Source organism: Sphingobacterium sp. MAE (assembly GCF_056711605.1).
In genome coordinates this window covers 4,207,594-4,438,279 of the sequence record NZ_CM160044.1, presented here as the reverse complement: position 1 = coordinate 4,438,279, position 230,686 = coordinate 4,207,594, and the positions used below count along the sequence as shown (strand labels likewise).

At 36.5% G+C, this 230,686-nt stretch carries 180 protein-coding genes, 8 tRNA genes and 3 rRNA genes (2 of these 191 running past the window's edge); 105 read left to right on the top strand and 86 right to left on the bottom strand.

Going from position 1 to position 230,686, the window contains the following annotated elements:
* The 14 genes from AC06G9_RS19070 to AC06G9_RS19005 all read left to right on the top strand — a co-directional run.
* A protein-coding gene (locus AC06G9_RS19070; protein WP_293923837.1) for a rhamnogalacturonan acetylesterase crosses the window boundary here: on the top strand, positions 1-746 show its 3' portion. It extends 571 nt beyond the left edge of the window; only the last 746 of its 1,317 coding nucleotides appear in the window; its start codon lies off the left edge, out of view; its stop codon occupies positions 744-746.
* A 116-nt stretch (positions 747-862) separates the two neighbouring features.
* On the top strand, positions 863-2,224 hold the full coding sequence (locus AC06G9_RS19065) for a glycoside hydrolase family 88/105 protein (RefSeq protein WP_293923834.1): 1,362 nt from the start codon (positions 863-865) through the stop codon (positions 2,222-2,224).
* A gap of 49 nt (positions 2,225-2,273) precedes the next feature.
* Positions 2,274-3,221, top strand: a complete 948-nt coding sequence (locus AC06G9_RS19060; protein WP_480956936.1) for a glycoside hydrolase family 43 protein — start codon at positions 2,274-2,276, stop codon at positions 3,219-3,221.
* Between the two features lie 501 nt (positions 3,222-3,722).
* On the top strand, positions 3,723-6,584 hold the full coding sequence (locus AC06G9_RS19055) for a glycoside hydrolase family 2 protein (protein WP_293923825.1): 2,862 nt from the start codon (positions 3,723-3,725) through the stop codon (positions 6,582-6,584).
* Between the two features lie 242 nt (positions 6,585-6,826).
* The gene (locus AC06G9_RS19050; RefSeq protein ID WP_293923822.1) at positions 6,827-8,149 is read left to right on the top strand and encodes a rhamnogalacturonidase; all 1,323 of its coding nucleotides are present in this window, start codon (positions 6,827-6,829) and stop codon (positions 8,147-8,149) included.
* 29 nt (positions 8,150-8,178) lie between these two features.
* Positions 8,179-10,029 carry a rhamnogalacturonan lyase gene (locus AC06G9_RS19045; protein ID WP_480956935.1) on the top strand — a complete coding sequence of 617 codons (1,851 nt, stop codon included), beginning with the start codon at positions 8,179-8,181 and terminating at the stop codon, positions 10,027-10,029.
* Positions 10,030-10,082: 53 nt separating this feature from the next.
* Complete coding sequence (locus tag AC06G9_RS19040; protein WP_248755591.1) at positions 10,083-10,850, top strand: rhamnogalacturonan acetylesterase; 768 nt, start codon at positions 10,083-10,085, stop codon at positions 10,848-10,850.
* 225 nt (positions 10,851-11,075) lie between these two features.
* Positions 11,076-11,870, top strand: coding sequence for a rhamnogalacturonan acetylesterase (locus tag AC06G9_RS19035; RefSeq protein ID WP_045755046.1), 795 nt, complete (start codon positions 11,076-11,078; stop codon positions 11,868-11,870).
* A 261-nt stretch (positions 11,871-12,131) separates the two neighbouring features.
* Entirely contained in the window at positions 12,132-13,292 is a 1,161-nt protein-coding gene (locus AC06G9_RS19030; RefSeq protein ID WP_346568222.1) for a glycoside hydrolase family 88/105 protein, read from the top strand.
* 146 nt (positions 13,293-13,438) lie between these two features.
* Positions 13,439-13,750 carry an L-rhamnose mutarotase gene (gene rhaM / locus AC06G9_RS19025; protein ID WP_248755594.1) on the top strand — a complete coding sequence of 104 codons (312 nt, stop codon included), beginning with the start codon at positions 13,439-13,441 and terminating at the stop codon, positions 13,748-13,750.
* 24 nt (positions 13,751-13,774) lie between these two features.
* Positions 13,775-16,558 carry a glycosyl hydrolase gene (locus AC06G9_RS19020; RefSeq protein WP_480956934.1) on the top strand — a complete coding sequence of 928 codons (2,784 nt, stop codon included), beginning with the start codon at positions 13,775-13,777 and terminating at the stop codon, positions 16,556-16,558.
* Between the two features lie 396 nt (positions 16,559-16,954).
* Positions 16,955-20,083, top strand: a complete 3,129-nt coding sequence (locus tag AC06G9_RS19015; protein ID WP_480956933.1) for a SusC/RagA family TonB-linked outer membrane protein — start codon at positions 16,955-16,957, stop codon at positions 20,081-20,083.
* Between the two features lie 37 nt (positions 20,084-20,120).
* Positions 20,121-22,193, top strand: a complete 2,073-nt coding sequence (locus AC06G9_RS19010) for a RagB/SusD family nutrient uptake outer membrane protein (protein ID WP_480956932.1) — start codon at positions 20,121-20,123, stop codon at positions 22,191-22,193.
* A gap of 165 nt (positions 22,194-22,358) precedes the next feature.
* Positions 22,359-23,396 (top strand): GntR family transcriptional regulator, encoded by a 1,038-nt coding sequence (locus tag AC06G9_RS19005; RefSeq protein ID WP_108158283.1) that lies wholly within the window; start codon positions 22,359-22,361, stop codon positions 23,394-23,396.
* A gap of 67 nt (positions 23,397-23,463) precedes the next feature.
* Here the strand turns inward: AC06G9_RS19005 and AC06G9_RS19000 are convergent, their stop codons facing one another.
* From AC06G9_RS19000 to panC, 8 genes are all read right to left on the bottom strand, one after another.
* Complete coding sequence (locus tag AC06G9_RS19000; RefSeq protein ID WP_248755599.1) at positions 23,464-24,024, bottom strand: DUF4136 domain-containing protein; 561 nt, start codon at positions 24,022-24,024, stop codon at positions 23,464-23,466.
* Positions 24,025-24,097: 73 nt separating this feature from the next.
* On the bottom strand, positions 24,098-25,738 hold the full coding sequence (locus AC06G9_RS18995; RefSeq protein WP_480956931.1) for an NAD+ synthase: 1,641 nt from the start codon (positions 25,736-25,738) through the stop codon (positions 24,098-24,100).
* Between the two features lie 232 nt (positions 25,739-25,970).
* Positions 25,971-26,597 (bottom strand): FKBP-type peptidyl-prolyl cis-trans isomerase, encoded by a 627-nt coding sequence (locus tag AC06G9_RS18990; protein WP_480956930.1) that lies wholly within the window; start codon positions 26,595-26,597, stop codon positions 25,971-25,973.
* Positions 26,598-26,859: 262 nt separating this feature from the next.
* Entirely contained in the window at positions 26,860-27,321 is a 462-nt protein-coding gene (locus AC06G9_RS18985) for a thioredoxin family protein (protein ID WP_480956929.1), read from the bottom strand.
* Positions 27,321-29,648 carry a TonB-dependent receptor gene (locus AC06G9_RS18980; RefSeq protein WP_480956928.1) on the bottom strand — a complete coding sequence of 776 codons (2,328 nt, stop codon included), beginning with the start codon at positions 29,646-29,648 and terminating at the stop codon, positions 27,321-27,323. The genes AC06G9_RS18985 and AC06G9_RS18980 overlap by 1 nt, the downstream gene beginning before the upstream one ends.
* A 236-nt stretch (positions 29,649-29,884) precedes the next feature.
* Positions 29,885-30,244 (bottom strand): hypothetical protein, encoded by a 360-nt coding sequence (locus AC06G9_RS18975; protein WP_248755609.1) that lies wholly within the window; start codon positions 30,242-30,244, stop codon positions 29,885-29,887.
* A 90-nt stretch (positions 30,245-30,334) separates the two neighbouring features.
* Complete coding sequence (gene panD / locus AC06G9_RS18970; RefSeq protein WP_094773256.1) at positions 30,335-30,685, bottom strand: aspartate 1-decarboxylase; 351 nt, start codon at positions 30,683-30,685, stop codon at positions 30,335-30,337.
* A gap of 57 nt (positions 30,686-30,742) precedes the next feature.
* A complete protein-coding gene (panC, locus tag AC06G9_RS18965; RefSeq protein WP_293923781.1) occupies positions 30,743-31,588 on the bottom strand; it encodes a pantoate--beta-alanine ligase in 846 nt (281 codons plus the stop codon).
* 151 nt (positions 31,589-31,739) lie between these two features.
* Between panC and AC06G9_RS18960 the strand changes: the two genes are divergently transcribed.
* Positions 31,740-32,564: a glycogen/starch synthase gene (locus tag AC06G9_RS18960; RefSeq protein ID WP_045755033.1), complete on the top strand. Its 825-nt coding sequence runs from the start codon at positions 31,740-31,742 to the stop codon at positions 32,562-32,564.
* A gap of 199 nt (positions 32,565-32,763) precedes the next feature.
* Positions 32,764-33,243 (top strand): 2-C-methyl-D-erythritol 2,4-cyclodiphosphate synthase, encoded by a 480-nt coding sequence (gene ispF, locus AC06G9_RS18955; RefSeq protein ID WP_045755032.1) that lies wholly within the window; start codon positions 32,764-32,766, stop codon positions 33,241-33,243.
* Here the strand turns inward: ispF and AC06G9_RS18950 are convergent.
* Positions 33,240-34,457 (bottom strand): TCR/Tet family MFS transporter, encoded by a 1,218-nt coding sequence (locus AC06G9_RS18950; RefSeq protein WP_480956927.1) that lies wholly within the window; start codon positions 34,455-34,457, stop codon positions 33,240-33,242. The two genes, ispF and AC06G9_RS18950, sit on opposite strands and share 4 nt — an antisense overlap.
* Positions 34,458-34,900: 443 nt before the next feature.
* On the opposite strand from AC06G9_RS18950, the gene AC06G9_RS18945 reads away from it, so the two are divergent.
* Both AC06G9_RS18945 and uvrC read left to right on the top strand, forming a co-directional pair.
* Positions 34,901-37,156, top strand: coding sequence for a transglycosylase domain-containing protein (locus AC06G9_RS18945; protein ID WP_480956926.1), 2,256 nt, complete (start codon positions 34,901-34,903; stop codon positions 37,154-37,156).
* 74 nt (positions 37,157-37,230) lie between these two features.
* Positions 37,231-39,042 (top strand): excinuclease ABC subunit UvrC, encoded by a 1,812-nt coding sequence (uvrC, locus tag AC06G9_RS18940; protein WP_293923768.1) that lies wholly within the window; start codon positions 37,231-37,233, stop codon positions 39,040-39,042.
* Between the two features lie 79 nt (positions 39,043-39,121).
* Here uvrC and era read toward each other — a convergent pair whose 3' ends face one another.
* Positions 39,122-40,000, bottom strand: a complete 879-nt coding sequence (era, locus tag AC06G9_RS18935) for a GTPase Era (protein ID WP_045756147.1) — start codon at positions 39,998-40,000, stop codon at positions 39,122-39,124.
* Positions 40,001-40,115: 115 nt separating this feature from the next.
* Between era and AC06G9_RS18930 the strand changes: the two genes are divergently transcribed.
* From AC06G9_RS18930 to AC06G9_RS18880, 11 genes are all read left to right on the top strand, one after another.
* Positions 40,116-40,188: transfer RNA gene (locus tag AC06G9_RS18930), tRNA-Met, on the top strand.
* 48 nt (positions 40,189-40,236) lie between these two features.
* Positions 40,237-40,309, top strand: a tRNA-Met gene (locus AC06G9_RS18925).
* Positions 40,310-40,357: 48 nt separating this feature from the next.
* A tRNA-Met gene (locus tag AC06G9_RS18920) sits at positions 40,358-40,430 on the top strand.
* 48 nt (positions 40,431-40,478) lie between these two features.
* Positions 40,479-40,551, top strand: a tRNA-Met gene (locus AC06G9_RS18915).
* A gap of 48 nt (positions 40,552-40,599) precedes the next feature.
* A tRNA-Met gene (locus AC06G9_RS18910) sits at positions 40,600-40,672 on the top strand.
* A gap of 556 nt (positions 40,673-41,228) precedes the next feature.
* Positions 41,229-44,306, top strand: a complete 3,078-nt coding sequence (locus AC06G9_RS18905; RefSeq protein ID WP_480956925.1) for a SusC/RagA family TonB-linked outer membrane protein — start codon at positions 41,229-41,231, stop codon at positions 44,304-44,306.
* Positions 44,307-44,326: 20 nt separating this feature from the next.
* Positions 44,327-46,060 (top strand): RagB/SusD family nutrient uptake outer membrane protein, encoded by a 1,734-nt coding sequence (locus AC06G9_RS18900; RefSeq protein WP_480956924.1) that lies wholly within the window; start codon positions 44,327-44,329, stop codon positions 46,058-46,060.
* Between the two features lie 173 nt (positions 46,061-46,233).
* Positions 46,234-48,381 carry a beta-N-acetylglucosaminidase domain-containing protein gene (locus tag AC06G9_RS18895; protein ID WP_480956923.1) on the top strand — a complete coding sequence of 716 codons (2,148 nt, stop codon included), beginning with the start codon at positions 46,234-46,236 and terminating at the stop codon, positions 48,379-48,381.
* A 318-nt stretch (positions 48,382-48,699) separates the two neighbouring features.
* Positions 48,700-50,001, top strand: coding sequence for a ribosome biogenesis GTPase Der (gene der / locus AC06G9_RS18890; RefSeq protein WP_045752609.1), 1,302 nt, complete (start codon positions 48,700-48,702; stop codon positions 49,999-50,001).
* Positions 50,002-50,021: 20 nt separating this feature from the next.
* Entirely contained in the window at positions 50,022-51,488 is a 1,467-nt protein-coding gene (cysS, locus tag AC06G9_RS18885; RefSeq protein WP_281046793.1) for a cysteine--tRNA ligase, read from the top strand.
* 32 nt (positions 51,489-51,520) lie between these two features.
* Positions 51,521-52,405, top strand: coding sequence for a DUF4440 domain-containing protein (locus AC06G9_RS18880; RefSeq protein WP_434442500.1), 885 nt, complete (start codon positions 51,521-51,523; stop codon positions 52,403-52,405).
* Between the two features lie 83 nt (positions 52,406-52,488).
* Here the strand turns inward: AC06G9_RS18880 and AC06G9_RS18875 are convergent, their stop codons facing one another.
* A complete protein-coding gene (locus tag AC06G9_RS18875) occupies positions 52,489-53,838 on the bottom strand; it encodes a peptidylprolyl isomerase (RefSeq protein ID WP_045755246.1) in 1,350 nt (449 codons plus the stop codon).
* 356 nt (positions 53,839-54,194) lie between these two features.
* Here AC06G9_RS18875 and AC06G9_RS18870 point away from each other — a divergent pair, with 356 nt between their 5' ends.
* Positions 54,195-55,289 (top strand): lactonase family protein, encoded by a 1,095-nt coding sequence (locus tag AC06G9_RS18870; protein WP_480956922.1) that lies wholly within the window; start codon positions 54,195-54,197, stop codon positions 55,287-55,289.
* On the opposite strand, the gene mnhG is transcribed toward AC06G9_RS18870, so the two are convergent.
* From mnhG to mbhE, 7 genes are read right to left on the bottom strand one after another with little or no spacing between them, the layout of a single operon-like run.
* Positions 55,279-55,677, bottom strand: a complete 399-nt coding sequence (mnhG, locus tag AC06G9_RS18865; protein ID WP_045752605.1) for a monovalent cation/H(+) antiporter subunit G — start codon at positions 55,675-55,677, stop codon at positions 55,279-55,281. The two genes, AC06G9_RS18870 and mnhG, sit on opposite strands and share 11 nt — an antisense overlap.
* The gene (locus tag AC06G9_RS18860) at positions 55,670-55,945 is read right to left on the bottom strand and encodes a monovalent cation/H+ antiporter complex subunit F (RefSeq protein WP_045752604.1); all 276 of its coding nucleotides are present in this window, start codon (positions 55,943-55,945) and stop codon (positions 55,670-55,672) included. The genes mnhG and AC06G9_RS18860 overlap by 8 nt, the downstream gene beginning before the upstream one ends.
* On the bottom strand, positions 55,942-56,418 hold the full coding sequence (locus tag AC06G9_RS18855; protein ID WP_045752603.1) for a Na+/H+ antiporter subunit E: 477 nt from the start codon (positions 56,416-56,418) through the stop codon (positions 55,942-55,944). The genes AC06G9_RS18860 and AC06G9_RS18855 overlap by 4 nt, the downstream gene beginning before the upstream one ends.
* Before the next feature lie 9 nt (positions 56,419-56,427).
* Entirely contained in the window at positions 56,428-57,930 is a 1,503-nt protein-coding gene (locus AC06G9_RS18850) for a proton-conducting transporter transmembrane domain-containing protein (RefSeq protein ID WP_480956921.1), read from the bottom strand.
* Positions 57,927-58,283 (bottom strand): Na+/H+ antiporter subunit C, encoded by a 357-nt coding sequence (locus tag AC06G9_RS18845; RefSeq protein WP_094773267.1) that lies wholly within the window; start codon positions 58,281-58,283, stop codon positions 57,927-57,929. The genes AC06G9_RS18850 and AC06G9_RS18845 overlap by 4 nt, the downstream gene beginning before the upstream one ends.
* A 7-nt stretch (positions 58,284-58,290) precedes the next feature.
* The gene (locus AC06G9_RS18840; RefSeq protein WP_045752600.1) at positions 58,291-58,704 is read right to left on the bottom strand and encodes a Na+/H+ antiporter subunit B; all 414 of its coding nucleotides are present in this window, start codon (positions 58,702-58,704) and stop codon (positions 58,291-58,293) included.
* A gap of 1 nt (position 58,705) precedes the next feature.
* A complete protein-coding gene (gene mbhE / locus AC06G9_RS18835; protein ID WP_480956920.1) occupies positions 58,706-61,015 on the bottom strand; it encodes a hydrogen gas-evolving membrane-bound hydrogenase subunit E in 2,310 nt (769 codons plus the stop codon).
* Positions 61,016-61,534: 519 nt separating this feature from the next.
* On the opposite strand from mbhE, the gene AC06G9_RS18830 reads away from it, so the two are divergent.
* The 7 genes from AC06G9_RS18830 (at position 61,535) to AC06G9_RS18800 (ending at position 71,502) form a co-directional block, all read left to right on the top strand.
* Positions 61,535-62,071 (top strand): RNA polymerase sigma factor, encoded by a 537-nt coding sequence (locus AC06G9_RS18830; protein ID WP_045752598.1) that lies wholly within the window; start codon positions 61,535-61,537, stop codon positions 62,069-62,071.
* 229 nt (positions 62,072-62,300) lie between these two features.
* Positions 62,301-63,461, top strand: a complete 1,161-nt coding sequence (locus AC06G9_RS18825; RefSeq protein WP_293923720.1) for a FecR family protein — start codon at positions 62,301-62,303, stop codon at positions 63,459-63,461.
* 134 nt (positions 63,462-63,595) lie between these two features.
* The gene (locus AC06G9_RS18820; RefSeq protein ID WP_293923718.1) at positions 63,596-67,258 is read left to right on the top strand and encodes a SusC/RagA family TonB-linked outer membrane protein; all 3,663 of its coding nucleotides are present in this window, start codon (positions 63,596-63,598) and stop codon (positions 67,256-67,258) included.
* A gap of 4 nt (positions 67,259-67,262) precedes the next feature.
* Positions 67,263-68,864, top strand: a complete 1,602-nt coding sequence (locus AC06G9_RS18815) for a RagB/SusD family nutrient uptake outer membrane protein (RefSeq protein WP_293923716.1) — start codon at positions 67,263-67,265, stop codon at positions 68,862-68,864.
* 2 nt (positions 68,865-68,866) lie between these two features.
* Positions 68,867-69,781, top strand: coding sequence for a zinc-binding metallopeptidase (locus tag AC06G9_RS18810; RefSeq protein ID WP_293923713.1), 915 nt, complete (start codon positions 68,867-68,869; stop codon positions 69,779-69,781).
* A gap of 5 nt (positions 69,782-69,786) precedes the next feature.
* A complete protein-coding gene (locus AC06G9_RS18805) occupies positions 69,787-70,650 on the top strand; it encodes a DUF4302 domain-containing protein (RefSeq protein WP_480956919.1) in 864 nt (287 codons plus the stop codon).
* 189 nt (positions 70,651-70,839) lie between these two features.
* The gene (locus AC06G9_RS18800; protein ID WP_480956918.1) at positions 70,840-71,502 is read left to right on the top strand and encodes a hypothetical protein; all 663 of its coding nucleotides are present in this window, start codon (positions 70,840-70,842) and stop codon (positions 71,500-71,502) included.
* A gap of 1,641 nt (positions 71,503-73,143) precedes the next feature.
* On the opposite strand, the gene acs is transcribed toward AC06G9_RS18800, so the two are convergent.
* Positions 73,144-75,060 (bottom strand): acetate--CoA ligase, encoded by a 1,917-nt coding sequence (gene acs, locus AC06G9_RS18795; RefSeq protein WP_248755628.1) that lies wholly within the window; start codon positions 75,058-75,060, stop codon positions 73,144-73,146.
* A gap of 181 nt (positions 75,061-75,241) precedes the next feature.
* Here acs and AC06G9_RS18790 point away from each other — a divergent pair, with 181 nt between their 5' ends.
* Complete coding sequence (locus AC06G9_RS18790) at positions 75,242-76,111, top strand: UbiA prenyltransferase family protein (RefSeq protein ID WP_480956917.1); 870 nt, start codon at positions 75,242-75,244, stop codon at positions 76,109-76,111.
* Between the two features lie 15 nt (positions 76,112-76,126).
* Here the strand turns inward: AC06G9_RS18790 and AC06G9_RS18785 are convergent, their stop codons facing one another.
* Genes AC06G9_RS18785 through rsmA form a run of 4 tightly spaced genes read right to left on the bottom strand, consistent with a single transcriptional unit; the run spans position 76,127 to position 79,918 of the window.
* Positions 76,127-77,059: an NAD(P)-dependent oxidoreductase gene (locus AC06G9_RS18785; RefSeq protein WP_480956916.1), complete on the bottom strand. Its 933-nt coding sequence runs from the start codon at positions 77,057-77,059 to the stop codon at positions 76,127-76,129.
* Between the two features lie 8 nt (positions 77,060-77,067).
* The gene (locus AC06G9_RS18780) at positions 77,068-78,213 is read right to left on the bottom strand and encodes an FAD-dependent monooxygenase (RefSeq protein WP_480956915.1); all 1,146 of its coding nucleotides are present in this window, start codon (positions 78,211-78,213) and stop codon (positions 77,068-77,070) included.
* Between the two features lie 14 nt (positions 78,214-78,227).
* On the bottom strand, positions 78,228-79,103 hold the full coding sequence (locus AC06G9_RS18775; RefSeq protein WP_346568165.1) for a hypothetical protein: 876 nt from the start codon (positions 79,101-79,103) through the stop codon (positions 78,228-78,230).
* A gap of 35 nt (positions 79,104-79,138) precedes the next feature.
* Positions 79,139-79,918, bottom strand: a complete 780-nt coding sequence (gene rsmA / locus AC06G9_RS18770) for a 16S rRNA (adenine(1518)-N(6)/adenine(1519)-N(6))-dimethyltransferase RsmA (RefSeq protein WP_248755633.1) — start codon at positions 79,916-79,918, stop codon at positions 79,139-79,141.
* 192 nt (positions 79,919-80,110) lie between these two features.
* On the opposite strand from rsmA, the gene AC06G9_RS18765 reads away from it, so the two are divergent.
* The 5 genes from AC06G9_RS18765 to miaA all read left to right on the top strand — a co-directional run bounded on the left by AC06G9_RS18765 (position 80,111) and on the right by miaA (position 84,851).
* Entirely contained in the window at positions 80,111-80,602 is a 492-nt protein-coding gene (locus tag AC06G9_RS18765; RefSeq protein ID WP_248755634.1) for a GNAT family N-acetyltransferase, read from the top strand.
* 70 nt (positions 80,603-80,672) lie between these two features.
* A complete protein-coding gene (gene pdxA, locus AC06G9_RS18760) occupies positions 80,673-81,728 on the top strand; it encodes a 4-hydroxythreonine-4-phosphate dehydrogenase PdxA (RefSeq protein WP_346568162.1) in 1,056 nt (351 codons plus the stop codon).
* A 117-nt stretch (positions 81,729-81,845) separates the two neighbouring features.
* Positions 81,846-83,279, top strand: a complete 1,434-nt coding sequence (locus tag AC06G9_RS18755) for a CCA tRNA nucleotidyltransferase (protein WP_346568160.1) — start codon at positions 81,846-81,848, stop codon at positions 83,277-83,279.
* Positions 83,280-83,349: 70 nt separating this feature from the next.
* Positions 83,350-83,937: an IS1096 element passenger TnpR family protein gene (locus AC06G9_RS18750; protein WP_045752488.1), complete on the top strand. Its 588-nt coding sequence runs from the start codon at positions 83,350-83,352 to the stop codon at positions 83,935-83,937.
* Positions 83,937-84,851, top strand: coding sequence for a tRNA (adenosine(37)-N6)-dimethylallyltransferase MiaA (gene miaA, locus AC06G9_RS18745; protein WP_480956914.1), 915 nt, complete (start codon positions 83,937-83,939; stop codon positions 84,849-84,851). The genes AC06G9_RS18750 and miaA overlap by 1 nt, the downstream gene beginning before the upstream one ends.
* Positions 84,852-84,978: 127 nt before the next feature.
* On the opposite strand, the gene AC06G9_RS18740 is transcribed toward miaA, so the two are convergent.
* Positions 84,979-86,049 (bottom strand): branched-chain amino acid aminotransferase, encoded by a 1,071-nt coding sequence (locus AC06G9_RS18740; RefSeq protein WP_248755638.1) that lies wholly within the window; start codon positions 86,047-86,049, stop codon positions 84,979-84,981.
* A gap of 388 nt (positions 86,050-86,437) precedes the next feature.
* Between AC06G9_RS18740 and AC06G9_RS18735 the strand changes: the two genes are divergently transcribed.
* Positions 86,438-86,584: a hypothetical protein gene (locus tag AC06G9_RS18735; RefSeq protein WP_248755639.1), complete on the top strand. Its 147-nt coding sequence runs from the start codon at positions 86,438-86,440 to the stop codon at positions 86,582-86,584.
* A gap of 66 nt (positions 86,585-86,650) precedes the next feature.
* On the opposite strand, the gene AC06G9_RS18730 is transcribed toward AC06G9_RS18735, so the two are convergent.
* The 3 genes from AC06G9_RS18730 to recJ are packed head-to-tail and all read right to left on the bottom strand — an operon-like array spanning position 86,651 to position 90,674.
* Entirely contained in the window at positions 86,651-88,165 is a 1,515-nt protein-coding gene (locus AC06G9_RS18730; protein ID WP_094773284.1) for a GH3 auxin-responsive promoter family protein, read from the bottom strand.
* A gap of 16 nt (positions 88,166-88,181) precedes the next feature.
* Positions 88,182-88,922: an LPS export ABC transporter ATP-binding protein gene (gene lptB / locus AC06G9_RS18725; RefSeq protein WP_045753297.1), complete on the bottom strand. Its 741-nt coding sequence runs from the start codon at positions 88,920-88,922 to the stop codon at positions 88,182-88,184.
* 51 nt (positions 88,923-88,973) lie between these two features.
* Positions 88,974-90,674, bottom strand: coding sequence for a single-stranded-DNA-specific exonuclease RecJ (gene recJ, locus AC06G9_RS18720; protein ID WP_045753298.1), 1,701 nt, complete (start codon positions 90,672-90,674; stop codon positions 88,974-88,976).
* 113 nt (positions 90,675-90,787) lie between these two features.
* Between recJ and AC06G9_RS18715 the strand changes: the two genes are divergently transcribed.
* The 3 genes from AC06G9_RS18715 to AC06G9_RS18705 all read left to right on the top strand — a co-directional run bounded on the left by AC06G9_RS18715 (position 90,788) and on the right by AC06G9_RS18705 (position 93,520).
* The gene (locus AC06G9_RS18715) at positions 90,788-91,567 is read left to right on the top strand and encodes an MBL fold metallo-hydrolase (RefSeq protein ID WP_480956913.1); all 780 of its coding nucleotides are present in this window, start codon (positions 90,788-90,790) and stop codon (positions 91,565-91,567) included.
* A gap of 206 nt (positions 91,568-91,773) precedes the next feature.
* Entirely contained in the window at positions 91,774-92,253 is a 480-nt protein-coding gene (locus AC06G9_RS18710) for a cation:proton antiporter regulatory subunit (RefSeq protein WP_045753300.1), read from the top strand.
* Positions 92,254-92,278: 25 nt separating this feature from the next.
* Positions 92,279-93,520: a cation:proton antiporter gene (locus AC06G9_RS18705; protein ID WP_045753301.1), complete on the top strand. Its 1,242-nt coding sequence runs from the start codon at positions 92,279-92,281 to the stop codon at positions 93,518-93,520.
* A 31-nt stretch (positions 93,521-93,551) separates the two neighbouring features.
* On the opposite strand, the gene AC06G9_RS18700 is transcribed toward AC06G9_RS18705, so the two are convergent.
* Entirely contained in the window at positions 93,552-93,881 is a 330-nt protein-coding gene (locus AC06G9_RS18700; protein WP_045753302.1) for a metal-sulfur cluster assembly factor, read from the bottom strand.
* Positions 93,878-95,053: a glycosyltransferase gene (locus AC06G9_RS18695; protein ID WP_480956912.1), complete on the bottom strand. Its 1,176-nt coding sequence runs from the start codon at positions 95,051-95,053 to the stop codon at positions 93,878-93,880. Before AC06G9_RS18695 ends, AC06G9_RS18700 begins: the two co-directional genes overlap by 4 nt.
* A gap of 117 nt (positions 95,054-95,170) precedes the next feature.
* Here AC06G9_RS18695 and AC06G9_RS18690 point away from each other — a divergent pair, with 117 nt between their 5' ends.
* Both AC06G9_RS18690 and AC06G9_RS18685 read left to right on the top strand, forming a co-directional pair.
* Entirely contained in the window at positions 95,171-96,139 is a 969-nt protein-coding gene (locus tag AC06G9_RS18690) for a polyprenyl synthetase family protein (RefSeq protein WP_480956911.1), read from the top strand.
* 92 nt (positions 96,140-96,231) lie between these two features.
* Complete coding sequence (locus AC06G9_RS18685) at positions 96,232-97,008, top strand: amidohydrolase (RefSeq protein ID WP_293923667.1); 777 nt, start codon at positions 96,232-96,234, stop codon at positions 97,006-97,008.
* 6 nt (positions 97,009-97,014) lie between these two features.
* On the opposite strand, the gene AC06G9_RS18680 is transcribed toward AC06G9_RS18685, so the two are convergent.
* Positions 97,015-97,398 carry a hypothetical protein gene (locus AC06G9_RS18680; RefSeq protein ID WP_480956910.1) on the bottom strand — a complete coding sequence of 128 codons (384 nt, stop codon included), beginning with the start codon at positions 97,396-97,398 and terminating at the stop codon, positions 97,015-97,017.
* Positions 97,399-97,571: 173 nt separating this feature from the next.
* Between AC06G9_RS18680 and AC06G9_RS18675 the strand changes: the two genes are divergently transcribed.
* Positions 97,572-98,018 carry a MarR family winged helix-turn-helix transcriptional regulator gene (locus tag AC06G9_RS18675; RefSeq protein WP_045753307.1) on the top strand — a complete coding sequence of 149 codons (447 nt, stop codon included), beginning with the start codon at positions 97,572-97,574 and terminating at the stop codon, positions 98,016-98,018.
* Positions 98,019-98,077: 59 nt separating this feature from the next.
* Here AC06G9_RS18675 and AC06G9_RS18670 read toward each other — a convergent pair whose 3' ends face one another.
* The 4 genes from AC06G9_RS18670 to AC06G9_RS18655 all read right to left on the bottom strand — a co-directional run bounded on the left by AC06G9_RS18670 (position 98,078) and on the right by AC06G9_RS18655 (position 103,511).
* Positions 98,078-99,628 carry an FMN-binding glutamate synthase family protein gene (locus AC06G9_RS18670; protein ID WP_045753308.1) on the bottom strand — a complete coding sequence of 517 codons (1,551 nt, stop codon included), beginning with the start codon at positions 99,626-99,628 and terminating at the stop codon, positions 98,078-98,080.
* Between the two features lie 215 nt (positions 99,629-99,843).
* Positions 99,844-100,608 carry a Rossmann-like and DUF2520 domain-containing protein gene (locus AC06G9_RS18665; RefSeq protein ID WP_480956909.1) on the bottom strand — a complete coding sequence of 255 codons (765 nt, stop codon included), beginning with the start codon at positions 100,606-100,608 and terminating at the stop codon, positions 99,844-99,846.
* Positions 100,608-103,079 (bottom strand): heme lyase CcmF/NrfE family subunit, encoded by a 2,472-nt coding sequence (locus tag AC06G9_RS18660; RefSeq protein WP_248755646.1) that lies wholly within the window; start codon positions 103,077-103,079, stop codon positions 100,608-100,610. The genes AC06G9_RS18665 and AC06G9_RS18660 overlap by 1 nt, the downstream gene beginning before the upstream one ends.
* 21 nt (positions 103,080-103,100) lie before the next feature.
* Complete coding sequence (locus AC06G9_RS18655; protein WP_045753311.1) at positions 103,101-103,511, bottom strand: cytochrome c maturation protein CcmE domain-containing protein; 411 nt, start codon at positions 103,509-103,511, stop codon at positions 103,101-103,103.
* A 322-nt stretch (positions 103,512-103,833) separates the two neighbouring features.
* Here AC06G9_RS18655 and AC06G9_RS18650 point away from each other — a divergent pair, with 322 nt between their 5' ends.
* Positions 103,834-104,757 (top strand): lipid A deacylase LpxR family protein, encoded by a 924-nt coding sequence (locus AC06G9_RS18650; protein WP_248755647.1) that lies wholly within the window; start codon positions 103,834-103,836, stop codon positions 104,755-104,757.
* Here AC06G9_RS18650 and AC06G9_RS18645 read toward each other — a convergent pair.
* Positions 104,746-105,996 carry a dicarboxylate/amino acid:cation symporter gene (locus AC06G9_RS18645; protein ID WP_248755648.1) on the bottom strand — a complete coding sequence of 417 codons (1,251 nt, stop codon included), beginning with the start codon at positions 105,994-105,996 and terminating at the stop codon, positions 104,746-104,748. The two genes, AC06G9_RS18650 and AC06G9_RS18645, sit on opposite strands and share 12 nt — an antisense overlap.
* 344 nt (positions 105,997-106,340) lie before the next feature.
* Here AC06G9_RS18645 and mnmC2 point away from each other — a divergent pair, with 344 nt between their 5' ends.
* From mnmC2 to AC06G9_RS18610, 7 genes are all read left to right on the top strand, one after another.
* Positions 106,341-107,006, top strand: a complete 666-nt coding sequence (gene mnmC2 / locus AC06G9_RS18640) for a tRNA (5-methylaminomethyl-2-thiouridine)(34)-methyltransferase MnmC2 (protein ID WP_094773332.1) — start codon at positions 106,341-106,343, stop codon at positions 107,004-107,006.
* A 942-nt stretch (positions 107,007-107,948) separates the two neighbouring features.
* On the top strand, positions 107,949-109,274 hold the full coding sequence (locus AC06G9_RS18635) for a hypothetical protein (protein WP_094773292.1): 1,326 nt from the start codon (positions 107,949-107,951) through the stop codon (positions 109,272-109,274).
* Positions 109,275-109,281: 7 nt separating this feature from the next.
* Positions 109,282-109,692, top strand: coding sequence for a Dabb family protein (locus AC06G9_RS18630; RefSeq protein WP_094773293.1), 411 nt, complete (start codon positions 109,282-109,284; stop codon positions 109,690-109,692).
* A 31-nt stretch (positions 109,693-109,723) separates the two neighbouring features.
* Positions 109,724-110,212: a cupin domain-containing protein gene (locus AC06G9_RS18625; RefSeq protein WP_045753768.1), complete on the top strand. Its 489-nt coding sequence runs from the start codon at positions 109,724-109,726 to the stop codon at positions 110,210-110,212.
* Between the two features lie 145 nt (positions 110,213-110,357).
* A complete protein-coding gene (locus AC06G9_RS18620) occupies positions 110,358-111,044 on the top strand; it encodes a response regulator transcription factor (protein ID WP_346574756.1) in 687 nt (228 codons plus the stop codon).
* Positions 111,041-112,414, top strand: coding sequence for a sensor histidine kinase (locus tag AC06G9_RS18615; RefSeq protein WP_480956908.1), 1,374 nt, complete (start codon positions 111,041-111,043; stop codon positions 112,412-112,414). Before AC06G9_RS18620 ends, AC06G9_RS18615 begins: the two co-directional genes overlap by 4 nt.
* 252 nt (positions 112,415-112,666) lie before the next feature.
* Positions 112,667-113,722 (top strand): sugar phosphate isomerase/epimerase family protein, encoded by a 1,056-nt coding sequence (locus AC06G9_RS18610; protein ID WP_045753771.1) that lies wholly within the window; start codon positions 112,667-112,669, stop codon positions 113,720-113,722.
* 120 nt (positions 113,723-113,842) lie between these two features.
* Here AC06G9_RS18610 and AC06G9_RS18605 read toward each other — a convergent pair whose 3' ends face one another.
* The 3 genes from AC06G9_RS18605 to AC06G9_RS18595 are packed head-to-tail and all read right to left on the bottom strand — an operon-like array spanning position 113,843 to position 116,882.
* Entirely contained in the window at positions 113,843-114,340 is a 498-nt protein-coding gene (locus tag AC06G9_RS18605) for an FKBP-type peptidyl-prolyl cis-trans isomerase (RefSeq protein ID WP_021190473.1), read from the bottom strand.
* 30 nt (positions 114,341-114,370) lie between these two features.
* Positions 114,371-116,374: a thioredoxin domain-containing protein gene (locus AC06G9_RS18600; protein WP_480956907.1), complete on the bottom strand. Its 2,004-nt coding sequence runs from the start codon at positions 116,372-116,374 to the stop codon at positions 114,371-114,373.
* A 22-nt stretch (positions 116,375-116,396) separates the two neighbouring features.
* A complete protein-coding gene (locus AC06G9_RS18595) occupies positions 116,397-116,882 on the bottom strand; it encodes a SixA phosphatase family protein (protein ID WP_248755655.1) in 486 nt (161 codons plus the stop codon).
* A gap of 172 nt (positions 116,883-117,054) precedes the next feature.
* Here AC06G9_RS18595 and AC06G9_RS18590 point away from each other — a divergent pair, with 172 nt between their 5' ends.
* The 5 genes from AC06G9_RS18590 (at position 117,055) to AC06G9_RS18570 (ending at position 121,812) form a co-directional block, all read left to right on the top strand.
* Positions 117,055-118,287: a hypothetical protein gene (locus tag AC06G9_RS18590; RefSeq protein ID WP_480956906.1), complete on the top strand. Its 1,233-nt coding sequence runs from the start codon at positions 117,055-117,057 to the stop codon at positions 118,285-118,287.
* A 74-nt stretch (positions 118,288-118,361) separates the two neighbouring features.
* On the top strand, positions 118,362-119,024 hold the full coding sequence (locus tag AC06G9_RS18585) for a glycosyltransferase family 2 protein (RefSeq protein ID WP_480956905.1): 663 nt from the start codon (positions 118,362-118,364) through the stop codon (positions 119,022-119,024).
* On the top strand, positions 118,994-119,395 hold the full coding sequence (locus AC06G9_RS18580) for a hypothetical protein (RefSeq protein WP_480958207.1): 402 nt from the start codon (positions 118,994-118,996) through the stop codon (positions 119,393-119,395). Before AC06G9_RS18585 ends, AC06G9_RS18580 begins: the two co-directional genes overlap by 31 nt.
* Positions 119,392-120,642, top strand: coding sequence for a glycosyltransferase (locus AC06G9_RS18575; protein ID WP_293923621.1), 1,251 nt, complete (start codon positions 119,392-119,394; stop codon positions 120,640-120,642). The genes AC06G9_RS18580 and AC06G9_RS18575 overlap by 4 nt, the downstream gene beginning before the upstream one ends.
* Before the next feature lie 12 nt (positions 120,643-120,654).
* On the top strand, positions 120,655-121,812 hold the full coding sequence (locus AC06G9_RS18570) for a glycosyltransferase family 4 protein (protein WP_480956904.1): 1,158 nt from the start codon (positions 120,655-120,657) through the stop codon (positions 121,810-121,812).
* Between the two features lie 35 nt (positions 121,813-121,847).
* Here the strand turns inward: AC06G9_RS18570 and AC06G9_RS18565 are convergent, their stop codons facing one another.
* A complete protein-coding gene (locus AC06G9_RS18565; protein ID WP_480956903.1) occupies positions 121,848-122,639 on the bottom strand; it encodes a glycosyltransferase family 2 protein in 792 nt (263 codons plus the stop codon).
* 76 nt (positions 122,640-122,715) lie between these two features.
* Between AC06G9_RS18565 and AC06G9_RS18560 the strand changes: the two genes are divergently transcribed.
* A complete protein-coding gene (locus tag AC06G9_RS18560; protein WP_480956902.1) occupies positions 122,716-123,549 on the top strand; it encodes a glycosyltransferase family 2 protein in 834 nt (277 codons plus the stop codon).
* Between the two features lie 2 nt (positions 123,550-123,551).
* Here the strand turns inward: AC06G9_RS18560 and AC06G9_RS18555 are convergent, their stop codons facing one another.
* From AC06G9_RS18555 to AC06G9_RS18475, 17 genes are all read right to left on the bottom strand, one after another.
* Positions 123,552-124,643, bottom strand: coding sequence for a glycosyltransferase (locus AC06G9_RS18555; protein WP_293923613.1), 1,092 nt, complete (start codon positions 124,641-124,643; stop codon positions 123,552-123,554).
* Positions 124,624-125,757 (bottom strand): glycosyltransferase family 4 protein, encoded by a 1,134-nt coding sequence (locus AC06G9_RS18550; protein ID WP_480956901.1) that lies wholly within the window; start codon positions 125,755-125,757, stop codon positions 124,624-124,626. The genes AC06G9_RS18555 and AC06G9_RS18550 overlap by 20 nt, the downstream gene beginning before the upstream one ends.
* A 2-nt stretch (positions 125,758-125,759) precedes the next feature.
* On the bottom strand, positions 125,760-127,004 hold the full coding sequence (locus AC06G9_RS18545) for a glycosyltransferase family 4 protein (RefSeq protein ID WP_480956900.1): 1,245 nt from the start codon (positions 127,002-127,004) through the stop codon (positions 125,760-125,762).
* Complete coding sequence (locus tag AC06G9_RS18540; protein WP_480956899.1) at positions 127,005-128,030, bottom strand: glycosyltransferase family 9 protein; 1,026 nt, start codon at positions 128,028-128,030, stop codon at positions 127,005-127,007.
* Positions 128,030-128,635 (bottom strand): DUF4254 domain-containing protein, encoded by a 606-nt coding sequence (locus tag AC06G9_RS18535; RefSeq protein WP_293923606.1) that lies wholly within the window; start codon positions 128,633-128,635, stop codon positions 128,030-128,032. Before AC06G9_RS18535 ends, AC06G9_RS18540 begins: the two co-directional genes overlap by 1 nt.
* A 180-nt stretch (positions 128,636-128,815) precedes the next feature.
* A complete protein-coding gene (locus tag AC06G9_RS18530) occupies positions 128,816-130,306 on the bottom strand; it encodes an NADH-quinone oxidoreductase subunit N (RefSeq protein WP_480956898.1) in 1,491 nt (496 codons plus the stop codon).
* A 4-nt stretch (positions 130,307-130,310) separates the two neighbouring features.
* Positions 130,311-131,912, bottom strand: coding sequence for a complex I subunit 4 family protein (locus AC06G9_RS18525; RefSeq protein WP_045753784.1), 1,602 nt, complete (start codon positions 131,910-131,912; stop codon positions 130,311-130,313).
* 3 nt (positions 131,913-131,915) lie between these two features.
* Entirely contained in the window at positions 131,916-133,958 is a 2,043-nt protein-coding gene (locus AC06G9_RS18520; protein WP_480956897.1) for an NADH-quinone oxidoreductase subunit 5 family protein, read from the bottom strand.
* A 2-nt stretch (positions 133,959-133,960) separates the two neighbouring features.
* Entirely contained in the window at positions 133,961-134,266 is a 306-nt protein-coding gene (gene nuoK / locus AC06G9_RS18515; RefSeq protein WP_045753786.1) for an NADH-quinone oxidoreductase subunit NuoK, read from the bottom strand.
* The gene (locus tag AC06G9_RS18510) at positions 134,263-134,811 is read right to left on the bottom strand and encodes an NADH-quinone oxidoreductase subunit J family protein (protein WP_094773299.1); all 549 of its coding nucleotides are present in this window, start codon (positions 134,809-134,811) and stop codon (positions 134,263-134,265) included. The genes nuoK and AC06G9_RS18510 overlap by 4 nt, the downstream gene beginning before the upstream one ends.
* Positions 134,811-135,374, bottom strand: coding sequence for a NuoI/complex I 23 kDa subunit family protein (locus tag AC06G9_RS18505; RefSeq protein ID WP_045753788.1), 564 nt, complete (start codon positions 135,372-135,374; stop codon positions 134,811-134,813). Before AC06G9_RS18505 ends, AC06G9_RS18510 begins: the two co-directional genes overlap by 1 nt.
* A gap of 15 nt (positions 135,375-135,389) precedes the next feature.
* A complete protein-coding gene (locus AC06G9_RS18500) occupies positions 135,390-136,463 on the bottom strand; it encodes a complex I subunit 1/NuoH family protein (protein WP_084405323.1) in 1,074 nt (357 codons plus the stop codon).
* Between the two features lie 169 nt (positions 136,464-136,632).
* A complete protein-coding gene (locus tag AC06G9_RS18495) occupies positions 136,633-137,919 on the bottom strand; it encodes a citrate synthase (RefSeq protein ID WP_045753790.1) in 1,287 nt (428 codons plus the stop codon).
* Between the two features lie 308 nt (positions 137,920-138,227).
* Positions 138,228-139,139, bottom strand: a complete 912-nt coding sequence (locus AC06G9_RS18490) for a molybdate ABC transporter substrate-binding protein (protein WP_480956896.1) — start codon at positions 139,137-139,139, stop codon at positions 138,228-138,230.
* A gap of 13 nt (positions 139,140-139,152) precedes the next feature.
* Entirely contained in the window at positions 139,153-139,620 is a 468-nt protein-coding gene (locus tag AC06G9_RS18485; protein WP_480956895.1) for a DsrE family protein, read from the bottom strand.
* Between the two features lie 3 nt (positions 139,621-139,623).
* A complete protein-coding gene (locus AC06G9_RS18480; RefSeq protein WP_480956894.1) occupies positions 139,624-140,604 on the bottom strand; it encodes a c-type cytochrome in 981 nt (326 codons plus the stop codon).
* An 80-nt stretch (positions 140,605-140,684) separates the two neighbouring features.
* Positions 140,685-141,590 carry a LysR family transcriptional regulator gene (locus AC06G9_RS18475; protein ID WP_045753794.1) on the bottom strand — a complete coding sequence of 302 codons (906 nt, stop codon included), beginning with the start codon at positions 141,588-141,590 and terminating at the stop codon, positions 140,685-140,687.
* A gap of 391 nt (positions 141,591-141,981) precedes the next feature.
* Between AC06G9_RS18475 and AC06G9_RS18470 the strand changes: the two genes are divergently transcribed.
* Together AC06G9_RS18470 and AC06G9_RS18465 are read left to right on the top strand one after the other, a co-directional pair.
* Complete coding sequence (locus AC06G9_RS18470; RefSeq protein WP_045753795.1) at positions 141,982-142,347, top strand: BlaI/MecI/CopY family transcriptional regulator; 366 nt, start codon at positions 141,982-141,984, stop codon at positions 142,345-142,347.
* 2 nt (positions 142,348-142,349) lie between these two features.
* Entirely contained in the window at positions 142,350-144,095 is a 1,746-nt protein-coding gene (locus AC06G9_RS18465) for a TonB-dependent receptor plug domain-containing protein (protein ID WP_480956893.1), read from the top strand.
* 83 nt (positions 144,096-144,178) lie between these two features.
* On the opposite strand, the gene AC06G9_RS18460 is transcribed toward AC06G9_RS18465, so the two are convergent.
* The 9 genes from AC06G9_RS18460 to AC06G9_RS18420 all read right to left on the bottom strand — a co-directional run bounded on the left by AC06G9_RS18460 (position 144,179) and on the right by AC06G9_RS18420 (position 153,166).
* A complete protein-coding gene (locus tag AC06G9_RS18460; protein WP_480956892.1) occupies positions 144,179-146,215 on the bottom strand; it encodes a beta-N-acetylhexosaminidase in 2,037 nt (678 codons plus the stop codon).
* Between the two features lie 153 nt (positions 146,216-146,368).
* Entirely contained in the window at positions 146,369-146,932 is a 564-nt protein-coding gene (gene pth / locus AC06G9_RS18455) for an aminoacyl-tRNA hydrolase (protein ID WP_045753797.1), read from the bottom strand.
* Between the two features lie 96 nt (positions 146,933-147,028).
* Entirely contained in the window at positions 147,029-147,775 is a 747-nt protein-coding gene (pstB, locus tag AC06G9_RS18450) for a phosphate ABC transporter ATP-binding protein PstB (protein WP_045753798.1), read from the bottom strand.
* Positions 147,765-148,622: a phosphate ABC transporter permease PstA gene (gene pstA / locus AC06G9_RS18445; protein ID WP_293923581.1), complete on the bottom strand. Its 858-nt coding sequence runs from the start codon at positions 148,620-148,622 to the stop codon at positions 147,765-147,767. Before pstA ends, pstB begins: the two co-directional genes overlap by 11 nt.
* The gene (pstC, locus tag AC06G9_RS18440; protein ID WP_480956891.1) at positions 148,612-149,502 is read right to left on the bottom strand and encodes a phosphate ABC transporter permease subunit PstC; all 891 of its coding nucleotides are present in this window, start codon (positions 149,500-149,502) and stop codon (positions 148,612-148,614) included. Before pstC ends, pstA begins: the two co-directional genes overlap by 11 nt.
* Before the next feature lie 8 nt (positions 149,503-149,510).
* The gene (locus AC06G9_RS18435) at positions 149,511-150,365 is read right to left on the bottom strand and encodes a substrate-binding domain-containing protein (RefSeq protein WP_045753800.1); all 855 of its coding nucleotides are present in this window, start codon (positions 150,363-150,365) and stop codon (positions 149,511-149,513) included.
* A 177-nt stretch (positions 150,366-150,542) separates the two neighbouring features.
* Positions 150,543-151,139, bottom strand: a complete 597-nt coding sequence (locus tag AC06G9_RS18430; protein ID WP_045753801.1) for a 50S ribosomal protein L25/general stress protein Ctc — start codon at positions 151,137-151,139, stop codon at positions 150,543-150,545.
* 141 nt (positions 151,140-151,280) lie between these two features.
* Positions 151,281-152,237: a ribose-phosphate pyrophosphokinase gene (locus AC06G9_RS18425; protein WP_045753802.1), complete on the bottom strand. Its 957-nt coding sequence runs from the start codon at positions 152,235-152,237 to the stop codon at positions 151,281-151,283.
* An 858-nt stretch (positions 152,238-153,095) separates the two neighbouring features.
* Positions 153,096-153,166: transfer RNA gene (locus AC06G9_RS18420), tRNA-Gln, on the bottom strand.
* Between the two features lie 290 nt (positions 153,167-153,456).
* Here AC06G9_RS18420 and AC06G9_RS18415 point away from each other — a divergent pair.
* The 13 genes from AC06G9_RS18415 to AC06G9_RS18355 all read left to right on the top strand — a co-directional run bounded on the left by AC06G9_RS18415 (position 153,457) and on the right by AC06G9_RS18355 (position 172,049).
* Positions 153,457-156,468, top strand: coding sequence for a glycosyltransferase family 117 protein (locus AC06G9_RS18415; protein ID WP_045754567.1), 3,012 nt, complete (start codon positions 153,457-153,459; stop codon positions 156,466-156,468).
* A 288-nt stretch (positions 156,469-156,756) separates the two neighbouring features.
* A complete protein-coding gene (locus AC06G9_RS18410; protein WP_045754568.1) occupies positions 156,757-158,493 on the top strand; it encodes a GMC oxidoreductase in 1,737 nt (578 codons plus the stop codon).
* Between the two features lie 5 nt (positions 158,494-158,498).
* A complete protein-coding gene (locus AC06G9_RS18405) occupies positions 158,499-159,131 on the top strand; it encodes a gluconate 2-dehydrogenase subunit 3 family protein (RefSeq protein ID WP_480956890.1) in 633 nt (210 codons plus the stop codon).
* A 159-nt stretch (positions 159,132-159,290) separates the two neighbouring features.
* Positions 159,291-160,688 (top strand): APC family permease, encoded by a 1,398-nt coding sequence (locus tag AC06G9_RS18400; protein ID WP_293923572.1) that lies wholly within the window; start codon positions 159,291-159,293, stop codon positions 160,686-160,688.
* 220 nt (positions 160,689-160,908) lie between these two features.
* Complete coding sequence (gene pyrR / locus AC06G9_RS18395; protein ID WP_045754571.1) at positions 160,909-161,457, top strand: bifunctional pyr operon transcriptional regulator/uracil phosphoribosyltransferase PyrR; 549 nt, start codon at positions 160,909-160,911, stop codon at positions 161,455-161,457.
* A gap of 28 nt (positions 161,458-161,485) precedes the next feature.
* On the top strand, positions 161,486-162,424 hold the full coding sequence (locus AC06G9_RS18390; protein ID WP_045754572.1) for an aspartate carbamoyltransferase catalytic subunit: 939 nt from the start codon (positions 161,486-161,488) through the stop codon (positions 162,422-162,424).
* A 235-nt stretch (positions 162,425-162,659) separates the two neighbouring features.
* Complete coding sequence (locus tag AC06G9_RS18385) at positions 162,660-165,695, top strand: tetratricopeptide repeat protein (RefSeq protein WP_480956889.1); 3,036 nt, start codon at positions 162,660-162,662, stop codon at positions 165,693-165,695.
* Positions 165,696-165,700: 5 nt separating this feature from the next.
* Positions 165,701-167,437 carry a porin family protein gene (locus AC06G9_RS18380; RefSeq protein WP_248755681.1) on the top strand — a complete coding sequence of 579 codons (1,737 nt, stop codon included), beginning with the start codon at positions 165,701-165,703 and terminating at the stop codon, positions 167,435-167,437.
* Positions 167,438-167,480: 43 nt separating this feature from the next.
* On the top strand, positions 167,481-168,662 hold the full coding sequence (locus tag AC06G9_RS18375; RefSeq protein ID WP_293923567.1) for an HU domain-containing protein: 1,182 nt from the start codon (positions 167,481-167,483) through the stop codon (positions 168,660-168,662).
* Between the two features lie 34 nt (positions 168,663-168,696).
* Entirely contained in the window at positions 168,697-169,398 is a 702-nt protein-coding gene (locus AC06G9_RS18370) for a MotA/TolQ/ExbB proton channel family protein (RefSeq protein ID WP_045754576.1), read from the top strand.
* 43 nt (positions 169,399-169,441) lie between these two features.
* The gene (locus tag AC06G9_RS18365; protein WP_045755600.1) at positions 169,442-169,849 is read left to right on the top strand and encodes an ExbD/TolR family protein; all 408 of its coding nucleotides are present in this window, start codon (positions 169,442-169,444) and stop codon (positions 169,847-169,849) included.
* A gap of 61 nt (positions 169,850-169,910) precedes the next feature.
* The gene (locus tag AC06G9_RS18360; protein WP_045754577.1) at positions 169,911-170,738 is read left to right on the top strand and encodes an energy transducer TonB; all 828 of its coding nucleotides are present in this window, start codon (positions 169,911-169,913) and stop codon (positions 170,736-170,738) included.
* 12 nt (positions 170,739-170,750) lie between these two features.
* Positions 170,751-172,049, top strand: coding sequence for a bifunctional folylpolyglutamate synthase/dihydrofolate synthase (locus AC06G9_RS18355; RefSeq protein ID WP_480956888.1), 1,299 nt, complete (start codon positions 170,751-170,753; stop codon positions 172,047-172,049).
* 192 nt (positions 172,050-172,241) lie between these two features.
* Here the strand turns inward: AC06G9_RS18355 and AC06G9_RS18350 are convergent, their stop codons facing one another.
* From AC06G9_RS18350 to AC06G9_RS18330, 5 genes are all read right to left on the bottom strand, one after another.
* Positions 172,242-173,261: an asparaginase gene (locus tag AC06G9_RS18350; protein ID WP_045754579.1), complete on the bottom strand. Its 1,020-nt coding sequence runs from the start codon at positions 173,259-173,261 to the stop codon at positions 172,242-172,244.
* Positions 173,262-173,269: 8 nt separating this feature from the next.
* Positions 173,270-174,037, bottom strand: coding sequence for a TatD family hydrolase (locus AC06G9_RS18345; RefSeq protein ID WP_346574695.1), 768 nt, complete (start codon positions 174,035-174,037; stop codon positions 173,270-173,272).
* A 415-nt stretch (positions 174,038-174,452) separates the two neighbouring features.
* Positions 174,453-175,448 carry an FKBP-type peptidyl-prolyl cis-trans isomerase gene (locus AC06G9_RS18340; RefSeq protein ID WP_045754581.1) on the bottom strand — a complete coding sequence of 332 codons (996 nt, stop codon included), beginning with the start codon at positions 175,446-175,448 and terminating at the stop codon, positions 174,453-174,455.
* A gap of 19 nt (positions 175,449-175,467) precedes the next feature.
* Positions 175,468-176,478, bottom strand: coding sequence for a DHH family phosphoesterase (locus tag AC06G9_RS18335; protein WP_094773302.1), 1,011 nt, complete (start codon positions 176,476-176,478; stop codon positions 175,468-175,470).
* A 118-nt stretch (positions 176,479-176,596) separates the two neighbouring features.
* Positions 176,597-179,236, bottom strand: coding sequence for an outer membrane protein assembly factor BamB family protein (locus AC06G9_RS18330; protein ID WP_480956887.1), 2,640 nt, complete (start codon positions 179,234-179,236; stop codon positions 176,597-176,599).
* A gap of 156 nt (positions 179,237-179,392) precedes the next feature.
* Between AC06G9_RS18330 and AC06G9_RS18325 the strand changes: the two genes are divergently transcribed.
* From AC06G9_RS18325 to AC06G9_RS18305, 5 genes are all read left to right on the top strand, one after another.
* The gene (locus AC06G9_RS18325) at positions 179,393-179,782 is read left to right on the top strand and encodes a DUF423 domain-containing protein (RefSeq protein ID WP_248755685.1); all 390 of its coding nucleotides are present in this window, start codon (positions 179,393-179,395) and stop codon (positions 179,780-179,782) included.
* Positions 179,783-179,861: 79 nt separating this feature from the next.
* Positions 179,862-182,363, top strand: a complete 2,502-nt coding sequence (priA, locus tag AC06G9_RS18320; RefSeq protein WP_480956886.1) for a replication restart helicase PriA — start codon at positions 179,862-179,864, stop codon at positions 182,361-182,363.
* A gap of 133 nt (positions 182,364-182,496) precedes the next feature.
* Positions 182,497-183,153, top strand: a complete 657-nt coding sequence (locus AC06G9_RS18315) for a protein-L-isoaspartate(D-aspartate) O-methyltransferase (RefSeq protein ID WP_045752957.1) — start codon at positions 182,497-182,499, stop codon at positions 183,151-183,153.
* A gap of 312 nt (positions 183,154-183,465) precedes the next feature.
* Positions 183,466-185,289, top strand: a complete 1,824-nt coding sequence (locus AC06G9_RS18310) for a MutS-related protein (protein ID WP_346568074.1) — start codon at positions 183,466-183,468, stop codon at positions 185,287-185,289.
* Between the two features lie 7 nt (positions 185,290-185,296).
* Positions 185,297-185,701: an acyl-CoA thioesterase gene (locus AC06G9_RS18305; protein WP_045752955.1), complete on the top strand. Its 405-nt coding sequence runs from the start codon at positions 185,297-185,299 to the stop codon at positions 185,699-185,701.
* Between the two features lie 47 nt (positions 185,702-185,748).
* Here AC06G9_RS18305 and AC06G9_RS18300 read toward each other — a convergent pair whose 3' ends face one another.
* The gene (locus AC06G9_RS18300) at positions 185,749-186,123 is read right to left on the bottom strand and encodes a DUF779 domain-containing protein (RefSeq protein WP_045752954.1); all 375 of its coding nucleotides are present in this window, start codon (positions 186,121-186,123) and stop codon (positions 185,749-185,751) included.
* A gap of 340 nt (positions 186,124-186,463) precedes the next feature.
* Positions 186,464-187,966: an aldehyde dehydrogenase family protein gene (locus AC06G9_RS18295; RefSeq protein WP_045752953.1), complete on the bottom strand. Its 1,503-nt coding sequence runs from the start codon at positions 187,964-187,966 to the stop codon at positions 186,464-186,466.
* 412 nt (positions 187,967-188,378) lie between these two features.
* Between AC06G9_RS18295 and AC06G9_RS18290 the strand changes: the two genes are divergently transcribed.
* Positions 188,379-189,128 carry a helix-turn-helix domain-containing protein gene (locus AC06G9_RS18290; RefSeq protein WP_480958194.1) on the top strand — a complete coding sequence of 250 codons (750 nt, stop codon included), beginning with the start codon at positions 188,379-188,381 and terminating at the stop codon, positions 189,126-189,128.
* Between the two features lie 3 nt (positions 189,129-189,131).
* On the opposite strand, the gene smpB is transcribed toward AC06G9_RS18290, so the two are convergent.
* A complete protein-coding gene (gene smpB / locus AC06G9_RS18285; RefSeq protein WP_045752951.1) occupies positions 189,132-189,587 on the bottom strand; it encodes an SsrA-binding protein SmpB in 456 nt (151 codons plus the stop codon).
* Between the two features lie 393 nt (positions 189,588-189,980).
* On the opposite strand from smpB, the gene spt reads away from it, so the two are divergent.
* From spt to rrf, 10 genes are all read left to right on the top strand, one after another.
* Entirely contained in the window at positions 189,981-191,180 is a 1,200-nt protein-coding gene (gene spt / locus AC06G9_RS18280; protein WP_045752950.1) for a serine palmitoyltransferase, read from the top strand.
* A gap of 9 nt (positions 191,181-191,189) precedes the next feature.
* Positions 191,190-192,314: a hypothetical protein gene (locus AC06G9_RS18275; RefSeq protein ID WP_045752949.1), complete on the top strand. Its 1,125-nt coding sequence runs from the start codon at positions 191,190-191,192 to the stop codon at positions 192,312-192,314.
* On the top strand, positions 192,311-193,306 hold the full coding sequence (locus AC06G9_RS18270; RefSeq protein WP_248755688.1) for an NAD-dependent epimerase/dehydratase family protein: 996 nt from the start codon (positions 192,311-192,313) through the stop codon (positions 193,304-193,306). Before AC06G9_RS18275 ends, AC06G9_RS18270 begins: the two co-directional genes overlap by 4 nt.
* A gap of 9 nt (positions 193,307-193,315) precedes the next feature.
* Positions 193,316-194,005 (top strand): CDP-alcohol phosphatidyltransferase family protein, encoded by a 690-nt coding sequence (locus AC06G9_RS18265; RefSeq protein ID WP_045752947.1) that lies wholly within the window; start codon positions 193,316-193,318, stop codon positions 194,003-194,005.
* A gap of 3 nt (positions 194,006-194,008) precedes the next feature.
* On the top strand, positions 194,009-194,395 hold the full coding sequence (locus tag AC06G9_RS18260) for a GtrA family protein (protein WP_045752946.1): 387 nt from the start codon (positions 194,009-194,011) through the stop codon (positions 194,393-194,395).
* A 1,322-nt stretch (positions 194,396-195,717) separates the two neighbouring features.
* Positions 195,718-197,247 (top strand): 16S ribosomal RNA (locus tag AC06G9_RS18255).
* A gap of 129 nt (positions 197,248-197,376) precedes the next feature.
* Positions 197,377-197,453, top strand: a tRNA-Ile gene (locus tag AC06G9_RS18250).
* A 10-nt stretch (positions 197,454-197,463) separates the two neighbouring features.
* A tRNA-Ala gene (locus AC06G9_RS18245) sits at positions 197,464-197,537 on the top strand.
* Between the two features lie 225 nt (positions 197,538-197,762).
* Positions 197,763-200,651: ribosomal RNA gene (locus AC06G9_RS18240) — 23S ribosomal RNA — on the top strand.
* Positions 200,652-200,761: 110 nt separating this feature from the next.
* Positions 200,762-200,873, top strand: a 5S ribosomal RNA gene (rrf, locus tag AC06G9_RS18235).
* The 16S, 23S and 5S rRNA genes sit together here with 2 tRNA genes alongside, the layout of an rRNA operon.
* Before the next feature lie 992 nt (positions 200,874-201,865).
* Here the strand turns inward: rrf and AC06G9_RS18230 are convergent.
* The gene (locus AC06G9_RS18230) at positions 201,866-202,891 is read right to left on the bottom strand and encodes a LacI family DNA-binding transcriptional regulator (protein WP_045752132.1); all 1,026 of its coding nucleotides are present in this window, start codon (positions 202,889-202,891) and stop codon (positions 201,866-201,868) included.
* A 114-nt stretch (positions 202,892-203,005) separates the two neighbouring features.
* Here AC06G9_RS18230 and mnmL point away from each other — a divergent pair, with 114 nt between their 5' ends.
* The gene (gene mnmL, locus AC06G9_RS18225) at positions 203,006-203,953 is read left to right on the top strand and encodes a tRNA modification radical SAM protein MnmL/YtqA (RefSeq protein WP_045752131.1); all 948 of its coding nucleotides are present in this window, start codon (positions 203,006-203,008) and stop codon (positions 203,951-203,953) included.
* A 29-nt stretch (positions 203,954-203,982) separates the two neighbouring features.
* Here mnmL and AC06G9_RS18220 read toward each other — a convergent pair whose 3' ends face one another.
* Positions 203,983-204,453 (bottom strand): nucleoside triphosphate pyrophosphohydrolase family protein, encoded by a 471-nt coding sequence (locus tag AC06G9_RS18220; protein WP_248755689.1) that lies wholly within the window; start codon positions 204,451-204,453, stop codon positions 203,983-203,985.
* Positions 204,454-204,557: 104 nt separating this feature from the next.
* A complete protein-coding gene (locus AC06G9_RS18215) occupies positions 204,558-206,279 on the bottom strand; it encodes a pseudouridine synthase (protein WP_260948325.1) in 1,722 nt (573 codons plus the stop codon).
* 358 nt (positions 206,280-206,637) lie between these two features.
* Here AC06G9_RS18215 and AC06G9_RS18210 point away from each other — a divergent pair, with 358 nt between their 5' ends.
* Positions 206,638-207,333, top strand: coding sequence for a lytic transglycosylase domain-containing protein (locus AC06G9_RS18210; RefSeq protein WP_248755691.1), 696 nt, complete (start codon positions 206,638-206,640; stop codon positions 207,331-207,333).
* Between the two features lie 43 nt (positions 207,334-207,376).
* Here the strand turns inward: AC06G9_RS18210 and lolA1 are convergent, their stop codons facing one another.
* Entirely contained in the window at positions 207,377-208,030 is a 654-nt protein-coding gene (lolA1, locus tag AC06G9_RS18205; protein WP_045753248.1) for an outer membrane lipoprotein periplasmic chaperone LolA1, read from the bottom strand.
* Positions 208,031-208,034: 4 nt separating this feature from the next.
* The gene (locus tag AC06G9_RS18200) at positions 208,035-210,722 is read right to left on the bottom strand and encodes an FtsK/SpoIIIE family DNA translocase (protein ID WP_293924124.1); all 2,688 of its coding nucleotides are present in this window, start codon (positions 210,720-210,722) and stop codon (positions 208,035-208,037) included.
* Between the two features lie 155 nt (positions 210,723-210,877).
* Between AC06G9_RS18200 and AC06G9_RS18195 the strand changes: the two genes are divergently transcribed.
* Complete coding sequence (locus AC06G9_RS18195; RefSeq protein ID WP_045753250.1) at positions 210,878-211,576, top strand: DUF4397 domain-containing protein; 699 nt, start codon at positions 210,878-210,880, stop codon at positions 211,574-211,576.
* 66 nt (positions 211,577-211,642) lie between these two features.
* On the opposite strand, the gene AC06G9_RS18190 is transcribed toward AC06G9_RS18195, so the two are convergent.
* Together AC06G9_RS18190 and tyrS are read right to left on the bottom strand one after the other, a co-directional pair.
* Positions 211,643-212,647: an energy transducer TonB gene (locus AC06G9_RS18190; RefSeq protein ID WP_293923958.1), complete on the bottom strand. Its 1,005-nt coding sequence runs from the start codon at positions 212,645-212,647 to the stop codon at positions 211,643-211,645.
* Positions 212,648-212,762: 115 nt separating this feature from the next.
* On the bottom strand, positions 212,763-214,046 hold the full coding sequence (tyrS, locus tag AC06G9_RS18185; RefSeq protein ID WP_045753251.1) for a tyrosine--tRNA ligase: 1,284 nt from the start codon (positions 214,044-214,046) through the stop codon (positions 212,763-212,765).
* 111 nt (positions 214,047-214,157) lie between these two features.
* Between tyrS and AC06G9_RS18180 the strand changes: the two genes are divergently transcribed.
* Together AC06G9_RS18180 and AC06G9_RS18175 are read left to right on the top strand one after the other, a co-directional pair.
* Positions 214,158-214,841: an ACP phosphodiesterase gene (locus AC06G9_RS18180; RefSeq protein ID WP_248755695.1), complete on the top strand. Its 684-nt coding sequence runs from the start codon at positions 214,158-214,160 to the stop codon at positions 214,839-214,841.
* Between the two features lie 78 nt (positions 214,842-214,919).
* Positions 214,920-216,623: an amino acid permease gene (locus tag AC06G9_RS18175; protein ID WP_045753253.1), complete on the top strand. Its 1,704-nt coding sequence runs from the start codon at positions 214,920-214,922 to the stop codon at positions 216,621-216,623.
* A 48-nt stretch (positions 216,624-216,671) separates the two neighbouring features.
* Here AC06G9_RS18175 and rlmF read toward each other — a convergent pair whose 3' ends face one another.
* Together rlmF and AC06G9_RS18165 are read right to left on the bottom strand one after the other, a co-directional pair.
* On the bottom strand, positions 216,672-217,583 hold the full coding sequence (rlmF, locus tag AC06G9_RS18170) for a 23S rRNA (adenine(1618)-N(6))-methyltransferase RlmF (protein WP_480956885.1): 912 nt from the start codon (positions 217,581-217,583) through the stop codon (positions 216,672-216,674).
* Between the two features lie 239 nt (positions 217,584-217,822).
* Positions 217,823-219,769 carry a KUP/HAK/KT family potassium transporter gene (locus AC06G9_RS18165; protein WP_094771425.1) on the bottom strand — a complete coding sequence of 649 codons (1,947 nt, stop codon included), beginning with the start codon at positions 219,767-219,769 and terminating at the stop codon, positions 217,823-217,825.
* Positions 219,770-220,025: 256 nt separating this feature from the next.
* Here AC06G9_RS18165 and AC06G9_RS18160 point away from each other — a divergent pair, with 256 nt between their 5' ends.
* Positions 220,026-220,487 (top strand): T9SS type A sorting domain-containing protein, encoded by a 462-nt coding sequence (locus tag AC06G9_RS18160; protein WP_084405297.1) that lies wholly within the window; start codon positions 220,026-220,028, stop codon positions 220,485-220,487.
* A 56-nt stretch (positions 220,488-220,543) separates the two neighbouring features.
* Here AC06G9_RS18160 and ispG read toward each other — a convergent pair whose 3' ends face one another.
* Both ispG and AC06G9_RS18150 read right to left on the bottom strand, forming a co-directional pair.
* Positions 220,544-222,556 (bottom strand): (E)-4-hydroxy-3-methylbut-2-enyl-diphosphate synthase, encoded by a 2,013-nt coding sequence (ispG, locus tag AC06G9_RS18155; protein ID WP_293923966.1) that lies wholly within the window; start codon positions 222,554-222,556, stop codon positions 220,544-220,546.
* Positions 222,557-222,602: 46 nt separating this feature from the next.
* Positions 222,603-223,541, bottom strand: a complete 939-nt coding sequence (locus AC06G9_RS18150) for a LiaI-LiaF-like domain-containing protein (RefSeq protein WP_045753256.1) — start codon at positions 223,539-223,541, stop codon at positions 222,603-222,605.
* Between the two features lie 293 nt (positions 223,542-223,834).
* Here AC06G9_RS18150 and AC06G9_RS18145 point away from each other — a divergent pair, with 293 nt between their 5' ends.
* From AC06G9_RS18145 to AC06G9_RS18135, 3 genes are read left to right on the top strand one after another with little or no spacing between them, the layout of a single operon-like run.
* Positions 223,835-224,569, top strand: a complete 735-nt coding sequence (locus AC06G9_RS18145; RefSeq protein ID WP_045753257.1) for an MlaE family ABC transporter permease — start codon at positions 223,835-223,837, stop codon at positions 224,567-224,569.
* A gap of 15 nt (positions 224,570-224,584) precedes the next feature.
* Positions 224,585-225,337: an ABC transporter ATP-binding protein gene (locus AC06G9_RS18140; protein ID WP_045753258.1), complete on the top strand. Its 753-nt coding sequence runs from the start codon at positions 224,585-224,587 to the stop codon at positions 225,335-225,337.
* A 54-nt stretch (positions 225,338-225,391) separates the two neighbouring features.
* Positions 225,392-226,297, top strand: coding sequence for a class I SAM-dependent methyltransferase (locus tag AC06G9_RS18135; protein WP_045753259.1), 906 nt, complete (start codon positions 225,392-225,394; stop codon positions 226,295-226,297).
* Between the two features lie 89 nt (positions 226,298-226,386).
* Here AC06G9_RS18135 and AC06G9_RS18130 read toward each other — a convergent pair whose 3' ends face one another.
* Together AC06G9_RS18130 and AC06G9_RS18125 are read right to left on the bottom strand one after the other, a co-directional pair.
* Positions 226,387-228,168 carry a hypothetical protein gene (locus tag AC06G9_RS18130; RefSeq protein ID WP_293923969.1) on the bottom strand — a complete coding sequence of 594 codons (1,782 nt, stop codon included), beginning with the start codon at positions 228,166-228,168 and terminating at the stop codon, positions 226,387-226,389.
* 226 nt (positions 228,169-228,394) lie between these two features.
* The gene (locus AC06G9_RS18125; protein WP_293923972.1) at positions 228,395-230,275 is read right to left on the bottom strand and encodes a DNA topoisomerase IV subunit B; all 1,881 of its coding nucleotides are present in this window, start codon (positions 230,273-230,275) and stop codon (positions 228,395-228,397) included.
* A 203-nt stretch (positions 230,276-230,478) separates the two neighbouring features.
* On the opposite strand from AC06G9_RS18125, the gene AC06G9_RS18120 reads away from it, so the two are divergent.
* On the top strand, positions 230,479-230,686 hold the beginning of the coding sequence (locus AC06G9_RS18120; RefSeq protein WP_293923974.1) for an SPFH domain-containing protein. 923 nt of this gene lie beyond the right edge of the window; 208 of the gene's 1,131 nt are visible here — the first part of the coding sequence; its start codon is at positions 230,479-230,481; its stop codon lies beyond the right edge, outside the window.

The following is a 230,686-nucleotide window of genomic DNA, read 5'->3' as shown; positions in this document are numbered from 1 at the left end:
TTTTAGCTGGAAATTCTACTGTTGTGAATCAAGAAGAAGAGCCATGGGCGTCTTGGGGCCAAATGATACCGGCATATTTTGACGATCAAGTCGTTGTGGTCAACCAGGCGGAGTCTGGTCTCTCGCTAGGATCATTTCTTTCTGCTTATCGATTCAATAAAATATTGACAGATGCTCAACCTGGTGATTATCTATTTGTAGAATTTGGGCATAATGATCAAAAAGAAAAAGGCGAATATGCAGGTGCATTTTTATCGTATTCGGATAGGTTGAGACTATTTGTAAGGGAGTTTAGGAAAAAAGGAGGAACTCCTATTATTGTCACTTCTACAGCACGAAGAGCTTTTGATGATGATGGAAATGTTGTCAATACTTTAGGTGATTTTCCAGAAGCGGCTCGAATGGTTGCCGATGAATTGAATGTTCCTGTCATTGATCTCAACTTGATGACAACTCAATTCTATCAGGCATTGGGAGTTGAAGGTTCAAAAAAAGCTCTTGTTCATTATGCTGCAGGAACTTTTCCTAATCAACCTGAGCCACTAGCTGACAATACTCATTTTAACACTTACGGTGCTCATGAAATAGCATTGATGGTTTTACAAGGTATTGAGAAAAGCAAATTGCCACTTGCCAAACATATTCAAAATTTTGATGGGTATGACCCCATTCATCCAAATGATTGGAGGAAATGGAATTGGCCCCCCAGTATGATCACTGGTGCCACAAAACCTGATGGTAATTAAGTGAAGTCAATGTGACGCCATAAAATTCTGAATTAAGGAAGAAAGTTGAAACGGAATCTTGTTTCTAAATATCAATTTTAGGGACAATCAATTATAAAAATATTAAACCTAGAACGATGATTTTAAAAAAAAGGATTTACAGTCTATCTTTTTTGTTGTTACTATTAGGAAGTCATTCCTTTGGACAGCAGGTGGGGAGTACCATCGAATCCAATGATTCAAATACGCCTTTACATTTACTGCAGCCTGATTATCCTGTTCGTTATGGTGAAGTGACAACATCGGGTATTAAAAAAACATTAGATCGCGTATATGCTTATTTGAATAACGTCACTCCTGTGATGTTGGAGCATGCGCAAAGCCATAAGCCAATAAAAGATATACATCTGATCGATACGAACAGTATTTTTAAAAAAGGTGATTTTCGATTGATCAGTTATGAATGGGGAGTGACCTATGGTGCTATGCTTCGTGTCACGGAAACCACTCATGATCAAAAATATGCTGATTATACACATCGTCGATTAGAATTGATTGCAGATGTGCTTCCTCAATTTCGTGCTTTGGAAGAACAATATCCGGGCTACCGTTCGCCTGTACATTCGGTATTGCAACCACATGCTTTGGACGATGCTGGGGCGATGTGCGCAGCTATGATCAAGGCACAGCGATCCAATGCCTTAAAAAAGGATATTAAAGGCATTACTCATCATTACATTGATTATATTTTAAATAAAGAATTTCGCTTGAGCGATGGCACTCTGGCGCGAAATAGGCCTCTACCGAATACACTTTGGTTAGATGATCTGTATATGAGTTTGCCTGCTTTGGCACAGATGTCTATGTATAGTGAAGATCCTCAATATATGGATGAAGCGATCCGGCAATTTTGGTTATTTACTGATAAAATGTTTTTACCAGAGAAGGGTTTATATCGGCATGGCTGGGTGCAGGATATGGATCCGCATCCTGCATTTCATTGGGCCAGAGCCAACGGGTGGGCATTATTGACTATGGTCGAACTTTTGAATGTATTACCAGATAAACATGCCGCTAAGGGTGCATTATTAGCACAGTATAAAAAACATGTGCAGGGTTTGGCATCCCTTCAAGATGGTACAGGTTTTTGGCATCAGTTGCTGGATCGAAATAACTCTTATTTAGAAACATCGGCAACAGCAATTTATGCGTATTGTATAGCTAGGGGCATCAATGCGGGCTGGTTGGATAAAAAAGCTTATGGACCTATGGTTCTTCAAGCCTGGAATGCCGTTGATTCTCAAGTCAATCATGAGGGGCAAGTTATGGGTACTTGTGTAGGTACAGGTATGGGGTTTGATCCTGCTTTTTATTATTTTAGGCCTGTCAATAAATTTGCGGCTCATGGTTATGGTCCTGTTTTACTTGCTGGTGCTGAAATATATGAATTGATTAATAATAATAAGTACGTGATCAACGATAGTTCGGTACAGTTTTAATTTTTGGATAGAGCGATCAGTTTAAAGTAATTATGCATAATTTGAAAGGATGATGATGAAAAAACTATTTCTTTTCCCACTATTGTTGTTATTGGGATTTTGTGTCAAGGGACAATCTTCTGTTTATCTCTTTTCCTATTTTGTAGATAATGGCGCTGATGGATTGCATCTTGCTTACAGTTTGGATGGTCTAAAATGGGAACCCCTACACCATGGTAAATCATTTCTCAAGCCTATGATCGGGAAAGATAAACTGATGCGTGATCCTAGTATTTGTTTAGGTCCAGATGGAAATTTTCATTTGGTATGGACAACTGGATGGTGGGATAAGAGTATTGGTTATTCGTCTTCTAAAGATCTTATGCAGTGGACAGCACAAAAGTCTATTCCTGTCATGGAGGAGGAGTCTGAAGCAAAAAATGCTTGGGCTCCTGAGGTCTTTTATGACAAAGCTGAGCAACAGTACCATGTCATGTGGGCAAGTACAATACCTGGACGTCATCTGGAAGTGAATACAAGTGCGAGTGAGAAAGGATTAAATCATCGTATGTATAGTGTTTCCACACGAGATTTTACTGTTTTTTCTAAAACCAGTTTATTTTTCAATCCAGATTTTAGCGTGATCGATGCGGCTATTTTTCAGAAACATAACAACGAGTATATGATGTTTCTGAAAAATGAAAACTCTAATCCACCAGAAAAAAATATCCGATTTACGGTCAGTAAAAGTTTAAAAAATGGGTTTCCTACAGAAGTTTCTAAACCGATCACCGGTAGCTATTGGGCTGAAGGACCTGCTCCTCTACTAGTAGGCGAATATATCTATGTCTATTTCGATAAATATCGTGACCATCAGTATGGTGCAGTCCGTAGTAAAGATGGTGTAGATTGGGAGGATGTTTCGGATCAGGTTAGTTTTCCAAAAGGGACAAGGCATGGTACTGCTTTTAAGGTAGATCGAACGATATTGGAAAATATATGGAGAGCCAGTGAGTAATTGTACTCATAAATTTTAGCATTATAGTTTCGATATTAACTTCTTGTAAAAGGAATAGGTGGCATAAAAAAAAGGTTTTCAGACAGGGAGAATGAAAACCTTTGTAAAAAACCAATTCACTTATTATGATAAAAATTTATGGACTTCTTTGATCATTTTAGTTATGTTGCTATCAAGTATACTAACTTTTATGAGGAAGAAGACTGTAATCGTACACATTAACATGTGCCTGAAATCTTACTTTACAATACTAAAGAAACAAAATGAATGGATTGTCCTGTGCTGTCATGATGTGAAAGTGATATCCCTATTTTTTAATCCTATCATTCATTATGCTATGTAGGCATGATTTGATCTTGATGGGGCATCTTTGCTATCTGATGATTCTTTGGACAGTAGATCAACTGATTTCAATGATTTGATGGACATAGCAGGTAAGTTCAGGATACTTTTCCATATAAAATTCTATACTTTAGATACTTTCATACAAAGAATCGACCTATGTTAAATATCCGCATTACAATTTCTATCCTATTTTATTTATTGTTAGCGACCCTGGTTGAGGGACAGTCTAAAAAACAAATTCAATATCTTTCTGGAACAGATAATGCGCATACGGTAGCGTGGGATTTTTGGGTCACTGGTGGCCGAAATGCAGGTAAATGGACTCAGATTGCTGTGCCAAGCCATTGGGAACAGCAGGGGTTTGGAGCGTACAATTATGGTCGCGACTATGTTACCTATGGTAAAAATTTTCAATTTAATGATGAGAAAGGTTTATACCGTCATCATTTTGAAATACCAGCACAATGGAAAGGAAAAAAAGTGGCTATTGTATTTGAGGGATCTATGACCGATACGGAAGTAAAAATTAATGGTCAGTTGGCAGGAGAGGTCCACCAAGGTGCTTTTTATAGATTTAAATATGATATTACGGATAAAATTCGGTTTGGAAAACCCAATTCATTAGAAGTAATGGTATCAAAAATGTCAGATGAAAAAACGGTAAACAACGCGGAGCGTTTAGCTGATTATTGGATTTTGGGCGGTATCTACAGGCCCGTTTATCTGGAAGCAACGCCACAAAAGCATATCAGTTGGACTGCTATAGATGCTCAGGCTGATGGGAGTTTTCGTAGTCATGTTTACTTGGAAGGATTGACCCAGAAAGAAGAGCTATTACTTGAGATCAAAGATCGTTTGGATAAGACTGTTGCTGTTAAAAAGTTTACTGTACAGCCATCAGATTCTGTTAAATTAATTGAACTGTCTGTAGATAAACCATTGTTATGGACAGCAGAAACACCTCACTTATATCATGCTGTTTTTACATTGGGAAAAAAGAATGAAGAGGTTTACGAACATCAAGAACGTTTTGGGTTTAGAACAGTAGAGGTTCGGGAAGGCGATGGCATTTTTGTAAATGGTGTGAAAGTCAAAATGAAAGGTGTGAATAGGCATGTTTGGTGGCCTGAAACAGGACGATCAGTGAATCGCGATATCGATTTGAATGATGTCAAGCTGATTAAGGAAATGAATATGAATGCTGTGCGTTGTTCCCATTATCCACCAGACAAATCTTTTTTAGAAATCTGTGATTCTTTGGGTCTTTATGTATTGGACGAGTTAGCTGGTTGGCAGAAAGCGTACCAAACGCCTGTAGGAAAAAAATTGGTTAAAGAAATGGTTATTCGTGATGTGAATCATCCATCGATCATTCTTTGGAGTAATGGGAATGAAGGGGGACATAACAAAGAACTGATCGATGAGTATAAAAAATATGATCTTTCTGGACGTACGGTGATCCATGCGCATCACCGACCTGGAAACGAGATCAATGGTATTGATTGTAATCATTACGAAGATTTCTATTCCACCAAAAAGATTTTAGAGGGACCGCATATTTATATGCCTACCGAATTTTTGCATGCTCAGGACGATGGAGGCGCAGCGGCTGGTCTTGCCGATATTTGGGAGTTGCATTGGAATGCAAAACTTGGTGCAGGAGGTTTTATTTGGGATTTTGCCGATGAAGGTTTAGTGCGAACAGATTTTAATGGACAGATCGATGTCAATAAAGTGAATGCGCCGGATGGTATTCTCGGTCCATATCGTGAAAAAGAAGGTAGTTTCTATGCGATAAAAGAAATTTTTTCACCCGTTCATATTACCTTAAAACAATTACCAGCAAATTTTGATGGTGCGATTGAAGTTGAGAATCGCTATCATCATACGAATTTAAAAGAATGTTCTTTTGCGTATAAACTGGTGACTTATCAACGACCTGATGCAGATCGGGCTGGCATGGATGCTATTGGTGGACAGGTGATCAATAGCCCAGCAATAGCCCCTACAGAGAAAGGTGTGCTCCAACTACAGCTTCCTAACGATTGGAACCAGTATGATGCACTCTTATTAACCGCTGTAGATTCGCATGGAGAAGAAATTTATACATGGACATGGCGAATAAAGGATAATAAACGGATCACTGCCGAAATTTTGCCCATAAAATCTGCTAGTGCTGTAACATTAACGGATGATAGTACCAATTATATCTTGAAAGCAAATGGAATAACGGCTTTCATTGCAAAGAAAACAGGACTTCTTGTAGATCTGGCGAATGATTACAGTATGAAATTGGCATTCAATAATGGACCTATATTAACGGATGGACAATCGCATGTCAAAACAGCTAAAACCTGGAAAGACGGTCAAAATCAGATTGTCGAATTTATATTGGAAGGTGGTTTGAGTCTCATTCGTTGGACTATGCATCCTGATGGTTGGCTGAAGCTGGATTATGCCTATCACATAAATAAACCAACTTTATACGCCGGTGTTAGTTTCAGTTTTCCTGAGAATTATATCATTAGTGCTAAATGGTTGGGGAATGGTCCTTATCGCGTCTGGAAAAATAGGATGCAGGGGGTAACGTTGAATACTTGGGAAAAAATGTATAACGATGGGCATGCGGGTATCGGACCATGGATATTTCCTGAATTTAAGGGATATTTTTCAGATGTAAGTTGGGTGCAATTTAATACAGTGCAAGGTAAATTCTTGGTCGCAACAGAACAGGATAATATGTTTTTACGGTTGTTCGAATTTTATGGGATCTCTGGCCCCAAAGGTTATCCTCAATTGCCTTCAGGAGATATATCTTTTTTAGACGCTATTCCGCCAATAGGAACTAAATTAGCATTGGGAATCAACAATAATGCTGCAGTTAACGGTCCTGCGGGTGAGTTGAATCAACTACATGGAGAAACCACCAGAACCTTATATTTTTACTTTGGAATACCTAAAGGAGAAAAGGAAAATACACAGTTCGTGATGCCTAAAATAAATGTGTTAACTGATTAATTGATTATTACCGTTCATACCAACTTATTTTTTATGGGTATAGAAAAAGGGCTTTGAAAAAATTGGTATTCAGGATACTACAGGACAGCTCTTGGTGAAAATGTTCATACCTTTAAGATCTTTACTGTTGAGATGATAAGCTTATATGACCTGATTCATAGAGGTAGTACAGGAAACAGAGAAATATACATATGCTGACCAGAATCAGTACAACTATAAACCATCAATAAAAATCTAATATAATGAGAAAAACTTGTTGCTCTTTACTTGTACTCCTAGCTTTTGTTGTGTTCTCCCATGTAAATGGACAACATAAATTTCCAAATGGAGCGCCCATATCAGATTGGTTTGAAACGGTAGTACCTACTGCTATTGAAAGTTTAGGACAAAAATATAGCATAACAGATTTTGATGTTATACAAGATAGCACGATCATACAAACAGCCAAGATCCAACGCGCAATAGATAAGGCGTACGAAAGTGGGGGTGGTGTAGTGGTTATACCTCGAGGTGTTTACCTCAGTGGATCCTTATTCTTTAAACCAAAAACACATTTACATCTGGAGGAAGGTGCTGTATTGAAAGGGAGTGATGACATTGCAGACTTTGCATTGGCAGAGACACGTATGGAGGGACAGACCTTAACCTATTTTTTGGCTTTAGTGAATGCCGATCAAGTTGATGGTTTTACGATTTCGGGTAAAGGGACTTTAGATGGAAATGGTCTTCGTTATTGGAAATCTTTTTGGCTGAGACGTCAATTTAATCCCAACTGTACCAATATGGACGAAATGAGACCTAGATTATTGTATGTTTCCAATAGTAAAGATGTACAGATTTCGGGCATTCGATTGGTAAACTCTCCTTTTTGGACTTCTCATTACTATAAATGTGAAAATCTGAAATTAATCGGATTACATATTACGGCACCAAAAGCGCCAGTAAAAGCCCCCAGTTCAGATGCTATTGATCTGGATGTATGTCATCAAGTATTGATAAAAGATTGTTATATGTCGGTCAACGATGATGCTATTGCTTTGAAAGGTGGTAAAGGGCCTAAGTCTAATCTGGATCCAAATAATGGACCAAATTATAATGTGATCATTGAAAATTGTTTTTTTGGTTTCTGTCATAGTGCTTTGACCTTTGGTAGCGAATCCGTGCATAGCTATAATATTATATTTAGAAATAATACTTTAGATCAAGCACAGAAGCTTCTTCAATTAAAGATGAGGCCAGATACTCCGCAGGAATATGAAAATATCCTGATTGAAAATATTAAAGGAAATGTACAAAGCATGTTGTATATCAAACCCTGGACTCAATTTTTCGATTTAAAGGGTGAAAATCAAATTAAAATGTCCTATGCAAAAAATATGTTATTGCGTAATATCGATCTTGACTGTGCTATCGTATTTGATGTATTGAATTCACAACAATATGTGTTATCCAATTTTACATTTGAAAATATGAATATTCGTGCTTCAAAAGATCCAGTTATTCATCAAGAATATATTCAGAATTTTACGCTTAAAAATGTCACTGTCAATCATAAAAAACTATAATTTGCTAACCTCAAAAGTTTCATACCTAAATGATGAAAATTAAACTTTTATGGATCATGGTTGTGCTGATCAGTTATTTTGATTTATCAGCACAGAGAAACATGGAGTTTCTCAACAGAGGTATGGTAGGTCTGAAAACAACGGATAAATCGGTTTTTTTGAGCTGGAGATTGTTAGGTACGGATGATTATGAAACCGCTTTTACGCTTTATAGGCAACAAGGGGATGGTCCTAAACAAAAATTAAATAGAAATCCTTTGATTAAAGGAACTAATTTTTTGGATCAAACTGTTGACCTGAAACAAGAGGTGATCTATACATTGGCTCTTGTCCAAGCTGGGAAAGAAGTAGAAGTGGATAAAATCACGTTGACTAAAGATCAGCAAATCCAACAATACCTAAATATTCCTTTGCGAACTCCAGCTGGATATACACCCGGAGATGTTTCTGTTGGAGATCTGGATGGTGATGGCAGTTACGAATTGATTGTCCATCAAACTGGAATTGCTCATGATAATGCGCATAATGGCATTACATCTGAACCTATTTTTCAAGCTTATCAATTGGATGGTACTTTTTTATGGGAAATCAATCTAGGTAAAAATATTCGGGAAGGGGCACATTATACACAATTTATGGTCTATGATCTGGATAATGATGGACGTGCAGAATTGGTTTGTAAAACTGCAGATGGAACAAGAGATGGGCTGGGTAAGATCATTGGGAATCCTTTAGCAGACTGGCGCGATACGGTAAGGACTTCTATAAATTTTGGAAGGATTTTGACTGGTCCCGAATTTTTAACAGTTTTTGATGGTCTGACTGGAGAAGCGGTGAGTACGGTTGATTATCTTCCAGGTCGGGAAGATCTTCGTTCTTGGGGTGATACCAACGGAAATCGTGGCGATCGCTACTTAGCTGCTGTTGCCTACTTGGATGGGGAGAACCCGAGTGTGATCATGACTAGAGGTTATTATGAAAGAACCGCCTTAGCTGCTTGGGATTTTAAAGATAAAAAATTAGTGAGTCGTTGGGTTTTTGATACCAAAGGGCGTAAACATCCTTATTCGGGACAGGGTTATCATAGTTTGTCGGTAGCAGATGTCGATCAAGATGGTCGGGATGAAATTGTTTTTGGGTCTATGGTAATCGATGATCAGGGTAAGGGTTTGTATAGTACAGGTTTGGGACATGGTGATGCTTTGCATGTTGGTGATCTTGATCCAGATAGACCAGGCCTAGAAATCTTTGGTATCCATGAACTAAAAGGAGGTAGAAAAGGGATTGGTGTTAGTTTATTAGATGCAAAGAATGGTGAGCTTTTATTTAAAAATGCGATCGATCAAGATGTTCCGCGTGGAGTAGCTGAAAATATTGATCCAAACCACCGTGGGGCTTACTTGTGGTGGTTGGGTTCTAAGGATATGTATGACACGAAAGGAAACATGGTGGGTGTTGCGCCTGGTTCAACTAATTTTCTGATTTGGTGGGATGAGGATCTAAGTCGGGAATTGCTAAATAGCAATTATATTGAAAAATATAATACAGGCATTATTTTTACTGCCGAAGGCGCTTCTTCTATTAATGGTACCAAAAAAACGCCTAATTTATCTGCAGATATTCTTGGGGATTGGCGCGAAGAACTTATTTTAAGGACAAATGACAATCAAAATCTGCGGATCTATACGACAATTATTCCTACCGATCATCGTATCTATACTTTAATGCACGACCCGCAGTATCGTTTGAGTATTGCTTGGCAAAATGTAGCTTATAATCAACCCCCACATACAGGTTATTATCTTGGCACTGGTATGCAAACTCCAGTGAAACCTATTCTAAAAATTGTAAAACCAAATAGAGAAGTAATCCGAAGATGAGGAAATTCATAAAAGTAGTTAGCAGACATCGTGATTATTTAAATATAAGAAATATGTTAAACGCCAGATGGATAATTTTAGTTTTACTAGCTTTCGTATTTATTTCTTTTGTTGCGGATCAATATCGACCTACCGTGTATTTAATAGGAGATTCTACGGTACGCAATAGTAATCAAGAATATTGGGGATGGGGAACTTTGCTGCCTGAATTTCTGGATAGTAATCAAGTAAGTGTCAATAATCAGGCTATGGCGGGACGGAGTACACGTACTTTTGTTAAAGAGGGCCGGTGGGCTAAAGTTGATTCGATGTTGCGACCTGGGGACTACCTGTTAATCCAGTTTGGACATAATGAAGGGAGCAAGCCTGACACGAGTAAACAAGGATACCGTGGTGTATTGCCTGGGATAGGAACAGATTCAGTAGTTTTGGATTGGGGAAGTAAGGGCAAAGAAGTAGTATACTCTTATGGTCAAAATTTACGTCGTTTTGTTATTGCGGCAAAGAATAAGGGCGTGACCCCAATATTGATATCTATGATCCCACGCAATCAATGGGATGGTACAGGTAAAGTAAAACGTGCTGATCGGGATTATGGTCTATGGGCGAGGCAAATTGCAGAAGAACAAGAAATCGCATTTCTTGATCTGAATCGTATTACTGCTGATAAATATGATCAACTTGGAGCTGAGTTGGTGAAGAAAAGATTTTTCCCTGGCGATCATACACATACCAATAGAGAAGGTGCTATGGAAAACGCGGCCTCTGTTGTTCAAGGTCTTAAAGAAATCCAGAGCTCATTGATCAATTATTTAAAATAGGCTTAATGATGACGAGCAATTTGCTGTCAGTATAAACTCTTGGGATGGATAAGGGTATTGACCAAGGATCAGTTGCGGATTGGAAGACGAGTTGTGAATGTTTGATGAATTGCCGGAAGTTGTTGAAGTGCATATACTTTTTGTACAAGTAGTAGGATAAGAAAACAGATGTAGATTCTTGAAGCAAAATAAAGTCTTCATCTATGATTTTTAAAACATATTGAAATGAATATTGGGAATAAATTAAAATTATTAAATCTTGTTGGACTGCTATTTGCATTTTTTAGTATGTCATTTTTACTAAAGGAAAATAAACCAACTTTTTTTATAATCGGAGACTCTACGGTAAAAAATGGACAAGGTAATGGATCTAATGGTCAGTGGGGATGGGGAAGTTTTATGGATCCCTATTTTGATCTTTCTCAGATTCATGTGAAAAATGAAGCGTTAGGAGGTACAAGTACAAGAACTTTTTATAATAATCCAAAATTATGGCAACAGGTGTTAGATCGTATTCGACCAGGAGATTTTGTGATCATGCAATTTGGACATAATGACTCAAGTCCCATTGTCGATACCTTACGTGCAAGAGGAACAATTAAAGGTAATGGTAATGAGTATCAAGAGGTATATAATCCCTTATTGAAGCAACATGAGGTTGTTTATAGTTATGGTTTTTATCTGCGACGTTTTGTGAAAAATATAAAGGATAAGGGGGCTACGGCTATTATTTGTTCTCCTGTTCCTCGTAATAGCTGGAATGGTCAGTACGTTAAATCATCTGAGTACGCGATTTGGGCTGCTGAAGCAGCTCAAAATTCGGGTAGCTTTTTTATCCCATTACAGGATTTGGTCATTGCTGAATATGAGAAACTAGGAAAAGAAAAAGTTGAAACCACCTATTTTGATACTAAAGATGCAACTCATACCCTACAAGCTGGTGCTCTATTGAATGCAAAGCTCGTTGCGCAACAGCTAAAACTTCAATCCCGCATCGGTATTAAAAAATTTATGAAATAAATGATGTTAGAAATGGGCTATCTAGCCCATTTTTTTGTGCTTTTAGTTGATCCATCAGGATACCTCAGGATGCGCAAATCCTAAAATAAGTGTATACTAGCTATTTGAAAACCGGTACTAAATCTGAATATCGTTGATCCATATTCTTATTCCTTACTATTTTATGATCTTAAATGACAAAATAACGTAACGAAGAATAAATGCTGTACTTCTATTTTAGTATTTCGGAGGATATTATTATAAAACTATTCCATTATAAATATGAAAAAAACAAAACACTGGTGTTATATGCTTGTGCTACTTACTATCGTCACCATAGCAGGTTGTGCTAGCGCTAAGCAGGTGAAAGCTCCATCTCAGCACATATCTTCCAATCAGGTGTTGCAGTCGCTGAGATTGACAAATCGTTATTTTATGGATAAATGGCCCGATACGGGAAAGCCTATTTATACGAACAGGTGGCGCCCCAGTAATATCTGGACAAGAGCTGTTTATTATGAAGGGTTGATGGCATTATATCAAATCGATCCTGATCAGAGCTATTATAATTATGCTGTAGATTGGGGAAATAAACATAAATGGGGCATGCGCAATGGTGTCGAAACACGAAATGCAGATGATCAGGCTTGTGGTCAAACGTATTTGGACCTTTATGAAATCGACCCACAACCGCAGCGGATTAAGGATATTAAAGCCAATATTGATTTTATCATACAATCGGGTAAAGTCGATGATTGGACATGGATAGATGCGATTCAGATGGGTATGCCTGTTTTTGCAAAATTAGGTGTCATGAATAACGATAAGACCTATTTTGAGTATATGTATAAAATGTACCACCATTCAAAAGTTATTGAGGGTGGAGGACTGTATAATAAGGCCGATAAATTATGGTGGCGAGACAAAGATTTTGTTCCACCCTATCAGGAGCCTAATGGACAAGATTGTTATTGGTCAAGAGGGAATGGTTGGGTAGTAGCCGCCTTGGTTCGTGTGTTGGATTTGATTCCTCAAGACGAGGCTCATCGGGCCGAGTATCTTCAAGATTATAAGGATTTAATGGAAGCTCTATTGCCTATACAGCGAGCAGATGGCTTTTGGAATGTGAGTTTACATGATGCTAATCATTTTGGAGGAAGAGAAACCTCAGGCACCGCTTTATTTGTATATGGTATGGCTTGGGGAATTAATAAAGGTCTTTTAGATGAAAAAACATATCGACCAGTTGTTGAAAAAGCTTGGATAGCCATGTCTAATGAAGCCATTCATCCTTCTGGTTTTCTAGGCTTTATGCAAGGGACCGGTAAGGAACCAAAGGATGGACAACCCGTAAGTTTTTCAAGTATGCCCGATTTTGAAGATTATGGTTTGGGGTGTTTCTTGTTGGGGGGAACAGAGGTTTATAAGATGCTGAATAAATAACATATCTTAAGATACCCAATTTGAGGTGGAATCTGATGATAAGAGGAGAATAATGAAAATATAAAGTGAGATGCAAGTCTACTATTGGATCATGCTCATGGTAGAAGATGCATGAGCAAAATTAGTATTGAAAAAAATAAAGTATAATGGAAAAAGTAGCTTTTAAAATGAAACTAAAGCCAGGAATGCTGGAAGAATATAAAAAAAGACATCATGAGATCTGGCCAGAATTGGTTGATTTACTTCATTATAATGGGATTTCTGATTATACTATTTTTCTAGATGAAGAAACGGATACACTTTTTGCTGTGCAACGTCTTTCTGGTCATTCTTCTCAAGATTTAGGTAATGAAGTCATTGTTCAAAAGTGGTGGCTATATATGCGCGATCTGATGGAAGTGAATCCGGATAATTCACCCATATCAAAAAATCTACAACATGTATTTCATATGGATTAATGAACTGGAGATAAAGAAAACAATATGAAAAAAATATATGTGTTTTTGTTGATTGCATGTGCTATGAATATGGGTGGTCAATGTTATGGTCAAAATCTTTGGCCCCAAGTTACTAAGGAGATGAAACCTTGGACAAGATGGTGGTGGCTGGGATCTGCTGTAGATAAGGAAAACATAGCACGTGAATTGACATTGCTGGAAAAAAGTGGATTTGGTGGAGTAGAAATTACGCCTATTTATGGGGCGAAGGGCTTCGAAAATAAATACATCAATTTCCTTTCTCCTAAATGGATGGATGTTCTGAACGCAACAACAGATAAAGCGACTAAACTCGGTATGGGGGTCGACATGAATTTGGGTACAGGCTGGCCATTTGGTGGTCCGCAAATCCAAGAAAAGGATGCTGCTACGAAATTGATATTGGAAGAAATCGTTTTCAAAAAGGGAGAGCAACTCACATTTCCTTTAAAACCACAAGATTCCAAACATAAATATGCTGCATTGCAAGCGCTGCGAGCTTATGCAGCAGGCAATAAGGAGATCAATCTTGACGTGAATATAGATCGTATTTCTGGCTATTGGACAGCTCCTGAAGATGTTAGAATATGGGCATTATTTACTGCAAGAACCTATCAAAAAGTAAAGAGGGCAGCTCCTGGTGGTGAAGGCTATACGCTTGACCATCTAGGGAGTCAATCCGTAAAAAACTATTTAAATAGATTTGACCATGCATTTGATCATAAAAATATAAAAGTCAGAGCTTTCTTTAATGATAGTTATGAAGTTTATGGTGCAAACTGGACGGATACTTTCTTATTGGAATTTGATCGGATGAAGGGATATAAATTACAAGACCACCTGTTGGATTTTGCGGGGAAGGGTGGAGATGTCAATAAGACGGCAAGAATTAAATCTGATTACAGAGAGGTGGTCGATATGTTGTTAACTAAAAATTTTTTAACCCCTTTTACAGCATTTGCACAGCAAAATGGAGCACTATCTAAAAATCAAGCACACGGTTCACCGGGTAATTTGATTGATCTATATGCAGCTACCGATATTGCTGAATGCGAAACATTTGGTTCTAGTTATTTTCAAATTCCTGGTTTAAGAAGGGATTCGGCGGATGTCAGAAATGTAGATCCCGATCCAATGATGGCAAAATTTGCTACTTCGGCAACAAATGTATATGGAAAAAAATATACCTCTTCGGAAACATTTACTTGGTTAACCGAGCATTTTAAGACCTCTTTATCTCAAACCAAACCTGAGGTCGAACAATTATTTCTTGCCGGTGTCAATCATATATTCTATCACGGTACGACCTATTCACCTCAAGAAGTACCTTATCCAGGCTGGTTGTTTTATGCTTCTGTTAATTTTGTTCCTCACAACTCTTTTTGGGATCATCTTTCCGGCTTAAACCAATACATTACACGTGTGCAGTCTGTGTTACAGTCGACGAAGGCAAATCATGAATTATTGGTTTACTGGCCTGTATATGATCTGTGGAATGATGCAGAGAAATTGCAGCATGCATCGCATAGTGATGATGGGAAAGAAGTATGGGATAAAGCTTTGAAAGTCCATGATGTTGATGACTGGTTACACCCAACAGCTTTTTATAAGGAAAGCATAAAATTGCAACGCCGCGGTTATAGTTTCGATTTTGCAAGTGATCATATTTTGAATCAATCCATAATCAAGGGAAATCATATTTTAACTTCTAAGGAGGCTCATCCTTATCAAGCGATCTATATTCCAGCTTGTCATTATTTTTCGGAAAACACAATGAAGAAAATATTGCAGTTAGCCGAAGATGGTGCTACGATAATTTTTCAAGCCATACCTAAGGAAGTTCCAGGTTTTAGTCAATTGGAGAAACGTACTGCTATGCTTCAGCAATATATCGGTTCGTTAGGATTTGATCAGGAAAATAAAAATCAATATACTGCTTATGGAAAAGGAAAAATTTATTTGACTGCGGATATCCATACTGCTTTAGAAACAGAAGATATTTTTCCTGAAAGAGTTAGTCAAACTGGATTAAAGTTTACGCGTCGTATTTCAGAGGATCAGATTTATTATTATTTAGTAAATCATGGTTCAGAAACTGTCGATAAAACTATTGAGCTTAATGCAAAAAGTAATTATTATTCTCTACTGGATCCACAAACGGGTATGATCTATGCATTGACACCTACAGCGGGAAAAATTCGTGTGCAGATCCAACCCGGATATTCTTGGATCATTTTAGTTTCTCCAAATCAAAAGACCGATAAGGTATATGTTTATATGGATTATTTACATTCGGAAGTACAGCTGACTGCGCCATGGAAAGTTAACTTTATTGCGGGGGGGCCAACTTTACCTCATTCAAGAAACGTAAAAACCTTATCCTCTTGGACCAAGTGGGATGATCAAGAAGCTGTTAATTTTTCGGGTACAGCTGCTTATGAAACCAGCTTTTCTCTGAAAAAAAATGATGGAAAACGCTATCTATTGAAATTGGGAAGAGTGGCTGAAAGTGCTCGGGTATTTATTAACGGTCAAGATGCTGGGATTTTGTGGTCAATTCCCTTTCAGACCAATATCGAACAATTTTTGGTTGATGGTGAAAATAATATACGTATTGAGGTTGCTAATTTAATGGCTAACCGGATGCGTTATTTAGACAAAAATAAAGTGTCATGGCGAAACTATCATGAAATCAATTTTGTCAATATCAATTATAAGGAATTTGATGCTAGTGATTGGGAACCCATGGATAGTGGGTTGATGGGGCCTGTTGAGCTTTTTAGTTATTGAAAATAAAGTTTTATATCTGACTAAGAGTTTTGTATTGGCGAGGTTCTAATTTTTAGTATAGGTCAGGTATTATCATCATTTTGTTTAGTGTTAATTACTTGGTTTATTGATTATTACCCCTCTTGTTGATGTGGGAGCCACCTTTTAAGCAAAAGGTGGCTCTTTTTTTTATAATCCTGAACAGAATTGGCAGGATTGAGCAGGATGGATAATTTATCTTATCCTTCTACATTTATACATCATTATAAATCTAGAAAGGTCTTGGTTGAAACTGTAACCAGTAATTGACAAGGGAATAATCACTTTAGCTTTTCTATGTAACCATTGCTTAATACTGATTTTTTATATAAAAAAATCGATAGAAATAATATCTAATTACATCTAAATTATAACCAAATGAGAAGCAGTTTCAAAATTGAGTTTGAACATGTTTTAAAAAAGTACTTGTTGCTGGTCGTGATATCCATCTACAGTACTGTTCAATTGTATGCTCAAACAACATTAAGCGGAAGAGTCCATGATGAGAAAGGATCACCCGTTGAAGGAGTTACCATTCAGGTAAAAGGAAAACCCGCTGTAACAAAAACAAATGTTGAAGGAAATTTTACGATCACAGGCGCACCTGTAGATCTATTGGTGGTTTCAAGCGTGGGTTATGAGTCGCAAGAAATAGCTGTGAGAAGTCAAACACGATTTAACATTATTTTAGTACCTAAAATTGATGTCATGGATGAGGTCGTTGTCGTCGGCTATGGAACCATGAAAAAAAAGGATCTAACTGGAGCTATTGCGAGTATTGGGGAAAAAGAATTAAAGGCAATGCCTGTAAAAGATGCTTTACAAGCCATGCAGGGTAAAGTGGCAGGTGTTGATATTACTTCTAATCAAAGACCTGGCACAACTGGTAGTATTCAAATCCGAGGTGTTCGTTCATTAAGTGCAAATCAAAGTCCATTATATGTGGTGGATGGTATGGTGCTGCAGGCAAGTGGTATTGACAATATCAACCCAAGCGATATTGAATCCATTGATGTCTTAAAAGATGCCTCTTCAACAGCAGTATATGGAGCTCGCGGTGCGAATGGTGTGGTGCTAGTGACGACAAAACAAGGAAAAAAAGGCAGACTGACATTAAACTATGCAGGAACGGCTACTTTGGAAAAAATGTATGATGTCACGGAGTATATGAATGCGGCAGAATGGTTGGATTATGCACGTTTGGCAAAAAACAAAACGACAACTCCTGATTATAGCAAGGATTTTTCTTTATGGGGTTCTGTAGCGGCTTCATGGGAAAATATTGCCAAAGGTTGGACCAATAATAATACGTTATGGAATCCCGACCTCGTTGGAAACTACGATTGGGCTGATGCGGGTAGAAAAAATGCCTTGTCCACAGAACATACGTTAAGTATTGCTGGTGGTGGAGAAAATTCTAGGGGTTATGGGTCTTTTGGTTATTTGAAACAGGATGCCACTCAGCCGGGACAAAAATTTGATCGGTATACTTCTAAGGTAAGTTTTGAAGCGACTCCGACCAAGTGGTTTACGATGGGTGCATCCATCAATACATTTTTCTCTGATCAAGATTATGGATATAACTTTTCAAAGTCTGTGACAGGAGCGGGGGACTACTACGGTGCTTTACGTGGTATGTTACCTTGGACAGTACCCTATGATGAGAATGGTAAATATCTGCGTAATCCTGCTGCAGGTGATATTAATATCATTAATCCAATTAACGAATTAGAATATAATACCAATCAGCGACAAACTTTTGGAGCTAATGGAAGTTTCTTCGGTCAACTTGATCTCGGTCAGATCTATGCTCCATTAAAAGGCTTACGTTACAGGATGCAATTTGGTCCTGAGTTTCGCTATTATCGTTTAGGTTTAGCCAATGCTGCAGATGGAATAAACGGTGATGGCAATAATGCGGTTACTTATTCTACTAATCGGAATCTGGCTTGGACATTAGATAATTTAATTTATTATGACCGTGATTTTGGCACGGATCATCATTTGGGCGTTACTTTATTGCAATCCTCCACGGCTCGCAATACTGAAAATTCAAATATGAAAGCTACAGATGTATATAGTGCAGAAGAATTGTGGTACAATATATCTTCTGGAGGTTTTATTGGGTCATATGGTACTGGCTTATCGGAAGAGCAGATGAATTCTTATATGGCTCGTCTGAATTATTCTTATAAAGACCGCTATATGCTAAGCGCATTTGTTCGTTGGGATGGCGCTTCTGTATTAGCTCCAGGCCATCAGTGGCAATCCTTTCCTTCAGTTGCAGCTTCATGGCGTATCGATCAAGAGCAGTTTATGAAGGATGTCTCTTTTGTCAATACGTTAAAAGTACGTTTGGGAATTGGTGTTGTGGGAAACTCTGCAATAGGTCCTTACCAGACAAAGGGTTTATTAACTCAGAATTTTTATAATTGGAGTTCGACAAACTCTACCCCAGGATATATTGCTTCGGATCCATCAGCAGCTAACCCTCAGAAAATGGCGAATCCAGAGTTGGGATGGGAGCGTACCACACAATATAATCTAGGCTTAGATTATGGTTTCTTCCAAAATCGGATTAGTGGAGCATTTGACATCTATAAGACAAAAACAAACGATTTATTGCAAACAATGGATCTCCCTCCAATTTTGGGCTACCCGAAAATTTATGCAAATGTAGGTAAAACTCAGGGTTGGGGTATCGATCTACAGATTAATACGGTAAATATTAAAAAAGAAAATTTTCAATGGATGACATCGATTACCTGGTCAAAGGATAAAAACAAAGTGGTGGAATTGGCCAATGGAAGAACCGAAGATCTAACAAATAATTGGATCGTAGGACAAGAGATTTCAGTACCCTATGATCTGGTATATGATGGGATTTGGAAGACGGATCAAGAGGAAGAGGCTAAAAAGTATGGTGCAAAACCTGGACAAATTCGAGTGAAGGATCTAAGTGGCCCAGATGGTGTGCCTGATGGTAAAATCGATCGTAATTATGATCGTCAGGTTTTAGGATCTTATCGTCCCAAATGGTCTGGTGGAATCTCCAATACCTTCAATTACAAAAACTTTGAATTGTCATTTTTTATTTATTCACGTTGGGGGCAGACCATCAACGCAGGAGCAGAAACATTGGGAGGACGTTTCATGATGCGAAAACTCGATTATTTTATTCCTCAAATCAATGAAGATGCTGAATATTATCAACCCGGTATCAATGGTGAGGCTGCAGATCCGAACAATTCGTCCATGAACTACCGCGATGGCTCATTTGTCAAATTGAGAAATATAAGTTTTGGTTATAATTTCCCAGCTGAAAAATTGAAAAAATTGGGGATCAGTAATTTTAAGGTGTATGGTCAAGTGATGAATCCAGCCATGTTATATTCAAAAATTGACTTTTTAGATCCTGATTTATCGACGTACAATAACAATACGGTGCAGGCTGGATCTGCTATTACGACAAGAGGGGCAGTAATAGGTGTTAATATTGGCTTCTAATGATATGAACGTATTACATTTTATAGAAAAAAAGAAAATGAAAAATTATAAGATATTACTTGCTTCCCTGTTGGGAGCTGCTGGATTATTCGTTTTGAATAGCTGCAGTAAGAAATTTCTGAATGAAGAACAGATTACTATTCCAGATACGGATTATTTTAAGACCGAAAAAGGTCTTGATGATTTGTCCATTGGTGTTTATTCTAAACTGAAGTTTAAGTTTAATTATACATGGGCTATGGCACTTTTTAATTTGGGTGTTGACGAATTTACGGATGCCAACAATCCCTCGCCAAGTTTCAATAGTTATAGTATGGATCTGAATCCTGCAGAATCAACTTATGGAGGAAGTAATATTGCTCCAGTCTTTGACAATATGTACAGTGGCATTGAATCTGCCAATACGTTGATTCAAAATGTTCCACTTTATTACGATAAGTCCAATTCTAACTATAATACGCGTTTGGGAGAAGGTTATTTTATGCGTGGTTATTTTTATTTACAATTGCTTGTACAGTTTGGTGCTGTTCCGTTAAAATTGACACCATCTCAGGGAGTTCAAACTTTTTTTAAACGTGCTACAGAAGAAGAGTGTTTTTTACAAATTGTTTCAGATTTGAAACAAGCGTATGATTTACTACCGCCATCTGCGACTGAATTTGGTCGTGTGACCAAATGGGCTGCGGCGCATTACTTATCAAAAGCACAATTAACACGTGCTAGCGAATTATATGCGGGTTGGAATGCTTCATTTGTTGCTGCTGATTTGGATGCGGTTATCAAGTACAGTTCAGAGGTGGTTAATGCACATCCTTTAGTAGATGATTATGTCAAACTTTGGGATTATCAGAGGGCAAATGGTGCCAATGAGAAAGTTTCAGAGGTGGTGTTGTCTGCACAGTTTTCGGACGATCAGGCGACTTGGGGTCGATATGGTAATCAAATGCATCTGTACTATCCTGCTGTTTATCAGGATTTAGCTGGGACATCTCGTGATATATCTGGTGGACGTGAGTTTTCTTATGCCCGAGCTACAAACTACACGATGGATGTATTTGACCGTGTAAACGATTCGCGTTTTTGGAAATCGTTTATCACCATGTATGGTAGTAACAACAGTAATGGAGCTCCATCGTGGAACGCTAATAATGCAGCTTTAGGTCCAGTAGGAACTGTGGCAGGAACTAAAAGATTTAAAGGTGGAGAATTGGCGATTAAATATATTGTCAATAACGCAGGGGATGCGCGTTATAAGGCTGTTGCTAGTGATGCAACAGGAGTATTAAAAAATGGTGTGATGCAAAATACGCATACTTTTGTTCGCTATTTTGAGGGGCAGCCTCAGGCATGGGTAGGTGTTCATGGTAATAATGGGTATTTTGGGGTGCAGTCCAGATCGGTCGCCTTATCTAAATTTAGAGATGGCTATCGGATAAATATTGCATCACAATTTGGAACCCGTGATGCGATCATGGCGCGCTCGGCAGAAGATGTATTGATGGTGGCTGAAGCTTATATCCGTAAAGAGGATTATGCTAATGCAATCCAATGGATAAATAAACTTCGAGCTCGAGCTGGCTATAAAGCTGGTGAAGATCGTGCGAAAAATGTAGATGGTGGACAAGCATACAAAAATAATTCATATGCAGTTGGAAAAGGAGGTGGTTTTTCTGCTGATGGAGCAATTTATTGGGAGAGAAACTCCTATTATGAATCGAATAATGATATGGCTGTATCAACAAGTGAAACAGCTTCTAACCTATTGATTAATTCGGTGAATGATATTTATAATTCTGTTGTTGATAAGCCTATATATGAAAAGATTGGAGCGACCTCCAATGCACAAAAAATGATGAGTTTTTTACTCAATGAACGCACGCGTGAGCTTTGTGGTGAACTTTATCGTTGGGAGGATCTGGCTCGTACCAAAACATTGGAATCTCGATGGAAAGCATTTAACGACGGTTTTGTGAGAGGCAATACGGCTTTCAATCCTAGTACCCATTACTATAGACCTATTCCGCAATCATTTTTGGATGCAATTACCAATGAGTCAGGAGCTGCACTTTCACCTGCTGAAAAACAAGCTATGCAAAACCCTGGATATTAATAGTGACTATAATCAAGAGACCTATCGATATTAAGATAGGTCTCTTTGTTTTCACCTTTTAAGGTCTAGAGGTATCGTATAGTATCTACTTTTTAAGATTTAAGATATATTCTTTTAAATCTGTGCTCATTAATCGTTATTTTAGGCATTAATCTTAATTATAAAATGACCAATTCAACCTCTCAATTTTTAAAGACACTTGAAATTAGTGATTTTTCAGCTACTCCCAAATATCTACAACTTGCGAATACCATCATTGATGCGGTAAAGAATGAGGTACTCAAGAAGCATGAAATGCTACCATCCATTAATGAATGTAGTGCTTATCTTGAAATATCTAGAGATACGGTTGAAAAAGCATATCGCTATTTAAAAAAGAATGAAATTATTGCATCTAATCCTGGGAAAGGATATTATGTCAATAAAATTGATGTTCAGTCCAAATGTAAAATTGCATTATTCTTAAACAAACTCAGTGTTCATAAAAAAATAGTTTATGATTCATTTGCCAAAGAGCTTGGCGACTTCGCCAATTTGGATTTGTTTGTGTACAATTCAGACCTTTCTTATTTGAAAAATTTGTTAGCAAATCTGACTAAGACCTATGACTATTATGTGCTTTTTCCACATTTTAAAGAAGGACGAGATAAAGCTCCAGAAATTATCCGTCGGATTCCAACGGATAAATTGATGTTATTAGGGAAATTTATCGATGATGTCCCTGGAGACTTTCCCGCTGTTTACGAAAATTATGAGCAAGATATTTACCTAGCATTGGAAGAGGCGAATGAAGCCTTGAGTAAATATAAGATGCTGAAATTGGTATTCCCGGATTATAGTGATTTTCCAAAAGCTATTATAAAAGGTTTCTATAAATTTTGCCAGCAATATGCTTTTGAACATGAACTGGTATCCGAACTCAATAAAGAAAAAATAACAGTGGGTACCTGTTACATCAATATCATTGAAGATGACTTGGTCAAATTACTGAATAAGGTATTACAAAAAAAGCTCATCATTGGCCAGGATGTTGGTATCATTTCCTATAATGAAACTCCGCTAAAGAAATTTATATTAAATGGTATCACGACAATATCTACGGATTTTGAAATGATGGGAAGAATGGCGGCAGATCTGATTAAGAATAAATCAAAGGAAAGGGTGGAAGTACCTTTTCATATTAAAATAAGGGCATCTATCTAAGTTAACCCTTTTTTTTAAAAAAAGCCATGATGGATATCATGGCTTTTTTAATATGATGATCATCCTCTTATTTTTTTGAAGAGGTCGGGTATTGTTTGAATATTCCTTTCACGACTTTAGCAATATTGGTCGTTGCCTTTTCAGGACTATTCACTTCACCTGAACCACGTGCTTGCCATACGACTTTATTTGTTTTACGATCTACGGCTTCTACGATTAAGTGAGCATAGCGGTAGCGCTCTTTAGCAACAGGGTAGCTCGCATATCCGTAGTAAGGTGAAAACCAAGGTCTGTACCAGTTCCAAGGACCACCCCACGCGTAAGAAGTACCGTATACCAAGCGGCTTTTGTTATTGACAATTGTTATATAGCGAAATAACAAATCTGGATTGTCCTTACTATAGGTAAGTCCTTTTGCATTTAATTCGCTATTACTTGCATCTAAAATATTTGTGCGGGCAATATCATTATCAAAATAAGATTTTGATAGTGAGTCTACAGGTGGTAGCCACCCATAAGTACGATATTGTGAGAAGTCAATTTTCTCATCGCGCATCGTATTGTATTGATAAGAGGCGCAAGAAGCAAGAATTAGACTTGCAAATAAGAAATAAATTATTTTTTTCATGACCAATAGGGTTAATTTTCTTTTAATTAGACAAATAGATCTATTAAAGGTTTAATAAAATGTTTAAAAAAAATTATTGATAAACAGCAACCAGTGGCATAGAACGACCAGGACCAAAAGCTTTAGGACTTATACGCAAAATTGGAGGGGCTTGAAACCGTTTAAATTCTGCATTATTGACCAATTTGGTGATTCTTTCTACGGTACTTTCGTCAAATCCCAATGCGATTATTTCTTCCTTTGATTTCTGTTTCTCCATGTATTGAAATAGTATTTGATCGAGTAAGTCATAGGGCGGCAATGAGTCTGAATCTTTTTGGTCAGGTCTCAATTCTGCAGATGGTGCTTTATCGATTGTATTGACAGGAATTATTTCTTGATTGCGATTGATATAACGCGCAAGGTCATAGGCTTTAGATTTATATACATCCCCGATGACAGAAATGGATCCCGCCATATCTCCGTACAAAGTGCCATACCCAACAGCAGCCTCACTTTTATTGGATGTATTCAAAACAATGTGTCCAAATTTATTTGAAATCGCCATCAGCAATGTACCTCTTGTTCGGGCCTGAATATTTTCTTCTGCTACACCGGGTTGCTGTCCTTCAAAAAACGGAGCTAAAGTCGTTTCGAAAGCTTGCGTAATATCTTTTATAGGAATAATATGATGTGCACAATTCGTGTTTTTAACGAGATCTAATGCATCTTGAATGGAGTGGTCAGAAGAATAGATTGATGGAAGTAATATTGCTAATACATTTTCAGCTCCCAATGCTTCGCAAGCAAGTGCCGCTACTAAAGCAGAATCTAAACCACCAGAAAGACCTAATACCGCTTTCTTAAAACCTGATTTACGAAAATAATCGCGAAGTCCTGATAATAGCGCTTCATGGATCAGTGCTATTTCTTGATCTTGAGGTTCGGTATATGTTATCGTCGATTGTATGGTTTGATTGCTGTAATCTACGATCTGCAAATCTTCTTCAAACTTTTTTAATTCACAACAAATTGCTCCGTTTTCATCCATAGCCAATGATCTTCCATCAAAAATGATATCCATATGAGCGCCAACTTGGTTGACATAAATCAGTGGACGTTTAGCTTTGGCTACCTGCGATCTTAAAACGGCAAGTCGATCTTGATAATGGCTATATGAAAATGGTGAGGCAGCAATGTTGATCAATAGATCGGGGTTTTCTTGGAGTAGCTCCTGCATAGGATCACCTACATATGAATTATTCCCTTGGTCATCATCCCACAAGTCTTCACAGATGGTCAATGCTATTTTTGTATTTTTATACGTCAAACAAGTGAATTGACGATTGGGTTCAAAATAACGATATTCATCAAAAACATCGTAGTCTGGTAAAAGCCCTTTTTTACTGACATGGATAATTTTACCATTTTCCAAACAAACGGCAGCATTATAGAGTGCTTTCCCTTCAGAATCGGTATTGGGTATAGGAGCTCCAATAATGCATAAAATATCTTGACAATGCGAGGCAATGATAGTTAAAGAATCACGGCAGTTATTTAAAAATGCTGCGTTTTGCAACAAATCTTTTGCAGGATATCCTCCAATTGCTAATTCCGAAAAAACAATAATCTCAGCTTGTTGTGCTTTTGCCTTTTCAATAGCAGCAATAATTTTTGAAGTATTGGAACTGAAATTACCGATATGATAGTTTAACTGTGCTAAAGCTATTTTCATTTTACGATGTTATGTAATGTACTAAAAGAATATGAGAGCAAGATAAGAAGTTTTTAGGGTACCTTTTGATCGAAATGTAATTTTTCTGTTTTGATTTTGAATAGAAAAGGGATCTTTATCATGATAAAGATCCCTTTTCTATATGCTATCGTTTTGTGTTTATTTAATTCTGATTCTTTTATCATTTATGTATGAAAAAATGAGGATTAAATATTCACTATTTGATAGGTAATTAGTTGCTGATTGAAACAACTTCAATTTCAGAGTATAAAGGAGAATTTGCAGGCACTTTATCCTTTACCGTTTGATCATATCCAAAATAAGAAGGTGCTACAATTTTGATTTTACTTCCCTTTTTTAAGCCTTTAATTGTTAATCCTCCTACATTGACATCTTTGCCTTGGAATGACATCTTTTTAGGAAAGAAGGCAATTTGCCAAGCCGCAATAACTCGATCTATTGTAAAAGTTGCTGGAGTTCCTTCTTTAGATTCATCGACTAGTGTTCCTTGATTCTCTCCATTCAACAAAGTAACTTTGTATTTTGTTACTGCAGTTGGAAATACTAGAGCACCATTAGATTGAAACTGATAGGTGTAAGAAGCGTCTTCTCCTTCTGTAATCAAATCGTACCAAATACCTTTAGCTGTATCTAATTTTGGATTAGTGAAGTTTTTCATTGCGAATGATTTTAATTGAGGCGCTTGTGTTTTAAGGATGTTTTGGATTCTTGCATTTTCGATAGAATCCTTAATTCTTTGTTCCTCTGCTAATTTTGAAAAGTCATCTGATTTACTACATGATGCTAAAGCAATAATCATTGCCAACATTCCAAAAAGGATTTTTGTAAAATTTTTCATAAAATTCTTAACTTACTTGATTATAGTGGTTAAAACGAGTTGTTTTCAAGATGTGCTACAAAGAAAGAAATAAAATATAAACATTTATATATTTTATATAATTAAAATGTATTTCAATTAGGAATTTTATCAATCACACATACTATGTGAGAGTATTAAATGGTCCGTCGAAATGACTATAATAGTTAACAATATCTAAGAAATACTAATTGCAAGTTATGTGCTAAAATATGAATATTACTTAGATCTCCCAATAATAAGTTTACAATTTTTGTAATAACTCCAACAATTTTTTACTGGACAAATAGGTGAATTTACGGTCCATCACACGAAAGTCTTTATCGAGAATTAAAGTTGCAGGAAATGCATATCCTTCTTTTCTGTATGCAAGTAAAGTTACAATTTCATGTATTGATTTTTTTGAGTTAGGATTATTATTTTTAAGTAACTTCCCTTCGAATAAGAATGAATCTTTACTTTCAGCATTGAATTTTACAGCATAGAATTTGTTATTCAGGGCAGCTATGACTTCTGGATTTGTAAAAACATCTTTTTCCATTTTTCTGCAATAGCTACACCAATTCGTGTGAAAAAATATGAAAACTGGCTTTGGTCTAATATTAAGAGAATCTGATAACTGTGGAAAGGTCATCCATTTAATTTCTTGCGCCTGAAGTGATAGGCGCAAGAATAGATATAAGATTGTTATTATTGTAATGCGCATTAGTGAAAATGACCAATTTTAATACCAAAAGTTATTGTACGTGGCTTTGTCGGACCGTAGATATAATTTGAATCACGATTAGCTCCTCGGTCAAAATCTTTCTGGAAGGCATTGAACATATTTTGTACGCCTCCAAATAATTCGAGATTAAAATCTTTGTGAATAGCAAAAGTATAACCCAATCTTAAATTTAATTCCATAAAATCATGTGTATTTTTCAGTGTCATGATTTCTTGTTGTATATGCGAAATTTTCATATCTCCGGTATATACACCAGTAACATCGACGGCGAATCTCTCTGTTGCTTTCCAATTGGCATTTAAGTAGCCATAAACATTTGGAGTTCGTAAAAAATCTTTAGACATGATGGCTTCTTGGCCTGGTTTGGCCTCTGCGATCAATTGTTCAGATTGGAATCTGGATCGTTGGATTGTTCCTCCTGCTTGTAAACTGAATATACTTGAGGGGGCAATGTTTAGTTCCACGTTTGTTCCAAATACATAAGCATCTGTACCGTTTCGCATTTCTTCAATCATGATATCGTTAGATTCGGATTTCAAAACAGTTGTAAAAGGATTATTCAATTGCGTGTAGAAACCTTCCACTAAAAGACTGGTCTGTGTATTTCCAAAGTTTCTGCTTAAATTAAATGAGCCTGTATAGGCATTGGAATATTCCGTTTTTAAATCTTCTCCTATTAATACAAATACCTGTTTTCCACCAATTGAAGTGACGTGCATATCTTCATTAAAGGCTTGTGGAGCACGAAATCCACGTGCATAACCTCCGCGAAACTGAATATTGTTATTGATATCGTACAAAATAGTTAGACGGGGATTCCATGATCCGAAATTTTTCTGACTACTCCGTTCCACCTGCTGCAATTGATAGTTGCCATCCACAAAAATATAGTCATATCGCATGCCGATCAATGCTTTAAAAGAGGATATTGGCTTCCATTCATATTGTGCATAGGTACCTACTCCTTTTGTTTTTTGGTCAATAATGCGTTGATAACCTGGGATCTGATCATTTGTTTTATTATAATTGAACTCAATACCACCTGTGAACACATCTTCATCAAAATTATTGGTGTATTGTGTACCTGTTACGAAAGATACATCGTCAGTATCACCATATGAATTTGCCGCTCTTAAACTATCCGTTGCTGTTGGAGCTTCGCCCAGTCCACCATAAAAGCTTTTACGTGTTGTTTTCTGTCCCGAGGCGTAAACAGATATTTTCTGTTTGTAATCTGACAGATAGTGATCATAGGTGATCCCGCCGATAAGGGAGCTTGTTTCCAACTGTTCGGTGATAGCTGTAAAATGAGGCGCCTTGTTAAATTGATCTCCTCCTCTTCTGAATTCCTGAATGGTACTAAAATCTACGGTTATTTTATTGACATCGGAAGGTTTGAAAAAAGCTTTAGTACCAAAAGTCGTATTATTTAGTTTTGTGATTTCCGAAAATCCATCTTTATTTTTGTCAAAAGGTTGTCGATTACGATACATACCATAAAAGGTAACACCGGTTTTCAGGTCTTCATCTACATATGAGGTATTGAAATCTACTGTATTATCCCAGCTGCTGCCACCGATTAAAGAATTGGTGGATTTGATTTGCCAGTCGTTTTCAACAGGATCTTTGGTAATGATATTAATGGTTCCGGCAATTGCGTTTGCTCCAAATAGGGCAGAACCACCACTACGAACGACTTCAATACGGTCGATCATACTTGTGGGAAGTTGGTCTAGTCCATATACACTATTTAAAGCGCTGAATACGGAACGACTGTTGATCAAAATTTGTGAATAAGCACCTTCGAGACCATTGAGGCGAACCTGTGAAAAGCCACAGTTTTGACAGTTGTTCTCTACGCGCACTCCCGGTTGATAGTTTAAAGTCTCAGACATAGCGACAGACTGTGTTGCCTGAAAAAGTTTAGGACCTAAGACTTGTACGATAACCGGAGCTTCTTTTTTACTTACTCCATAGCGGGTGGCGCTGACAACAACTTCATTGAGATGTAGATTGTCCCTATTTAATTTAAATGGTATGATTGTATCAGAAGGAAGTACCGTTTGTTTTAAGGTTTGGTATCCTATAGCACTTATTTGTATACTTTGTTTTTGGCCCGTTATTTTCTGTAATTCAAAATTTCCGCTTGTATCAGATACAGTTGTATGAGTTCCGTTTTCCAGACTGATGGTTGCTCCAGAAATAGCTTTCCCTTCATGATTGCTGATTTTTCCTTTTAATGAGTGTTGTGCATAGGTATGTATACTGATTAGCATAAAGCAAATCAACAGTTGTATATTTTTCATGAGGATATTTGTCTTTTATAGTTACAGATTGATCATGAGCTAGGCTATTCATGATGAGCGTGTTGCCATATGGAACACGGCTATCATAAATGTCAATTTGAGCAAAAGGCTCATGATACGTTCACTTTTTTTGTTTAAAATAATTAATATAGCACAGTTGATCGCGATGTGACTTGCGACTGCACGACGAATAGCATTCTTCTCTGACTTAGACGAATGCGAAAGATGATGATATTTTAAACTAACGGGGGAGGACCTCTAAGGAAAGCATGGTCGACGACACAATTTGTGAAAAGAGGTGTGTAGACCTGATAACTGTAAACGTGAAAGATAGTCCGAATGGGATCTTCAAAAACTATAAATTCACTTTGAACAAAATTTTGATAATAGACAACATTTAGAAAATCAATTTGATCATCGGATTCTTGCTGTCGGGGTTGATCGTCTGTAAAATCATACGGGTGATTGTGCATGACAATCTCGCCGTTTGACTTGACTTCTTTGTGCATAAAAATAACACCAGAAATAATGATCAAGCTGATCAATGCAAGTTGCATGGATGCTAAGACCTTTCTGATATTTATTTTATATGACATGTCGCTAATAAAAAAAAGCACTCGATTTATACGAGTGCTAAATTATTGAAAATAAACGTAGCTTTCTATGGAAAGTTTATTTTTATCAGATTATTTTATAAGTTGATTGTTATCATCTGGAAAAACTAAGCTTGGAATATGTTTCTTCGCCTCTTCCATCTCCATTTGTGCGTAGGATATGATGATCACAATATCACCTACCTGAACCAGTCTTGCTGCTGCTCCATTTAGACAAATAGTACCAGAGGCTCTTTTGCCAGGAATAACATATGTTTCTAAACGTGCACCATTGTTATTGTTAACGATTTGAACTTTTTCGTTTGCAATAATATTTGCTGCATCCATTAAATCCTCATCAATTGTAATACTACCAACGTAATTCAATTCGGCCTGTGTAACCCGAACACGGTGGATTTTAGATTTCATTACCTCTATAAACATGTGGCAAAGTTAGATTTTTCTTGTAAAAATGTAAAGCTATTAAGTATAATGTGACAATTAATTCAAAATCATATTATCAATTAGGCGCACATCTTCCACTCTGGCGGTAACCAGAGCGACATATTGTTTACCATTTTCAATAACGATAGCTTCCTGTAATGTGGTTGTTTCGCAGATAGCTAGATATTCTAAAGCGATGCCATCACTCGTTTCTAACTGATTGGTGGCCATTTTTTTCAATTCAGGCAAATCGATGTTCTGAACATTATTCTTAATAAATTGAAGTGTCCTGAACAAGGCCAGCGCTTGTTGCTTTCCCTGTTCAGAAAGGCGCATATTTCTAGAACTTAAGGCAAGACCATTGTCATCTCTGATGATTGGACAGAGTGCAATGGTGATCGGTAAAGCTTTTTCTTTGATCATCTGTTCAATAACCATCACTTGCTGAAAATCTTTTTGACCGAAACAAGCGATATCAGGTTGAACTAAATTGAATAATTTATATACGACTTGTGTAACTCCTTGAAAATGTCCAGGTCTCATTTTACCTTCCCATATTTCATCCAATCCATGAAGGTTGATATGCCATTTTTCATCTTGATCAGGATACATTTCTTCCACTGTAGGTAAAAATAGAATCGTACAATTAGCGGCTTCCAATAAGGCAATATCCTGCTCAATTGGTCTGGGATATTTTTCTAAATCTTTAGGATCATTGAATTGTGTGGGGTTGACAAAAATACTGCAAACGGTTATATCTGACAACGGTTTAGCGTAATTCAATAACGAGATATGTCCTGCATGTAATGCACCCATTGTTGGGATAAGAGCTATTTTTTGCTGGTTGACTCGCGCTGTTTCCAGGTAATCTTGAAGCTCTTTTTTAGTCTTGAAAATTCTCACTTTTAGAAATTTTAATGCAGGGCAAATGTGAGGAATATATTTGTGAATATAAAACGATGATTTGTAAGGAATTGTATTGTCGGGATATTTTACGTATCTTTGTAGACCGATTTTACTGTTCTAATAAAAATAAAATAAATAAAAACTGGAGATGGCAAAAACGAAGATATTGTTTATAACCCACGAGATGTCGCCTTTCCTCGAATTAACTAAAATTTCTGAAATTACGCGTCAATTGCCACAGGCTATGCAAGAAAAAGGATTTGAAATCCGAATTCTTATGCCTCGTTTTGGTAATATCAATGAGCGTAGAAATAGATTGCATGAGGTGATTCGTTTGTCAGGCTTAAACATTGTGGTGGATAACAATGACAATCCGCTAATCATTAAGGTAGCTTCATTGCCTGCGGCACGTATGCAGGTTTACTTCTTGGATAATGAAGACTATTTTCAGCGGAAAAAAGTTTTTCGTGACGAGAATGGAGAATTTTTTAATGACAACAATGAGCGTTCGGTGTTCTTCTGTAAAGGAGCATTGGAGACGGTTAAAAAATTAGGTTGGTCGCCTGATGTGGTACATTGCCATGGATGGTTTTCAGCATTGGTGCCGGCTTATTTGAAGACGACATATAAAGATGATCCTACTTTTAAGGGAGCCAAAGTGATGTATTCGTTATATAACGAAGAATTCTCAGGTACTTTAGGAGATAAATACAGAGAGATTGCTCCTGAAGGTGCATTGACGCAAGAAGATGTTGCTACTTATGGTGACGGAAGTTATGTCAACATCTATAAAGGTGCATTGGATTTTACAGATGTAGCTGTTGTAGCTGAGGAAGGTGTGAATCCTGAAATTCTAGCATACGCAAAAGAAAAAGGCGTTCAGGTATTTGAGCCGAATGGTGATGAAGACTATGAAGCTTTTAGTGATCTGTTTGATCAATTCGCTCCGGTAGAAGAAGAGTCAACGGTCTAAGGAAAAGATAGGTAAGAACAAAAGCGTCTAAGTAATTAGGCGCTTTTTTTTGTTCCATCTACCAGCGCTAAAAAAGGATGGTCTGATTAGGGATAGAATGGGTTATATGAAATGATCAAATCTATCCTGTGGTTGCTAATTGTTTTATGATGGAATTAATGGTAGGGATGATCATTTAAAATGTTACCTTAGCTATATTATGAAAATTAAAGTTGGCTTTGGCTTTGATGTCCATCAATTAAAGGAAGGACATCCATTTATAGTAGGTGGAGTTGAATTGGATCATCATGCAGGTGCATTTGGACACTCTGATGCAGATGTTTTGGTACATGCAATTTGTGACGCATTGTTAGGTGCGGCTAATTTAGAGGATATTGGCTACCATTTTCCCAATACTGATGATCAGTGGAAAGGTATTAATAGTCTCGTTTTATTACAACATTGTATTAAATTGATTGCAGATAAGGGATATACTTTAGGAAATATTGATGCCATGTTATGCTTAGAAGCTCCTAAGATCAAACCCTATATTAGTCAGATGAAAGAAAAAATCGCAGCAGCATCAGGTCTTGATGTGGAGGATATCTCTATTAAAGCAACGACCAATGAAACGATGGGTTTTATTGGGAGACAAGAGGGCGTAGTCGCTTATGCAGTTTGTTTGATTGAAAAAGCTTAACGTTTCTTTTTGCTTCTAAAAAAGAAACAAGCGATGATAAAACTGACGGCAGTCAGTACAAATCCGATATAGAAAGGAGCTCCTGGTAAATAGAGAGCTTCTTTTTTGTCTGTAAAATGGGCAAATAGCCAGCTCATCACCGGTGGGCCAATGATGGCTGTTAGACTGATGATACTCGTCAACCCACCCTGTATCTGACCTTGTTCATTGGATGGTGTTTCGTTGGATATCAAACTCTGGATCGCAGGACCGGCTATTCCAGCAAATACATAGGGTACAATAGCTAAAAAAATCAACCACGGAGCAAAGGCCATCCCCATTAAAGGCATAGAGATCATATAAAGACCGCAACCGATTAAAATACTTTTTTCTAAACCTAGTTTGGGAATAATAATACGAATAAGACCCGCTTGAACGACAGCTACTAATGCCCCAACAAAGCCTAAAGATATACCGACCATCCTTTCATCCCACTGATATCTTTCCATGGTGTAGTAAGACCAAGTACTCTGCACAGCATGCGAAGCAATATTGATTAAAAAAATACAGAAAAAGAGTTGTTTTAAGTGAGGATATTTGGCCAGTTGCTTGAAAGCGCCTACTGGATTGGCATTTCTCCATTTGAATGGTCTACGATTATCTTTTTGAAGGGATTCAGGAATTAGAAAATACCCGTATAAAAAGTTGAGAAAACTCAATATCGCTGCAGCATAAAATGGAATCCGCGCACCATAATGCCCCAACAGTCCGCCTAATAATGGCCCTACAATAAATCCTAAACCAAAGGCAGCTCCTAATAAACCGAAATTCTGAGCTTTCTTTTCCTGTGAGCTGATGTCTGCTATAAATGCAGCAGCAACGGTATAACTTGCGCCAGTAATACCGGCAATAAATCGACCTATAAATAACCAAAGAATAGTCGGTGCTAAGCCCATTAAAAGGTAATTGATGGAGAAACCTAGTAGTGAAATCAATAAAATAGGTCTTCTTCCAAAGCGATCACTTAAGTTGCCTAATACAGAGGCAAAAAAGAACTGCGTAAGGGCATAGCAAAACATAAGCAGTCCGCCATAACGAGATGCATCACTCAATGTTCCACCAATTAATTCTTCTATTAATTTGGGCATGACCGGAATGATAATACCCAATCCGATGACATCAATTAAGACAGTCAAAAAAATGAAGAATAAACTTTTTGAGGTACTAACGGACATATATACTGCGTTTTGTTTTAATCACGTAAAATATCAATGAAGCGATAATAAAATTAATCATCAGGTGGACGCATCCAAGTATAGATGGCCAAGATATTTGAGTTTAAATCTAAACTAAATTTCTGAAATACCAAGCTTCAGTGATATTCAAAATTGTAATTCGATCGTTTGCATGGTTTGGGTTTAACCCAATAGATTTGATTAATTGTGCGATATGGACCTGAATAGGTAATAATTTTTATTGATTTTAACTTGTTTTTTAAGTTGTGAATGATTCTTTTTTAGGTTTTTTTTTTACGGATGTTGTATGGAATGGAGATTCCTCAAAATATTTGTAATATCTTTGTTGTCATGCATATAATCTTTGGCACATTATCTGATGTTGTAGCGAAGAATTATGTTAACATATTTATAACGATCAAATCGAGAAAGAATAAGGTTCAATGAAGAGAGAATCAAAAAAAAACCAACTGCAACCAGAGGATGTCAAGCGGTATACACGTAATTTCTGGAAATTTATTATTGGAATAATAGCTTTTGGATTTCTATTTATATTTAGTGTACGCATGGGGTTATTTGGCAAATTGCCATCTTTTAGCGATTTAGAAAATCCTAAAAGTAATTTAGCTTCTGAAGTTATTACCGAAGATAATAAGGTTTTAGGTACTTATTATATTCAGAATAGATCTAATGTAAAATATAGTGAACTATCACCGTTTTTGGTCCAAGCACTGATTTCAACAGAAGATAAACGTTTCTATGATCACTCAGGGATTGATTATACGCGCACGATTACGGTTATTTTCCACACACTGACAGGGAATAAACAAGGTGGCAGTACCATTACCCAACAATTGGCACTCAATTTATTTTCGGATGGCCGAGCTAAAAGTGCTCCCAAACGTATCATTCAAAAATTTCAAGAATGGATTACTGCTGTTCGATTAGAACGTAATTATACAAAAGAAGAGATTATAACGATGTATTTTAATACGGTAGATTTTGGAGCCTATAATACTTTTGGTATTAAGTCTGCTGCACGTACCTATTTTAATACGACTCCAGATAAACTTACCGCTGATCAAGCAGCATTATTAGTCGGGATGCTTAAAGGTCCCGGTGTTTATTCTCCAGTAAGATATCCTAAAAATGCATTATCACGTAGAAATACAGTTTTAGATAATATGAATAAGGCTAACTTTATTTCTTTGGAGGAAGAAGCTGCCGCTCAGGCAAAACCGCTTGGATTACAGTTGAAAATTGCAAACTATGGTGAAGGTCTAGCACCATATTTTCGTGCAGTATTGAAAGAAGAGATCAAAAAGGAGTTTTCAAGACTTTCGATCACCAAATCTGACGGTACTCCTTATGACTTGGATCGTGATGGATTGAAGATTTATACAACGATCAATATGACGATGCAACAATATGCGGAGGATGCTCAAAAAGAATGGATGAAATCATTGCAAGTAAAATTCAATGCGCAGTGGAAAAGTAGAGATGCATTTAAAGGAGCTAATGCCAAATTATTGACTACAGGTATGCGACGTTCTGAACGTTATCGTATACTTAAAGAGAATGGACTTTCTGAAGATGAAATTAAAAAAGCATTTAAGGTAAAAGTACCGATGTCAATTTTTACTTGGAAGGGCTCAGTTGATACAGTTATGACTCCATTAGACTCTATTCGATATAATAAATTGATGTTGCGTAATGCGATGATGTCTATGGAACCGAAAACGGGACATATTAAAGCATGGGTTGGTGGCATTAATTTCGAACACTATAAATATGATCAAGTAAAAATGGGTACTCGTCAAGTAGGATCGACAGCAAAACCTTTTACTTATGCCGTTGCAATTGATAATGGCTATTCTCCATGTTACAGTATTCCCAATTATCAGCAAACTTATGGTAATTGGACACCTCGCGGGACAGCTGAAGGTGGAAACCCAATCACGTTAGCAAATGGGCTAGCTTTATCTCAAAACTATGCGACCGCATATCTTGTAAATCAGGTAACACCAGAGGCGGTTGCAGCTTTGACCAAGCGCATGGGTATCACAAGTGATGTTCCTAATTATCCTTCCATTTCACTTGGAGCTTATGAAGCTTCTGTATTTGATATGGTAGGCGCTTATTCTGCTTTTGTCAATCACGGTACTTGGATAGAGCCAAATGCAATTTTAAGAATTGAGGATAAAAATGGAACACCTATTTATGAAAAAGCTCCTAAAGTGGTCAAAGCATTGAATAGTGAATCTGCCTACATTATCGTGGATATGTTAAAATCTGTTGTTTCCAAAGGTACAGCAAGAAGAATTCAATGGAAATATCATTTAACGAATCCGATTGGAGGTAAGACAGGTACTACAAATGATAACTCAGATGCTTGGTTTATCGGAATAACACCTGAATTGGTTTCGGGTGTATGGACTGGTGCTGAAGATCGAGGTATAAGCTTTGCGAATATGCAAGATGGACAAGGTGCGGCAGCTGCGATGCCGGTATTTGCACTATATATGCAGAAGATATACGCTGATAAGAACCTAAATTATACGAAAGGTGATTTTGAACTTCCTGAAGGAGGATTGACCCGAGTGGTAGATTGTTCCAAATACTGGAGTGGGGGCGGAAGTGCCGGTAGTGATAGTACGGGTTCTGAATCAAGCTTAAATGATGATCGGTTAGGTTTTTAAATAATATTAAATATAGGTATAAAGCCAGGTAATATAGTTTTTCGAAATTTGTTATCTGGCTTGTTTTATTGAAGATGAACGTGTTTGATTATAAAGAAGAGCTCAAAAGAATTCCACATAAACCGGGTGTTTATCAGTATTTTGATAAGCAGGATATACTGATTTATATCGGTAAGGCCAAAGATCTCAGAAATCGGGTAGGTTCTTATTTTGTAAATGAAACGCAACACAACGGTAAGACAAGGGTATTAGTGCGTCAGATCAACCGTATTGCTTTTACAATTGTAGATACAGAGATTGATGCTTGGTTGTTGGAGAATTCATTGATTAAGAAGCATAAGCCTAAGTATAATGTATTATTAAAAGATGATAAGACCTATCCGTGGATCGTTATTAAAAATGAACGTTTTCCTCGAGTTTTTTGGACACGCAAGCATATTAAAGATGGTTCCCGCTATTATGGCCCTTATGCGTCTATAGGGATGATGCACATTGTGCTGGATGTCATCCGGGATTTATTCCCGTTACGTACTTGTAATCTGGCATTGACTCAAGAGAATATTGCTCGAGGTAAGTTTAAGATCTGTCTCGAATATCAGATCGGAAATTGTAAAGGACCGTGTGAAGGTTATCAGTCTGAAGAGGATTATGACCAAAATCTGAGCGATATAAAAGATATTTTGAATGGTAAAATTTCGGTTGTCACCAATCGGATTAAAGAGCAAATGCAAACAGCTGTTTCAGAAATGAATTTTGAAAAAGCACATGCTTACAAGATGAAATTAGACAAATTGGATTTTTATCAAAGTAAATCCACCGTTGTCAATTCATCCATCACGAATGTAGATGTCTTCAGCATTGCATCGGACGAGAGCTATGCTTTTGTCAATTACTTAAAAGTAATGAATGGTGTTATCATCCAGACACAGACCGTTGAGATGAAACGGCGGCTGGATGAGACCGAACAAGAACTTCTAGCTTTGGCTATTCCTGAAATTCGAGATCGATTCAAAAGTTTATCACGAGAGATCATCGTTCCTTTTGAATTGGACATTCAAGAAAATGATCAAATCAAATTTACAGTTCCAAAATTAGGCGAGAAGAGAAAATTATTGGATCTATCGCTGAAGAATGTGGCTTTTTTTAAGAAAGAACGCTTGTTGCATTATGAGAAACTAAATCCTGATGTAAGAGTTGATCGTATCTTGACGCAGATGAAGAAAGATCTGCGGTTGAATGTGTTGCCCCAACATATCGAATGTTTTGATAATTCCAATATACAGGGAAGTTATCCTGTATCGGCCATAGTGGTATTTAAAGATGCAAAACCATCAAAAAAAGATTATCGACACTTCAATGTGAAGACAGTGGTTGGGCCTAATGATTTCGCTACGATGGAAGAGGCGGTATATAGGCGATATAAGCGTGTTTTAGATGAAGGGACCGGATTGCCTCAGTTGATTATTATTGATGGTGGTAAGGGGCAGTTAAGCGCTGCGTTGAAAAGCTTAAAGTTATTGGGGATAGAAAAACAGGTGACGGTGATCGGTATTGCCAAAAGATTAGAGGAGTTGTATTATCCAGGTGATCAATATCCCCTATATTTGGATAAAAAATCGGAAACACTAAAAATTATACAACACCTTCGCGATGAAGCCCATCGATTCGGAATCACTTTCCATAGGAACCAACGTAGTCGAAAGACTTTTGTTTCTGAATTGGAGGATATCCCTGGAATAGGAAAAACCACAGTGGAGAAACTGTTGACGACCTTTAAGTCTGTCAAGAAGATTAAAGAGGCGCCTGAAGAAGAGCTGAAAAAATTATTAAACCTCAAACAGTTGCATGCTCTTTTAACTTATTTTAATCGCATTGATCAGAACTAAAATTTATACTATAGAAAAGCCTCTAAATTTTAGAGGCTTTTCTTCTTAATTGTAATTGATCAAAAAATATAATCTAGAATTAGTCGTCGTAACCGAATCTTTTTAAGTAATTCTTTTTACTTCTCCAATCTGGGATTACCTTAACAAAAACTTCTAAGAATACTTTCTTGCCAATAAATTCTTCAATATCTTGACGAGCATAGGTACCTACTTTTTTAATCATGGAACCTCCTGTACCGATGATAATATTTTTTTGCGAATCTCGTTCTACGATGATCTCTGCAGCAATCCGTGTGATCTTAGGTTCTTCTTTATAAGAAGTGACAATGACCTCAGAACTGTATGGAATTTCCTTGTCGTACAGTTTGAATATTTTTTCACGAATCATTTCCGAGACAAAGAAACGCATTGACTTGTCTGTCAGTTCATCCTTTTCATAGTAAGGGGCATGTACCGGAAGTTTTTCCTTGATATAGTCCATGACACCAGTTACATTGTGGTTAAGAAGTGCTGATACAGCAAAAATAACTTCCGGATTGATGGTTTCTTTCCAGAATTCTACTTTAGCCATCACTTCTGCTTCGTTAGATTTATCAATTTTATTAATCAGAACGGCTACCGGAGAACTTGTTTTTTTCAATTTCTCGATAACATCATTTTCATCATATTTTTCATTGATATCTGTAACAAATAAAATAATGTCCGCATCGATTAGCGATCCTTGGACAAAATTCATCATTGATTCTTGTAGCGAATAGTTTGGTTTGATGATACCTGGTGTGTCTGAAAAGACAATTTGGTGCTCCTCATCATTCACTATTCCAATAATGCGGTGTCTTGTTGTTTGAGCTTTAGGAGTGATGATAGACATCTTTTCACCCACTAAAGCGTTCATTAGCGTAGACTTACCTGCATTAGGTTTACCGATGATGCTTACGAATCCTGCTTTATGCGACATTTTTTTTAATTTAATTAGGATTACAAAGAAACAAAATATATCTTTGTGCTCCAATTCGGAGGTAAAGATATCTTGCTTTTTTGTATTTAAAAGTAAGATTGACCAAAAAATATATTGCGGGATGGAGCAGTTGGTAGCTCGTCGGGCTCATAACCCGAAGGTCATCAGTTCGAGTCTGATTCCCGCTACTAAAGAGTCCGTTGCAAGACACGGATTCGAAGACATTAAAAATACATTGCGGGATGGAGCAGTTGGTAGCTCGTCGGGCTCATAACCCGAAGGTCATCAGTTCGAGTCTGATTCCCGCTACTAAAGAGTCCGTTGGAAGACACGGATTCGAAGACATTAAAAATACATTGCGGGATGGAGCAGTTGGTAGCTCGTCGGGCTCATAACCCGAAGGTCATCAGTTCGAGTCTGATTCCCGCTACTAAAGAGTCCGTTGCAAGACACGGATTCGAAGACATTGAAAATACATTGCGGGATGGAGCAGTTGGTAGCTCGTCGGGCTCATAACCCGAAGGTCATCAGTTCGAGTCTGATTCCCGCTACTAAAGAGTCCGTTGGAAGACACGGATTCGAAGACATTGAAAATACATTGCGGGATGGAGCAGTTGGTAGCTCGTCGGGCTCATAACCCGAAGGTCATCAGTTCGAGTCTGATTCCCGCTACTATAAAGAACCCCTTAGTCAAAAGCTAAGGGGTTTCTTTTTGCCTGTTTTTTAGAGAACATGTTACTAAAGCTATGATCGTAACAGGTTAAAAGTAGGTTGTGAAACTGAAGGTCGTTTAATTCGTACTGTCTCTATATCCTGAAGTTAGAGAAATTGGTGATATTCCTGAGTCACTGAGGTATTGACTGAACAAGAGTGTATAATTGCTCGTATAATAAAAAAGAAATTAATTGATTTTCTTATTCAAAGAATTGCAAAAAGGCATACAAAAGCAGCTATCTCCTATGGATACCTGCTTTTTTTATAGTGTCTGTATTTTTGAGTTTTTATTGTGTCTACGGATACGCTAGATCGATATATCAAGAGATAAAAGAACAGTATGATTTGTAATTTCAAATTGAACTATGTATTAGTTAGCTAAACAAACGATTGCGTTATTTTATGCAATCGATTTCGTTTCATATTAAATTTATATTAAGTAATCTTTACACTATTTTGCAGAAGATAAATTATGATAATTAACTAATTTACTGATTATCTTGAAATTAAGTTTATGAATAAGAGATTTACAAAACCTTTTTTTGTGACTAAATTTTATCCCATTACGTCAGCTTTGATGTTGGCGCTAATTGCTCCAAGCGTAGCTGAAGCACATGATGATGGTGATTTAATTAGCTCAACAATCAGCAGTTCGCAGCAGAAAATTTCTGGTACTGTTACTTCTAGTTCAGGTCCATTAAGTGGCGTGACGATTTATGTGAAAGAGAATTCCACGATTGCGACTTCAACAGATAGCAATGGACGCTATTCTATTCAGGTAGCAAATGGTCAGACTTTAGTATTTTCAGCTGTCGGATTTGACAAGGTTGAAAAACCTGTGCAGGGCGCAACAGTGAATGTCGTACTTGTAGCATCAAATGAGGCATTAGAAGAAGTGGTTGTTGTTGGTTATGGGAGCCAAAAAAAGGAAAGCTTAACTGGTTCATTGCAGACTGTAAAAGGTGATAAATTGCGTGATATTACTTCTCCTTCAGTTGAAAACATGTTAAATGGTAAAGCTGCGGGTGTATATGTCGCTCCGGGAACGGGAAGACCAGGCGCAAAAGGTGGTGTAGTCATTCGCGGTCAAGCCACTTTAAGTGGCACGACAAGCCCATTATGGGTTGTCGATGGTGTTATTCTTGGATCTAGTGCTGGTGATTTAAATCCAGATGATATTGCTACCTTAACGGTATTAAAAGATGCAGCTTCAACGGCTATATATGGTTCACAGGGAGCAAATGGTGTGGTTGTCGTCACCACAAAAAATCCAACTGCAAATAGCACTTCAATCAATTTCTCTTCAAAAATCGGATTTAATCAGCTTACTACTGGTAATTTGAAAATGATGAATGGTGCTGAACTTTATGATTATTATGCTTCTTTTGCAAACCAAGCGGCAATTAAATTTCCCCGTTGGAATGCTGATTTGAGAAATAGTGATTTCGACTGGTGGAAAGTGGCTACACAACATGGTTTTACCCAAAATCATAATATTTCTATCCAATCGGGTACTGAAAAGCTACAATCTTATCTATCATTGGGTTACTACAATGAAGTAGGTGCTGTGAAAGGCTATGATTACGATCGTTATAATTTCCGTATGAATACGGTTTATAAACCGACGAAATGGTTGACCGTTAAACCAACTTTAGTTGGAGCACGTAGAGGAGTAGAGGATAGACAATATTCTACAACAGCGATGTATTCAAATTTCCCTTGGGATAACCCATTTGATGCAGATGGCAAGCCGGTTCCTCATCGTTATAGCGGGTGGGTAAATAGTGCGAACACAAACTACCTATATGATTTACAATGGGATCATAGTGCCAATACCAATTATGAGTTCAGCGGTAATATGGACTTTGATATCAAATTCACCAATTGGTTGACTTTTTCATCCGTTAATAACTACCGCTATAATACTTATAGTGCTGCGGGGTATACAGATCCTCGTTCTAGTGGAGGAGAAAGTGTAAAGGGACGTTTAACAGATTACCGCTCAGAATATGCGCGTCGTTATACCAGTCAGATATTGCGTTTTAATAAATCTTGGGGTAAACATGCTGTGAATGCATTAGCAGCTTATGAATTCAATGATTATTGGGACAAGACATTAGATGTTTATGGTACAGGTTTTATTCCTGGCTTCGAAGTGTTAAATGTTGTTGCTAAACCAGAACGTACTAGAGGAAATATTAATGAATGGGCAGTCCAATCTTTATTATCGAATGCAAATTATGCTTACGATGGTAAATATTTGGGACAGGTATCTTTCCGTCGTGATGGTGCTTCCAATTTTGGAGATAACGCTAAATATGGTAATTTTTTCTCCGTGAGTGGAGGATGGAATATCAATCGCGAGAGTTGGTTCAATGCCGCCTGGATTGATAATTTAAAAGTCCGTGCTTCATACGGTTCAGTAGGTAACCGTCCTAGCGAATTATATCCACAATACAACTTATATTCTGTTTCATTGGCATCAGGTTATAATGAAAATTCGGGAGCTTTGATTTATCGGATTGGAAATAAAAATCTGACTTGGGAACGTACCTTTACAACAGGTGCAGGATTTGATGCAACCATGTTCAACAATCGTGCTCGTGTCACTTTTGATTACTATGATAAAAAAACGGACAATATCTTATATAACGTGCCAATCAGTGGAATGACGGGCGTCACAAGTGTGTATAAGAACATTGGAAAGATGCAAAATAGAGGTATTGAGCTTACTTTAGGCGGTGATATCATTCGTAAAAATGACTTCACTTGGAGCTTGGATATCAATATCGGCCATAACAAAAATAAGTTAACCGAATTGATTAAGAGCAAAGATGTTAATGGCAACGATGTGACAAGACCTCTTATCATCGATGATGGTTTAGGCATCGCTGGTTCTGCTAGTCGAGTTTTGGAGCCAGGATTACCGGTTGATACTTATTATATGCCGATATGGGCTGGGGTCAATGTGGAGACTGGTGCTCCAGAGTGGTATAAAGTTGAAACCGATCAGGATGGTAATCAAACTCAAGTCAAGACTTCTAATTATTCAGCAGCGACCTTGCAGAAGGCAGGAAAAGCATCCCCAGATCTATTTGGTGGATTCAATACAGGAATCACTTACAAACAGTTTGATCTCAATGCATCATTTGGGTACTCCATTGGTGGGAAGATCTATAATTATTCTCGTCAAGAATATGATTCTGATGGAACCTATACCGATAGGAATCAGATGAAATTGCAAGACGGCTGGAGTCGATGGGAAAAACCAGGAGATATTGCTACGCATCCAATCGCTAAATACAATAATAACGATAAAGGAAATTCTACATCAACGCGTTATTTAGAAGATAGTGATTTTTTAAGATTGCGTTCGTTGACCTTGGGATATAACCTGAAATTGGAACAATATAAATTGAAAAATGTCCGTGTATTCTTTACGGGGGAGAACTTGTTTACCATTACGAACTATTCAGGTGTGGATCCTGAGATTTCGATCAATGAAGATACAGGCGCTATCTTAGGTTCGGCAGGTCCAGCTATATATCCTGCTACACGCAAATTTATGTTTGGTCTTAATGTGACATTTTAGTTAAAAGAGAGAAAAATTTTATGAAAAAGATACTATCTATACTATTAACAGCTGCTACCATTACATCATGTAATATAGATCGGTTCCCCCATAATTTAATGGATTCGGATAATATTTCTAGCAATCCAGATGCCGGGATAAATGGCGCATATGGACAATTGAAAGCCTGGTCGGATCCGATGCATCGAGCTGGCGAGTATGCCGGCGATAATATGATGATTCGCGGAGCTTCGACGGATGCATTTTATGAGTTTATTTCGTATGCACGTACGCCAAATAACGGACGTTTATCTGAATTTTGGAATGCGGGGTATAAGGCTATTGCGCAGTCATCCAATGTGATGAAAATCATTACTGAAGGTGAAAGTCCTGAAAAAGACAACCAATTAGGGGAGTGTTATTACATTCGTGGCATGATGTATTTCTACTTGGTTCGTGCCTATGGACGTCCTTATTACCAAAGTCCTGAAACCAATCTTGGAGTGCCTATTGTAAATGGTACCCCTGATGATGTTTTTAATGATCTGCGTTTACCTGACCGTGCTACGGTTAAAGCAACGTATGAACAGGCGATCAGTGATTTGAAGAAGGCAGAATCCTTATTGACAATTAACAAAGGCAATATCTATGCTTCTAAGGGAGCAGCTCAAGCCATGTTATCTCGGGTTTATCTGTATATGAGTGGTACATACCAGTCCCCAAATGCCGAATACGCAAGATTGTCAGTAGAGTATGCGGATAAAGTGATCAACTCTGGAGACTATACCTTGTTGGATCGAGACAAATTTATGAAATATAATACCTTTACACCAGAGAATAATGCCGAGACGATCTTTGCCATTAAAAGAGTAGCATCTGAATTTTCGGGTTATGATCATTATTATGGTGTTGGTGGTATGTATTCAAATATCGGCGGTATGGGCTGGGGTGAGATGTATGCAAGTGCAAAATACATCGATTTGCTAAATGAAACAGGTCGTAACGACTGGCGCCCAGACAACTACCGTATCGTTGATGCGCGTGCTTCCTTTATAGAACCCACTTATTCCGAAGATGAAAAGACAGGGAAGTATACCGAGGTCTTTCGCTTTATAAAAGAAGACGCTGCAAATACATTAAATTATGCCCAATTTATTATTGAGCGAACAGGTAACACCGTTACTGCTATAGAGGTAATTCCAAAAACGGCAACTACTGCCGAACAAAGAATACCTTATGCATTAACCGTGATCAACGTCAATGAAGGAACCTATAGTATAAAATACAAGGATGGTAAAACGTATAATGGGGTATTGGATTATTATATTTCATTAAATCGTGTATATCCTCAGTTCTATATTACGAAATGTTCTAAAGAAGGTGAAAATTCGCAATTACATTCACCAATCATCAGCAGATTAGGAGAGGTTTATCTCAATAGAGCAGAAGCACAAGCAAAACTGGGTAATTACGCTGCAGCATTAGCGGATTTAAATAAAATAAGAACCCGCTCGATTACAAATGGTGCGTATTCATCCTTAAATGCTTCAAATGCAAGTACATTAATTGATAAAGAGCGTGAATTGGAATTGGCATTTCAAGCAGAACGTAGCTATGATGTATTTCGTAATGGTAAAGCATTGACGCGTCAATATCCAGGACCGCATAATCAATCTGAGGTTATAGCGCCAACGGACTTTCGTGTCGTATACTATATCCCGCAGAGTGCGATTAATTCATACCCTGGAGTGTTGACTCAAAATCCAACACAATAGATTAAGTTGATCATTTTAAGAAAATGGCTTTGCAGATTTGCAAGGCCATTTTTTTTTATCGTATTTCCTCTCTTGTTTTCACGCAAACGATTTCATGCCTTTCGAATTTGTGACATTCATCTTATACCATTATACTTGTTTTACTTTAACCTAATTCAATTTCTACAATCATTATGTTATCCAGATTTTTAATTTTATGTTTTGTTATTTGTACGTTATTTGCAAATAGTCGAGCCCAGCACATTTACCCCATACCTCAAAAAACAATTCTAAAAAAAGAACATATTCCTTATGCAGGTATCGTACTAAAGGGGAATATAGATCAGCAGATCTCCTCTATATTGACACCCTATTGGGCTAAGTCAGGTATTCCTGTTCGATTTAAAATGTCAAAAACGGTGACAAATCAGGAAGGATATGATTTATCTATTGGTCCAAAGAGCATTGAAGTCACTTATAAAACTCAACGAGGTGCTTTTTATGCTGCTCAAAGTTTAAAACAACTTTTAGATACTGCTAAACAAACCTCCTTTTTACAAGAGCAGCTTATACATGATTTTCCTGATGTTGCCTTTCGAGGGACAGTCGAGGGTTTTTACGGCGAGCCATGGAGTTTCGAAGATCGCATTGCACAGTTGAAGTTTTATGGGCAATGGAAAATGAATACGTACTTGTATGGTCCTAAAGATGATGCTTATCATTCATCACCCAATTGGCGCGAACCATACCCTGAAGAAGAAGCAAAGCGCATACAGGATCTAGTGCAGGTTGCAAAAGATCATGAAGTAGATTTTTATTGGGCGATTCATCCAGGTAAAGATATTAAATGGAATAAGGCTGATAGTTTGGCCGTATTGCATAAGTTTGATTTAATGTATGATTTGGGAGTAAGACACTTTGCTGTATTTTTTGATGATATTTCTGGTGAAGGAACAAAAGCAGAGAAACAAGCAGGTTTGTTGAATTACTTGCAAAAGGAATTTGTCGAGAAAAAGCAGCATGTAGGGGCATTGATCATGTGCCCGACGGAGTACAATAAATTATGGTCCAATTTAAAGCCAAATACTTATTTAGATCTATTGGGAGATCAGTTGGATAACAAGATCGAGATTATGTGGACGGGCAATTCAGTTATCCATGATGTCACGAAAGAAGGACAAGTTTGGGTCAATAATCGTATTAAACGACCTTCATTTGTTTGGTGGAATTTTCCAGTAAGTGATTATGTTCGAAATCATCTTTTGTTAGGACCTGTCTATGGTTTAAGTAGCGAGATTAAATCTGATATGTCAGGTTTCGTAACTAACCCAATGGATAAGGCAGAAGCTTCTAAAGTCGCTATTTTTTCAGTTGCGGATTATTCTTGGAATTTGAAATCTTTTGATTCAAACACTTCTTGGCTCCGAGGTATACACGAAGTAATGCCTGAGATTGAAACATCATATGCTTTATTTTCAAAACATAATACAGATCCTGGCCCAAGTTATCATCAGTATCGACGTATAGAATCGGAAGGTTTTGGTCCATTAATAGATAGTTTATTAAATGTTACACCGAAATTTAAAACTTTTCCCATTGCATTAAAATCTGAGAATTATATTTTACTCCAAGCTGAGTTTTCAAAATTTGCTCCTGCTGTCCAGCATATTGTTGAACGTTCGCGTAATCAAAAGTTAGTAAGCGAATTAAAACCTTGGTTATTTCACTTCGCAAGCTTGGGCCAAGCAAGTTTATCGCTACTGGATCTTTTAACTTCAAAAGATGACCAGGAAGCTTACCGGCATTTTCTTGAACTGCAGACGGAGCGTAATAAGTTGGTTGATATTGATCGAAATAATAATCGGAATCCCTATCAGCCCGGTATTGTAACGGGTAGCCGTCATATATTACCCTGGGTGGAGAAATCGTATTTTCATTTTGCACAATTATTTCGAGAAAAAGGTTTTGCAGTGCCTCAATCCATTGATCAGGCTAGTGGCCATGTAATAACGAGTTTGGCTCCATTAAAGGCTTTACCCATCTTGAATGATGTGATTACAGGAAATAGACCACAACAGATCCTGAAATTAAGTCCTATGTTGGAGGTTGTTAAATTAAATCCTAAAGATAATATTGGTCTGGAGGTCACCTCTTCCCAGTTTATAAAAGACGTACTTTTTGAAGTTTTGCCAAAACAAGAGTTGCTGAAATTAGAATTTAGCGATGATGGGGCGACCTGGTCAGCAACTAAATCGTCTAAATCTAAAGCTGCCCGATTAATCAATAGCGCAGACCATATTGTTGAAATTAAGATCCATAAATTTGAACTTGTACTGCAATAGGTTGTATGCTATTTAGTATTGTTGGAAAGTCTCAGTATGTTCACTGAGGCTTTCTTTTTAGCAACTCCTTTGGCTGATCGGAACCAGCTAATTGCAGTCAAAATCGGATTCTGACTATAAAATTTTTATAAGCGCATAATCGCTCTGTTTAATCGTGTTATACCTGATTGTTGTCATGGATTAGAAAAATGGTAGAGATTACGATAAGATTAGATTGATTTTCAAAAATACCAGGTATAATGTGTAACTTTGCCCACTGAGTTAAATTGTATTTAAATAAGTTGCCGTGAGGTAACGAGAATAATATATAGTAAAAATATGGCAAATATTGTTGCAATTGTAGGTCGTCCAAATGTTGGGAAATCCACGCTTTTTAATCGTCTGACGGAGAGTAGAAAAGCTATTGTTGATGACTTTAGTGGAGTGACGCGCGACCGTCACTATGAAACGGCAGAATGGATAGGGAAGAATTTTACAGTTATTGATACTGGTGGGTTTGTACATGGATCGGATGATGTTTTTGAAGAAGCAATTCGTGACCAAGTTCATATCGCAATAGAAGAAGCATCTGCTATTATATTTATGGTAGATGTAACCACAGGAATCACTGATTTAGATGATGAGATTGCTGATATTTTAAGAAGAAGTTCTAAGCCTGTATATGTGGCAGCAAATAAAGTTGATCATGCTAAATTACATCATGATTCGGCTGAGTTTTATGCATTCGGTTTAGGTGAGATCTATAATGTTTCTTCAGCTACAGGATCTGGTACAGGAGAGTTATTAGATGCAGTAGTTTCCACTTTTGAAGATGAACCCGAAGACGATACGACATTACCAAAATATACGATTGTAGGTCGCCCTAATGTGGGGAAATCTTCTTTAACAAATGCATTGTTAGGTGTAGATCGTAATATCGTCACTCCAGTAGCTGGTACTACTCGTGATTCGATTCGTATCCATTACAAACAGTTCGGTCATGAATTCTTATTGATCGATACCGCTGGATTGAGACGTAAGTCTAAAGTGAACGAAGATATTGAGTTTTACTCTGTCATGCGTACGATCAAAGCTTTGGAGGATTCGGATGTTGTTCTGTTGATGTTGGATGCCAATGACGGTATTGAAGCGCAGGATATTAATATTTTCCATCTTGCAGAGAAAAATAGAAAAGGGATTGTAATCGTTGTCAACAAATGGGATACCATTGATAAAGATAATAAAACAATGAAAGAGTTTGAGGCTCGTATCAAAGAGAAAATCGCTCCTTTTACAGATATTCCTATTGTTTTTACTTCCGTTACTGAGAAACAGCGTATTTTCAAAACTTTGGAAGTTGCGGCAAAGGTTTACGAAAATAAAACAAAGAAGATTCCTACTTCAAAATTAAATGAAGTGATGTTGCAGGTGATCGAAAATTATCCGCCACCAGCTCTAAAAGGTAAATATATCAAAGTAAAGTATGTTACCCAGCTTCCTGGACGTACACCCATGTTTGCATTCTTTTGTAACTTACCACAGTATGTAAAAGATCCATACAAACGTTATATTGAAAATAAACTGCGTGAGCACTTCGATTTCGAGGGAGTTCCAATTCAAATATATTTTAGACAAAAATAGAAACTGATATTTTTCTAGACATGGAAAACAATCTTTATTTATACAATACGTTAACACGTAAAAAAGAAAAATTCCAACCATTACATCCCTCTTTAGTAGGGATGTATGTTTGTGGGCCTACCGTATACAGTGATGTTCACTTGGGGAATTGTCGTACTTTCGTGTCGTTTGATTTGATATTTCGATATTTAAAGCATCTTGGCTTTAAAGTCCGTTATGTACGTAATATAACAGATGCAGGCCATCTGGAAGGAGATAATGATGAAGGTGATGATAAATTTGCTAAAAAGGCTAAACTAGAACAGCTGGAGCCGATGGAGATTGTGCAAAAATATACACTTGGTTTCCATGATGTTTTACGTCTTTTCAATACTTTACCTCCTAGCATCGAGCCTACAGCTACCGGTCATATTTCAGAACAGATCGAAATGGTTCAACAAATCATTGCGAATGGATATGCTTATGAAGTCAATGGAACCGTATATTTTGACGTTGAAAAATATGTGAAAGATTATGATTATACCGTTTTGACTAATCGTAAGCTTGATGATATGTTGAATAACACACGTGAACTCGGTGGTCAGGATGAGAAGCATGGTCGTTTGGACTTTGCCCTATGGATCAAAGCTAAGCCAGAACATATTATGCGTTGGCCTTCGCCCTGGAGTGTAGGTTTTCCGGGCTGGCATATCGAGTGTTCTGCTATGAGCCGTAAATATTTGGGTGACCAGTTTGATATACACGGTGGGGGAATGGATTTGGCAGCAACACATCATACCAATGAAATCGCGCAGTCAGAAGCATGTAATCATACCACTCCTGCAAAATATTGGATGCACACCAATATGTTGACGGTAAATGGTGCGCGCATGTCAAAATCATCGGGAAATGGCTTTTTGCCACATCAATTGTTTACGGGAGATCACCCTTTATTGGAACGTGGTTATACACCTATGGCCGTGCGTTTCTTTATGTTGCAGGCTCATTATAGAAGTACATTGGATTTTTCTAATGAAGCATTAGATGCAGCTGATAAGGGCTTTAAACGTTTGATGACAGCCATTAATCTATTGGATAAATTGAAACCTTCAAAAGGTAAGTCAGCATTGAATATTGCCGATTTACGTGCAAAATGCTATGCTGCAATGGATGATGATTTCAATAGCCCTATTTTAATTGCGGAGTTATTTGAGGTCGTTCGGTTGATTAATTCAATTTATGACGGAAAAGCAGCTATTAGTGCTCCTGATCTAGAAGAGTTGAAAACATTATTACAACATTTTGTTTTTGATATTCTCGGACTGCAAAATGATCAAATATCCAGCAATGATAGTATCGATGAGATTATGTCTATTGTCATCAAATTACGCGATGGTGCTAAGCAAAATAAAGATTTTGCAACATCGGATCGTATTCGTGAGGAACTCAATGCCATCGGTATACAACTGAAAGATAGCAAAGATGGGACGCTTTGGAATAAGATTTGATAGTTAGTGTCGAATTAATATCAAAATATTACATGAATATATGGAATAAAATGTCGGCAATAGTTTTCATGAGTGCTTTTTCAGCACAAGTGTATGCGCAGATTCCCGATAAAGTAGGTAGTTTAATCCGTGCAGATAAAGAAGCTGCATTGATTTCTAAAACAACTACACCGCATCAGGCACTTCTGTCCATTGTCGATAAAGAGTCTAAATTTTTTGTTCCTTCAGAGGTCAATGCTTTAGATTACCTGAATAATAGACCCAATATACCAGATGTATTAACTTGGGAACCTGCATTAGCGATGGTTTCAAAAAGTCAAGAATTTGGTGTCACTACGGGGCCGATGGAATTTCAAAAAGTCGGAGCCAGAAAACGTTTTGGGCAATATTTGACGGTCTGGAAAAGAAATAAAAAAGGAAAATGGTTAGTCGATATTCGAGCTGAAGTCGAAAATTTTGGCAATAAGGAAAATTCTGAATTGGAATTTTATGAGCCAAGCGAAGCATGGTATTTAAAGCATCGTTCACAAGTACGATTAGATCAACGTAAAGAGATTGTTTTTGAGACGGACAAGCTTTTGTCGACCGTATTAAAAGCGGATAACCAAGCTGGTTATAAAGAGTTTTTACATGAGGACTCGCGTTTGCTTTTTCCTTGGATTCAACCCATAGAAGGTAAGAAGGATATACTGGCATATTTGAAAAAATCCCGTATAAATATCATCACAACTCCTGAAAAAGTGGGTAGAGCTTATAGTGGCGAATATGCCTATTCTTTTGGAACTGCTACAGTGAATCTGAAAGATAAAGTTGTCAAATATAATTATATTCGAATCTGGAAGTTAAGCGAACTGGCAAAGGATGATGTGTCAAAAGCAAACTGGAATGTATTGGTTGAAATGATGTTCGAGCGATAGTCGACCTGTATACATTTATACATAAAATGAGAAAGGGCTTCAAATCAAATTTGAAGCCCTTTCTCATTTTATGATATTTGATCTTATTTTTTAGAAATCCAAACTTTAAGTTCGTCACATTCTTGAAAGTCATCAGCAATATCGATGTAGGTACTTTCTCTTTTGGATTCAAACCAAGTGTTCAGTTTGCGATTAACCTTATCTTGTCTTGCTGCTTCTTTTATTTTTACATAATCTTCATCCAAATTAGCTTTGTGAGGAGCTACACGGGATTTTAGATAATTGAAACGTAGGCCAACTTCACCAGTGCGATCTGTAAATTGAGCTGGTTTAGAATACTCTCCTGGTTTTAATGGATCGATAGCTTGGAATACAGATGCCTCTAACTTATCTACTGGTATTAGTGTAGATCGTGTTTCACCTTCTTGGTTAAGTACCATACCACCATTAAATTTGGTTTCTTCACTGTCCGAATTTGTTGTAGCAGCATGATAGAAATCCAATTTACCTGTTGTTACTAAGTTGTAGATACTGTCCATTTTTGCTTGCGTTCGTTCAATACTAGCTGTCGTTGGTTTGAATTTGATCAAGATATGTCTCACATGTACTTCTTCACCACGTCTTTCCAAGACTTGTAGAAAGTGAAATCCATATTTGGTTTCAAATACGGGCGAGATCTCGCCAGCTTTTAATTTAAAAGCCATAGCAGCAAATTCTTTTACCCAGTTGTCACGCGTGTTGAATCCTAAATCTCCACCATAGGGGGCAGAGCCATCTTCAGAATATAGACGAGCGACTGTTCCAAACTCAGAACCATCCATAACTTGCTTGCGAAGCCCTTCTGCTTTTGTTTTAAACTCAGCTTTCTCTTCTACAGTTAGTTTAGGAAACATCACAATCTCACCAATTTCAACTTCTGTGTTGAAGTATGGTAAACTGTCTGTATTTAGGGCTTCAAAATAACGTTTTACTTCGATAGGAGTTACATCAACTTTCTGAACAATATTTTGACGCATTTTATTCGCTTTCAATTGTTCAAAAATGCTAGGACGCATATCTTCTTTATATTGCAGTAAAGATCTGTTTAAGAATTTTTCCAGTCGTTCCTGTCCGCCAGCTTGTTGCGACATATAACGTAAGCGGCTGTTCAAATTATCATCTACCTCTGTTTCACCAACTTCAATGGAATCGATTACAGCTTGTTGTGAAAGTAACTTTTGCGTCAACAATTGTTGAAGCATTTCACATTTGAAATTTTCATTTGCTTTATTACCGCTCGAAAGATATTGTGCATATTGCATATCAACATCTGACTGTAAGATAATACCAGAGCCTACTGTCGCAACTACCCGATCGATTACTTGTTTTTGAGCAAATACTGTTTGTGCTGTCACAAATACCAATAATAGCAACGTATATATGTTTTTTTTCATTAGAATAATATGTCTTTTAATGGTGATGAAGCTATCATGAGCAGTTATGACTTTCTTTTTTAAGCTATTTAAGCTCATGATGTTTTCATTCGAGGAATGTAAATTAAATACTTTTAATAAATAAACTGTTCAAACTTAAAGTTTTGAAAGCCTGCACAAAATTATTAGAATATATTAATTATTCTTAATTTTATTTCAATAATATTTCCAAGGTATCTTTGCCTTTTTCTGTTCCATAATGACAAAGAAATACGTAACATCCATGGAACAGCTAAAATAAGTATTTACACCGTATCAAAAGTAGTTTTAACCAATTTTAACACTACTTTTTAACACAAAGTTTTAATTTTGAAAACATGAAAAAAATTCTGCTTTTTATTTTGACCTGTTTCCCTTTTCTAGGTTGGTCCCAAAACATGACGATGTTTGTCGGTACCTACACATCTAATACGGCGAGTAAAGGTATATATGCTTTTGACTTCAATGCTAAAACAGGTGCAATGGAGTTGATTTCCACCACGCCAATGATTGATCCGTCTTTTCTAGCCCGTAAAGATAATATTATATATGCAGTAAGTGAGCAAGGTAAAAATAAAGGAAATTTAGCTTCATACTCTTATAATAATGGTCAATTTACCTTATTGAATGTCGTGCCGACAAAGGGTGATGCTCCCTGTCATGTAGCGGTCAGTCCCTATAAAAATTTGATTGCAGTATCTAATTATTCAGGAGGTTCATTTGTACTTTATGGATTAGAACCAAATGGTGTAATTGGCAATTTAAAGGAATTTATACAACATGAAGGTAAAGGTGTCGATAAAGTAAGGCAAGAAGGTCCACATGTTCATTCTGCTTTTTTCTCCAAAAAGGGAAATGAACTTTTTGTTCAAGATTTAGGACTAGATCAAATCTCGATTTATAAGTTTATCAACCCTAAAAAACCTGATGTCAAATTGGCTGAAGATCCTGCAGAAGTATTTTCTTCGGCCGGCGGTGGTCCAAGACATATCGCTTTTGATAAGAAAGAGAAATATATGTATGTGCTGTTGGAAATGACAGCCGATATTGCCGTATATAAACGAGACGGCCAAGATTGGTTATTTGATCAGTCTATTAATATTAATCCTGACGGATTTAAGGGTGCAAATGGTGCCGCAGATATTAAAACATCTCCAGATGGTAAATTTCTTTACGCAACAAATCGAGGAGATGCAAATACCATTGGTATTTTTTCAATTGCCAAAGATGGCAAGTTAGTAAAGGTTGCAAATCAAAGTACGATGGGCAAGGGACCACGTAATTTTAATATCAGTCCAGATGGTAAGTTTCTTTTGGTGGCTAACCAGACGACCAACGAAATCGTTACTTTTAGTCGAGATGAAAAAACAGGACTATTAAAAGAGACTGGAAATCGTGTTCATGTTCCAGCCCCAGTCTGTATTATTTTTTAAGCGGTTCATCCTGTGATGAAGAGTCGTCATGCGTACCTGTACCTTTAAGCTCATGCGTCTCTTCATCATACATGCCCTCCAACTCATCCATAATGGTGCCCTTCCATACTTTTATACCGGTGATATAGGCAACTCTTCCAATCATGTGTGCGGCTACAGGGGCAGTTAACATGAGAAAAAATGCTATAGCAATTGTTTTGGTTGTCACAGAGACATCCGGAAACACAATGGCGGCACAAAGTAATAATAATCCTACACCTAAGGTGGCAGCTTTTACGGTTACAGATAGGCGTAAATAAAAATCAGGCATTCTTAGTATACCAATGGAGGCAAAGAGAATGGCTAGTGCACCAATGGTGCTCAGTACGGCAATAATGATATCAGTCATGGTGATCTTGTTTTTCTAAATAAAATGCAAAGGCTATTGTTCCTAAAAACGCAATTAATGCGAGAATCATTGCTACATCAAGAAAAATTGCTTGAGCGGTAGTGATACTGTAAACCGTGATGATACCAATACCTGTAGTAATGATCAGGTCTAAAGCAATTACACGGTCTGCCACATCAGGACCTTTAAAAAGACGAATAAATGTGATTACTGTAGAAAGAATCAAAATTGGTAGAATCACATAATCCAAATATTCAGTTAAGCTCATCGTAGAATTTCTAATAGTTTACGTTCAACATTGTTTTTCAACTCTGTCATGAATTTTTGTTTATCATGAAGGTACATGACATGGATATATAAAATCTTTTTATCATCACTAACATCAAGAATCAATGTACCTGGTGTCAATGAAATGAATGTCGATAAGAGATTGATCTCAAAATCAGATTTTGCATCCATCCGGTATTTTACAATTCCAGGTTTGAAAAAGTATTTAGGAGTAATGACATCATAAGCTACTTGTAGATTAGCGATAATCATTTGATAAAAGAAGAAAAAGAGAAAGCTAATTGTTTTTGGTACACGATAAAAATAACGTTGATCCACTTCATTGCGATTCATCACCCATAGGATAAAGAAACCCAGCAAGAATCCAAAAAGAAAATTAGTATAGTACATTGAACCTGTTAATGCTACCCAAATAAAAGATAGCAGCAGATTCATTAAAAACTGTTTTATCATATGTTCTTTTTATTTACCTAATACTGCTTGTATATAAGGTGTTGTGTTTAACATTTCAGATGATATACGATCAGCTACTTGAATAATAATTTCTGCATTTAAGCCAATATATAAGGAGCTTGCTGCCAAGATACAAATGGGTAGGATTAAAGCTATTTTTCGAATACCGATTAGATCCTTAAACTTATCTTCAATGGTATCTGGATCTGGTGATTTTTTCCAGAATACTTCAGACCAAAATTTTGCAATGACAAATAGCGTGATGAAGCTACCCAGTATGAGTGCTCCTGCATAAAAGTAGTGGGCATTTTCAAAGGCTCCTTGCAACAAATATATTTTTGGCCAAAAACCAGACAACGGTGGAATACCCGCCAGTGAAAATAAGACGATGGCAATTAATAACGAAATTTTAGGATACTCAGCATAAAGTCCCCCTAATTTTTTCATGTCCATAGAGCCACGCATCTGACGAATCAATCCTGCAATTAGAAAGAGATTCGTTTTGACCATGATATCATGGATTAAATAAAATACTGCTCCCAGAATAGCTAATTTGCTATACATACCTAATCCACCGATCATAAATCCAATATGACAAACAATCAGGTAGGAAAAAAGTCTTCTCACGTTTGTCTTTATCAATGCGCCAAATGCACCGGTTAAAATGGTTAAAATAGAGAGCACTAGTAGTAGATCACGAATAAATTCATTCGGAATAAAAATCAGCGTAAAAACCCGAAACAGGGCATAGATGCCTACTTTGGTGAGCAGACCTCCAAAAATTGCAGCAACTGCCGATGGAGGCGTGTGATAAGAAGAGGGGAGCCAAAAATAAAGGGGGAAAATAGCAGATTTAATACCAAACCCAATCAAAAAGAAAGTGGCTGTAATATCAACTATTGCCCGGTTTTCAATTTTGGGCACTATTAAAGCCAAATCAGCCATATTTAATGATCCTGATATACCATAAAGAAGCCCAATTCCTGTTAAGAAGAACGTTGAGGCAAGTATATTCATGGCCATATATTTGACAGCACCTTCTAATTGAGCTTTCCGGCCACCTAATGTCATCAGAACAAAAGAGGATATAATAATAACTTCAAAAAATACATAAAGATTGAAAATATCACCGGTTAAAAATGCACCGTTTAATCCCATTACTAAAAAGTGAAAAATGGGAAAATAACCGTACAGTATACGTTGGCGTCCGATACCTGTTGCTGAGAAAATAGATACTGCAAGAGCAGCTATAGCGGTCAATAGGACTAGAGTTGAGCTTAATAAATCGGCTACGAATACAATTCCGAAAGGAGCTTCCCAATTTGCAGCATGCATAATGAGAATATCCCCATTGAATACTTTTGTAAACAATTTGACAGCAAATATTAAGCTGATAAAGCTACCACCTATGCTGAGTACGCGCTGTGGAACTGTTTTTCTCCAAAAACCAAGCTGTAAGATTGCTATAAATAAATGTACAAGTACTGTTGCTATAATTTGATTGTCAATCATATATCTTCGTCTTCGGGTGTGTTTAAGTTATCTAGATCATCCGTGTTGATTAATGCATACACACGTTTTAATAATACGATGGCAAAGGAAGTCAAGCCAAAACTGATGACAATGGCTGTTAAAATCAACGCCTGAGGTATAGGATCTGCATATATATCTTGAAAGACTTTCAATCCATCACTGATAATCGGTGGTTTTCCTTTTGTGATATTGCCTAATAGAAATATCAGCATATTTGTTCCATTGCCTAAAAGCATAATTCCTAGAAGTAATTTTACCATACTTCTTCTTAAAATCAGATATATGCCTGTTGCGTATAGTACGCCTATGAGTAAAATAAGTAGTAATTCCATTGTTTTGTTAATCTGAACTTAATGAAATAGTAAATAAAATAGTTAAGACCACTCCAATGACCACCAGATAAATTCCTATATCAAAAAGGAGTGCAGTACCGATCATACCAATAACAGGAATGGGATGCTCTAACCAAAGTCCTGTCATCACTGGTAAACCAAAAATGGCGGGCATAAACATGCTAAAAGCAGATATTCCCAATCCAATAGGAATTAGAGACAGTGGTTTATATCGTAATATTTTCATCGTTTCATTGGTACCATGAGCAAAACTATGTAATACAAACGCAATCGATGCGACTAGTCCACCAACAAAACCTCCTCCAGGAAAATAGTGTCCTCTTAGCAATAAGAAGAATGAGAATAAAAGCAGTATAGGAAGTAGGTAGCGTGAAGCTGTCTGTAAAATTGTACTTTTCATATTATTCCTTCTCCGATGATTTTAAACGTAATTTTAATAAACTATAGACTCCGAGAGCAGCGATACTGAGCACAATAATTTCAAACATGGTATCAAAGCCCCTGAAGTCAACGAGCAATACATTAACAACATTTCTTCCTTTAGCCAGTAAGTAGGCATTTTTACCGTAAAATTCGCTGATAGCGATATCGGTAGGTACGTGCAATACACGAATGGCAACCAAGGCTAAGATAATTCCAAACACAATAGCCACCACTACATCTCTGATTAATACCCTTTTTTTTGCTAGATTAAGAAAAGGAGGTAATTTGAAGAGTACAAGTACAAAAAGAACAACTGTTAGTGTATCGATCGTAAATTGTGTCATAGCCAAATCTGGGGCACTATAAAAGACAAACAATAAACAGATACCATAACCGATGACACTTGTCGCTACCACAGCTGTAAGTCGCGAGGCAGTGCTTAGTGTGAGTGCAACAGCACCAAACACAATCAAAACGGTAACCACTTCATAAACACTAATGGTAGATAATAGATCCCAGTTGATATGAAGTGGACCACCAAGATAGAGTTGATAAGCTAATAGTACTTCTGCAAATATGATAATTTTTAAAAGATAGGAACGTAAGTATCCATTATGAAAGTAGTTGGAGTAACTTGTTGAAAAATTGTAAATGCGCTGATATGCTTTTTGAAAAATAGTCAATGGCGCAATAAAATTTAATCTTTCAATCCACTGCAATTTTCGTGGATTTGGTTTATTTATGAAATAAAGGATAGTCCCTAAAATAATAGTTAGGGCACTTAATAGTAATACTAAATTAAAGCCATGCCAAATTTGAAGATGAAAATCCGTTTTCACTTTCATGATACTATTGACTGTAGGTTGAGCGATCCAGTCCCCGATGATATGGGGAAAACATCCGAATAGAACACCTAACAGAGCAAGTATTAAAGGTGGTATCCATAGAGACTTAGCTGGCATATTGATTTTTTCAAACTTTTCAGGAAGAATGCCCATAAAAGGCTTAATACCGGCCATGAATCCTGCTGAAACCAATAAGATGTTAGTTATCACTGCAGCAACAGTCAGATATATGGCTACATGTTGCTCACTGTGTAGGGTTGCTTCATAGATCAAATCTTTACCGATAAACCCCAAAGTCAAAGGCACACCAGCACTGGATAAGGCTGCCAAAAATCCGGCAATTGCTACAGGTAGTAAAACTTTTCTCAAACCCTGTAATATAGAGAGATCTCTTGTATGAGTAGCATGATCAATGATGCCTGTAATTAAAAATAAAGTTGCTTTGTAAAGTGCGTGGACAACAATAAAAACCGCAACAGCGATGATAGCATCTTCAGTTCCAATTCCTAATAAAAAAACTAAAATCCCCAATGCAGAAATTGTGGAGTAAGCGAGCACTCCTTTCATATCGGTTCTAAAGAGTGAATGAAAAGCGCCATACAGCATGGTAATCCCTCCAATAATCATTAAACTATAGGTCCATGCTGGGTTGCTGCCCAAAATTGGAAAAAACCTCGCAAGGAGATAAATTCCAGCTTTCACCATAGTTGCGGAGTGTAGATATGCTGAAACAGGGGTAGGGGCTTTCATCGCTCCAGGTAACCAAAAGTGAAATGGAAATTGTGCCGATTTGGTCATGGCACCTAAAATTACCAAACCTAATATATAAGGGAATAATTCATGATCTTGAATGAGCTGTGCTTTTTCTGCTAATTCAGAAATCGAGTAAGTCTGAGCAATATTACCCATGAGCACAAGCCCAGCTAATAGAAAAAATCCACCTAGTCCGGTTACACTTAGGGCTGTTAGTGCACTTTTTCTAGAAACTGCATGGTCAATATTGAAACCGATTAAGAAAAATGAGCTAATACTGGTCAGTTCCCAAAAAGTAAATAATAGAAAAATATTATCGGAGAGCACCAGCCCAAGCATGGCCGACATAAATAGGCACAGATAACCAAAAAAACGATCGATGTAAGGATCATTTTTTAAATACGATTTCGCATAAAAAAAGATACATGTTCCAATTCCTGTGATTAATAATGAAAATAGGAGTGACAGACCATCTAACCTCAAGTCAAAATTTACACCTAATGACGGAATCCAATCGATATGTTGAACGTATGATTTATCCCAACTTATCAAAGGAATATATTGTAGGTAATAAAGAAATAAAAGTAGCGGTATGAATGCGAGAATAATCCCCCATTTGGTTTTAACAAATCTGCCAAATGGAACAATAAGGCTCGATGTTATTAGTCCTAATAGAACAGTAAATAGCATTTAGTCTTTGTTTTTAATATTTGTGAAAGGCTACAATATAAGAAAAATTGATGGTTTTTATTGATGTTTTGCTCAATATGGAATAAAAAAACATAAAAAAGATCCTGTTTTAGCATTACTCTGTTTGGTCAGGTTGCGCTATGAAAGCAAATTTTCAATTTTAGAGAGAGGTTTTTGAATATTGCTTTAAACCCTTTTCTTTCCGATATGAATTGTAGATAACATGATACCAAATCATGATTTTTCATGGACAGTGTTTGTGGAAATATATTGTTTAAGATGATCGATGCAATAGAAAAATGTCAGAAACATTAAATGCATAAACTCATATTAGAAAGCATCATCATGATGTGCATAAAAATGAATATATATTATTAATATATATTCCCTTTAGAAATAATTTGAAGGAGTTATGGTTTTTAACAAAATTTAACATTAACTTCGTTTTAAACTAACATGCCAGACCGCTAACAGATTAATTAGTTATTATTTTTCTCTATTTACCAGATTTATGTTTTAATGACCAGTACCGTTAATAAAGAATTATTTGAGCAACATTATAAAAGCTTATGCCATTTTGCTTGGAAGCTCTGTGGAGATCTTACTGAAGCAGAAGATCTGGTACAAGATGCTTTTATTGCCTATTTTAACCATGAAGATCATGTTTCTACAAATGAATCTGCGGTAAAAAATTTCCTGTATACCTCGGTCCGATATGCATTTTTAAATAGTAAGCGTCGAGAAAAAGTTGTTGAAAAATATTGGTTAACAACACCATTTAACGAGTATAGTCAGGAGTCTTTAGAATTAAACATCATCCATTCGGAAGTTATTGCAGAAGTCCATAAAATTATGCAAAGCATGCCGACAGGGTGCCAGATTGTATTTAAGATGGGATATTTTGAAGGTTTGAGTAACCAAGAAATTGCTAAAGAATTGAATTTAAGTATAAATACGATAAAAACTCAGAAACAGCGCGCATTAAAAACAATTATGAAAAAGTTGCACCCTGAATTTTTTCCTATTGTGCTTCTTTGGTTTACCATAATTCGATAATTTGTACAAAAATATATTGAAGTAATATTTATTTGTAGTCAGTACTCGCATTCTTACGCTGCAATCATATCAGACCATCACCAAATCCCTAACAATTTTATAGCTATCGATGTATTTTTTCATTTAGCACATCTGTTAATCTGAATTGCTCCTAGGAATTAGATTTAATTTTATTTTTTTTTATTTGTTGTCACCCATTTTGTTCGATAACGTTTCTTTATGATATATTATGAAAAGTAAACCCTTTGTTATAGCTGAAATTATTAAAAAATCACTTGTTGAAGAACTAACAGGAGATGAAATGGCTATGCTTGAGTTTTGGATAAACTCAAAAGAGGAAAATAAGCAATTATTTGATAGTTTTAAGAAATCTCACACTATAGAAGAGGATTTAACTATCATCAACCGTATTGATCTTAACCAAGCTTGGAATACTTTAGAAAAAAAAGGTAAGGAGTTAAAAAATTCGAACCATGACTGGAATTTGAAAATTTGGATTCCTTTAATTGCTTCCTGTTTTGTTTTGTGTTTCTTTTTTTTATATCAAAATAAAACAATTCACAATTCAAAGATAATCGCCATTCAATCCACCAAACATAAAAATGATGTTAAACCAGCTTCGAATGATGCAGTGTTAATATTGGATAATGGTGAAAGTTTTGATCTTAGTAATCGCAATAATGAACAACTAACCAATAATATTAAGCTTCGAAATGATCAATTGGAATATGTTAAAGGTAAATATGAAGGAGGACAACCTAAATATAATACTTTAGTTGTTCCGAAGGGTGGCTATTACAAGCTCGAATTGTCTGATGGTACAAAGGTTTGGATAAATGCGATGTCAAGATTGAAGTTTCCAGAATCTTTTGGATCAGGGGAACGTAAAGTACAATTGGAAGGTGAAGCTTATTTTGAGGTTTATAAAGATGCTCAGCGCCCCTTTATAGTCCAAGCGAATGGTACTGATGTTAAGGTATTAGGGACACATTTTAATGTTGATGCTTATAACAAAAAAGTTCGAACAACTCTCGAAGAAGGAAAAGTAGAAGTGTCTACAGCAGATCATGCCATCATACTGCAGCCCGGTGAGTTCGCAGAGTCGGGTGATGGAAGACTTGATAAAGGCATTGCAGATCTAAATAAGGATTTAGCCTGGCATAATAATGAATTTTATTTCAATAAAGATAATATTCAATCTATTTTAGATCAGTTATCTAATTGGTATAATATAAATCCAAAATTTGATCAAGGTATCAATAGAAATAAAGCAATCACCGGATCTATTGATCGCAATGTTCCACTTTCTCAAGTACTCGAAATGCTGGAATATGTTAGTGATCTGCGGTTTAAGATAGACGGAAATCAATTAATTATTAAAAATAAATAACACGATGTATGGAGAACAATTACTAGACACAATTATTAAACAAAAAAAATACAGAGATGTTGCAGCATCCCTGTACCTATTCTTAATTAAGAAGCTAACCAGAAAAAATTAACTCTTTAACCAAATGTAAATGTATGAATAACTTACCATTTGGCAAAAAGCGACCTTGGGATTCTCAAGACTCGTTATTTTGCAAACCTTTACGTATTATGAAAATTAGTACCTTTTTAATGTTTGCGTTCGTCACTGGTGTCCAGGCTGAAGGTATTGCGCAAAAGGTCAACCTTAATCTCAAAAATGTTAAGGTTGAAGATGCGTTATCAGCTATTGGCAAGCAAACGAAGCATCGTTTCCTTTACAGTGATGATGTCACTAAAGGAGCGAAACGAATTAGTTTAAATTTAAAAAATGCAAGTCTTGAAGATGCACTTGAGCAAGTTTTAAACGACAATAATTATTCTTATAAGGTTATTGCTAATACGATAACGGTTAACAATATTCCCAAAAGTACAACTAAGACAACTGAAGAGGTAGTACAAAATGTTGTTACAGGTACAGTAAAAGATAAAGACGGAAAGCCTTTAAGTGGCGCTAGCATAACTGTAAAAGGAGGTTCTGTATCCACGCAAACAGATGAAAGAGGTAATTTTAAAATAAATGCCGATGCGAATGCAGTATTGACAGTTCGTTATGTAGGCTTTTCAAGTAAAGAAATATCTCTCGGAGGACGCTCAAGTGTATCAATTACACTCGAAAGCAGTGCTGAAAATATAGAGGAAGTTGTTATCACGGGTTTAGGAGCTAAGATCGATAAAAGAACTTTTACAGGAGCAACAGCTAAGGTTAATATGAAAGATATTGAACTTGGAGGTTTGCCTGATCCTTCAAGAGCCCTAGAAGGTCGTGTGGCAGGTGTATCTGTTCAAAATACCACAGGTACTTTTGGTTCTGCACCCAAAATCCGTGTTCGTGGCGCTACTTCTATCTATGGTAGTTCAAAACCGCTTTGGGTAATTGATGGAATCATTATAGAGGATGTATCAAATGTTTCATCAGATGATTTATCTTCAGGAGATGCACTAACGTTGATCAGTTCTGCTGTTGCTGGATTAAATGCTAATGATATCGAGTCTTTTACAGTATTGAAAGATGGATCCGCGACCTCTATTTATGGTGCACGCGCCATGGGTGGAGTAATTGTAATTACGACAAAGAAAGGTATTGCAGGAAGGAATTCCGCAAGTTATGTTGGTGAATTCACTTCAAGAGCTATCCCTTCTTATAATAATTTCAATATTATGAATTCCCAAGAACAGATGGCATTTAATCAAACTCTAGAACAACGAGGATGGTTAACGATGGCAGATGTTGCCAGTCGATCAGAATCGGGAGTATATGGTAAAATGTATGAGTTGATTAAGTCTGGCCAATTAGAAAATACCCAAGAATCTCGAAATGCATACTTGAGAGAAGCTGAATACCGTAACACAGATTGGTTTGAACAATTGTTTAGTAAAACAATTATGCAAAATCATTCAGTCAGCCTGTCTTCGGGTACTGAAAAAGCGCAGTATTATACTTCTATAAGTGGTGTATTTGATAATGGATGGGCAAAGAAATCCGATGTGAAAAGATACACTGGAATGTTTAATGCATCATATAACTTATTTGATAACTTAAAGCTAGACTTGAGAACAAATGGATCGTATAGAGATCAAAGTGCTCCAGGTACTTTAGGTTCGTCTGTTGATCGTGTTTCTATGCAGATTAAGAGAGATTTCGATATTAATCCATACTCTTATGCTCTAAATACTTCGCGTACGCTTGATCCCAATGAGTTTTATACGCGTAACTATGCACCTTTTAATATTTTGCATGAATTGGATAACAATTATATGGATATTAATGCTGCCGATATCAAGTTTCAAGGTGAATTAAAGTGGAAACCGATCAAAGCTTTGGAATTAGGGATATTAGCAGCGACCAGATATCAACAAACGTCACAACAGCATTACATTAAAGACGAGTCCAATCAGGCTTTAGCGTACCGTTGGATGCCTACGACGTTTATCCGTGATGCAAACCCTTTTTTATATACAGATCCTGATGATCCATACGCAGTACCAGTTTCTGTATTGCCATATGGGGGTATCTATAATCGTACAGATAATAAGATGCTAGCACAGGATTTTCGTTTTACTGCCGCATTTGACAAGACGTTTAATGATATTCATAAATTGTATGTGTTTACTGGAGCAGAGTCAAATTCTGTAGATCGTAATAACAATTGGTTCAGAGGGTGGGGCTTACAATATGAATTAGGTGAGATTCCATTTATCGATTATAAGTTATTCAAGAAAAGTCAAGAGGAAAATGCAGATTATTATTCCATTGATAGAAAGAAAAATGGCGATATATCTCCAGCACGAAATCGACAAGTAGCATTTTACGGTACCGCTAATTATACCTATGATAACCGTTACACCATTAATGGTACCTTACGTTACGAAGGAACAAACCGTTTAGGGCGTACTACATCTTCACGGTGGATGCCAACCTATAATGTTTCCGGAATGTGGAATGTTATGGAAGAAAGCTTTTTTAAAGATCTTGAGACACCGTTTTCAAATTTAAGTTTCAAAGGTTCTTATAGTTTAACAGCGGATAGAGGGCCAGATTTTGTCACAAATTCAAAAATTATTATTCAAAGTTATAACCCTTGGCGTCCAAGTACTTCAGATAAGGAGACGGGTTTGAATATTAATAGTTTGGAAAATTCTGAGTTAACGTATGAGAAAAAGCATGAGTTAAATATTGGTACTTCAATCGGGTTATTTAAAAATCGGATTGCTTTCGATGTTGATTATTACCAACGTAAAAACTTTGATTTAATCGGCATCGTAAATACACAAGGACTTGGTGGAGAAATAACTAAGTATGGTAATGTTGCGGATATGAAGTCCAGTGGTTTAGAATTGAGCCTTTCCGGTACAATCATAAGGAACGAAAGCTTCTCATGGACCTCTAGTTTCATTTATGCAAAAGCGAAGAACAAAATAACATCTTTAGAGAACAACAGTAGAGTTTCAGATCTAGTAGCCGCTGGTGGTTATGGAGTAGAGGGTTATCCCGTAAGACCATTGTTTTCTATTCCATTTAATAGAATTATACAAAATGGTTTGCCTGTGTATAATTACATTGATGGGCAAGAAACAACGACAGGTGTTTATTTCCAGAATCGTGACAATATAGATTTCTTAAAATATGAAGGGCCTACAGATCCTACAGATATGGGTAGTTTTGGTAACGTATTTTCATATAAAAATTTTAAACTAAATGTCTTCCTAACCTATTCTTTTGGAAATGTGATTCGATTGGACCCTGCCTATAAAACAGGTTACAGCGACCTTGATGCTACACCAAGAGAATTTAGAGATGCTTGGACTGTTCCTGGTGAAGAAGCATTTACTAATGTTCCCGTTATCTTAGACTCTCGTTTTATTCGTAATAATAGCCAATACAGCTATGCTTATAATGCGTATAACTATTCTACCGAGACAGTGGCAAAAGGTGACTTTATTCGACTAAAAGATATTTCATTAGCATATGAGTTGCCAAAGCATTTTGTGCAATCTATCCATATGTCAAATATTGGTCTTAGATTCAATGTCATTAATCCATGGTTAATCTATGCGGATAAACGTCTTAATGGACAAGATCCAGAGTTTGTAAACTCAGGAGGGGTAGCGTTACCAATTGCAAAACAATATACTTTAACCTTAAAAATGGGATTCTAAGAATATGAAAAAAAGATTATCATATATATTAATTTCAGCTGGAATACTAGCAACAGGACTTTCTTCTTGTAAGAAGTACCTTGATGTATTACCCGATAATAGAGCTGAGTTAAATACTACGGACAAAATAGGTAAGATGTTAGTCGGTGCTTATCCTGAAAATGCTTATGTAATGGTTGCTGAATTATCGTCCGATAACGTCGATGATGTAGGACCTGTTTACTTAAATTACTCACGTTTTTTAGAAGAAATTTATAAGTGGCAAGATATTACTGAAAGTAATAATGATGGTATTGACAATATTTGGAGTGCTTGTTATAGTGCAATTGGAAGTGCTAATGCGGCATTACAAGCTATAGAAGAGGAAGGCAATCCTGCTAGTTTAAATGCTCAAAAAGGTGAAGCACTGTTAGCGCGTGCTTATAACCACTGGATTTTGGTAAACATGTTTGCACATAATTATTCGAAAAAGTATTCATCTACTGATTTGGGGATTACTTATATGACAAAGGGGGAAACAACTTTAGATCCAAAATACGAAAGAAATACAGTTGAAGAAGTTTATAATTTTATTAAAAAAGATGTTGAAGAAGGCTTACCTCTAATCAATGATGCTTCTTATGCTAATTCAAGTGTAGCAAAATATCACTTTAATCGTGCGGCTGCATATACCTTCGCTTCTCGTTTGGCATTATTTATGGAAGATTGGGCTAAAGTAGTAGAATACTCTAGCGAAGCATTAGGTAGCAATCCAGCTACGACATTAAGAGATTATGCTACTATTGCTTCTTTTGCTGCGGCATATGGTAATATTACCAGAGAATATAATGCTAGTGCTAGAAAAGCAAACTTTCTAATTTCTACTGCCTATTCTGCTATGGGTACAACGTTTGGCGGCTACACTACAAACAATAGAATTAGTCATGCGGGAACAATTGCAAAGTTTGAAACAACTTTCGCTCGTCAAGTTTTTGGTACAGCTACTTTAAGTACAGATTATAGAATTCGTGTATTTGGATATACAAGTACGACAGCGAATAAAGTAATTTTTCCTCATGTCGCTTATATGTTTGAGTATACGGATCAAGTAGCAGGTATCGGATTTTCAAGAGGGGTATTTGCACCGATTACTTCGGAAGAAGCATTATTAAATAGAGCTGAAGCAAATATTCATTTAAAAAATTATGCCGCTGCTATTGCTGATATGCAAATTCATGTTAATAACAACACCATTAACAATCCTTCAGTTTTAAGTGAATCGTCCATTAATACTTGGGCAAATTCATTTGCTTATTTTACAGCATCAGCACCAACACCCAAAAAGAAATTGAATCCTGATTTTGCGATTGAAACAGGTACACAAGAGAATATGATTCATGCCGTATTATCTTTAAAGCGCTTACAATTTCTTCATACAGGTTTAAGATGGTTTGATGTAAAACGTTATGGAATCGAAATAACAAGAAGAATAGCTCCAGCAGTTTTTAATGCTACAAGCTTTCCAATAACCGAAACAGAAAACATTTTGAAAATCAGAGATAATCGTCGTGCTATTCAACTTCCTCAAGATGTAATTAATGCTGGTTTAACTTCTAATCCTAGATAAAGATGAAAGTGAATTATAAATTAATACCTATATTAATATCATGTGGTCTACTATTTTCCGCATGTAGCAAAGAAGATAAATTGGATTCTAAAAGTGTTTTTGTGGATTCAGAAATTCCTAAAAATGCTTTAGATAATTATTTATATAATACTTATACTAAACCTTACAATGTTGAGATATTGTATAAGTATGTTGATAAGGAGTCTGATATGACTTATCGTTTAGTACCAGCCCCTTATGAGTCCTCCATTCGGCTGTCTAAACTCATGAATTTTCTTATAATGGAACCGTACACTGAAGTGGCAGGCAGTAAACAATTTTTGAAAAATAACTTTCCGAAAATTATAACCTATACTGGGTCAGTACCTGTTCAGACAAATGGTGTTATTATTTTAGGAACAGCAGAATCAGGAACTAAGGTATCCCTATATAATTTGTTAGGATTGAATGAAACTAGTGGTAAAGATGTTGCATTTTTAACAGGTCAGTTTTTTAAGACGATCCATCATGAGTTTCAACATATCTTGAATCAAAACAAGGCTTATCCGAGTAATTTTAAGGAAATTACTGGGACGAGTTATGTTGAGGATGATTGGAACTCAACATATCCTGCAACAGCAGTAGGAATAGGAAATGCTATTGCAGCTGGTTTTATTTCACCTTATGCTTCAAAAGCTGATACGGAAGATTTTGCTGAATTGTATTCTTATTATGTAACACGTAGTCAGGCTGATTTTGATGCTATGCTTAATGTCACAGGATCCACAGCAGCTGGAAGAGCTCTAATTTTATCAAAATTGGCAATTGTTAAATCTTATATGAAATCTGAATGGGAGATAGATATGGATGTTTTGCGTGCAAATATTCTAGCTCGTTATCCTCAACTTAGCACCTTTGACCAAACAACTTTAAATTAAGAAAAATGAAATTAAAACTATTTATTTTAGGAATAACCATTTTGTCTTTGAGCGCAAGTTGTGAAAAGAAAATGGATTATATTTTTGATGAAAGTCCTACCGATCGTTTAAATGCAAGTGTTTCTAATGTTTACTCTACACTGCAGTCTAATAAAGATGGATGGCTTATTAAATATTTTCCGAGTAGTGCATTAGAATTTGGTGGATATACTTTATTTGCAAAATTCAATAATGCTGTAGATGTTACTATTGAGGGAGATTTTACGACTCTGGCGGCACAAAATAGTACCTATACCGTTGTACCTGGAGCAGGACCTATTTTAACTTTAGATACATACAATAGAATCTTTCATTATTTTGCATTACCTGGATATTTTAATAGGAGTAGTAGTTATTTTTTACCTGGTTTTGTAACGGCTCAACTTGGAGCGATTAATGAAGGAATGAAGGGCGAAAATGATTTCTTGGTAACAAAAGTTTCCGCAGATTCAGTTGTTATGGAAGGGCGAAAGTCTTATAATAAGATTGTTCTCTTACCAATTAAATCGAGTGAGGCTTCTTCAATTGTTACAACCTATCGTTCGGCAATAATAAAATTTCATGCATTTTCAAATTATAAATTTGAAGTTGGTACAGAATCAATTCCTGCAACATTTGCCACAGCACTTACGAAACGTGCTTTATTGATTGCAGGCAATACTAAGCCTTATTCATATCGCTATACACCGACTGGTCTCGATTTTTATACCGAGTACGATGTTAACGGAGTTAAGTTTAGAGAATTGAAATATGTTGAACCAACAGGGACATATACAAAAGGATACTTTACTAATGACGCTGGTACCATTAAGTTAGTACCACAAAGTTAATTACTGCAACATTATTGTTGTTGTGATGAGTAAGCAACAATAATGTTTCATATGTTTATTTAAAGGCCTTTTCAGTTTATCTGGAAAGGCTTTTTCATAGTATGAAGGTGATTTGTTTTTTTAAATTTTAAATGTAATAATATCTTACCCTTTATTGTCTTGCTTTATAATATACAATTAAAATTGATTATGAAATATTTATCTACAGGGCTGTTGGCTCTATTAACAATGAATCTCCTAGCGCAGGAGCAAAGCTCAAAAAGAAAGTACCTACCGATTGAGATTATGTATTTTGGCGGTGTTCAATTTAATCACGCTGGTAATTTAAATTCGGTATTGAAAGATTCGGATGCAGGGCAAATTCCTTTATTTGGATGGAATGCTGGACTAGGTACAGCTTATCGTATTAATAAAACGTTAATCGGAGTGAATTTTAGTTTATCAACAAATGGTAAAAAAAATAACACCTTGAATACTGGAGATTTTACCATATATGTAGCGAGTAATGCTATACGAACTGGTAATTTAGTCTTTAGTCCTCAACTTGGCTTAGGCGCTCAATCATCTACTTTTATTATTGAAAAGCAAAATATGAATGGAACCTTTCAAGATTTTTTAACGAATCAATCAAATGAGACTAAGTTGGAGCATACAGCAGCTATAGTTGATATTAGCGTTGCATTGAAGACGACTAATAAAGATCGTACCCTGTTCTCTCCAGAGTGTAGAGTCGGTTATAAATCTTCTATTTCTGCTAATGAGTGGAAAGTAACGAATGCCACAGTTACCAATGCGCCGAAGGATAGATTAGGCAGTTTTTACCTGCAATTAGCTTGGGGTATAGGAAGATAAAATATACGTGTAATTATATCTTATCTCCTTAAAAAGGGGAATTTTAACATGATTGGTTCCCAATATGTTAAAATTCCCCTTTTTATCTTGAAGTAAAAAGTTTTTATAGTTACAAAGTGTTTTATAATAATCTATGAATCCATTCAAGTTATTGATAGTTGTGATTCTACTTAAGTAATTTTGCCCATGTCTTGTATTTCCCCTGCTACTTAGCATATTTCTGACGCTTCAACTTTTTTGTCTCTCATGCAAATTTATTTTGCGACGTTGAGCAGTAATACCTATTGTAACTATATTTAAAAACATACCATCCACCAAAATTCACAGACCATTTCACAAACATTTTTCTCAACAGAATGAAGGTAAATTTGTTTTAATTTTGAAAAAGACTCCGTGGGAATTAATCTTGTATTCGAACAAAGTCACTTTCATTATCATTCAGTATATAGTGGAAGGATTGCTTTAGATCTGGTATACACGATTATAAAGATATGGGTTCTTTTGTGCGTAATGTATTGCACTACGGTGCAATACAAATAGGAAAGGAGTGCAATATATCTTAAACCTGTAACCATGGTCTGAAAATAGTGATATCATGGTGAAAATACTATAAACACGGACTTAACACGGACTCACCACGCACTTAACACGGATTCTTATTGGATTTATGCTGTATAGTGTACGAATATAATATGTACAATGGGTGAAGAAAACTCGAATATCCGGCTTACATTCGCTATACTTATTGATCAGCTTACAACAATGAAAATTAGGTTTATGCCACTTTAAACAATGTTTTTTTTTAGATATTTAGTAAAGGGTTATCAGCATCCTCAAGGGATGGATTGGTATAAGCTTGATTTACGTGTGATCGGATAACGATGCATCAGCGAGTCCGAGTCAAAAATGAAAATCGCATACTTTTAAGTCTATTTATAAGCTTCGATTTGACCATAAAGGGTTCATAAGTAATCAATAGCATCACGATATCAGATTCAGTAGTATGATTGTACATTGTCATAATAATCATAGGTGTATTATTATATGTTTGCCGATGTAAGTTAATTTTTGGCCCTGATGGTATTTTGACAAATTCATTTTTTGATCTATTGGAGAGAAAGTGTGATTAAAAAAAATCCGACAGTTGCAAGTTTAATAAAATATAGGGTTACAATCTATTGTTGCATCGATAAATTTCTCATTGTTAATACAAAATTTGATTAAACTATTGAAAATAAAAAAAGGTTTTCAGACGGGGAGAATGAAAACCTTTTATAACCAATTATAAACCTATTAAGGTGTTGTAAATATATAGTTTTTTTTATGATTGCCAATGTTATTTTTGTTTTTTTTTTATTATTTTTTCCTCATTTTAATGAAAATTATGGTTATTTTTTTATTTACCCATAAAATTATGATGTTTTTACTTTTTTTGATGAGTTTTTCGATTATTTTATATTGTGAAATGTTTTAAAATTAATTTTTTTAAAGAATTTTGTTTAATTTTTAATGTTAATATAAGTTTTTTTTTGTTTATTCTATTTAAATAGAATATTTTTCAATAAATATGATGTATTGTCTATAAAAACAGAAGCCACCTGATGAGGTGGCTTCTGTTTTTATAAAAATATTAAGTTTTTTTTATTTCTTCAAGTTATCAGCTCCTTCGATGATGGCATCAACAACAGCTGGATCTTGTAAGGTAGAAGTATCTCCTAAATTTGATCTTTCCCCTTCTGCAATTTTTCTAAGGATGCGACGCATGATTTTTCCAGAGCGAGTTTTTGGAAGATCAGATACAAATTGGATAATATCTGGTTTGGCGATAGCACCAATCAATCTCGTAATCGTCTGCATAATATCTTTACGCGTACTTTCATCATCGATATGATGGTGTGCGATTACGTAGGCATAAATACCTTGTCCTTTTACAGGGTGTGGATAACCTACTATTGCCGATTCGACAACATCAGAGTGCATATTGATCGCATTCTCTACTTCGGCAGTACCAATACGGTGCCCTGAAACATTTAACACATCATCTACACGGCCAGTGATTTTGTAGTATCCTTCAGGGTTTCTATAGCAACCATCACCGGTGAAGTACATGTTTTCATAGGTTGCAAAATAGGTTTGACGACAACGCTCATGATCCCCCCAAGTGGTACGTAACATACCTGGCCATGGGAACTTGATACATAGATTGCCAGAGACATCATTTCCTTCAATCTCTTTTCCATTTTCGTCCATAAGGGCTGGTTGCACCCCTGGTAATGGCAACATCGCATATCCCGGTATAGTAGGTGAAATCCCAGCCATAGGAGCGATTAAGATACCGCCATTTTCAGTCTGCCACCAGGTATCAACAATTGGTGCTTTTTCTTTACCCACTTTGCTATTGTACCAGTGCCATGCTTCTTCATTGATAGGCTCTCCAACAGATCCCAGTTTGCGGATGCTGCTCAGATCTTTACCGTCAATAAACGAATCGCCAAAGGCCATTAACGAACGGATAGCTGTTGGTGCTGTATATAAAATATTGACTTTATACTTTTCAACGATATCCCAGAGACGACCAGCGTCAGGAAACGTTGGTGTTCCCTCAAACATCAATGAAGTAGCTCCCTGCGAGAGTGGACCATAGACAATATAAGAGTGACCTGTAATCCAACCAATATCTGCAGTACAGAAATATACTTCTCCCTGCTGATATTGAAATACATTTGAGAAAGTATAACCCGTGTAGACCATATAACCACCTGTGGTATGCACAACTCCTTTTGGTTTCCCTGTAGATCCAGAGGTGTAAAGGATAAATAACGTATCTTCCGAATCCATCTCTTCAGCAGGACAAGCTGGGTTTCCTTGTGTTTCTACCTTCTTGATCTCGTCTTCCCACCATACATCACGACCTTTGATCATGGATACAGGTGTACGCGTTCTTGTCAATACAATTACTTTTTCAACGGTATCACATTGCATCAGCGCATCGTCTACAATGCTCTTTAATTCCAATACTTTTGGACCACGATAGCTACCATCGGACGTAACCACTACTTTACATGCTGCATCATTGATACGGTCAGCAATAGATTGTGCTGAGAAACCTCCGAATACGACATTATGGATAGCGCCGATACGTGCACATGCCAGAGTTGCAATGACCAATTCAGGTACCATCGGTAAATAAATACACACACGGTCTCCTTTGCGGATATTGTTATTTTTTAGAACGTTGGCAAACTGTTCAACCTTCTGTAAAAGTTGTTTGTAAGATAAAATACGATGTGCTTCATTTGGATCATTGGGTTCCCAAATAATAGCTGGTTTATCTCCTAAATTATAAATGTGACGATCTAGACAATTTTCTGTAATATTTAATTTACCACCTTCGAACCATTTTACATTAGGTTCCGTGAAATTCCAATTCAGAACATTTGTCCATTTTCTTTTCCAAAAAAAGTTTTCCGCTATCTCTCCCCAGAAAGCTTCCGGGTCTTCTACACTTTTTTTATAAACTTCTTGATATTCTTCAAATGATTTGATTTGTAGACTCATATTTTGGTTTTATTAATTTCAATCCCTAAAAACGCAATTTGGTTGATTAAACAAGTTCATTAGGAATCAGCTAATTTAGTTTTTTTTGCGACAAAAGGCAATTTATAAAATTTATAATTTGAAATTTAACTTTTTTATAACACTATTGTTATATTGCTCATGATATAATAGATTGATCTGTATGGATGTACTAAAAAAAGTATATTATTTTTTGATTTTTAGCAATATACTAATTGCTCTTGCGGCGGCTTCACAATGCGTATTGACATATGTGATCTTGGATCAGGAGGTCAATGGTTATATCGCACTAATTGAAGGAGCAGCGACACTTGCTCTTTACAATTTTAGTTTAATCTTATCCAAACCTCAACATCCCGAAAGATCAATATATGCCCGAACAAGATGGGTTTTTAAATACGAACGATTTTTATTGATCAATACCTGTTTAGCAGCATGTATATGTATATGGTGTCTTTTTCATATCCATCTTTATGCGATCTTTTTCTTAGGTATCATCGGGCTTGTGAGTGTATTGTATAGTCTTCCTATCATTCCTTTAAGAGGACGATGGGGGGGATTAAGACAGATTCCAGCAATGAAAATTTTCCATATTGCTTTTGTCTGGGTGTTGAGTAGTATATTTTTACCTTATGTCGAGTTGTACAGCAATAATATTTTGGTAAATCTCAATTTATTATATTATCTCGCTGGATTGAAGTTTATTTTCTTGATTATCTGTACATTGCCTTTCGATATTCGAGATATCAAACAAGATTCGTACTATCATCTCCGAACATTGCCTAATATGCTCGGAGAAAGTAGAGCAAAGAGCCTATGCTATTTATTGCTAAGCTTACATAGTCTCTTGATTTTAGGTGCTCCTTATGATCTCGTGCTCAAAATGGGGCTTTTACTCACTAATGTAATCATTGTACTTTTATTGAGGTTGATTGTTTTCAAGAGGAATGACCATTATCATTATGCTTATTTATTAGACGTAAGTTTGGTTCTTCAATTTGTAGTGGTTGTCTTTGTCCAATATTTTGCCTGACCGCAATGTAAATGCTTATTTATTAAAAAGTGCAATAATCTTTTCAGCAACAACATCAGATAGTTTATAATAACTCTCAAATGTCCAGCCTGCTACATGTGGACTTAATAATACATTGTCTCTACTGGCTAAATCAGAAAACCAGGATTGCTCTGCAAGGGCAGGAAATTTTTCAACAGGTAGCACATCAAAAGCTGCTCCTATGATTTTACCTTCATCCATCGCTTTTAAAACAGCTGGAACTTCAACAATTCCCCCGCGAGCACCTAACAAGAAAAATAAGGGTTTCCTAAAATGATGCAGATATTCTTGATTTATCAACCCTTTAGTTTCTGGAGTTAGCGGGATGTGAAAACTGAGTACATCCGCCTGTTTGACCACTTCTTCCATAGCAACTTCTTTGGCAAATTGATCTGTAAATCCCGTCTTATATTTATCATAGGCAATCACGTTAACATCAAATCCTGAAAGTTTTTTTGCCATCGCTTGTCCATTATGACCATAGCCAATGAGTGCAACAGTTCTTCCTTTTAATTCATAGCCTCGATTGGGTTCTCGACGCCATAGACCATTTTTAATTTCTTGATTTCCGTTGTTGAGATGATTCATTAAAGAAAGTAACATGCCGATCATATGCTCTCCAACAGCGTCTCGATTTCCCTCATTTGCACTGATGAGTTTAATTCCTTTCGATACAGCATAAGCTTCATCGATGTTGTCCATACCCGCTCCACAGCGTGCGATAAATTGCAGATTACTTGCTAAATCTATAAACTGTTTGTCAACTTGAAATTTCGATCTGATGACTAATCCGGTATAAGCTACGATTGCATTTTCAGCATCAGTTCTGGAAAAGTCTGGTTTGTAATCATAAGCAATACCAGCTTGCTCCAATTTTTGAAGAAGTACGGTATGCGCATCATCTACGATTAATACTTTTGTTTTCATTTGATTTTTTATTTCATAAAATCAACACTTAAAAGTGTTTTCAATTGATGTTGTTTGATTTTCTCTGGAAGTATGGTCATCAGCGTATTTCGAGCCATGATACTGATCGGGTTTTGCCATTGTGCGATCTTTCCTATAGTCCAAGAAGTTTCTGTGATATACCGCGTCCTTTTTAATCTCCTTTGTTCGAAATGTTTAAAAGCTAGCGTGACATCCTCTGTCTTCTTCAATTCGTCCACTAATACGGCTACGTCTTCTATCGCTTGGCAAGCACCTTGTCCCATGTTTGGAGTAGTTGCATGTCCAGCATCTCCAATAAATAAGATATTGCCTAATGCAAGATGTTTTAGAGGTTTAATATCAATGATATCATTCCAGATGAGTTGTTCGTCTTTTGTTTCGGCTAACACCTTTGGTATAGGGTCATGGTAATGAGCAAAATTCAGCCTGAGATCCTCGATGGTATAATTACTATACTGAGCACTATTTGGCTCCGCATTGATGCAAGCATACCAATAGATCTTGTTTCCAACAAGTGGAGTCATTCCAAAACGTCCTTTACTACCCCAAGTCTCGAAACCGGTCTTGAGGTTTATGTGGGCATTGTCAATGGTGGCACGCCAACAGGTATAGCCTGCATATCGAGGAGCTGAATGAGGGATTAATTGCTGTCTTAGTTGAGATTTTACACCGTCGGCAACAATCAAATAATCAGTTTTGTGTACAGTTCCATCTTCAAAGAAAACAGCAATACCAACTGCGTCTTCTTCAACTTTGAATGCTCTTTTTCCTAAATGCAAGTCCGTGATATTTATTTGCTGGAGTAGAAATTGATGTAAATCGGCACGGTGGATGGCAAAATTATCCTGTTCATATTGCGTGCTGATCTTCTTGGTCTCGGGAGATGCTAGAATTTTCCCTTGTTCATCTAGGATATTATAATTTTCTAAATAATGACCCAGAGGGATCACCCCATCTTTAAGATCTAAATAGTCAAGTGCCTGTATGGCATTGGCTGCTAATCCAAAGCCAGCACCAATACCTGCTAATATTTTTGCACTTTCAAAGATTGATACCTGTATCCCAATCTTATTTAAACCAATTGCTGCGGTTAATCCAGCAACTCCACCACCAATTATCGTAAATCTTTTCACATACAGCGAATTAATTATTCAATAGTCAAGGTACGATCTTTTTTATTAATGCAAAATTTCAATAGACGTTTTTTAAAGGAGGAAATGTGTCGATGATAGGGTGTTTTTATCCATTCTTCGGTATCGATTAGCTCAGCTACATCTTCGGGCTTATGAGCGGCAAGCAGCAAAGGCATTAAAAAATCTAAAATTTTTTGATGCCACTCCTCTTTATTTCCCCAATAGTGCAGTATCCAAGAATCAGCAACTTTTAAATTTCCGTGTTTTTCTAACACAACCGAGAATGCGAATTGTTCTTTTACACGACAAACAATTTTTTGGTCACACAGTGTATCATTGAATAAAAGTACATCATCTAATAATTTGATTTTGTCCTGCTGATTTAGTGCGATGATGCCAGAATTCCACATACGAATCGTATCATCCATCACGATATTATTAATTTTTGTACCTCCAATGATTTTCCACATCCTCTTATGGTCGTTGGTAATCTGCTTATCCGATAGGAACCGCTCTTTTAAATGAAGAAAATTGTGTCCGGAAGAAAGCTGACCGATCAGTTGATCTAAAGGTGCAATTGCCATCGTATCTGAATCTAAAAAGATGAGGTGACCATCATCTTTTAAAGCAGCATCTTGCATGGCTTTAATTTTAGTCCTATAGAAATATTGAGTAGGGCCTATCCAATTCTCGAATGTCTGAAGATCGATATGGCGAATCTCAATTAACGCTGATAACCACTTATAATATTCAGGATGGTCTGTGTAAATGACATATTTAATTGCTTCGCTTCTAAATTTTACAAGACTGAGCAAACTGAATATGGTCTGAAGGTGATAAGCAAATTTTTCACCTAAAGCGATATATATAAAAGTGGTCTTCAGATTCATAAAAATCAAATCAGGTTAAAAAACAAGATATTAACTTACAGTTCGCTGGCAATTTCATTAGTCAGGACTATAAAGTCATTGACAGTCAGTCTTTCTGCACGTAGCTCGTACAATGGATTGTCAGACATTTTATCTTTTGTAACTACCGCCGACAATGAATTTCGTAATGTTTTTCTTCTTTGATTAAAAGCTGATTTTACCACTCTCCAGAATAACTTTTCATCACAATCTAATTCCTGACGCTCATTTCTAGTCATTCTAATCACCCCAGAAAGCACTTTTGGTGGGGGATTAAATGCACCTGCTTTAACTGTAAAAAGATATTCAACATGATAGTATGCTTGTAAGAAAACACTCAAAATTCCATATTCCTTACTACCAGCTTTTGCCGTACACCTTTCAGCAACCTCTTTTTGAAACATACCCGTCATTTGAACCACACGATTGCGTTCGTCCAATATTTTAAATAAGATCTGAGATGATATATTATAGGGGAAATTACCGATAATAGCTATTTTTTCATCAAAATGCTTTGCAAAATCCAGCGTCAGAAAATCACCATGAATCAATCGGTGTTCTAACTGAGGATATTTGTCTGCTAAAAATTCGATAGACTCATCATCCACATCAATCATCCATGTTTCATATGCCGTATTTTGCAGTAGGAAATCGGAAAGAACACCCATTCCAGGACCAACCTCTAGTACTTGTGTAAATCCTAACGTAGGATTTAAAGCATCAACTATTTTTTGTGCTGCATTTTTATCATTCAAAAAGTGTTGCCCTAAATGTTTCTTGGCTCTTACTGTACTCATATTATGCTCGTATTTGCTACAAACTTAGATAAATTTGTTTTATTCACAATTTTAATTAAGTCATATAATAAAAAATAAAGTTAACGATTTAATTGCTTTGAGCTCGAAAGTTCGTTCTGCTCTTACAACGTCATTATTTTATTATGGAAAAAGCAGTAACTTGTCTAGTAGGAATGTAATATGATAAACCCAATGATAGAAAATTTATTATCCGTTTCTTTAGTTAACTATGAAGACGCGCATTATGAACAATTGTCCTATGTGTTAGATGAAAAGCAGCGCCACTTCACAAAAACTGTATATCAATATATTGTAATTGACGAAGTTCAAAAAATCAAGAATAAATATCCCATTACTATATTATATCACGAAAATCCTGTTGGTTTTTTCCTATTAGATCGTACTGTGGATCACCTGCTCTTTACGGGTAATCCAAATTCGATATTATTGAGAGGATTATCTTTAAATCCTAGTTTTCAAGGGAAAGGAATCGCAAGACAGGCATTGTTATTATTAGATTCCTTTGTTAAGAGTCTAATTGAGGATATTGATGAGATTGTGCTGACGGTGAATATTGAAAATCATCATGCGTATCAATTATATCGCCAAATAGATTATCAGGACAGTGGTAGATTTAAAAATGGTCGTTATGGTTTACAGCATATGCTTTTTAAACGAATTTGATATTTCGATCAAACCTTGACTATTTCGTATAATTTTAATTACTTTTGAGTCAATAATTTCATTTTTTACTATGGCTGACAAATTAAAAATAGGTATTACAGTAGGCGATATTAATGGTATCGGATTGGAAGTGATTATTAAATCATTGTTGGACAATCGTGTATTAGAATTTTTCACTCCAATTGTTTATGGTAATACAAAAGTTGCGTCTTTTCATAGAAAGGCATTAGGCGTCAATGATTTTAGTTTTAATGTCATCAATGATCCTGAACAGGCAAATCCTAAACGTGCTAACATGATTAACTGCTGGCAAGAGGATGTTAAGATTACCTTAGGGGAAGAAAATGAAATTGGGGGCAAATATGCCTTTATTTCGTTAGAAAAAGCTATTGAAGACCTGAATGCTGGAAAGATAGATGCGGTTGTGACAGCTCCTATAAACAAACACAATATTCAACAGGAAGGCTTTCATTTTCCTGGACATACAGAATATTTGCAAGAGAAGACAAATGCTAATGATGTGTTGATGTTTATGATTTGCGATGAGCTTCGCGTTGGTGTTGTGACAGGTCATATTCCGGTGAAAGATGTTGCCGAGCATATTACAGAGGAAGCAATCATGAATAAATTGGTGTTAATGAATGATAGTCTAAAAAAGGACTTTTGGATTCAAAAACCAAAAATTGCTGTATTGGGGCTCAATCCTCATGCAGGAGATAATGGTGTGATCGGTACGGAAGATGATACGATCATTAGACCAACTTTGGAAAAGGCGCGAGAGAAAGGAATGCTTTGTTTTGGACCTTATCCTGCAGATGGTTTTTTTGCTAATCATGCATATGAAAAATTTGATGCTGTATTAGCGATGTATCATGATCAGGGATTGATTCCCTTTAAGCATATAGCAAAACGTAATGGCGTTAATTTCACTGCTGGTTTGCCCATTGTGCGGACTTCTCCCGATCATGGAACAGGTTATGATATTGCAGGAAAAAATATTGCTGCACATGAATCATTTATGGAAGCGATATTTCAGGCCGTCCATATTGTTGGCCGTCGTCGTGAGCAAGCTGAGCTTACCCAAAACCCATTAGCTTTTCGCAAGCTCTCTCGAGATCGTGACTAGCAAATCGCTAATAATATCATTAGTCTTGTGTGCTTATATCATAAGACTAATGCCTATTTTATAATAAATTCCTTACTTTTGCATCCTAGTGGTTTTTTAAGGACCTAGATTCATGCTATGAGTGATAATTTACAACATCCTATTTTCCCAATCATTAAAGAGTTAGCCGAAAAAACGAGCACGGAATGCTACGTTATTGGCGGTTATGTGCGTGATCGAATCATGCAACGGCAGTTTAATAATGATGTGGATATTGTTGTTATCGGAAGTGGAATTGAATTTGCTACTGCTCTCGGGAATCTTTTAAAAACGAAAGTCGCTGTTTATAAAAGTTTTGGAACAGCAATGCTGGTTTTTGAAGGATTGAATGTCGAATTTGTCGGTGCCCGTAAAGAATCTTATCGCAGCAATTCGAGAAAACCTATTGTTGAAGATGGCACTTTGGAAGATGATCAAAATCGTCGTGACTTTACAATTAATGCCATGGCTTATTCATTGAATAAAGAAAATTATGGACAATTGTTAGATCCATTCAATGGAGTAGGAGATATTGAATTGCGGACTATTCGTACACCACTTGATCCTATTGTCACTTTTTCGGACGATCCTTTACGCATGTTGCGTGCAATTCGTTTTGCTACACAATTGAATTTTAAAATAGATCTGGATGCCGTTCGGGCAATTACTGATACGAAAGAACGGATACGTATTATTTCTAAAGAGCGGATTATTGATGAAATCAATAAAATTATTTTATCGAAAAAACCTTCTATAGGTTTTAAATATTTATTTGATACAGGTTTGTTACCATTGGTTTTTCCTGCTATGCAAAATTTATATGGTGTAGAGATTATTGATGGTAAGGGACATAAAGATAATTTTTACCATACGTTAGAAGTTTTGGATAATGTGTGCGAAACAACAGATGATCTTTGGTTAAGATGGGCAGCTATCATGCACGATATAGCAAAGCCTGCTACAAAGAGATTTGACAAGAAACTAGGATGGACATTCCATGGGCATGAGGACAAAGGAGCAAGAATGGTTCCTAAGTTATTTGCTGAGCTGAAACTGCCATTGAATGAAAAAATGAAGTTTGTACAAAAGCTCGTATTGTTACACCTACGACCGATCGTACTGGCTCAAGATATTGTTACTGATTCGGCAGTACGTCGTTTGTTGTTCGAGGCAGGTGATGATATCGATGCGTTGATGCAATTATGCCATGCAGATGTAACAACAAAAAACGAATATAAAAAGAAGAAATATCGTCAGAATTTTGAATTGGTCAAGCAGAAGCTTAAAGATGTGGAAGAGCGCGATCAAATTAGAAATTGGCAGCCCCCGATTTCTGGAGAAGATATTATGGAAGTCTTTGGAATAGGTCCTGGCCGTGAAGTTGGAAAAATAAAAAATGCCATTAGAGAAGCAATTTTGGAAGGGGAAATACCTAATGCCAAAATGGATGCTTATCATTTTATGGTCAATAGAGCTGAAGAATTAGGCTTGACTATTAGAAAGGCATGGGATTTGAATACAACTGTTAAATAAAAAAAGTAATTTTAATTGTTTCAATTTGTATTGAAACTCATCTTGTTAACAAACAAAACGAATATTAAAAATGGCTATTTATAGATTCAGAATCACTTTTGAAGATTATGAGGATGTGTATAGAGAAATCGATATGCTTTCAAAACAAACTTTTTTAGAATTACATGAGGCTATCCATAAGACAACTGCTTATGAAGCTGAACGTACATCTTCCTTTTATGTCAGTAATGACCAATGGAAAAAAGGAACTGAAATTGCTTTTTTACCAACTGCCCGTAAAGTATCAGAGGGTGTTTTATTAATGGAGAATATTCGTTTAAGTAAGTTTATCGATGATCCTCATCAAAAGTTTTATTACATCTATAATTTTGATCACCCTTATGAATTTCATGTGGAATTGATTAAGATTTTGAAAGAAGAGGAAGGTAAAACTTATCCAGTAGTATTTAAAACTGTAGGAGCAGCTCCTAAATCTTTAGGAGCAGCCAATTTTCCAGTCGCAGATCCGCTAGATGATGATGAGGAGGAAGAAGTTTTGGTTGATGAAACACAATATGGTGTGGATGACGACGAAGAATTTGACTTGTTTGACGGAGATGATGAAGAGGAAGAAGATAAATCTGAAAAAGAGAGTGGCGGCTCGTTTGACGAATATTAATGTTGGATAGTAAGCAAAAGCATAAAAAAACGTTAATCTCAATAGTAGGTCCTACAGCGGTAGGTAAGACCGCTATGGCGATTCAGCTTGCCCAGCATTTTGATACTGAAATTATATCGGCAGATTCAAGACAGTTCTATCGAGAAATGAATATTGGGACAGCTAAACCAACGCCATTTGAATTAGGTCAAGCCCCCCATCATTTTATTAACTCTCATACGATTGAAGCAGATTATTCTGCGGGTGATTTTGAAAGAGATGCCCTTGATAAAATTACTTCCTTGTTTGAAAAAAAGGACATTGTCATTATGGTCGGTGGATCGGGTTTATTTGTGCAAGCAGTATGCGAAGGTCTTGACAATTTACCGAAAGCTTTGCCGGAAGTTCGTGAACAATTAAATAAAAGATTTGAAACTGCTGGTATAGTACCATTGCAAGAGTATTTAAAAGAAGTAGATCCGATCTATTATACTCAAGTTGATCTTTCAAATGTCCAACGTGTGATTCGTGCTCTGGAAGTGTTTGAGACTACAGGATTACCGTTTTCTAATTTTTTAAATCATACAAAATCGGAGCGTCCCTTTCATATCGTGACTATTGGACTAAATATGGATCGAGTTGCTTTATATGAACGTATCAATAAACGGGTCGATTTAATGTTACAAGAAGGATTATTGGAAGAGGTGAAATCATTGATTCCTTATCAGCATAAGCCAGCGTTAATGACTGTCGGATATGCTGAAATATTTGCTTTTTTAGATGGAACTATTTCTTGGGAGGAAGCTGTTGACAAAATAAAACAGAACTCGAGAAGATATGCGAAGAGACAAATTACTTGGTTCAAGAAGAATAAAGATACCACTTGGTTTGATCCGCAAGATAAAAATCAGATTATAGACTATATTCAATCCTAATTTTTGCATTTATCAACAGAGTTATCCACATTATGTTAATAACTCTGTTGATAAAGAAATATAGATAAAAAAAAGCGCTATGTTAAGAGTATGAACGTAGCGCTTTTTTTTTAGATCTAATAATTTTCTATTCTACAATCATATTCCAACCAAATTCATCTGTAATTCTGCCATAACGAAGATCATCTAAATAAGTTAATACTTTTTTAGAAAAATCGCGACCTTCAACTGGCGGCAATTGAAATAATTCACCTTCATATCCGATCGTAGCAATTGGTGTTAATGTCGCGGCAGTTCCAGCTGCAAATGCATCTGTCACAATACCTGCTTTAATACCATCGATAAGCTCTTTTACGGACACTCTGCGTTGTTCTGTTTTATAACCCCACTTATCTGCGAGTTCCATAATAGTACGGCGTGTCACTCCATGCAATATCGTATCACCATGCGGTGTAATGATACTATCGCCGATACGGAAGATGAGGTTGGCTGTACCAGCTTCCTCGATGTACTGATGTTCCGAAGCATCTGTCCACATCAATTGGTCAAAACCTTCATCATTCGCTAAGCGAGTTGGATATAGAGATAATGCATAGTTACCTGCATTTTTTGAAAATCCTACACCACCTTCAGCTGCACGGGTATAGTGTGTTTCTACCTTTAATTTTAAAGGATTACTATAATAAGCACCTACTGGACTAGTAATGATGATAAATTTGTATGAATTAGAGGGGTGTACGCCCAATGCCGCCTCTGTTGCGAACATAAAAGGACGAATATATAAAGAGGTGCCAGGTGCATTAGGTACCCAATTACTATCAGTCGATAGTAGTTTCTTTAATCCACCTAAAAAGATTTCTTCGGGTACTTCAGGCATTTCTAAACGTGCTGCAGACTTGTTAAATCTTTCCCAATTTTTGTCAGGACGGAAAATACTGATGGTACCATCTTGAAATTTGTACGCTTTGATACCTTCAAAAATAGCTTGACCATAATGTAATGCTGACATCGAAGGACTTATATTAATATCGCCATAAGGCACAATACTAACATCTGTCCATGCTCCATCTTGATAGTTTGCGACCAACATGTGGTCGGATAATATTTTTCCAAATTTTAGATTGTTAAAATCTACTTGCGAGAGTCTCGATTCTTTTGTGGGCTCTACGCGAATTGAATAATTTTCTGTCGCGCTCATTGTATTTAAATTACGTATGCTAAAGTAGGAAAAAAACTATGAATTTGAAGGATAAATACACAGTTTAAGCTATTTTGTTCTATTACAATATATTTTATTATAATAAGATAAAATTGTCTCTTTTTTAGGATTCGCGTTTTTTTTTATGGACACTAACTTATTAGGGATGAAAGGCAAATCACTTTTTTGTCATCGTTTTATAGCAATTTCTTAATTTAAAATTTCTTCCATATTAAATTTATATGAATTCACATAGAAATCATAATGTGGCATGTTATTTGGTTTAACGCAATCACAATGGTTAACTGTCCAAGACAGTAGACTTTAAGTTAGCTCACACTTTTTAAACAGATATTAATTAATAACAACAAACTAAATGATTAAAGCCATGCAAGAATTAAACAGTAAAAGAAATGCATTGGAAGAGGATGAATTAGAGTTTGATCAAAAGACAGCTGTGGAAAAAAATGGATTTTCACTAAATTTTATTTTAGGTTTTTTTGTTTTCCTTTATAAAACAGCTATCAAACCGTAAGTACTTCCTAATTTTTCAGTAGAGACAAGTACTCAACAAATGAATAGGAGAAATCTAAAATTTCTCCTATTTTTTTATTATCGCTAATAGGGGCTCTAAGTAATCACGGTTATTGGATAACCTCGGAACTTTATTTTGACCACCAAGTTTTCCTTTTGATTTCATCCATTCAAAGAATGTATAATTAGGGGCATTATGAATCACGGGAAATTGTAGTGCCATGTTTTTATAACGTTTCGCATCATAATCAGAATTAATCTCTCGGAGCGTTTCATCCAATATTTTGCAGAAGGTTTCAAAATTATCAGGTTGTTGTTCAAATTCTATAATCCATTCATGAGCTCCAGCTTCACCTTCCTTGAAGTAAATCGGACCAGCGGTATAATCTTTCACAATAGCATGGGTTATTTCACTCGCCTTCTTTATAGCATCCTCAGCATTGTCTACGATAAGTTCCTCTCCAAAGGTATTGATAAATTGCTTTGTACGTCCTGTTATCTGAATACGATATGGAGATAGGGTGACAAATTTAATGGTATCTCCGATCATATATCGCCATAAACCAGCGTTGGTCGAAATAATCAAAGCATAGTTTTTATTTAATTCTACTTCATGCAAGCCTAATGTTTGCGGATTTTCGTCGTATAGATTTTCAATAGGTAAAAATTCGTAATAGATACCATAGTCAAGCATTAATAGTAATTCTTCAGAATCGGACATGTCCTGTAAGGCAAAGTATCCCTCAGAAGCATTGTAATTCTCTAAATAATACATTTTATCGGAAGGAATCAATTTTTTAAATTGTTCACGATAGGGTTTAAAACTTACACCTCCATGCGTATAAAATTCTAAGTTAGGCCATACCTCCAGTAAATTATTCTTTCCTGTAATTTCCAATATTTTCTTTGCCAGTACAATATTCCAAGTCGGAACTCCTGCTAGATTAGTGACATTTTCATGAATGGTAATATTCGCAACCTTTTCTATTTTTTCCTCAAAGTCAGGAAGCAAAGTTACTTCTAAATTGGGCGTTCTTTTGAACTCAGCCCAAAAAGGGAGATTTCTTAATAATATGGAAGATAGATCGCCATAATATGAATCTGAACTAAAACTATTAATTTGTGAACTACCTCCGAGTACAACAGATTTACCGCTGAAAATTTGGCTCTCTGGCTTATTGTTGAAGTAAATTGTCAACATATCTTTGCCACCTTGGAAGTGACATTCAGTTAGGCACTCTTCACTTACCGGGATAAATTTACTCCGGTCGGATGTTGTTCCCGAAGATTTAGCAAACCACTTGATATCTGAAGGCCACAATATATTTTGCTCCCCTTTGATCATACGATCAATATAAGGTTTTAACGAATTGTAATCTTGTATAGGAACTCTGTTTTTAAATTCTTCTGGAGTTAAAATACTATTATAATCATATTTTTTGCCCCACTCTGTTGCTTCTGCTGATGATATTAAACTTTGAAACCATTCTTCTTGTACATCATGTGGATATTTCATGAACAATTCAATCTGATGAATCCGCTTCTTCATGAACCAAGTTAATAGTGAATCTAATATTGCCATATCAAGTGGAGTAAGTTTAAGTATTTAACTTTTTGCGACGGAGTTCGAAATGTTGTCCCAGATAAAATTTACGCGCCATTTCATTGCTAGCAATTTCCTCGGGAGTACCTGTCAACATAATTTTTCCTTCTGTTAGTAAATAAGCTCTGTCAGTAATGGACAATGTTTCTTGAACATTATGGTCAGTGATGAGGATTCCGATATTGCGTGTTTTGAGTTTCGCTACAATCGTTTGAATCTCTTCTACCGCAATTGGATCCACACCCGCAAATGGCTCATCCAACAGGATGAAAGAAGGATTGGCTGCTAGAGCTCGGGCTATTTCTGTACGACGTCTTTCGCCTCCAGATAATAAATCACCTCTATTTTTACGAACCCGATTAAGACTAAATTCGGCTAGTAGTTCTTCCAGTTTTTCCAAACGCTCTTTTTTATTGGGGTAGTGTATTTCCAATACAGAGAGGATGTTGTGTTCTACAGACAGCTTTCTAAAGATAGAAGCTTCTTGGGCAAGATAACCAATTCCTTTTTGAGCACGTTGGTACATGGCATCCTGCGTGATTTCCTGATCATCTAAATATACATGACCTTCATTGGGCTTTATCAATCCAACAATCATATAAAACGAGGTGGTCTTTCCTGCTCCATTAGGTCCTAAAAGACCTACAATTTCGCCTTGCTCTACTTGGAAAGAAACATCGTTCACAACAGTACGTTGTTTGTATTTTTTGATGAGATGTTCAGCTCTTAGTATCATTTTATGTCGTATTTTAACTCAAGATAACAATCTGATTATTAAAAATATATTTTAATATCGAATTCCTTTTAAATTTAATTGTAAATTCTTTTTACCCCGCCATACATTTTCTTCTATGCTGTAGCACATATCAAATGGTTTGCCACTATTAATGGTTTCAATATGTTCAGAAAGTCCAAACCCGATACAATCAAACGAAGGCGAATGCTCTTGTTTAACAGTCATTTTTAAATGATTGGATCCTACCAGATAGGCCGATCCAATAAGACTTACTTTTTGACTTAAAAAAATGGGACTTTCATTTTGTGGTCCGAAGGGTTCGAACTGACTTAATATACGGTGAAATTTGGCATCGATATCCTGAAGATGGAGTTTTGTATCGATCAATATTTCTTGTGTTAACATTTCAGGTTTGATAAGTCGAGTCACCACTTGTTCAAAACGATCTTGAAATAATTTAATGTTTTCAATTTGCATGGTCAGCCCTGCGGCATATTTATGGCCTCCAAATTGATCCAATAAATCACTACATTCACTTAAAGCCTCATATAAGTCAAAGCCGATCACCGATCGACATGAGCCAGCAATGTGCCCATTGGTTTCTGTCAGAATAATGGTCGGTCTGTAATATCTTTCTGTAAGTCTGGAAGCAACGATCCCAATGACACCTTTATGCCAGTCTGATTTATATAATACCGTTGATTTTCGAGTTTTAAGCGAATCATTGTCATCGATAATGGCCAATGCTTCTTCCGTTATTCTGAGATCGAAATCCTTACGTACATTATTTTGATCATCAATATTGATACTAAAATCCTTCGCTTCTTGCAATGATTTTGAGATCAATAATTTTACAGCGTCTTTTGCATGATCTATTCTTCCAGAAGCATTGATTCGGGGCCCAATCTGGAAGACAATATCATTGACAGTAAATGTCTTTGTTTTATTGGTGGAAAGATCAACCAAAGCCTGTAATCCACAGCACGGATTCGTATTTAATTTGATCAATCCAAAATGTGTCAGAATACGATTTTCACCTGTGATCGGTACAATATCAGAAGCGATGCTCACGGCTACTAAATCCAGATATTGATAACAGATATCCAAGGACATATCATTTTTCATGATGAAAGCTTGAATCAGTTTAAAGCCTATTCCACAGCCTGATAATTCTTTGTAGGGATAATTGCAATCTTTTCTTTTCGGATCCAATACCGCAAATGCAGGAGGAAGTTCATCACCAGGTAGATGATGATCTCCTATAATAAAATCGATATTTTTTGAATTTGCATATTCAACCTTATCGTTTGCTTTTATACCACAATCCAATGCAATAATTAAAGAAAAGCCATTTTCGGCAGCGTAATCAATGCCTTGTGTAGAAATACCATAACCCTCAGCATAGCGATCTGGAATATAGAATTCGATACGCGAGTGAAATTCCCTGAAAAAACTGTACACCACAGCTACAGCTGTAGTACCATCCACATCATAATCGCCATAAATTAAGATCTTTTCATTTTGGCCTATTGCAGTAGTAATTCGTGCAATGGCTTTTTCCATATCTTGCATCAAGAATGGGTTGTGGAGCTGGTCTAAAGACGGTCGAAAAAAATGTTTAGAAGCATCAAAAGTCTCAATATTTCTACTGACTAATAATTCTGCTAATACTGGATTAATACCAAGTTCATTGCTTAATTGATTAACTTTTTTGACTTCACTTTTAGATTTTAGTACCCACCTTTTTTGCATATCTTTGCATCGTAATTATGTGTAAATATACGTTTTGTCTATTGACTAACCTAATAATACAATAGGCTAATCATGGTGTGGTATATAACACGCAAGTTTCCAATAAATTAAAGATGGCACTAGCACATTCCTTATTCGAAGGCTCATTTTCGGTCGATGCTTCGAAAAAATTTATTCCTTTTGATCCGACTATTCATCGTGCCATAGATCGTCCTTCCTCCATGTTTATCCATGTTCACCCTTTTCTCATTGAAACCAATGACGGACTTGTTTTATGTGATACCGGATTAGGACAAACAAATCCTGACGGTGAACTATTCCTTCATCAAAACATTAAAAAACTTGGATATGAAACGAAGGATGTGAAATATGTGCTGATGTCACATCTGCACAAAGATCATGCTGGCGGAATGGTCAGTTTTGAGGAAGGAGTAGGCCGTATTGCATTTCCAGAAGCAGAATATATAGTACAGCGTGGTGAATGGGAAGATGCCTATTCGGGAATTAATAATTCTTATCGAACAGAAATTTTTGATGTAGTGCAACGCAGCGGTAATTTGCAGTTAGTGGAAGGAGATGGGATTGTTAACGACGAAATACGCTATAATTTAAGTGGTGGTCATACACAATACCATCAAACTTTTCATATTGAAACAGGTAGTAAGCACTATTTTTTCGGTGGTGACGTTTTGCCAGAACCACAAGAGATTTTTCAAAATTATAATGCCAAGTACGATTTTGATGGACGGCTGTCAAAGGAGTTGCGTAAAGAATATTGGAAAGAAGGTGCTCCACAGGGTTGGATTTATTTATTTTATCATTCCAAGACCGTGGCAATTGGTATACCTGAACGACAAAAAGATGATCGTTATACCATTGTAGATCTAAAGTAACACAAAAATTTTACTATAAACATAAAACAGTTTTTTTGTTTATCTGGCTGTTTTATAGTTTCATTTTGCCGATGATTAGCAGCTAAACAGGTGGTAAAATGCTGATATGATTGAATTTTTAGCTAAGTTTGTATGAAGCTGTTTGATCATAACTTTTTCTTTCAGCGAATAAAATAAAAATTAGTTTTATAATAAAGCAAAAAAATATGTCTGTTGTAAGAGAGTCGGATCTTATTGGTATTGGGAAAAAATATCAAATTGAAACTGAAGCTGGAGACAATATGGTCGTGGTTATACATGACGATGGTCGAAGAGAATTATATCGTTATGACGAGGAAGAAAGTGAATCTCGTTGTGTGATGACTTTAAGCGACGAAGAATCTAGACAGGTCGCAGGTATTATCGGTGGATTATCTTATAAACCAAAAGCTTTGGAGACCATTGAAGTTGCATTAGACGACTTGAGAATTGAATGGTATAAAGTGGAAGGCAAATTTGAGGGTGCTAACAAAACAATTGGTGAGCTAGAAGTACGTCAGCGAACAGGGGCATCCATTATTGCGGGGATACTAGGTGAAAATACCGTTATTAATCCAGGTCCTGATTATATGATTAGTCCAGGTACAACCTTAGTTATCGCAGGGAAGAAGAATAATATTAAGTTATTAAAGGAAATATTAGTGTAACATACTCAAAACAAAATATATTTATATGCCATCACACACACTTATTTTAGAAATCGGAATTGCCGTTGGTCTTGTTGCTTTTGTAGGCTTGATAGCCAACAAGCTAAAGTTTTCTGTTATTCCATTTTTTATATTGATAGGTATGGTGTTGGGCCAACATGCTCCCCAGATTGGTACTATTGATCTTACATTTACCGAGAGTAAACCCTTTATAGATTTTATGGGACGCCTTGGCGTTTTATTTCTTCTCTTTTATTTAGGTCTTGAGTTTTCTGTAGGTCGTTTAATTAAATCTGGAAAATCAATTGTCACAGGAGGTACTGTTTATGTACTGCTCAATTTTATATCGGGTTTACTGATCGGGTGGATGATGGATCTTCCCTTCAAAGAGATGATGGTACTGTGTGGAATTATGACAAGTTCTTCAACAGCTATTGTTGCCAAGGTATTAACCGATTTGAAGCGAACCGCTAATCCTGAAACAGAGGTAATTATGGGGATGATTATGTTTGATGATTTGTTTATCGCTATGCATATCTCATTCCTTTCGGGATTGATTTTAACAGGAAGCAGCTCGTTTTGGACTGTAGCTGGTACTTCATTATTGGCATTAGGATTTATCTTGACATTTTTAATTTTAGGAAGGAAGCTGGTTCCTGCGATCGACAAATTATTACAGGTTAAGTCGTCCGAATTATTTGTCCTTGTTATTTTTGCATTGCTATTTATTACGGCTGGTTTTTCCGAAACTATACATGTTGCAGAAGCAATCGGTGCCTTGATGGCTGGATTGGTTTTAGCGGATTCCCAGTATATCAAGAAGATTGAAGCTATGGTTTTGCCTTACAAAGATTTCTTTGGAGCGATGTTTTTCTTTAGCTTTGGTTTATCAATAGATATGCTTTCGCTTGGAGGTGCCGTACTATGGGCTTCTATAGCAGCAGCTGTTACGATCTGTGGCAACCTGGCATCAGGTTATTTTGCAGCCAAATTTTCAGGGATGAAAAATAAAACTTCGTTTGATATTGGATTTACATTATCCGCACGGGGAGAGTTTTCGATCATTATGGCTAATATTGGAAAGGCGGGAAGTTTATTGCCCGTTATACAGTCATTTGTTGTTGTATACGTATTGATACTTTCCATCGTATCACCATTATTGACAAAAGAATCTCGGAATATCTGGACAAAATTATTTGGCAAAGATGAAATTAAGCCTAAGGCAATTAAAAGATTAAGTGATTTGGAATCTGGTCAAACACCATAAAAAAAAGCGAATCCATTGGATTCGCTTTTTTTTACAAGAAGCCCAATTCTAATTTTGCTTCTTCGCTCATCATATCTTTTGTCCAAGGTGGATCGAATGTCAATTCTACAAGAGCTTCCGTTACTCCTGGTACCGCAGCAACTTTTTGCTGCACTTCGTCCATGATTTGACCAGCAACTGGACAACCAGGTGCGGTTAAAGTCATCACTATCTTTGCAATACCATTTTCTTTCGTTATGATTTCATATACCAAACCTAGGTCAACAATATTTGCTGGCTTCAGCTCGGGATCATATACCGTTTCTAACGCTTCTTGAATAGCAGGTGCAATATTTAACTTATCTAAAATTATAATACTCATGTTGACGATCGTTTAGTGTTAGCTTGAATTGCCTCCTTGTAAATAGATAGCAATTTATTTTTATTCTCCTCAGGAGTAAAATTACTAAAATAGAATGCTTTTGTTGTTTGTCTAATGTTAAATTTTTCTTGTTGACTATAATCTTTCCATTGCTGCAAAGTTATCAACATATTATCCACATCTTGTGGATTAAATAATAAACCCGTCTTATTGGGGATTATCAACTCACTCAATGCTCCGATATCACTACCTATAACTGGAGTTCCGACTGAGAATGCTTCGAGTATGGTCATAGGCATACCTTCAAACCACAAAGATGGAACGATTAATGCTTCCGCTTTTTCAACCAATGGTATTATTTCAGCACGAGATTTAAAGCCTAAATAATGGATATTGGTATTTTTTTGAGCAGCTTCGATGACCTCTTGTTTCAAGATACCATCTCCAATGATCAGTATTTTGATATCAGTTTTTGAGAAAACCTCCAATAAGTTTAAAATTCCTTTTTCTTCAGTCAGTCTACCAATATATATAAAATAATCTTCTGTGGGCGATATGGAACTTTCAATAGGAAAAGTGAAATTGGGTTTAACAACAAATTTCTGTGCCTCCACCGGCAAAGTTGAATTAACGAATATATTTTTTGCAAAACCCGATAAAGTGATATAGCGATCGACCCTATTCCATGTTCCTATTTTTCTATGAAACCAATAGTTTGCAGCCAAAATAAATGTTTTGATGGCTGAGTTGTCCATGACTTTATTTTTGATAGCCGTCCATGGAAAATTTTGACTCAAACTCGAAAGGAAGAGTTGATTGTTGTGATAAAGAATAGCAGAGGGACAAAGTAGACGAAAATTGTGTAGGGTCATCACCAATGGAACCCCCAATTTATAAATTGTTCTGATAATAAGCGGCCCGCTGGCATAGTGGGTGTTGTGGATGTGAACTAAGTCAGGATTGAATTCGGCTAAAGTTCTTTTTACACGATATAAAGCAGCTATATTCCAAAAAGAAAAAATTGTTTGTAAAGCACCTTTCCATCCCTTTTTATTTTGAAAAGTGAGCGATAACACCTCATGATCCACAGCTAGCAATTCTTGCTCCTGTTGAAAAACGGTATCTTCACCACCAGGGCTTTGATAAAAAGTATGGATGATTAAAATGCGCATGAATACTTGCTTTTTTACAAACTTAGATAATTAAACTCTTTTCATCGTAGTGAACTCAAAACTTTCTTTTTTTAATTCTTATCTTCGCATATCTTAAGGAGATGATGATTAGATAATATGCAGCATTTACAACAATTAATCGTTGACTCGATTCAAAACAGTCAATTTCCGAATCAGCCCGCTAATCTTTACGATCCAATTCGTTATTTTTTGAGTTTAGGAGGTAAACGTATTAGGCCCACTTTAACCTTATTGGCTGCTGAAATGTTTGGTATACGAGAAATTACAGATGCCTTACCTGCTGCAAAATCGATCGAGTACTTCCATAATTTTTCACTTATACATGATGATGTCATGGATCAGGCACCGCTACGTAGGGGCAAACAGACCGTGCACGAAAAATGGAATTTAAGTGTAGCCATTCTTTCAGGAGATGGGCTGTTAGTGAAAGCGTATGATGAATTGGCAAATTGCGACCCAATTTATATTGCAGATCTATTAAAAACCTTCAATCGTGTTGCGATGCAGGTCTGCGAAGGACAACAAATTGATATGGATTATGAACATGCTGATGCAATCAGCATGGAAGAGTACATTGAAATGATCAGATTGAAAACCTCTGTATTATTAGGAGGAGCATTGCAAATGGGTGCAATTTTAGCTGATGCAAGTCTTCATGATCAAAAATTGATCTATGAATTTGGTGAATATATCGGTATTGCTTTTCAACTTCAAGATGATGTTTTAGATGCTTATGGAGATCCAGAAACTTTTGGTAAGCAAGTAGGTGGCGATATTTTGATCAATAAAAAAACCTATCTATTGGTCAAATTATTGGAAATCATAAAAGAAGAAGATCGAAACTCCTTACAAAACTTATTAAACTCTACCTGGGCAGATAATCCAGAGAAATTGAAGGACATGCTGACATTATATCAAAAATATAGCATAAAATCACTTGCAGATCAATTGAAAGAATCTTATACACAACTTGCATTTGAAAGATTATCTGCGATCGATATACCAAATGATAGAAAGAATGCGTTAATAACATTATCAAATCAACTCCTCATCAGAGAACAGTAGAAAGCGCTATTATTTGTCTATTTTATCTTTATTTGGTAAAAAAATTCTTAATTTGTAGACTTAGTTCATCATAATATACGAAACAACTAAAAATGGAACCGTTAAAAGTAACAATCTTTCAAGCTTATATTTTTTGGGAAAATATAGAAAAAAACTTGAGTAATCTTGCGCTTAAACTTTCAAATTTGAGAGAAAAAACGGATCTCATTATCCTACCAGAGATGTTTAATACGGGGTTTACCAACAATGTTGAGAAGTGTGCTGAGACATCTGATGGTAAGACGATGCAATGGATGTTCCATATGTCTCAGACTTTAAACTGTGTTGTTGCAGGTTCTTTGATCATTGTGGAGAATGGAAAATATTTCAATCGTTTTGTATGGATGTCTCCCGACGGTACGTATGTAAAGTACGATAAACGTCATTTGTTTGCAATGGCAAGAGAGGACCAATACTTTACAGCAGGGCGTGAACGTATTGTCGTTAATATCAAGGGATGGAATATTTGTCCTATGATTTGTTATGATATCCGTTTCCCAGTTTGGTCTAGAAATGTAGGTGGAGCTTATGATTTATTGGTGTATACTGCCAATTGGCCAGATAAACGTTCGGCTCATTGGCGTACATTGATCCCGGCGCGTGCTATTGAAAACCAAGCATTTGTTATTGGTGTGAATCGCGTGGGACATGATGGCAATGACATCTATTACTCTGGAGGCTCAATGTGTATTTCTCCATTGGGGGATGTGGTATATTATAAACCTGAAGATGAGGATTTATATACATTTACGATTCAACCTCGAGATCTTCAAGAAGCCAGAAAATCATTCCCATTTCTGCAAGATGCAGATAGCTTCAATATAGATTAATAGTTGTTATTTGTATGGTCTATCCAATATTACAGACATAATAACTGCTTTTCTAAGATCAAAATCTTCCGCGATAGTTTTTTCTTTTTGTTCAGAGCCTGACGCTTTAGCTTTTTTGCTTACTGCCAAACGATGCTCTTCTCTTTCTTTCTTAAATCGTTGGATTTCATTTGTTTCTTTAATTTTTTCAGAATAAAATGGTGCTGGAGAAACTGCTGGTGTTTTTTGCGGAATAGATTTATACGTAGCAGGCTGCTGTTTCGTTTTCGCAGGATCAGGGGCAATACCTTTTTTTCTTTTTAGGGCAGCCTCTTGTTCTTTCATATAGTTTTGATATGACTTAAAACCAAAGATTGCTAATGCAATTAATAGGGGTACCAACTTTTCCATAGCATGAAGATAATAAAAAAAACAATTTAATTTTTGTTATACCGTGTAAAACTTTATATTTATAAATATAAACCTATTTGACTAACGCGTTCTAGTTCATTAATTTTTTTTGAAATAAGTAACAGTTGGTTAAAAAGTACGATATAGTATAACCTAAAAAGACTTTAATTATTATGCTTAATGAAGATTTAATTGGAAAGATAGAATTCTATGATTTTCTAACGGGAAAAGCGACTACTGCCATATCACGTAGAATGCAGCGTAATTTAAAAGATGTGGGAATCAATATTACGGCTGAGCAATGGAGTATTTTGTACAATTTATGGCAAGAGGAGGGACTTACGCAGCAAGAGTTAGCCACACGAACTTTCCGAGATAAACCGAGCATCACTAGGCTTATTAATAATTTGGAAAAATTAAATCTAGTAATCCGTGTTAACGACAAGGAGGATCGTAGATCCAATTTGATTTATTTGACAAAGTCAGCACGCAAACTAAAAGATGTTGGCATGCAACAAGCCAATAAGACCATTGCTGAGGCGCTTGAAGGTGTATGTGCTGAGACTATTAGTATTGCACAAGTTACCTTACAGCAAGTTATTTGTAATTTGAGGAAATAAAAACAGCAGGGGTTTTATGATAATACCCCTGCTGTTTTTATTCCCTCTTGCTGTTTTATTTAAAACATTTTTGCTTCAAAATCGGTATGACTTTCGATCAGGCGTCCTTCTCTACCAAAGTAGATGTCTTGAAAACTTAACGTATTGACCGCATCAACTTTTCTAAAAAACTTGTCGGCACTGACATCAGATAAAGTTTTGAAACCACAAGCTTCCATAATTTCTACTGTTGCACGTAAAGTATTGCGGTGAAATTGTGCAACACGCACATATTTGTCATTCACATCTAATCCTTTGTATAGATGTGGCTGTTGTGTTGCAACACCAACAGGACAAGTATCTTCGTTACATTTTAAAGCTTGAATACAGCCTAATGCAAACATCATACCTCTTGCACTATAACAAGCGTCTGCTCCAAGCGCAATGACTTTTAATAAATCGAAACCGGTCACGATTCTACTGGATACTAGTAGTTTGATATGTTTCTTTAAGCCAAATGCAATAAGAGTTTTTGTTACAAATGCTAATGCATCATATAACGGCATACCTAGATTATCTGTAAATTCAAGTGGTGCAGCTCCGGTCCCACCTTCAGAGCCATCAATAGCAATGAAATCAGGGAAGATCTGTGTCGTTTGCATAGCACGGCAGATTTCGATAAACTCTTGTTTGTCACCGATACACATTTTGAATCCTACAGGTTTGAAATCACTTAATTCCTTCATTTTATAAATGAACTCCATCATTTCAATAGGATTTGAAAATGCACTATGTGCCGGTGGAGACATCACATCTGTCCCCGGAATGACGTGACGTATCGCCGCAACCTCAGGAGTATTTTTAGCTGCAGGTAGGATACCTCCGTGGCCAGGTTTTGCTCCTTGGGAGATTTTCAACTCGATCATTTTGATATTTGGACGAGCTGTTTTTTCTCTAAAAAGTTCAGGATCAAATTTACCATCATGGGTTCTACATCCAAAATAACCTGTACCCACTTGCCAGATCAAGTCACCACCACTGTTATGATATTCACTTATACCACCTTCACCCGTATTGTGTGCGAAATTTTGTAGTTGAGCACCTTTGTTTAAAGCTGTAATGGCTGTTTTACTCAATGCACCATAACTCATTGCAGAAATATTAAAGACGCTTAAGTTATAGGGATGTTTACATGATTCATTTCCTACTACAGTCCGTAAATCATGATTTTCAATATGACAAGGAAAGACAGAGTGTGCAGCCCATTCATTTCCTACAGTTTGAGGATCGGTTTGCATACCGAAAGCAACAGTCTCTCTTTGATTTTTTGCACGTTGGTAGACTATTGAACGTTGACGTCTGTTAAAGGGACGGCCATCGGTGTCAGATTCCCAAAAATATTGACGTAATTCTGGACGAATAGACTCAAAGAAATATCGGAAATATCCTACTAAAGGATAATTGCGTAAAATAGCATGTTTATGTTGGAAACTATGATATATAGCTACAAATAAAAGAGGCATTGGAATGACTAATAACCAAAACCACTGTGGTGTAAAAATAAGACCAAAGGAGATTATAATCAAATTGATTACAGTCATGGTGCCAAGAATTAATTTTCTAACGGTCATAATTTAAATAATATTTAGACTCTACTTGAATAAAATTTGATCATTGACCAATCAAATGTGTTGGACTGGCGTGATACATTTTTTAATGTTATTATACTTTCAAATATTGAACCAATGTTCGATTTTGACAAAGCAAAAGTACTAAGTTACTTGTTGTAAACGAAAATTATTGGCAGGTATGAAGAAGATTTAAAATCTTGGTAAAGAAATGATATTTAGCTTTTTCTTTTCACAATCTCTTGTGATAATAGTTGATAGATTTGTTTCCAATCATCCTGTTCTCTGATAAAATTTAAATGCTTTTTTATCGTTATTTTGTCATTTCTAACAGCAGGTCCGGTTTGAACCTCTTTTGGAATCTTTGTTTGTACTTTTTTTGCTGTTTCAAGAATAATCGGTCGTACTAAATCAAAGGGTAAATCATGCTTTTGCAAAAGTTCATAGCTGATCTGGAAAAGTGCATTCGTAAAATTATTAGCAAATACCGATGCCACATGAATCGCTAATCTTTGACTTGTGCTACATGCAAAAGATTTAGGCGCTATGGTATGGATGAGTGTTAATAGAGTGTCCTGTGTTGTCGGTGTATTCCCCTCAATACAGAATGGAATCTGGCTGAAGTCCGAATCTTCATTTTTAGAAATTGATTGAGGTGGATAAATGACTCCGTAATGTTTAAACTGATGTAATACGTCCATCTCAGTTGCTCCAGAGCAGTGTACAACAATGCCTGATACATCTGTTGGAAAATCTACGATCAAGGAACTGATCGCTTGATCGGATATGGCTATCACATATAAATCTGCATCTCTTTGCATTTCAGAGATCGCGCTTATGCTGTTCGCATCTACAGCAAAGGCCAATGCTTGTGCATTGGCCTTTTGTCGACTGAATATTTGTTTTATTTTGTGACCTTGATGATGAAAGTTTTGTGCAAAATGAGTTGCTACATTTCCACTTCCTAAGATGACAATATCCATTAGCTTTGTTTTTTATCTAATCGTTTTGCTTCACTATTTCTTCTAAATATAGACATGAAGAATCCGATTGACATCACGATTGTCCCACACCAGAAGAAATTAATATATGGGAATTTAATTGCTTTGAAAACAATCCATTTTTTCTCTGGTAATGGTTTTTGATAGACCATAATTTCTAGCTTATCTTTTTTAGGCAAGATATTCGAAAAACGGAACCGTAATCCTTGTTCGTTCACATCCTTATTAAAATCGTAAGAAGTACCGTCTTTAATTAAAAATATAGGCTCTACATGGTACTCTTTGTTGTCAGAAGCCACCACTTTAATTTTCAACCCGACGATCACATCTTTATCTCCTTTTGGGATATTCTCTAAGTGTGCGTTTCGATTCACCCCTTCAATAACGAAAAATCCATTTCTATAACGGAGTGTATCGCCCACGTTAGCCTCATAAGTTGCAGGTTCTTCGTAATCTTCAAAACCCGTTTTTTGTTCGGCAGGAATATTCGCATTTTTTGCCTGCTGATCCGAAGCCGCAGCTGTGATCAGGGTGTAAATATCATGAGTAAAGTAATGTTTAGTTGCTGGAGTACCAATCAATCCTCCCATTTTTTCATTATTTTGAGCAAATGGCATCAGTACAAATGAACTTTCGACTTTTCCACTTTCTTCATCAATTTTTTCGTATTTTATTTTATAAAATACATTAGGTTGAGCAACACTATCACCGATATAGGTAATACGGTAATCACCCATTTGAACAGGCTCTCCCTCTGTTAAAAATAAGTTATCTCCAGGTTTCTCCACTTTATCAAACCCTGATACCGCGATATAACCGGTGTTATTGATGGAGATGACTTCGTTTGTAGAAGCAGCTACCATAGCTCCAATTAATAGCAGTCCAAAGCCAATATGTGCTACAGACGAACCCGCTAATTTCCATTTCCCTTTTATAGCATCGGCTAATACACGGATATTAGCAAGAATACAGAATAAAGAAGAGAAAGTAATCAATATGAAAATGAGGTTTGTATATGTTTTAGTGATATAAGAAACGACAGCAGTCAATACAACCGCAACGATTAAGGAGGCAATAGTAGATGCGAAAAATTTTCTAGGATCTGTTTTTTTATATTTTAAAAACTGAGTAATAGATGTTAAAATCATAATAATAACAGCAAAACCTGATTGCCATTTATTATAATGTTGGATAGGATCTAAAGGAGGAGCCACTTTGGTTCCAAAAATAGCATTAAAGACGGGGATTGATGTGGACGAAATCATTTGAACACAGGCTACAGTCAGTACTAAAGCGCCGATGAACAACCAAAATTCTCTAGAATAGATATCTTCCTCCTTTTGTGTTGTGGGCATATGTTTTTTTCGCACAACCAAGGCTACAACCATAATGACAAAGAATGTGGCATTAAATGCGATCAACTGTCCGTTTAAACCAAGATCTGTAAAGGAGTGAACAGATGTTTCTCCAAGAATACCACTTCTTGTTAGATATGATGCATAGATAACCAGTACAAAACTCACCAATGCTAAAAATGTGGCAGTGAAATAAGAATGACCGGAGTTTTTGTATGCGATCATGACATGGACAGCAGCAATTAATGTAAACCAAGGAATAATAGAAGCATTTTCTACTGGATCCCAAGCCCAAAAACCACCAAAGTTAAGGGCTTCATACGCCCAAAAAGAACCCATAATAATACCTACTCCCAAAATCATAACCGCAAAAAGCGCCCATGGCAATGCAGGTGTGATCCATTCTTTGTAACGTTTGGTCCAAAGTGCTCCAGCTGCGTATGCAAAAGGAACGACCATAGAAGCAAACCCTAAGAATAGTGTAGGAGGGTGGATCACCATCCAATAATTTTGTAATAATGGATTTAAGCCTCGACCATCGGGAATTAAGGAAAGATAATCAGCTTGACTGAAAATTGGGCCTTCAATAGCCTCTCGTAATAAGATAAAAGGCGAACTACCGAAGTGAAATCCAAAAATTTGAACCCCTACTATCATCGAAGCCAAGAATACTTGACACAACATGATAAAGGTCATCACGGGACCTTCCCAATCCTTTGCTTTAAACAGTAGAACTGATCCTAATACACTTTGCCAAAACATCCAAAGCAAAAAACTACCTTCTTGACCTTCCCAAAAACTGGAAATGATATAATGCGTTGGAAGTGCTTTCGAACTATGGGCCCAAGCATAATGATATTCAAATAAATGATTGTATATGATGTAAAATAATGTCGACCCAATTGCAAGAATTGAAACGGCATTTATCCAAAAGGAGATCCTAGCGATCTTTAACCAAGATTTGTCCTCTTTATTCGTATTAGTGGTCGCAAAATAATAACTGATGAAAGAAAGTAGTGCTGTTCCAAATGAGAGAATAACGAAAAATTGACCTATTTTTCCAGGCAATAGATTCTCGCCTACGTAGTTTACGTCCATTTATGAGGTGATTATGAAATATTATTTATTAAAAGCTACTGCGTTCGTTTCGATAACTTCAACCTGATCTTGGTTGTATTTTGAAGGGCATTTCATCAAAATTTTTGATGCGTGAAATACATCGCCATCCATTTTTCCTGTTAACACGATCTGTTCTGAACGTTCGATATCTTGTGGTTTTGAACCATTGAATACCACGACGCATTCAGTACTATCGTTGTCATACATGTAAAATGAAAAGTGATTGGCATTTGTTTTTGGATCGTAATGCAACGCTTTTTCTTTATTAAGTACACCTACAACATAGAGCTCTGTCTTTTTCTCTTTCGCTTCAGTAAAAGTTGAATATGTACTTGAATCTGTGTAAATAACAAGAATCATAGCAATAGCAACAGCAATGATGGCGATTAGAACAATGGAACTTTTTTTCATTCGAGTAATTTTTTAATGTTCATGATCATTTATGAACAGTTATTCATGTTTATTGATGAGCTGATTTAAGCTCATGAAGGTTTCATTCTAAAAAATTTAACACCTTATCGACTACAAAATTACAAATAGATTGGCGAAGTAACTAAATTTGCAACTCTGATAGTTTATTTATAACCTTTCTAAATAATTACTTGTTATCGAAAACATATCTTTAAATGATTCTGCACGAGATAGCTAGAATCTTGTTAAATATTTTTAATTTAGTTTATATCTTAATTTTTACAATCAGTTGAATAACATCAAAATAATTATTCTGTCTTTCATGTATGTATGTTTAGCAATATGTAGTGTCAAGCATTCATGGTCACAAACAAAAAATATACGGCATGAAGTTGTTATTCAAAATGATAATGATGTTTATTTGCTGACTTCTCAGGATCGTTATTATACAAATGGAATTAACATCAACTATCGATTGGGGCTAAGGTCGGATACTTCTCGACTAAAAAATCGGGTACTGGATATAGAATTTGGACAAAAAATGTACAATGGGATTAACTTATATACGACAAAGTCTTTACAGTGGGATCGTCCTTTTGCCGGTTATTTATATTTGTCCGGAGAATTGAATCAGTTTTATAATGATGATCAAGTATTAAGTTTAAAAGTAGAATTAGGTCAAGTTGGCCCACTTGCAAAAGGAAAGGAAGTCCAACAAGTAATTCATCAAGTATTTAAGATGTATGAAGTTTCAGGTTGGGATCAGGAAATATCGAATGCTTTTGGAGTTGATCTTGGTGTGAAATATCAAAAATTAATTTACAGATCGATAAACAATAATTTTGAAATATCTGGTGTGAGCTCCAGTACATTAGGGATGAATCATATCAATGCGCATATAGGGTTGCCTATACGCTGGGGAAGCTTACGCTCATTCAGTCATTCGGTTTTTACAAAGGGGCATGTTCAAAGCAGGAGAAACGATCGCGAATTATTTTTATACTACGTACCTGCTGTTTATTTTAATGGTTATAATGCCACTATTCAAGGTGGGTTGGGGCATCAAGACATCAACAAAGGACAATATCAGATTGAAAAAATAATCTATAGCCATAAAATCGGTTTTATGCTTGCAAACGGTAGATCATCTTTAGGACTATCCTATGTATTTCAATCGCGTGAGGCAAAAGAGATGCTTTATAAAACACATCAATACGGTACTATATTTTATGGATTAAGATTCTAAGGAATCTACGGCTGCCACCTGAAATTTATTGCCCGTAAATTTTGTTACAAGCATGCTCGCTACCGTATCCCCTGTTGCATTTAAGATGGTAGCTAAGGGGTCAACTAACGTTCCGATTATCATAACTGCAGGAACAGCTTCAATAGGTAGGCCAAGAACTGAAATCATAAGCATTTCGCCAATATATCCACCATTTGGAATTCCTCCAGCGACAACGCTTACCAGTACAGTAATACCAAGTGCTGTGATGAGCGTAGTAGGATCAAAGAAATCTTTCCCTATTAGTAGAAAAGCAACATATATTTTAAAAATAGACGATATACTCGAACCTTGTTTATGCAAGGTTGTTCCTAATGGGATGACAACATTTGCGATCGCATCTGGAATTCCAATATTTTTTGCGGCAAGTAAATTCGCGGGCATCGTGGCCAAGCTGCTACATGAACCTAACGCAGTCAATGTGGGTACAATATTGTTTTTCCAGAATGACGTTAGACCGTATTTTCCATTAGATATAAAAGCAAATACGCTAAAACCCAAAATGAAATAGAGGGTACCAAAAAGGTAGTAAAGACCTAGAGGTTTAGCATAGAAACCAAATAATTGTGGACCTAAGCTACTCACTTGATAGGCAAAATATGCGCCTAAACCTAAGGGTGAAATTTTCATGATTAAAATCAGTAAATTCTTCATTACCTCGTTTCCACCATTCAAGAAGGCGAGAAAAGGTTGTGCAGCGGTACTGGATTTTCGAGTGGCAATGCCAACTAAAAATGAAAATATAACGAGGGCAAGCATATTTTCCCTGGAGAGTAATTTTCCAAATTCTGAAACCGTAATAAAGCGAACCATTTTATCGCTCCAGGTATCATCAGGATTGTTGTCAAGCAGATGAGCCCCATCGGCTACATGTGGAGCCTCCAAAGGAAAAAAATAAAGTACCGCAATAGTTGCGCAAGCGGAAATTAAAACCCCCATTAAAAATACCATACTCATCGTACCAATTATCTTTCCTAACTGGTTTGTACCTTCAATATTGGCTACTGAGGAAGAAATAGCGAAAAATACTAAAGGAATAACCGCTACAAATAGTAAATTAAGAAAAATATCACCTATAGGTTTGATATAAACCACCACTTGGGGTAGATATATCCCTAAAATACTACCTAGAAGAATACCTACAATAAGTAGGATGATATTCCCATAATTTTGGAGGAATAAATTGATTGAATATGTCATTGTGAAGACTAAATTAGTTTTTTTTCTAATATGTTTTATTAAAAATGTTTTAATAGCATATTTCACTTAACATTTTAGATCAATAGCTTAATATATATTCAAATTCTCGATATGAAATTTATATAAATTGAGATGAATATGGATCTTTCCTTATAGGATTGAGCAAATTTTATCCAACCATATTTTGTTGAGGGTATAGTGAGCCTATCTTTCAATTATAATTTAGGCAATCGTCCTAGCCTTTTTGTTTGTTAATATCATTAAGGTTAGATAAAGATGAATAACACTAGAATACATGTATCGATTAAGATCTATTTATTTTACTTTTGTTCCATATGCAAGAAATGGAATTTGTAACGACAGGAGATGGTTCAAAGACATTGTTCAATGAACAAATAGGCGAGTGTTATCACTCCAAACATGGTGCAGTTCAGGAAAGTAAACATGTTTTTATTCATACAGGGCTTGATTATTATATACAACAGCATCAGTTAGATAAAGTTGCAATTTTAGAAGTCGGGTTTGGAACAGGTTTAAATTTTACACAAACGCTAGCTTACATTGCTGATAAACAGGTTGAGATAGATTATGTTGGAATAGAGGGATTTCCATTACCTCTAGAAGTGATCCAAGAAATTGGTTATGATGCTTTTGTGTCAGAGGAAGATTGGAAAAATTATATCTCGCATTATAAGGACGCATTAACTGGAACCATGCAGATCAACAAACAAGCGCAGTTACATATCAATCATACTTTATTGATGAATTTTAACTCCAATAAGATTTTTGATATCGTGTACTTTGATGCATTTGCTGCGGTCCATCAACCCGAAATGTGGTCAGATGAAGCATTAGCACATGTCGCTAAATTTATAAAGCCAGGAGGCGTATTTGTTACCTATGCGATCACTGGAAATCTTAAAAGAAGCATGAAGGCTTTAGGATTTACGATTGAAAAAGCTCCTGGTGCACCAGGAAAAAGGGAAATGCTACGGGCAACAAAAATTTAATAGAGAAGAGCGAGCCTATCTGATCTTTTTCTGGTCAAAATGGGGCTATCGTCCTTTCTATCCCATAACGACAAATGATAAAGGCATCATCTTCTTATGATGATGAAGTATTCTTGTAAGAAGAAGGGATTAGCAGTGATTAAAATAGTTAGCGTGCTAATTTTTATGTTCAACATGCTGCAAGACCCTAAGATAGTATGCAAAAGTTGGATCCCTTCTTGGTTCGGAGCGATCCCTTCTTCTCAAGAAGGGATCACATGTTATTCAGAAGTAAGACAATCTTTTCAACAAGTAACCCCTTTTTGAAAAGATTGTCCTGATTATTTGGTTTTATCTTAGATTCTTTACAAGAAGGACCTCAATGTTTAAAAGAAGGGATCCCTTCTTTTAAACATTGAGGTCCTTCTTCTCTACATGCAATCCCTTCTTATTAATAAGCAGTCCCTTGTTTGTAAGATTTAGCTCCTTGTTTATAAGTTTTGGTCGCTTGTTTTCAAGCTATGATCGTTTGTTTTCAGGATATGATCACTTTTTTAGAATATTAAACCAAAACTATTCAAGTTGATCCTTTTCTTTTCACTAAGTACAAGGTTATTAAACAAACATAGAACCGTTTTGGTAGGTAGTCTGATCTTTTTTAGAAAGAGGGTGTCCCTTATTTGAAAGATTGGATCGCTTCTTTAAAAGAAGGAGCTCCTTCTTTTAAAGAAGCGATTACAGAAAGCCAATATATCGAGTAAAATATCTCCTATTATCGTTTAAAGGCGTATTTCCTGTTAACAATCCAATAAAAAATAAAATCTTTATAAATTTGAAATATACTTGTTTAGCTAACCTTTTTAAATTATTACAGCTATATTTCTAATAGTTTTCTAATAATTTGCCTCTCTATTCCAAGCTAAATTTGTCTTAACAAACGAATTATATTAAAGACAAATTATCATGAATAAAAAGCCGCTGTTTGCGTCATTATTATTGACCATTGGTCTTACTGGAGTACAAATAAGTAAGGCACAAACAAATGATTTTGGAAATCCCAAACTTACCCATTATTTAAATAAGGAGCATACTCGTTATGTGAGCTTCAGTGGGTATGCAGAACTGTGGGCACGTTATACTCAATTAAATCCAGGAAGCCTTGTTAATAATGAACCAGTAGGAAGTGTATCCGATTTATCATTGCGCCGTATTCGTGCCAAGATGACGTATAAACCAACTGAAAATTTGTATTTCGTACTGCAAATGGGACCCACAAATGTCAATGTTAATAGTAAAAATAATACCTATATGGATCTTCTAGATGCATATGCAGAGTATAGCTTTAGCCCTAAGCTTGCAGTAGGTGCTGGACGTTCCACTTGGAGAGGACTATCTCGTTTTACAACAGGACCTCAGGCAACTTTACTCTATGATCTTCCCTTATATGCGACTTCAAATACAGGTATTACAGATATGACTGTTCGGGAGATGAGTGCTTATATTAAAGGTCAACTTGGACGTTTTGATTACCGACTGGTGGTGGCGGACCCTTATACGGCAACAAATGCTGATCCGGAATTAAATGTCGCTAAATTTAGTAAAAATGAAGCCCGTAAAGATGTGTCAGGTTACTTTAGATATGCATTTTTTGATAAGGAGAATATTGAAACGCCATTTAATGCGGGTACCTATCTAGGGAAGAAAAAAGTATTAAGTGTAGGTGGAGGTTTTGAATATATGAACCATGCGCTATGGCATTTAGATGCTAATAAAGCAGTACAAAACGACGATATGAAAAGTGTTGCGCTCGATGTTTTCTATGATGCGCCTCTCAATAAAGATAAAGGAACGTCTATCAGTGCATATGCTATGGCTATGCATAATGACTACGGACCCAATTATGTCCGATTTTCTGGAACAAATAATCCAGCTACGGGAGTAGTGGCTGCCAATGCAAGTTTAAATGGAGCTGGGAATGCTTTACCTACCGCAGGAACGGGTAATACATTTTATGCTCAAATAGGAGGTACATTGCCCTATTTTAGCCGCAATAATCATAACCTGCAACTGCAGCCCGCAGTATCCATACAACTTGCCAACTACAATGCTTTAAAAGATAATAGTGCGATATACGATGCTGGAATATCGATGTTATTTCATGGAAATAGTAGCCGCTTGACCTTCGATGCTCAAAATAGACCAATTTATAGTATGAATGCAGCAAAAGAAAGTTTGGTCACCGATCATAAATGGGCCTTTATCCTCAAATATAGAATAGATTTTAATTAATAATAACATGAAAAGAAAAAATTTCATACAAACATTAGGTACTGTAGGCGTCTTGGGCGTAACAAGTTCTAATTTACTAGCAGCAAATCATAAAAAAGTAAAACCCGTGTTTTTTCATTATCTGCTTTTTTGGCTGAAACCTGATCTTTCAGTAACGCAAGTTGAAGAATTTAAACAATTTTTTGAAGGACTCAAAAAATTGCCTTACGTCAAAAATGTACGTTATGGTAGACCTGCCGCTTCAAGTCCACGTACTGTTTTAGATAATAGTTTTACGTACAATGTCTCGATGGAATTTGATAGCCTCGAAGAATTAGAAGCTTACGGAAAATTACCGCAGCATCTTGCTTTGGTAGCGCAGTATAAGCCTTACTTTGACCGTATGATGGTTCACGACAGTGTATATGAAAATTTGTAAAAATAATAATAGATCTTAAAATTAATAAAAAATGAAAATTATCTCAAAAGCAATCATGCTTGTCAGTTTAGCATTTATTGGTCAATCAGTAAAAGCACAAGAAAACCATGGAAACATCACATCGGTAAAAGTAGAAGAAAGTGAAGGTAAAATGCCCGCGATACGCTTGATCAATAATCCTGACGGAACTTGTTCTTTTGAAAAAGGATATATTCCAACATTGAAACATGCCAGTACAACTACTTTTTGGTCTAGCAATAAAACAGAGGATTGGGAAAAAAATGCTCACCCTGCTCCCAGACGTCAATATGTAGTGACACTAAAAGGCAAAATCCGTTTTAAAGTCAGTGATGGTTCCACATTTTTGATTAAACCAGGAGTGATCTTACTCGCAGAAGATTTGAAAGGGAAAGGCCACAGTTGGGAAATGGTTCATACCAAAAGCTGGGAACGTTTATACATACCGCTACAAGAAGGGGCCGATGATTTATTTGTCGCCAGTTATGACTCGAAAAAATAGAGATGCCAATAGGAGAAATACTATTTTTTCAATAGTATAATGATCAAAGTAAAGATAGATTTTGCTGTGCATGCTGTATATAACAGTATGCATAGCAATTTCTTGTTGATTTTATTTTATTTAAAAAGTATCTACATTTGTTTATATGAGGGTATTGGTCGTAGAAGACAATGAACGTGTAAGTTCGGTATTACAAAAAGGATTAAAGAGCCAAGACTATCAAGTTAGTGTTGCCCCTGATGCTGAATCTGCTTTAAAGCAGGTGAAGTTACTTGATTATGATATGCTCATTATCGATATTATGCTTCCCCGAATGAGCGGCATCGAATTGAGCAAGCGCATGAAATCGATCTATCCTAAAATACCGATTATTATGCTCACAGCTCTTGGTCAAATCGATGAAAAGATCGCTGGTTTTGATGCCGGAGCAGACGACTATATGGTAAAACCCTTTGATCTTCGCGAATTATATGTCCGCATTGCAGCTGTTCTAAAAAGGAATAAAGAGTTTGGCGGTTGGGAAAATAATGAAACTTTAGATTATGATTCGCTATCGGTCAATTTGAGAAGTAAAAGTGTGGCACGCAATCATATGGACATTAAATTGACCCCAAAAGAATTTGATCTACTTGTATTCTTTATGCGCCATCATGAAACGTTATTGAGCCGTGATGAGATCGCCAGAAATGTATGGGGAAAAAATTTTGATACTGGGACTAATTATATTGATGTATACATCAATTATCTTAGAAAAAAAGTAGATAGAGATTTTGAAACTAAACTTATCCACACCAAATCAGGACATGGTTTTATCTTATCAAATAAAGAATGAAAATAGCTTCTCGGACCTCGTTAGTATTTACGTTATTTTCTGCGGCAATACTATTTCTTTTTGCCTATAGTATCTATTTCTTTTCCGAGAAAAATAGGGAGGAAGAATTTATAGACCGGTTGAGGTATAAAATTACTTGGCGTGCAGAATTTATTTTTGATGCCAAAGTGAGTGAAGCGCAATTGCGTCAGATTCATGAACAAAATAAAAAAATGATCAATGAGGCTCAGATAACAGTTTTTGACAATCAATTTCAAAAGCTCTTTGTAGACTTTGGGGAACAAAATTATGATCGAGCTCTATTAGAGAAGATTCGAAATAAAAATTTTATGACTTGGAATCAGGGTGATGAGCTGTTTATGGGGATGCATTATCCTTTTCAAGGCAAACAATACTATCTTATTGGACATGCGTATGACCAGACCGGTTATGCCCATATGCAACGTTTACAGCAACTTCTGATTAGTATTTACATCGTTGCCATTATTTTTATATTTATAGCTTCTTTTTTCTTTGCCCAATATATTCTAAAACCAATCAAACATATTATTAATGAAATTAGGGACGTCTCTGAACATAATCTAAGTAAAAGGGTATATTATCGAGAAGCAAAGGATGAACTCTCTGAATTGATCGATACATTTAATGGGACTTTCAATCGACTGGAGAAATCGTTCAACAACCAAAGACATTTTGTTTCTATTATATCCCACGAATTTCGGACTCCTTTGTCCGCTATGATCGCTGAACTGGAACTTGCCAAAGAGTTGAATACTACCTTGGAAGATTATAAGCATTCGATCGATACCGCTTTACTAGATGCTAAAGAAGCAACTGTTTTATCTAATTCCTTGTTGGATTTTGCACGTGCGAACTATGATAGTTCACAAGTTAGTTTTAGTTCCCTGCGATTGGACGAAATTCTAGTTGAATCAAAATTTATGGTTCAGGATAAAGATAAGGATTACCGTGTCAGCATATCTTTTGATTATGAATTGCTCCATGCTGGTGAAGATCAAGATGAAATTTTGGTGATGGGCAATGCTTATTTACTTAAAGTGGCTTTTGCTAATTTGATCGAGAATGCGTGCAAATATAGTGCTGATAAGCATTGCTTAGTAGAGATCATGTACAATAAAGGGATTGCAACAATACATATTTCTGACAAGGGGAGAGGAATTTCATCTGAGGATTTACCGCATATATTTGAACTTTTTTACCGATCAGCATCTTCTCCAGACCAAAATGGACATGGTATCGGACTTTCAATTGTGCAGCGGATCATTGATATGCACGATGGTCAATTATTTGTTCAATCTGCAATTGGTGAAGGTTCAACCTTTACAGTGCAATTTAATAGAATTGTTTAATACATGGATTAGGTGAATAAGTCTGGTGATTACTGACTGATCATAATCTTCAAGTAGTGTAGCAGAAACAATATCATCGTATTACATTTATGAGTTAGCATGCATCATATATAATAAAGTGGAAGTAGATCATACTGTAAGATGGATTTTTTCAGTACTAGTATGCTAGATTATAAACAGTATAATGGTTTTTAAAGCAATTTATGTTCATTTACTTTTTTAATTTTATTATATTTAGCAAACGATTTATTTATGAAGACACTAAAAGGACCAGGAATTTTCTTAGCCCAATTTGTTGCTAACGAGGAACCTTATAACACACTTGAAAATATTGGTAAATGGGTTAAATCTCTCGGATTTAAAGGCGTACAGTTACCGACCAATGATCCACAATACTTTGATTTACAAAAAGCCGCTGAAAGTAAAACGTATGCGGATGAAATAAAAGGAAAATTAGGGGAGATAGGTTTAGAAATTACGGAACTTTCTACACATTTGCAGGGCCAGTTAATTGCAGTTCATCCAGCATATGATCAGCTCTTTGACGGATTTGCTCCGGCAGAAGTTCGTAATAATCCAAAAGCTAGAACCGAATGGGCTACACAGCAATTAATATATGCCGCAAAAGCATCTGCAAATCTAGGATTAAATGCGCATGCGACTTTCAGCGGTGCTTTGTTATGGCATATGGTTTATCCTTGGCCACAAAGACCTTCCGGTGTTGTTGAACTTGGTTTTAAAGAGTTGGCGAATCGTTGGGTTCCCATCTTAAATGAATTTGACAAGCATGGAGTAGATCTTTGTTATGAGATACATCCAGGGGAGGATCTGCACGATGGTGTGAGCTACGAGCGCTTTTTAGAAGCTGCAAATAACCATCCACGAGCGTGTTTACTTTACGATCCATCACACTTATTATTACAAGGTATGGATTACTTAAGTTATATTGATCATTACCATGAACGCATCAAAATGTTCCATGTGAAAGATGCGGAATTTAACCCTACAGGTAAGCAGGGGATGTATGGAGGCTACAGTAGCTGGTTGGATCGTGCAGGACGTTTCCGATCGTTGGGAGATGGACAAGTAGACTTCAAAGGGATATTTAGTAAACTTGCCGCTTATGATTTTGATGGCTGGGCAGTGATGGAATGGGAATGTGCATTAAAAAACAGCGTAGATGGTGCAACTGAAGGGGCAGAATTTATAAAGAAACACATTATTAAAGTAACTGAACGCGCGTTTGATGATTTTGCAGCATCGGGAGCAGATGATCATTTTAATAGAGAAATTTTAGGTATCAAATAGGAATGAAAATATATAAGGGAAAAAGAGTTTTCCATTTTATATTGTAATTTTAGAACTTATAAAAAAAGCGGATGCCAGTTTAAAACCAGCATCCGCTTTTTTTATTTATCTCGATCAGAATTAGTGACCTTGAGTACCGTCTACACCATGAGAGTGACCATGAGATAACTCTTCTTCAGTTGCAGGGCGCACATTTAAAATTTCAATTTCGAAATGTAATGATTTACCAGCCATTGGGTGATTTAAGTCAGCAACAACAACTTCTGGAGTTACTTCTACAACTACAGCACGGAATTGGTTACCTTGGTTATCTTGTAATGGGATAACTTCTCCAACTGGAGGTAAACCCGTTTCTTTAAACATATCTGCTGGTAATTGGGCAACAGCACGTTCGTCTTTTTCACCATATGCATCTTCTGCAGATAATTCAAATGCAGTAGTGTCACCAACATTTAAGCCAGCGATGTTTTCTTCAAATTTAGGAAGCATCATGCCAACACCGTATAAGAAGTCTAAAGGATTTTCTGTTGTTGTTTCTTCTACGAAAACTTTTTCGCCGTTTTCGATTGTGTGAAGTTTGTAAGTTAACGCTACTACGTCATTAGTTACTATTGCCATTTGTTTTGATTTTTGGGATTTTCCCCGTTATTATTCTATTATTTTTATAAGTTCTGCAATCGTATTCTGTGGCAGACTGCATGTTTTATTTCTACAAAGGTAGGCTTTTGATTTTAAACCCTCTCTATTTAATAACAATGGTAGACTGCCTTTTGTTCCACCTAATACGATTTTATTCGGAATGTAATAATGATCTAGCTCTTTACGAAATGCCTGAGCATCCTCTCCAGTTAGCGCAATCTCATTGCAACCATATAATTCTTCTAACAATAATATTGCCCAATTTGAATAAGCAGAGCCATATGTCTTGATTTGTGGAAATACATTTGCAAATAATTGATCTGATATCGCTATATATCCCTCATTATCAAATAGTAGTCCTATTTTTTTTAATTGATGACAGATTGTAGATGTAGATGACGGAATGACATTATCCATGACTTCACTTTTTCGAGCAATTAATTTTTCTGCATTAGAAGCGCTGTAGTAGAAGGTTTTTTCATGATTGTCGTAAAACAGTTCGATTGTTTTATCTAATAATCCTTTTGCTGTAAAAAGCCATTTCTCTTCGAATGTAGCTTCATACAATGCTGTAAATGCAGCGATAGTGAAAGCATAATCATCTAAAAATCCGGGAATACTCCGATTAGAATCTTTCGGTTGATGGAGCATTGTGAAATCTTCTGCAATCAATTCATGCATCAAGAATTCCGCATTTTCCAAAGCGAGTTCTAAATAGTCTTGCTTATCAAATACACGATACGCATCGATTAGACCATTTAGAAGAAGTGCATTCCAAGTGGCGAGCTGTTTATGGTCAAGTCCCGGATGAATACGTTTTTTTCGGTAATCAAATAATTTTTTCTTAATTGTACGCAGATAAGCTTCCCATTCTTCGGAGGTATATCCTGCTTCTTGAGCCATTTGATCTGCATCAATATCACAATTCAGGATATTGATTTTTTCTTCTTCCCAATTTCCCTCAGCTGTAATATTAAAGTAAGCGATAAATAAATCAGCATCATCGCCCAAGATGGTTTTAATTTCCGATAAATCAAAAGTATAAAACTTTCCTTCTACTCCTTCACTATCTGCATCCAAGGCTGAGTAAAAGCCCTTATTTGGAGCTAACATCTCTCGCTTGGCCCATGTAATTGTTTCTTCAACAATACGTTTGTACAAAGGTAAAGGATGTTGTTGATATGCTTCTGCATATAAGGAAATCAGTTGGCCATTGTCATAAAGCATTTTTTCAAAATGAGGTACATGCCATGCACTATCAACCGAGTAACGAGCAAACCCACCACCAACATGGTCATAAATACCACCTGAGGCTACTTTTTGAAGCGTAAAATGCACCTGATTTAAGGTTTCATGATCATGTGCTAAGACGGCATAGCGTAATAAGAATAACCAGTTGTTTGGAAGAGGAAACTTAGGACTACGGTGATAGCCGCCATCTTTTGGATCGAACAGTTCTTTCCAGGGGTTGATGATATCTTCCAAGTCATCCAATTTATATTGTTCAGGAATTGGATTTATGGGAAAACGTTCACTTTGTTGAATACCTCTTGTCAATTTGTCAGCATATTCCAGTGTCACCTCAGGTTGTTCTTCCCACATTCGGGCAATCTGAATTAATATATTTTGCCAATCATGTGCTTTGAAGTACGTGCCACCGTAAATCGGTCTACCATCAGGTAAACAGATACAGTTTAATGGCCATCCGCCCGCATTAGTCATGAGTTGTACTGCAGTCATGTATACTTGATCAATATCCGGACGTTCTTCCCGATCAATTTTGATCGGTACATAGAACTTGTTCATGGTTTGAGCGATCACTTCATTTTCAAAGCTTTCCCGTTCCATGACATGACACCAGTGGCACGCAGAGTAACCAATACTGATGATGATCAATTTATTTTCTTCTTGAGCTTTTTTTAAAGCTTCCTCTCCCCATGGCATCCAATGAACTGGATTGTGAGCATGTTGCTTCAGGTAGGGAGAATTTTCAAATTGCAATTGATTTGCCATAACCCGAAGGTACAAAAAGGAATTATACTATAGTATTTAAAAGCGTTGCCGAGTTGGAAGTCAAAGTATTAAAATCAAATCCATCATCAAGTACTAAGTGTACGACCTGTGAAGTTGATAATGGAACCGATTCATTGCTGACGTATTCAATAAAGTCGGATAGGCCCGGGTTATGACCAAAGATAAAAAGCGTATTGATATGTGCAGGTACCTGATTGATTAATGTTAAAATATCCAAGTAGGTTGCTTCATAAAGTTGATCTTCTTTAATCAAAGCAATTTGTGGATATTTAATCGCTTTAATAAATATTTCGGCTGTTTGGTATGCCCTATCTGCTGAAGAAGAAATACAAAGCGTAGTTGCATCAGCTTGCATGTGTAAGGACAATTGATAGGAAATGCGTTGTGCTCTTTCAATGCCTTTGTCTATTAATATACGGTCGAAATCCCTTTTGGAAAATGACTGTTCAGCCTTTGCATGACGGACGATATAAAGATTTTTAGACATAATATGATGTTATCTATATAAATATACTAAATCCACTTATATTTTGTTTCAGACTGCGTGAAATTTAATATTAAAAATATATTTTTGGGCATTGAAAAATCATCAATAATTTTATGTTTTATAAACGAATATTATTTTTGAATTTCACCTTACAATTTTGGTTTTTAAATATATGTATAAAAGTATATTAGCAGTTTTATGTCTGTTAAATTTGTTGTTTTCCTGTACTCGCGTCGATGAAAATTTATACGCACAAGATCCTGATCAATTGGATTTAATAGCTAAACCTGTAGATTCTGTACTATTTGATGATGAAAAGGGAATTGTTAATATAAATATTATGGCAAATGCCAATTTCTTTGGCTTTAATTATAGTAAATTTCTGATAGATATCGCTAAAGAAAATCATAGTTACTGTCATCCAGATGTGTTGTATTTTCCTCAAGGATTTAATGGCTACAAATATTGGATGGTATTTACCCCTTATTTTGGAGCGGTTGGTACACATCAGAATTCGAAGCGATTTGAAAATCCCACTGTTGTTGTCTCAAATGATGGTATAAATTGGGTAAGCCCTGTTGGTTTGATTAATCCAATTATGGCAGCTCCTTTTCCACAAGAAAGTATAAGAGAGAATAACCGTGATCCCAAGCAGGGGTTTTGGTCAGATGTTGATTGGGTATATGTAAATCATAAATTTCATCTATACTACAGAGCTAGTTTCATTTCGGCATCATCATTAAAGAAAAAAGTTGAAAAAAATAGTGAAAATGTAAAAAAGTTAGAAGTGGACGCTCAAAGGACGATTGTACAACAAACTTCATCAGATGGCGTTAACTGGTCTCCCATAAGCATTGCTTTTACGAGTAATCCACCTTATACTCCTCGTAATAATCATGTTTTATCTCCATCTTTTATTCATGATGGAAATAAATTCACAAGCTATGAAATCGAATTAAATTTTGGTAAGAAAAATTTTAAAGGTAATGATCCTTCTTATGTAATCCGAAGAAATTCCAGTGATGGAATGAATTTTGATTACTTTAGAGAAAGCAAAATTGTAAATTTTCTGAATAAACCTTGGTTAAAATTAAATCCAGCTTATTCACCTTGGCATATCCAAGCAACATATGTTGATGGATATTATTTTTTATGTATGGCAGTAGGCGATGTTAAAAAGTATACTTCAGAAGCGCTGTATATTGCCTATTCAAAAGATGGTTTAAATTATCAGGTTTTCCCAAAAGCTATCGTTGAGAACAACGCCTACAGATCTTCAATCTTTCCCATGAAGACCGATGAGAAGATGATTCAAATGGGAGCTATGATAGCAAATAAATCAGGACAATTTAGGTATAAAGAATTTACACTTAGTAAAGAAAAGATTGATAATTGTTGGAAATAGCATATTTTTTTGAGTAGAGGTACCTATTTTGCTACCTTTGCTATCCACTAGCTATTTAGTGCTAAAATGTTTGTATGCAGTCAGACCAAATATTGATATCAGTAATAATTCCAATTTATAATCAAGAATTATACTTGGAGGATGCTATACAAAGTGTCTTAAGTCAGGATTATGGATTTTTGGAATTAATCTTAGTCAATGACGGGAGTACAGATAAGTCGCGGGAAATTTGTTATAAATATATAGAGCAGTACGATCATATACGTTATTATGAACAGACAAATAGGGGGGTGTCGGCTGCCAGAAATAGTGGATTATCGGAAGTAAATGGCTCATATGTGTTTTTTTTGGATGGCGATGATAGAATAGATCGCAAATTTTTAAAAGAAGCTCTGAGAATTGCCGAAAAGAATAAAAGTGATTTTGTCGCCATTGGCGAAGATTATTGTTTTCGTTCTAAGCATATTATGGCCTTGCCTACATGTGCCATGTTTTTAAAAATGGAATTTCTGAGGTCCCATCCAGATATTAGATTTCCCAATGGAATCCAACCTTGTGAAGATGGATTATTTTCCCATCAGTTGTTAGCGTTAACAAATCAAGTTGCTTTATATCCGGAGGGAATGTACCATTATCGTCAGCATGATGATCAAAATCATATTCTAATTAATAAAAACACGACTAAAGTTTTAGCTCAGATTCCAGAGTGGCTACAATTCTCAAAGGCTTTTATTTAAAAAATAGCCTTTATAAATCCCATGCTCTTCATTTAGCATTATTTATAGAACATGAACCTTTTGAACTTCGTTATATAAGAATGCCATTTGAAGATCCACAAAAAAGCTTTTTATTTTCACTAATTAAAACTTTCATGCAACAGCATGTGATGCCATTCTTATGTGATAATGAATTAACTGAACTAAGTATCCCATTCAGATTCTTTTTGACAGCCGATGATCATAAACATTTTGACGAGTTTTATGTAAATTATAAGTGTAAGAAAACTAAAAAAATTAAGATGCAATTGTTTTTTATCAAGCTGATTCCAATATCTAAATGGAGAAGAGAATTTAGAAAGAAAGTCCGTAAGAATTATAACAAGTTATGAAAATACTCCTAATCCAACATGTGTATTTTTTGAACGGGACTGGCGGAACTGAAAAAATCTGTTGTGTTCTCGCTAATAATTTTGTAAAAAGTGGACATCAGGTTGAAATTGCAACAAATGAAAATATTTCTGGAACTGCAATGTTTCCCTTGGTGGATCAGGTAAAAGTAACCAATATTTTTGATGCAAATATTGATCAAAAAGAACTGATCCCAATCTACAATTATAGAGGAAAAAAACCGTTTTTATGGCTATATTATAAAATTAGGAAGAAGTACGCGAAGCTATATAATGTTTTTTTAAAGAAGAGGATGGGAGGTGAAGGGAATTTATTTATCTACAATCTAGAGAGGCGTTCCAAAGCATGGAAATTATACATAGATCAGTTGAAACCCGATCTTATCATTACAATGTCTATTAGTTCGTTACTGGAGATTTCATATAAAAATGAAATGACCATTCCAGTTATTAATTCAGTAAATGGAAGACCAGACTATGATTATACCAATATTTTTGGTGGAAGGAAATCACTTGAAGTTAACTTGTTAAAAGATTCTTTTCAACATCTAGCTGGAGTTCAAATATTATTTGATAGTTACCGTGAGTACTTACCAGATTCTTTTAGGGGTAAAACTGCTGTAATTTCCAATCCAGTTCCTAAAATTGATAAAAGTGTAGATCATTCTGTTGTAAAAGATCGGTATAAAATAATTCATGTTGCACGATTAGATATAGGATGTAAGCAACAGCATTTAGCAATTAGGAGTTTTGCGCAGTTAGCATCTAAGTATGTAAACTGGGATTTTGAATTATGGGGAGAAGGACCCGATCGACAATTATTAGAAAAGCAAATTTTAGAGCTCAACATGCAAGAGCGGATTTTTTTAATGGGATTTACAGATAATCCAATTCAAAAATTGAGTGAAGCAGATGTATTTGTTTTTCCAAGTAAATATGAAGGCTTTGGCTTGGCTTTAGTTGAAGCAATGTCAGTAGGTCTACCTTGTATTGGTTTAAAGAGTTGTTCAGGTGTTAACGAACTCATAAAGCATGAAAATACAGGTTTTTTAGCAGGAAATGTTGACGAATTGATGTTTTTTATGGATAAAGTGATGGAGAACGCAACCCTTCGTAATTATCTTGGAAGGAATGCCAAGAATTCTGTAGAAGTTTTCAATGAATCAAAAAATTCAGCAGATTGGAATAAATTTATTAAGGAAATATGTAAATTATCTATCCAAAATTGAAAAGTTTATTTTATGTCTAAAAAGAAGGTCTTATATTATATGCCTGATAATCCTTTGAAAGGAAAGGGGGGGAATTTAACCAGGTGTAATCAGATGTTAACCTATTTTCAAAAAAATTGTAATACACTTGATGTCACTTTTATTTTTTCGATGGATTGGGACGAGGAGAGTGAACAGGTATTTAAATTGAAATATCCTGATTTAAATCTAAAGATTTTTCAATTAAAAATGTCCAAATCAAATTTGTTTAAATATTTGATTAATGACAAAATTCCAAAGGAATTAAATAGAGCTTTTAATAAGAATACCTTAGATCTTACAACACCTTATTTTAGAGGTCTTTTTAAAAAAGAAATTCAAGATAACCATTATGATATCGTGATGATTAGTTATTCTACTTGGGGAAATATAATTGATGATATTCAAGGACCTTATTTCATTTTAGACACGCATGATTTTATGACATTGCAGTATAAAATCAATTATGAAGATAGTATAGATTTTGATATTGGAAAGCTTTTTAGAAACGAAATGAATGTTTTGAAAAAGTATAATGAAATTTGGACCTATTCCATTGAAGAACATTATATTTTCGATCAATTTACTAATTCAAATGTTAAATTAGTACCTGTTTCGTCTGCTGTAAATAGTAATGATCTAGCAGCTCCTATCAAGTATTCGGTTTTGTATGTAGCTAGTGATAATCAGCATAATGTCAATAGCATACAATGGTTTATAAATCGTGTACTACCTTTATTAGGTAATGTTAAAATATATATTGTCGGTAAGATATGCTCGAAAATTCAGGATGAAGCAAATATTGTTAAACTAGGTCTTGTTAATGATCTAGATGCGATCTACAAACAGTCTAAAATTACAATTTGTCCAATGTTAACTGGCACAGGAGTTAAAATAAAAGTATTAGAATCATTATCTTATGGGTTGCCTGTTGTAACAACTCGAAGAGGTGTAGATGGTTTGGTTAATAAGTCACAAAATGGATGTTTAATCGCAAATGAAGAAAAGGAATTTGCGAGATATATTTTAAAATTATTATCAGATCAGACATTTTATACTCAACATCAAATTGAGGCGCGCTCATATTTTGAAAAACATCATCATCCCAAATTAGAAACACAGTTTCTTGATAAAATTTTTATGGAAGTATAGTGTGCTATTGATTACATTATACTTCCATTATTTTCTCAACTGTATTGAACTTCGCTGTAGCCTGGAGTTCTGCGAATGATTCTTTCTCTTACAGTTTCCTTGTAAATCATTTCATTTGGTATAAAGTTAGCTCTGCAGCTAAGCGGATGGAAAAGGTGGTAGCAAACAGCAGCCCATTTCAATCTTTTCTTTTTAACACCTGAATTAATCAATCGTTCAGCAAATTCATAATCTTCCCATCCCCATCCTTCAAAACCATTAAAATATCCGTTTATATTGATATAATCTTCTTTCCAGAAGGCTAAGTTACATCCTTTAACATTATGGGAACTTGTTGGATCAGTTTTGAATATTGTAGATAGTAAAGGAAAACGGATAGCATTAAAACGCGTAACCATACCTGCCGAAAATGCATGGAGGTTACACTTCTTAGTTGTTAAGATTTGCTTCGATCTTGTTTCTCCTATCATAGATCGGCTTCCTTGTACAAAAAAACCTTTTTCGGCGGCCTTTAAATGATCATTAATAAAATGTTTATTCAAAATGATATCGCCATCAATTTCTATTATATAAGATGATGTGCTTGCATGAAGTGCTTTATTCAAGATAATACATTTTCTAAAACCTTTATCTTCATGCCAGATATGTTTGATGTTGAGATTGTGTTTTGACTCAAAATTTGCAATCAATTTACTTGTCCTAGCATCAGATCCATCGTCAGCAATTATAATTTCATCGGGAATTCTTGTTTGAGATGCAACACTGTCCAATACTAAGCCCAATGCTTCAGGCCAGTTATATGTTGAAATTATTAAACTAATACTCATATTCATCTTATGCATGGTAGTACAATCTCTTTTATATTCATATAACGAGAATTGTCTTGTTTATGTTACAATAATAATGTTAATTAATGTAAATATTACTTTTCATTGGAATTTTATATTTTTGTATTGTAAAGTTGCTCATAATTCAAATAATATGCCTAAAAACAAGATTTCCGCATTTATTATCACCTATAATGAAGAGAAAAATCTCCCCAAAACACTTGAAAAATTAACATGGTGTGATGAAATCATTATTGTGGATTCTTTTAGCACAGATCGTACAGTTGCTATTGCGAACGAATTTGGAGCAAAGGTAATTACTAAAAAATTTGAAGGTTTTGGTAAACAGAAGCAAACAGCATTGGAAGCTTGTCAATATCAATGGAAATTGTCTTTGGATGCTGATGAAGTATTGGACGATCAGTTAATAACAAGTATTAAACAAGTCCTATTGAATAATACAGATTGTAAGGCATATTATATCAAAAGGAGACAGGTCTTCATGGGTAAGATCTTTAAATATGGTGATGAGTCAGCAAGAAAAATTTTACGGTTAGTTTCTGATCGAGCAAGTTTTACTCAAGATATTGTTCATGAAGTATTAAAATCTGAGGGAAAAACTGAAATTTTAGACGGCTATTTGTTACATGATAGTTATGCATCTTATGAGGCCTATATGAATACGGTAAATAAATATACTAGCCTTAATGCCCAAAAGGCTTTAAAAAAAGGTAAAAATTATTCCTTATTACAAGTGGTAGTCAAGCCGAAAATACAGTTCTTAAAAAAGTACTTGTTAAACCTTAATTTTTTAAATGGAATAGAAGGATATTATTGGAGTAAACTTTCTTCTTATTATGTTTTTATAAAGTGTCTAAAAGTTAGAGAGATTAATAAACTCAAACCATAAATTTATTTCCCTTGTAAAATATACTCTTCCAAATGTTTGTAAATGCTATTTTTATCAAAAGATTCCAATACAAACTTGCGGCCAGCATCACCCATTTTACGGCGAAGATTTGAGTCTTGTAAAATTTTTATCTTTTCTACAATTTGTGATATATTATTTGTTTCGGTTAGAAAACCTGAAATATGATCTTTGACCAATTCGGGATTACTACTGATATTAAAAGCAATGATTGGTTTCTCCGCTAATGATGCTTCCGCTAAAACGTAACCAAAACCTTCCCATAGGGAACTTAATACAAAAATATCGATATCAATTAAAAAACTTCTAGGTGAATCTGTGAATCCCAAAAAATGAACATTATTCAAAGTTCCTTTTTCAGTATTATAATTCTTTAATTCCTCCTCCAACTCTCCTTTTCCTGTAATATATATCTGATGCTTAACACCTTGTTGAGAAAGCTCTAGAGATAAATCAATTAGAAATTTTTGATTTTTCTGTGGAGCTAGTCTTGCCAAGTTTCCAATAATCAACTCATCTTCTGTATGATTTGGAACGATTCTTTTATATTCTAATCGATCAAATTTTTGTATATCAATAGGATTATAGATCACCTTGATTCTATCTTTTGGAAATAATTGACTATTGTTTGCTAGTATTGTTTCTTTTGTTGCTTGTGAATTCGCTAGCACATCGGTCACATAATTTTTGAAAATACGTTGATTTAAAAATGTATTTTTAATCGGAATAGCTGATCCTCTCCGATAAATAATGCGTGGAACTTTAGCTGTATGTGCAGCATAGGCCGCTATTTTTAAATCCTTTGGATTATTGATTAAAACGGTTTCAATCATTAATTCCTGAAATTTAGACATTAAAGCACACCGTTTCAATGGATTCAAGAAGCTAAAATTATTTAGGTTAATGGCAATGTAAGTAATCGCAGGAAAATCAAGTAATCTTGTTTTTAATCTACTATTAGAGTCACCAAAAAAATAAACCTCGTGACCAATGTTTGCGAAGTGAACTGCCGCATCGAAATGCCACTTCTCTCCACCACCCCAAGATTTTATAGTGTTAAAAAATGCTATTTTCATTGTCGAGTTGTCTGTAAAGATTCATCCATTGATTCGCTAAGGTATCATCATTGAATTGTCGTGCATATTCCAATCCTTTTTTACTCATTTCCTCTTGCAGAACAGGTGAATCTAAAATCGTATCGATAGCATCACTCAGTTGGTCGATATCGTGAGGGTTGACATAATAAGAGGATGGACCTCCTGCTTCTGGGAATACACCAGAAGCTGTTGTAATTACTGGAGTGCCGCTATATAATGCTTCAATAATTGGAATTCCAAAACCTTCAAATATAGAAGGATAAACAAATATTTTAGCAATTCTATAGAGTACAGATAATTCCTGCATAGATAAACCCTGTAAAAAGATAACACGATCTTGCATGCCTTTAAGGGTTATAAATTCCTGGATTTCTTTTGCATAAGCGGTTGGTTTCCCAACAATGACTAAAGGTATATCCTTATTTAGAATAGCTTTGACAATTGACAATGCATTTTTTCGAGATTCAATAGTCCCTACATTTAAGATGAAATCTGTTGGTAAACCAAGTTTGATCCTTAAGTCTTTTTTTTCCTCTTCGGTCTTGATGGACTTAAATGATTCATGGCAACCTTGATAAATGACTTTGATCTTGTCTTCAGGAATATGAAAAAATTCACAGATATCTAGTTTAGTCTGTTCGCTGATCGCAACGATTTGATCAGCATGCTCGCAAGCATATTTGAACTTCTTGTGATAAACAGTACGATCGATCTTTTTATATAGCTCAGGATAACGTATGAAAATTAAATCATGTATGGTCACAACAGATTTAATAGAAGTTTCCTTTAGGCCAACTGGAATTTCTCCAGATAAACCGTGAAATATTTGAATCATATCCCTTTTCAGGTCTTCAACAATACCATCTCCTCGCCAGTAACTTTTGAAAGTTCTATTAATAAAACCAGCAGGTTGTCTTACAATATGATTGGGGACAAGTTGATTGTATTCTTGTTTTCCAAGATGCGGAGTGTATAATAAATAGTTCTCTTCAGGAAAGTATGCACGTAAAATACGAATTAAATCACGACTATAGTTTCCTAAGCCCGTCTGATTATTAAAAAAACGCTTTGCATCAAATCCTAAATTAAGCATATTTATATTTTTGATTTTATTCGTTCAATACAATTTGTCAGTTTATCTATAATTATATCCCATTTATAATTTTCCTCAACGTATTTCATACCATCAATACCTTTTTGTTTAACTATAATAGGATTATTAAGCAAATTAAATAAAATTTTATGTAGGTCAGTTTCTGATTTATAGCATACTAGAGCACCTTTACTTTTACTTTCATGCTCAATCATTACATTACATCGTTTATTAGCAATTACCATTTTTCCTAATGATAAAGCTTCTAGTGCTATCAGGGAAAGGCTTTCATAAATTGAGGGGTTTACGACTGCAAAAGAGTTTTGTATTAACGCCGTTTTTTCTGATTCAGATACAAATCCAGTATAAATAATATCTGGATGCTCTACTTTTGGCATAAATAAATCACCTGTGAGAACTAATTTTAAATCTATTTTATATTTGTGCTTAAAACTAACAAAATAATCTAAAAAATTGTTTAGCTTACCTTCAACAATTCTTCCACAAAATAGTAAATAGGGACTGGATAAATTATCTTTTATCTTTTGAATATCATCAACATTTGCAGGAGTAATATCTACCCCAACTGATATAACTTCGTTTGAGGCAAGTTTGTGTTGAAAAATTTTTCTGCACATTTCCTGTTCAGTACTAGTATTAAATGCTATAAAACCAACTTTGGTAAATAAGTGGGAATTAATAGAGCGAAATAACATGCTTTCCAAATGAGCTGTTGGTATCAAAATAGTTTTTTCGGGCGCTATAAGTGCACCAAAATGAGTTATAGCGTTTTCATACGTTAAAAATATCAAAACATCATATTCCTTTTGATGCTTTTTAATAAAATTTAGTAAATTATCAGAATAAAAGCCATGATGTTTCATTAACTTATATTCTGCATCTTTTTGATAATTCCAAATAGGAAAAATGGGGAAAATGATATTAGATAATTTTAAACGATAAATTAACCGTCTAATTTTTCTTGCTTTTTTTGTCTTTTTTTGTAATTTTCTGTATAGATCCTTGTCAAATGGATTATTGTTAAAACGTCTAATTTTAACTCCGTTTATTTCATCACATTCTTCTTTTAATTCAGGAATGAATGTTGTGTAATCTTTTATTGTTGTGGTTAGTACCTCAACATCATACTTATTGACTAACCTTTCAGCTAGCATTCTACAATGAAATTCGGCACCGCCGGTTACATCTAAACCATAACGTACCGTTATAAATCCAATTTTCCCCATTTAAATAATTTGATTGATGCTTGAAATAACCATTTCGGAAGAGACCAAGTCGATCGCTTCAGTTCCATCACAAAGGCAGGACTTATTGCCGTAAACAGAATTAGGTCTATTTGGATGTTCCACTTGTATGCAGTCTGAAATCGTTTGTCCATATCCTAGAAATCCAGCAAAAGGATGAGTTGCCCCCCATATTGATAAGCAACGTACGCCCATTAAAGAAGCCATATGCATTCCGGACGAATCCATGCTGATCATTAAATCTAAATTAGAGATAATGGATAATTCTTCCTTGAGTTTGAAACGACCGATCGTGCTATGCACGTTGGGATATAATACCTGCCATTTTTCTGCTTGTGTCTGCTCAGTTTTACCGCCTCCAAAGATATAGACATCCACATTATTGTGCGATAAGTAACTAATTACCTCTTGCATTTTTTCGAGTGAAAAAACTTTGTAGGGATGTTGAGCAAATGGTGCAATCCCAATTTTTTTACTGTCATCATTAGCAAATAGAGCATGTGCTAGATTGGGTAATGGCAATTGATTTGGTACTAATTTATTTTGAAGTACAAATTGAAAACCCAGTTGGCGAAATACATCCGCATAGCGTTCAACAGTGGGTTTCAAGGGTTTCAGAACCTTGTTAGGGAAGCGAGTCAGTTCTTTTTTCTCTTTACGCCCTTTATCCAATTGCTTTACCTGTAAGCCAGAGAACTTAAAAAGAGCCGACAAAATCCTAGATCTTAAATTAAAATGTAGATCTGCAACAGCATCAGCACCTTCCGATGCTAATTCTTTCTTCAGGGCTATAATCCCCTTTAATCCCTTATGTTTTTCCTTAGGATAAAAACTATGAAATTTGATATTGGGCATTCCTTCAAAAAAGGCTTGAAAAAGCGGGCGACTGACCATAATGATGGAGACTGATGGATATTGCTCTGCAAATTCTTTCAGCACAGAAGCAACCATGGCAACATCTCCCATGGCAGAAAAGCGTGTAACAATTATTTTTGAAGGTAAAGCCATTATTTAGCTGCCTGATATAACACGGGATTTAAACTTGGGTCATTATACATTTTCATCTGTTTGTAGACCTTCATATATTTTTTGCCTGCTTGAATATCCGAAAGCAATTCGTCAATACTTTGAGACAAATCAATGCGCTGTTCCAATAATACATTTAGTTTAATTTGACAAGCATCGATATGACTTTGCTCGACATCTTCACGTAATGTCTCTTGCTCCATATGGTAGATTTTCAATGCAAGTATCGACAAGCGGTCTATTGCCCAAGCTGGACTTTCCGTATTGATTTTAGCATCCTCATTTGGAGTAATATGCTGAAACTTTAAAAGATAATAACTATCTATATATTCTACTGTATCTGTGCGGTGCTGATTGGACTCATCAATTCTTCTTTTCCAGTATAAACCTTCTTTAGGATCGATCTCTGGATTTCTGACCACATCTTCCATATGCCACTGTACCGTATCAATCCAACATTTCATATAGAGTAAATGTTCTAATGACGACGATTCAAATGGATTTTGAATAACTTGATCAATTTCGTTTTCAACGTGATAATCTGCGATTGCACGTTGAAAAATAGTGTTAGCTAATGCACTTATCATACTACAAACTTAGATAAATTTGTTTTATTTACAATCTTAATTGCGTCATATATAAAAACAAATTTATTCATCAGAATCTCTTTTAGACGGTCTTCATGATGGATTTGCAATCGTCACGCGCTTTTGTCTGATTCCAAATTATTTTATAATTGAAATATCATGATAAATGAAATAGGTAACTTAATTTATGAAATTCAATAGTAAACTGGGATAAATACCCAGAATCACGACTACAATAGTAATGGAAACAGCTATAGAGATTAAAAAGATATTGAATTTGGGTAAATCTGTAACTGCTTGATTTTCTCTTAAAAATGCTTGTAAAGGAATTTTAAAATAATAGAATAAAGAGATCACCGATGTTAGTGCACCTACGATAAGTAAGATGAGTAAGGACACTTCATTTACAACTTGATATTGTTCGAAGACCTTGGAGAATACCAGAAGTTTACCGATAAAACCAGCAGTAGGAGGCAATCCGATCAAAGAAATCAAGAGGATTGAGAAGCATACGAATAGAAGAGGATATTTTTTGCCCAAACCGGTATAGGATTCAATTTTAGTGTTGCCAATCCCATTTTCCAATTGATCAATCAATATGAAAACAGCAATATTCATCAAAGCATAAATCGTGATATAGAATAATAGGACAGCGATATCATGCTGGACATAGACGAGAGCTACCATCAACAAGATACCCGTATGGCCAATAGAAGAATAAGCCATCATTCTTTTCACATCTTTTTGTTTTAAGGCAGCTAAATTTCCGATCAGCATCGTGGCGATAGCAATGATGATAATGATCGTGGTTAGAAACTCGGAATAATAGAAAGGACTAGCGGTCCAACTTGCCAATAAACGTGATAAAAGAACGAGGGCGCCGATTTTAGGAACAGTTGATAAATAAGCAGTGATCGGAGTCGGAGCGCCTTGATATACATCGGGACTCCATACATGAAAAGGAGCGAAACTCAACTTAAAACCAATGCCAGTAAGCAGAAATAGAAATGCGATGCTGCACATGATTTTAGGAGCTTCAATAAGTCCTTGTATATGTTGTGCCGAGTCAAAATTTAAGTTTCCCGTGAAACCGTATATCAGCGATAATCCATATAACATCACTGCAGCACAGATGGAACCGAAGAGGACATATTTCATTGCAGCCTCAGCCTCAAACTTCGTTTTGGAAAAGTATCCTACCATCACGTACGAACTGATGGATACAGTTTCTATAGCAATAAAGATCAACAGCCAATTGCTGCTTAGAGTCAATAGATGCAGTCCCAAGGTTGCAGTGATCAAGACCGCATACAAATCTCCAATTGGGCGAATTTGGTTTGAAAAACGCTGCTGTATGAAAACCGATATGAATAATGTCGATACCGATATGATGATGCGAGATAGAATGGATAATTGATCAATTTTGATCATTTCAAAAAATCCAGATTGACCAATGAATAACTGATGCTGATCCAAAAGGAAAAATAAACTAATGAGTAAACCTGCTACAGTAATGATAAAGGAACTGAATTTCCATATTTTGTCTACAAACAAACTGCAAATGATACTGCATACAAAAGCAATCATTAAAGTAAGCTCCGGCTTGAAAAGGGGAATACTTGCAATGATATGATCTAAGATTGATGAAATTGATGAAGCAAATGCTGACATGTTCTTAGTTATACTGTTGAATAAATGCAACCAAATTGATAACCGAGGCGTTCATTTGATCAAATACAATAAATGGGCATATCCCCAAAATCAACGCAAGTGCTAATGTAGGGAACAGGATGAGTTGCTCTCGTCCAGTTAAGTCCACCAGAGCCGTATTCCAAGAGTCGCCGCCTTTCAACCTTGTTTGTCCAAAAAACATACGTTGCAGAGTCCATAATAGATAGGCAGCACTCATCAGTATACCAACAGAACCCGCTATAGCCATCCATCTCGGAAGACCAGTACCGAGACTTGCAGAATTAAATGTACCAATAATAACAAATGCCTCTGCTATAAATGCCGAGAATCCAGGTAGACCTAGTGAAGCAAAAAATGCGATCGCAACATAGGCTGTGTACTTGGGCATAATGGTAGCTAAACCTCTAAAATGTGGAATGTATCGATCATGCACACGATCATAAATCACACCGACTAAAAAGAATAAAGCAGCAGATAGAAAGCCATGGCTAATCATTTGGAACATTGCTCCAGAGATACCTTCTGTAGTAAATGATGCTAAGCCAAGCAACACAAAGCCCATATGTGATACGGAAGAATAGGCAATCAGACGTTTTAAATCTTTTTGAGCCAAAGCGTTAAAAGCCCCATATAAAATAGAAATGACACCAATGAGACCTAGCCACCAGTTACTTTGTGCTGCAGCATCAGGGAAGATGCTAAAGCAAACGCGTATGATACCGTATCCACCAATTTTTAATAATATACCGGCTAATATGATCGATACTGGTGTTGGAGCTTCCACGTGGGCATCAGGCAACCAAGTATGTAGCGGAACAATGGGGACTTTAATGGCAAAAGCAAAGAAAAGTACGATAAAACCAATTAAGCGGGCAGATATACCAAATATTTCTTGATAACCATCAAGCGCAAATATAGAACCATCCACATAGTTATCTGGATTCATCATATGGATCATACTAAAGGTATGAGCACCTGTTACTGGATTAATGACAGAAAAATAAAGACCAACAATAACCAACAGCATAAATACAGAACCAAATAAGGTGTAGATGAAGAATTTCATCGCAGCATACTCTCGTCGTTCTCCACCCCATATACCAATCAAGAAATACAGGGGCAGTAGCATCACTTCATAAAAGAGGTAAAATAAGAAGAAATCCAAAGCACAAAAGATACCGATCACCGCCATATTCAATAACATCAATAAGGCAAAGTACCCCTTCAGGCTTTTCTTCATATTCCAAGAAGCACCGATAGCCATTAACATCACAAATGTACTTAATACCAATAAGGGCATCGATATACCATCTACACCCAATAAGTAATCAATTTCTAATTTTCCAATAGTGCCCAAATCCAGTCGGATCCAAGGTAGCTGTTCGACCAATTGATACCCTGCTAATGTATTGATACCGGTGGAAGTGGGGTTAAAGGAGAAATAAGCCATTCCCGCCAGAACAAGCTGTACAGCAGTTATAGCAAGGGCAATGTATTTATAAACATCTTTGAATCGACTAGGAAGCGCAAGTATGATCGCTGTGGCTAGAAGAGGTAAAAAGATTAATAAGGATAGTGTAGGCATTTTCTAACGTAATAAAAGATAAACTAAACCAACTATAACAAGTAAAAAAACAGAATATAAATAGGTCTGTAGTTTTCCATTCTGTGCTGACCGTGCAAAATTTCCTAATGTAAGTGCAATTTTCCCAAAAGCATTAACAAGGCCATCAACAATGTTTTTATCCAACCAATGACTCAAAAGGGCTATTTGCTGGATTAATTTTGTAAATATATGGATGAAACCATCAACAATATGGCGATCTATCCAATAAGAAAATTTACTTAAATTCAACACACCGTTGACTATAACTTTCTCATTAAAAAGATTGAGATAACCCTGATTGAAAGATATTCGATTGGCAAGGCTATTGGCATGCAGTGGATATTGTCCTTGAGCATACCATCTCCATCCCAATACCCATACCGATAGTGCACCAGCAGTTAAGATTATTGGAATAATAAGATGTGCGGTATGATTAGTTTCATAGGGATACTGTACAAGCAATCCATCCATGACCCATGCATCATGGTAGGAAATGGGGTTTATGGAAAATAGGGGAAAGAAACAGCAAATTCCTAAGAAGTACATGGGCCAGAGCATCAATTTAGGAGAGTCATTCAAATGAACTGATGACCCCAATAAATTTTTAATGCGTAACTCCGAAAAGAAGGCTTTAAAAATGAGACGTCCAATATAAAATGCAGTCATGATGCTGACGATAATCAAAATTGTCGGCACGATCTGAAAGATGGGACCTTTTGCTGCTGCCCATTCAAATGCAGAAATAATAATACTGTCCTTAGATAGATAGCCTGAAGTCAGGGGAAATCCTGCGAGTGCTAATGAAGCAACGGTCATTAAAATAAATGTTTGAGGCATATATTGACGTAGTCCCCCCATGTTACGCAGATCTTGAGGGTCAAAATCAAGTTTATGATGTACTTTAAGATGTGCCATCTCATGGATGACAGCTCCAGCACATAGAAACAGTAAACACTTGAAAAAGGCATGAGTCAATAAGTGAAACATCGCTGCATCCCAAGTACCGATACCGATACCCACCATCATATAGCCCAGTTGTGAAATCGTAGAAAAGGCTAACATCTTTTTGATATCATACTGCGCTAACGCAAAGTACGCTGCAGTAGTAGCCGTTATCGTACCAATGATGACCATGATCAAAAGTACAGTATCATTAAAAAGCGGAAATAAGGTACTCATTAAAAATACTCCCGCGGCAACCATGGTCGCAGCATGTATTAATGAAGAAACGGAGGTAGGGCCTTCCATGGCATCAGGTAACCAGACATGTAGTGGAAACTGCGCTGATTTTGCCATGGCCCCTAAGAAAAACGAAATTCCAGTTACCGTTAACCAGATCGCATCCATACTGTTGTATGGTGATATCCAGAGTCCATTTTCAATAGTTGTGTTCGCAATCAAACCATCGTTTCCAAATAATGTGACGAGATTTAAAGTGCCAAATTGCGAGTAGACAATGGCTATACCAATTAAAAATCCCAAATCACCGATTCTGTTGACTAAAAAAGCTTTTTTATTGGCTTGTACAGCAGCATCCTTGGTATACCAGAATCCAATCAATAAATAGGATGCAAAGCCAACAAGTTCCCAAAATACGTACATGAGCAGTAAGTTGTTCATGATGACAAGTCCGAGCATTGCGAAACAGAATAAACTGAGATACATCCAATAACGGTGTATTCCAGCATCGCCGTGCATGTAGGATTTCGAATAAATATGAACAGGAACTGCTATGGTAGAAACCAGAAGCAGCATCAGCGAACTGAGGTTATTCAGCAATATACCAACCGTAAATGTCGTGTTGCCTATTTTAAACCAGGTGATTTCAGAGGATAGAGGCATGGCATTCCATACATCAAGAAATGTCAGTAAGCTCAAGACAAAACTGCATATAATCGCTAACGTCCCAACGAGACCTGATTGGTCTTTTTTACCAACAATAGCTTGATATAGAAAAGCCAATAAAGGGATGACCACAGTTAAAAGTGCAGTACAAATAGGCGATATGTTTAATAAAAAGTCCAATGCTAATCTTTTAATTCCCGAATTTGATCCGGATTAACGGTTTTGTAGTAGCGGTATACGTTGAGAATAATAGCTAACCCAACTGCAACCGCAGCTGCAGCTAATACAATTGCAAATAAGGCAAATATCTGCCCACTATAATTGATCTTGTCATACTTACCAAAAGCAACAAAATTGAGAATAGCAGCATTGATCATCAATTCAATACCCACCAAAATCATAATCGCATTCTTTTTTGCTAATACAGCATATAGGCCGATACAAAAGATACAAGCTGAAACAACTAAAAAGTGTGTTAAGGTGATCATTTCTGTAAATCCTTTCGTGATAAATGCGATGCACCTATTAAAGCCATCATCAAAAAGATGGATATCACTTCAAAAGGCAACACATATTGAGTCATAAATTTAATACCCAGTTGATGGATATTATTATCTGTGCTTTTGATAACGGTATTATTTTCGATAGCTGTAGTCATCCACACCGCAGGGGTCTGTTGCCATTCTATAATACCGAAAATCATCATTCCTAAAAATGCCAAGATCAAAGGAAGTACTTTCCATGTAGGGAGCGAAAACAAAGATCCCGTAGTCTGTTGTAGATCGTTGAGCAATTCTTTATTCGAAAGCATAAAGGCGAATAATAACAAAATAAGTACACCACCGACATAGACCATGATCTGTGTGATCGCGACAAAATCGGCTAATGCAAATAAATAGAGGCCCGCCATAGCGAATAATACTACAAAAAATAAAAATAGGGCCCGTGCTATATTTTTTAAACTCACCACCAATATAGCTGAACCGATAGCTAGGGTTGCGAAAGCGTAAAATAAAAAAAGTTCTATATTCATTATTTTGCTTTTGCCGCCTCCTTTTCAGCTTGAAATTTAGTCCATTCCGATTTTCTTTGCGCTACCTGATCATCTGTCATGTCCGAAAATCCATAAATTAAATCGGTCAGTTTGGTTGAACTACGATCATATTGATTGGTCATAACAATACATTCTGTTGGACAGACCACGGTACACAATCCACAGTACATGCATTTAGCCATGTCAATATCAAACTTTGCTGGATATAATCGTTTGACACTGCCATCAGAAGTTTTTCCTATCGCTTCTGGCGATTTGATGGCCTCAATTGCAATACAGTCGACAGGACACGCTTTGGCACATAAATCACAGACGATACAATCGTCAATTTCAACCTCAAGTTGATAGCGTGCAACTTCAGGGATGGGCATTTTGACTTTGGGATATTGAACTGTCGCAATACCGTCCTGCTTGTCAAAATAATTATCTTTTGTAATATCCAGTTCTTGACGCGCCTTACGAGCACCAAATAGATGCTTTACTGTCAGAGATAATCCTTTGAAAGCAGTCGTTAATGCATGAAAAGCAGTTTTGAATATCATATCAATTTAACCAAATTAAACAATTACTAAAATTCTCCAGATTGCAGAGATTGCCATACATAGAAATGCTAGTGGTGTTAATACTTTCCAGCATAAATTCATCAATTGGTCTGCACGTAAACGAGGCAATGTCCAGCGGATCCACATCTGCACACCAACTAAAAAAAGCGATTTTGAAAATGTCCAAAATATTCCCCAAGCAAAGCCTGTTGTCCAATCGGCAAGCTTCAATGCGCCAATATTAGGTAAAGGAGTGTTCCAAGCCCCTAAGAAGATGACCACTCCCAACATAGACACTAAAAACATCATCGCATATTCAGCTAAAAATAAGAATGCAAATTGTATCCCTCCATATTCGGTATGAAAACCACCTACTAATTCTGATTCTGCTTCGGGTATATCAAATGGGGCACGGTTACATTCTGCCAATGTCGCGATAAAAAAGATGATATAGGTGACGATCATATGTGGAGCCTGAAAGATATTCCAGGCGAATATTCCACCAACATTTTTGATCGACCAGATACCTAAAAATTTGATTTCTTCTGTTGCCAGTACGCCTTGATTGGTTGCAATATCATTTAAGTTTAATGTTTGTGTCAGCATGACCGCAGCGATCAATGATAAGCCAACAGGGATTTCATAGGAGACCATCTGTGCAATGGCACGCATCGAACCCAGTAATGAAAATTTATTGTTGGAACCCCAGCCTGCCATTAAAATCCCGATTGCATCAATGGATACAATGGCCATAATAAGGAATAAACCCGTATGTGTATTGACGGGAATAAAATCTTGTGACCAGGGCATAACAGAAAACCCCGTGAAAACGGCCACGAAAATAATGATCGGAGCCAGACGGAATAAAATTTTATCAGCTAAGAGTGGAGTGATTAATTCCTTTTGTAGCAGTTTTAAGATATCAGCAATGGTTTGGAGAGAACCATATTTTCCAGTTTCCATAGGACCAAGTCTGTCTTGAACAAACCCAGCTATTTTACGTTCAGCATATACTGCAAACAACGTGAAGATCGCTATAAACATGAATATAGCGACAGGAACAAGGATATGGATAAATAAATCTAACAAGTCTTATTTGTAATGATTATGAATAAGTGAAATTCTAGTAGGCAAATTTAAGTAAAAGGTATGAATTAAGAGCAGGAAAAACAAATTATATACTGGTTTAATAGACATTTGTTTTTAGAAACAAAAAAAGCATCTTAAAAGATGCTTTTTTATAGAAATATTTTAACGATTAACGTTGTGTAATTTCAACATAATTACGTTCTGTTTGTCCAGTGTAAACTTGTCTTGGACGACCGATCGGCTCTTTGTTTTCACGCATTTCTTTCCATTGTGCGATCCATCCCGGAAGACGACCTAATGCAAATAATACGGTAAACATTTCCGAATTAAATCCTAGTGCGCGATAAATAATTCCTGAATAGAAATCGACGTTTGGATATAATTTTCTGTCAATAAAGTATTGATCGTTTAATGCAGCTTCTTCCAATTTTTTAGCGATATCTAAAACAGGATCATTTACTCCTAATTTTTCTAGAATATCATCACATGCTTTTTTAATAATTTTAGCACGTGGATCGAAATTTTTGTAAACGCGGTGACCAAATCCCATTAAACGGAAAGGATCATTTTTATCTTTTGCTTTTGCTAAATATTTTTCTGCATCACCACCATCATTTTTGATTGCTTCCAGCATTTCAATGACAGCTTGATTAGCACCACCGTGTAATGGACCCCAAAGCGCATTGATACCGGCAGATACCGATGCGTATAAATTTGCATTTGAAGAACCTACGATACGTACCGTAGAAGTCGAACAGTTTTGTTCGTGGTCAGCATGTAAAATCAACAATTTATGCATGGCATCAATGACAACAGGATCAAAAGTCTTTTCTTGATTGACTTCTCCAAAAATCATATTTAAGAAATTGTCGATATAGCCTAAATTAGTTTTAGGATAGACAACAGGATGACCTAAAGATTTCTTTTGAATCCAAGAAACAATAGTCGGCATTTTTGCCAATAAATTGATGATTGTTTTATCTTCTTCTTCTGGTGTAGGGTTAGGATCTAAAGATTCTGGATAGAATGCCGATAAAGCACCAACTAGACATGATAATTGTCCCATTGGATGAGATTTTGAAGGAAAACCTGCAAAGAAGTTCTTCATGTCTTCATGGATCATCATTTGTGATTTGATGTCCGTGCGGAATTGTTCTAAAACGGCTTTTGTAGGAAGATCTCCGTATATCAATAGATAAGCAACTTCTAAGAAAGTCGATTTTTCAGCTAATTGTTCAATAGGATATCCGCGGTATCTCAAAATACCGGTTTCACCGTCTAGGAAAGTAATGGCACTTTTTGCTGCTCCTGTGTTTTTAAAACCTGGATCTAAAGTAATATATCCAGATTGATCTCTCAATTTAGAGATGTCAACTGCTTTTTCGTTTTCTGTACCAGTAACAACTGGAAATTCGTATGACGAACCATTTAAAATAATAGATGCTGTTTCAGACATAAGCTTCTTATGTTATCATGTGTTTATGCAAATGTAATAAAATTGATAGCTAATATACTAGATTTTCGTAATAATAATGCCATAATCCGCTTGTTTTTGACTTTAATTTTAATTACAAATGGCAGTTTTTACTCATAACTGCCATTTGGTTATCCAAAAGTTTTAGATGGATAAAAAAGTTAAAAATATAATTTTTTAAGTATAATATAAGAGATCTACACGATCGGAGATTGATCGTTTTCCGCTCCATAGTAAGGATCCATATGTTATTCTTTTACAGTAAAATTGATTTTAAAAAAGCTTAGTTTTTAATCAACTTGAAAACCATATTTTTTATAGATATTTTTAGCCGATGATGACTGTAGATAAGTCATAAAATCAGTTGCGGCCTGCTTATTTTTTGATTTTTTTAATTTACCAGCCATGTATTTTGCCGATATATTTTCATGATCTGGAATAGCAATACTTTCAATTGGATGATTTTTTATCTTTTGAAAGTAGGCTTCAGAATACCATACCGGAGCCACATCAGCTTGTCCCTCTAGTATTCTCAAAGGACTTTCCCGATGATGAATTTTAGTGAGGTAAGTTGATTTATCGGCTACTTTTTCTTCCATAACAGCATGAATGAGTTCTTCTCCGCCTGCTTTCCGATAAGCCGTTTTTATTTGTTCTCCAACCCCTTCCCATGCTGGATTTGGCATACTGATGCGAACATCTTTGCGTTTCAGATCTGTTAAAGACTTGATGTTTTTTGGATTTCCTTTAGGAACCATAAGGGTCAGTTTATTCGTCGCATATGCAATTGTGTGATCGAAGTAGTCTGCCATTTCGGTGATCCTTCTTTGACCAGCCGTATAGATATCAGGTGTATGGGTGATCTTCAGATTACCAATCGTCAAAGATCCACCCTGTATTTGTTTAGCTAAAATTCCAGGAGGAAGTGTTTCTACAAAAATACGTTCATACTGTGGGTATTCCTTTTTAAACGTTTTGATGAGATCGTCAATAACCATAAACTGATTTCCTGCAAAGAAAATAACCAATTGTGGGTTTTCGATCTCACCGTATAGATCAGGAATATTATCAATACCTGGAATCGTAAAATTTACTGCAGATTCAGGTGGTGTATTCCATGGGGGATGAAATTGGTAATCTTGGGCATATGTAAATGCTGTTCCTAGCAGAAAAGCAAGAAGTGTTTGAAAGAATATTTTCATGTGTTGTCCTTAATTATGGTTTAACAATATTCCATCCTTGATGAGCTCTGATGATCAATTCACCGTTGCCACTCGGTACATAACCGATAAAGTCAAAAAGCTGTTCTTTCGTGAGGTTTCTTTCCTTTAGCGAATTGGTACATTGTGCTACAATAACACCTCGGGCAATTAGCTTTTTGAATTGTTCCTCATATTTAGACGTGCTTTTTAGAAAAGCCTCCGTTCCTCCAGAAAAAGTAATGAGCTCTACTGTTAATTGTCCCTTTAATCTTGGATCATCTAATACATTATTGATATTTCGAATCGCTTTTTCAATCGTTTTAGGATCGTTACTATCCAATTGATAGATCGTATGATAAGCTTTCTTTTCGGCAATAGCTCCCTGAAATGAAGCATTTTTAGTCAATTCCTCTTGGGTCTGAGCGGATAATTTCCCTACACTTAGTAGAGAAATGATCATGATCATCATCGTTTTATTCATTTTTTAAAAATTAAAAGGTCCAAATTTATGTTGTATTGCACTAATTTTATCGTTGTAGGGTGGGTAAGGAGAGTCCTTTGGTTTCTTAGCTAAATTGGGATAGTCTTTTTCTTTATTTGCTTTGATAGGTCTCGAAAAAGAATTGATATATGCTGCTACATCATATGCCTCCTCATCTGTTAAGATGGGATTGTCATGTGTAGCACCTAAAGGCATATTCCCTTTAATAAATTTCATTGCCGTCAACACGCGTGCCATTCCTGCACCATCGTTGTAGGAATCATCACCCCATAATGGTGGATATTGATAACCCCTACTATCTGTAAGTTTTTGACCTTCCCCATTTGCACCATGACAACTTTGACACTGTTGTTGAAATACGGCAGCACCATTTTTTTGATTGGCGGCCCGTTCTGGAATGGTGACTTTCACAAATCCCTGACCAGCAATTCTTTTTCCAATAGGTACATTTTTGCTGATATATTTGATATAAGTAATTATGGATCTCATTTCAGTACTGTTGACATCAATAGCATGACCATTCATACTGCGTTCAAAACAACCATTGATACGTTCTTCTAACGATTCTATTTTATCTTCTCTTCCGATGTAAATAGGGAAAACACCCGTTAGACCAACGTAAGGTGCAGCAAATGATTTTGTGCCACCATTGAGATGACAATTGGTACAAGCTAAATGATTACCGATTTTTGTTCCATTGTTCTGATAAAAATAATTGTAAGTCTCCCGAATCAATTTTTCCCCATAACTTGCCATCTTATCTTCGTCAGTTTGCTCATAGGGACTTCGTTTTAATTGATCCACATGTGTGATCATTTCTTCACTTTTATGCTCTTTGGGAGAAGACTTATCAGGCAGAGCATTTGTCATGTAAGCAAATAAAATGATAAAGCATACTAATATACTCGTGATCACCATAATGGTACTACTACTTCTCCTAATTTTTTTTATTTCCTCTTCCATTCATACTTGGGTTTAAAACAAAAGTAGCTGAATCGAAAGCAACACTATAATTCAAAATTATTATTACTCATAACATATGGTTATGAGTAGATTTTACCTTTATGCTGCTGTATAAAGTTCATAAATTTAATAGGTAGACCGGTTAAGCCGCCGACAAGATGTGTGATATAGAAATAACGTTCTATACTGAAATTATCAAATTCTATAATTTTGAGTTCACCATTTTTAAGTTCTTCTTGGATAGCATGAATGGATAAAAATGCTGCAGCATGGCTATATTTGAGATAACGCTTTATACTTTCAGAAGAAGATAACGTAATTTCTGTATGAAGGTGTTGTATAGAAACTCCTGCTTCTTTTAATTTCCGATCAATAATATCGCGGGTACCAGAACCTGCCTCTCTAAAGACGAGAGCTAGTTTGTAGATATCGTTAAGCGCATATTTATCCTCATTGCATATCATATTATTGCATCTGGTGACCAAAACAATTTCATCTTTGATATAAGGAATAAATTTTAACGATCTATTATCGGGCAATCCTTCTGTAATACCTAGATGAATCTCATTTTTTATCAGCAACTGTTCAACACGTTTTGAATTTGCTTGGATCACCTTAATTTCATTTTGTGGAAAATGCTGATTAAATGCTACTAGCATTTTAGGTATGACATACTGGGATATAGTCGTACTTATGCCGAGTAAAAGATTTCCATTTTCCTTTCCAATGATTTCGTTGATTTGATATGTAGCCAGATTATATTGCTCCAAAATAATTTGTGCATGATGATAGAGGATTTTTCCAGCAGGGGTAAGTGCTAGCCGATTTCCTAACCTTTCAAATAGGGCAGTACCTATTGAATTTTCAATTTCTTGAATATTTTTACTCACTGCAGGCTGAGAAATGAACAGTTCCGATGCCGCTTTGGTGAAGTTGAGTGTATGAGCTGCAACATAAAATACTTTTAGTCTAAAATCGAAATCCATATAGCCTTATTGTGATGTCATGTATTGCTCCAAATCTATAAAAAAATAGATGCGATTTCATGGATTAACAACATTGTCACAATAGCGAAGAGCTTTATAAAGGGTTTATTATTCACAAATGTATCTTTTATGCACATTAAATCTGGCAAAAGTTTATGTCATATCCTTCTTTTGTTGTCGGATGATTACACTGCAGTACGCCTAAATCTTGCTGGCACAAATAGGGTATAGGACAGCCCTGTAAGCTGAAAACTTGCAAGCATTTTTTGTTTTACTTTTATAGGGGACAAGTGGCTGTATGTGACTATCGAAAGAAAAAAATAAAATATTTCTTTTGTTTGTTACGATTTATTCGTAGACTTGTGTATAATTAGTAGTTTAATAATCAGATATGGAAAAGTTAACAGCACAAGAAGAACAAGCGATGCAAGCAATTTGGAATCTTAAGGCATGTTTCGTGAAGGAGATTTTAGATCATATTAAAGGAGAGAAAATGCCTTACACCACATTGGCTTCTACAGTTAAAAATTTAGAAAAAAAGGGATTCGTCAAATCTGTTAAATATGCAAATGCCAATCGATATGAGCCCCTTATATCTGAAGAGGATTACAAGGAAAAATTTATGCACTCCTTTGTTGGAGATTATTTCAAGAATTCATACAAAGAGATGGTGTCATTCTTTGTGAAAGAAGAAAAACTTTCTGCATCTGAATTGGAAGAAATCATGCAGATGATTAAAGATAACAAAAGCGAATAAGTATGGAAAATATCCTAAATTATGCTATTCAAATTAATGTATTACTTACTGTTGTCTACTTAGGTTATGCATTTTTATTAAAAAACCTAACATTTTATATGCTCAATCGGGTGTACTTGTTGACAGGTATTGTCTTTTCATTTGTATATCCGTTTCTTGACATACAATCTTGGTTTAGTAAACCCATTCCATCCGTTGGGGAGATCGCGATGGATTGGTCTATGTTTTTGGATCAAGATGTTGAGCAATCATTTTTCACTTTAAATAACATATTGATTATCATATTGGGTATAGGTATTGCTGTTTTATTTATACGGTTTTTGATCCAGATGATCAGTTTGTTGCGCATTCATATCTATTCGGAACCTGCACAATGGCAATCTTATCTTTTTAGAAATGTTTTTATACCTATTGTTCCTTTTTCATTTCTGAATAAAATCTATGTCAATCGAGACCATCATGACGAACCTGAATTATTGGATATTTTTAAACACGAAGATATCCATGTTAAAGGTCTGCACTCTATTGATATTTTGATCAGCGAATTTACTTTAATCAGTAGCTGGTTCAATCCTTTAGTCTGGTTGATGCGGAGAGGGATACGTGAAAATTTAGAATTTTTGACAGACCAACAAGTACTTAACCATGGAGTCGATAAACAAGCATATCAATACAGCCTGTTGCGTGTCAACAGTAGTGGGGGTGCTGCTACATTAGGGAATCAATTTAGTTTTAAAGCCTTAAAAAGAAGGATTATGATGATGAATAAAAAACGATCAGCAAAAATACAAATGAGCAAATATGCTTTTATGCTTCCTGTATTTGTATTAACTGCTGCAGCATTTACTTTAAATAAAGCTGAAGCGAAGATTACAGAAGCGGTAGATGCGGCTAAGGAAATGACTTTAGCACCTGTCGTATCAGAGGTTCAAAAACCTGTTGATACGATAGAGAAAGAAATCGATACCAAGCCAGATACATTAAAAGGAAAAGTAATCGGTTTTAAGGTAAACACCGATACTGTTATCAGAGGAAGTGCAATAGTAGATGCTTCTTTTAAAACAACTGAAGGAACTGGTGCCAAAACCATACGGCTATTCGGTAATAAAACCTTACCGAAGGGAATGTTGTTTTTTGTAGATGGAAAGGAAACTCAGCTTGATGATCTTAATGGTTTAGATCCCTATGAGATTAAGCAAATGACTGTACTCCAAGGGAGTGGTGCGACATCTAAATATGGGGAAAGAGGAAAGGATGGTGTGATTGAATTGGAGACCAACTCTTCTGTGGATAAATCTTCAGCACCAACAGTCTCAGAATCTACTAGTAGTTTGAAGAATAAAAATGACGGAATTGAAATTAAGCAAAGAACTTCTGCAACTTTCGTGAGCACCACTTCACCAAGGATTACTATTCATAAAAGAGATAGATTGGCTAATGACCCCTTATATCTAGTTGATGGAAAAATCTATGAGGGTGAAATAAGTTCAATTCAACCTGATCATATCGAAAGTATAGAAGTTTTAAAAGATGCTTCTGCAACTGCGCTTTATGGAGCCAAAGCAGAAAATGGCGTCATCATCGTAACAACAAAAAAGGAAACCTCCGGAAATTCGACTACATTAAAAAGTGATAACGGAAAAACAATTAAGGGAGTCAGCATTAAAGTGAAAAATAACCACGATTCGGTAAAAACTATACCTGAATCTCAAATGGATGAGATCACTATTATTGGTATTAAAAAATAGAATGGCCTTCATCATAAGATAAAAAAAACTAAAAAAGCTCTAAAATTTTTAATTTTAGAGCTTTTTTAGTTTTTTTCAGACTTTTATCTTGGTTCAGATACGGTAAAGGGTTGATAGGGACTCAGATTGAATGTAAAATTTCCATTTGAATCCGTACCGCCAACACTTCTGACTAGAGCCCTAATTGTATATGTTGCATTTGGATGGTATTGTTTAACTTCAAAATTGTAGAAAAAAGGCTTGATTTTATTGGTACCTCTAAATTTATCAGCTAATGCATGGTGATCATCTACGGCGATGACTTTTCCATTCTCCAATAGTTCGACACCATCGATCTCTAAAAAGTTTTTTCCACCTGTAAAAAAGAAACCAGCTTGCACGCGGCCTGTAGTATACACCTTTTTAGTAACATCAATTGTCATTTCTTTAAACTGCTCAGTAACTGTAGCGGGACTCCATTTTGCTACAGTATATCCCCCGCTTTTATAATAATCAACTTTCAATTCATCCAATCGATCATAATGTTGATCCAAACGAAGAGAAAAATCACTAAAGTCTTTTTTACTTTGAGCTGTCCATCCTGTTTCAGCAACAGCAAGTAACCGAGGGAAATTTTGTACATTCATATCCTTCACCTCTTGTGGAAGAGCTGTCCATTGATTTGCTTGAACACCTAAAATCAGCTTTTCCTCTTCTGGACTGAGACCCTGACTGGGGTCATATTGATAAACACGTGCTATGGTATTGATATTGCCATAAGCTAGATCGCTCATCGTCCCATCATCCCGGTCAGCTTGTGTGATATCAAAATACATAGGTGCAGTAGGAGTTGCCACGCTTTCAAATCCATTTTTCACAGCTTGCTTAATAGCATCCGCACCTAACCAACTCATGATAGCAGTTTCTTTCGGTAGATTTTTAGCATCCACCAGAATATCATTCCATCCCATTGGTTTTCGGCCTTTGCTGCTGATGATATGAGATACACGCTTGACAAAATAACTCTGTAATTCGGTAACTGTTTTAAGATTATTTTTTTTCATGAAATCCGTGACATGAGGTTCCTTTTCCCACAGATCGTGGCGAACTTCATCACCACCAAAGTGAATATATTGTCCAGGAAATAGTCCTACAACCTCAGTAAACACATCGTCAAGAAATTGGTAAACAATTTCTTTAGTGGGATCTAATGTGTTGGGAGTAAATTGATTGCCCCAATATCCCCATGAAGAAACAAATGGAAACACATGATTAGGGTAACTGTTCTGATTAACTCCCAATTCCGGATATACCAAAATAGTAGGCCAAGAGTGTCCGGGTACATCAATTTCAGGGACAATCGTGATGTGGCGTGCTTTGGCATAAGCAACTACCTCTTTAATTTGTTCCTGCGTGTAGAATCCGCTGCGTTCGGCAGGTTGATGGGTGGTGTGGTGGAAAACAGTCGCTTTCTCGGATGTTAATTTGGGATACTTTTTGATTTCAATGCGCCAGCCTTGATCGTCAGTCAAGTGCCAGTGGAAAGTATTCATTTTATAGAGCGCCATGACATCCAAGTATTTTTTGATCACATCTACACTATAAAATGTACGGCTTGCATCCTGCATATATCCGCGCCAATGGTATCTCGGAGCGTCTGTTATCGATGCATTTGGAACAGTCCATCTGCTATTCTGGACGATAGTTTGCTTTTCAATTGTACTAGGTAACAGTTGCCTCAACGTTTGTGTCGCATAGTACAGACCAGTCGCAGAGCTAGCTTTAACAATGATGTTATCCGATTTAATATCCAATGTGTACCCTTCTTGCGGTACGTTTTTTAATTGCTGATCAAGAACAAAGTGAATTCCTTTTTTACGGGCATTTTCTTGTTCGATTTTAAGATCAAGTCCTGTTGCGGTTTTAATTAATTTTACAAATTCCTGTATTTCAGAACGATTTTCCTTATTTATGTAGATCAGCGTCTGGGGATTTAAAGAAAACTCGCCATTTTGTGCAATCATCTCGCTAGGTTTGGGTATGATCGCAAAGCGTGATTCCTGTGCTTCTAGTTGATACGAAAGCAATAAAATGGCTATAATGGAAAGACATTTTTGCTTTGTTTTTTTGATATAAAACATGCTTTATTCGGTTTTTGATTGATATTAGTTCCTTTAAAGGTAGAAAATCATTTTAACTTAAAATGACGCTTTTCGATATCAAACGTTTGCGCTTTTTTGGGATGGCGGCCTCATAAAGAAGGAAGCCGTTAATCTGTTTAACGGCTTCCTTCTTTATTTTGTATTTAAATTTGTCATCGTCAGCTCAATCCCGATATGGACAAAACTATGGATCATTTTTACTGCGTGGTCGATCAGGCGTGGAAGTTCTTTCTGTTCCTCAGGATCAAATGGACCTAAGACATAATCAATTTGCCTGCCTTTTGGATAATTATCACCAATTCCAAAACGAAGACGTGGATAAGCTTGTCCTCCGCACAAAGCTTCAATCGATTTTAATCCATTATGCCCCGCAGCTGAACCTTTAGGTTTAATCCGTAATGAACCAAATGGAATAGCCAGATCGTCGACAATCACTAATGTGTTTTCGATAGGTACCTTTAGCAGTTGCATGTAATAATTCATGGCCTTACCACTTAAATTCATATAAGTCGTGGGTTTGATCACATACACGTTATGTCCACGCTGCTTGAACTCGGAGTAGGCAGCCAGTTTTAACGTTGAAAAAGAAGCATTGGCCTCTTTCACCAGTTGATCAGCAACCATGAAACCAATATTATGACGCGTGTCGGCATATTCTCTTCCGATATTGCCTAATCCTACGATAAGATAATTCATTGTTTAATACTTAGCCTGCAAAAGTAAGGAAACCTTTTCAAATACAATAGACATGCTATGCTTTAACTGGTAAAATAACAACGATTAGCTGACTCCTTATCCAAAGTGACCTTTAATGTAGTTTTTCGTGATCTCGTGCTGCGGATTGTTAAAGATATCGATCGTAGCACCCTCTTCTTTGACTTCACCCAGGTACATAAAGATCGTTTTATCAGCGACACGCTGTGCCTGTTGCATATTATGAGTAACGATGACAATGGTATATTGATCCTTTAACTGATGGATCAGTTCTTCAATTTTCAACGTACTAATCGGATCTAAAGCCGAGCAGGGTTCATCCATTAAAATAACATCAGGTCGAAGTGCAACTGCACGGGCGATACATAAACGTTGTTGTTGTCCGCCGGATAATCGGGTTGCTGGTTTCTTAAGATCATCTTTCACTTCATCCCAAAGATATACCTCCTCCAAAGCCTTTTGAATCACAGCAGGGCTTGCATCCAAATTATTCAACTTTAATCCGTAGGCGATATTTTCCTGTATACTTTTTGGGAATGGATTTGCCTTTTGGAAAACCATACCGATTCTTTTGCGGATATCCGTCACAGATATCCCTTTTTGGTAGATATTCTGACCGTCAATACTTACCATTCCTTCAATTCTGGCATCTGGCACCAGGTCGTGCATACGATTAAACGATCGCAGCAAAGTACTTTTGCCGCATCCAGAAGGGCCAATTAAAGCAGTGACTTTTTTTTCAGGAAATTCAATATCAATTCCCTTTAAAACATGTTTAGAACCAAACCAGATATTCAGGTCTTTGGTATATAAATTATTGGTCATTTTTTCTGTATTTATAACGAATGTAGAAAGCGGTTAAATTCATTAAGAAAACCACCATGATCAGTACGAGTGCAGTTCCATACGCTAATGGACGAACTTCTTCAATAGATTGATGTTGCGTCGATAGCATGTAAAGATGGTATGGTAAAGCCATAAACTCTTGACTGGTATTGACAGAAACATCTGTGATATAAAATGCAACACCTGTAAATAAAATTGGAGCAGTTTCTCCAGCAGCTCGAGATAATGTCAAGACAACACCAGTCAATATACCAGGTAATGATGCAGGTAAAACAACATCTTTAATGGATTCAAATTTTGTCGCTCCTACAGCGAGAGCAGCCTCGCGCATACTGGCCGGAATACGGAGTAATGCTTCTTCTGTTGTCGTGATGATATAGGGTAATGATAGAAGACCCAGCGTCAATCCTGCAGATAGGAGCGATGTTCCGAAGTGTAAGCCCTGTACAAATAATGCTAATCCAAATAAACCATAAATAATAGAGGGAACACCCGATAGGTTACGGATTGAAGCTCTAATGGTGCGCGTCAACCAAGTATTCTTAGCATATTCATTTAAATAGATTGCGCAGCAAACGCCAAATGGAATAGAAAATAGAGCTGTGATTAACGTTAAAATAACAGTTCCGATAATCGGAGAGAGCACGCCCCCCTTTGTCATGCCGTCTGTAGGTAATTCGCTGATGAAAGACCAGGACAAGGAAGACCATCCCTTTGAGAAAATTTCGTATAGGATGACAATTAAGAAAAAGCATACCAATCCCGTTGAGAGCAGTAGTGATCCCCATTCAATAACAGGAGTTATTTTTTTAAAATTAAGCCGCATGATATTTTCTAAAACGATTAATAAAATATTCACCAACCAAATTGGCAATTAAAGTCATAAAGAATAAGACGATCGCAATAGCAAATAAAGCAAAGTAATGTGTCGTCTGATAAGGTACTTCGCCCATTTCAATGGCAATAGTTGCTGTGATGGTCTTGACCGAGTCAAAAAAGTCTTGCGGAAAAAGTGCCGCGTTTCCCGTTGCCATTAATACGGTCATCGTTTCGCCGATCGCACGTCCCAGCCCCAACATAACTGCAGCAATTATACCTGGAGCAGCAGCTGGAATCGTGATTTTAATTAACGTTTCCCATTTACTGGCACCCAAAGCATAACTCCCTTCACGATAGGTTTTGGGGATGGCATGTATGGCATCTTCAGATATGGTAATAATAGTTGGCAATGCCATGATCGCAAGTAATAAAGAACCGTTTAAAGCATTTAACCCATTAGGTAGATCCGTAAGTTCCGCGATTTTTGGTCCCACCAATACAATGCCTAAAAAACCGATGACAACAGATGGTATGGCAGCCAACATCTCGATTAAAGGTTTTAATATGTTTTTAACCTTTGGACTTGCATATTCTGAGATGTAAGCTGCTGTTCCAATACCCAGAGGAATAGCAATTACCATAGCACCAAATGCAACGATTGTCGTACTGACGATCAGGGGTAAGATACCGTAGGTCGGAGTAGCAGCTGTGGGATTCCATTCACGGCCAGTTAGAAAATCAAAGGGTTTAACCTCTAAAAAGAAGGAGATGGCGTTATATAATAACATCCCAAAGATTCCACCCAGAAGTGCCAATACCAAATATCCTGTCAGCTTGAAGGTGTATTGTGCAACACGATCAATTACAATTCTATTTTTATACTTCATAACCTATATTAGTGAATAACATAATACCCTGATGCTTCGATTAGATTTTTGCCCTTAGCATTTTTTTCAAATGAAATAAAGGGTTCTACCTTTTTCCAAGACTTTTCGGGAATAAATTGGAATAATGGACGCTGGAAATAATAGCGATTTTGACGAATAGCCTCTTGATCCAATGGAGAAACTGCCGTATTCGTGTTATCAATAATTTTTAAAACCTTGATACCTTGTTGGACATTGGTATTTTGCGAGATATAACCTGCACCGACATATCCGATACCGGATTTATCCAATTTTACACTTTCCAAAATCTGGGAATTACCCGTCATTTCTTTAGCAGCCTGACTAAAAGTAATTTTTAATTTTTTCTTGACAAAAGAGTATGTTCCAGAGCTACTTTGTCTACCATAGATAGTAATGGGCGATTTATTATTTGATAATTTTGACCATGAATCTTGTGTTCCATCTAAAATTTCTGCTAAATCTTTTAAGTTGATCGCTTCAAGGGGATTATCTTTATTGACGACAAATGCGGTTGCATCCTCGGCAAAGACAACCGTTCGCAAAGGAATGTTCTTCTGTTTAAATAGGTTTATTTCGTCTTCCGTTAAAGGGCGAGAAGAGTTTGCAATATCAGCTTGCCCGTTGAGTAGCGCAGTGATGCCCAGACCAGAGCCTCCTCCAGAGATGGCAATACTAAAATCAGCATTCTCTTTTGAAAATTCCTCTGCAAGATTTACAGCTAAATTGACCTCGGTGTCTGAACCTTTCATTTTGATGGCATGATCCGCATCAGCGCAGCTTTGAGTCAAAACAAGGATGGAGAATAAGAAGAGCTGTGGATATCCAAAAATGTGCTTTTTCATTACTTTTATAAAACAAGTCGAGACTTTAAGATGTTTTCAAAAGTAATGATACACTGTTAATTCGTCATGAACCAAATGTTAAGAAGGTGTTAATAATTAATTTGCTAAACTTTTCTTAACAAAAAAGGCATCGAATGATCGATGCCTTTTAAAAGCTGTTTAATAAATCTGGAAAGATTATTTTTTACCACCTTTAGTTGCTTTCGCAGCTTCTTGTTCTGCTTGACGTAAAGCACGTGACATAATAACAGATACGATAGTATCGTCAGAATTGTTTAATACTTTAGCGTTTTCTAAAACTACTTGAGCAACGCGGAAAGATTTACCAACTTCCAAAGATTCCATAGGAACTTCAATTTCTTGAGGTAAGTCACCAGGTAAAGCTTTAACACGTAATTTACGTAATTTTTGAACTAATTTACCCCCTAATTTAACACCTGGAGAAGTTCCAGTTAATTTTACAGGAATATTTATTGTAACTTCTTTCTCGTCATTTAACTCTAAAAAGTCAATATGAGTAACTAAGTCAGTTAATGGGTGGAATTGAGCGTCTTGAACGATAGCTTTTACAGTTTTTCCATCAAGGTTTAAGTCAATGAAGACAACCTCTGGAGTGTAAAGAACTGCTTTCAAATCAGCTGCGGATACAGAAAGGTGTGTTTGTGTAGAACCACCATAAAGAACTGCAGGAACATTACCTACGTAACGCAATTCTTTTGAATCTCTTTTCCCTACGTTCTGTCTTACAGAACCGCTAATAGCAATTGATTTCATCTTTAATTTGATTAAATTTTGAGGTGCAAAGATATGTATTTTTATTTATAATAATAGGTTGATAGCTATTATTATAAATAAAAAAACCTTTCTCTGCAAAAGAGAAAGGTCATATTATATCATTAATGGTCAACAGAATGATTATTCAACCTCGAATAAATCAGAAATTGAACCGTGTTGATTGACATTTTTAATTGCTTTTCCAAATAATTCAGCAGTAGATAACACTCTGATTTTAGTGGAAAGTTTCATTTTTTCTGGATCTAATTGAATCGTATCTGTAACAATCATTTCTGATAATACCGAATTTTCAATAGTTTCGTATGCTTTACCTGATAATACAGCATGTGTACAAACCGCTCTAACAGATTTGGCTCCACTTTCCATAATCAATGCCGCCGCTTTTGATAATGTGCCAGCCGTATCGCAAATGTCATCGATCAAAACTACGTCCTGACCAGTTACATCGCCAATGATAGACATCGACTCAATTTCATTAGCACGTTTACGACGTTTGTCACAGATGATCACTTCTGCATTAAAGAATTTTGCAAATGTACGAGCGCGGTAAGAACCACCCATGTCTGGAGATGCAATCGTCAAGTTAGGAAGATTCAGTGATTTGATGTAAGGGACAAAGATAATTGAACCATCTAAGTGATCAACAGGGATATCGAAGAAGCCTTGGATTTGAGCAGCGTGTAGATCCATGGTCATGATGCGGTGTGCACCTGCAGCAGTAATTAAATTCGCAATCATTTTAGCACCGATAGCCACACGAGGTTTATCTTTACGGTCTTGACGTGCGAAGCCAAAATAAGGAACCACTGCGGTAATGTAATGTGCTGAAGCACGCTTTGCAGCATCAATCATCAACAATAATTCAAATAAATTATCTGTTGGCTGATTGGTCGATTGAACGATAAATACGTCGCTACCACGAACAGACTCATTGTAAAAAGGCTGGATTTCTCCATCGCTAAAACGAGCTAACGTTTTATCTCCAAGAGGTTTCCCATAGGAAGAAGCGATTTTTTCTGCTAATTCTGTAGTGCCAGAACCGGCGAATAACTTAACCGTGTTGAATTGCAAAGGCATGGTTTTTTATTTTTGATATAGTGGATTAGAATAGAATTTTCTGTTTGTATGTTGCCAATTACTTTCTAATGACTTAAAAAAAAAGGATTGTTTTTGATAACAATCCATTTTTTTCTTTTTTAAAGTTGCTCGACCTGGATTCGAACCAAGACAAACAGTACCAAAAACTGTCGTACTACCCTTATACTATCGAGCAATCTATCTTAAAGATTTGTTTGATATTGCAACCGCCCTTATCCTTTCGATGGTGCAAAGTTAGATAAATGTTTTTAATTTCAAAATCTCAATCGAAAAAAAATATCAAAAATTTAAATACTGCCTCATTATGAGCATAAAAAAGTATATGACCCACTTCCGTACTGATTGCGTTGTGCCGACACCTAGTTTCAATCGTCAAAATCTTACGGATATAAATTTTCGCTCCCCGTACATTATATATTGGATATAATCCACATGAGGTTATTCAGTTTTTATAATTATTTGGAAGTATCTTTTTAATAAAAAAGTGAAGTCATGTTCCGTCTGTGAAGCGTAAGTTCTGTATGGGTTCGATCGCCATGCTATATGATGGATAGTCTATGCTCTCAGGCAATATGTTGCAGCACTTTAAATATACTTCTTTCGATAAGTTTGAACCCATATTTATAAACGCATCATAAATAAAATAAAAATAGCAATGTGAATACAAATTGCTCTATAAATTTAAGATCCTAAAATAGGAGGGAGGATAAGTAATGAAAGCGGTTACTTATGCGGAATATATGGCGAATTGTTTTGTGAATAAGTTGGGCTTTTGCGGATCAATTTGCAAAAGTGTTAAAACGAAAAAAGGCTTACCGAAGTAAGCCTTTTTAAATGTTGCCCGACCTGGATTCGAACCAAGACAAACAGTACCAAAAACTGTCGTACTACCCTTATACTATCGGGCAAACATGCTCAAAAGAGTAACACTATGGAAGCGTGTTGGTCACTTTTGATGATGCAAATATACGGTGCTTTTTCATTTCTGCAAATAAAAAAGTATCATTAAATCCATTTTGATTGATTTTCAGGCTGATAATTTTAAAATTTATTTTCAAGAAGGATTTGAAGCCGAATTTTGAGACAGATGTCACGGTAACAAATTTGACTTTTACTGGATAAAAAAATATAATTTATTCGTTTCTTATTAAATATCCTTATTTTCGGAACGTATTATAATCTTTATACAGTATAATTTATGAACTATACTAAAATTAACAATGTTTTAGGGTGGACGTGTGCAATTATTGCTACGGTCACTTATATGTTAACCGCTGAAAGGTCAACGAGTTGGTGGGACTGTGGCGAGTTTATTGCCTCCGCATATAAAATGCAGGTCGTTCACCAACCAGGTGCTCCCTTATTTTTGATGATTCAAAATATATTCTCAAACCTTGCGGGTGGAGATGTAACACGTATCGCTTTTTGGATGAATGTGGGATCTGGTGTATGTAGCGGTATCACTATTCTGTTTTTGTTTTGGACCATTACAGCATTAGCGCGTAAAGTGGTCACAAAATCTATAGACGGAGAATATACAAGTGTAGATCTGATCAAAATATTTGGATCGGGTTTGGTAGGAGCATTAGCTTATGCCTTTTCAGATACATTTTGGTTCTCGGCAGTTGAATCCGAAGTATATGCGATGTCATCGTTATGTACAGCAGTTGTTTTTTGGGGCATTTTGAAATGGGAAAATCATGCAGATGAGCCAGGAGCGGATCGTTGGTTGATTCTGATTGCTTATGTGATGGGTCTATCAATTGGTGTTCACTTATTGAACTTACTGGTTATACCGGCAATTGCATTGGTGATTTACTTTAAAAGAGCCAAAACAATTACGAGTAAAGGAGCAATTCAATCCTTCTTATTAGGTGTTGTCGTACTGGCAGTTATTTTATGGGGTATCATTCAATATTCGGTTAAGTTTGCCGCTTATTTCGATTTATTCTTTGTGAATACCTTAGGACTGGGATTTGGAACGGGATTTACATTTTTTGTTGTTTTATTAGTGGCATTATTAGCTTACGGTATCTGGTATTCAGTCAAAAAAGTGAAACCGATTTTAAATATCGTATTGATCAGTGCCTCGTTTATTATTTTTGGTTACAGTTCTTTTGCCATGATTATGATTCGTGCAAAAGCAAATCCAACCTTAAATAATAGTGATCCTGAAAATGCTTTTACATTTTTAAGTTATTTAGGTCGTGAACAATATGCCAGTGAACCTTTATTTAAAGGGCCTAACTTTGATTCTAAAATCACAGGTGTAGAACCCACTTATTCATACCGAAAAGATAAAGATAAGTATACGAAGATCCAGACAGGGTCTACTTATCAGTATGATAAAGAAGTTCTATTCCCACGTGTATATAGTAATAGAGATGGACACCCAGGGTATTATCAAGATTATTTAAGATTAGGAGAGGGACAGTCCCCAACTTTTGGTGATAACCTAAAATTCTTCTTAAATTATCAGATTGGACATATGTACGGACGTTATTTCCTATGGAATTTTGCTGGTCGTCAAAATGATCAACAAGGTCACGGTACTTATACAGAAGGAAATTGGATTTCGGGTATTAAGCCTATAGATCAGATGTTGGTCGGTGGACAGGATGCACTTCCTGATTCATTGAATACAGACCCATCAAACAATAAATATTTCTTTTTACCATTAATCATTGGACTGATTGGTGCATTCTGGCACTTTGGGAAAAGGCAAAAAGACGCGGGTGTCGTCGGGCTGCTCTTTTTCTTTACAGGATTGGCGATTGTATTATATTTAAATCAAAGTCCATTACAACCACGTGAACGTGACTATGCGTATGCAGGATCGTTTTACGCATTTGCGATATGGATTGGCTTGGGTGTATTTGCAATAGCAGATTTCTTGGGTAAGAAAATGAATCCAAAGACTGCTGCAAGTTTGACGACGGTAGTTTGTCTATTAGCAGCTCCCGTTTTATTGGCTAAGGAAAATTGGGATGATCACGATCGTTCCCATAAGTTAACAGCTCGTGATCTTGCTAAGGATTATTTAGAGTCATGTGCTCCGAATGCGATATTGTTCACCTACGGTGATAACGATACCTATCCATTATGGTATGTACAAGAGGTGGAAGGTGTACGTACAGATGTACGTGTCGTCAACTTAAGCTTATTAAGTGCAGATTGGTATATGGCTCAAATGCAACAAAAAGTTAATGATGCAGATGCCTTACCGATTAATATTGAAAAAGAGAAATTCAAAAAAGGTGTCCGCGACGTCATGTATTACCAAGATGTTCAAGTACCTGGACATGTTGATCTGAATTTAGTATTGCAGATCATGCTATCGGATGACCCTAAAAATAAAGCGCAGTTGAATTCTGGTGAGTTTGAAAACTTCTTACCAACGAAAAATCTAGCATTAGCGGTAGATCGAAATGCTGTCATTCAAAATAAAACAGTACCAAAAGAATGGGAAAGTTCAATTCCTGATACTTTGGCATGGACCTATAACAAAAACTATGTGACTCGTGCAGAATTGTCGATCTTATCTATTTTGGCAAATAACAACTGGAAAAGGCCTATTTATTTTGCTGCAACAGTGCCAAATGATAACTATTTAGGATTAGATAAGTATTTAGTACAAGAAGGTTTTGCCTACCGATTGATGCCTGTGCAGGTGGCAAAAGAGAATGAAGGTTCTCTAGTAAACGCAGATGCTGCTTATACTGCTATTACCAAAAAATATAGTTGGGGCAATATGGCGACTTCACCATACCTAGATCCAGAGTCTTATCGTATGATCGGGTTAATTACCAATTCCATATTGGGAAGTACCGCGACGCAGTTGATGGAGCAAGGAAAAGACAAAGAAGCAAAAGAAGTCGCTTTACTGGCTTATGAAAAAATGCCAAAACGTGTTTTCTTAATGCGTGATGCTTTAAATTATACTCCGATCATCAATATCTTGTATAGTGTTGGAGAAACTCAAAAAGCAACTGATATTGTCAATCGCAATCTCGTATTCTTAAAGCAAAATATGGCATATTATAATGCTATTGCACAAACGAAAACAGAGTTAGAATATGCAAATATTCAAACAGCGCTAAGGACATTGGGTGTTTATAAGAGTATTTTGTCTCAGACAAAAGAGACAAAATTACAACAAGAAGTCGAGCAGCTTGAAAATAATTATAAAAAGCAATTTGGCTTAGAATAAATACTGTGATACACAAAAAAATAGGCTTACAATTTTGTAAGCCTATTTTTTTGTGTCTTATATTTTAATTTGACGGAACAAGCTTGAGCGTTTAAAATATGAAATGAATTGTAAAGGCTTGTTTACAAAGTGCTAAATCGATAAAATTGTTTTGAACTTTCAAGAATTTTAGATAATTTGTCGCTTCATCTAACAATTAATTATAACCAAACAGTTTTGAAGTTTCATCTTTATTTTATTGCATATCATGGTAACATGGATGGCTTCGGAGAAAATTAAAAATTAATTATGGTAAATTATCAAATAAAGGAAAGTGCAGAAGTCTATGATGCTATTGTCGTCGGATCAGGAGCCGGTGGTGGGATGGCGGGCTATATCCTTGCCAATGCCGGGCTAAAGGTACTGATGTTGGAGGCAGGTCCTTTTTACGATCCAGCAAAAGATTCATTACAGTTACGTTGGCCTTGGGAGTCTCCGCGACGTGGAGCTTCGACCACGCGGCCGTTTGGAGACTTTGATGCCGCATTTGGAGGCTGGCAAATCGAAGGAGAACCCTATAGCAAAGTAGCAGGTACTGAATTTGAATGGTTCCGTGCTCGCATGTTAGGAGGACGTACTAATCACTGGGGTAGGATATCGCTGCGCATGGGACCTGATGATTTCAAACCCAAAGATGGTGTCACCGACGAATGGCCAATTACTTATGATGAAGTCAAACCATTTTATGATCGTGTAGACCGGATGATCGGTGTATATGGCACCAAGGAGGGTATACACAATGAACCCGACGGGATTTTTATGAAACCACCAAAACCAAGATTAAATGAGTTGTACATCGCAAAAGGAGCCAAGAAAGCAGGAGTCCCTGTTATTCCGGGCCGTGGAGCCGTGCTGACCGAAGTATCGAAAGAGATCAAAGGTAGAGGTACATGTTTTTACTGTGGTCAGTGTGGTCGTGCTTGTAAAGTGTATGGCGATTTTTCATCTTCATCTTGTTTAGTCATACCAGCAATAAATACAGGCAATCTGAAAGTAATTGACAACGCTATGGTGAGGGAAGTCCTGACCAATGATGAAGGGTTAGCCATTGGTGTTTCTTATGTGAATACCAAAGATATGCAAGAATATGCCGTAAAAGGAAAAACAGTTATTTTAGGAGCTAGTGCCTGTGAGAGTGCGCGTATTATGCTCAATTCCAAATCTAAAGCTCATCCTGGTGGAGTGGGTAATAGCAGCGGTGTAGTCGGTAAATATCTGCATGATTCTACCGGTGCCAGTCTGTCTGGTTTTTTACCACAATTGTTAGATCGAAAACGTTATAATGAAGATGGTGTAGGAAGCGTGCATATTTACTCTCCATGGTGGGAAGATAACAAAAAGCTTAATTTCCCTCGTGGATATCATATTGAATATGGAGGTGGACTCCATATGCCTTCGTATGGATTCTTGAATTGGGTCCCTAATGTAAATAATAATGCGAAAGGTGCCGATGGAAAGCAAAAGCCATTAGGTGGATATGGAGAGTCATTGAAGCAAGACTACAATAGCTTCTATGGTGCAAATGTGGGTATGGCTGGTAGAGGAACCGCTTTAGCACGAATTGATAACTATTGCGAGATTGATCCCAATAAAGTAGATAAATTTGGTATTCCTGTGCTACGCTTCCATTATAAATGGGCTAATGAAGAAATAGCACAGGCCAAGCATATGCAAGAAACGTTTCAATCCATCATGCATGAAATGGGGGCTGTGATCACCTCTAAGATTCCAGGTGCAGATACACTCTATGGCTTGGAGGCGCCAGGTAAGATTATACACGAAGGAGGAACGACCCGCATGGGTAATGATCCTAAAACTTCAGCATTAAATAAATGGGGGCAGGCACATGATTGTAAAAATCTGTATGTCGTAGACGCAGGACCATTTGTTCAACAAGGGGATAAAAATCTGACTTGGACGATATTAGCCCTGTCGATGCGCACTGCAGAATATATTTTACAAGAAAAGAAAAACTTAAATAGCTAGGACTCATGAATAGAAGAGAATCACTAAAAGCATTAGGTCTCATTGCAGCAGGAACGGGCCTGTTGGCAGGATCCTGTAATACCGATAAAAGTAAAACAGTAGCGGTAGATACTTCAGACCGCCTTCCAGGAATACAGGATTTTGAATATGAACGCACAAAAGCACTATTAGAAGAGAAATTTTTTAACGAACATGAGTTTGCGACCATTACTGTATTAGCCGATATCATTATTCCTAAAGATGCGTCTTCGGGAAGTGCCTCAGATGCAGGGGTGCCCGACTTTATTGAGTTTATCGTGAAAGATTTACCAGATAATAAAATTCCAATGCGGGGTGGCTTAAAATGGCTAGATGTACAATGTCAAAAAAGATTTGGACAAGCATTTGTTAATTGTAAGCAGCAGGAACAATTGGATATCGTCGATGATATTGCTTATCCTGAATTAGCGAGACCTGAAATGCAGCAAGGAGTTGCTTTCTTTTCACTCATGCGCAACCTGACTGCTTCTGGATTTTATACCAGCGAAATCGGAGTAAAAGCAATCGGTTTTCAAGGAAATACACCAGGCGTGTGGAACGGTGTTCCAGATGATGTATTGAAACAACATGGATTTGATCCAACTAAATTTTTTGGATAAAACATAAAAAATAACTGCCTGACATATTTAAAAAAGGACGTTCAGACCCATGCCCTTATTTCTATTTTATTAGAAATAAGGGCATTTTTTTTATTCTTGTTAACCTCTTGTTTTTCAAGAATATTTGTAAGTTTGTCAAAGGTAACCAGCCTATAATATATGAATCGACAACTCAAACTTTGGGATGCTATTATGATTGTAATGGGATCAATGATTGGAAGTGGAATTTTTATTGTTTCATCAGATATGATGCGACAGTTAGGTTCGGGATGGTGGGTCATAATCGTATGGGTCATTACAGCCGTGATGACTGTTTCTGCAGCCCTATGTTACGGCGAGTTGTCCGCTTTATTTCCCAAAGCGGGAGGCCAATATACCTACTTGACTGAAGTCTTTGGAAAAATGACAGGCTTTTTATATGGCTGGAGCCTATTTACCGTTATTCAAACTGGAACTATTGCTGCAGTAGCAGTGGCATTTGGAAAATTTACAGCCTACCTCATTCCTGAACTCAATAACGCTCCCCCCTTATACCAAAATGGCTCCTTTAAGATTACCTGGATTCAAATACTTGCGATGTTCGTTATCTTAATACTCACCTTTATCAACACTAGGGGAGTACGAAGCGGAAAAATAATACAATCCTTTTTTACATCATCAAAGATCATTGCCTTAATTCTACTCATAATAGGCGGTATATTTATGATCAAAGAAAATCATTTTTCTGAAAACTTGAGTTATGGCTTAAATTCCTATCAAAATTTGAAAGGTCTCGGCTGGACAGATATCAGTGGTGGGATTTTGTTAGGAGGTATTGCTGCTGCAATGGTAGGTTCAGTTTTCAGTAGTGTTGCTTGGGAGAACGTCACTTTTATTGCAGGGGAAATTGAAAATCCCAAACGCAACGTTGTTCGGGCGATGGTGATCGGTACATCCTTAGTGATGGTGCTTTATTTACTCTGTAACTATGTGTACTTATCTGCATTAAGTAGGGAAGAGATTGCATTTGCTGTCAATGACCGTGTGGCGGTCGCGACAGCCAATAAAATATTGGGCGAAACAGGAACGATTATTATGGCTATTCTAGTCATGATATCTACATTTGGCTGTGTCAACGGTATTGTGCTCTCCGGCGCAAGGGTATTTCAACGGATGGCAAAAGATGGTTTATTCTTGAAGCAAGCTATACCTAATAATAAATACGAAGTACCTGAAAAATCACTATGGTTGCAGGGAATATGGGCTTCACTACTATGTTTGAGCGGTCAGTATGGAGACTTGCTTGACATGATATCTTTTGTGATTGTCTTATTTTATATGATCACGGTATTTGCTGTGATTTGGCTTCGATTTAAACAACCAAATTTAGAACGTCCTTATAAAACGGTAGGATACCCGATCGTTCCTTTAATTTACTTACTTATTGGAGCGGCATTTTGTATCTTATTGATTTTATATAAACCACAATACACATGGCCTGGTTTTATTCTTATTATTCTGGGACTACCTGTTTACTGGTTGATAAACAAGAAAAGAACAGCTACGATAGATTCATAAAACAAGCTTATGAGAGCCTGCTTGCTTGTTTTACCCGGTATACGATAAATCTTGTTCTGGATGGTGCGTAGAAATTAGAAATGTATACAATGATTTTATAGGAAGGGTAGGGGCATTTCTAGTTTTTAATGGTGCTTTTATGTCGTTCATCCGACAATAAATTCATCTTTTATTCGGATTTTTTCGAAAAAAGTGGTACGTTTGCTTAAACATTCCCTTAATGAAACAGTCGATTTTATTAGATGGACCAAAATTTCAGATTACCATTCAAAGACTTTGTCGTCAATTGATTGAGAATCATGGAGATTTTTCAAATACAGTTATAATTGGTATACAACCTCGTGGAACTTTCTTAGCCAGATGCATTGTCAAAGAATTGGAGAAAATGTTGGGTACATCAATTTTAAGTGGTGATTTGGATATTACATTTTACCGTGACGATTTTCGTAGAAAAGGTAATGATGGTCCCATTTTAGCTAACAGCACAAACATCAATTTTATTGTAGAAGGTAAAAAGGTCATTTTGATGGATGACGTCCTTTGGACTGGTCGAACCATTCGTTCTGCGATGGATGCCATTCAAGCATTTGGTCGAGCCGAACGTATCGAACTACTTGTGCTCGTTGACCGTCGTTTTTCAAGACAGATCCCGATCCAACCCGATTATATTGGAATTCAAGTGGATTCTATTGATTCGCAAAAAGTGATTGTGAACTGGCAGGAGTCGGATAATCAGGATAGTATTATCTTGGTAACAGAGAAAAAATAGAATAACGAAAATCTGAATACATTATAAAATGTCATCAACAGCTGAACACTTAAGTACACGTCATTTGTTAGGAATAAAAGATTTGAATGAATCCGATATCCAATTGATTTTAAATACTGCGAGCAACTTTAAAGAAGTTTTAAATAGACCGATCAAGAAAGTTCCCTCTCTGCGTGATATTACAATCGCAAATGTCTTTTTTGAAAACTCCACGCGCACACGCCTATCATTTGAGCTAGCAGAAAAGAGACTTTCAGCAGATATTGTCAATTTTGCAGCCTCATCTTCTTCTGTAAGTAAAGGTGAGACGTTGATCGATACGGTCAATAATATCTTAGCGATGAAAGTGGATATGATCGTGATGCGTCACCCATATGCTGGAGCAGGCGTGTTTTTGAGTAAGCATGTAAACGCACAAATTGTCAATGCCGGTGACGGTGCACATGAGCATCCTACACAAGCGTTATTAGATTCGTTCTCGATTCGTGAACGTTTTGGTGATGTAGCTGGACGTAAAGTAGCAATCATCGGTGATATCACCCATTCACGTGTAGCACTATCTAATATCTTATGTTTACAAAAACAAGGTGCAGAAGTTATGGTCTGTGGACCAACTACGCTAATTCCTAAATATATCACTTCATTAGGTGTTAAAGTAGAACATGATTTGATGAAAGCATTGAACTGGTGTGATGTAGCGAATATGTTACGTATACAATTGGAAAGACAAGATATCGCCTATTTTCCATCTTTACGCGAATATACCATGCTTTATGGCTTAAATAAAACCCTATTAGATTCACTGGATAAAGAAATAACAATTATGCATCCAGGACCGATCAATAGAGGAGTAGAGATCACATCTGATGTTGCAGATAGTTCACATTCGATTATATTAGATCAAGTGGAAAATGGTGTAGCCGTGCGTATGGCAGTCCTTTATCTGTTAGCAGGACAGCGAGGTTAACAACAAATTGTTTAAATAGATCAATATGCCTGGTTTTATTTTTAAATCAGGCATATTTTTTTTGTATTAAATACGTTATACTTCTAATAATGTTAACAATTGTGAATAACTTTTGAGGAAAACTCCCTATTTTAGGCTTAATTTAGTACTTTGAAGATTACTATGAGTTTTACTTGGCTTTATTGAGTTAAGTGCTTGTAATATAAAATAAAACATATAAAATATTTTACATATTATGTATAAAAAGATTTACCAGGTAGGGTTTGCGCTAAGTTTGATGGCGACACCAGCTTTAGCACAGCAGACAGAGTGGCAACAAATCAACAAAGCATACAAGTCCGGAATGGAATTGTTTGAAAGAGGTAAGTTTACTTCTGCTTCCGAACAATTTAATCGTGTAGAAGCTTTACGTACCAAATCATCATTACAATTAGATGAAACAGAGGAGCTGACACTCCTAAAAGAAAATGTTCGCTATTATCAAGCGGTATGTGCTCTTGAGCTTGGAGAAACAGATGCTGAAGCACAATTTCTGAAATATATCAAAGACTATCCTTCAAGTGCGAATGCTAAAGCTGCATATTTTCAGATTGGAAAATCGTATTATGCAAAGAAAGATTATGTAAAAGCAATTGAATGGTTTACCAAGATCGATAGTAAAAATTTAGCAGGAAATGAAAGTGCAGAGTATCGTTTTAAATTGGGATATTCTTATTTTACAACTAAGAATTATACGGCTGCAAAACCACTTTTTGAAGCTTTAAAAGATCAGAAATCGGAATATCAAGAAGCATCTATTTATTATTATGCTTACTTATGTTATCTAGATGCGGAGTATAAGACTGCTTTGAATGAGTTTGAACGTCTGAATGGATCAAAAACTTTTGAAACCAGTTATCCGTACTATATTACAGCCTTATATTTCTTAGATAAGCGATATGATGATGTTTTGGATTATGCTTTGCCCATTATGCAACGCACCAAACAAGAAAATGAAACGGAATTGTTCCGTATTATCGCAGCGACATATTTTATTAAAGGAGATCTGAAATCATCTAAAAACTACTACGATAAGTTTCAAGCACAAGATCAGGGAAAGACACAAAACAATCAAGATAGTTACCAAATCGGTTATATCGCCTATAAGTTGAAAGATTATGATAAGGCGATTACAGAATTGGAGAAAATGACCGAACCTGATGCTTATTATCAAAGTGCGATGATTACATTAGGTGATTCATTCTTGAAAAAAGGTAATAAACAAGCCGCTCGTAATGCATTCTTCAAAGCATCTAAATTAGATTTTGATAAAGATCTGCAAGAAGAAGGTTTATTTAATTATGCTAAACTTTCTTATGAACTGGAATTCCACCAAGTTGCGTTAGCTTCTACGCAGGAATATTTAAAAACATATCCAAATTCAAAACGTCAGGAAGAGGCTAAAACATTGTTAGCTGAAGTGTTGCTGAGTACTAAAAATTACCGCGAAGCTGTTGATATCTTAGAAACTATTCAGAAAAGAGGAAAAGAAGCAAATGTAGCTTACCAAAAAGTAACGTACTATAGAGGTTTGGAATACTATAATGAGCGTGCATTTGAAAATGCGATCTCCTTATTCATGCGTTCAGAAGCGAATCGTTATGATGAAGAGATTTATGCATTAGCTACTTACTGGAAAGCAGAAGCGATGTATGAGGTGCGTAAATATGGTGAAGCAGTAACGAACTTCAATAAATTTTTACGTTTACCAGCAGCTAGCAAAACGGATGTGTACAACTACGCCAACTATGCATTAGCATATGCCGCATTTAGAAATGGTAATTACAATACCGCTGCGAATTATTTTGAACGCTTTTTAGCGACAGGTGGTTCCAAAGGAATTGAATTAAATACCCGTAATGATGCTATCGCGCGTTTAGGAGATTCGTATTTCTCAGCAAAAAATTATGGTAAAGCCATGGAGCAGTATGATCGATTGATCAATGCAAAAGCAGCAAGTCAAGATTATGCTTTATTCCAACGCGGTATTATCCAAGGGCTACAAGGTAATAATGAAGGCAAAATTGCAACGCTTAAATCTGTAATCGCCAAATACCCATCGTCAAACTATGCAGATGATGTTTCCTTCGAGATTCCTTATACCTATTTCTTGATGGGACAGTCAGATCAAGCTATTTCAGGATTACAAACGATGGTGGAGAAATATCCACGTAGTAGTTATGTGCCTCGTGCTTTGGTTACAATTGGTTTAGTACAATATAATCAAGATAATAACGAAGCCGCTTTAAAGACCTTCCAACGTGTAGTTGATCAATATGCGACTACAGATGAGGCCAAACAAGCGATGCGTTCTATTGAAAATATTTATTTGGACAATAGTGATGCTACTGGCTATATCAAATATGCTACTGGTACCAATATTGGAAATTTAACTACATCTGAGCAAGATAGCCGCACCTTCTCTACTGCTACCACCTTGTTCTCAAGATCAAATTATCAAGGTGCAATCGAAGCTGTCAATGCTTATTTTGACAAATTCCCTAAACCAATTCAAGAAAAATATGCTCGTTTTATTCGTGCAGAAAGTAATGCCGCACTAGGTCATATCGATGAGGCTCTACACGATTACAACATTATCTTGAATGATTGGACAAGTGCTTATACTGAACGTACTTTGGTCAGTGTGTCACGCTTGTATTTGAAGCAGAAGAAATATAATGAAGCGACACAATTGCTCAAAAAATTAGAGTTGACTTCTGAATACAAATCGAACTACAGCTATGCGATCAACAATTTAATGGTGAGCTATTTTGAGATTGGTGATTATAAAGAAACGTTGAATTACTCCAATGCAGTAAGGAATTACGAGATATCATCGGAGGAAGAAATTGCTAACGCTTCTTTATATGCAGGTAAAGTATATTTGAAACAAAGCAAGCGTGCAGAAGCTCTGAAAGAATTTAATTTAGCAGCCTTAAAAAGCCGTACAGTTATTGGTGCAGAGGCACGCTATAATGTTGCTTTGATGCAGTATGAAAACAAGGAATACGAAGCAGCTATTAAATCAGCTTTTGATGTTTCAGATTCATTCTCTTCTTATGATTACTGGGTAGCAAAAAGCTTTATCTTAATGGCTGATGCTTATGTCGGAAAAGGAGATAATTTCCAAGCAAAATCTACTTTAGAGAGTGTGATTGAAAATTATGATGGTAAGGATGATATTTTGCCTACAGCAAAAGCTCGTCTAGAAAAATTGAACAAAAAGAAATAGGAATAATGAAGAAGTTGCACAATACAACAGTGAAGAAATATACATTAGCAACCTTGTTATTGGGTGCTGGAATGCACTCCTTTGCACAAGAAACACCAAAAAAAGTTGATCCTGCTACACCAGTGACAATCGATTCTTTTGATGTCGTACGTGATTATAAACCTATTCTTGCAGATGCGGTAAAAATCCGTCGTAGTCCTGATATGACTAATAAAAGAGAATATCAGCCAAGATTGACCTATAATAATATCACAGATAAAAAACTAGATATCAATACTGGATTGCGCGAATTGAACGTCAAAGAACTGCCTTTCTCGCAACTAGCGGATCAAACCAGTAACTATGTTAAATTTGGCGTAGGTAACTATAACACGATTCTAGGTGAAGCATATTTAGCCGTTGATCAGTTTGAAAATACACGTTTTGGATTATTTGCCAAACATTTGAATCAAAAAGGAAGTATTGAAGGACAAAAGTTCGCAACACAAGATATCGGTATTTTCGGACGACGTGTTTATGAGCCTTTTACTTTAAATGGTACTTTAGGTTACAACCGTTATGCAACAAACTTCTATGGACAGGTCTTTGATCAGAGTTCTAATCTAATCAATACAACTCCAGAAGCACAAGCTTTTAATGATATCTATTTTAATGGTGAGCTGACCAGTAATACTGATGTGGATAAAGAAGGAGCAGTAAGTTACTCGGCAAAAGCGGATGCTTACCTATTTAAAGATAAGTACAATGCAAAAGAGAATTCATTTGCACTGTCGGGTTATCTGAATAAAAAGATCAACACCTTTAATGTTGGAGCAAATTTAAGCGCAAGCTTTAATTCTGTTGAGGACGTTGAGGTATCGACAAAAAACCATGTGGCATCCATTAATCCGTATATTAAATTCAAAGGCGATAATTATAATGTGACTCTAGGAGCTAATCTCGTGTCGGAGTTTGGTGATAGTAGCCGGTTTAATGTATTCCCAACAGTAGAAGCTGATTTTGCTGTAGTACCAGAATATGTGTACTTATTTGCAGGAGCAAACGGTGGAGTGAAACAAGGATCATTACGTGGTTTTGCAAAAGAAAACCCTTACTTGAATAGCAATATTGAAGTGCGTAACACCTTAGAAAAATTAAATATCTATGCAGGTCTAAAAGGTAATGCAGGCGCAAATTTTGGTTATAAAGTAAAAGCATTTTACAAACAGATCGAAGGACTTCCTTTATTTATCAATAGTAGAGAGGAATTGGGAGAAGGATTTGTTCCCTATAAATTTGATGTTATTTACGATGGCTATTCCAGTAAAGCAACTCATTTTGGTATAGAGGGAGAGATGAACGTTCGTGTTTCACAATTGGTTAACTTAGGGGGTAAGATCAATATTGATGATTACAAAGTAAAAGATACGGAAGAAGCATGGTCATTGCCAAAATTCCGTTTCTTAGCCAATGCAAGATTTAATATTTCGGATAAATTCTTTGTAGATGCCGAGTTATCAACGCAAGGACAAACATCAGCTTTAGCCTATACGTATACAAGTGCTACAGTACGATCTGAAAATCCATCGAAAGTGACGATACCTTCTTTTGCAGATTTTAATGCCGGTGCCGAATATCGGATTAAGAAACAATTAGGCGTATTTGTAAAAGCAAATAATATCTTTGGAACCGAATACGAGCGTTATCAATACTACCCACGTCTAGGTTTTAATATAATTGGTGGTATAAACTTTTCTTTTTAATACAAGAAGATTATAACTTTGCGTTAGCAAATAAGGAACAAGAATGAATTTAGGTAAAAACATCAATAATCTATTAAAGCGTTACTCAGAAGTTTACGTTAAGGGCTTGGGGGTGTTCAAAAGAAAGCATTCTGCGGCACAGTTAGATAGACAGCGTGATCTGTTTTTACCACCTATCTCTTATGTGGAATTTGATTCTACAGCAGAAAATGGGTTTAACTTTATTCATTATATTCAGCAACAGCAAAATCTAAACCTGGATGCAGCCACGCAAGTATTGCAAGATGCTGTGGCAGATTTAAAAGATCAACTGATCCAAAATGGACAAGCAAAACTGGAAGACTTAGGTCATATCGTGAGCTACGGTTCTAGTTTAGTTTTTAAACCATTAGATTTATCAGGATTTAATTTTGAACCGATCAAACATGTTGTTGTTCCAGAAATAGAAACTGTCATTCCAGACCGTGAATTGGAGGAAATTATTCCTCTGATTCCTGTTGAAGAGCAGGAAAGTGTCGATGATGAGCTTGAAGAGGAGAAAGAGGTAGATACCGTAGAAGTAGAAGAAGAGATTGTTACTGAAGAACTAGACCCAATTCAACCGGATCCAGTTGTCGAACCGGTGGAAATAGAACCTGTTGTCTTTACTCACGAACAAACCGTGGAGCAAGAGCCCGTAGTGTTGTATGAAGAAAGAACGACACAGTCCAATACGATGTGGTATTATATTTCTGCCGCAATCATTATTGTCGTATCTGTCATCGTAGCTTTCATGCTCAATCCAACTTTAAAAGATCAACTGTTTGGAAAGAAGCCGGCAGTTGCTCCTGTTGTTGTTGTTGCCCCCGTGGATACAGTAGCAAAAATAGACAGTACGCAATTGAAACAAGATTCAACAGCTCTAATTGACACGTTAAACCAGGATACGGTAATACTTCCTGCAGCGACAAAAGAAACGCTTGTTGTCAAAGAGTCTGTGCCGGTAGCACAGCCCAATTATCAACTGGTCATTGCCACTCCGAAAACGATGGCATTGGCAGAAGAAGAGGTCTTAAGGTTACGAAAAAAGGGATATACAACTGTGCGAGCAGTGGATAGCAAATTTAAGAGGAATAAAAAACGCGTGATTTGGGACACCTATATAACAAAAGAAGAAGCAGATCGTGATCAGGCAACGGTTGCGAAAACTTTCTCAGGAGCATGGGTTGAAAAAATATCGAAATAGTCTAATATAAACAATTTTAAAAATATACATTATTATGTCATTGATTCAGAGCGACAGCAATCTTTTGGACACCATTAATCACGCAGCACAACAGGCGGTACCTGTAGTCAGAGAAGAGAATTTGAGTTTAATTCAAATGATGATGAAGGGGGGATGGATTATGGTTCCCATTTTATTATTGTTGTTTATTGGTTTAATTATCTTTTTTGAACGTTTCCTAACTATTCGTAAAGCGGCAAAATATGATGTTTCATTGATGTCACAAGTAAAAGCAAGTGTTTTATCAGGAAAATTGGATGCAGCTTTAGCTGTTTGCCGTTCTAGTCATTCTGCATTAGGACGTATGTTACAAAAAGGATTACTACGCGTAGGTCGTCCCATCAAAGATATTGAAGGCGCTATTGAAAACGTAGGTAAGCTTGAAGTGGCTAAATTGGAAAAGAACATTAATATTCTGGGAATCATCGCTGGTATTGCACCGATGCTTGGTTTCGTAGGAACTATTTTTGGAGTTATTACGATTTTCCATGAGGTAGAGATGGCTGGTGGTATTGATATCGGTTCGGTATCTGGTGGTCTTTATGTGAAAATGGTTGCTTCGGCTTCAGGTTTGACGGTTGGTATCCTAGCTTACATTGGTTACCATATCTTAAATATGATGGTTGAACGTTTGATCTTACGCATGGAAACGGATGCAGTAGAATTTATTGATTTATTAGATGAACCTGGCGTATAATCGCAGGATCGTATCACTAATTCATCAATTAAAATTTATTAAAATGAATCTAAGAAGTAGAAAAAATAAACCAGCAGCAGAAGTACATACTTCTGCATTGAATGACATCATGTTCTTTCTGATGTTGTTCTTTTTGTTGGCATCTGCTGTCTCCAATCCGCAAGTAGTGAAGTTATTACTTCCAAAATCTAGCGCAGGAGAGCAGTCGGTATCGAAAAAAACATTGACGGTTTCTATTACATCGGATCTAGCTTATCATGTTGAAAAGGCAGTTGTGCCCTATGAAGCATTAGAAGCTGCAATCCAGTCACAAATGAAAACGGGAGAGGAATTGACTATTATGATGTATGTAGACAATAGTGTGCCTATTCAGAATGTGATTTCAGTAATGGATATTGCCAACAAATTAAAGATAAAAGTTGTTTTGGCAACAGAACCAAAGAAAGATTAAAGAGCATTAAACCTTTGAACAGGTTGAAGTCTAATTTTTAAAGAGATAGGAGATATAATACATGGCTTACCATCTTCAACATGAGGAAAATAACTTCCCAAAAGCGCTAGGGATTTCTACTGCTATTATGGGGATTTTGGTATTGATAGGTTTCTTTGTCATTTTTGGCACCAAGACACCTGATGAATACGGTATGGGTGGCATGATTGTCAATTATGGTACAGCAGAAGAAGGCATGGGTGACGATTACATGAGTGTGGAAGAGCCCTCGGTAGATCCCAATGCTAATCATGTAAAACCTGATCGCGTCGTTCCGGAAGAGATTCCGACACCAACACCTTCACAGCAAGTCGCAGATAAAGCTGTCGTAACACAAGATGTAGAAGATGCACCTGCAGTGACCAAATCTTCAAAACCAGTCAAAACAGTAGCTCCTGAAACCACTAAAGAAGTCAAGGATAGTAAACCTACTGTTAACTCAAACGCCCTTTATAAAGGTAAAAAGAATAATGGTACAGGTTCTGGTGACGGGACAGGTTCCGTACCTGGTAACCAAGGAAGTAAATTGGGAGATCCTTTAGCGAGTAATTATGGTGAAGGTGGTTCTGGTAACGGTAATATGATGCTTTCGATTGAAAACCGAAGCTTTACACAGCGACCTCAGATTGATGACAATGGACAGCAGGCAGGAAAGGTAGCAGTAGAGTTCCGTGTTAACCAATCTGGAGTGATCATCTATGCCCGTGCGGGTGTAAAGGGTACAACCATTACGGATCCAGGTTTGTTGGAAAAATGTGAAAGAGCTGTTCGTGGAGCTCGATTGAATCAATTGGCAAATGCACCTGACTCCCAAACAGGTAGAATTGTATTCAATTTTAAGTTAAGATAAAATTTATTGTCAATGCAAAATTATAATGAGGTAATCGAGTATTTATATGCTCGATTACCTATGTTTACCCGTGATGGAGCTTCGGCATATAAAAAGGATTTAGATAATACTTTAGCACTGCTTGATGATTTGGGCAATCCGCAGCATCAATTCAAGTCTATCCATATCGCAGGAACTAACGGAAAGGGATCATCATCCCATATGTTAGCCTCAATTTTTGCAGAAGCAGGGTATAAAACAGCCCTGTATACTTCCCCACATTTATTGGATTTTAGGGAACGTATCCGTATTAACGGGCAAATGGTCGACGAACAATTTGTGATCGATTTTGTCCATAACCAGCAAGCATTAATCGAACAAATTCAGCCGTCATTTTTTGAAGTGACCGTGGCTATGGCATTTGATTATTTTGCAAAAATGCAAGTCGATATCGCAATTATCGAAGTGGGTTTGGGTGGACGATTAGATTCCACTAATGTGATCCAGCCTTTAATCTCCCTGATTACCAATATCGGCTTTGACCATATGAACATGCTTGGAAATACCCTCGCAGAAATTGCATTTGAAAAAGCAGGTATAATCAAACATGATACTCCAGTTGTCGTTTCAGAATACAATGAAGAGACAGCTCCGGTATTTGTAAAAAAAGCTGAACAGGAACAGGCATCGCTTGAGTTTGCTTCTGAAAAACTGCAATCGAGCATAATAGCAGTCAACGAAGACTATTTGCAGATTGATGTGGTCAACCTGCAAGGTCAGACAGAACAGTACGAACTGGATTTAAAAGGAAGTTATCAATCGAAAAATATCTTAGGTGTTTTGCAGATCGTTGATCAGATGCGTAAGCTAGGGTATGATCTGCCGCTTGCATCCGTTAAAAATGGTTTGCGAAAAGTACAATCCTTTACGGGACTTCAAGGACGTTGGCAAACATTGTCAAAAGATCCATTTGTTATCTGTGATACTGGGCATAATGAAGATGGAATCAGGGAAGTATTAAAGAATTTGGATAAGACAAGCTTTAGACAATTGCATTTTGTGATAGGAGCAATGAAGGATAAGGATTTGGGGCATATGTTGCCACTCTTACCAAAAGATGCAATTTATTATTTTAGTAACCCCGATATGCCTAGAGCAATGCCCTCCGTGGAACTGGCAGCGGAAGCACATCAATTGGGATTAAAAGGTAATGCTTATGGTCCGGTAGTAAAGGCTTTTGAAGCTGCTAAGGAGCACTATCAAAAAGGAGATTTAATCTTTGTTGGCGGAAGTAATTTTGTAGTGTCCGAAGTACTCTTACAGCTCAAATAGTGATCTAAAAGTTTCTATACAAAAGGATTTAATGTTTCCTATATTCAAATATTAAAAAATACAAAAGGCTATCCATCATTCGATTCGATAGCCTTTTGTGTATCATGATCTCTTACTTCCTCATCATCCATTTTTGACATTCTTCGAATGACATGCTGGGGTAGAAGCTAGGATGAATTTTACAGGCAATGACTAGTCATTGACCGTCAATTCACCTCTGATATTTTTTTCGACCCAATAAGCAACTTCTTTTTGGTCTTCAAGCTCTCCTTGAAGATACATGAGCTTGGTTACAGCCGCTTCAAATGTCATGTCGTATCCATTGAGCACACCAATAGCTTTTAATCCTGTGCTGGTCTCATATCTTCCCAATTCGACCGAACCGACTTTACATTGCGATATATTCAGAATGTTCTTACCATTATCGATCGCTTCTTTTAATAGATCCAAGAACCATTGATCTGTCGTAGTATTACCTGAACCGAAAGTTTCCATCACAATGGAGCGAACATCGGAATTGAGAACAGCTTTAATTGTACTAGCGCTTATTCCTGGGAAAAGTTTTAATACCGCTACCCGATCATCTAGTTTAGTGTGCAAAATAAACTCTTTGCCACTGTTATTTAAGAGTGCATCTTGATTATATTGTAAGTGTATGCCCGCTTCTACAAGAACAGGGTAGTTGGGCGATCGGAATGCCTCAAATTTAGCTGAATTATATTTAAATGATCGGTTTCCTCTAAATAATTTATTATCAAATAAAATGCAGACTTCCTGAATCATGGATATGCCAAAATGTTTAGTAGAAGCGATTTCCAATGCTGTCATCATATTCTCACGTGCATCAGTACGAATTTCACCGATAGGCAATTGGGATCCCGATAAAATAACGGGCTTTTGCAATCCTTCTAACATAAAACTAAGCACAGATGCCGAAAAGGACATCGTATCTGATCCATGTAAAATCACAAAACCATCATATTCATCATAATTATCTTTGATAATCTGCGCCATCTCAATCCATATTTCAGGCTTCATGTTTGATGAGTCAATAATTGGATCAAATGAATGTACCGTCAATTTATAGTCTAAACGACTCAAATCCGGAAGATTACGTTTGATCAATTCAAAGTCGAATGGAACAAAGGTTCCGGTTTCATCTTTGACCATTCCGATGGTGCCACCTGTGTATATGATAAATATGTTACGCATAATATGATTTAGATTCCAAATATTCTTTGTGAGTTTTCAGTTGTTATTGCTGCCACATCTGCTATTGATACCTCTTTAAGGTCTGCGATTTTCTGCGCGATATAGTATAAGTAGCTGCTTTCGTTTTGCTTTCCTCTAAAGGGAACAGGTGCCAAATAAGGGGCATCTGTTTCTAAAACGATATGTTTCAGATCAATTTGTTTAACCACTTCATCCAGGCCAGCTTTTTTGAAGGTAACCACTCCGCCGATTCCCAATGCAAATCCGAGATCAATCGCCTGTTGTGCTTGTTCAAAGTTTCCTGTGAAACAATGTAATACACCGAAAAGCTTCTCATCTTTCAACTCCTCCAACAATTCAAATAGTTCGTCAAAAGCTTCACGGCAATGAATATCTATAGGTAAATGGAGGTCTTTAGCCCATTGCACCTGTTGGCGGAAGGCATCCTTTTGAATTTCTAAGGTCGATTTGTCCCAGTAGAGATCAAGACCAATTTCCCCAATGGCGTAGACTTGATGCTGTTGTAATGCGGTATAGATCTGCGCTAATTCCTCCTGATAGTTTTCTTTTACATCGCATGGATGTAGACCGAGCATTGGAAAACAATTTGCAGGATAAGCATCTACAGTCTTCATCACGGCTGAAATAGATGCGCTATTCACATTAGGAAGAAATAAGCGCTGTATATCGTTATCAAAACAACGTTTCATCTGTTCTGCTAATGTATTGCTATCGACGTGGTAGTATATATGGGTATGGGTATCTGTTAATAACATGGATTATAGTTATAGCGACGGTAAAAATAAAAGATTAGGTTGATATGACCTAATCTGATAAAAGTTAGCCATTATCATCATGATGTAAATATGTTCAATGCATTGAAAATTAATAAGTAATAGGGATGTTTTGTTGCGAATATATATTAATTGTGGTTTTTTTTTGATTTTTTTGGTAAAAATCGAATAAGCTATCTTTTTTAAGTATGGTTTATTTAGAACTAATATTTTGTCTGCTCAATGTTTAAATTAATAAGGTTTTATTAGTTTAATCTATTGAACAATATAGTATCCCTACTGATTATTCGATCACAGACATTTGTGATCATCTGCTAAGTGCCTAAAACAATGATTCCATAAAAAAAAGCGCTTATCGGTTATCCGATAAGCGCTTTTAACGTAAAAGATTATTTACTTATTTTTTAACTGGCGTAGTTGTAGTAGCCGGTGCAGTTGTAGTAGCTGGAATTGGAGTTGGAGCAGCAGCAGGTGCTTTTCCAGGAATAATATCAACAACTTCTACATCAAAAACTAAAGGTGCATATGGAGGAATTTGTCCTGCATTGCGCTCACCATAAGCTAATGCTGAAGGAATAACCAAAGTTGCTTTTGAACCTTTGTTCAATAACTGGAATGCCTCAGTCCAACCTGTGATCACACCATCCACACCTAAATGTAAACGTAATGCTTCATAAGGTCTTTGTGGATTGAAAACTTTATGTTTTTTAGCTAAATCTGCTTGATTCGTATCAAATACTTTTTCGTTAGTCAATTTACCAATGTAATTAACAACTACCGTATCGCCAACAACAGCATTTTTACCTGTTCCTTGTTTAGTAATCACATATTGTAAACCAGAAGCTGTTTTCTTTGGTTCCAATTTGTTATTTTTTAAGTAAGCTTCAACTTTTCCAGCTTCAGCGCCTTTTAACTTTGCAGTTTGCTCTTCAAAGTATTTTGTTACTTGCTCACCCAATTGTTGATCAGTCAATTTACCTTTTTTGAAGTGTTTTTGAACTTTCAACGTATAGATGATATATTTGTCAGCAAATGCTGGTTTTGGTTGTTGTGTTTTAGCAGCTACAGAATCTAAATCGATTTTGAATACCAAACTATCACCTTCACCTACAAATTTGAATAAACCTGTTGGATCTCCTGGATTTTGTTTGATGATACTATCTGGATATAATTGTACGATCTGTGGAATCCCAGCATCGTAAGTACTATTTAATAATGAATCTCTATCAGTCTTAACAACCATGTCTACTGATAATAAATCACCAGATACAGCTTTATCAGCACCAGCATCTTTAGCGATTTTGTACTCTAGGCCGCCCTCAGCCTTTTTGAAATTTTGGCAAGCAGTGAATAAGAATCCTGCTGACGCCAATAATAGAATTGATTTCTTCATTTCAGTTTAATTGCTATCTTTATTTTGTTAATATTTCTTTATAATTTGGTAATGCAGATTTAAATGTATCGATAACCGTTTGTAGATCATCGTGCGAATTTCCTCCTGATGCATTGAGATGTCCACCGCCATTGAAATAGATTTTACAGATTTCATTACAAGGAACATCACCAATTGAGCGCAAAGATAATTTAATTTGTTCAGTTCTGTCAATAATTAATGCAGCTAAACGAATTCCCTTTATCGATAAGGCATAATTGACAAGTCCTTCAGTATCTCCTGTGATCACCTCAAAGCTTTTTAGATCTGCTTGCGTGACATAAATCATAGCGGTATTGTACTCTGGGAATACCTCTAAACGATTAAGTAGGCAATATCCTAAGAATTTTAATCTTCCTTCAGAAGAGCTGTTGTAAATTGATTCATGGATAGCCCAGTTTTGAGCCCCACAGTCAATTAAGCTTGCGATAATGCGGTGGATCTCTGAAGTTGTAGAACGGAAACGGAATGAACCGGTATCGGTCATAATACCAGTATATAAGCAAGTCGCCATATCCGCAGAGATGTTTTCTTCATCCTGCATTTCCTCTGTGATAAATCTAAAAATCAATTGTGCTGTTGCAGCAGCTTTGGGGTCCCAGTAAGCATAATCATGAAAACCTTGTGGTTCCAAATGATGATCGATCATGCATTTAAGACCGGTTGCTTTTTCTACAGGAACTGCCATGTCGTGGATACGGCCAAGGCCATTGAAATCTAAGCAAAAGATGATTTCTGCATCAGCAATTAATTGTTGATTTTCTTGCACCTCTCTGGTATAGATGCGCACATGTTCCAGACCTGGAAGCCAGTCTAAAAAGGCCGGAAAGTCGGAAGGAACGATAAGGCTTACATCATGTTTATGGGCTTTCAGCCAATAAAATAGACCTAATGAAGAACCAAGCGCATCGCCATCTGGCTTATAGTGCGTCGTGATTACAATTCTTTTAGGTTCGGATAAAAGTGTCTTTAGTTGTTCTGATGTCAGCATATTCGTATTAAGTCTGCAAACCTACTATAAAAAAAAATATTTCTAGCATTTTTTTATAAACATTTGAGACGATTTTGATCGTTTAATTTTTGTTTTTAAATTTTTGAATTACAATTTGTTAAAACTTGTAAGCGTAAAGTTTGTGATCTCGTTTAGAGCTAATTAAATACGAGGCATTATTCCCAAAATCAATAGGCCCAAAATAGAATTTGGATAGGCCCTCGACAGGAAAACCATTTCTGACCAATCCATCTTCACTAAAGATATAGATCATGCGATTATTCGTGCCGACAGCGACAAGATCATTGTTGTTCGTCACCTTGAAGAAGTTGGGTCTATTGCTCACTTCATCTACAAATTTATATTCAAAATATTTAGTATTGTCTTTCTGATTGTAAACCGTTAGATTGTTGTCACTAAGCACGACATAATCTTTATCTGCACTACCGCTCACATCTTCAAAATTGAAGGTGAAATTTGATCCCCAGTCGCCTACTTTTGATTTGATAGGCTCACCGTCAAATGGTACTTTAATTATTTCTCCTTGAGTTGCCGGAACGATAACGAAAGAATTTTTCTTGTCAGAAGTCGTAATTAATCCAATTGGATTCTTTAAGGTCTGACCATTGGTATTGAGTTCTTGTTTATTGACTAGGCTTCCTATTTCATTAAAGAAATATACCGATCCTTGACTCGTTGCAGCGATAATATAATGTTGATTGGCAATGGTAGTTGCTTTTAGATCATATAAAATTTTACTATCAACGGTAGGGTTTTTCCAATTTTCGATTTTTTTACCAGTAAGGTCATACGCAGCAATTTGATTGGAGCATGGGATATAAATCCTTTTCTCATTATTGAAAGTTGATAATATCAATCCTGCGGAGGCATTATTTTCTAAACCTATAGAAAAACCAGGAAGTAATTTGCCATCAGGTGAAAATCGGTAGAGGCGACTTCTGGTGTTCAATAATATGCTCCGATCTTGCAATTGTATCGGTTGTCCTAAGATTTCTCCCTGAAATAAAGTCTTCCATAATTCTTTTCCCGAAGGACTAAGAGCATATACAGTATGATCTTGTTCTTGTACTAATAAGAATTTGCTATTTTCTGTTTGATTAAAGACCCATGGATTATTGATCAATTTCGAGTTCAACTGAAACGTCCATTCTGCGGTACCTCCAAGACGATTTTTAGATTTGTAAAGCGCATAGAAACCTGAAACAAATTCACCCTCATTGCCACTTAATTGAAAAGATGTTGAATAAAAGTTTTGATAGCCAAATTGCTCTTTATCCCTAAAATCTTTGGCATACTCTGATTTCAAGTTGTTAATGATGGTATTTTTAGCCGTCTCAGGTTCAATATAAAATGTCACATTTGCCCGGTTACTCTGAATCGCACTATGATTTTTGAAGATGGCAGTTCCAGACATCATTTGGTTATCGAAATAGGCTTGACGATACTTGCGTAAAATTCCAGTTTGATTTGCAATCACAAGCACTTTACCTATTCTGGTAAAGTAAGGACGCTGGAAAGTTTTGAATGGATCTCCAAAACTTGAATATAAAATATTGGAGTAGTCAAACTGGTAAATATCATCACCTTGATTGCTACTTATTTTTTTAGCCGTTTCTACAAATTTAGTACTATCCGCTAGACTGACTAAACCAAGCATGGCCTCATTGTCCAGTTCTGCAATAGCAAACTCATCGTTCCACAGCGATAATATATCGGATTGAAAAATCACCTTTCCTTCATTTTCAATTAATTTCTGGTGGCTTTTTATTTTGTCAGCCTCTTTTCGATAGGCAAATAAATCATTCAGACCACTATGAAAGCTAGTGATATTGGAGAGGCTATAGTTGATATAAGAAGCTGTGTTTTTTGGTAAAAAGTTAGCCAGAGTTTGTACCTGTGGCGATTGATTAGCGAAAAGATGAAGGTATTGATGATGGTTCAAATCTAGCTTTGTTTCTCCCTTAAAAATTAGAGCATCATCCTTGAAATTCAAATTCCATGCAGTAGATCCTTGTAGAGAATCGATTTGATTCAGATAGACACCAGACTTACTGCGCATGATTTTTTTTGCAAATGCTGCAAGTTGATGATTATTGAAATATAGACTTAAAGGAGTATTTTTACTATTCTGTTCAATAAAAAACTCAATTTGTTTAGAATCTAATTTTTTAACTTTTTTATCCATTACTTGATAAATAATGGGGCGTTGGTAACTCGCGAAAAGTATATTCTCATACAGTGTACAATATAAAATAGAGTCTTTGATTCCCTTATCAAAACTATAGATGCGATGGCCTAAGGTGTCTGTATGATTTTGTTTGTATGTGTTGTCAATTCCTTGAAAGATAGTTTCTAAGGCCTTGTTGTTTAATTTTTCATTTAAGGCTACTGTATATAAGGTTGCTATTCCAGATGTACTTGGATGGTAAGAAAGAATAATTTCGACATCTTGCACCTTTGCTTTTAGGGCTTCTGAGCTAAGAAAATCTTGTTTTAATGTTTTGAGGTTGTCAAAATCTTGTTTTCCTCGAATAGCTTCAAATAATTCAAAATGTTGAAATATAGTATCTGTTGTTTCGTTGTTTCTGAAGGCAGTAATAAAATAAGTGTCTTCCGGTAAATATTGAAGTGCTTTTGTCGCATTTTCTTGCCTGCTGCTGCTGTCGGAGAAGTAATAGATGGAAGCCGCAACTACGGCTATAAATAGTAAGACAGTAACAATAATTGTATTTCTCATATCTAATAACAAACCTACTAAAAAATATCTGGAACCTGAGTTATCTTACCTAAGAACTCCTTTTGTAACAATAAATTTAATAAATATTCTCCTTTTCTGAGGAAGATTTGATACATTTAGCCAACATTAATAAAATATAGACATAATTTTAAATTAATGAATAAGAGAATCATCCTAGTGGCTGCATTTTTTGGTGCACTAGCTGTTATTTTAGGCGCTTTTGGAGCACATGGTTTAGAAGGAAAGATAAGTGAACAACATATCGAAACTTGGAAAACCGCTAATCAGTATCATTTTTACCATACGTTGGCCTTGTTGTTCTTATCAACTTTTTCAAGAGCAAAAACAGCATCCATTCGTGTATCATTTATCGCTTTTATAATTGGATTGCTTTTCTTTTCAGGATCGTTATATCTGCTCAGTGTACGGGAGATCACAGGTTTCGGCAATCCAGCTATTTTAGGCCCTATCACACCTTTAGGTGGAGTAGCCTTTATTGTCGGATGGTCAGCCTTGTTTGTCGCCGCTCTAAAAAATAAATCATAGTTATACGGTAGTAATACTGTAAAAAATAAGCCCTCGAAGAAATTAACGTTTTTCGAGGGCTTATTTTTAGTAATTTTACATGATACTTGAAATGAATATGCCAGAGCCTCAAAATTTATTTTTCACAGACCGGACGACTGTTTTTGTCGATGTTATTTTGCCTTTAGCACTGGCCAATACCTATACCTATCGTATTCCGGTGGAATGGAACGATAAGATTCAGGTCGGTGTTCGTGTCATGGTGCAATTTGGAAAGAATAAGATTTATTCTGCTATTGTAAAACAAATCAGCAAGGAAGCGCCTAAGCATTATGAAGCAAAGTATATTTTAGATATTATCGATGAAAAACCGATTGTTGATGCCGCACAATTGCTCTTGTGGGATTGGATAGCTGATTATTATATGTGTTCTTTGGGAGAGGTCATGCAAGCTGCATTGCCTTCTGCATTGAAGCTCGCAAGTGAAACTAAAATTGTATCGGCTATACCCGATGATTTTGATCGATCGACATTGACAGACAAAGAATACCTGATCATTGAAGCGCTTGAAGTCGCAGGAGAACTAAAAGTAAACGATATTGTCAAACTATTGAGTCAAAAATCGGTATTCCCGATCCTGAAAGTCATGTTTGATAAAGGTATTGTTTTGATTTCGGAAGAGATTACAGAACGATATAAACCCAAGACTAAAGTTTTCTTCTCTTTTGCCCCAGAATTTCGAGATGAAGATGGGAAACGAAATCTATTGGATGGACTAAACCGAGCTCCCAAACAGCAAGATGCGGTTTTGGCATTTATGCAATTAGCAAAAATGGGTACAGATGTCACCCGTCAGATGATTATGGAAGCTTCAGGCTGTGGTTCAGGCGCGATTACTGCACTTATAGATAAGGGGGTGTTTCAAGTTAAAGAAAAGGTGGTCAGTCGCTTTCAGGGAGAGGATATTGAGTTGGATGCTAATTTTGAATTTAATGCGGATCAACAACGTGCTTATAACCAAATTCAAGAGTGCTTTGAAACTAAAGACGTTACTTTATTGCATGGGGTGACTGCATCCGGAAAAACCCAGCTATATATTCGATTAATTGAGCAAGCAATAGCTGCTGGAAAGTCTGCACTATATCTCTTACCTGAAATTGCTTTAACAGCTCAAATAACCGCGCGCTTAAAATTGCATTTTGGAGATAAACTGGGAGTCTATCATTCCAAATTTAATGATAATGAACGTGCAGAGGTGTGGCATAAAGTAATGAAAAATGAGTTTCAGATTATTGTAGGCGCACGTTCCTCGGTCTTTTTACCGTTTCAAGATTTGGGAATTATCTTAGTCGATGAGGAACACGAAAGTTCATACAAACAATATGATCCAGCTCCAAGGTATCATGCGCGCGATACCGCTATCTACCTAGGTTATATTCACCAAACGAAAGTTTTATTGGGTTCAGCAACGCCTTCCATCGAAAGCTTTTATAATGCAAAATCAAATAAATATGGTTTTGTACAGCTATTAGAAAGGTATGGTAGTGCCCAACTTCCTGATATCCATATTGTCGATATACCACAAGAAGGAAGAAAAGAAAATATGTTTTCATATTTCTCCGGTAATTTACTGAAAGCGATAGAAGGAGCACTAGAACGAAAAGAACAGGTTATATTGTTTCAAAACCGACGTGGTCATACCACTATTATCCAATGCAATACCTGTGGTTTTGTCGCTAAATGTGTAAACTGTGATGTCAGTATGACCTATCATAAGAGTTCAAATATGATGCATTGCCATTATTGTGGTCACGTGGAACCTCCAATCAAAATATGTCCAGCATGTGGTATGCCTCATATAGAAAGTAAAGGTTTTGGAACGGAGCGGGTAGAGGAGGAGTTAGAATTGCTCATGCCCAATGCGCGCATTGGCCGTCTGGATTTGGACTCGACAAAGGGGAAAAATGGTTTTGATAAGATCATAGGTGCCTTTGATGAACATGAATTTGATATTCTAATCGGTACGCAAATGGTCGCCAAAGGATTGGATTTTGGTCGTGTGAGCTTAATTGGTATTATCAATGCCGATACGATGATTAATTTCCCTGACTTTCGTGCTTATGAACGAGCTTTCTCACTCTTTTTGCAAGTCGCAGGTCGCGCTGGTAGAAGAGAAGCCGGTGGACAGGTCATCATTCAGACCTATACGCCAAAACATCGTGTTTTGGAGCAGGTAGTTGCACATGATTATCAAGGAATGTTTGATACTGAGATAAAAGAACGTAAAAACTTTGCTTATCCTCCTTTTTATCGGGTGATTCGTATTGATATTAAGCATATGGATATCCAAAAATGTTATGATGGAGCTAAGAAATTTGGATCAGCGCTAAGACAGCAGCTAGGCGCTAGAGTTTTAGGTCCTGAAACGCCATTGGTAGGAAGAGTACGGAATTATTTTATCCAAACCATAACGCTTAAAATCGAAAGAAATAATATCAGTATTGTTAAAGTAAAAGACTTAATCAAGCATGTGAAAAATGATTTTATTGCAGATAAATCAAATAGCGGGACGCGTATCGTGATCGATGTAGATCCTTATTAAATCATTGGCTTGTTAAATGAAATTAGCCAAAAATTATTAATTTCAAATGAAAGAGCTTGCCAGTTAATTGATTAGTTGTGAAAATGTTCTTATAGTGGTAATTATTAAATAACAATAGTATTTTTGAGTCATAATGGCGTATAAATTTGTAGATAATTATAGGGAAAAAGGTGCTCGTAAGCAATTGGTGCAGCTACTGAAGACAAGAGGTATTACTGACCAAAATGTATTGAATGCTATCGCTAAAGTACCTCGTCATTTTTTCTTTGATGAGACATTTTGGAATCAGGCGTATAAAGATATCGCTTTTCCTATAGGAGACGGGCAAACCATCTCACAGCCCTATACTGTTGCTTATCAATCGGAATTGCTCCATGTAAAAAAGGGAGATAAAGTGCTGGAAATTGGAACGGGGTCTGGATATCAGACCTGTATCTTAATGGAGCTGGGGGCAAATGTTTACACCATAGAAAGACAAGAAAATTTATACCAGAGAACGATACAGGTTTTACCGTATATGGGATATAAACCTCATTTCTTCTGTGGAGATGGTTCCAAAGGAATTGAGCAACATGCACCATATGATAAAATAATTGTGACTGCAGGCGCTCCCTTTGTGCCGGAGATTATGCTCAAACAATTAAAAATCGGTGGTATATTCGTAATACCAGTTGGTGATGAAAAAGAACAAAAAATGGTAACCATCATTCGAGCTGGAGAAAATGATTTTGATCGAATCGAGCTCGATACCTTTAGATTTGTTCCTTTGGTGGGGGATCAAGCTTGGTAAAAACCAAGCTTTTTTAGTTATTTAAATCAATAAAATAACAGGATTAAAGGCTTATATCAACTGTTAGTTTGAGTTCAAGAGTGAATTTTAGAAGCAAACTAAGCTCATGACCTTTAATGACGAAATGAAGCATGTGTGTTTTCAAAAAAATAGATCATGAATACAAAATACGAGTGCTAGTACAACAGGTTTTACTTGAAATCATACACTCATAAATAATTAAATTTTGATGAAGCCAGCATGAGCATACCGCTCATAAACAGCAGTTAAGATGCACATGCTAGACTCATTATGGTAAAAAAATATTCTCCAATGAAAAATAAAATTATGGACATATACCTTAGTAATAAGGTACAGATCGAGCAAGAAGTAAAGAAACTGGACCGAGCAATTAACCAAAATAGTTTCTTCCGTCTCGGTGTGATCATCTTTGGCGGTGCTGCTTTATTTTATTCATTTCAATTAGAAAATCTACTGCTCGTTCTGATTTTATTTTTTGCACTGATATTTCTTTTTGCTTTCCTGGTAAGTAGGCAAAGTAAATTAGAGAAAATTACTGCGTATCAGAAAGCATTGCTGGCTGTGAACCTAAATGAAATTGATGTCGAAAATAAAGGCGTTAATATGTATGATAATGGGGCACATTTAGAAGATAATAAGCATCCCTATAGTGCAGATCTGGATATTGTTGGAAGCCACTCTCTATTTGAATTGTTAAATCGTTCAACCACAAAAATGGGTTTATCCGTTTTAGGACAATGGTTACTTACTGATGCAAAAAGAGATGAAATTGTAAAAAGACAGGAAGCTGCGGCTGAAATTGCAACTGATATCACATGGAGCCAAGATTTTCAAGCAAAATTGTTGTCAAATTTGAACCAAAAATTAGATGTTAAATCTTTTCTAGCCACGTACTTTCAGTCTGCAGATTTCTCATTCGGTCATTCATTTATGCGCTTATACGTGAAGCTAGCCCCGTTTTTATTTATCGGTGCTGTTATTCTTGCGGTTATTATTCCCGCTGCAGCATACATACCAGTGGTAATCGGATTGGGACATGTTTTTTGGTCTATGGCCAATGGGGGAAAAGTTTCTTTCTTCTCTAGTCGAATCGATAAAGTTGGCAATCTACTGGATTCGTATGCCGCAAGTATGGAGCTAGTTGAGAATCGAACTTGGAAGGCAACTCGTAATCAAGAATTACAGAAACAACTAAACATACAGGGGTCATCAGACTCAGTTTCTCATGCCTTTAAAAAACTGGGTAAACTGATCAGTAACTTGGATGCTCGAAATAATATGATGGTCGGAACAATCTTGAACATGATATTCTTATGGGATTTTAAGCAGGTATTGGCTATCGTAGATTGGAAAGCAAAGTACCACGTTAATATATTGGAATCATTTGATACGCTTGCTGAAGTAGAAGCACTGGTAAGTCTAGGTACCTGGAACCGTAACCATCCTGACTGGACAGTCCCAATATTATTAGAACAAATGGATTCACCTGTAGAAGCTGTTGATTTGGCTCATCCTCTGATTTCTGCTGATAAAGCCATTGCAAATACATATACCAATGTTGATCATCAGATCGCATTGGTTACGGGTTCAAATATGGCAGGAAAGAGTACATTTTTGCGCACTGTCGGTATTAATGCTGTCTTAGCTTATGCCGGTGCAGTAGTACCCGCTACTTCTTTTAAACTTCCGATCTTTCATTTGATATCCTATATGCGAATAAAAGACAATTTGAATGAGAGTACTTCGACATTTAAAGCAGAACTGGATCGTATGAAATTTATCTTAGAAACAGTAGCGCAGCGTGCTGATAGTTTCTTTTTAATCGATGAGATGCTAAGAGGAACTAATTCGGTCGATAAGTATTTGGGATCAAGAGCCATTATTAAAAAATTGATCATGGAGAATGGTAAGGGGATGGTTGCAACACATGATTTGCAATTGTCGACTTTAGCAGATGAATATCCAAAAATAGTCAAGAATTATCATTTTGATATACAGGTGATTCAAGACGAGATGCTGTTCGATTATAAACTCAAGATCGGAGAGTGTAAAATATTTAATGCTTCAATGTTGTTAAAAGGTATTGGAGTCGACGTAGAACAAGGAAGAAATTAAATAAATAATGACATTACAAGAAAGAATTGAACAGTCGAGAACACATCATTTTATAACTGTTTTCCCGTTTACAACAAACCATCATTCCACTTTGTTTGGAGGTAAAGCTATGGCTATTATGGATGAAGTAACATTTATGTGTGCAACCAGATTCTGCAGAAAAGCACTTGTAACCGTCTCTTCAGACAAGATTGATTTTGAAAAAGCGATCCCTGCAGGTAGTATGATCGAAGCAATCGCTGAGGTTATACACGTTGGGCGAACAAGTTTAAAAGTAAAAGTTGAAATCTTCTTAGAAGATATGTATAAAGACGGTCGCGAATTGGCTGTTAAAGGTGTTTTTTCTTTCGTAGCCTTGGATGATAATAAAAAACCAATACCCGTATTAGAGGGGCTTGAAATCGAGGATTAAATCAGATTACATCTTCATGAAATTACGAATGGAATAACACAAGTTGGTTATTCCATTCGTTTTATAGGCGACAATTCTTTTAATTCCTCCTCTGTGAAAAGCCTATAGTGAACTTTAAATGTTTTCCCTAAGGATGATTCCAATGAAAATCCACCTGGTCCAAACCCATCGAGGACATCCAGGGTGAAATGCGAAAATTTCCAATATTCAAATAAATCGCGATCGATCCAAAATTCATAACCTTCCGCAAGGCCGATCATCGCATCATTCATTCGGGGGTAGAATCCACCTTTTTCAAAACATTGTGGTTGTGTACCTTCACAACATCCCCCTGCCTGATAAAACATCAAATCCCCATGAGTGCTTGATAATTCCTTTATTAGTGCTTTTGCTTTTTCCGTTAACGCTAATCTTTCTACCATAATCCGTTCTATTTTATGCTTTATTTAAAGCTTTTTAAGGGGGTGTTTTTAACGATAACCAAAGTGCCAATAGTATGACAGTGGATCAATTTGTTCCCGAATGTTATTGCTGAAAATCTCATCTGTTTTGCTTGATTGTATCCTGCAATAATGTGACCATCTTTCTGCTTGACCTGATATTAATATTGGTCACCCGCGAGGAGTAATTTTGCAAATTGGGCTCAGATACCTACGGTATCCTTTTCGATAATTGAATTTTGTTATTCCACATGATACATTAAGAATTAAAAAAAATGGGATTATAGTAATAACCCCATTTTTTTAATTTTATTTTTCGAGATTAAAAAAAACCAAGTTTTTCTTTACTGTATGAAATCAACATGTTTTTTGTTTGACGGTAATGATCAAGCATCATTTTATGGTTTTCACGACCGATACCAGATTGCTTATAACCTCCAAAAGGAGCGCCAGCAGGGTACGAATGATATTGATTGACCCATACACGTCCAGCTTGGATAGCACGTGGGATTTGATACAGCTGATGTGCATCACGTGTCCAGACTCCAGCTCCCAAACCATAGATGGTATCATTAGCAATTTCTAACGCTTCTTTCTCATCTTTGAATGTTGTAACAGCTAATACAGGACCAAATATTTCCTCTTGGAAAATACGCATTTTGTTATGGCCTTTAAATAAAGTTGGTTTGATATAATACCCTTCTTCCAGACCTTCGCCCAAATGATTTTCATCACCACCAGTTAACAGCTCAGCACCCTCTTCTTTACCCAGTTTGATATAAGACATAATTTTGTCCTTTTGGATTTTTGAAGCTTGAGCACCCATCATCGTTTCTGGATCTAAAGGATCGCCAACTTTAATTTGATTGACACGATCGATCACTTTAGCTATAAAACGATCATAGATATCCTCCTGAATCAGTAAGCGAGAAGGACAAGTACAGATCTCTCCTTGGTTCAGGGCAAATAAAACAGCACCTTCTATTGCTTTATCTAAGAATGCGTCGTCATGATCCATGACCGAACTAAAGAACACATTGGGAGATTTACCACCTAATTCCAATGTTACAGGAATGATGTTTTCCGTAGCATACTGCATCACCATACGGCCAGTTGCAGTAGAGCCAGTAAATGCGGCTTTTGAAACCTTAGGATTGGTGACAAGTGCACGACCTAATTCTCCTCCAAAACCATTAACGATGTTGATCACTCCATCAGGGATCAAGTCACCGATTAATTCCATTAGGACAAGAATAGATACAGGTGTACTCTCTGCTGGCTTTAATACCACACAGTTACCTGCGGCTAAAGCAGGGGCCAATTTCCAAACAGCCATCAAAATTGGGAAATTCCAAGGAATAATCTGCGCAATAACACCGATTGGCTCATGAACAATTAAAGAAACGGTGTTTTGATCCAATTCACTTAAAGATCCCTCTTCTGCACGTATTACACTGGCAAAATAACGAAAGTGATCAATCGCTAATGGAATGTCTGCATTTAACGTTTCGCGAACAGCTTTTCCATTGTCAACCGTTTCAACTGCTGCAATGTATTCCAAGTTTTGCTCGATGCGGTCTGCAATTTTATTTAAAATGATGCTTCTTTCCGTCGAAGAGGTTTTTCCCCAGGTTTCAAATGCTTTTGAAGCTGTATCAACAGCTAATTCTAAATCTTCCTTTGTAGAATGTGCAACCTGTGTAAATACTTTACCATCTAAAGGAGAGATATTGTCAAAGTATTTTCCTAATGTTGGTGGAACAAATTTTCCACCTATGTAATTACCATAACGCTCTTTAAACGACGGTCTTTGAATTGCTGCCATAATATTTGTTTTTTATAATGTTATACAAATTGTTGTATCTCAAATTTAGCAAAAGTGTTTGCTTACTTATAGCATTATGGTTTCAAAGGGTAGCATTATAATTTCATCATCAAAGCGGCAGATAACCCATAAATCGATATTGGAGGCGGTGATTGTAGATGAAATAATCCAATATTCGACATAATTATCTTGTATTTTAAAGACAATTTGTCTAAGTTTGATTACCAGCCAATTATAATAAAAGATAGGGATATGATAAACAACAGGCTTGTAAATTCGTTGCCATTTTCATCGCGTCATGAACTTTCTACGCTGGTAGAGAATAGGAGAGCGTTTACTTTAGAAAAATCTAGAATTAAACGTATTTGAGACTTATCAAAGATCTGAGAAAGTTGCTTTACAATTTGATGATCTGGTGATTATCAATATGATTCATGGAAAAAAAATTATGCACCTCCAGCAACGAGATTCCTTTGAATATTTACCTGGTCAGACCATGATATTGCCTGCATACAGTAAAATGCAGATCGATTTTCCAGAAGCTACTTTTACAGCTCCTACACAATGTACCGCTTTGACAATAAGTAAAGCGAAGATAGATGAAGTGATTAACCATCTTAATGAGCATTATCCAAAAGCAAATGCAGTAATGGATTGGAAATTAGACTTAAACTTGTTTCATCTGTATAACACTCCAGAATTGACGGATTTGATTAATAAATTATTCCAAACCATCACTAGTGATAATCCGTTGAAAGATGCCCTAGCTGATCTTACCTTTCGTGAACTTGTTATCCGTTTACTTCAAACGCAATCGTTACTGTCTCTTGATATTGGTAAGACAAAAAATAATACAGCTTTAGAGCAGATCCGAAATTATATACATGCCCACCTTTCCGAATCCATTACAGTGGAAGTCTTAGAAAAGCAGGCAAATATGAGTAAGTCTAGTTTATTTCGCCTTTTTAAAAACGAATTGGGGATTACACCAATAGAATACATTATCAGGACACGTATTCAGCAGGCAAAGAGTTTGTTACGGAAAACAAAAAGCGTTAAAGAGACTTGTTTTCGTGTTGGATTTAATGATGTCAATTATTTTGTTCGTCTCTTTAAAAATAGAGTAGGTATAACACCTGGAGCTTATATCATATGCGGGTAGGCACTATCTTTTTAGCGCTCGATCCAGCTCTCTTTTGCCTTCTCTGTCTTTGATGGTATCACGTTTATCAAAGTCTTTTTTACCTTGCGCTAAAGCTATTTCCACTTTAGCAAAACCTCTAGGACTGATGAAAATACGTAGCGGAACGATAGTAAAACCTTTTTCCTCTCCTTTCAATCTTAATTTTTTCAATTCTCTCTTTGTCAATAACAATTGACGATCACGCTTTGCCTCGTGATTGTAAAACGATCCATGCGAATACTCTGCGATATGCATGTTTCTTAGATAAAGACCGTCATGAAAAAAATTGCAAAAACTATCATTGATATTTGCTTTTCCTTCTCGAATTGATTTGATTTCTGTGCCAAGCAGTCTAATTCCAGCGACATATCTGTCAAGCAAATGGTATTCAAACGATGCCCTTTTATTTTTTATATTGATATCTGATGATATTGCCATAATTTCTTAATATATTTATTCCCATTCCATTTCCAAATACAAACCCAGCTAAGTTTGTGATATGTAAAGCCACGGAAAAGCAAATATAAATATTATAATGGTGTTTTTTTTAGCATTGTTATTTTTTGGATTTTAATTTAAGTGTTAAATTAAAATTATTTTTACGATATTTATATGTGAAAAATATGACTAACATTAAGTGAAAGTCAGGTTTTGTTTTCGTATGTTTGCATCGTTTTTGATTTAATATTGTATTTCACGCAGTATTTAGGAAGTCATTTTGTATTAATCTATTTGGAAGTAGGAATTGAAAGTGCTGATGATGAAGCTGATATTTTGGTAATCATTGCAGTCAAAAACAATTATAAAATTTAAGAAATACCTTTTAATCGCATGAGTAAAGGAAAATTAGGCGAGAGAATATCGCAATTTAAAATCGTTAGTGAGTTAAAAGCTAAAGGCTTATATGCTTATTTTAGACCCATTCAGTCGAGACAAGATACCGAAGTAAAAATTGATGGCAAACGTGTTTTGATGTTTGGTTCTAATTCTTATTTAGGATTAACGACGGATGAACGTATTATCAAAGCTTCTCAAGATGCATTAGCAAAATATGGAACCGGTTGTGCTGGATCTCGTTTTTTAAATGGTACTTTAGATATTCATGTGGAGCTTGAAGAGAAATTGTCGGCTTATGTGGGGAAAGAGTCAACTATTTTATTCAGTACGGGTTTTCAATCAAATTTAGGACCATTATCATGTCTTACGGGACGTAACGATTATATCTTATTGGATGAACGCGATCATGCTTCCATTATTGATGGAAGTAGATTGTCTTTTTCTAAAGTGATCAAGTATGCGCACAACGATATGAACGATCTGCGTGCAAAAATAGCTAGATTACCAGAAGAAAGTGGCAAATTGATCGCAACAGATGGTATCTTCAGTATGGAAGGGGATATCGTTAACTTACCAGAATTAATAAAAATTGCAGACGAGTTTGATGCGACAGTAATGGTCGATGATGCACATAGTTTAGGTGTGATCGGAGAAAAGGGAGCTGGTACAGCGTCACATTTTGGACTAACTGATAGCGCCGATTTGATTATGGGTACCTTCAGTAAATCATTTGCTTCATTGGGCGGATTTGTTTCTGGAGATGCTGATGTTATTGAATACTTGAAGCACTCTGCACGCTCGGTCATGTTTAGCGCTAGTATGACTCCAGCTTCTGTTGCTTCGACATTGAAAGCTTTGGAGATCATTCAAGCAGAGCCTCAACATATTGAAAAATTGTGGGCAAATACAAATTACGCTAAAAAATTATTATTAGAAAGTGGTTTTGATTTGGGTGCGACAGAGAGCCCGATTTTACCAATTTTTATTAGAAATAACGAAAAGACATTCTGGGTAACTAAAATGCTTCAAGACGATGGTGTTTTTGTCAATCCAGTAGTTTCACCTGCTGTTCCTGCGGAAGAATCTTTGATTCGTTTCTCACTAATGGCAACACATAGCTTCGATCAAATTGATGAAGCGATCGAGAAGATGGTTAAAGTCTTCAAATTAGCAGATGTTGAATCATTAATCTAAGTGTCTATTATGATACAGGTTATCCCCGTTGAAACTAAGAAACAGAAACGGTTATATATAGATTTTCCGCATACTTTATATGCGGAAAATCCTTATTATGTACCAGAGCTATATCTTGCTCAGTATGATTTGCTAACTCCTGGCAAGCATCCCTTTTACAAACATTCCTCAACACAATTATTTTTAGCGTACAAAGATCAGAAATTGGTCGGTCGTATTGCTGCAATTTGGAATGTGAATCACAATGCCTTTAACCAAGTGCAGGAAGGTCAGTGGGGATTTTTTGATTCCATAAACGATCAAGAAGTTGCAAATGCTTTATTTCAAGCTGCAAAAGATTGGGTAAAAGCTAAAGGTGGAACGAATATCGTCGGTCCAATTAATTTAACGACCAATGATACCTGCGGTTTATTGGTGGAAGGATTTGATAGTCCTCCTGTAGCCATGATGCCTTATAATTTTGCTTACTATCCAGATCTGGTAACAAATGCCGGTTTCCAAAAGAAAATTGATTTGCGTGCTTATCTGGTGATGGAAAATAAAGCAAGTAAACGATCTGTTCTTCTGCTGGAAAAACTAGAAGAGCGGTTAAATCGTTCCGGAATTAAGATCCGTCAAATGAATTTGAAGGATTTTAAAAATGAAACAGAGCGAATCAGAGAGATTTATAATAAGGCGTGGGATAAAAACTTAGGTTTTGTGCCCTTTACGGAAGATGAATTTAATTACGCAGCTAAAGAAATGAAAATGATTGTTGATCCTAGATATGCTTTGTTGGCAGAAAAGGATGGTAAAGTCATTGGATTTGCTTTAGGTATTCCAGATATCAACCAAATTTTAATTAAAATCAAGCGCGGAAGATTATTACCTACCGGGATTTTCAAATTATTATTTGGATTGAAAAAGGTAAATCTGATTCGTGTTCTGATGCTTGGGGTACTGGATGAGTACCGTAAATTAGGAATTGAAGCCTGCCTTTATGGTAGCATAATTAAAAATTCTGGAGACGGATTTACCGTTAAAGGAGCAGAATGCTCATGGATGCTTGATACTAATTATATGATGAATCATGCTATCGAGCAAATCAATGGAGAATTGTACAAACGCTATCGTCTGTACGAGCAAGCGCTATGAGAAAAAAAATCTTAATCACAGGCGCAAGTGGTTTTGTCGGTTATCATCTCGTTCAAGCTGCCTATGAGGCAGGCTTGGAAGTGCATGCAGCCGTTAGGAAAACCAGTGATGTCAGTGAAATAAAGTCTTTTGTTGATCAATTTGTTTATCCTGATTTTAAAAATAAGGATTCATTATTGGAACTGTTAGAGCTAGAGCAATATGCCTATATTGTTCATGCAGCTGCAATGACAAGAGCAAAGAACGAATTAGATCTTGTTGAGGTAAATGTTGGGTATAGCGAATGCTTGGCAGACGCAGTCTTTGAATCCAATATACCGCTTGAACGATTTGTTTTTATTAGTAGTCTCGCAGCGATCGGACCAGTGGCTTATGACGCACCTGCGATCAATGAGCAAAATGATTATCACCCTGTAACAGCATATGGCCGTAGTAAAGTCCTGGCTGAAAAGATGCTTGATAAATATGTTGACAATAAACTTTCCATTATCCGTCCTACTGCAGTATATGGACCCAAAGAGAAAGATCTTTTTGTGTTGTTTAAAACATTAAATACGGGTTTAGATGCTTATATTGGAAAATCACCTCAAAAATTAACTTTTGTTTTTGTAAAAGATCTCGTTAATGCTATTCTGAATGCATGCTTTTTAGATAAAGGCGGCAAGAAAGTTTATAATATTACCGATGGCTTAGTGTATGACCGTTATGAAATGGCAACAATTTTTAAAAAATATACTGCTAAGTCCCTATATAGATTACACCTTCCACTTCGCTTGGTTAGAGGTGTGGCTCAAGCAATGGATCTCGCATATAAAAAATCCAAATCAATACCGGTATTGTATCCGGAAAGATTAAATGAATTGACAGCCGCTAGTTGGGCATGTGATATCAGTTCATCAATAAAAAATATTCAATATAAACCTATTTATGATTTGGATGCTGGCTTGAAAGTTACAATTCAATGGTATCGTGATCATAAATGGTTAAAATAACAAAGAGAGATGAGTGGTCAAAAAATAAACAAAAAACTTTTTCAAGATAGAAAGAGAACAAATATATTGAGTAATCCAGAACAGAAATTTATTTCGTATTTAGTTCCGCGTATTCCAAATTGGATTTCATCCGATGGACTAACAGCAATTGGTTTGTTTGGTTCCTTAATGATTATGGTAAGTTTTATCCTAGCGCAATATTGGGATATTAATTATTTATTATTAGGTATAGTAGGTTTTTTTATTCAGTGGTTCGGTGATTCACTTGATGGTAGAATTGCTTTTTATAGAAATAAGTCTCGTAAATGGTATGGATTTTCTTTAGATATTGTCATGGATTGGATTAGTACGGTGATGATCGGACTGGGATATGTATTCTATGCTAAAGGTAATTTTGAATTAACTGGTTTTGTTTTGGTGGCTTTGTATGGTTGGGCGATGATTTTATCCTTGCTGCGCTATAAGGTAACCGACAAATATACAATAGATGCAGGTATCGTTGGACCAACAGAAATCCGCGTTATTATTTGTCTTGTATTGCTGGTTGAGGTATTCTTCGTAGGTGCCATCCATTATTTAGTGATGGGAATCTGTGCTATTCTTTTTGTTATCAATGCTATTGATACTAAAAAATTACTGGATTTAGGAGATATCAGAGATGCTGAAGAGAAAAAAACGAAAGAGCCTGAAAACGTTTAACATATGAATGCAAAACTAAAAGAATTCTTTAGAGCGCAATTATCAGCTTTTGTAGGTGGTCTTTCAGATTTTGGCATTTATACTTTCTGCTATAAAGTACTCAGTATTTCGCCCGCATTTTCAAATGTAATTAGTGGCTCTTTAGGAGCGGTCGTTAATTTTGTAATCAACCGTTACTGGTCTTTCAATAATACTTCGGCCCCACTTGGAAAACAGCTCGGTAAATTTGTAATCGTAGTTGCTGGAAGTATACTCCTAAAGTCACTTGGCATTTATCTGTTGGATGACAGATTACATTTACATCCTTTGCTATCAAAAGTGATTGTGGAGATTATTGTTTCGTTAGGATTCAATTATACGCTTCAACGCTTTTGGGTTTTTAAAAAGTAGCGGTAAAAGAATTAATCCATATTAGGATTGTCAGGTCATCTCAGAAGAGATGACCTTTTTTATTCCCTTTTACTATAAAAAAATAAATGTTTTCGATAGCTATGCATTTTTTATAAAAATGATCGCTCATCAAATAGTTTTATGTGATATAGATCGAGTATTCATTTAAGGGATCATTAGAACTGGATTAGGGCAATTATGCTGCTTTTTTTTAATGAAAGTCGGAGAGGATAAATTTTTAGTCTGCTAAAAGGAAAAGGGTTTAATAAAATGTATGATAAATCTTATACTTTAAGTAGACGTGTTAACATGCAAGTATTTTATCTAAGGGAGAGTAGTGATGTGAAATGGATATCTGATTGCTACCAACTACATATCAAATTCTGACCAACTTCGTATTTAATACCGGTATAGTAGGGGGATAACAGGGGGTTTATAGGGGGTTAGTAGGGGTCTACCCCTACTAACCCCCTATAAACCCTAAGTAATGTCTGGTGTATTCCCCATTTAATAGTGAAGTTGGTATGTAGTTGGTCAGAATTTGTCTTTAAGATCTGGTATATATTGAAAAGTAACGGAGTATCGAGTAACGCAGTGATTTAGTGACGGAGTAAAGCAGTAACATAAAAGGGTAACGCAGTGATCGAGTAACTAGGTAACATAGTAACGGAGTGACGAAGTAACCAAGTAACGCAGTATTTGTGTGAAGAACCCATATATGGACAGGTGACGGGCGTGTCCGCACACAGATGGCCCCAGACCAACTAACAATGTGATCCATAGCAAAAGTTAATCCATATCCGACCCAGCATGATCATCAGGCGGCATCCAGATAAATTATCGGTCACATTTCTAGCCCTTTACCGTGCCGCGGTAAACTATTTCCGGAAAACATTAGGAAGTGAAGGATAAAAGTTCCTATCTTTGCACCACTCCGCAAGGGAGGAACGGCTGATCCGAGAGGGGAAGCACTGAAAAAAGAAGGGTTTAATTTAGTTTAAACGCAGAAACGAAAGGAAAACAAAAAAAATAAATTTTCACATTTATTTTGGAGATACCAAAAAGATTTCTACCTTTGCAGTCCCAACGGAAACGAAGGGAAACAAACAAGACCGATACCGGCGCAATGCCGACATCATATAAAGCCGAAGCGAGATGCGGGAGCGAAGAAAGTTCTTTAAAAATATAATCATGTAACGTAACGAGTAGTGTTGAGAAACAACGAAAGTTAAAAAAATCAACCTGTTCAATTTTAGAATTAGAAATAAAAATACAAGACAATTCTATTTATTATAAATAGTCTTGATCTTACACTTCATTTTACAATGGAGAGTTTGATCCTGGCTCAGGATGAACGCTAGCGGCAGGCCTAATACATGCAAGTCGGACGGGATTGAGATTAAAGCTTGCTTTGATTTCATGAGAGTGGCGCACGGGTGCGTAACGCGTGAGCAACCTACCCATATCAGGGGGATAGCCTCTCGAAAGAGAGATTAACACCGCATAACATCATTTACCGGCATCGGATTATGATCAAATATTTATAGGATATGGATGGGCTCGCGTGACATTAGCTAGTTGGAGGGGTAACGGCCCACCAAGGCTACGATGTCTAGGGGCTCTGAGAGGAGAATCCCCCACACTGGTACTGAGACACGGACCAGACTCCTACGGGAGGCAGCAGTAAGGAATATTGGTCAATGGAGGGAACTCTGAACCAGCCATGCCGCGTGCAGGATGACTGCCCTATGGGTTGTAAACTGCTTTTGTCAGGGAATAAACCTTTCCACGTGTGGGAAGCTGAATGTACCTGAAGAATAAGGATCGGCTAACTCCGTGCCAGCAGCCGCGGTAATACGGAGGATCCAAGCGTTATCCGGATTTATTGGGTTTAAAGGGTGCGTAGGCGGTCCTATAAGTCAGTGGTGAAAGACGGCAGCTTAACTGTCGCAGTGCCTTTGATACTGTAGGACTTGAATCTATTTGAAGTGGGCGGAATAAGACAAGTAGCGGTGAAATGCATAGATATGTCTTAGAACTCCGATTGCGAAGGCAGCTCACTAAGTTAGTATTGACGCTGATGCACGAAAGCGTGGGGATCAAACAGGATTAGATACCCTGGTAGTCCACGCCCTAAACGATGATAACTCGATGTTTGCGATACACAGTAAGCGTCCAAGCGAAAGCGTTAAGTTATCCACCTGGGGAGTACGGTCGCAAGATTGAAACTCAAAGGAATTGACGGGGGCCCGCACAAGCGGAGGAGCATGTGGTTTAATTCGATGATACGCGAGGAACCTTACCCGGGCTTGAAAGTTAGTGAATGATCCAGAGACGGATCAGTCCTTCGGGACACGAAACTAGGTGCTGCATGGCTGTCGTCAGCTCGTGCCGTGAGGTGTTGGGTTAAGTCCCGCAACGAGCGCAACCCCTATGTTTAGTTGCCAGCACATTAAGGTGGGGACTCTAAACAGACTGCCAGCGTAAGCTGTGAGGAAGGTGGGGACGACGTCAAGTCATCATGGCCCTTACGTCCGGGGCTACACACGTGCTACAATGGATGGTACAGCGGGCAGCTACATAGCAATATGGTGCTAATCTCTAAAAGCCATTCACAGTTCGGATTGAGGTCTGCAACTCGACCTCATGAAGTTGGATTCGCTAGTAATCGCGTATCAGCAATGACGCGGTGAATACGTTCCCGGGCCTTGTACACACCGCCCGTCAAGCCATGAAAGTTGGGGGTACCTAAAGCATGTAACCGCAAGGAGCGTGTTAGGGTAAAACCGATAATTGGGGCTAAGTCGTAACAAGGTAGCCGTACCGGAAGGTGCGGCTGGAATACCTCCTTTCTAGAGCATTCAGGATTGAAGCTCGTTACGTACACACATGGTTTATATAAGAAACAAACAAGAGACAAAACATTTGAAGAAATGTGCCCATCCCTGATTGGATGGTCCAGAGAGATAGAAAGATAAGCTAGTCCCGTAGCTCAGTTGGTTAGAGCACTACACTGATAATGTAGGGGTCAGCAGTTCAAATCTGCTCGGGACTACCATTAACAACACGGGGAATTAGCTCAGCTGGCTAGAGCACCTGCCTTGCACGCAGGGGGTCATCGGTTCGACTCCGATATTCTCCACAGGTATCCGCGCCGTATAAGATATTTACGGCATATTAAGCGGAAACAAAGAGTTCTTTGACATATTGAAAGAAAAAAAATTACAAGAGAAGACAACAGTAGAGACAATACTGTGGTGTGTTTGATGTATTATGAAGACCCTCGGTCAAGGCCGAACGGATTAATGCGTAGCACCATGGTTATATATCAAAAAGCAACCCATAGTAGCAAAAGGGCTATGAGGTGAAGAAAGTAAATAAGGGCACACGGGGGATGCCTAGGCTCTCAGAGGCGATGAAGGACGTGATAAGCTGCGATAAGCTTCGGGGATTAGCAAATGTGAGATTGATCCGAAGATTTCCGAATGGGGCAACCTAGCATACTGAAGGTATGCTGTAAAATACGCGAACGCGCTGAACTGAAACATCTAAGTAGGCGTAGGAGAAGAAAATAATAATGATTTCCCAAGTAGTGGCGAGCGAACGGGAAAGAGCCCAAACCAACTTTGTTACGGCATGGTTGGGGTTGTAGGGCTGCGAAGTGGCATTAGCAAACAGAAGTGGAATGGGATGGGAAGCCCAGCGATACACGGTGATAGCCCTGTACACGTATAGAATGCTAGCCTAGCAGTACCCTGAGTACCGCGGGGTCGGAGACGCCCTGTGGGAATCTGTCAGCACCATCTGATAAGGCTAAATACTCCTGAGAGACCGATAGTGAACTAGTACCGTGAGGGAAAGGTGAAAAGAACCTCGAACAGAGGAGTGAAAAGAACCTGAAACCGTGTGCTTACAAGCGGTCGGAGCTGGCAGGTCCAGTGACGGCGTGCCTTTTGCATAATGAGCCTACGAGTTACTCTTGTCTGGCAAGGTTAAGTGGTTCAGCCACGTATCCGAAGCGAAAGCGAGTCTTAATAGGGCGCATAGTCAGATGAGGTAGACGCGAAACCTTGTGATCTACCCTTGGGCAGGTTGAAGTTGCAGTAACATGTAATGGAGGACCGAACCGATAAACGTTGAAAAGTTTCCGGATGACCTGAGGGTAGGGGTGAAAGGCTAATCAAACTGGGAAATAGCTCGTACTCCCCGAAATGTTTTTAGGAACAGCGTCGGCATGGAGTCTTATAGAGGTAGAGCTACCGATTGGGTGCGGGGGAGTCAAATCCTACCAAATCCAGACGAACTCCGAATGCTATAAGATATGGCCGGCAGTGAGGCTTTGGGTGCTAAGGTCCAAGGCCGAGAGGGAAAGAACCCAGACCATCAGCTAAGGTCCCTAAATATACGCTAAGTTGAACTAACGAGGTCCGATTGCCTAGACAGCTAGGATGTTGGCTTGGAAGCAGCCATTCATTTAAAGAGTGCGTAACAGCTCACTAGTCGAGCGATCGGGCGTGGATAATAAACGGGCATCAAGTGTATTACCGAAGCTATGGATTCATACTGAAATATGTATGTCTGGTAGGGGAGCATTCTATTTACGGCGAAGCGGTCTGGTAATGGTCCGTGGAGTGGATAGAAAAGCAAATGTAGGCATAAGTAACGATAAGGCGGGTGAGAAACCCGCCCACCGAAAGACTAAGGTTTCCTGATCAACGCTAATCGGATCAGGGTTAGTCGGGGCCTAAGGCGCATCCGAAGGGAGCAAGCCGATGGACAACTGGTTAATATTCCAGTACTTTTTATAACTGCGATGTGGTGACGGAGTAGTGACACTGCCGCGAACTGACGGAATAGTTCGTTGAAAGGCGTAGGTATAGGGACGGTAGGCAAATCCGCCGACCCTGCTGAAACCCAATAGTACAGCAAAGCTTCGGCGGCGCTGATAGAGCAGGTAAACAGACTTCCAAGAAAACCCGCTAAGCTTCAGGTTATAAAAACCCGTACCGTAAACCGACACAGGTAGTCGAGGAGAGAATCCTAAGGTGCTCGAGTGAATCATGGCTAAGGAACTCGGCAAAATGGCCCTGTAACTTCGGGAGAAGGGGCGCTTCCTCCAGCAATGGAGAAGCCGCAGTGAAAAGGCCCAGGCGACTGTTTAACAAAAACATATGGCTTTGCAAAATCGAAAGATGAAGTATAAGGCCTGACACCTGCCCGGTGCTGGAAGGTTAAGAGGGGATGTCATCGCAAGAGAAGCATTGAATCGAAGCCCCAGTAAACGGCGGCCGTAACTATAACGGTCCTAAGGTAGCGAAATTCCTTGTCGGGTAAGTTCCGACCTGCACGAATGGTGTAACGATCTGGGCGCTGTCTCAGCCATGAGCTCGGTGAAATTGTGGTATCGGTGAAGACGCCGATTACCCGCAACGGGACGGAAAGACCCCATGCACCTTCACTATAGCTTAACATTGGAATTGGGTACAGGATGTGTAGGATAGGCGGGAGATGTTGAAGTGGCTTCGCCAGGAGTCATGGAATCAACCTTGAAATACCGCCCTTTCTGTATTCGGTTTCTAACTCGGTCATGCCGAGGACATTGTTTGGTGGGTAGTTTGACTGGGGTGGTCGCCTCCAAAAAGGTAACGGAGGCTTTCAAAGGTAAGCTCAGTACGCTTGGTAACCGTACGAGGAGTGCAATGGCATAAGCTTGCTTGACTGTGAGACCAACAAGTCGAACAGGGTCGAAAGACGGACATAGTGATCCGGTGGTTCTGTATGGAAGGGCCATCGCTCAAAGGATAAAAGGTACGCTGGGGATAACAGGCTGATCTCCCCCAAGAGCTCATATCGACGGGGAGGTTTGGCACCTCGATGTCGGCTCGTCACATCCTGGGGCTGGAGAAGGTCCCAAGGGTTGGGCTGTTCGCCCATTAAAGTGGCACGCGAGCTGGGTTCAGAACGTCGCGAGACAGTTCGGTCCCTATCTGTTGTGGGCGTTGGAAGTTTGAGTGGATCTGTCCTTAGTACGAGAGGACCGGGATGGACTGACCGCTGGTAAACCAGTTATGCCGCCAGGTGTACGGCTGGGTAGCTACGTCGGGAATAGATAAGCGCTGAAAGCATCTAAGTGCGAAACTAGCCACGAGATGAGACTTCCTTATAGGGCCGTAGTAGACTACTACGTTGATAGGTTGCAGGTGTAAAGGTAGAGATATCATAGCTGAGCAATACTAATCACCCGAAGCTTTCTCAAGCAACGCAGACACTGTTGTCTTCCTCTTTTAGTTTTTCTTTCAATTGTCTATAGATTAGTGTGTTGGATGGGATATGTTATATTTCATCTGTATGACTAATAAAAACATTTTAGGTGCCTATATCGGCGGTGTCTACCTCTTCCCATTCCGAACAGAGCAGTCAAGCCCGCCAGAGCCGATGGTATTGCCGTAACAGGTGGGAGAGTAGGTCGGTGCCTTTTTTTATACAGAAGCCCTTGCTAAGCAGCAGGGGCTTTTTTGTGCGTTAAACTTTTTCTGTCCTTCGGATGCAGCATAGCCCAATCTCATTGCTTTAGAACAAGCCATTCCGCTGCTGCAGTATAATCAATACCACTGACGCAGCAATTAACAATCCTGCTGCCGCAGATAACCCCTTTCACAGCCAAAGATATCGACTTGCTACGGCAGTACTGCAGACGCAGCACACTTACATTTCTTCTCCTTCATGTCCGACCTGGTTCCGGATATGGCTATTGGCGGCACGGTTCCACTTCAAGCTCATCCTCCATATCCACGGCAGGCAACTCCTGCTTTTGAAATACGCTTAAAGCCCACCCCGTGAACTACTCTAAAACTGGTTTTCTGTATTCAGTTTGTAAGCGATGTGGTTTCCTTTTGAATGGATCTATATGAGCGGTGCTGCTAAGATCTTTGTTTGCCACTAAACTTTCCTCAAATAGAAATCAATAAATTACTAGTGATGAAGTTTTAATATTTATTTTATGAGTTTTATAAACTGCTTTATAACGAGAGGTTTACGTATTAATATCCTTATTATTAGTGTTTTCCTTTCTTTTGGTATAGTATTTGGCTAAAGAAAGGAAAGAATATTTTATTTATGAGAGCAAAAATTGCATTTTTTTTGGGAGGATTAATATTGTTAATATCAGCTAGTTCTTGTGTGGGATATTATCACGATCACGGACCTAGGCATCCACATGGACACTATAAGAAAGGTCATAATAAGCATTATAAAAAAGAACACAAGAAGCATAACAGGGGCCACGGTAAGCATCGAGGAAGACATTAATTGTTGGGTGATCATAGATTATGATCACCTTTTTTATTATCTTTTGAATATCCTCCTGGATTAATTTATTACTTGTTGGACTATAACTCTATTTATAAAGCTCCTTTTGAAGTATGATGACCATCATCTACCATGAGATGATTCCAAGAATTTGAATAATCATTATATCGATTCTCGGATTGTAATGTCAGCATCTAATTCGATCGTTTCATAAACAATCTCTCTTTTTTTTAATCGATATTCTAAAATATGGATCATTTTTTCGAAAGCGATTTTTCCAATATTTTTTGCAGGTTGAGAGATACACGTGAGTGGTGGATTGAATGAAAATGCATAGTTTGTATTTGAGAATCCAATCAAAGCAATCTCTTCTGGAATTTTAATTTTCTGTTGCGCTAATAATCCTATTGTGCGATTTGTCAATAGATCGGTAGCCGTAAAAATTGCGTCAGGAAGGTGCTGTTCTTTTTCTAATTCTTTTAATTTAGATAGAATTTGCTGTTCTACGATTTGAATCTGGGATAGATCACAGCGTAAAAGAAGAGTCTCATCGAAAATTATTTTGTTCTGTTTTAAGGCTTCTTGAAAACCGATGAGCCTTTCATTGGTAACACCATTAGTAAGTCCCGTGATATGCAAAATATTACGATAATTTCGATCAATAAGTTCCTGTGTTGCTCTTTTGGCAGCTTTCTTATTGTCTATTCCAATTTGAAATGTATTGAAACTGTTATTGATACGATCAAATATAACAATAGGGCAATCGCTATGATGTAACTGTTCTAGATAATTTAAGTTTGCTCGATCAGATACCGGTGAAATCAATATGCCATCTACCCCTTTGGAATAAAGAATATCAATGCATTTCTTTTCAATTGACGGATTTTCTCTGCTTTGCATAATAATAATATTATACTGTTGAAACAGTGACGATTCTTCAATTCCTTCTAAAATTTGAGAAAAGAATGAATTGCTTATTGTTGAAACAATGACACCGATAATGTTTGTTTTACCAGTTTTTAAACTTCTTGCTAGTGCATTATATTGATAATTATGTTCATGTGCATAGGCAACGATTTTCTCTTTTGTCTCTTTCTTGATCTCATGGCTATCGGAGAGTGCTTTGGAAATCGTAGGGACTGATAAGTTTAGCGCTTTTGCAATATCTTTAAGAGTTAATCTTTTCATAATTTCCTAATGTAACTCATAAAGATAATAAATTGTGTAAAGATTAGTCTATTAGAAGCCATATATTATAATTGAAATAATTAAAACCTCTGAATTCTTTCTATCTTTGCATTTATGAGTACATTATTAGACATAGGACAAAAACCATATCATCATTATGGATCTTATTTAAAAAAGAAATATGATGGTCTGCGTGTGTATAAAGTCATTGTAGATGGCAATTTTACTTGCCCTAATCGTGATGGAAGTAAGGGGTATGGTGGCTGTTCGTACTGTAATGTGGATTCATTTACTCCCGAATCAGCTCGTAAATTGCCGACTATTCGTGAACAGGTAGAAGAAGGTATCAAACGTGCTAGAGAAGGTTATCGTGCAGATAAATTTATTATTTATTTTCAACCTAATACCAATACTTATGCTCCTGCACATTTTTTAAAGGCGATGTATGATGAGGCATTAGCTGTTTGTCCAGAGGATACAGTGGGGTTATCTGTAGGTACACGTCCTGATTGTATTGATTTTGAAAAAGTGGCTCTTTTGGAGAGTTACTGCGATCGTTATGATGTTGATTTGGAGATGGGCATGGAATCAATTTACGATGAAACTTTGGATAGAATCAATCGTGGCTGTTCACATGAGGAATTGCAAGTGGCTTTGAAATTAGTGGAAAATAGTCCATTAGAAATTTGTGTGCATACTATTTTTGGCTTCCCTTGGGAATCTAAAGAGATGATGTTGAAATATGCTGATGAAATCAATAAACATCCGCAGATCAAATTTGTGAAGCTGCATCATTTACATATTGTAGAAGGATCCATTATGGGCGTTCAATATAAACGGGAACCTTTCCATGTTTTTTCTATTGATGAATATTGTGACTTTTTAGCGGAGTTTATTCCATTATTGCGTCCGGATATTGTCATCCAAAGATTATTTGGGTTGGCTGATCAAGAGTTATTGATTGCTCCAAATTGGGGGATGAAAAAATCAGCGATTCAGTCGTATATTGATAAAGCACTTGAACGAAAAGAGGCCATACAGGGTTCTCAATATAGGGGATAAAAAAAGGTTTGCTAATAGCAAACCTTTTTTTATTTTTCTATGATTGATTTTAGATCTGCTGGAGAATAATTGATTGATTTTAATGTTTTGTTATCCTCTGTTCTGAATACTAAAAACAAGCCATCTACTTCTTTGTAGTAACTGTCTACATCTTTTGTATTTTTATAGTGGTCTATAGTGGCTTCTGCTTCTTCTATCGATTGACAAGCTTTACTCATATTGGAGCGTTGAACTTCTTCAAATAACTCATTAAACTTATCTTTTAGACCAAATTCTAGAACGGCACCTGCCAATACATACTGGATATCACATAATGCATCTGCTACTTCTACAAGATCGTTATTTTGAATAGCTTCTTCCAATTCTTTCAATTCTTCTGCAATCAGAGATACGCGTAGTGCACTGCGTTTCTCACTTGGAATTGTTGGTTTTTCTAATATCGGATGTTGGAAAACTTTATGAAATTCAGCTACGGATGTTAATGTTTTTGGATCAGTCATGTTATATTTTATTTGTTGCTAAATTATGTAATATTATCTAATTTAAAAATTAGGTGTAATAAAAAAGCAGCTGTGAAGCTGCTTTCTGTATAAAGGAGTAATAATTAAATTAAATGCTTCAATTGAACTAATTCTCGCTCTTCAATATATCTCCAACGACCTCTAGGTAAATCCTTTTTAGTCAAATTGGCATAAACAACGCGATCTAGTTTTACGACTTCATAGCCTAATGATTCAAAAATACGTCTTACAATACGATTTTTACCACTATGGATCTGTACGCCAATTTCTTTTTTACTTCCACCTATTACGTAGCTCAGGTCATCCGGTTTTACAAAACCATCTTCCAGCTCAAGACCGAATACAATTTTATTGAAGTCACCTTGAGTTAAACTTTTATTAAGTTCTACGTTATAGATTTTACTGATATTATTGCGAGGATGCGAAAGCTTTTCTGCTAAATTACCATCATTTGTCATCAACAATAAACCTGTTGTATTTCTATCTAAACGACCGACAGGGTAAATACGTTCTTTTGTTGCTTTTGATACTAATTCCATTACAGTGTGACGTTCTTGCGGATCATCAGTTGTAGTGATATAATCTTTTGGTTTATTTAATAAAACATAAACCATTTTCTCACGTTTCAGACGTTCACCGTTATATTTGATGTCATCTTTTGCAGGATCTACTTTAGCCCCTAATTCAGTGACAGCTTCACCATTTACGCTCACAACACCTGCTGCAATCAATTCATCTGCTTTTCTTCTGGAACATACCCCAGAATTAGCGATATAGCGATTTAAACGAATTAAGCCGTCATTTTGAGATGAAGATTTAGCACGCTGAGGTCTTTCAGAGCTTCTTCTTTCTGTAGATCCTTCTTTACGATCTTCTTCACTATTGAATTTTTTATAAGAAGATTTGTATTGTCTATCTGATTTATCCCTAGCAGGACGCTTAAAGTCTGTCTGTTCTCCTTCAGATTTTTGAAAAGATCTACCTTCTTTATTAAAAGGTTTGTCAAAACTTCTTTTTCTATCTGAGTTTTCACCGTCTTTTTTGAAAGGTCTATCACCTCCAAAAGATCTACCTTCTTTATTGAAAGGTTTGTCAAAACTTCTTTTTCTATCTGAGCTTTCACCATCTCTCTTGAAAGGTCTATCGCCTCCAAAAGATCTACCTTCTTTATTGAAAGGTTTGTCAAAACTTCTTTTTCTATCTGAGCTTTCACCGTCTTTTTGGAAAGGTCTATCGCCTCCAAAAGATCTACCTTCTTTATTAAAAGGTTTATCAAAACTTCTTTTTCTATCTGAGCTTTCACCATCTCTTTTGAAAGGTCTATCGCCTCCAAAAGATCTACCTTCTTTATTAAAAGGTTTGTCAAAACTTCTTTTTCTATCTGAGCTTTCACCGTCTCTTTTGAAAGGTCTATCGCCTCCAAAAGATCTACCTTCTTTATTAAAAGGTTTGTCAAAACTTCTTTTTCTATCTGAGCTTTCACCATCTCTCTTGAAAGGTCTATCGCCTCCAAAAGATTTACCTTCTTTGTTAAAAGGTTTGTCAAAACTTCTTTTTCTATCCGAGTTTTCTCCATTAAATTTTTTGAAAGGTCTATCACCTCCAAAAGATTTTTTGTCGTTACTATATGGTCTGTCTGTGTTATCTTTATTGCCGAATGATGAACTTCTCGGTCTTTTACTATCTTTGAAATTAGATGATCTATCATCTTTTGAACGATCACCTCTTGGTTTGAAGTTTTCTGAGGTACTTCTTGAGTTTTTGGAGTTGTCATCACGACTGTTCCGTTTATTGCTGAATGGCATCTTATTACTATAAAATAATGTGAATGGCAAAGTTAGCTATAATATTCTTTTTTTTCTAGGATTTAATTTAAATATTTTTTTTGTGGATTTAAAGTTACAAAATAATCAAGGTTAAAATAGCTTTAAACCCTGAAAATGGTAAGTGTTTGTTTTTTAAGTAAATAGTCTTTATCTTTGTAGCCTTGAATTTGTACCAAGCTATTTTTTGATCGATTTTATCGTGGATAGGGTAGCATTAAGGGAGTGAATGTTTAGAAAAAAAGTACTATGTTGTAGTCTGATTTTGTCGGCGTTAGTGTTGTCAAAATTATACTCAAACCCAAACACAATTGCTACAGGTGATGATAAGATCATTGCTATGAAAGCGCCAAGTAATCTTGCTCATGAGGAAGATGAAAAGGAAAAGAATGATAATGAAGAAAATAATCATTATTTAAGTTCATTGACATTTGCTAATGATACATTACCGATCGATCGGCCACATGTTGAAAGCAAATTGTTACGATATTTTAAAAACTTCTCTTTCAGTAAGAGAGGCTCTTACAGTCTTCATAAAAAAGCAGAGACCTATCTGCCGCAGATTGAAAAGATTTTAGCATCCTATGGTATTCCTGAAGACTTTAAGTACGTTCCATTAGTAGAAAGTGGATTGGACAGAGGAGTAGTTTCAACTAAAGGCGCTGGTGGTTATTGGCAATTTATGCCTGCAACTGCAAGACTTTATGGGTTGAAAGTAAATGGAAGTGTAGACGAGAGACGGGATTTGGTTAAATCCACTCATGCCGCAGCTAAATACATTAAATCACTTTACAAACAGTTTGGAAATTGGACTCTTGTAGCAGCTGCATATAATGTAGGTGGGGGTAGTCTTAAGGGCTCCATCAGACGCCAGAAGGAGGATAGTTATTACAATTTGAAATTGAATAATGAAACTGGATCGTATGTTTATAAATTGATCTCGATGAAGGAAATCATTGAAAACCCTCAAAAGCATGGTTATAAGCGTTATGCTAATCGGGTTGACGAAGAGGATCCAAACAAAAACATGTTATAAAAAAAGGGCTTGAATTTTTCAAGCCCTTTTTTTATGTTATTATTTATCTTAAATCTACGATTTCATATCCGCTATATTTGTTCTTATTAAAAGTAAATAGACTGTTGTCTAAGCTCTTATTTGGGGTCTGACTTTTAATCGTGTAATTATATTGACCTCCATTTTTATCATAAATGGTAGCATCGTGAATCAACTTTGTTGATTTATTAATGCGAAGTTTGATTTTAGTATAATTCTTTTTCGTATCAGTTGGCGTTAACTGGACGACATTAAGTACTGTAGTCCCAGCTTTTTCATTACCAACTAAGGTATATTTAAAACCTGTTTTATAAAAGCTGAAAATATTGCTTGGATCTATCGCATCTGTATTCTTTTCTATTTCGGCTATTTGAACTTCTTTTTCATCTTTCAATATGGTGTGCAAATTTTTACTGTCTGATATCAAATCTTGACTGTTCATCGTAATTTGATATTTATTATTTTTTTTGTCCAAATAAAGAATTCCAGTATCTGAATAACGCCCTTTATTGGCTGCTTGAACCACTGAAAAAGAAAAGTTTGCTTGAATAGTTTGATAGCTATCATACTTTTTACTCACCTCAGCTAATAATTTTTTTGCAGCATCTTGCTGTGCAAATGCTGGCATTGCGCCTACTAATGTGATGACACCTAGTAATACGGACATTGTTTTTTTCATTTTTTTAATCCTTCCTTAATGTTTCTAAAAACTGTTCTAAAGAATATTCGTCGGGATAGAGTACTTCACGGGCTTTGCTGCCTTCAAAAGGTCCAACAATTCCTGCTGACTCTAACTGATCAATTATTCTCCCAGCTCTATTGTAGCCCAGCTTTAACTTACGCTGGATTAAAGATGTTGATCCTTGTTGATGCATGACAATCAGGCGCGCTGCCTCTTCAAATAATTGATCTCTATCGGAGAAATCAAAATCTGTTGAACCAGATCCATCGCCACTTTCGTCCACATATTCAGGTAGCATAAATGCGGATGGATATCCACGTTGACCACCAATAAAGTCAGAAATCATTTCTACTTCTGGCGTATCTACAAATGCACATTGAATACGTATTAGATCACTACCTGTCGATAACAACATATCTCCTCGACCAATTAATTGGTCAGCACCTCCAGAATCTAAAATAGTTCGTGAATCTACTTTAGATAAAACGCGGAATGCCAAACGTGCCGGGAAATTGGCTTTAATCGTACCTGTAATGATATTTACTGATGGACGTTGCGTGGCAATTACTAAGTGAATCCCTACGGCACGGGCTAGCTGCGCTAAACGTGCAATGGGCGTTTCAACCTCTTTACCAGCGGTCATCATCAAGTCGGCAAACTCATCTACTATAAGAACTATAAAGGGTAAGAATCGATGACCCTCCTCAGGGTTTAATCTGCGATTGACAAATTTTGCATTATATTCTTTTAAATTACGTACTTGTCCATTTTTTAACAAGTCATAACGTTGATCCATTTCGATACAAAGTGAGTTTAATGTATTGATAACCTTCTTTGTATCTGTGATAATGGCATCTTCTTCGCCAGGTAGTTTCGCTAAAAAGTGACGTTCTATTTTTTTAAATAATGAAAGTTCTACTTTTTTTGGATCGACTAGTACAAATTTTAATTCTGCTGGATGTTTCTTATATAAAAGAGATGTCAAAATAGCATTGATACCTACTGATTTACCTTGACCTGTTGCACCAGCAACTAGTAAGTGAGGCATTTTGGCCAAATCTGCTATATAAACTTCATTCGAGATGGTCTTTCCTAAAGCAATCGGAAGATCCATATCTGTTTTTTGGAATTTTTCAGTTGCAATTACAGATTTCATCGAAACCATTTCTGGATTGCTATTTGGTACCTCGATCCCGATCGTTCCTTTTCCTGGCATCGGTGCAATAATACGAATACCTAGAGCGGCTAAACTTAAGGCGATATCGTCTTCCAGGTTTTTGATTTTCGAAATACGTACACCAGGCTTAGGGATGATTTCATATAAGGTTACAGTTGGACCAATGGTCGCCTTGATATGTTCAATCTCAATGTTATAGTTTCTTAACGTATCAACAATTTTATTTTTATTGACTTCTAGCTCTTGTTGGTTAATCGTAATTTTCCCCGTTCCATAATCTCGCAATAGGTCTAATGTTGGATGTTGGTATCCTGCTAGATCTAACTTGGGATCATATTGACCAAACTGTGCAACGAGATCATTAGCTGTAATGATTTTTTCTTCTTTTAATGATTCGACCTCTAATTCGTGATCCGTTTCGGGAGTGTCCTCTATAACTGGATCTAATTCTATCGGGTCGTCTACCGTAAATGAAATGCTGTTATCCGAAGCAACCTCTGGTTCTTCCTTAACTTCACGAGCTGGTTCTTCAATTTCAAATGGAATCACAACCTTATTTTCAGGTTTGATTTCCGAGATGGGTAAAACAATCTCTTTATGGGGAGGAGGCAGGTCTTCATTTAATCGAATATCTCCATTTCTATGAGACTGAAATTTATCGTTGAGGCTAGGTGCAGGAGTATAAGTCTCCCTTCTATTGATTAAAGGCTCTGATACGATCGGTTCAGAAGACCGAATCGTGTTGGTATAACTATCTTCTTCCTCAACATTTAATTCGTCCTCATCTTCTTCGCTGTTTTTACGTGAATCGAAAATACTGAATTTAAGGTCCAGATTGTATACTAAGATCAATGTTGTTAAATACGCAAAGATCAATATACCAGCTACACCTACTGTACCGATTTGAGCCTCCAATAACTTATTTGTCCAAAAACCAAACTTTCCTTCTAAGATATGGGGAACTTTGGCAAAAAAACTATGTAGAAATCCTAATGTAACAGATATGAAAACAATCGCTATAAAGGAATAGATAATAGTACGGTAGACCGGTAGGATTGATTTTTTGTACAATAATTTATACCCAATTACAAAAAATACAAGTATAAACAAGAAAGAAGCTACACCAAACCAATTGTAGATAAATTGATTTGCGAATAATGCACCGTATTTTCCTAGTCTATTTTGTACAACAGGAAGCTCTATATCAGGATTATCGATTTCTTCGGCTGTATTCATCACGACGCCCCAACCACCATTATTAGTGGCGATATAGCTTTGATCTTCTGACCAGGTGAATAAATACGAAACAAATGCAATCCCCAATAAGACTGCACATAGTATGAGAAATGCACCTAAAATTTTTACTAATTTTTGTTGCATTTCTGATAAGTCTCTAGCTGGAGCTTCCTCTTTATCTTCTACCTTCTTATTCTTGGGAGTCTCTTTTTTTGTACTCCTCTTAAATGATGTATTAGCGCTAGATGGTCTGAATGTATTTCCTTTATTTGACATGAATGTTTCACAGTTATCCTTCATACAAACTTAGGTATTTAGAAGGAAATTTAATTGTCTTATAAACCTTTTATTTTTTGTTGTAGCATTTTATTTATAACAAACGTTTTTTATACAGACGATCGTTGAATTTGTTGAAAAATAAAAAAATAAAAATGAAAAAAGTATTATTTTTTGGATTCAGTGTAATAGTTTTTATGCTGACATTAAATTCATGCAATAAGCTAGATGATGATTTCACTTATGTAGAAATCTCTGCAGTGTCTGCCGTGAATGTTGTACCTGGTTCTGCTGGATTGGATATCGGTCTGGATCAGAATAAATTGAATAATAATTGGGAAGGTGTTTTTTCTTATAACCGATATTTGTTTTATAAAAATGCTTATCCCGGCAGTAGACTAGTACGCGTTTTTGATCCAAGATCTAATACCGGAGATACCGCATTAGTAAGTAAAAAGGTAATCTTTACACCGGGTAAATTCTATAGCCTTTATGTGATCGGTAAAGACAAAGTTGATGTGCTGGCTACTGAAGATGATTTTGGTACATTAAAGCCTGGATATGCTAAATTTAGATTTATGAATTTAAGTCCTGAAGCACCTAAATTGACGCTTACGTTAAATGATGTGGATAGTTTAGCTGTTAAAGATAAAGCTTATAAGGATCTTACTCCTTTTAAGACTATTAAAATTGCTGATGTATATAAGCTGAAAATAAATGGTGCTGGAATGACTGAATTGTTAGGGGATTTTAAACCTGAAGATAAAGAGGTGTATACGATTTATGCTTCGGGCTTAACCTCGAGTAGCGATACCAACAAAAAATATGGTTTTCAAATTATTAAGCATAAATAAATATTTCCGTTATAATTTTGGTTGATTATAATCATGAAGCCTGTTCTGAGAAGAACAGGCTCTTTTTTATCTGGAATAATTCGTCCTATTTTCAGAAACTGTATTTAATCGGATTGGTAAGATGTAACTAACATTGACGGGAATACCTCTTTGCTTTCCAGGTTCCCATTTTTTCATTTTTTTAGCTACTCTGAGTGCTGCCTCGCCGGTACCATATCCAAGATCACTTTTGATTTTAAAATTTCTTGGTTCCCCACTTTTATCGATAACAAATTCCACTTCTACTACTCCGTTTATTCCTGACAACAATGCTTCTGATGGAAAATTATAGTTTAGACCTATAAATCTCATCAATGATGCGATCCCCCCCGGATACTCAGGTTGCTTACCTGCGCTAATCGAATCGTAGGGTGTTTGCTGACCTAATGAATCTGTTGTAACGCCCGAAATCAGCTTACCTGCTGTGAAAGTCTCAACGAACGTATATCGCTTACCATTAAAATGACCTTTCCATTCGCCTTCTTTTTTATGGTTTACATAATTTCCTTCTTCATAGCTATATTTATCGCTATCATCCGAGACTGCGTAGCCATTTCCATTTCTTAATAGCATGTTTCCTATAGAATCGATATAGGCTAAATAGAGCGGTTCTTCGATTTTATATTTTCCTTTTTTATTTATGGTGTAGGGAAAATATAGGATGGATTTAACTCTACCATTCTCATGATAGTAAAAAGCGGTATCGATCTGTTGGGAATGCTTCGAGTACATGACTTCAGATTTCATGTTTCCGTTTTCAAACAGTTCATATTTTTTACCTTTAAATTTTGTTGCAAAAATATCGGTTACTTTACCTTGAAGCTTGAGCGCATTATTTGAAAGGTAAAACTCCTCGACAATCGTATCATTAGATTTTTTTTCAGGAATAGTTACTATGCGTGCGTAGTATGCTTTTTCTAACTCTTTGGTTACTTTATCTTCTTTTGTATATAAGGTCTGAATATTGATTTGACCATAAGCGATGGTACATGTAAGTAGCGATAAAAAGATAATTAGCGCGATATTTCTCATTAAATTTAAAATTTTGATGCAAATGTAATTTTATAAAGTGTAAAGATAGCAAAAGTTTATAAAACAAAAATGACCGATCAAATCGGTCATTTTTATTTTATAAATTTAAAAAAACTTACTCAGCAATAATTAAATAGTAATTTTTCTTTCCTCTTTGTGCAATGATATATTGATCATTGATCAAGTGTGATGTGTTGATTACTTGGTCGATATCTGTCGCTTTCTCGCGGTTGATCGATACACCACCACCTTGTAGCATTTTACGTGCTTCACCTTTAGAAGGGAATACCTGTGTATTGACCGCTAACAGATCTAAAATATTGATCCCGCTGCTTAGCAATTCTTTTGAAATATTAAATTGCGGAATACCTTCGAATACATCTAAGATCGCTTCATGGTCCAATCCATTTAAGAATTCAAGCGTACCATTACCAAATAAGAAATCTGACGTTTTGATTGCCGTTTCATAAGCTTCTTCCGAATGGGTACGGATGGTGATGTCTTTTGCCAAAGCTTTTTGTACTGCTCTTGTATGTGGAGCAGCATCATGCTCTGCTATAATGGCGTCCAGTTCTTCTTTTGATTTTAAGGTGAAGATCTTAATCCAGTTTTTAGCATCATCATCTGAAGTATTTAACCAAAATTGGTAATATTTATAAGGGGAAGTCTTCTTTGGATCTAACCATACTGCTCCTGATTCTGTTTTACCAAATTTTTGACCGTCTGCTTTCTTAATTAATTGTGTTGTGATCGCAAAAGCAGTTCCTTGATCTTGACGACGAATAAATTCGGTACCTGTTACGATATTTCCCCATTGATCCGAACCGCCCATTTGTACTTTACAATTGTGATGTTTCCAGAGATAATAGAAGTCATACCCTTGAATCAGTTGGTACGAAAATTCTGTAAATGAAAGGCCGTTTTCACCTTCCAAACGCTTTTTTACAGAATCTTTAGACATCATATAGTTAACAGTAATCAATTTACCCACATCACGAATAAAATCCAAAAATTTGAAATCTTTGAACCAGTCGTAATTGTTAACCATTTTGGCGTCGTTTTCACCTTCTCCAAATGCCAGGAATTTCCCTAATTGATTTTTCAAACAGTTCACATTATGATTTAATGTGTGTTCGTCCAATAGGTTACGTTCTGCAGATTTGAAAGAAGGGTCTCCAATCATTCCCGTTGCACCACCAACCAAAGCGACAGGCTTATGTCCTGCATTTTGGAAGTGTATCAATGTCATGATTTGTGTCAAGTGACCTACGTGTAAAGAGTCACCAGTTGGATCAAAACCAATATAACCAGATACTTTTTCTTTATTTAGTAAGTCTTCAGTTCCTGGCATAATGTCTTGAAGCATGCCTCTCCAGCGTAATTCTTCTACAAAGCTCATTGTGTAAAATGGATTAAAAATTTTAATATAAGCCACAAATATAAGAGATTAAGCTGTATATTGAGTCAATATTTATCGTTAAATGACTACGACGGGTATAAAAATGATGTTATGAATTTTTTGTCACACTTTTATTTCGAACGTTTTGCAACGACTCCAGAGCGAGTTGTCGGTAGTTTACTACCTGATCTATTGAAAAATGCAGATAAGAATTTTGTACTCAGACCGAATAATTTTGAAGATAAACTTAGTGTCAATCCTTTACATTTGGATTTATTGAAAGGATGGAATGGACATGTCGAAGTGGACCGCTTATTTCACAACTCGGATTATTTCTTTCATCACACGCACGAAATTAAAGAATCCATCCGGCAGGAGCTAATCGGCTTGCCGATCCGTCCATCTTTTTTTGCCCATATTGCACTTGAATTACTGTTGGATCATCTTTTGATCGTGGATAAAGCAATATCTATTGCTAAATTGTATACCGCATTGGAAAAAGTGAACCGTAGTGCTTTACGATCTTTTTTAATGATCAGCGAATTGAAGGACATAACCAAGTTTGAGACCTTTTTTGATAAATTTCAATCCTCGCAATATCTGTACGAGTATGCTGATATGCAACAGCTTACTCGAGCTTTATTTCAGATTTGTAAACGTTTATGGTCTTTTGAAGTCGGAGAGGAGCAGGTTTTATTGGTAAACAGTAAATTAACGGCATATATGGATGCAAATTTGATCGATTTCCACAAGATTTATCAGTATATCCAATATGAAATGATAGATTTTGAATAGTATGCGTATTATATGCTTACTATCCATCTATTTTTTTTATTTTCGTAACCAATTACATAACTTATTAACATAAACTACATGTTTAAAAGACTTTTTCGCAAGAAAAGTGTTGATCAAATTATATACGACTCCCAACATGGAGAGGGTTCTGGGCTTGCAAAAGTACTAGGTGTAAGAGATTTGGTTTCACTTGGTATCGCTGCCATTGTTGGTGCTGGGATTTTCAGTACAATTGGATTGGCAAGCTATGAAGGTGGACCAGCGGTTTCACTTTTATTTATTTTCACCGCTTTTGCATGTGTATTTACAGCTTTATCTTATGCGCAGTTCGCGAGTACGGTTCCCGTTTCAGGTAGTGCATATACTTACGCTTATGTTGCTTTTGGCGAATTGTTTGCTTGGATCATAGGTTGGGCATTGGTTTTGGAATATGCTGTATCTAATACGGTTATTGCGATTTCGTGGTCACAGTACTTTGCTTCCATGCTTGAAGGATTTGGGATCCATATACCGGCATGGCTATCTATGGCGCCTGGTTATGCATTGGATGCATCTAAGAAGCTTGCAGAACACGGTGCAGCAGCTTTAACTGCTGCTGATAAACATGGGTTAGAAGCTTATTTGAGCGCTCCTCGCGTAGGAGGGGTACCTATTATATTTGATCTTCCTGCGGGCATTATCACCGTCTTAGTGACTGCTTTAGTTTATATCGGGATTAAAGAGTCTCAGCGTGCTAGTGCTATTATGGTGATGATTAAAGTTGGGATTATCTTGGCTGTTATTTTTGGTGGTATGTTTTACGTTAAACCGGAAAATTGGACACCATTTGCTCCAAATGGAATGCATGGTGTCATGGGAAGTGTTGCCGCTGTCTTTTTTGCTTTTATCGGTTTTGATTCTATTTCAACAACAGCTGAGGAATGTAAAAATCCACAGCGTGATCTGCCTAAAGCCATGATCTGGTGTTTGGTGATCTGTACGGTCCTATATGTAGCCATTACGTTGATATTAACGGGAATGGTCAACTATACGGAATTGAATGTAAAAGATCCGTTGGCTTTTGTATTTAAATATGTTGGCTTTGACTATATGGCAGGTATTATATCGGTTACTTCAGTGATCGCTATTACAAGTGCCCTATTGGTCTATCAATTGGCACAACCGAGAATCTGGATGACTATGAGTCGTGATGGACTGATGTCCAAGAGGTTTGCTCGTATTCATCCAAAATATAAAACTCCTTCTTACGCAACAATTGTGACAGGCATTGTCGTTGGCGTACCTTCCTTATTTTTTAAAATGGACTTTTTCGTTGATTTGACTAGTGTAGGTACTTTTTTTGCTTTTATCATGGTATGTGCGGGTGTACTGTATATGGATTATTCCGGATTATCTGAAAAATCAAAATTTAGGGTACCTTATTTAAATGGTAAATATCTGGTTGGGGTGGGGTTATTGACTGCGATTGTTTTGATCGGGATATACGGTCAGTCTATTTTAGTAGAATGGAAGAACTTAACCTTTATGGAGATCGTCGAGCATAAAGTGCTGGTAATTATTTTTTGGTTGACCTGGTTGGGGCTGAGTATCTATAGTTTTAAGATGAATTTTTCATTATTGCCCGTTACCGGTATTTTGATCAATCTTTATTTGATGACAGAACTGGGGGCCAGTAATTGGATTATATTTATTATATGGCTCATTGGAGGTCTCGTTATTTACTTTTTGTATGGATATAAACATTCAAAACTAAATAAGGAAAGTCTTTCTCCCGAATTGTAAAGACATAAAAAAAGCTCTAAATTATTTTTAGAGCTTTTTTTATGTCGTCTAGAATCTCCAAAGGAGTATTCGACCCACTTTATTTCCTTGTTCCATTCGGATTACCTCTACTTCTGCGACATTGAGTTTTTTCAGTTTGTGCTGCAAACTTCTAATATCTTCTCGATGTGCGACCAATGTGGAGAACCATTTTACTTGATCTTTATAGAACTGACTTTCAAAGATCATTCGTCCGATAAAAGCCTTTTCACCACCATCACACCACAGCTCGCTTCCTTGACCTGCAAAACTTTGAACGATATGCTCCTGCTCTGCCGACTTTAAGCTTTTTATCTTACGGTCTGCTTGTGCCAATGCTTCTAATTGGGATGAGAAGAATGGGGGATTACAGATCACCATATCATATTTTTCATTTTCAAGAATGATATCCTTGAAGATGGCTTTGGGATTATTTTGTAACCTAATCTGAACATTATTTTTAAGTTCTGTATTTAGGCGGACTATCTCAATGGCATTTTTGTATGCTTTTTTTACAATCTCCGAACCTACAAAGGACCAACCGTATTCATGATGACCTACAATTGGGTAGATACAATTAGCTCCAACTCCAATATCTAAAATTTTGACTTGCTTTCCTTTTGGGATCTCGTTGTTGTTTCCTTTAGCTAAGATGTCAGCAACATAGTGGATATAATCTGCACGACCTGGAATTGGTGGACATAGGTTTTCCTTTGGAATATCCCAAAATTGAATATTATAGTATTGTTGAAGTAATGCTTTGTTTAAAAGTTTTACTGCTTCTGGATTTGTAAAATCTATGGTTTTTGTACTATAATCATTAACAAAAACAAAAGGTTTGAGTTCAGGAACGATTTTAATTAATATATTAAAATCGTATGCATTAAGATGTTTATTTCTAGGGTGAAGTTTTTTTGTGGGAGCTGTTGCTGTTCCTGCCATAATGTTGTATTTGATGCAAAAATAAGCTTTTATTTTAACACATTTCTTAAATAATAATAGCTTGCATTAAAATCTAATAAATGATTGATCGATATTTCTTTTTCCTTTTGTCCTGACAATTATTGGGTATAGCGGCATTTCAATGAACCTGAAGGGAAATGGGGATTTTTAATAAATAAAAATGCCTCCAAATCGTGTTGATGTATTTGGAGGCATAACGTTTTCAATAGTATGTTTTATTAATTGTTCTTTCGCTTTAAGTCTATCGTAGTGGTTTGTGGTAAACTTAAAGGGACCCGTTCAATGGTTACAAAACTAGCATCCAATCCAAATCCTTTTTCTTCAGAAAGACTTAGTTTTTTGAGATAGCCATATATTTCCATAATGATACGTTCCGACCAGCTCAACTGATTTCCTTTTGACAATACTTTTTCCAACACGACAAATTTAAAATCTCCGGGGATTTTGTGTTTTTTTAAAGTATCGTATTGGCTTGTGATATCGATTTCACCTTTTTGAACCATATCTTCAACGACTTTTCTAAAGAGCAAACTGATACGTTGTTCTTCTCTAAAGCCGAGTTTGAAATCTATGCGAATGAGCTTTCCCGGAATTAATTGATCGATCGTATATTCGCGTGTATGCGGGTGGTCCATCACATCAACGTGAACCAACCAATAGACGTCAGCGCGTTTTGGTTTTTTATTCAATATGGAATAAATGATCTTGGATTCAATTTCTGATTTGAAATTGGCACTAGTCAAATACACTAAATGTGATGCGTAAGGTGGTACGGACTTGTCTTCACTCAATTCTGAAATGATAGGATAGTATTTGTCGATATTGATGAAATTAACAAATCTGTTTTTAATGCGTCTAGCACTCCACCAAGCATACATGATGAGAAATAGGAGAGAGGCTAATAATAAGGTAAGCCATCCGCCATGCGCGATTTTAACTCCATTTCCGACTAAAAACACCAACTCTAGTATGAGGTAAAAACCTGTAAATAAAACAATCACATATTTATTGACTTTTTTAGCTGCAAGGAAAAATGTCATTAAGACGGTTGTCGTCAAGAATGTTAAGTTTATCGCTAATCCGTATGCAGCTTCCATATTACTGGATTCTCCAAAAATTTTAATAATCAGCATACATCCAGCCCACAGAATCAAATTGATTGAAGGTACATATAATTGTCCTTTTTGATCACTTGGGTACCGAATGGCAACCTTTGGCCAAATATTTAACCTTACAGCTTCTGATATGAGCGTATATGATCCAGAAATCATTGCTTGACTGGCAATAACTGCAGCCATGGTGGCAATCGCAATACCATAACCAAGAAACCAATGTGGCATGATGGCATAAAAGGGGTTGTTTTCTCCTAAGACTTTCCCTTCTTGGGTTAATAACCACGCACCTTGACCAAAATAATTAAAAACGAGTGTTAGTTTTACGAAAATCCAACTAATTCGAATATTGTCTTTGCCACAGTGTCCCATGTCAGAATATAACGCCTCAGCTCCAGTTGTACATAAAAATACTGCCCCAATAATAAAAAGTGCATTGGGATAAGCAATCAGTAATTTAATGGCATAGTACGGATTGAGAGCTTTGAGCACTTCATATTCGAGGTGAATATTGCTAAGCCCCAAAATACCAATCGTCGAAAACCAAATAAACATGAGTGGCCCAAATATCTTACCGACGACGGATGTTCCAAATCGCTGAATGGCAAATAAAAGGGTGATGATGGTCACCACAATTGGAATTGTCGGTAGACCAGGATACTTAATGTCCAAACCTTCAATCGCAGAGGAGATGGTGATTGCCGGTGTAATCATACCGTCGGCAAGAAGCGTTGCTGCTCCGATCATCGCAGGGAAGATCAACCATGGTGCTCTTTTGCGTACCAATGAAAAGAGGGATAGGATACCTCCTTCACCTTTGTTGTCGGCCTGCAGTGTAATCAGTACATATTTTACAGTTGTTTGTAAGGTTACTGTCCAAAAGACACAGGATAACCCACCAAGAACAAGGTCTTTGTCGATGACCCCCTTATTCATGATAGCCTTAAATACATAGAGCGGAGAAGTACCAATATCTCCAAAAATAATCCCTAAACTAATTAGGAGACCTGCAAGGCTTACCTTTTGTGCGGTACTTTGATGACTTGTCGTCATTTTTTTATTTGATTTAAGTAAAAAAACCTTCATTTTAACACGAATATGAAGGTTCGTTGCAATTGAAAAACTCGTGCCAAATTTTAGCAATTTGTTTGACAACGCCAAATCTTGTTAAAAATTGTTAAAACACAAATTTTTATTCCATATAAGTTCATAATATCTAAACAAATAACCTACTTTTGTTGTTGATATATTGGTTTAGAAATATTATATTTGATTAAACTATAACCAATCTAAGAAGTCGTATATACAAATGAAAATTAATTTTAAGAAAATAGCTTATTTATGTCTGCTCTGCGTGGTAACGTTGACAGGAAGCTTGGGCTATGCTTCTGTATTACACGCTTCATCTTCTACTAAAAACGAGGATAATCATCATTTATTTTCCTTGGACAAAGCTGATGTTTTAAGTTTTGTCGCAAATCCGGACAATACCAAAGATGCGGATAAGTTAATCAACAATGTTAAGGTTTTTTATAATCCCATTTCTGAACAGATCAGTTTATCTTTTAAATTGAATAAACAGAGTTCTGTGGCCATTAAAATTATGGATGCTTTGGGTAATGAGGTTGTTCAGTTAATGAATGGAAGCTTAGATGCCGGTAATCAAAATTTATCTTTTGATCCGAGTGGTAAACTTAATTCTGGTTTTTATTTTATCCGAGTAGTTTCTGGCTCAGAAACGGTTGTAAAGAGATTCTCTGTTCGTAAATAATCGAAATAATATAACATAAGAAAGGCTTAAATGATATCATTTAAGCCTTTTTCTTTTTAATTGGGTATCTCGTTCTCTTCAATCCACAAACCATCAGATTTGATGATATTGATAAGCTCGTCCAATGCATGTGCAGAGCTCACGTTTTTCTTGACTACTTGTTGTCCACGATATAGTGTGATTTTGTCTGGACCAGCTCCTACGTAGCCATAATCCGCATCAGCCATTTCACCTGGACCATTGACAATACATCCCATGATGCCAATCTTTAATCCTTTCAAGTGATTTGTTCGATTTCTGATCATCTGTGTTGTTTCTTGGAGGTCAAAGAGTGTTCGACCGCAGCTTGGACAAGAAATATATTCTGTTTTAGAGATCCGTGATCTTGTGGCTTGTAGTATACCAAATGATAAGGATACGATTTTGTCCAAAGGTGTCGCTGGTGACTCGATCCAAACACCTGAACCAAATCCATCTATTAACAGTGCTCCCAGATCAGTTGCAGCATATAACTGGATTTTAGAAATCGGCTCTTCTGGATTCATAATATCACCAATAGGTCCAGAAAATGCAGCTGGATCATAAGTTCTTTTAATAATCACAGGATTATCTAATCCAATTTCTTGTAGATTTTTAAAAAATTGTCTTTGTTCCGCCATTCCATGTGTGGCTGTTGTTTCTAAGACAAATACGATTGTTTTATCCAGCTGTAGGTTTTCAAATAAACTTGTCGCTAAATCCGTGTTTTTTATTTTGATCAGATTGAGTACAGGATCTTTGTCTGTAGATTGATTGAATTCTTCCAGTGTAAATAAGGGATGGATATTAGCTTTGTTTTGTATATTTCTCCAGGTCTTGTAGTTATAGAGTTGCTTTAAATTTGCCGGCATATTAAATGAGGGCAATTGATCAGCTAAATACACAAAATCAACAGATTGTTCACCCATATGATATTTGTCCAATAACATATCATATCGATAACCTGCTTGTGACAAAACGTGGGCATCTTTCAAGTTTTGTGTAGATATATCGACAACAACGCGGGGCACTAAGGATCCTCCAATAAAAGTATTGACTTCTTTGGATATATACGGTGTAGCGATATTATTATCTGTTAATTTTAAGATTTGGGGTACCTTTTCCGTATTGATATCATGTTGTCTTTTTGTATATCTATTTACTAAGGCGATTGCCACTGGTGCTTCTTTTTCTGGCTCCTCGGTCAGAGATACGCGCACAGTGTCACCCAATCCATCTTCTAATAAAGTCCCAATTCCTACGGCTGATTTGACTCGACCATCTTCTCCGTCTCCAGCTTCGGTAACGCCTAAGTGCAGCGGATAGTTCATGTTTTCGGAAACCATTTTCTCAACTAAAAGTCGATAAGCACGAACCATTACCTGCGGATTGCTTGATTTCATGGAGATACATAAATTATAGTAATTTAAGTCTTCACAAATTCGAATAAATTCCATGGCTGATTCGACCATTCCTTCTGGCGTATCACCATAATGGCTCATGATCCGGTCAGAAAGAGAGCCATGATTGGTTCCGATACGCATAGCCGTGCCATACTCTTTGCAGATATTGACTAGTGGCTTGAATTTTTTATAGATGCGATCTAGTTCTGCTTGATACTCGCTATCAGTATAATTGAGTTGATCAAATTTTTTCTTGTCGGCATAGTTGCCTGGATTCACACGAACTTTTTCAACAATTCGTGCAGCCACTTCAGCTGCATTGGGTGTGAAATGAATGTCAGCAACTAGGGGTACCTGATATCCCCTGAGGCGCAATTCTTTTTTTATATTGGCTAGATTATTTGCTTCTTTAATAGATGGTGCGGTGATCCTTACATATTCACAACCAGCGTCAACCATTTTTATGGTTTGCTCCACAGAACCTAGGGTGTCCATGGTGTCAATGGTTGTCATGCTCTGAATACGTATCGGATTGTCCCCACCCATCGGTACATCCCCAATCTGCACTTCTCTTGTTTTCCATCTTGAATACGTGGTTTGCGAGTTGCAATAAATATCAGGCAATGTCAAAAGTTTACTTGTGTCCATATCTAATTGCAAAGTTATGTATTCTACTGCACTTATTTAAGCTCTTTTAATAACGAGTTATCGATACAGAAGTAATGCCACCATCGATGGAAATCTGGAATTTATTTTTTGCTTTATCAAAATTAGGTGTAGACAGTGTTCCTTTTTCATTGCCTTTTATAAAACTATCGTCAGCATTTACGGAAGACAAGGCCATTTCTGTCATGATCTGACAAGCCGCATCTTTCGGAATGGCAATTTGAATTGAAGATGCTCCAGCATCAATATTAATATTAGAATTGGTTTGCGGATAACCTAATTTTAGGTCCAAATTACTAGCACCAGCATCAATTGTTAGATTTCTAAGTTTGAAATTTGACAAATCACCTTGAATATCTGCAGCGCCTACATCTAAGTTTAGGTCCCAAATGATATTCTTATTGAGCTTGATCAGCGTTGTGTTGCCTTTTGAGTTTATTCCCTTCTTTGTTTTTCCGCTTAAATCCAGCGTCGTATGCTCTTCTTTTGAATCGGCATTCAGCGAAAGAAAATATTTATTGGAATTATTGGTTGCTTCAAATAAATTTGAATCAGTTGTGTCTTTTAACTTGATCTGTGTAGCACCTAAATCAATATTGGCCGTTGCATGTGTGATATTGCCAATTTTTTTAGCGGATACAAAGTTTGAAGTTCCCTTAAAGTCTTCTTCATCCATATCGATATCGATGTGGTTGTTTTCCATGATACGAGATATAAAACTTTGATTGGGGGTGGTGATACCGATATAGGTAAATACCGATAAAATAACACATGTTGTTCCGATAGATATCATATAACCAATATCTTTTTTGGGAACTAGAATATTTACTCCTACCAATATAATCAGTAATGGCCAGTAGCGAAAAACCTCAAACCAATTGAAATCTATAACGTCCAACTTACTTAAAAGCAGTATGATTCCAATGAATAAAAATATAATACCTGTTGTGATTCTCTTTGCGTCCATAATATAATCGTTTATTCTTTTATTTTTAAACTACATCACAAATGTAAACTAAAAATAAATTTTTGATTTTATAAATTAGGTTATTCATGTACTAATCTCGGTAAAATATATCATTTCATCGGTAATTGAGTTAAGCTATTTATGAGGAATGAGTATTTAATAGTTATTTAGAAGTATTGGTTATCTTTGATGCGAAGCATATTTTATCATGGCACTATAAAAAACCAATTTGTATATTATGGTGTTATAATAGTATCTTAGATTTTAATGAAGAAAAAACACTGTAAAAATATATGATATTTCACCATATTGGTTCTTATTTGCTATTGCTACGCTCGGTTTTGAAGAGACCAGAGAAAGGAAAGATTTACTGGAAAGAGACCATGCATGCCATGAACGAAATAGGTCTCGGATCGCTTGGGCTTATTGTTATTATCTCCACCTTTATCGGAGCGGTTATGACGATGCAGATTGCTTTCCAATTGGTTTCTGATTTAATTCCGAATTCAATTATTGGCTCCATCAATCGAGATTCCAATATTTTAGAATTGGGACCTACTATTTCGGCATTGGTGCTCATGGGCAGTGTTGGATCTTCCATCTCCTCACAGATTGGTTCTATGCGTGTGACGGAGCAGATCGATGCTTTGGAAATCATGGGAATTAATGCTCCCGGATATTTGATATTACCTAAAATACTGGCAGGTATCACGATGGTACCGGTTTTAGTGACGATCGCTATTTTTTGTTCTATTGTTGGTGGTCTTATTGGCGGAGCGCTTTCTGGCGCGGTAACACCTTCAGATTACATTATGGGTATCCAAGAAGGGTTTAATGGTTTCACCGTTACGGTTGCATTGGTGAAAGCTTTGGTCTTTGGCTTTATTATTACCTCCATATCTGCATATAAAGGTTTTACTGTAAGTGGTGGTGCTCTGGAAGTCGGCCAAGCAAGTACGAAGGCGGTTGTTATTGGTTGTATAACCATCTTGGCAGCTGATTATTTGATAACGGCGCTGATGCTTTAATTTCTTTAAAAAATTATGATACAAATAGAGCATATTTATAAATCCTTCGGAAGTAACGAGGTACTGAAAGGTATCGATGCTACTTTTGAACCGGGTAAAGTGAGTTTAATTATTGGTGGTTCGGGATCTGGAAAAAGTACTTTGTTAAAATGTATGGTTGGTTTACACGAACCTGATAAAGGTCGTGTTCTTTTTAATGGTCAAGATTTTTCAAAATTGAGTTTTGAAGATCGTATTCCAATCCGTAAAGAAATTGGCATGTTGTTCCAAAATTCGGCACTCTTCGATTCTATGACTGTAGAGCAGAATATTATTTTCTCGTTGGATATGTTTACGGAGATGTCCAAGTCTGAAAAATTGGATCGTGCTAATTTTTGTTTGGAGAGAGTAAATCTGAAAGGACGCAACCAGCTTTATCCTTCAGAGCTATCCGGAGGAATGAAAAAGCGTGTAGGTATAGCTCGTGCAATAGCCATGAGTCCGAAATATCTTTTTTGTGATGAGCCAAATTCGGGCTTAGATCCAGAAACTTCAATCTTGATCGATGAACTGATATTAGAATTGACACAGGAATATAATGCAACCACCATTGTGGTGACACATGATATGAATTCGGTTATGGGAATTGGTGAATACATTCTTTACCTCTATAAGGGACAAAAGTTTTGGGAAGGTTCAAATCAGGATATGATGCGGTCTGATGTAAAGGAGTTAAATGATTTTGTATTTGCAAGTCCATTGATGAAGCGCGCAAAAGAAACGATGTAATCTGTTGATCTTTGCTTATTTGTTTTTAGATTTACGTATCTTTGCGCCAAATTATTGATTTTGACTACAACAGATATACAATTATTGACACCACAACATTGGAAAGATTACGAGTTAATCGATTGTGGTGATTTCGAAAAATTAGAGCGTTTTGGCGATTTAGTCTTAATTCGTCCTGAACCACAGGCTGTATGGCCAAAAACATGGTCAGAGGCGGAGTGGAACAAACGTCATGACATTAAATTTAAAGGTCGTTCTGCTACTTCTGGTGAGTGGATGAAAAAAAATCCTAAAGCACAAGATCGCTGGCATATACAATATAAAAATAATGATGTTGCTATTAAGTTCCGTCTGGGATTGACCTCGTTTAAACATGTCGGTATTTTTCCTGAGCAAGCTGTCAATTGGGATTATATCTCCCAGTCTGTACGTGCCTTTGAAACAGATAAACCGAAGGTTTTAAATTTATTTGCCTATACTGGCGGTGCCTCATTAATCGCGCGTGCTGCTGGTGCTGATACTACGCACGTAGACTCGATCAAACAAGTGGTTACTTGGGCTAATGAAAATCAAGAATTATCAGAAATTGACAATATTCGCTGGGTGGTAGAGGATGCTTTGAAGTTTGTAAAACGTGAGGTAAAGCGTGGAAATAAATACAATGGTATCATATTGGATCCGCCAGCTTATGGACATGGTCCGAAGGGAGAGAAGTGGAAATTGGAGGATCATATCATGGAAATGATGAACGATGTTGTACAATTATTAGATCCTAAAGAACATTTCTTGATCTTGAATACGTATTCACTGGGTTTTTCATCAGTGATCGTAGAAAATCTAATTCGTACTGCATTTCCTAAAGTGGAAAATCTAGAAGTTGGAGAACTTTATTTACAAGCTACAGCAGGGCCTAAATTGCCTTTGGGTGTCTTTGGTAAATTTAGAAAAGTAGCTCAATAGAGATATAAATTACAAAAACAACAAAGGAGTAACATGTTTAGTTACTCCTTTGTTGTTTTTGGACATTAGATTCACGTAGATCTGATCCCTTAAAATTTGATCCCGGCAAGTTCCCTTTCGGCATTGTTGAGCTGCTCGGGTATGCGCTCTATAACATGATTTGAAAAGCCTTTCAAATCATTTTTTAATTTATCATAATAAGCTATTCCTTCTAAAAGCTGATTTTTAAATTTTTCTAAATATTTTATTTTCTTATCATTGACGGTATCGGCATTCATTTCTACGTATTTTTTTATATGTGCCACATAGAGTTGTAGTTCGTTAATAAATAGAAATGGACGGTTATCATTTTTGATCAAATCATCTTTTCCATAGATATGGTTGATCATCTGGTCGAGTGAGCATTTACTTTTAAACCACACCGTATTTGGACCTGGACAAATAGATACAGCGCTTTGTTCTTTAGGTTTTAAAATATCGTATTTTAAATAGGCAGGTGCTGCAAGTCCGTCGCAGAGACATGTTTTTTCAGTAATTCGTGCAAATTCTTTGTCATAGTCTTTTTGTTCTAATGATTTTGCCTCTAATTCTTGAATTTTTTTGTGTTGATATGCGCGAGATGCCGTACAAAGGGGTTCAGCACCAAAATCTGTGTTGGATACAAGGTATTTCTTGATACATGGACTTCCGGGTCTTCCCTGTTGTATTCTTTTTAAACGTAGACGCTCTGCAGAGCTTTTTCTAAAATTATTGAAAGGTACTCCGAGTGGTGAAGCTTCACTGATATAAAAGTCCTGTTCTTCTGAAGTGGTCAGTGCCATTAATGTTTCTTCGTCGACAGTGGTAGCTTCGGGTACGAGTAAAAATGGAGACCCCCAACCTACGGCATCAAATTCATAATATTGGAGTAAAAATTGATGTTCGCTAGCCGTTCCCACTCCGCCTTGTACCGTGTACTTAATGGGTGGAGCTTGTTGAAAATTTTTGTCTTTTTGAATCCAATATTGTTGATAAATATGAAACAGCTCTTGCTGTAACTCTTGTTTTTTATTTTTGAATTCAGATAAAATAGGGCCTAATAAAAAACCATCTGTAGCAAATGCATGTCCACCACAGTTTAAACCCGACTCTACACGGAACTCGGAAACCCAAACTCCTTTTTTTGCTAAATACTTTGCTTGTATTAATGCAGATCTATAATCACTGACCTTTAATGTTATCTTCTTTTTAAACGTGCCGTCATCTTGTTGCCAAAAAGCAGGCAATTCGGCGACATATGCGTATAGCTTGGGGTTCATACCTGCAGAAAGAATAACGGAAGATTGTAACTGCGAATTTGCATATCCTCTTAATGCTGCTAGTGCATCTGAAAAGATGTCGTCCTGTGCATTTCCGTTTTTATCATAATTGATCTTATCCACTTTAGACATGATATTGACATCAATATCTCCGGCTTGGATCCATGTTCTGAGGTTTTGTTTTTTCTTTGCCTTTTCTACAATATCGGTTTCGGATAGCATGTCATGGTAGATCTTTTTTGCAGGATGAGATTCCGGTATGAGTTGAAAATAGCGATCAATTTCAGAGCCTTTTTCAAAAAATTCGGTACGCATATGCTCAATCTGTTCTTGGACTAATTGAGCAACCAGGTTGAGATAACTTGAAATTCGGTGCGACCTAAAATCGGCCTCTGTTTTTTTTATGGGAACATATTCTTTCTTATTTATCTGAGAATAATATGCCCGAATACGTTCAATTAATTCATCATCTACGATGGATATAACAGATGATATCCCAAATCGAGCGACTTTTAACGGGGAATCTATTGAGAATGCTAATCCCAAAACGGGAATATGGAATGAGTGCGTCATATCAGTTTTATTTCAATACGAAATACCGAATAAAAAGGATATGAAAAAGTAATGTTTGCCTGATTAAAAAATGATATAAATCACTTTTTAGTGAATGTGAAAATGTTTTCTGCTTTTATATGGCTACCTCGATGTATGTTAGCAGCCATGTCAGTCTGGTGGTCGGTACTTTTTAGATTATAGCAAATGATTGGAAATGCTAGAAAGAAAAAACAAGCGGGGTATCTTAACCCGCTTGTTGTGTTTGTTGTTCTTCTTTAGCAATTCGAGCTAGCTCTTCTTCAAGATCGAGTTCAACGCGAAGATTATTAACAATATGTTTTTGTCTATCGGGAGTATTTTTCCCCATATAATACTCTAATAGTTGCTTTATTTTATTATCCTTGGATAAGAATACTGGATCCAAGCGCATATCTTTTCCGATGAATAGACCAAATTCGGAAGGGGAGATCTCACCAAGACCTTTAAAACGTGTGATCTCTGGTTTGTTTCCTAATTTAGCGATTGCACGTTGTCTTTCTTCATCCGAATAGCAATAGATCGTTTCCTTTTTATTACGCACACGGAATAGTGGTGTCTGTAAAATAGAGACGTGACCTGCTTTAACAAGATCTGGGAAAAATTGCAAAAAGAAGGTTAACAATAATAGTCGTATGTGCATACCATCAACATCGGCATCTGTCGCAAATACAATATTATTATAACGTAAACCGTCCAAGCCATCTTCAATATTTAGGGCATGTTGCAACAAGTTGAATTCTTCGTTTTCGTAGACGATCTTTTTGGACATCCCATAAGAGTTTAATGGTTTTCCCTTTAAACTAAAAACAGCTTGTGTCTGTACATCTCTAGATTTGGTAATAGAACCTGATGCAGAATCTCCCTCTGTAATGAATAATGTCGTTTCTTGATTTCTTTCGTTTTTATCGGAGAAGTGAACTTTACAATCGCGGAGTTTACGGTTATGTAAGGATGCTTTCTTAGCACGCTCATTGGCCAGTTTTTTAATTCCTGCGATATCTTTACGTTCTCTTTCGGATTGAAGGATACGTTTTAACAAGGCATCAGCTGTCTCCGCATTTTTATGCAGATAATCGTCTAATGCTTTTTTAAGAAAATCATTGATGAATGTTCGCACAGTAGGGCCATCTGGTCCAATACTTTGAGAACCAAGTTTTGTTTTTGTTTGCGATTCAAAGACAGGTTCTTGTACTTTTATGGCAATTGCTCCGATGATAGAAGATCGAACATCTGAAGCATCAAATTCTTTTTTGTAAAACTCACGTATTGTTTTTACCAAGGCTTCGCGGAAAGCTGCTTGATGTGTTCCTCCTTGCGTAGTGTGCTGGCCATTGACAAAGGAGTAATACTCTTCACCATATTGCTGACCGTGTGTTATTGCGATTTCGATATCTTCTCCTCTCAAGTGAATGATCGGGTAGCGCATGGACTCTGTATCGATATTCCGTTCTAAAAGATCTTTTAGACCATTTTCAGAGATGAACTTTTGTCCATTGAAATTAATGGTTAAACCTGAATTTAAGAAAACATAATTCCAGATCATGTTTTCGACAAATTCTAAGCGGTATTTATAATTTCTGAATATGGTTTCATCGGGGTAAAATATCACAGCGGTACCGTTACGTTGCGTGGTTTCTTTTTCCTCGTCAGACAATAACTCTCCTTTGCTAAATTGTGCGATACGTGTTACTTTTTCGCGGTATGATTGTACGGTAAATTGTCCAGACAGCGCATTAACCGCTTTTGTACCGACACCATTAAGCCCTACGGATTTTTGAAAAGCTTTACTATCGTATTTACCTCCTGTATTAATTTTTGACACGACATCTACGACTGATCCGATTGGGATACCACGGCCATAATCCCGGACGGCAACTTTATTGTCATTGACCGTAATATCGATCGTTTTACCAGCGCCCATTACAAACTCATCAATAGAGTTGTCGACTACTTCTTTTAATAAGACATAAATACCGTCGTCGTAGGCAGAACCATCTCCTAATTTCCCAATATACATACCGGGACGCAAGCGAATATGTTCTTTCCAATCGAGGGAACGTATACTATCTTCGTTATAAGTACTCATGTTTTTTAATTATTCTTCGGTGTTTAGCAAAAATAGTAAAATAAAGATTAAATATGTGTAGTCAATTTCTTAATTCAATTATTTAGAAGGGCAGAAATCTACAAGCTATCTTTGGTTTGGATAGTGAGCTGTAAATTCTATAAATATTTACTTTAGATTGCTGATTATTTATTTAAATTTAGGAAACGTTATAGCAATAAATTATGGGATTGTTTGATAAAATAAGAAATGAGTTTATCGATATCATCGAATGGGTTGATGATAGTCATGATACGATTGTGTGGAAATTCCCTCGTTATCAGAATGAAATAAAAATGAATTCACAGCTTACTGTACGTGAGGGACAGGTTGCGGTGTTTATGAACGAAGGGGTGATCGCCGATGTTTTTACTGCTGGGAGACATGTGCTGA

Coding starts and splice junctions, on each gene's coding strand:
- AC06G9_RS19065 (WP_293923834.1), top strand. CDS start 863: ATGATTTTAAAAAAAAGGATTTACAGTCTATCTTTTTTGTTGTTACTA.
- AC06G9_RS19060 (WP_480956936.1), top strand. CDS start 2,274: ATGATGATGAAAAAACTATTTCTTTTCCCACTATTGTTGTTATTGGGA.
- AC06G9_RS19055 (WP_293923825.1), top strand. CDS start 3,723: ATGTTAAATATCCGCATTACAATTTCTATCCTATTTTATTTATTGTTA.
- AC06G9_RS19050 (WP_293923822.1), top strand. CDS start 6,827: ATGAGAAAAACTTGTTGCTCTTTACTTGTACTCCTAGCTTTTGTTGTG.
- AC06G9_RS19045 (WP_480956935.1), top strand. CDS start 8,179: ATGATGAAAATTAAACTTTTATGGATCATGGTTGTGCTGATCAGTTAT.
- AC06G9_RS19040 (WP_248755591.1), top strand. CDS start 10,083: ATGTTAAACGCCAGATGGATAATTTTAGTTTTACTAGCTTTCGTATTT.
- AC06G9_RS19035 (WP_045755046.1), top strand. CDS start 11,076: ATGAATATTGGGAATAAATTAAAATTATTAAATCTTGTTGGACTGCTA.
- AC06G9_RS19030 (WP_346568222.1), top strand. CDS start 12,132: ATGAAAAAAACAAAACACTGGTGTTATATGCTTGTGCTACTTACTATC.
- rhaM (WP_248755594.1), top strand. CDS start 13,439: ATGGAAAAAGTAGCTTTTAAAATGAAACTAAAGCCAGGAATGCTGGAA.
- AC06G9_RS19020 (WP_480956934.1), top strand. CDS start 13,775: ATGAAAAAAATATATGTGTTTTTGTTGATTGCATGTGCTATGAATATG.
- AC06G9_RS19015 (WP_480956933.1), top strand. CDS start 16,955: ATGAGAAGCAGTTTCAAAATTGAGTTTGAACATGTTTTAAAAAAGTAC.
- AC06G9_RS19010 (WP_480956932.1), top strand. CDS start 20,121: ATGAAAAATTATAAGATATTACTTGCTTCCCTGTTGGGAGCTGCTGGA.
- AC06G9_RS19005 (WP_108158283.1), top strand. CDS start 22,359: ATGACCAATTCAACCTCTCAATTTTTAAAGACACTTGAAATTAGTGAT.
- AC06G9_RS19000 (WP_248755599.1), bottom strand. CDS start 24,024: ATGAAAAAAATAATTTATTTCTTATTTGCAAGTCTAATTCTTGCTTCT.
- AC06G9_RS18995 (WP_480956931.1), bottom strand. CDS start 25,738: ATGAAAATAGCTTTAGCACAGTTAAACTATCATATCGGTAATTTCAGT.
- AC06G9_RS18990 (WP_480956930.1), bottom strand. CDS start 26,597: ATGAAAAATTTTACAAAAATCCTTTTTGGAATGTTGGCAATGATTATT.
- AC06G9_RS18985 (WP_480956929.1), bottom strand. CDS start 27,321: ATGCGCATTACAATAATAACAATCTTATATCTATTCTTGCGCCTATCA.
- AC06G9_RS18980 (WP_480956928.1), bottom strand. CDS start 29,648: ATGAAAAATATACAACTGTTGATTTGCTTTATGCTAATCAGTATACAT.
- AC06G9_RS18975 (WP_248755609.1), bottom strand. CDS start 30,244: ATGTCATATAAAATAAATATCAGAAAGGTCTTAGCATCCATGCAACTT.
- panD (WP_094773256.1), bottom strand. CDS start 30,685: ATGTTTATAGAGGTAATGAAATCTAAAATCCACCGTGTTCGGGTTACA.
- AC06G9_RS18960 (WP_045755033.1), top strand. CDS start 31,740: ATGGCAAAAACGAAGATATTGTTTATAACCCACGAGATGTCGCCTTTC.
- ispF (WP_045755032.1), top strand. CDS start 32,764: ATGAAAATTAAAGTTGGCTTTGGCTTTGATGTCCATCAATTAAAGGAA.
- AC06G9_RS18950 (WP_480956927.1), bottom strand. CDS start 34,457: ATGTCCGTTAGTACCTCAAAAAGTTTATTCTTCATTTTTTTGACTGTC.
- AC06G9_RS18945 (WP_480956926.1), top strand. CDS start 34,901: ATGAAGAGAGAATCAAAAAAAAACCAACTGCAACCAGAGGATGTCAAG.
- uvrC (WP_293923768.1), top strand. CDS start 37,231: ATGAACGTGTTTGATTATAAAGAAGAGCTCAAAAGAATTCCACATAAA.
- era (WP_045756147.1), bottom strand. CDS start 40,000: ATGTCGCATAAAGCAGGATTCGTAAGCATCATCGGTAAACCTAATGCA.
- AC06G9_RS18905 (WP_480956925.1), top strand. CDS start 41,229: ATGAATAAGAGATTTACAAAACCTTTTTTTGTGACTAAATTTTATCCC.
- AC06G9_RS18900 (WP_480956924.1), top strand. CDS start 44,327: ATGAAAAAGATACTATCTATACTATTAACAGCTGCTACCATTACATCA.
- AC06G9_RS18895 (WP_480956923.1), top strand. CDS start 46,234: ATGTTATCCAGATTTTTAATTTTATGTTTTGTTATTTGTACGTTATTT.
- der (WP_045752609.1), top strand. CDS start 48,700: ATGGCAAATATTGTTGCAATTGTAGGTCGTCCAAATGTTGGGAAATCC.
- cysS (WP_281046793.1), top strand. CDS start 50,022: ATGGAAAACAATCTTTATTTATACAATACGTTAACACGTAAAAAAGAA.
- AC06G9_RS18880 (WP_434442500.1), top strand. CDS start 51,521: ATGAATATATGGAATAAAATGTCGGCAATAGTTTTCATGAGTGCTTTT.
- AC06G9_RS18875 (WP_045755246.1), bottom strand. CDS start 53,838: ATGAAAAAAAACATATATACGTTGCTATTATTGGTATTTGTGACAGCA.
- AC06G9_RS18870 (WP_480956922.1), top strand. CDS start 54,195: ATGAAAAAAATTCTGCTTTTTATTTTGACCTGTTTCCCTTTTCTAGGT.
- mnhG (WP_045752605.1), bottom strand. CDS start 55,677: ATGACTGATATCATTATTGCCGTACTGAGCACCATTGGTGCACTAGCC.
- AC06G9_RS18860 (WP_045752604.1), bottom strand. CDS start 55,945: ATGAGCTTAACTGAATATTTGGATTATGTGATTCTACCAATTTTGATT.
- AC06G9_RS18855 (WP_045752603.1), bottom strand. CDS start 56,418: ATGATAAAACAGTTTTTAATGAATCTGCTGCTATCTTTTATTTGGGTA.
- AC06G9_RS18850 (WP_480956921.1), bottom strand. CDS start 57,930: ATGATTGACAATCAAATTATAGCAACAGTACTTGTACATTTATTTATA.
- AC06G9_RS18845 (WP_094773267.1), bottom strand. CDS start 58,283: ATGGAATTACTACTTATTTTACTCATAGGCGTACTATACGCAACAGGC.
- AC06G9_RS18840 (WP_045752600.1), bottom strand. CDS start 58,704: ATGAAAAGTACAATTTTACAGACAGCTTCACGCTACCTACTTCCTATA.
- mbhE (WP_480956920.1), bottom strand. CDS start 61,015: ATGCTATTTACTGTTCTATTAGGACTAATAACATCGAGCCTTATTGTT.
- AC06G9_RS18830 (WP_045752598.1), top strand. CDS start 61,535: ATGACCAGTACCGTTAATAAAGAATTATTTGAGCAACATTATAAAAGC.
- AC06G9_RS18825 (WP_293923720.1), top strand. CDS start 62,301: ATGAAAAGTAAACCCTTTGTTATAGCTGAAATTATTAAAAAATCACTT.
- AC06G9_RS18820 (WP_293923718.1), top strand. CDS start 63,596: ATGAATAACTTACCATTTGGCAAAAAGCGACCTTGGGATTCTCAAGAC.
- AC06G9_RS18815 (WP_293923716.1), top strand. CDS start 67,263: ATGAAAAAAAGATTATCATATATATTAATTTCAGCTGGAATACTAGCA.
- AC06G9_RS18810 (WP_293923713.1), top strand. CDS start 68,867: ATGAAAGTGAATTATAAATTAATACCTATATTAATATCATGTGGTCTA.
- AC06G9_RS18805 (WP_480956919.1), top strand. CDS start 69,787: ATGAAATTAAAACTATTTATTTTAGGAATAACCATTTTGTCTTTGAGC.
- AC06G9_RS18800 (WP_480956918.1), top strand. CDS start 70,840: ATGAAATATTTATCTACAGGGCTGTTGGCTCTATTAACAATGAATCTC.
- acs (WP_248755628.1), bottom strand. CDS start 75,060: ATGAGTCTACAAATCAAATCATTTGAAGAATATCAAGAAGTTTATAAA.
- AC06G9_RS18790 (WP_480956917.1), top strand. CDS start 75,242: ATGGATGTACTAAAAAAAGTATATTATTTTTTGATTTTTAGCAATATA.
- AC06G9_RS18785 (WP_480956916.1), bottom strand. CDS start 77,059: ATGAAAACAAAAGTATTAATCGTAGATGATGCGCATACCGTACTTCTT.
- AC06G9_RS18775 (WP_346568165.1), bottom strand. CDS start 79,103: ATGAATCTGAAGACCACTTTTATATATATCGCTTTAGGTGAAAAATTT.
- rsmA (WP_248755633.1), bottom strand. CDS start 79,918: ATGAGTACAGTAAGAGCCAAGAAACATTTAGGGCAACACTTTTTGAAT.
- AC06G9_RS18765 (WP_248755634.1), top strand. CDS start 80,111: ATGATAGAAAATTTATTATCCGTTTCTTTAGTTAACTATGAAGACGCG.
- pdxA (WP_346568162.1), top strand. CDS start 80,673: ATGGCTGACAAATTAAAAATAGGTATTACAGTAGGCGATATTAATGGT.
- AC06G9_RS18755 (WP_346568160.1), top strand. CDS start 81,846: ATGAGTGATAATTTACAACATCCTATTTTCCCAATCATTAAAGAGTTA.
- AC06G9_RS18750 (WP_045752488.1), top strand. CDS start 83,350: ATGGCTATTTATAGATTCAGAATCACTTTTGAAGATTATGAGGATGTG.
- miaA (WP_480956914.1), top strand. CDS start 83,937: ATGTTGGATAGTAAGCAAAAGCATAAAAAAACGTTAATCTCAATAGTA.
- AC06G9_RS18740 (WP_248755638.1), bottom strand. CDS start 86,049: ATGAGCGCGACAGAAAATTATTCAATTCGCGTAGAGCCCACAAAAGAA.
- AC06G9_RS18735 (WP_248755639.1), top strand. CDS start 86,438: ATGCAAGAATTAAACAGTAAAAGAAATGCATTGGAAGAGGATGAATTA.
- AC06G9_RS18730 (WP_094773284.1), bottom strand. CDS start 88,165: ATGGCAATATTAGATTCACTATTAACTTGGTTCATGAAGAAGCGGATT.
- lptB (WP_045753297.1), bottom strand. CDS start 88,922: ATGATACTAAGAGCTGAACATCTCATCAAAAAATACAAACAACGTACT.
- recJ (WP_045753298.1), bottom strand. CDS start 90,674: ATGCAAAAAAGGTGGGTACTAAAATCTAAAAGTGAAGTCAAAAAAGTT.
- AC06G9_RS18715 (WP_480956913.1), top strand. CDS start 90,788: ATGGCACTAGCACATTCCTTATTCGAAGGCTCATTTTCGGTCGATGCT.
- AC06G9_RS18710 (WP_045753300.1), top strand. CDS start 91,774: ATGTCTGTTGTAAGAGAGTCGGATCTTATTGGTATTGGGAAAAAATAT.
- AC06G9_RS18705 (WP_045753301.1), top strand. CDS start 92,279: ATGCCATCACACACACTTATTTTAGAAATCGGAATTGCCGTTGGTCTT.
- AC06G9_RS18700 (WP_045753302.1), bottom strand. CDS start 93,881: ATGAGTATTATAATTTTAGATAAGTTAAATATTGCACCTGCTATTCAA.
- AC06G9_RS18695 (WP_480956912.1), bottom strand. CDS start 95,053: ATGCGCATTTTAATCATCCATACTTTTTATCAAAGCCCTGGTGGTGAA.
- AC06G9_RS18690 (WP_480956911.1), top strand. CDS start 95,171: ATGCAGCATTTACAACAATTAATCGTTGACTCGATTCAAAACAGTCAA.
- AC06G9_RS18685 (WP_293923667.1), top strand. CDS start 96,232: ATGGAACCGTTAAAAGTAACAATCTTTCAAGCTTATATTTTTTGGGAA.
- AC06G9_RS18680 (WP_480956910.1), bottom strand. CDS start 97,398: ATGGAAAAGTTGGTACCCCTATTAATTGCATTAGCAATCTTTGGTTTT.
- AC06G9_RS18675 (WP_045753307.1), top strand. CDS start 97,572: ATGCTTAATGAAGATTTAATTGGAAAGATAGAATTCTATGATTTTCTA.
- AC06G9_RS18670 (WP_045753308.1), bottom strand. CDS start 99,628: ATGACCGTTAGAAAATTAATTCTTGGCACCATGACTGTAATCAATTTG.
- AC06G9_RS18665 (WP_480956909.1), bottom strand. CDS start 100,608: ATGGATATTGTCATCTTAGGAAGTGGAAATGTAGCAACTCATTTTGCA.
- AC06G9_RS18660 (WP_248755646.1), bottom strand. CDS start 103,079: ATGGACGTAAACTACGTAGGCGAGAATCTATTGCCTGGAAAAATAGGT.
- AC06G9_RS18655 (WP_045753311.1), bottom strand. CDS start 103,511: ATGAAAAAAAGTTCCATTGTTCTAATCGCCATCATTGCTGTTGCTATT.
- AC06G9_RS18650 (WP_248755647.1), top strand. CDS start 103,834: ATGTATGTATGTTTAGCAATATGTAGTGTCAAGCATTCATGGTCACAA.
- AC06G9_RS18645 (WP_248755648.1), bottom strand. CDS start 105,996: ATGACATATTCAATCAATTTATTCCTCCAAAATTATGGGAATATCATC.
- mnmC2 (WP_094773332.1), top strand. CDS start 106,341: ATGGAATTTGTAACGACAGGAGATGGTTCAAAGACATTGTTCAATGAA.
- AC06G9_RS18635 (WP_094773292.1), top strand. CDS start 107,949: ATGAATAAAAAGCCGCTGTTTGCGTCATTATTATTGACCATTGGTCTT.
- AC06G9_RS18630 (WP_094773293.1), top strand. CDS start 109,282: ATGAAAAGAAAAAATTTCATACAAACATTAGGTACTGTAGGCGTCTTG.
- AC06G9_RS18625 (WP_045753768.1), top strand. CDS start 109,724: ATGAAAATTATCTCAAAAGCAATCATGCTTGTCAGTTTAGCATTTATT.
- AC06G9_RS18620 (WP_346574756.1), top strand. CDS start 110,358: ATGAGGGTATTGGTCGTAGAAGACAATGAACGTGTAAGTTCGGTATTA.
- AC06G9_RS18615 (WP_480956908.1), top strand. CDS start 111,041: ATGAAAATAGCTTCTCGGACCTCGTTAGTATTTACGTTATTTTCTGCG.
- AC06G9_RS18610 (WP_045753771.1), top strand. CDS start 112,667: ATGAAGACACTAAAAGGACCAGGAATTTTCTTAGCCCAATTTGTTGCT.
- AC06G9_RS18605 (WP_021190473.1), bottom strand. CDS start 114,340: ATGGCAATAGTAACTAATGACGTAGTAGCGTTAACTTACAAACTTCAC.
- AC06G9_RS18600 (WP_480956907.1), bottom strand. CDS start 116,374: ATGGCAAATCAATTGCAATTTGAAAATTCTCCCTACCTGAAGCAACAT.
- AC06G9_RS18595 (WP_248755655.1), bottom strand. CDS start 116,882: ATGTCTAAAAATCTTTATATCGTCCGTCATGCAAAGGCTGAACAGTCA.
- AC06G9_RS18590 (WP_480956906.1), top strand. CDS start 117,055: ATGTATAAAAGTATATTAGCAGTTTTATGTCTGTTAAATTTGTTGTTT.
- AC06G9_RS18585 (WP_480956905.1), top strand. CDS start 118,362: ATGCAGTCAGACCAAATATTGATATCAGTAATAATTCCAATTTATAAT.
- AC06G9_RS18575 (WP_293923621.1), top strand. CDS start 119,392: ATGAAAATACTCCTAATCCAACATGTGTATTTTTTGAACGGGACTGGC.
- AC06G9_RS18570 (WP_480956904.1), top strand. CDS start 120,655: ATGTCTAAAAAGAAGGTCTTATATTATATGCCTGATAATCCTTTGAAA.
- AC06G9_RS18565 (WP_480956903.1), bottom strand. CDS start 122,639: ATGAGTATTAGTTTAATAATTTCAACATATAACTGGCCTGAAGCATTG.
- AC06G9_RS18560 (WP_480956902.1), top strand. CDS start 122,716: ATGTTAATTAATGTAAATATTACTTTTCATTGGAATTTTATATTTTTG.
- AC06G9_RS18555 (WP_293923613.1), bottom strand. CDS start 124,643: ATGAAAATAGCATTTTTTAACACTATAAAATCTTGGGGTGGTGGAGAG.
- AC06G9_RS18550 (WP_480956901.1), bottom strand. CDS start 125,757: ATGCTTAATTTAGGATTTGATGCAAAGCGTTTTTTTAATAATCAGACG.
- AC06G9_RS18545 (WP_480956900.1), bottom strand. CDS start 127,004: ATGGGGAAAATTGGATTTATAACGGTACGTTATGGTTTAGATGTAACC.
- AC06G9_RS18540 (WP_480956899.1), bottom strand. CDS start 128,030: ATGGCTTTACCTTCAAAAATAATTGTTACACGCTTTTCTGCCATGGGA.
- AC06G9_RS18535 (WP_293923606.1), bottom strand. CDS start 128,635: ATGATAAGTGCATTAGCTAACACTATTTTTCAACGTGCAATCGCAGAT.
- AC06G9_RS18530 (WP_480956898.1), bottom strand. CDS start 130,306: ATGTCAGCATTTGCTTCATCAATTTCATCAATCTTAGATCATATCATT.
- AC06G9_RS18525 (WP_045753784.1), bottom strand. CDS start 131,912: ATGCCTACACTATCCTTATTAATCTTTTTACCTCTTCTAGCCACAGCG.
- nuoK (WP_045753786.1), bottom strand. CDS start 134,266: ATGATCACCTTAACACACTTTTTAGTTGTTTCAGCTTGTATCTTTTGT.
- AC06G9_RS18510 (WP_094773299.1), bottom strand. CDS start 134,811: ATGAATATAGAACTTTTTTTATTTTACGCTTTCGCAACCCTAGCTATC.
- AC06G9_RS18505 (WP_045753788.1), bottom strand. CDS start 135,374: ATGATATTCAAAACTGCTTTTCATGCATTAACGACTGCTTTCAAAGGA.
- AC06G9_RS18495 (WP_045753790.1), bottom strand. CDS start 137,919: ATGTCTGAAACAGCATCTATTATTTTAAATGGTTCGTCATACGAATTT.
- AC06G9_RS18490 (WP_480956896.1), bottom strand. CDS start 139,139: ATGAAAATATTCTTTCAAACACTTCTTGCTTTTCTGCTAGGAACAGCA.
- AC06G9_RS18485 (WP_480956895.1), bottom strand. CDS start 139,620: ATGAATAAAACGATGATGATCATGATCATTTCTCTACTAAGTGTAGGG.
- AC06G9_RS18480 (WP_480956894.1), bottom strand. CDS start 140,604: ATGGAAGAGGAAATAAAAAAAATTAGGAGAAGTAGTAGTACCATTATG.
- AC06G9_RS18475 (WP_045753794.1), bottom strand. CDS start 141,590: ATGGATTTCGATTTTAGACTAAAAGTATTTTATGTTGCAGCTCATACA.
- AC06G9_RS18470 (WP_045753795.1), top strand. CDS start 141,982: ATGGAAAAGTTAACAGCACAAGAAGAACAAGCGATGCAAGCAATTTGG.
- AC06G9_RS18465 (WP_480956893.1), top strand. CDS start 142,350: ATGGAAAATATCCTAAATTATGCTATTCAAATTAATGTATTACTTACT.
- AC06G9_RS18460 (WP_480956892.1), bottom strand. CDS start 146,215: ATGTTTTATATCAAAAAAACAAAGCAAAAATGTCTTTCCATTATAGCC.
- pth (WP_045753797.1), bottom strand. CDS start 146,932: ATGAATTATCTTATCGTAGGATTAGGCAATATCGGAAGAGAATATGCC.
- pstB (WP_045753798.1), bottom strand. CDS start 147,775: ATGACCAATAATTTATATACCAAAGACCTGAATATCTGGTTTGGTTCT.
- pstA (WP_293923581.1), bottom strand. CDS start 148,622: ATGCGGCTTAATTTTAAAAAAATAACTCCTGTTATTGAATGGGGATCA.
- pstC (WP_480956891.1), bottom strand. CDS start 149,502: ATGAAGTATAAAAATAGAATTGTAATTGATCGTGTTGCACAATACACC.
- AC06G9_RS18435 (WP_045753800.1), bottom strand. CDS start 150,365: ATGAAAAAGCACATTTTTGGATATCCACAGCTCTTCTTATTCTCCATC.
- AC06G9_RS18430 (WP_045753801.1), bottom strand. CDS start 151,139: ATGAAATCAATTGCTATTAGCGGTTCTGTAAGACAGAACGTAGGGAAA.
- AC06G9_RS18425 (WP_045753802.1), bottom strand. CDS start 152,237: ATGCCTTTGCAATTCAACACGGTTAAGTTATTCGCCGGTTCTGGCACT.
- AC06G9_RS18415 (WP_045754567.1), top strand. CDS start 153,457: ATGAACTATACTAAAATTAACAATGTTTTAGGGTGGACGTGTGCAATT.
- AC06G9_RS18410 (WP_045754568.1), top strand. CDS start 156,757: ATGGTAAATTATCAAATAAAGGAAAGTGCAGAAGTCTATGATGCTATT.
- AC06G9_RS18405 (WP_480956890.1), top strand. CDS start 158,499: ATGAATAGAAGAGAATCACTAAAAGCATTAGGTCTCATTGCAGCAGGA.
- AC06G9_RS18400 (WP_293923572.1), top strand. CDS start 159,291: ATGAATCGACAACTCAAACTTTGGGATGCTATTATGATTGTAATGGGA.
- pyrR (WP_045754571.1), top strand. CDS start 160,909: ATGAAACAGTCGATTTTATTAGATGGACCAAAATTTCAGATTACCATT.
- AC06G9_RS18390 (WP_045754572.1), top strand. CDS start 161,486: ATGTCATCAACAGCTGAACACTTAAGTACACGTCATTTGTTAGGAATA.
- AC06G9_RS18385 (WP_480956889.1), top strand. CDS start 162,660: ATGTATAAAAAGATTTACCAGGTAGGGTTTGCGCTAAGTTTGATGGCG.
- AC06G9_RS18380 (WP_248755681.1), top strand. CDS start 165,701: ATGAAGAAGTTGCACAATACAACAGTGAAGAAATATACATTAGCAACC.
- AC06G9_RS18375 (WP_293923567.1), top strand. CDS start 167,481: ATGAATTTAGGTAAAAACATCAATAATCTATTAAAGCGTTACTCAGAA.
- AC06G9_RS18370 (WP_045754576.1), top strand. CDS start 168,697: ATGTCATTGATTCAGAGCGACAGCAATCTTTTGGACACCATTAATCAC.
- AC06G9_RS18365 (WP_045755600.1), top strand. CDS start 169,442: ATGAATCTAAGAAGTAGAAAAAATAAACCAGCAGCAGAAGTACATACT.
- AC06G9_RS18360 (WP_045754577.1), top strand. CDS start 169,911: ATGGCTTACCATCTTCAACATGAGGAAAATAACTTCCCAAAAGCGCTA.
- AC06G9_RS18355 (WP_480956888.1), top strand. CDS start 170,751: ATGCAAAATTATAATGAGGTAATCGAGTATTTATATGCTCGATTACCT.
- AC06G9_RS18350 (WP_045754579.1), bottom strand. CDS start 173,261: ATGCGTAACATATTTATCATATACACAGGTGGCACCATCGGAATGGTC.
- AC06G9_RS18345 (WP_346574695.1), bottom strand. CDS start 174,037: ATGTTATTAACAGATACCCATACCCATATATACTACCACGTCGATAGC.
- AC06G9_RS18340 (WP_045754581.1), bottom strand. CDS start 175,448: ATGAAGAAATCAATTCTATTATTGGCGTCAGCAGGATTCTTATTCACT.
- AC06G9_RS18335 (WP_094773302.1), bottom strand. CDS start 176,478: ATGCTGACATCAGAACAACTAAAGACACTTTTATCCGAACCTAAAAGA.
- AC06G9_RS18330 (WP_480956887.1), bottom strand. CDS start 179,236: ATGAGAAATACAATTATTGTTACTGTCTTACTATTTATAGCCGTAGTT.
- AC06G9_RS18325 (WP_248755685.1), top strand. CDS start 179,393: ATGAATAAGAGAATCATCCTAGTGGCTGCATTTTTTGGTGCACTAGCT.
- priA (WP_480956886.1), top strand. CDS start 179,862: ATGATACTTGAAATGAATATGCCAGAGCCTCAAAATTTATTTTTCACA.
- AC06G9_RS18315 (WP_045752957.1), top strand. CDS start 182,497: ATGGCGTATAAATTTGTAGATAATTATAGGGAAAAAGGTGCTCGTAAG.
- AC06G9_RS18310 (WP_346568074.1), top strand. CDS start 183,466: ATGAAAAATAAAATTATGGACATATACCTTAGTAATAAGGTACAGATC.
- AC06G9_RS18305 (WP_045752955.1), top strand. CDS start 185,297: ATGACATTACAAGAAAGAATTGAACAGTCGAGAACACATCATTTTATA.
- AC06G9_RS18300 (WP_045752954.1), bottom strand. CDS start 186,123: ATGGTAGAAAGATTAGCGTTAACGGAAAAAGCAAAAGCACTAATAAAG.
- AC06G9_RS18295 (WP_045752953.1), bottom strand. CDS start 187,966: ATGGCAGCAATTCAAAGACCGTCGTTTAAAGAGCGTTATGGTAATTAC.
- smpB (WP_045752951.1), bottom strand. CDS start 189,587: ATGGCAATATCATCAGATATCAATATAAAAAATAAAAGGGCATCGTTT.
- spt (WP_045752950.1), top strand. CDS start 189,981: ATGAGTAAAGGAAAATTAGGCGAGAGAATATCGCAATTTAAAATCGTT.
- AC06G9_RS18275 (WP_045752949.1), top strand. CDS start 191,190: ATGATACAGGTTATCCCCGTTGAAACTAAGAAACAGAAACGGTTATAT.
- AC06G9_RS18270 (WP_248755688.1), top strand. CDS start 192,311: ATGAGAAAAAAAATCTTAATCACAGGCGCAAGTGGTTTTGTCGGTTAT.
- AC06G9_RS18265 (WP_045752947.1), top strand. CDS start 193,316: ATGAGTGGTCAAAAAATAAACAAAAAACTTTTTCAAGATAGAAAGAGA.
- AC06G9_RS18260 (WP_045752946.1), top strand. CDS start 194,009: ATGAATGCAAAACTAAAAGAATTCTTTAGAGCGCAATTATCAGCTTTT.
- AC06G9_RS18230 (WP_045752132.1), bottom strand. CDS start 202,891: ATGAAAAGATTAACTCTTAAAGATATTGCAAAAGCGCTAAACTTATCA.
- mnmL (WP_045752131.1), top strand. CDS start 203,006: ATGAGTACATTATTAGACATAGGACAAAAACCATATCATCATTATGGA.
- AC06G9_RS18220 (WP_248755689.1), bottom strand. CDS start 204,453: ATGACTGATCCAAAAACATTAACATCCGTAGCTGAATTTCATAAAGTT.
- AC06G9_RS18215 (WP_260948325.1), bottom strand. CDS start 206,279: ATGCCATTCAGCAATAAACGGAACAGTCGTGATGACAACTCCAAAAAC.
- AC06G9_RS18210 (WP_248755691.1), top strand. CDS start 206,638: ATGAAAGCGCCAAGTAATCTTGCTCATGAGGAAGATGAAAAGGAAAAG.
- lolA1 (WP_045753248.1), bottom strand. CDS start 208,030: ATGAAAAAAACAATGTCCGTATTACTAGGTGTCATCACATTAGTAGGC.
- AC06G9_RS18200 (WP_293924124.1), bottom strand. CDS start 210,722: ATGTCAAATAAAGGAAATACATTCAGACCATCTAGCGCTAATACATCA.
- AC06G9_RS18195 (WP_045753250.1), top strand. CDS start 210,878: ATGAAAAAAGTATTATTTTTTGGATTCAGTGTAATAGTTTTTATGCTG.
- AC06G9_RS18190 (WP_293923958.1), bottom strand. CDS start 212,647: ATGAGAAATATCGCGCTAATTATCTTTTTATCGCTACTTACATGTACC.
- tyrS (WP_045753251.1), bottom strand. CDS start 214,046: ATGAGCTTTGTAGAAGAATTACGCTGGAGAGGCATGCTTCAAGACATT.
- AC06G9_RS18180 (WP_248755695.1), top strand. CDS start 214,158: ATGAATTTTTTGTCACACTTTTATTTCGAACGTTTTGCAACGACTCCA.
- AC06G9_RS18175 (WP_045753253.1), top strand. CDS start 214,920: ATGTTTAAAAGACTTTTTCGCAAGAAAAGTGTTGATCAAATTATATAC.
- rlmF (WP_480956885.1), bottom strand. CDS start 217,583: ATGGCAGGAACAGCAACAGCTCCCACAAAAAAACTTCACCCTAGAAAT.
- AC06G9_RS18165 (WP_094771425.1), bottom strand. CDS start 219,769: ATGACGACAAGTCATCAAAGTACCGCACAAAAGGTAAGCCTTGCAGGT.
- AC06G9_RS18160 (WP_084405297.1), top strand. CDS start 220,026: ATGAAAATTAATTTTAAGAAAATAGCTTATTTATGTCTGCTCTGCGTG.
- ispG (WP_293923966.1), bottom strand. CDS start 222,556: ATGGACACAAGTAAACTTTTGACATTGCCTGATATTTATTGCAACTCG.
- AC06G9_RS18150 (WP_045753256.1), bottom strand. CDS start 223,541: ATGGACGCAAAGAGAATCACAACAGGTATTATATTTTTATTCATTGGA.
- AC06G9_RS18145 (WP_045753257.1), top strand. CDS start 223,835: ATGATATTTCACCATATTGGTTCTTATTTGCTATTGCTACGCTCGGTT.
- AC06G9_RS18140 (WP_045753258.1), top strand. CDS start 224,585: ATGATACAAATAGAGCATATTTATAAATCCTTCGGAAGTAACGAGGTA.
- AC06G9_RS18130 (WP_293923969.1), bottom strand. CDS start 228,168: ATGACGCACTCATTCCATATTCCCGTTTTGGGATTAGCATTCTCAATA.
- AC06G9_RS18125 (WP_293923972.1), bottom strand. CDS start 230,275: ATGAGTACTTATAACGAAGATAGTATACGTTCCCTCGATTGGAAAGAA.